Here is a 230686-nt window from a genome sequence, read left to right as displayed (position 1 = left end):
AGATCGCGATTGTCGGCGGCGCGGCGGGAATGGCGATGTACGGCTACCGTCCCGTCGCCGAGATTCAGTTCTCGGGCTTTCTCCCCCCGGCGTTCGACCAACTGGTCACGAACGCGAGTCGGATCCGCTGGCGCACGCGCGGCGAACTGAGCGCGCCGATGGTCGTCCGGATGCCTTACGGCGCCGGCGTCCGCGCGCTCGAACACCACTCCGAGAGTCTCGAAGGAGCCTACGGTCACATTCCCGGCCTCAAGGTCGCGGTGCCGAGCACGCCCGCGGACACGAAGGGACTGCTTACCGCGGCGATCCGGGACCCCGATCCGGTGCTGTTTATGGAACCGAAGCGGATCTACCGCTCCATCCGCGACGAGGTGCCCGAGGGCGAGCACGAAGTTCCGCTCGGCGAAGCGGCCGTCCGTCGTGAGGGCTCGGAGTTGACGGTCGTCGCCTGGGGCGCGATGATGCCGGCGACGCTCGAGGCGGTCGAGCAGAGCGGCGTCGACGCCGAGGTGATCGACCTCCGCACCATCTCGCCGATGGACGCCGAGACGATCGTCGAATCGGTCAAGAAGACCGGCCGCTGCTGTGTCGTCCACGAAGGACCGCGAACGCTCGGCGTCGGCAGCGAGATCATCGCCCGGATCAACGACGAGGCGCTGATGTACCTCGAAGCCCCGGTCGAGCGCGTGACCGGATTCGACACGCCCGTCCCGCTGCTGTCGATGGAAGACTTCTACTTCCCGCACCCACCGCGGATCGTCGAAGGCATCGAGCGCGCGCTGTCTGTCTGACAACGCCGTCACAATCTAAATCCGGACTCCTCGGCTCGAATCATCCTGCGGTCCGGATTCGACGTATCGACCACAGCGTTTTTATTTTCGTTTCGCCGGAGTCCGAAACCCGTGATCGCAGGGAAATACTGAAAGGGTAGTGCGTCGACCGAAGCGTATGGTTGAGCGAACTTTCGAGCTGCCGGACCTCGGGGAGGGTATCGCCGAGGGCGAACTCGTCTCGTGGCTCGTCGCAGCGGGCGATACTGTGGAAGAAGATCAGGTCATCGCCGAGGTAGAGACCGACAAAGCGCTCGTCGAGATTCCGAGCCCCTACGACGGGAGCGTCACCCGACTTCACCACGACGAGGGCGAGATCGTTCCGGTCGACGCCGTCATCGCCACGTTCGAGGTCGAGGGCGACGAAGAAGCGGCGACCGAGCGCGACTCGTCGAGCTCCAGTGCCGACGCCGAAGGGAGTCCCGGAGAGACAGCCGCCGACGCAGCCGACACCGACGCGGCGGCCGCAGGCACACCCGCCGACGCGGCCGCAGACGCTAGCCCGGGCGAGTCACCCGTCCCGTCGGGTCGCGTGTTCGCGTCGCCGAGCACCAGAGCGCTCGCGCGGGAACTCGGCGTCGACATCGGCGCTGTCGAGGGCAGCGGTCCGGGCGGCCGCGTGGCCGGCGCTGACGTCCGCGCCCACGCACAGGGTGCCGGAACTCCCGCCGGCGAGGAACCCGCTGCTGGGGCAGCGACCGCAAGTGCCGCAGCCGCCGAAACTGCGGCGACGACGACTGCCGACTCCGAAGCGGTGGCCGCAGTCGGAAACGGCACGGCCGAGGCCGTCGAGCAGCGAGAGAGTGGCGTCGGCGCCGCTGCTGCCGAGCGGGATCGCACGCTCGCGATGCCGGCGACGCGACAACTCGCGGCGGACCTCGGCGTCGATCTGAACGCCGTCCCCGCGAGCGAGGAGCGGGAGGGGGAACCGTTCGTGACGCCGGACGACGTTCGAGCGTTCGCGGCGGAGGGTAGTGACGGGGCCAGCGGTGTCGCGTCCGGCGTCGCCGGTGCGACGACCACCGAGGAGGCGAAGTCGGCCACTGAACCGGTGACGACGGCAGACGAGCGGTCCGCGGCCGAAACGCCTGGCGAGGGCGCAGCAGCCGGCGATCTCGCCGACAGACCGGGCGAGCGGGTCCCGTACCGCGGCGTTCGGCGCACGATCGGGGAACAGATGGCGGAGTCGAAGTACACCGCCCCGCACGTCTCCCACCACGACGAGTTCGACGCGACCGAACTGGTCGAGTTGCAGGAGGAACTGGCGGCCGTCGCCGAGACAGAGGGCGTGAAACTGACCTATCTCCCGTTCGTCGTGAAAGCGATCACGACCGCGCTCGCGGAGTTCCCGTACCTGAACGCGAGCCTCGACGAGTCGGCCGGGGAAATCGTCCTCCACGACGAGTACAACGTCGGGATCGCCGTTGCGACCGACGCGGGACTGATGGTGCCGGTCGTCAAGAACGCCGACGAGAAGGGGCTGAAGCAACTGGCCGAGGAGATCCGCGATCTGGCCGAGCGGGCGCGGAACCGACAGATCAAGCCCGAAGAGATGCAGGGCGGCACGTTCACCATCACGAACATCGGGGTCATCGGCGGTGAGTTCTCCTCGCCGATCATCAACCACCCCGAGGCCGCCATCTTCGCGATGGGGCCGATCAAGAAGCGCCCGTGGGTCCTCGACGACGAGGTCGTCGCCCGAAACACGATGCGCTTCTCGATGTCGGTCGACCACCGCCTCGTCGACGGCGCAGACGCCGCACGGTTCTCGAACCGCGTGAAGGAACTGCTCGCAGAACCCTCGCGACTCCTCCTGGAGTAACGCACAATCTCGGTTCCATCTGCGGATTCGTCCCGCGACGCGGACGGATGACTTTTTGACTGGGGAGCGAGACGGGAGGTGTATGGTAATGGGCGATATCGCGACGGCGACGGATCTTCTCGTGATCGGTGCGGGGCCTGGGGGCTACGTCGCTGCGATCAGAGGCGCACAGTTGGGATTGGACACGACGCTCGTCGAGAAAGACGCCTACGGCGGCGCCTGTCTGAACCGCGGCTGTATCCCATCGAAAGCCTTCATCCACGGCGCCGACGTCGCCCACGAGGCGGGCAACGCCGAGGAGATGGGGATCCACGCCGATCCGGCGATCGATATGCTGCAGATGCAGGAGTGGAAGTCCGACGTCGTCGACCAGCTCACGAGCGGCGTCGAGAAGCTCTGTAAGGCCAACGGCGTCTCGCTGCTCGAAGGGACGGCCGCGTTCGAGGACGAACACACCGCCCGCATCGCCCACGGCGGGGAGGGACAGGGGATGGAGACCGTCGAGTTCGAGCACGCGGTGATCGCGACAGGCTCGCGACCGATTCAGATTCCCGGGTTCGACTTCGCGGACGACCCCGTGCTCTCCTCCTCTCAGCTCCTCCGGATGGAGTCCGTCCCGGATCGACTCGTCGTCGTCGGCGCGGGCTACATCGGGATGGAACTCTCGACGATGCTCACGAAACTCGGCACCGAGGTGACCGTCGTCGAAATGCTCGACGACGTGCTCCCGGCGTACGAGGCCGACGTCAAGCGAATCGTCCGCAAGCGCGCCGAGGAACTCGGCATCGACTTCCACTTCGGTGAGGGCGCGACCGGCTGGGAGGAGACGGCCGACGGCGTGCTCGTCTCGACCGAAACCGAAGCCGGAGACGTGTCACAGTACGAGGGCGACGCTGTCCTCGTCGCAGTCGGGCGACAGCCTGTCACCGACACGATGGAACTTGACGCGATCGGCCTCGAACCGAACGACGCCGGATTCATCGAGACGGACGACCGTGCGCGAACGGACGTCGAGAACGTCTTCGCAGTCGGGGACGTCGCGGGCGAACCGATGCTCGCGCACAAAGCGAGCGCCGAGGGAATCGTCGCCGCCGAAGTCGCCGCCGGCGAACCGGCCGCGCTCGACCAGCAGGCGATCCCCGCCGCGGTGTTCACCGATCCTGAAATCGCCACGGTGGGTCTGACCGAGGACGATGCCGCAGACGCCGGCTTCGACCCCGTCGTCGGGAAGATGCCGCTCCGGGCTAGCGGGCGCGCCCTCTCGATGGGCGAGTCCGACGGGTTCGTCCGCATCGTCGCCGACGAGGCGAGCGAAATAATCCTCGGTGGGCAGATTGTCGGCCCGAACGCCTCCGAAATCGTCGCCGAGGTCGCACTCGCAGTCGAGATGAGCGCGACGCTCGAAGACGTCGCCGGAACGGTGCACACGCATCCGACGCTCGCTGAGGCCGTGATGGAAGCCGCCGAAAACGCGCAGGGACAGGCGATTCACACGCTGAACCGCTGATCTGAGGGCATTCACCGCTCGCGTCACGCTGCAATCAATTCGGTTTCACCCAAGGAACTATCCCTCCGCAGTCGGTGGATCGGGTATGCCGAACGATCGAGCGATCCAGCGCGTCGGTATCCACGAGTGGGGAACGCATCCGGTTCCACCCGCACATCTCCGCGACCTTCTGCGGGAGATGGACGGACTCGACTGCGAGTTCGCGGTGTGTGACACCGACGACGTGAGCGACTTCGACGGCGTCGTCACCCTCTTTCATCACGACGAGTTCGTCGGGGCTGTCGAGTGGGTGCACAACATCCGATCGGGGTACAACGATTTCCCACTCGACGACTACCGCGAGGCCGGCGTGACGATGACCAACAGCACCGGCGTCGCGGGCGACCTCGTCGCCGAGACGGTCACCGGTTTGGTCCTGACGCTCGCGAAGGGACTCCACCGCTTCCGCGACCGACAGAACGACGGCGAGTGGGAGCGACTCCCCTGGCAGCGGCCCTTCGAGATAAGCGGTGCGAACGCCTGCGTCGTCGGTCTCGGCGAACTCGGGGGCAGCGTCGCGACCCGACTCGGCGTGCTTGGAATGAACGTCGAGGGCGTCGACATCCGTCCGGTCTCGGGCCTCGGACTCGACCGCGTCCACGACGTGTCGCGCATCGAGGACGCCGTCGCCGATGCTCGTTTCGTCGTCCTCACGACGCCACTGACGGACGCGACCCGCGGACTCGTCGATGGAGACGTCCTCGACGCGATGCGCGAGGACGCATATCTGATCAACGTCAGCCGCGGACCGATCGTCGAGCAACACGCGCTCGTCGACGCCCTCGAAAACGACGACATCGCGGGTGCAGCACTCGACGTCTTCGATCCCGAACCGCTTCCCCGAGACTCTCCGCTCTGGGAGATGGACGAAGTCGTCGTGACGCCGCACGCCGCCGCCCAAGCGAACACCTACGGCGATCGGATCGCCGACCTCGTCGAAACGAACATCGGCCGACTCAACGACGGCGCGACGCCGTGGAACGAGATCGTGTGAGTCGAAGCGCGCGCGGACGTCTTTCCACTCCCTCGCTCGTCGCTTCCGATCCGGGTCATCGGAACCGTTCATAGATTCTCGCCGGACGATACGACGTGAAATTCACGAGACTGACGACAATCTCTACGAGTGGCTGGACAACTTTCGCCTACGGCGTAGTCCCGTTCTGATCTCGCGAAATCTGCTAGCCAAGAGAGGATCCCACGATCCGGACTCCTCACACTTCGTGTACGTTATCACCCAATTGACGATTCTCTCCGTGGTTCGACCGGGAAAATTCTCACAGAGTCGTTCTTCTCTTACGAACAACTATTCGCATCTAGTTTGGACCGAGTAGTCTCTCGGTGCAAATGGGTTCGTCCCAAGGCGTGGTCCGACGCGATCCAGATGCCGACGCGCGTCACTGCTCGATACGTTCCGCCAACAAAAGCGGCCGACGGGGACTACGAATGTGTCTGGTTGAGTTCGATGATGTTCGCGGCCCGCCGAAGTTCCGGGAGGATTTCCTCGTCGATTCGCTCTTGATCCATTCGACTGACGGGGCCCGACACGCTCAGCGCGCCGGTGATGTCGCCGTCGCTCAGGATCGGCACGGCCACGCAGTTGAGTCCCTTGATCCGTTCTTCGCGGTCGTACGCGCACTCGCGCTGTCTGATCTCGGTCAGCGCCTCGAACAGTTCCGCCCGGTCGGTGATCGTTCGGTCGGTTTTCGCCGGGAGGCCGTGGCGCTCGATGATCGCGTCGACGCGGTCGCGCGGGAGATACGCGAGAACCGTCTTTCCGAGCGCGGTCGTGTGCAGTCGGACGGACTGTCCCGTGTACGAGTCGAGGCTGACGGCGTTCTCTCCGCGCTCGCGGGCCAGAAACACCCCGAGGCCGTGCTCTTCGACCAGCAGGTTGGCGTACTCGCCGGTGGCCGCCGCGAGGCGCTCCATCTCCGGGGTGGCAACCGTGTAGAGGCGCTCTCTGGACCGTGCGTAGCCGCCGAGGTCGAGGAACTGAAGCCCGACCTCGTACTGTTGGCCGTGCTGAACGACGTAGCCTTCGTGTTCGAGGGTCCGGAGGTAGTTGTGGGCGCTGCTCTTCGGGATGTCGAGATGAGTCGCGAGTTCGGTGACGGTCGCGCCGTCGTGGGACTTGAGCGCCTCGACGATCCGAAACGTCGTCTGCGCTGTCTTCACGGGCGTTTTCGGCTCCCCGTTCGTTCCATCCATACGATGTGCATCATCGTTCAGAATATAATAGTTATCGTTCGTTTCTCGTGTACGCCCGTTCGAAGATCGGCGTATCGCCCTATGATTGCTCCCCACGCCGAGCACCACCCAGGGTGTCCCACACACTGGGACGCCGACCGCCGTGTCTCGAATCGGGCTAGCGGACCCGGTAGACGGCCAGTCGCACGCCGTTCGGCTGGCGAGTCCCGGCGGCGACGAAGACGCTCTCGGTGAGCCACTCCAGATCGGGGGCGGCCGTCTCGAACTCCGGGACGGACGCGAAGTAGACGTCGTCGGGTTCGACCGGGAGTCCGTCGCGCAATCGCTGGCTCGTCTCCGGATCGGCGAGTCGCATCCCGCGGTTCTCGACGTACACTCGCTCGCCGTCGGTCGTCTCGAACGCGTACTTGGCGACGAGTTCCGTCGGTCGCCGCTCCCGGTAGAGTTGGTAGTCCGCACCCGCTTCGAGAACAGTCCCTTCGATACGCCCCGACACAGTCCCGCCCAGGATGGGGATGATCCGTCGTTGTCCGTCGCCGGTTTGACCGATCTCGATCGGCGACTCGACGTCGATCTCCAGTTCCATCACGCGTTCGAGGCCCAGTTCCAAGTTCGGATCGTCGGTCTGCCAGGTATCGTCTGCCATATTCTCCCTGTACCTCCAATATACATAATCGTTGCGCGTGAAACTCGATCCGCCGTCCGTCAATCCATCTCCGACGGCGGGTATAACATATGTACCAGTGTTATCTTAATGTACTTTCGCCGCCAAGTGAAATCCAAACATTACGGTACAAGTGGTATATAATCTATATTTTAAATCTCTATTAGAACATTTGTAAATTTACTTAATGACCTTGAATAACCGAGTTCTAACTGATATAGAGAGACTGAATTTGTTATATGGTATATGGTATAACACCGTAAATAACACTGAACAGATTGTACTCGGATGCAAAAGCCCCGATCAGTCTCGTCGACTCACTAGCTCCGACTCGAACGGAACGACGGCGTTCGGATCGGCGGGCCGACCCCCGTCAGGCCCGTAACTCCGCTTCGACGAGCTCGACGGCATCCCGCACGGCGCCGACCGAGCCCAGGTGTCCCGCACCGACGGCCGTCTTCATCGCTTTCGCTGCCGCGCCGGTCACGACCTCCGGACCGAGTTGAGCTACCGTCCCTTCACCGACTGTCACGATCCAGCCCGGGACCTCGAAGCGGTAGGGATCGAGCCTGGGCGCGAAATCGTCACCGTTGGCACTCTCGTAGTCGACGAGGCGGGCGATGTTTGCAGCGACCGTTCGCGCCTCACGGAGCGCGGCGGACGCAGAGGCGGGCACGGGCTCGCCGTCGGCGTCGACGGCGCGGGCGGCGTCGCCGACAACGAACGTGTGCGTGTCGAGCCGCAGGTCCTTGCGAACGATCGGGCGGTCCCCAGCCATCGCGTCCGTGCCTCGGATTCCGCCGGTCCAGACGAACACGTCGGCGTCGAACCTTCCGCGGTCGGTCTCGACAGCGTCCGCCGTCGCGCGCTCTACCGTCGTTCCGGTCGAGATCGACACCCCACGGGGTTGGAGTTCCTCGCGAACCGCCTCCCGGAAGTTCGGCGGGAAGTTCGGCGCGACGTCGTCCAGTTGTTCGAGAAGCGTGACCTCGGCGTCGACGCCTTCCTCGCGTGCCAGCGCGGCCAGTTCGCCCGCGGTCTGGACGCCCGACAGGCCTGCGCCACCGACCACGACGTGCACCGCCTCACTTCCGCCATCGGCCGAATCTGCTCCGAGCGCGTCGAAGAAGGCCTCCCGGATCGCGAGCGCGTCGTCGACGGACGTCAGGGGGAGTCCGTGTTCTGCGACGCCCGGGATACCGTAGTCGGCGGTCGTCGATCCGAGACAGACGGCCGCGTAGTCGTACGCAAGCACATCGCCGCTGGCGAGGTGGACCCTCCGTTCGTCGCGATCCACTTCGGTTACGTGGTCGGTTCGGACTGTCGCCCGATCGAAAAGCTCCGACAGCGGGACCTGAATCGCGTCGGCGACGCTCGGGCGTCGGATGACGCGGTGGACTTCGTGTTTGACCAGGTGCGTGTCTGATTCGTCGACGACGACGAGGTCGACCGATGGCGGGAGTGTCGATTCGAGACGGCGCGCCAGCGTCACGCCGGCGTAGCCGGCTCCGAGGATCACGACTCGCATAGCCTGTCGTTCGGACCGGAGGGCAAAAGGGCGAACGGCCGTTTCGCGGCGACGACGAGAAACGCGGGTCGAGACGGGGCGACGTACGAGGGGCAGAGACGACGCGAGCGGCTGTGACGGCGCGAGCGCGGTCAGAACAGGGCGTCGGACTCCGGGAGGATCTGTGCGGGGCCGCCGACCTCCCAGACGTCGGTGTCGACGCCGACCGCTGCGATCCGGCTCTCGACGGTATCGACGTGCTCGGCGGTCGTGTTGACGTAGACGCTCGCGCCCGTGTCGGTCGAGAAGAAGACCGGGACATCCTCGTCCTCGCGCAGCTCGCGGACGGCGTTGAACACGGCGATCGTGTCCGGCTGCCAGTAGACCCAGCCCGCGGGTCCGGTCATCGTCGTCGCCGTCAGCGACAGCGAGTCGTGTTCGGCCAACTCGAACGCGCGGTCGAAGTCGGCGTCGTAGAGTGCGTCGCGCATCTCGTCGATCTGGTGGTGGACGTGCGCCATCCGCGCCTGGAACATATGGCTCTCGGCGGCCTCGCGGTGGGCCTGCTCGGTCTCCTTGTAGGCGGGGACGTGCGCGGCGACGATCCGAAGATCGTCTTCGAGGTCCGTCTCGATCCGTTCGGACCGGCAGTCCCGATCGTTCATCCCCGAGTAGAGGTGCGAGAACGCGCCGGTGACGGCGCGGGCAGCCGACGACGAGCCGCGGCGTGCGATCGTCGAGACCTCGGGGCGAGTCATATCGAGGCCGGCGGCTTCCGCGAGGGCCATCGCGGCCGCGGCAAAGCCCGAGGACGAGGAGCCGAAGCCGATGTTCGAGGGGAAGGAGTTCTCGGATTCGAGTCGAACCGGGTGCTCGATATCGGCGAGGTCGCGGACGTGCTCGACGACGGCGTCGATGCGCTCGGATCCGCGGCCCTCGACGCGGTCGCCGCCGATCAGGTAGACGTCCTCGTCGGCGTCCGGCTGAAATTCGACCGTCGTCCTCGTGCCGCTCGGTGCGGTGCAGACGCTGATGCTGTCGTGATACGGGAGGCGAAGCTCCTCGTCGCGCATCCCGTGATACTTGATCAGTCCCTGGATCGGATGCGCCTTAGCGGTCGCCTTCATACCCCTACGCGGGAGGGACGGCGGGTTAAACGTCCCGATGACTCGATCGGGTGGGCAGAAACGGTCCGTTCAGCGAGTACTTACAGCCCGATACCGACCGCGTACGGCCACGGGGCCCCGGAGAGCGCGAGAAAGACGAGCGCGCCGCCGAGAAGCGCGACGTTCTTCAGGAAGTTCGTCATCCCCGACTGCTGCTGCTCTTGAGGCACGGCCCAGAAGTCGTGCATCGCCGGGGTCGAGACGAGCAGGAACAGCGCGACTGCGCCCGCAGCCAGCGCCGGGAACGCGCCGATCGCGATTCCGAGGCCGCCGAAGAGCAACATCCCGCCGCTGAAGACGACAGCCAGGCGCCCGGCCGGGATGCCCTTCGACTCGGCGTACCCGGCCATCTGGTCGACTCCCTGGAAGTGATTCAGTCCCATAAACGCCAGTACGACGCCGAATAGAACGCGTGCCAGGAGGAACGCGATTCCTTCGGAACCGGCATTCAGTTGCAATACCATCGGTGAGATATCAGGTATCATCACAGTATGTAGTTCGTAGACGAACCGATATATAATTTTCCTGACTTTAATGATACCAGGTGACGTCACTGTAACGTGCTGTAACGGCCAACGCTTTCTTGTTCTGACGGCGAGAAGTGGGATGGGAAACAGCCACTACGGGCCCGAGAGAGCACTTTCGCGCTCCGACGCCGAGAACACGAACACTGTTTGTAGAAATTTACAATACCTTATATAGCAGGCGGTCGATAGTGTGGTATCGACCGTAATTCGCGTCGACAGTCGGTGGACTGTAGTGGTAGCACGCCGACTACGCCGGCGACGCGAACGGGTCCCCACCTATGACACGCAAGGCACTGGCAGTCCTGATCGTCGCATCGCTCCTCGTAAGTACGGTTCCTGCCGCTGCGCTCACATCCAATCCGAACATCCAGACAATCACGCCCGATCCCTCGCTCCAACCCGGCGGCGTGAACGAACTCTCCTTCCAGTTGGTGAACGACGGCGAGGGTGCCGAAGACGAAACTCGCTCGGCGCACAACGTCCACATCCGTCCGCGTGACGTCGGCCGGATCGACGTCGAGACCAGACACCTCTACGTCGAACAACTGCCCGACGGCACGCCCGCCGGTCTCTCGCTGAAACTGAACGTCCCTTCAGACATCGAGAGCGGCACCTACCGGATTCCCCTCCGACTCTCGTATGAGTACGACAGCGGCGCGGGCAACGACGTCGAACGGAAGACCACCATCTACCTCCCCGTTCGCGTCGAGTCCGGCCCCCGATTCGACGTCGTCGACACCAGTTCGACGGCGACCGTGAGCGGACAGGGAACCCTCGAAGTGACGGTCAAGAACGTCGGCGACTCCGCGGCGTACGACTCGACGTTCACGCTCTCGTCGTCGGCCCCGGACGTGCAACTCGGTGCCAGCCAATCGAGCACGCGCTTCGTCGACACCTGGGAACGCGGCGCGAACCGGACGTTCGAGTTCGAAACGACGCTCGGTGACAGCGCAACCGTCGGCAACTACTCGCTCGGCGCGCAGATCGACTTCGAGAAGCCCAGCGGCACGACCGGATCGACCCCCTCCCTGACCGTGCCGTTGCGGGCACTCCCCGAGATGACGTTCTCGGTGGCCGACGTGAGTAGTTCGCTCCGCGTCGGTGAGACCGGAACGCTCTCCGGGACGGTCACCAACACGGGTCCGAAGGCCGCAAACAACGCGGTCGTTACGTTCCCCGATCCGGGTCCGACAGTCACGCCGATCGAAACGTCGGTCGCCGTCGGGTCGCTCGAACCGGGTGAGTCCGCGCCGTTCGAGTTCGACGTGGAAGTGACGAGCAGTGGGTCCGCAGGCCCGCGACAGTTCGATCTCGCCGTCGACTACCGCGATCAGGACGGCTCCTCGCGACAGTCCGACGACATTCCCACGCGCGTCGAGGTCGGTCCCCAGACGCCCGAGTTCGACGTCGAACCGGTCAACGGGACGCTCAGCGCGGGCTCCGACGGTGAGTTCGAGGTGACTGTGACGAACACCCGCGACTACGCGGTCTCGGACGTCTCCGCGAAGATCTATATGGACTCGCCGCTGTCGTCGGACGACGACGAGGCGTTCGTCGACCGCCTCGAACCCGGCGAGTCGGAGACGATCGTCTTCCAACTCAGCGCCGGCGGCGGCGCGACGGCGAAGACCTACCCGGTCAAGATGGACTTCCAGTACGACGACGAGGACGGTGACACGATCATCTCCGACACGTACCAGATCCCCGTCGACGTGACCGCTAGCTCCGGCGGCGGGCTTCCGATCGTCCCGATCCTCGTCGTGGTGGCGCTCGTCGTCGTCGCCGGCGGGTACCTCTACTACCGCCGGCAGGGCTGACCGATGCGGCTCGACTACCAGCGGTTCGTCGACTGGGCCGACGACAAGATCGTCAACTACTCCACGCGGGTGATTCTGACGTTCTTGCTCGTCACGGCGGTCTTCGCGGTCGGTCTGGGTGGCGTTTCGACCGAGGCGGGGACCCAGCAGTTCGCCGAAGACATCCCGGCAGCGAACGCGCTCGAACGGATCGAAAACGAGTTCCTGCCGGTGTTCTCGCCGAGTCCCGGTAGCACACAGCTCGTCCAGAAGGACGCCAACGTCCTCTCGAAGCGGTCGTTGCTCGCGATGCTCAGGGCACAGGAGGCGCTCGAAGATCGAAACGATATGTACGTCTCCGAGACCTCCTCGGCGGCGTCTGTCGTCGCCCAGACGATCGACCCGTCGGCGACGACGCTCGAAGAGCAGATCATCGCGCTGGAACGAGCGACCCAGACCGACGTCCGCCGGGCCGTGCGTGAGAACGCGGACAACCCCGGCTTCACGGGCACACTGAGCAACGACTTCAACCGGAAGGCGGCGTCGGCATCGTCGACGATCGGCGTCGTCACGCACGATCTGCCGCAGGACGTCGGCGGCGGTGGGTCCGGACAGTCGGGCGATAGCCCGATGACTCCGATCCAGAACCAGGCCCAGCGGATCATCGACGCCGAACTGGACGCCGACATCACCGTCTTCGGGAGCGGGATCATCGCCGACGAGTTCGGGACTGTCGTTACCGATTCACTGCTCATCGTCACGCCCGCGGCCGTCCTCCTCATCGTCGGCTTCCTCGTCGTCGCCTACCGCGACCTGCTAGACCTGCTGTTGGGCGTCATTTCGCTCGGGATGGCCGTAATCTGGACGTTCGGCTTCCTCGGGCTTGCGGGCATCCCGTTCAACCAGATTATGATCTCGGTCCCGCCGTTGCTTCTGGCGGTCGGGATCGACTTCGGAATCCACGCGATCAACCGCTATCGGGAGGACAGAGCGACCGGCCTCGACGTCGAGGAGGCGATGACCGTCGCGACCGATCAGTTGCTCGTCGCTTTCTTCATCGTCACCGGCACCACCGTCATCGGTTTCCTCTCGAATCTCGCCTCGGACCTGCCGCCGATCCGCGACTTCGGGATCGTCGCCGGCGTCGGCATCATCTTCACGTTCCTGATCTTCGGCATCTTCCTCCCCGCCGCCAAGGTGTGGCTCGACCGCCGCCGCTACGACTGGCCCATCCCGACGTTCAGCCAGAGTCCGATCGGTGAGGAGGGGTCGGCGCTCGGCGAGACCCTCTCGGTCGGCGTCACGCTCGCGCGGTACGTGCCGATCGTCGTCCTCGTGCTCGCGCTGGTCTTCAGTGCCGGCGCCGGCGCGTATGCCACCGGCGTCGACACCTCGTTCACCCAGGAGGATTTCCTCCCGCCGGAGGAGGTCTCGCCGCTTTTGAAGTCGCTTCCAGAACCGTTTGCACCCAGCGACTACGGCGTCGTCGGGACGCTGAACTTCCTCGAAGACAAATTCACGAGGACGCAGGGGGGGTCAGTGACCATATACGTCGAGACGCGGATGGAGAACGACGCCGCGCTCGAACGGATCTATCGCGCCGGACAAGATCCGCCCGAGGAGTTCGTCAGCGCGGACGACCGGCGCGCCGAGGCCACGAGCATCGTCACCATCATCCAGGACTACGCGGAGCAGAACCCCGAGTTCGCCGCGCTGGTCGAGCGGAACGACCGCAACGACAACGGCGTTCCCGACGACAACCTCCCGACGATCTACCGGGAACTAGAGACCTCACCGGTCGGCGACCGCGCGTCCGAGTACCTCTCTGAGGATCGCCGGAGCGCGCGAATCGTCTACTCGGTCTCCGCTGACGTGTCCGACGACGAAGCGACCGTGGCCGCGAGAGAGGTCGCAGAGCGGTTCCGCGGGGACGCGACGGCGACGGGTAACACCATCGTCTTCCAGGAGGTCTCCGATCTCATCTTCGAGTCCGCGGTGACGAGTCTCGGACTCGCACTCGGGGCCACGGTAATCTTCCTCGTGGTCATCTACTGGGTGCTCGAAGGGCTCCCATCGCTCGGCGTCGCGAACCTGGCCCCAATCGTCGTCTCCGTCGCGGCCGTCGCCGGGACGATGCGAGCGCTCGGCATCTCGTTCAACGCGTTCACGGCGACGATCCTCTCGCTCACGATCGGGCTGGGGATCGACTACTCGGTGCACGTCGTCCACCGGTTCATCGACGAGCGTCGCGAGCGGGCGCTCATCCCGGCTCTCAGACGGACCGTCATCGGGACCGGTGGCGCACTCCTGAGTAGTATGGCGACCACGGCCTTCGGAATCGGCGTCCTCGTTCTCGCCGTCCTCTCGGTGCTCGGGCAGTTCGGCGTGTTGACGGCGATTTCGATCATTTACTCGTTCCTCACGTCCCTGCTCGTGCTCCCCTCGGCGCTCGTCGTGTGGGATCGGATCGTCAACGACGACCCCGACGTGCCGATGGGGCATCCAACGGGCGAAACGCCCGAGGAAACCGTCGCCGAGCCATCGCTCGACGAATCCAACGGCATCGACGGAGGCCCGTTATGAACGCTGGACCCGGCTCCGATACGAACCAGAATCTCTCCGAGCACGAGGCGGTTTCGTCGCTCGAACGCCTCGGCCTGTCGAACTACGCCGCGCGGGTGTTCATCGCGCTGCAGCGACTCGGCGTCGGCACGGCCAAGCAGATTCACGAGGAGACGGACGTCCCGCGCTCGCAGGTGTACGGTGCGGCCGAGGAACTCGCGGATCTCGGCCTCGTGGAACTCCAGCAGTCCACGCCGAAACGCTACCGTCCGGTGAGCCTCGACACGGCGCGGCGGCAACTCGCCGAGTCGTTGAAACGGGAAGCCGATCGCGCTTTCGCCTTTTTAGAAGCCCAGCGCGCGGCCCGAACCGAGGAGGAGACGCGCGACGACGTCTGGACGGTCCGCGGTCGAGAGCCGGTGAACAGGCGGGTCGTCGAACTGGCCCGGCAGGCCACCGAGACCCTGTTGTTCGGCGCCCCAGCCCCCGAGTTCGTCCCCGAGGACTTCGTCGAGATCGTCGAAGAGCGTCGTGACGCCGGCGTCGCTGTCCGGGTCGTCAGTGAGAGTCCGACTGTCCGAGAGATGTTCGCGGAGGTCGAAGGGATCGAAGTGGATACGCCCGTCCAAACGGAGGGGATGAATCACATCGGCCGCGTCCTCCGAATCGACGAACGCGCCGTTCTTCTCTCGGCCGTCTCTGCGGACGATTCTTCGGAGGAAACAGCGATCTGGTCGGCCGACACCGCGATGGCCGAGATCCTCGCCGGCGCGATCGCGGGGAGTATCGATTCGCTCGTTCGCGGTTCTAGATGAGGCCGAGGGCCGCCACACCGTGCGTCAGGGCGGCGGCGATCGGGATCAAGAGCGCGGTCCGGAGCACCAGGATGAGGGTGAGATCACGGAACCGCATCGGGACGTCGTCGAACATATCGACCATCATCGGAGCCGACGCGGCGAAGAAGATCGCCTGCGCGCTCGTGATGATCACGACGAACACCTTCGTAGCGATGTCCGTCCCGACGGCGAGCGTCGCGCCGATGAAGTACTCGGCCGCGCCGCCGATGATGGCCGTCGCGGCCATCTGCGGATCCGGAATCGCGAGCGCCGACATCACGGGCACGAGCGGGGCCGCGAGGTACTCGAAGACCGGCGTGTGGGCTTCGAGCAGGAGCACGGTCGTCGCGATCGTCAGGACCGTTCCGAGAATCATCGCGGTGAGCTTCGTCCCGTCGACGAAGCCGTCGATCGCGGCGCGGTGGATCGGATCACCATCTTCGGCCGTCTGCATCGCCTGATTGAGGGCGAACGTGAAGTACTCACCGACCGTCCCGGTGAAGGCCGGCTCGGGGTTGGGTTCGGCGATGTACTCCTGTGGGACGTTCGAGAGCGGCGGCACGCGGACGAGGATCGCGGCGACGATGAGCGTCGCGATCATATAGAGCGCGACGAGCAGCGGGAAGATGTGGAGGAGTTCCAGCACGGCGGCGACCGCACCGACCGTCCCGAGGTTCGCCGTCGCGAAGCAAGTACAGATCACGAACACCTCGCGCTTGTCGTAGCCGCCCCGATCGAAGACGTTCCGCGTGAGGTAGTACCCGACGCTGAACGATCCGAGCCAGGAGGCAGCACTGTCGAGGGCTGCCCGCCCGGGCAGATTGAACAGCGGTTTCATAATCGGCTGTGCGAGCGTCCCGATGAACTGGAGCCCGCCGAGTTCAGCGAGCAAGTTGACGAAGATCCCGCCCAGCGGGATCACGAGGACGATCGTGATCATCAGGACGTCCCAGACGATCCCGGCGATCCCGTCGGCGAGGATCAGTTCGGGACCGAACCCGAAGAACATCGGTACGCCGAGGAAGATCGCGATGACGCGGAACGCCCAGAACGGCTTCGACGTCTTCCAGTAGCCGATCTGGAGCAGCCGTTGCGTCCGGTCGTTCAGCGAGATCGTACCCTGATAATGCAGCATCGAGATCGTCGTCAGGATCCCGCCGGCGAACAGGATCAAGAGCACGAAGACCTCGACCGCGAAGAAAGAGAAGTCCGTGATGAACGACATCAGGATGTCGAGCGGGATCGTCGTCTGTCCCTCCCACTGGACCGGGAAGAGGAAGAAGAACCCGCCCGTGATGAACGAAATGAGGAATTTCAGTAGCGGTCGCGTCCGCCATTCGATCGTTACGTCGTCTATGGACTTCTGTTCGGGTTGAACTGACTCGCCCGAGATGTGGTCGCTGTTTTCCCAGCTCTGGCCACCTATCATAGGTTGCCAAAAAATAATGCTATAAAAAAAATACTCCGATCTTCTGTGAGCAACGACTACATTATTTATGAACAATACGGGTGAATTGTGTTACAATACGTAACAATACCTTATTCACCCAGTATTTTGTCCCGCATCCCGGGACACCGTTCAGTGGCGTTGGCGCCGGCGTCACTCAGCCGTACTGAGGATCACCGGGCGGTCGGATTTGAGGCTGACGTCCTGGGTGACGCTCCCGAAGAGCGCTTTGCCGGCAGGCGACCGCTTTCGCCCGGCGAGACAGAGCATCGCGGCGTCGACTTCCTCTGCCTTCTCTATGATGTGCTGGACGGCGTCGCCGCTGGATTGACTCACTTCCACGGGGAACCCGGCCGCTTCGAGACTCTCGGTGGCAGCTTGCACCGATTTGAGGTCTTCGGCGTTCGCCCCCTCGTCGTCGGTCCGGAAGACGTGATAGATCACGACCCGGACCTGCTCGGTATCCATCGGCAGCGCGGTGATCGCTGAAACCTGTTCGTTCGCCCGTTCGACGTCCGTGTCGATGCAGAGTAGTATCGTTTTCATCGTGGGTCAGTCGTGTGATTGCGGGTGGCGCGCACGGTCGGTGTCGGAAACCGACGGTCGCACTCCGCCGTGTTCGGAGTATCCTCTCGGTCTCCCATTAATGCCTATCGTTACCGCGGTCCCGGTCGTCGAAGCCGCGGTTCCGGCCATCCCTGGCCGTTGCGTGCCGCGTTCTCACCAGCGGACCTGGAAGCCTGACTCACCCGCTGGTGCTTCGTACTCGACCTCGACGTCGTCGACTGAAGCGGCCGAACTGCCGGTGTGGCACCAATCGATCATCTCTTCGACCGTGGACTCGGGACCCTCGAAGACGGCCTCGACGCGGCCATCGTCGAGATTCTTGACCCATCCGTCGACGTCGCGCTCGCGGGCCGCATCGCGTGTCGACGCGCGGTAGTAGACGCCCTGGACGGTTCCGCTGACGAAGACGTGCGCTCTGGTTCGGTCGTCGCTCATCCCGCTCGACGATTGCGGCGGCGGACAAAAAGAGGCTGTCGTCAGGTGGCCAGTCGGACCCGCCTCGAAGGCGCAGATGCGGGCCCCTCGCTCGAACTCACGGCTGAGCGGCTGTCCCGAGTGGGTCTCGCCGGCGTACGGGTCCGACCCGACGGTCGTCATCCTCGGCGTGCTCCTCACGCTCGCGCTCGGCGGTCTGTCTCAGCTATGCGACGGCATCTGCTCCTGTGTGACCCGGATCAGCACCCACACCGAGAACCACGCGAAGATGAACAGGAAGACGAGCGCGGTGGTCGACAGCACTCCGAGAGGGTTCGCCAACTCGACCAGGATCGGCATCGCGAACAGAAAGACGACCGCGACCGTAGCCCCACCTGCGAGGAATTCGAGGTACGTCGAAAGCGTGATGCAGTCCGCACTGGGCTCTGGCTCCCGGCGACTATGGTGCTCCGCTTCCGTGGTGTCTGGTGTGAGCATACATACCACTGTTTGAAATTACAGGTTCGATTGTGATAAATATATCTCGTCGCCGATCGTACGTGTGACGACGTGCTCTAGGTGGGAACCGGTGTTACCCGAGTAGATATCGCGCCCAGGGGTACCGTTCGACGAGCGTCTCTCCTCCGAGATCGTACTGTTCGATGTACTGACCCAGGCCCAGAATTCGACCGGCACCGAACGCCGCGACCGAGAGGAACACGAGCATATACGCGAAGTCGCCGTTGATGTACCCGTGGGAGACGCTCCAGTTCCCGAGATAGAACAGGAGCATCAGGAACGCGCCGAAGAACGCTGCGAGGCGGGTCAGGACGCCGAAGAGGAGCCCGAGCCCGATGAGCACCTCGCCCCACGGGACGGCGACGTTCACGAAGTCGACGAACCAGGGCGTCTGCCCCATCGAGACGAACAGTCCTGCTACGGGGCTGCCGTTCGCCGGCGGTGCGTTCTGGAGGTAGCCCGCCGCGCCGAAACTCCCCGAGAGCACCTTGTCGAAGCCGCTCTGGAAGAACGCCAAGCCCATCATCAGCCTGAGCGCGAGGATGAACCAGACGCTCAACGAGTGGAGTTTGCCTTCCGCTGTGAACCCTGCAAGCGTACTCCGGAGTTGAACTTCTTGTACAGACATCGTTGAAGCATCTCGAAGACGGTTATTAAATGTATGTGCCCAAATTGGATCTAATCCCGGAATATGACGTAAATCCTCGCACTATATTCCCAATATTGTACAATATATAAAACATAGGGTGGTTCGTTTCGGACCGCGGCCGACGCCTCCGGACCACCGTAAATGCGGACCAAGCCCGTCGCGATTCGGAACGCAAGCGTGAGTTTATAGGCGATCGGCGGGCCAGATAGCGTATGGAACTTTTCGGGACCGCCGGGATTCGCGGATCGGCCACAGAGCGGGTGACGCCTGAACTCGCACTCGACGTGGGTCGGGCGGTCGGCGCCGACGCCGTCGAATCTGCGGGCCCACCGACCGTCGTCGTCGGTCGCGACGGACGGACGACCGGCCCGGCGCTTGCGGCGGCCGTCGAGGCGGGACTCGAATCAGCCGGTGCGGACGTCAGACTGGTCGGTGTCCTCCCGACGCCGGCACTCGCATATGCCTCACAGGGACGACACGGCGTGATGCTGACGGCGTCGCACAACCCACCGACCGACAACGGAATCAAACTGTTCGTCGACGGCGAGGAGTACGATCAGACGCTCGAACAGACGATCGAAGCGCGGGTCGCGAGCGATCACCCGCCCACCGCGTGGGACGAGTGGGGGGCGTCCGAGGATCTCGCTGTCCTCGAAGACTACCGACAGGCGGTCGTCGAGTACGCCCGCGACTACGGCGCGGCCGCCGACGGTCTCGACGTCGCGGTGGACTGCGGGAACGGAATGGCCGCGCTCGGAACGCCGCAGGTCCTCCGGGAACTCGGCGCTCGCGTCGTCACGCTGAACGGACAGGTCGACGGCCACTTCCCCGGTCGGGAGTCGAAGCCGACGCCGGAGTCGCTCGCCGACCTCCGGGAGTTCGTCCGCGAGGGCGCGTTCGACTTCGGAATCGGGCACGACGGCGACGCCGACCGGATCGTGATCGTCGGTGCCGACGGGGAGGTCGTCCACGAGGATACGATCGTGGCGATTCTGGCCGCACACTTCGTTCGCGCCAGCGACGCGGCCGACCCGGTCGTCGTGACGACGCCGAACGCCTCCGGTCGGATCGACGAGCGGGTGCGTGACGCCGGCGGGCGCGTCGAACGCGTCCGGCTCGGGGCGCTCCACGAGGGCATCGCTGCGGCCCGCGCCGAGGGCGGCGACGTGGTCTTCGCCGCCGAGCCGTGGAAGCACATCCACCCGCTACACGGCGGCTGGATCGACGGCGTCGCCTCCGCGGCCATCTTGACGCGCCTCGTCGCGTCCGAAGGCCTCGACGGCCTCCGCGCACCCGTGACGGAACGGCCCTACCGGAAAGTGAGCGTCGACTGCCCCGACGACCTGAAATCGACTGTGATGGAGCGACTCGAGACGGCGCTTCCGGAGGCGTTCCCCGACGCCGGTGTCGACACCGAATACGGCGTCCGACTGGAGTTCCCCGACGCGTCGTGGACGCTCGTGCGACCCTCGGGGACGGAGCCATACGTCCGTGTGTACGCGGAAGCCGACGACGTGGACGCGCTCGTCAGCGAGGTGACTGACGTCGTCGCGGCCGCCGTCGACCGGGCGGACGCCTGATCTGCGTCTTCCGGGCTGTTCGACACGCACTTGCTGGCCGACGCACACCTCGCTACTCGACGCATACCTCGGCTCCGCGAACTCTCGGATGCGTGTCCAGTTTTTCGTCCACACAGAGACGTGTGCAGACGCGGAAACGACGAATTTATGCACATCTCGCTGCCCAGTGTTCAATAGGAGTCCATAATATGGATAGACGTACGTTTGTCAAGGCCACTGGTGTCGCGGGAATCGCTGGACTAGCCGGCTGTAGCGGCGGTCCCTCTGGGGGATCCACGGCCGAACCGACGACCGGGTCGGGCGGTTCTGACAGCGGCGGCGAGGGCGGCGAGACGACCGAGAGCGACGTGGCGGCCAACGTCGGGATGGTCTACGCCACTGGCGGCCTCGGCGACGGGTCGTTCAACGATCAGGCCCAGCAGGGCGCGCTCCAGGCCGAAGAGGAGCTCAGCATCTCGTTCAACGAGGCACAGCCCGACGAGGTGGCCCAGTTCAAGACGTTCCAGCAGCAGTTCGCACAGTCGACGGATCCGAACTACGACCTGATCTGTGCGATCGGGTTCCTGCAGGCTGACGCGCTCTCGCAGACGTCCGAGAGCTATCCGGACCAGAACTTTATGCTGGTCGACAGCGTCGTCGACGCGCCGAACGTCGCGAGCTACACGTTCAAGGAACACGAGGGCTCGTACCTCGCGGGCCTGATGGCGAGTCTCCTCACCACGCGAGACTTCTCGGCCGGCGCGGGATCGACCGCCGGCGACTCGACGAGCGTCGGCTTCGTCGGCGGCGTCGAGTCCGACCTGATCAAGAAGTTCCAGGCCGGATTCGAGGCGGGCGTGAACGCCGGCAGCGGCGACGTCGACGTCCTGACGAACTACGTCGGCGGCTTCAACGACGTGGCCGGTGGCAAAGAGGCCGCGACGGCGATGTACAACAGCGGTGCCGATATCGTCTATCACGCGGCGGGGAACACCGGAACGGGCGTCTTCCAGGCCGCCCAAGAGCAGGGCAAGTTCGCGATCGGCGTCGACCGCGACCAGTCGATCACGAAGCCCTCCTACGCCGACGTCATCCTCGGGAGTATGGTCAAGCGGGTCGACACCGCCGTGTACAACGCGATCGAGTCGGTCGTGAACGACAACTTCCAGGGCGGTAGCGTCGTCTCCCTCGGCCTCGAACAGGACGGCGTCGCGCTGATCGAAGGCGACCAGCTCGGCTCGGAGCTCCCGCAGGACGTCACAGACGAGGTCGCCAGCGCACGTGAGAGCATCATCGCGGGCGACATCTCGGTCCCCTCGACCCCGCAGTAGGCCGACACAGCGACGTTCGAGCCACTACACATCCAAACCTATTCGTTTATCACCGAACCACGGAGAAACAGATCTATGGCCACAGCCGTCCACCTCGACGGAATCACGAAGCGGTTCCCCGGGGTCGTGGCGAACGACGACGTGGACCTCGCCGTCGAGCGCGGGACCGTACACGCACTCTTAGGAGAGAACGGGGCCGGGAAGACGACGCTTATGAACGTCCTCTACGGACTCTACGAACCCACCTCGGGCCGCGTGCTCGTCGACGAGGAGGTCCGCTCGTTCGACTCGCCGAGAGACGCGATCGACGCCGGCGTCGGGATGATCCACCAGCACTTCATGCTCGTGGATCCGATGACGGTCACCGAGAACATCACCCTCGGCAACGAGCCGCGGAAGTGGGGCGGCCTCGCTGTCGACCGCGCGGCCGCCCGCGAAGCGGTCGTCGAACTCTCGGATCGCTACGGTTTCGACGTCGATCCCGACGCCCGAGTCGAGGACATCTCGGTCGGCGAGCAACAGCGCGTCGAGATCCTCAAAGCACTGTATCGCGGCGCCGACGTACTCATTCTCGACGAACCGACGGCCGTCCTGACGCCGCAGGAAGTCGAGGAACTGTTCGGCGTCCTCGAAGAACTGACCGCTCAGGGCAAGACGATTATCTTCATCACGCACAAACTGGGCGAAGCGATGCGCGCAGCCGACGACATCACCGTCCTCCGGGACGGCCGCAACGTCGGCAGCGTCAAAGCCGACGAGACGACCCGCGAGGACCTCGCGGAGTTGATGGTCGGCCGCGAGGTCTTACTCGACGTCGATCGCCCACCCGCGGAGACGGGCGACGTCGTCGCCTCCGTCTCGAACGTCGTCGTCGACGACGACCGGGGCGTTCGCGCCGTCGACGACGTCTCGTTCGACGTTCGGGCGGGCGAAGTGTTCGGAATCGCCGGGGTGGACGGCAACGGACAGTCCGAACTCGTCGAGGCGCTGACGGGGCTTCGACGCCCCCAACACGGCCGGATCGAATTTCTGGGCGACGACGTCACCGCCGACTCCCGCCGACAGCGAATCGAGGAGGGGATGGCATACATCCCCGAAGACAGACAGGAACGCGGCCTCGTGATGGACTTCGACCTCACCGAGAACGCGCTGTTGGGGAGTCAGCATAGCAAAGAGTTCGGTCCGAACGGCCGCATCGACTGGCCGGCGACCAGAACCCACGCCGAGGCGATCATCGACGAGTACGACGTTCGACCGCCGGACGCCGACGCAATCTCGGAGTCGCTGTCGGGCGGGAACCAACAGAAGTTCATCGTCGGCCGCGAGTTCGAGCGCGACCCCGAACTCGTCGTCGCCTCGCATCCCACTCGCGGCGTCGACGTCGGCTCGATCGAGTTCATTCACGAGCGGCTCTTGGAACTCCGCCAGCAGGGCGTCGCGGTCCTGCTCGTCTCCTCGAAGTTAGAGGAGGTACAGGGGCTCTCGGACCGACTCGGCGTGATTTACGAGGGCGAGTTCATCGACGTGGTCGACCCCGACGAGACGACAGAAGAGGAGCTCGGATTACTGATGGCCGGAGAGCACCCGGACGAAGACGACGCGGACGTATCGACCGACGCGACAGAGAGCGGTTCGGCCGAGGCAGCCACGGGCGGTGACCGCCCGTGAGCGTCGGCGACCGCGCCCGCGACGTGCTCGCCCGCCTGGCCAACGCCTCGGCGACCGAGCGGATCCTCATCAGCACGGCGGCGCTCCTGCTCTCGATCCTCGTCGGTGCCGTCCTGGTGCTCGTCGCCGGTCGGATGACGGCGTGTACGCCGAACGAGGCGGTCTACTACTTCGGCACCGGCTTCTGTTACGACCCGATCCTCGTCTTCGATCGGCTCTTCCTCGGCGCACTGGGTGACCCCCTCAGCGGTGGCTGGTCGCCCGACGGGCAGTTCTCGGTCACGCTCCGCGAGACGACGCTCCTGATCTTCGCTGGGCTGTCGGTCGCGCTCGCGTTCCGCGCCGGCATCTTCAACATCGGGACGCAGGGCCAGATGGTCGTCGGCGCGCTGGCGACGGCGGTCGCCGTCCTCTGGGGCGCGACGCTCGTCTCGGGCGTCCTCGGAACCGTCGTGTTGGTCCCGTTCGGGATCCTCGTCGGCGCGGTCTTCGGCGGCCTCTACGGTGCCATCCCCGGGTTCCTGAAGGCGTACGCCGACGCCAACGAGGTCATCACCACGATTATGCTCAACTTCATCGCGACCGGAGTGACGCTGTATCTGGTCAGCGGTGTGTTCAAAGACCCCGAGAGCGCGGCGAATCAGACCGTCCCGTTGCCGGAGTACGCGCAGTTCCCGACGGTGCTCTTCGGCGGTCGCCAGGACTTCTCGCTCGTGGCGCTGTTCTTCGGACTTCTCGCGATCGCCGGGCTGTACTACCTCCTCGAGCACACGGCGTTCGGATACGACGTCCGCACCAGCGGGATTCAGCCCGAGGCCGCCGAGTACAGCGGCGTCGACGCCCCGCGGACGGTCGTCGCGAGTCTGACGCTGTCGGGTGCACTCGGCGGCGTCGCCGGGGCGATGTACGTGATGATGATTCTCGGGACGTTCCAGACGGGCGTGCCCTCCTACGGATTCGACGGCATCACGGTCTCGATCCTCGCCGGCAACAACCCGCTCGGGGTCGGTATCGCCGCGCTCCTCTTCGGCGTGCTCAAGAGCGGGACGACCGTCGTGCAGTTCGCGACCGACGTCCCGCCGCAGTTGGTCGGCGTGCTCCGCGGGCTCATCATCCTCTTCGTCGCGATGCCGGAGTTCTTCCGGCTCGTCGGCAAGCGCATCACAGACACCGGATCTCGCGCGGTCGCAACCGACGGCGGACGCCCGGAGCCGGCCGCCGGAAGTTCTGGCACGTCCGGCGACGACGGGGGTGAATCCGATGAGTGATGCGACGGGCAGCGCCTCGGAGGAGCCCCGACGCGACGAATCGGACGGCCTGCTCGATACGCACTCGCCGCGGAAGATCGTGGCGTGGGCCACGGTCGGCGGACTGGCCGTCCTGCTCGCGGTCGGCGCGCTCTTTCCGGACTCGCTCGCCGGCACGCTCTCGGACGTCATCACCAGCCGCAACACGCTCGCGTCGGCGCTGCGGCTCTCGGTTCCGATCGCCTTTGCCGCGCTCGGCGGCATCTTCGCCGAGAAGTCCGGTGTGATCAACATCGGACTCGAAGGCCTGCTCATCATCTCGGCGTTCACCGCCGTCTACGTGACCGACGTCACGGGCGGCGTCTGGCTCGGCTTCGGTGGCGGAATCATCGCCAGCACGCTTCTCGCGGCGCTCTTTGCGGTCGTCACGATCCGATTCCGGGCCGATCAGATCATCGCCGGGCTGGCGGTGTGGCTGATCGCGCTCGGTCTCGCGCCGTTCGCCTCGCAGGTCATCTACGGCGGGCCGAACACGTCGACCGTTCCGACGATCGGCGCCATTTCGGTACCGGTCCTCTCAGAGATCCCGTTCTTCGGAGCGCTCTTTTCGGCGTCGCCGTCGGTGTATCTGCTCTTTCTGGCGGTCGCACTCTCGTGGTACGTCTTCGAGCGCACGTCGTTCGGTCGGTGGATCCGCGCCAGCGGCGAGAACCCGAAGGCGCTCGACACCGCCGGGGTGAACGTCGCACACGTCCGCTACGCCGCGGTGCTTCTCTCCGGCGTGCTCTCGGGGATGGGTGGCGCGGCGCTGTCGCTCGACCTCGGGCAGTTCACCGGAAACGGCCCGACGATGGTCAACGGCAAGGGATTCATCGCCATCGTCGCGTACCTGTTCGGCAACTACAATCCGATCGGCGCGTTCCTCTCGACGATGCTGTTTGCGGGCCTGGACGCGATGCAGACTGCACTCCAACTGCAGGGCATCGGCGTCCCCCGACAGCTCATCCGGATCACGCCGTTCGTGGTCGTGATCGTCATCCTCGCGCTGGTCGGTCGGACGCGGACGCCCGAGGCGGCCGGCGAGTACTACGAATCCGGCGAGGAGTGAGGCTGCGACCGGCCCACTCGGGCCGTCGCACAGATAAAGAGTTTTCCGCTCGCACGCGAGAGACGGAACGATGAGTACCTCCCACGAGTACGACGTCGTGGTCGTCGGTGCGGGGACGGCTGGCTGCTACGCGGCGGCCACCGTCGCCAGAGAGGGCCTCGACGTCGCCATCGTCGAGCGGAAGACAGCCGAGGAAGCCGGACACATCGCGTGCGGTGACGCGCTGAAGGGCGCGGACGCGTTCCCGGAGGCGATTCCGAAGTCCCAGATCGAGGGCGCCTTCACGAACACGGGCGTCGACCACGGGCGCTTCGAGATCCCACAGGAAGACACCGTTCTCGAGATCCCCGTTCCGGGTGAACTCGCGGTCATCGACCGCTGGGAGTACGGTCGTCTGCTCATCGAGGGCGCAGAGTCCGCCGGCGTCGACTTCCACTACGACACGGTGGTTCAGGACGTCGTCCAGGACGACGACGGAACTGTCACCGGAATCCGCGGGACGCACAAAGGCGACGTCGTCACCTACGACGCCGACGTCGTCGTCGACGGTGCGGGCTCGCTGTCGCTCCTGCAGGACAAGACCGACTTCTCGAACGCCACCTTCGATACGAACGTCTCGTACTCGCAGTTCTGCTCTGCGTATCGGGAGATCGTCGAAGTCCCCGAACCCGTCGAGTGGGACGACGCGCTCGTGTTCAAGCCCACCGAGCGCGCCGCAGGCTACCTCTGGTACTTCCCGCGCACCGAAACCACGATTAACGCGGGATTGGGCTTCCAGATGAACGAAGAGCCGATGAAGCTCGTCGACGACTTGCGCCGCGACCTCCAGCACCGCCCCGAGTTCGAGGGTGCGACGGTCACGGACAAACTCGGCGCGGCGCTGCCGACGCGCCGCCCCTACGACTCCGCGGTCGCCCCCGGCTTCCTCGCCGCTGGCGACTCGGCGGGCCACGTCAACCCCACGACCGGCGGCGGCATCGCCGGCGCGGCTTACGCGGGCACCTACGCCGGCGAGCAGGCGGTCAAAGCGATCTCCGAGGGCGACGTCGGCGAGGAGAACCTCTGGCGCTACAACGAGCGCGTGATGGACCACTTCGGCGCGCGCTACGCCGGCCTCGACGTCTACAACATCCTCTCTACTGCGGTCGACGTCGACGACCTGATGGGCCTTCTCGCGTCGCTCCCCGGTGAAAAGCTCGCCGAGGCGCTGTACTCCGGCACGACCTCTTTCGGCCCGACGCTACTCGCGAAGACCGTCAAGGATTCGTACGGCTACTGGGGGCAGATCCTGCACTTCTACAAGACGAAGAACCTCGCAGACGACCTGATGCAGCACTACGGCCGGTACCCGGGTCGCCCGGAGGCGCTCGACGTCTGGCAGGCAGAGCGCGACCGCCTGATGGACGACATCTACGCGGTCACCGGCGCGGAACCGAAGTACTGACCCGCCGAACAGAGTACCGTCTACGCGCCCTCTCTCACCCGATCGTACGCTGCCGGCCGCGACGGGGGCTGACGCACCGAAGACACTTACACCGCACCGGAATACGTGCAGGGGTATGGACCGACGAGCCCTCCTTGCGAAATCTGGTGCCGCCCTCCTAACCGCCCTCGCCGGGTGCGGGACCGACCGCTCGCCCGAGACCGCCGATCGAACGCCGTTGACGACGACGGACCCGCCTCCGTCCTCGACAGCTACCGATACGCCGGAACCGACGATTCCGATCCAGACGCCGGCGGAGGGCAACTGCGATCCGGCTGACCGACTCCGTCCGATGCCTGATTCTCCCCGAGCGAGAGGGTATCCGACGCATCCGGGCAGCATCGACACACCGACCGTTCGATCGTTCGCGACCGGGTACGAGCGCGCCTATCGGTACAACTCCAGACTGCCCGAATTCGAGAGTGTGCAGGTCGACGTCGATTCCCCCGAGTGGGCCGTCGCCGACGCACAGAACGGACTCGCCGTTGGTCTCGACGGACGCGTCCAATTCGACGATCCGTCGACGTCGTCTGCGACGGCCACGCCGCTTCCGTCTGGGTTCTTCGAGTTTGCCGTTTGGTACTACCTCACTGAGCGGTTCGCGCTGCGGACTGAGGCACGCACTGGGCCTCTCGAAGAAGGAGACGAGCCAGATCTTCGGAGTGGAACCATCGTCGCGTGTGGATCGCCGGACGGCTGACTCGCGTCGTATTCACCGCTTGAGCGACGCGACGGTGTCGCCGTCACGACGTTCGACCCCCACCAACCCGTCCTCTGCCAAGTCCTCGAGAAGCCCTCGGAGCCACTCTCTCCCGTACGTTCCGCCGGGCGCGTAGTCGACTCGCACTCGCGGCCCCAACTCGTCCAGCGCGAGTTCGTCGTACTCTTTGAGCGTCGAGACGACCCGCCCGCGCATCTGTCGACGGCTTCCCTCGAACTCGGGTTGTGTGGGCACGTCGGGGGCGGTGAAATCGCCCGTCTCGTAGGCGTGACACCACTCGCGCCACGGGCAGCCGGCCTCGTCGCACTTTGGCACCTTCTCGCAGGCGACGCCGCCGAGTTCCATTATCGCGTTGTTCCAGACGCGAGATCGGCCGTCGGGCATCAGTCGTTCGGCCCCGCGTTCGAACGCCGCGTCGTCGTCGGGGAGGTCGAAGGCGCGGTACAGCACTCGCTTGACGTTCGTGTCGACGACGGCGTCGCCGTTGTTGAACGCGAACGACGCGACCGCGTTCGCCGTGTACGGGCCGACGCCCATCAGTTCGGAGAGTTCGTCGGGCGTCCGCGGGAACGATCCGTCGTACTCGTCTCTGACCTGCTGTGCCGCCTCGTGGAGGTACTTCGCACGGTTGTTGTAGCCGAGCGAGTGATCGCTCCAGAATGCGACGACGTCGGCGCGGTCGGCGGCCGCGAGGTCGGCCGCGGTCGGCCACCGGTCGAGGAAATCGTCCCAGGCGTCGACGACGCGGTCGAGTTGCGTCTGCTGGCTCATCACCTCCGAGACGAGAATCTCGTAGGGGTCGTCGGTCTCGCGCCAGGGGAACGCGCGGTGGTCGGCCTCGTACCACGACACGAGCGCCTCGCGGACGCTCGATAGGGTTTCTTCGTCGATCCGGAGCGCCTCGCCGTCGGTCATCGTCGGAGTCTGGGACCGGCGGGGCTTGTGGATTCTGATCGGCGCGCGCGAACCCCATCGAGAGCGCACCGAGACGAAAGCCGTTTGGCCGCGCCACCCGAGAACCTGGGGTATGAGTCTCGACGAACTCACCGCGGATGTGGAGTCGGCCTACGGCGACCTCGACGAGGAGCAGTCCGTCTCGCTGGACCGGGAGACGCGCCACGAACTCGCGATGCTCGCGGCGGCGTTCGGCACCGAGGAGACAGACGAACTGCTCCGGCGCGCGGTCCATCTGCTCTTTCAGACGACCGTCGACCGCGGGACGCTCGATTTCCATCTCCGACAGGACTACGACGTGACCTACGACGAGTACCTCTCCGGAATGACGTTCGAGGAGATGACCGGGCAGAACCAGTACCCGCAGCGCGACGACGAACGCCGCTATCAGATGTAGCGTCCGCCGTCGGCAGGCGGCGCTGTCGAAGCGGAGAACTTTATCCCGACTCGCCGACGAAACCCGGTATGGACACCGACGAAGTCGAACGACGGATCGAAGCGGGGATCGAAGACGCGGACGCACAGGTCACGCTCCCGCGCGTCCCCGACGAGGACCACGAGGACGCGCACTTCGCCGCCGTCGTCGTCTCGCCCGCGTTCGAGGGGAAGTCGCTCGTCGAACAGCACCAGATGGTCTACGACGCGCTCGGCGAGGCGATGACGACCGAGATCCACGCACTGGAGATGAAGACCTACACGCCCGCGGAGTACGAGGAGTTCGCGGGCGACGCGGCCTGACCGCCAGGCGATCGCGAATCGGCTCTCACGTTTGTCTCGACAGCGTCAGCCGCTGAACTGCCGCTCGAACCGCGTGATGGCGTCGTCGGTGCCGGCGACGACGACCTCGTCGTCGGCCCGGAAGGTGAACTCGACCGGCTCGAACTCGGTGATCGTCGCTTCGTCTCTGATGATCGCGACGACTGTACTTCCGGTTTCGGCTCTGACGTCCGCCTCGACGAGCGTCTCACCGGTGAGGTCCGCTGCCGGCATCCGGACGACGCTGATCTGTTTGTCGTACGCGAGCACCTCCTCGTCCTCGAACGCGGTCGACGCCAGCATCCGACCGCTGACGGTGGCGAGCGATTGAACGTAGTCTGCGCCCGCGCGGTACAGTTTCTGGACGTCTTCTTCCTCGTTGGCTCTGACGACGATCTGGAGGTCGGGATTCAGTTCGCGGGCGATGAGTGTCGTGAAAATCGCGGTCGTGTCGTCGGCGACAGTGAGGACCAGTGCCGACGCGTCTTCGATGCCCGCTTCTCGCAACACGTCCGGGTCGCGCGCGTCACCGATCACGTCGACGTTCTTCGCGGCCTCGATGTCGAGGACAGTCAGCCGAGAGCTGGTTCGTGCCAGTGCCTCGTAGGCCGCTTTCCCGGAGTCTCCGTAGCCGGCGAGGACGATGTCCTGTGAGGAGAACCGCCGGACGGCCGAGGTCGTCGCCTCGCGAAGTTCCTCCACCTGCGAGTACTCCCCGGCCACCAGCAATCGCGTGCCGTCCTCCAGCACGTCCCCGGGCTCGATCGGCGTCTCGAACTGGCCGTCGAACCAGACGCCGATGACGTTCACGCCGAAGCGTTCGCGCAGTCGCGCTTCGGCGAATGTCTGGTCCGCGAGGTCGCTGTCGGCTGCGACCGTCACCTCGATTACCTCGAAGTCCTCGTCGATGGCGACGCCTGCGTCGAGGTTCGTCCTGACGGTCGTCGGCACCTCCTCGGCCAGGCTCTCGCCGAGCAACTGCCGCGGCGAGAGGACGCTCTCGGCGCCGGCGACGCGGTGGTACTGCGCGAGATCTGTGTCTTGGATGAGCGTGATGATTCGTACTTCGGGAGCGGCATCGCGCGCCGCAAGCGCGATGCTCGCGTTGGTGTCGTCGGCGACGTCGGCGACGACGGCGACCGCCGACTGTACCTGCGCGTTTTCGAGCGTCTGCGTCGACTCCGGGTCGCCGTGGATGACCTGATAGTCGTCTTCGTGTAACTCCCGCGCCGTGTCGGCGTCGGCTTCCACGAGGACGTACTCGCGGTCGCGGGCGTCCAGTTCCGTGATGAACGTGTCCGTGTGTGGCGTGTGTCCGCAGATGACGACGTGGTCTCGAAGATCCGCCATCGACTCGGGCGCGGAGGGGGTGAGCACGTCGCGGAGCCACGGCACGGCGAGCACGTCGACTGCAGTGAGGATGAGACCGATGCCGGTGAGTTGCATCACGATCGCTAAGGCGTTCATCCGGAACGTCTGCCAGGGGGCGTCCTCGCCGTAGCCCGTCGTCGTGAAGGTCTGGATGACGACTTCGAGCGACCGATACAGCGGCTGTGGCCGGTTCTCCCAGTGAGCCATCCCGGCGTTGTACACGGCGGTGAAGACGAGCGTCGTCAGGACGACCAGCGCGAGGTAGTAGACCCCCCGACGGGTACGGAACGCCATATCTGCGCGTACAGGGCACCGATAGTTATACTGTCGGACGCGAGCCGGGACGGCGACGCGTCGGGAGGATCAGAAACGTCGGGAGCGCCGGGGAGCGTCTGGTACATCGGGTACGTCGGGCGCGTCGGTACGACCCTGTCGGGACACAGGAGAATAGAACCGACGGGTTTTACGCGCCGGCCGGTCGTCGCTCCGAGTATGTCCGACGACGAGTATCGCATCGAGCGGGACAGCCTCGGAGAGATGCAAGTGCCGGCGGACGCCTACTGGGGCGCACAGACCCAGCGGGCGGTCGAGAACTTCCCGATCTCGGGGATCGGCTTCGGCCGGCGCTTCGTCCGGGCGCTCGGCGTCGTCAAGAAGGCCGCCGCGCAGGCGAACCGCGACCTCGGCCTCCTCGAAGCGGAGACTGCCGACGCCATCGTCGAGGCGGCCGACGAGGTCATCGCCGGCGAGCACGACGAACAGTTCCCCGTCGACGTCTTCCAGACGGGGTCGGGAACGTCCTCGAATATGAACGCCAACGAGGTCATCGCCAACCGCGCCGCGGAACTCCGCGGTGAGTCCATCGGCGACCGCGTGGTCCACCCGAACGACCACGTCAACTACGGGCAGTCCTCGAACGACGTAATTCCGACGGCGATGCACGTCGCCGCGCTCGAAGCGGTCCAGAAGGACTTGGTGCCGGCGCTAGAGACGCTCGCGGAGGCACTCGAAGCGAAAGAAGCGGAGTTCGACGGCGTCGTCAAGACCGGCCGCACGCACCTCCAGGACGCGACGCCGATCCGACTCGGCCAGGAGTTCGCCGGCTACCGGACGCAGGTCGAGAAGGGAATCACGCGCGCTGAGAACGTCAGCGACCATCTCGGTGAACTCGCGCTCGGCGGCACCGCCGTCGGGACTGGCCTCAACACCCATCCGGAGTTCCCCGAGCGCGCCGCGGAGTACATCTCCGAGGAGACCGGTCTCGAGTTCCGCCCGGCCGACAGCCACTTCGAGGCGCAGGCCGCCCACGACGCGATGAACGAGGCCCACGGCGCGCTGCGGACGGTCGCAGGCTCGCTCAACAAGATCGCGAACGACCTCCGACTGCTGGCGTCGGGTCCGCGCAACGGCCTCGGCGAGGTCGAACAGCCGGAGAATCAGCCCGGCAGTTCGATTATGCCCGGCAAGATCAACCCCGTCGTCGCCGAAGCGGTGAATCAGGTCCACAAACAGGTCGTCGGCAACGACGCCGCCGTCTCGGCCGGGGCCGCCGAGGGTCAGATCGATCTGAACCTCTACAAGCCGGTCATCGCCCACAACTTCCTGCAGTCGAGCGAACTCCTCTCGAACGCCTCGGAGGTCTTCGCCGAGCGCTTCGTCGCCAAATTGGAAGCCAACGAGGAGGTCTGTGAGGAGCAGGTCGAGCGCTCGATGGCGCTGGCGACGGCGCTGAATCCGACGATCGGCTACGACAAGGCCAGCGAGGTCGCAAAGACCGCGCTGAAAGAGGACAAGACCGTCCGCGAAGTCGTGATCGAGAAGGGCTATCTCACGGAAGACGAGGCCGACGAGGTGCTCGACCCCGAGACGATGACGCACCGCGGAATCCTCGGCGACGACTGAGCCGTCGATCGGAATCGACGATTTCGATTCACGCGCCGTTTTCCGCCCCGACCACGTCCAGAATTTTTACGCTCGCCGTCGTATCGGGCGCTATGGCGGGCCCACCTCCCCAGGAATTGCGCCGCGTCGTCGAGCAGTTCCCGACGCCGCCCGACTCTGAGCAGTTCGACCGCGCCGACGACCTCCTCGACGGCGTCTACAGCGCGATGGCGCGGTCGTGGTACCCCGAGTTGGAGCGCCGCGTCGACGCCTACGCAGACGGCGACGTCCTCCGGGAGACGGTGCTCGAACACGTCGAGTCGGTGCCGTCGTTCCGGCTGTCCGACGGAGCGACGCCGCTGTGTGACCGTCGGGACGCGCTCAGGCGGGCGGCCGACGCCCTCGACGAGATCGCGGCGGTGTCGGCGTGGTACGCGGATCTGCGGGCGATGCTTTCGGACCGACCCGAGGAGTTGACGCGCATCGAACGCCTCCTCCACGACTTCGGGTACGCCCTGGCGCACGGGCTGTTTCTGGGCGCGTCGTCGCCCGAACAGGTAGTGCGGCGGCTCCGCGTGGCCTACCGCTCGGTCGGCGTCCGAATCGACGAAACCGGCTCCGACGCCGGGTGCGAGCGGACGACGTTCACCTGCCCGTATCGAAACGTCGCGGCCGGTCGCTACGGCGCGCGGTGGGTGTGTCACGAGAAACTGGACCGCGTCGACGACGGCTACGTGACGTACCTGCGAGAGCGCGGGATCGACTACCAGCGGCCGCGAGGCTGTCCCGACTCCGAGCAGTGCTACTCGACGGTCGCGAGAGACGGTCCGCGGCAGTGGTGGCCGCGTACGTCGCCCGCGGCGGTAAGGGAAAACGCCGACCTGTGACCCGACGGGACCGCCCCCGCGACGGCGCCGGATTCGATCTGGAGAGCGTTCGGCGCATCCAGCGCAGCTATGGGACCTGGGCACCGCTCTACGACTGGTTCGCGCGAGCGACGTCCTCGATCGGCGGCGTCCGCGCCGGGTGCGTGGCGGCGCTCGATCTCGACCCCGGAGACACAGTCGTCGAGTTCGGCTGTGGTCCCGGTGTCAACCTCCCCGCGCTGCGTGAGGCCGTCGGCCCCACTGGGCACGTCGTCGGCGTCGACATCACGGGGCCGATGCTCGACCGAGCCCGGTCGCGCGTGGCCCGACACGGTTGGGAGAACGTCTCGCTCGTGCGGGGCGACGCCACTACGCCGCCGATCAGCGCGGTCGACGGCGTCCTCGCGACGTTCGTGACGTCGCTGTTCGATGATCCCTACGCGGTCGTGAGTCGGTGGTGCGGCCTCGCCGACAGCGTCGTCGTGGCGAACTTCGTCCCCCGGGGAAGCCGACCCGCAAACGCGGCACTCGATCTGTTTGTTCGGCTCAACGGCCGACTGTTCGACGTCGGGAGCGCGGACGCGCTTTCCCTCCTCGACGAGCGGACGGCCGACTCGCGACGCGCGCTCGTCGACTGTATGGACGAGGTCGCATCCGAGGAGTACGTTTTCGGGACCATCGCGGTGAACGCCGGCCGCAGAAGCCCCGAACACAGCGCCCGAGAGTAGCCTGTCGCGAACGCGACACCGACGCGGTACCGCACCAGTTCGTATCGCGGCATACCGTTTCTCGTCCCCGCGAAAAGATCGATACGTTGATACCAGAACCCGTCGATTTTCAGGTATGCAGGGTCTCCAGTACAGTCGCGACAGCGGTCGGGATCTCCTCGAATGCCGACACTGCGGCGCGACGTTCCCGGAGGGAAAGGCGACGACTGACGGCTGGCACTACGCCTGTCCCGAGTGCGAGGAAGGACGCGGCATCGGCGACGGACTGCGCCGGCTGTAGTCGACGCCGACCGATCGCCCGTTGCGGTGTGGGTGCGCTACCAATAAACGCGCCACCCGTGAACGCGAGCCCCGCCGTACCCGCCGGCGCGGACTGAATCATTTTTTACGCCGGGGGTTCGCACTCATTCGTAATGACCGCGTACGACTACGACGATCTCGGCCTCGTCGCGGGCCTGGAGATCCACCAGCAACTCGATACCGCGACGAAGCTGTTCTGTGGGTGCCCGACCGAGGAGCGCGACCCGGACGCGGCGACGCGCTCGTTCACGCGCTACCTGCACCCGACGAAGAGCGAACTCGGCGAACTCGACGAGGCGGCGCTCGAAGAGAGCCGCGTCGAACGGGAGTTCGAGTACCTCGCCTACGACACGACCTGTCTCGTCGAGGAAGACGAGGAGCCGCCGCACCGACTCGACGACGAAGCACGAGACGTGGTGCTGCAGATCGCCGAACTCCTCGATATGGAACCGGTCGATCAGGCCCACGTGATGCGAAAGCTCGTCATCGACGGCTCGAACACCTCGGGCTTCCAGCGGACGTCGCTCATCGCTCAGGACGGCGCGATCGAGACGAGCGACGGCCCCGTCGGCGTCGAAGACCTGATGCTCGAAGAGGAGTCCGCCCAGCGCGTCGAAGAGCGCGGCGACGACGTCACGTTCTCGCTTGATCGCCTCGGCGTTCCGCTCGTCGAGATCGGGACGCGCCCCGACATCGACTCGCCGGAGCAGGCCCAAGAGGCCGCCGAGACGATCGGGATGCTCCTCCGCTCGACCGGCGCGGTCAAGCGCGGCCTCGGGACGATCCGCCAGGACGTGAACGTCTCGATCGCGGAGGGTGCCCGCGTCGAAATCAAAGGCGTGCAGGCGCTCGACCAGATCGACGAGATCGTCCGCCAGGAGGTCGGCCGCCAGGTCGAACTGCTGGACATCCGCGAGCAACTGCGCGAGCGCGACGCGTCCGTCAGCGACGTAACCGACGTCTCTGACGTGTTCGCCGACACCGACTCGGGCGTGATCGGCGGGGCGCTCTCGGACGGCGGCTCCGTGATGGCCGTCCCACTGTACGGCTTCGACGGACTCGTCGGGCGCCAGATCCAGCCCGACCGCCGGCTCGGAACCGAACTCTCCGATCACGCCAAGCGGCACGGCGCGGGTGGCATCTTCCACACCGACGAACTGCCCGCCTACGGCGTGACCGAAGACGAAGTCGACGCGCTGCGGGCGGCGGTCGACGCCGGCGACGACGACGCGGTCGCTATCGTCGCGGCCGACACCCAAACCGCCGAACTCGCCATCGAAGCGGCCGCCGAGCGCGCGGAAACGGCCATCGAGGGCGTGCCCGAGGAGACGCGCGGCGCCAACGACGACGGGACGACGCGCTACCTCCGGCCGCTCCCCGGCGCGGCGCGGATGTACCCCGAGACGGACGTGCCGCCGGTCGAACTCAACCCCTCGGAGGTCGAGACGCCGGAACTCCTCACCGAGAAGGTCGAGCGCTACCAGTCCGAGTTCGACCTCGACGCGGGACTCGCCGAGCAGGTCGCCTACGGCCGGCGGATGCCGCTGTTCGAGCAGGCGGTCGAGGAGGGCATCGACGCGACGTTCGCGGCCGGACTCTTGGAGTCGACGCTGACCGAACTCCGCCGCGACGACGTCGCCGTCGCGGAACTGACCGACGAGCACCTCCTCGCCGTGATGCACCTCGTCGAGGACGGCGACCTCGCGAAAGAGGGCGTCCAGGACGTCCTCGCGACGCTGGCCGAGAACCCCTCGCTCTCGGCCGAGGAAGCCGTCGAGGAAGCCGGCCTCTCCGGCGTCTCCGAGGACGAAGTCCGCGAGGCCGTCTCGGAGGTCGTCGACCGCAACGCAGACCAGGTGGAAGCCGAGGGAATGGGCGCGTTCTCGGCGTTGATGGGCGAAGCGATGGGCGCGCTCCGCGGGAAGGCCGACGGCGAGATCGTCAGCGACGTGCTGCGCGAGGAGATCCAAAAGCGGGCCTGAACGCCGACGCGACCGAATACATCTGCGTACCGTTTTCACCGACTGCTCGGTGCGCAATCAGTTGCAAACGCTACTATATCCGTGCTACCAATCCCCAATACCAGATGTGATATCTGGTGGCAACTCTTTTCACCGTGGTGATATCTGACGGAATATGGCGGATACCACGAACGAATGGGAAAATACTGCGGGGAGCGGGGACGGACACGAGGGGATTTTCGAAAAACTCACCAAGTACACCCCGAGCGGTCATTCGATTCCGGAAGACACCTGGCGCGGTCGGCACAGAAATATCGTCCTGCTGTTACTTGCGCACATCCCGTTTCTGTTCGCGCTCGGGATGTACGAGGGGACCGAATCGATCAGTGGGGCGACGTTCCCGGCGTACTCGCTGCCAGAAATCTTTCTGCGGCTGGGCGTCCTGTTCGGGTTCGCCCTACTCGCGAGTTGGCCTCGGCTCGGCCGCCGCATCCGGACGTCGCTGGCGACGATCGGGCTGGCGACGGGATCTGCCGTCCTCGTGTACTTCTCTGGCGGCCTGATCGAGGCGCACTTTCACTTCTTCGTCGTGATGGGCGTCGTCGCCGTCTACGAGGACTGGCTGCCGTTCCTCGTCGGTATCGTCTACGTTGCGATCCAACACGGCTACTTCGGGATGACGGCACCGGAGGCCGTCTACAATCACACCGCGGCGATTGCAAATCCGTTCGTGTGGGCGTTCATCCACGCGGCGTTCGTGCTGGCGCTCGCGGCCGCGCTGATGACGAACTGGTACTCGATCGAACGCTCCCGAGAGCAGGCCAGACAGCGGTTAGCCGAGACGGAAGCGGCCGAGGAAGCCAAAGCCGAGGTCGAGGCGAAACAGCGGGAGGTCGAACGCCTGAACGAACATCTCGAAGCCAAGGCAGATGCCTACAGCGCGACGATGGCCCGCGCCGCTGACGGCGACCTCGGCGCTCGACTCGACGCCGAAAGCGAGAGCGAGGCGATGGTTCAGATCGCCGAGGGCTACAACGAGATGATGGACGAGATGGAGACGGCGGTCCAAGACATCCAGGCGTTCGCACAGGAGGTGACAGCCGCGAGCGAGGAAGCCTACGTCGGCGCCGAGGAAGTCAAACAGGCGAGCGCGGACGTGAGCGAGTCGGTTCAGACGATTTCGGAGGGGACCGACGAACAGCGTGAGATGCTCGAAGAGGTGTACGCGGAGATGACCGACCTCTCGGCGACCGTCCAGGAAGTGGCGTCGTCTGCCGAAGGGGTCGCAGAAACCTCACACGAGACGGCGACCATCGCCGACGCCGGCGAGGAGACCGCACGACAGGCGATCGACGACGCGCAGGGCGCCCAGTCGTCGATCGACTCGACTGTCGAGCACGTCGAACGCCTCGAACGCCAGATGGCCGAGATCGGCGAGATCGTCGAACTCATCAGCGACATCGCAGAACAGACGAATATGCTGGCGCTGAACGCGAACATCGAAGCCGCGCGCTTCAGCGGCGGGAGTGGCTCCGGCAGCGGGGACGGCTTTGCGGTCGTCGCCGACGAGGTCAAGCAGTTGGCCGAAGAGACCCAGGAGTCGGCGAACGACATCGAGCAACTCATCGAGGAGACGCAAGCGCAGACCGAGCGCACGGTCACGGAGGCTCGCGCGGCCGACCAGCAGATGCAGGAGGGCGTCGAGGCCGTCCAAGACGTGCTCGACGCGTTCAGTCAGGTGGCGACGAACACCGAGGAGACCGACAGCGGCATCCAGGAGATCAGCGAAGCCACCGACGACCAGGCCGTCAGCGCCGAGGAGGCGGTCGCGATGGTCGAGGAGGTCTCCGAGATCAGTCAGACGACCGCCGAGGAGTCCGCAGACGTCTCCGCGGCCGCAGAAGAGCAGGCCTCCTCGATCACCCAGGTCAGCGCCAACGTCGAGTCGCTCACCGAGCAGGCCGAGCAACTCCAGGCGCTGCTGGCGAAGTTCGAGGTCTCCGCGGCGCCGTCACCGGTCGAGACCCCGAGCCCGACGTCGCGAGCGGGGTCGGACGTCGCGCTGGGCGACGGCGGCCGCTGATTCGGCCCACAGTCGCCGTTTTCTGATTCCCCGCCGCTCTCATTCGATCGGGACCCGTACCGCCGATTCCGCCGCGCGTTCCCGGAGCCGCGCGATGCGGTCCTCGATCCGTGGATGCGTCGAGAAGTACTCGCGCAGTCGACGTTCCTCCTCGGAAGGTACCTCGCCGTGCGTCCACAGCGGCGAAACCGAGCCGAAATCGGGCCTCGTGGCTCGGTCGAGTTTCTGGAGTGCGCTCGCGAGCGCGAGCGGTCGACCCGTCACCTCTGCGGCGCGCTCGTCGGCCGCGAACTCCCGTCGGCGCGCGTGCGCTCTGAGGAACAGCGTCGCCGTCACACCGAGAAGTGCGATCCCCATCTCGATCCGTGCTCTGAGTCGCCCCGGAACCGTCTCGGCCCACGACCGAGGCTCGCCGCGGAGCCACGCGATGCCGAGCGCGGCCCCCGTCACGAGGAACACGAGCGGTGAGAGGAGCAACTCCAGCGTGATGACGACGAACTGAGTGAGGCTGAGCGCCGTGGTCTGGACGAGACTGTCGTGCCGTTCGAGGTGGGCGAGTTCGTGGGCCAAAAGCGCCTCGAACTCCGCGGCGTCGAGCAGGCGAAACAGCGAGGCGTCGACGACGAGCGTGCCACGGCCGGGCGTCGGGAGCGCGAGCGCGTTTGGCATCCCGAGACGTGCGACCAACAGCCGGGGTTGCTCGACAGCCATCTCGTCTGCGACCGCCGCGAGCAGATCGTAGACGACCGGCGCACGCGAGGCCGGCAGTTCCCACGCGTCGACGGTAGCGAGGATCTGCCGCGTTCCCAGACGCAGGCTCAGAAACGCGACGACGAGCGTCCCGACGACGACGCCGAGGACGAGTACGACCGGACTGGGACGGAGCTGCCAGATCGCCGTGAGAACGACGATGCTCCCCAGCGCCAAGAGTCCGTAAAACGACAGCGCTGCGACCCCGACGGCCGTTCGCTGGAGGCGACTCGGTCGGGGTGAATCTCCCTGGTGCTGACTTCCAGGCGGGGGTGCTGACATCTGTTTCGTTACCGTTCCGTTAGGCCGCTCGTTCAGTCGGTGTGGACGCTGTCCGCTGCTGTCCGGTCCTCGTGCTCAGAGTCGGCAGCGTCGGCGTCGACGAGGTCGGTTTGGCCGTTGTCGGGGTCGTCTGCGGCGTCACCGTCCGTGTGATCGCCGAAGGTACGGTCGCCGAGCAGGTCGTTCGCTCGCCGGAAGATGCCGGTGAGCGTGGTGATCTCCCGCTCGGTCGGGTGCGCGCGGCCGAGCAGCCGTCGCATCATCACCCGCGTCTTCTCGCGTTTGTGCTCGCGGCTCTCGATGGAGCGGTGGAACTCCTCGAAGAAGTCGTAAAAGCGGTCGATGTCGGATTCGTCGGCGCGTTCGCGCTCGACGTCCGGCAGTTGCGTCTCCTCGACGGTCAGCGACCGGAGTTCGTACAGGAGGATCGTGGCCGCCTGCCCGAGGTTCAACACGGGGTAGTCGCCGCTGGCGGGGATCGAACAGACTTCGTCCAGTCGGGTCAACTCGTCGTTGTCGAGACCGGTCCCCTCGCGCCCGAAGACGAGCGCGGTCTGTGTGTCGACCGTTTCCAGGCTCTCGCGGACCTCGACGGGCGTTTTGAACGGGAACCGCTCGTGCTTTCGGCTGTCCTCGTTCGTGATCGCCGTGGTCCCGATCGTGTGGTAGTTCTCGACGATCTCCTCGAAGGTGACCTCGTCGGCGTTCGGGAGGACGTCCTCGCGAGCGTGCCCGGCGAAGCCGTACGCCTCGCCGTCCTCGCTGAGTTCCGGGGGATCGACGAGCTTCAGGTCCGTGAGCCCGAAGTTCTTCATCGCGCGGGCGATCGTGCCAACGTTCCCGGGCGTCTTCGGTTCGACGACGACGACGACGGGGTCGTGACTGCGTCCCGTCATCTACTTCGTCGGGTACTCCCGACCCAGATCGACGTCGTCGAGCGGTTCGCCGTCCGCATCGTCGTCGACAGTCGTAATCTCGCCCGTCCGCAGGTCGATACGCTTGCGCTCGCCCTCGTACTCTTCGTTCAGGCGGCGGTTGAGCTCCGCCGGGTCCGGCGGCGTCGGCAGTTCGTCGGGGTCGGTGTCGACGTGTTCGAGGCCGCCGTAGCCCTCGGGAGCGCGGTTGCCGGCGACGAACCACTCGTGGAACTCGTCGCGGAACGTCTCCGTGCCGGCGGCGTCTTTCCCGCCCGCCTCGCGGAACCAGTAGAGGAAGTCGGCCTCGTGCTCCGAACAGAGGAGCACTTCCTCCATCGGCTCGCCGTAGACGATCTCGGCCTGGTTGCAGCGCTTTTTGTTCTCCTCGCCGTGGACGAGATAGCAGGCGTCGCAGGGTTTGCCCTGCAGGTACGTCAGACGGATGAGTCGCTTTCGCGTGTCCTCCGGTACGTCGTCGAGCGACCGGAACTCGCCGTCGTCGGTAAACACCTCCTCCTCGTCGAAACGCCAGCCGCGGAGGCCGATGCTGACTTTGGCCATCGACGAACGGTAGCGTGCGATCGGATAAAAAGAGCGTGCCTCGGGGGTCGGCCGTGACGTTCCAGCAGAAGACTCCGGGGGAAGTATCAAGACGCATCGTCGGAAACGCCCTTCTATGCCTGCGGACGAGCCCTCGTCGTCATCACCTTCGTCGTCGCCTTCACGGTCCGGCACCGAGCAGTCCTCGTATCCCGACACGTCGCCGCTGTCGCCGCGGATGGAGGCGCTGCTCCTCGGCCGCGACCCCGACACGGCGGTTCGCCTGTCGGCCGTCGCGGGCACGCTCTTCGCCGTCACGTTCGTCCTGCACCTCCCGCCGCGGCTCGTCGGCTGGCTCTCGTTCCCGTTCGGACTCTTTCTGCCGCTTCTCGTCGGCACAGCATTCCTCGCGGCCGCGGTCGGTGCGTATCGCAACGACGGCTTCTTCGTCGCGCTCTCGCTCGCCGGCGGCCCGAGTTTCGGCTTTTATTTCCCCCTCGGGCTCTTCGAGTTGACGTATCCCAGTGCAACGGTCCTCGAAGGACTGACGATCGGCGCGACGGTCACCGTCGCCGCCGGCACAGCCGGATTCCTCGTCGGCGCGGGCGGGCGGCGAGCGATCCGCCGAATCCGCGACTGACGACGGAACTCGGTCGCCGATTCTCCGATGCGCGAATCGCTTCACCGTCGGCGCTCGGAGCGTGCGCCTTTTCCTTCCCCCGCGAGAACGCAGGGGTATGGACCCGAAGCGGGAGCTCACGAGCGTCGACCTGGCCGCCCTCGTCACCGAACTGAACCGGTACGAGGGAGCGAAGGTCGACAAGGCCTACCTCTACGGCGACGACCTGCTCCGCTTCCGGATGCGCGATTTCGACCGCGGCCGGGTGGAACTCATCCTCGAAGTCGGCGACGTCAAGCGGGCACACGTCGCAGACCCCGAACGCGTCCCCGACGCACCCGGACGACCGCCGAACTTCGCGATGATGCTGCGGAACCGACTGTCGGGCGCCGACTTCGCGGGCGTCGAGCAGTTCGAGTTCGACCGCATCCTCGTCTTCGAGTTCGAGCGCGGCGACGAGAACACGCGCATCGTCGTCGAACTGTTCGGCCAGGGCAACGTCGCCGTCCTCGACGAGACGGGCGAAGTCGTCCAGAGCCTCGAGACGGTCAGGCTCAAATCACGCACGGTCGCCCCCGGCTCGCAGTACGAGTTCCCCTCCTCGCGTCTCAATCCGCTCACGGTCAGTTACGACGCGCTCGCCCGGCGAATGGAGGACTCCGATACCGACGTGGTGCGGACGCTCGCGACGCAGTTGAACCTCGGCGGCCTCTACGCCGAGGAACTCTGTACCCGCGCGGGCGTCGAAAAGACGATCCCGATCGAGGAGGCCGGTGACGACGAGTACCGCGCGCTCCACGACGCGATAGAGGACCTCCGGACGCGACTCCGCTCGGGCGACTTCGACCCCCGCGTCTACACGGATGACGACGGCGCGGTCGTCGACGCGACGCCGTTCCCGCTCGAGGAACACGAGCGCAAGGGCCTCGACAGCGAGGCGTACGACACCTTCAACGACGCGCTCGACGAGTACTTCTACCGGCTCGAACTGGAGGGCGACGAGCCGGAGGAGACGGGTCGCGAGCGCCCGGACTTCGAGGCGGAGATCGAGAAGAAAAAGCGGATCATCGACCAGCAGGAGGGCGCGATCGAGGGGTTCGAAGAGCAGGCCGACGCCGAGCGCCGTCGCGCCGAGTTGCTGTATGCGAACTACGACCTCGTCGACGAGGTGCTCTCGACCGTCCGTGAGGCTCGCGAGAACAGCGTCCCCTGGGACGAGATCCGCGAGACGCTCGCGGCGGGGGCCGAGCAGGGAATCCCCGCGGCCGAAGCGGTCGTCGACGTCGATGGCGCCGAGGGAACGGTCACGATCGAACTCGACGACACCGAGGTAGAGGTCAACGTAGACACCGGCGTCGAGAAGAACGCCGACCGGCTCTACACCGAAGCCAAGCGCGTCGAAGAGAAGAAAGAGGGCGCACTCGCCGCGATCGAGAACACCCGCGAGGAACTCGAAGCCGTGAAACAACGGCGCGAGGAGTGGGAAGCCGACGACCAGGACGAAGACGAAGCCGAGGAGGAAACCGAACCCGAAGACCGCGACTGGCTCGAGATGGAGTCGATCCCGATCCGCACCTCCGAGCAGTGGTACGAGCGCTTCCGGTGGTTCCACACCTCCGACGGCTTTCTCGTCATCGGCGGCCGCAACGCCGACCAGAACGAGGAGATCGTTACGAAGTATCTGAACAAACACGACCTGTTCTTCCACACGCAGGCCCACGGTGGCCCGGTGACGGTCGTGAAGGCGACCGGGCCCTCGGAGCCATCCGAGGCGGTCGAGTTCCCAGAATCGACGAAACAGGAGGCCGCCCAGTTCGCGGTCTCGTACTCGTCGATCTGGAAGGAGGGCCGCTACGCCGGTGAGGCGTATATGGTCACGCCCGATCAGGTCTCGAAGACGCCCGAGTCCGGCGAGTACATCGAGAAGGGCTCGTTCGTCATCCGCGGCGACCGGACGTACTTCAGAGACGTCGCTGCCGAGGTCGCGATCGGCATCCAGTGTGAGGGCGTCACCCAGGTCCTCGGCGGCCCGCCGTCGGCGATCGAAGAGCAGGTCGAGACGTCGATTCGCGTCCAGCCCGGTCGCTACGCCCAGAACGACGCCGCGAAGATGCTCTACCGGGAGTTCCGCGAACGCTTCACCGACCAGAAGTTCCTCCGAAAGGTCGCGACCCCGGACAAGATCCAGGAGTTCCTGCCGCCCGGCGGGAGCGAACTCGTCGAGTAGCGCGATTTTCGTACGGCAGGCAGTCCCGATTTTGACTGAGACTGCTGTTATCACCAATCTCGGGGGTAAGCCGCGCGTACTGTCCGTACGTGGTCTATATTTATCTTTGATGACATCGTACTGTACGCTTGGAGCAAATCGGCTGTTCTGCGTCACAGCCGCGACGGGACGCCCGTCGACGGTCACGGCGCAGCATACAGCCACGCTCGGTGATCATTATGATACAAGACTCACTGCAGTACCTCAGAAACGACGAGAATTGGGTTACGACTGTCCTCATCGGGGGGATACTCAGTCTGCTGGGCGTCCTGATCGTCCCGACGCTTCTGGTCCTCGGATATCTGGTACGGGTCGTCCGCGGGACGATGCACGGCGAGGAACAGCCGCCAGTGTTCGACGAATGGGGTGACCTGTTCACTGACGGGCTCAAGGCGTTCGTCGTCGTCTTCGTCTACGGGCTGATCCCCGGGATCATCGCAGCGGTCGTCGTCGGCGGCGGGATCTTCTCGTTCGTCGTGGGCGGCGGATCCGACTCTGCGGGCCTCGTCGGCCTCGGAATGGCAGGGATTCTCCTGGGAAGCCTACTCGCGCTCGTGTTGAGCCTGCTGGCGGCGTACGTCGTCCCGGCGGCGATCTCGAACCTCGCGCAGACCGATCAACTCGGGTCCGCGTTCTCGATCAGTGAACTCCGTCCCGTGCTGACCTCGGGCACGTACGCGACCGCGTGGGTGTACGGCTTCGCGCTCATCATCGCGGCCAGCCTCGTCGCTGGCGCGCTGAACGTGATTCCGCTACTCGGGCTTCTCGCGGGCGGATTCCTCGGGTTCTACGCCGCGGTCTCTGCGTACTACCTCATCGGCCAGGCGTGGGGCGAGATCCGCGACGTCGAGATGCGCGAGAGCGACTCCCTCGACGAGCAAGCGGCCGTCTGAGAGCCGGAACTTCGACACCCAACGTCGGCTCTCACACCGCGTTCTGACTTTCGCTACGGATCTGCTCTTGAAACCCGCAGCCGGCGGTCGTTTTCGGGAGTGCTGCAGTATCTTGGGTGCGAACTTCTTCCGCCCCGTCGGACCGGCTCAGGCTCCCCCGACTAGTTGTGATTGTCCAATCAATCACGATAAATTAGTTTATTTTAATATACTCTCTGAGATACCAACCCTCGTTGCTTTACCACTTGAATGATTAATAATAAACATTATGAGAGGGCGTCAATCAGAGTCACGGCGACGGTTTTTACAGCTGGCAGGAAGCTCAGCGATTGTTGGTGCCGCCGGCTGTGCGGGCACGCCCGAACAAGAGTCATCTCCAACCGAACCGGCAGATGACGAGGACGGGGATCGGGAGACTGATACGGACGAAGAGCTCCCCGAGGGCGTCTCGGCGGACGAGTTCGAGCACGGCCCGGTGCCTCAGGAGTATCGGACGGCGGACTCGATCGGCGGTGAAACGCGCACTCCGGACGAACTCCAGATCAAGGCCGACGTCCAGTTCTCGGAGTACGACGAGGCGCTAGAGAACGCGGCCCACCAACCCGGACGGTGCTGCGCGAATTGCAGTGAGTATATCGCTGACAGGAACGGCGACGGGTTCGGTGCCTGTGCCGCGGTCGAGGGCTATATCGGTGGCGCTGATTGGTGTACCATCTGGGAGGAGCTACCGGAACCCGAGGTTCCCGAAGGGATGAGCGAGGACGAACTCGCGACGGCCGAGGTCCCTACCGAATACCGGACGGCGATCTCCCAGGCCGGAGAAGAGCGCGACCCAGACGAACTCCTCGCCCAGGCGAACGTGAGCTTTGGCGAGTCCGTCGAGAAAATCGCCGACGGCGTAGCCCAGCCTGGGATGTCCTGTGGTAACTGTGCGGAGTTCATTCCTGACAAGAACGGCGACGGATGGGGCGCGTGCGCAGCGGTTGAAGGGTACATCGCTGTCGAGGACTGGTGTGCGGCCTGGGAAGCTGTCAGCGAAGAACTGGAATAGAGCCATCCAGAGTGAAGAACTCCACTCGGCCTATCGGGTCCTGACAGAAAGCACTGAATCGGTCTGGGCTCACGGCGCTAGCGTGGGGGTCTGGTCACGCTCTGAAAGTCTCGACGAGGCCGACGATTCCCTAAACTTACCTTTCTCCACTGATTCCTCCGAGTCGATGCTGTCGGATGCCCTCCACTATCCGCTCGATAGCGACGATTGGCTTCGCACGATACTCATCGGGGGACTGTTGAGCGTCCTCTCGGTGCTCGTTCTCCCGATTCCGCTCCTTCAGGGGTACTACGTTCGCGTGTTGCGCGGCACGACCCGCGGAGACGCCACCCCGCCGGCCTTCGACGAGTGGGGCGACCTGTTCGTCGACGGCCTGAAACTGATCGGCGTCAACATCGCCGTCTCGCTCGTCGTCGTCGTGGCGATGTTCGTCGTCGGGATCGTCACGGGATTCGGCTCCGCGATCGGGTCCGGCGCCGGCCCCGTGGTCGGAACCGGATCGAACGGCGGTCTCAGCGGTCTCGGCGGACTCGGCGGGCTCTTGACCGTCGTCGCGTTCTTCGCCTTCGTCGCGTTCGCGCTGCTGCTCGGCTACGTCGCGCCGGCGATGTTCGCGAACTTCGCTCGCGAGGACTCGATGGCGGCCGCCTTCGATGTCTCGACGGTGCTCGCGGCGGCGACGACCTCCGAATACCTGATCGCGTGGGTGCTCGCCGTCGTCGTCGGGCTCGTGCTCGGGACTATCGCGAGCCTGTTGGGTATCGTCGTCGTCGGGATTTTCGCCCTCTTCTACGTGCAGGTCGTGACGTACTACCTGTTCGGTCGCGGGTTCGCCGACGGCCTGGCGGACGCCCAGCGCGGGTCGCTATAGCAGGATCTTTCTCCCCGCGTCCGAAATCGGGGATATGCGAATTTCGAGCCGCGGCCGCGGCGAGGAGGGGCGCGAGCGGATGACGCTCGTCCCCGAGAACGTCGACGACCTGTGGCACCTCTCGCACGTCCTCGAATCCGGCGATCTCGTCTCCGGCGACACCACGCGCCGTATTCAGCGCGACGACGAGAACCTCCGGGACACGGGCGGCCAGCGCGAGCATCTGTTCGTGACGATCGAAGTCGACGACGTCGAGTTCGCGCGCTTCGCGAACCGTCTTCGAGTCGGCGGCGAGATCGTCGACTGCTCGCGCGAGGACCAGCTCGGGCACCACCACACGCTCAACGTCGAGGAACACGACGAGATCACGATCGAGAAGCACTTCAAGCCGGACCAGGTCGAACGGATCGAGGAGGCCGAAGAGGCCGCCGAGAACGCCGACGTCGCCATCGCGACCGTCGAGGAAGGCGAAGCACACATTCACACGGTCGCACAGTACGGCACCGAAGAGCGCTTCTCGTTCACCGCGCCGACCGGCAAGGGCGAGTACGCCCGCCCGCGCTCGGAGCTGTTCGCCGAGCTGGGGAAGGCGCTCTCGCGGATGGACGTCGACGCGATCATCCTCGCCGGTCCGGGCTTCACGAAGCAGGACGCACGGGATTACATCGAGGAGAACCACCCCGACGTCGCCGACCTGCTCACCGTCGTCGACACGGCGGGCGTCGGCGACCGCGGCGTCCACGAGGTGCTGAAACGCGGCGCCGTCGACGAAGTCCAGACGCAGACCCGGATCTCGAAGGAGGCCGAACTCCTCGACGATCTGATGGAGGGCATCGCGACCGGCGAGAAAGTCGCCTACGGGATCGACGAGGTCGCCGAGGCCGCAGAGTTCGGCGCCGTCGAAGAACTGCTCGTCGTCGACGACCGCCTCCGACAGGAACGGCAGGGCGACGGCGACTGGGACGTCGACGTCAACGACGTCATCCAGTCGGTCGAACGGCAGGGCGGCGAGGTCACCGTCTTCTCCGGCGAGTTCGACCCCGGACAGCAACTCCGGAATCTGGGCGGCATCGCGGCGCTGCTGCGCTATCGGCTGCAGTAACGGGTCTGTCGCTTCGCCTCCGACTTATTCGCCAGTGAGCGCCTGGCTGCCGGGCGCGAAGTCGATCGTCTCTCCCAGGCCGGCCTCCGTCGCCTTCTCGTAGAGCAGGTACGCGCCGGCGACCGTCTCGATACCGGTTCCGCCGCTGTCGAAGACGGTGATCTCCTCGTCGGACTCCCGACCGGGGGCGTTGCCGGCGACGACGTCGCCCAGCTCGGCGTGGACGTGGTCCTCGTCGACGACGCCTTCCTCGAGTGCGTGGAGGAACGAGCCGGCGTCCTGGAACGCGCGGTCGCGGAGGTCGGGCACGTACTTCGCGCGCTCGATGGTCGCGGCGTCGAGTTCGCGCTTCTCGGGGTTGTACTGACCCATCGCAGTGACGTGGGTCCCCTCTTCGAGCGCGTCGCCGTCGAAGACCGGTTCGCTGGCGTTCGTCGCAGTCACCACGATGTCGGCGCCCTCGACGGCCGCGGCGGCCGAGGCGACGGCGGCGACGCTGCCGTCGAGTCGGCGGTCCATCTCGCCGGCGAAGGCTTCGCGGTGCTCTTTCGTCGGCGAGTAGACCCAGACGGTCTCCAGATCGCGGACCGTCGCCAGCGCACGGAGTTGGCCGCGCGCCTGTGCGCCGCTGCCGATGATCGCTGCGGAGCGCGCATCCTCGCGTGCCAGTTCGTCGGCCGCGACGGCGCCTGTCGCACCGGTCTTGAAGGGATTCATACTCGCGCCGTCGAGCAGCGCGAGCGGTTCGCCGGACTCCGGATCGAAGATCGGCGTCGTGAACCACGCGTCCTCGGCTCCGAAGCCGGCGGTGTACATATAGCCGCCCATCGCGCCGGTGTCCGGGAGGATCGCCGCATACGTCGTGAGAAAGCCCGGTGGATCGGCGTTGCCGAGTTTCGTTCGCGGTTCGGCAGGAGCCCCCTCGCCGCGCTGTCGGTACGCGTCGCGGACGGCGTCGACGAACTCCGCGGGCGTCGCGAGACCGTCGACGTCCGAACTTTCCAGAAACAGCGTCTCAGTCATACGACCGCGTTCGACGGCCAGCGGTAAGAACGTGCGGGAAACTGTGAGGTGCGGGATTCAGAAACGAATACGCGGGACGTATCGTACAAGAAACAGCGATGCGACAGGGAACTGGGAGGGAGTATCGCAAGTCCTCGTGGATTTCTCGCCGGACGCCAAGGCGAGTATATCCAGACAGTTACGAGAATCCCTATGAACGTTCAGTCGGCGTTCTGTAGCCGAACGTTCTTTCGGGTGTCGGTCCCGTCGAAACTGGATCGGGCACTGGTGGAAACCGGCGCGCGGACGAAGAGTGCGTGTCCGATGATTCCTGCCGCGACGGCGGCCGCGATGGGCACTGCTTGGGTGAGAGAGAGGCTGGTCTGCACAAGGCCGCCGGTCAGGCCGAACAGTGCGAGTGGAATGAGTCCGAGAACGTAGTCGTAGTACCCTGTCATAATACAATATATACTACGGGAGTAGGGAATATAATTGTTTCCCATCTCTAACTGATATATTTGCCGTCGCTGTTTAGGTGGTTTCTCATAAGTTATGAGAACAGCTCACGACGCAGAGCCACTCAGACCCGAAATAATGGGGGTGCCGAATTGTACTATTCGTACGTTTTTGCTTGTGTCTTAGTGTGACACAGCAACACACTAACCGATGCAGCGTGTCCCACACCGGAGCGTTGAACTAACCGGTCCCCGGAACGTACGACGTGAACTCGAACGATCGGTCGATCGTCGCGTTGGTGATGCTCGCCCACGGGATGGTCCACACCTACGAGCTTTCGATCCCGATCTTCGTCTCGATCTGGCTCACGGAGTTCGACGTGCTCTCGCTCGGCGTCGCCGAGTTCGAGGTGACGGCGGCCACGCTGGGACTGGTCGTGACCGCGGGATACGGTCTCTTCGGCGTGGGCGCGCTTCCGGGGGGCGTGCTCGTCGATCGAATCGGCTCGCGGCGACTCATCACGCTCTGTCTGTTCGGGATGGCTGGCTCGTTCGTCCTCCTCGGCGTCGCGCCGAACCTCCTCGTGGTCACGCTCGCGCTGCTCCTGTGGGGCGCGGCCGCGAGCGTCTACCACCCGGCGGGCCTGACGCTCCTCTCGAAAGGCGTCGAAGAACGCGGTACGGGCTTCGCCTACCACGGAATCGCCGGGAACGTCGGAACCGGCTTGGGACCATTGCTGACGGCGATTCTCCTCCTGTTCGTGGACTGGACGATCGTCGCCGTCGTTCTCGCCGTGCCGGCGCTCGTCGCCGGCGCGTACGCGATCCGCGCACGGTTCGACGAGACTGCGGCCGTCGCATCTGATACCACGGCCCCCGACGGTGGAGGGGGATCCGACGGCGACAGCAGAACCGAAGGCGGCGTCGCCTCGTTCACGGAGTTCGCCTCCGAGACGCGGCGGCTCTTCGCAGGGGCGTTCGCGCTCGTCTTCGTCGTCGTGATGGCGTCGGGACTCTACTACCGCGGCGTCCTCACCTTCCTCCCGAACCTTCTCGAATCCTTCCCGGCGTTCGCACCAATTCCTCTGACGTCGCTACTCCCGCCGTTCCTCACCGACGCCCTGGGCATTCCCCCCGGATCGGGACGCTCACTCAATCCTGAGCGGTACTTCTACTCTGGACTGCTGATCGTCGGCGTCTTCGGCCAGTATCTCGGCGGCAAACTCACCGATCGGATGCCGGTCGAATACGGATTGGCGGGCGGTTTCGGCTTGCTAGCCGTCCTCGCGGTCGTGTTTCTTCCCGCCGCGAACGCGGGGCTCGCACCACTCTTGGCCGTCGGTGCGATCCTCGGCTGTGCGCTCTTTCTCGTCCAGCCGTTCTACCAGGCGACCGTTGCGGAGTACTCGCCGGCCGGCACGCGCGGCCTCTCGTACGGCTTCACGTACCTCGGCGTGTTCGGCGTCGGCGCGCTCGGCGGTACTGTCGCCGGCGCGATTCTGACCTATGCGACCCCGACAGCGCTGTTTGCGACGCTCGCAGGATTCGCTGCCGTCGGCTCGGGAATCGGCGTCGTGCTCGCCCGGCGCGGCCGATAACAGCGACGTGGCGACGTTCGGCGAGGTTCAGCGACGTGGCGACGACGTTCGACGAAAAGAACTTCCGGCAATTACCGGAGTAGGGCGAAGAACAGCCAGCGACCCGCGATCAGTGCGACGCCGCCGACGAGGAGCACGACGACGCCGAACGAGACCTGGAAGCCGCCCGAAAACAGCGGCGAGGCGCGGAGCACGAAGCCGATGACCGCTGCCGGAATCCACGCCCGGATCGCGAGCGGGATCGCTGCTTTCGCCGACTCGGCTGCGCCGGCGGAGTACGCGCCGATGAGCGGGCTCGCGACCGCCCAGCCGACGAGGAACGGGACGAGCGTCAACAGCCACGCGACGGGGGCCGTCGAGAGATACTCGACGCCGTTGTGGTTGATCACGCCGATCGTGAGGACGGCCGAGAGCGCCAACACGTCGACGACTGCGAGGGGAAAGGCCTCGGCGTCGATGCGTCGTGCGAGGAACGACTCCTCGGATGATGCCATACTCGTCGATTTGGACGCTCCCTAATGGCTCTCTCGGATTCCATCTCGTGGCAGATCCAGTCGAATCCCGACTGTCGTCCCGAATTACTCCCGGGGGACGCGGCCGACGACGACGTATCCGAACCCCTCGCGGACGATCCGCGCCTCGAATCCCGATTCCGACAGCGCCTCGCAGAGTTCCTCGGGCGTCCAGAACGTCGGATCGAAGCCGACGAGTTCCTCGGCGGCGACGAGCGCACGGCCGCGGACCCCTCGCGGATGGAACTCCTGGACGACGAGCACGCCGCCGGGACGGATGACGCGCGCTGCTTCGGCGAGCCCTGCCATCGGGTCCGGGAGATGATGTAGCGCGTCCACGACGACCGCGGCGTCGACCGCGTCGTCGGCGATCGGTAGGTCGCCGGCGTCGCCGCGGACGGCCTCGTGGCCCGCGGCCCGAGCGCGCGCGAGCATCCCGGCGGAGACGTCGACGACGACCGGATCGATCCCCACGCTAGCGAGCCCCCGCGAGGCCCGGCCGGTCCCGCCCGCCAGGTCGATCACGCGGTCGATCGGCCGGTCGGCGAAGGCGAAGGCGTCGCGCAACCGACCCACCCGCGCCGGCGGCATCGCGACGTCGTAGAGTCGAGCGACACGGTCGAAAAATCGGACGTCGCCGGGGCCGAAACGAGAGGACATAGACTCGCTACGGCAGCGGCGGGAAAGGAACTGTCGGACCGCCGCACTCTTTTCTGTGCCCTCCGTCTCCCTCCACGATGGAGTACGTCGTGCTGGGCTGGCCGTCTGACGGGCCGACGCTCAGGCTCGATTACAGACGGTTCGCCTACGCCGGGAAGTTCGTGATGTCGAACACGGGCAAGGCGGTCGTCCGGGATGGAAGCAGTGACAGCGAGGAGTTCGACACCGACGTACTGGCCGCGCTCGCGTTCAACGCCGACCGGACCGAGTCGGACACGCTCTGGTACCGCTACGTCACCGTCCGCTCGGACGCGAAGGGCGAGGGCCTCGGCCCCCGACTCGCGGTCTTCGTCGCCCCACGCGCTGCCGAACGGGGGTACGAGCGACTGCGGATCGCCGTCAACAACCCATTCGCTTACGAGGCGATGTACAAAGCCGGGTTCGAGTGGACCGGCCGGGAAACGGGCCTCGCCGAACTCGTTCTCGAACGGCCGGCCGACGCGTCCGAAGACGTGCTCGCGACGGCGGATACGGGTACGTACCAGGACGGACTCGACCGATACCGCGAGCGCGACCTCGGGGAGCCGGAGGCGTCGTTTCTGGCCGATCGCGTCGGTGCCGACCCACCCGCCGTCGTCACCGCGCCTCGCCAGCCCTGACGATCCATCGGAGCCGGCTCGGACCCGGACGATTAAACTGCCGTGCGGTCGAATCTCGAACAATGGGTAACGCAGATCTGCGGAGTCTGGCGGTGCTTTCGGAGGTCGACTTCGACGAGGTGGCCGGGAGCGTCGTCGCCGTCGACGCGCACAACTGGCTGTATCGGTATCTGACGACGACGGTCAAGTTCACGCGCGAGGAGGCGTACACCACAGACGCGGGCGAGGAGGTGGCGAACCTGATCGGCCTCGTGCAGGGATTGCCGAAGTTCTTCGAACACGACCTCGTGCCGGTGTTCGTCTTCGACGGCGGGGTGACGGAACTGAAAGACGACGAAGTCGCCGAGCGACGCGCCGCTCGCGAGAAAGCCGAGGAACAGAAGGCGGCGGCCGAAGAGCGCGGCGACGACGTGGCCGCCGCCCGCCTCGAAGCGCGGACCCAGCGCCTCACGGACGTCATCCACGAGACGACGCGTGAACTCCTCGAACTCTTGGACGTTCCGGTCGTCGAGGCACCCGCGGAGGGGGAGGCTCAGGCGTCGCATATGGCACTCCGCGGCGACGCCGACTACGTCGGCAGCGAGGACTACGACACGCTGCTGTTCGGCGCGCCGTACACACTCCGACAACTTACCTCGAAGGGAAATCCGGAACTGATGGACCTCGAAGCGACGCTTTCCAAACACGAGATCACCCGCGAACAACTCGTCGACGTCGCGATCCTCTGTGGCACGGACTTCAACGAGGGCATCTCCGGCGTCGGGCCGAAGACGGCGCTGTCGGACATCCGCGAGCACGGCGACCTCTGGGCGGTGCTCGATGCCCGCGAGGCGTACATCGAGAACGCCGACCGCGTCAGAGACCTCTTTCTCGACCCGCCCGTCACGGACGATTACGCGTTCGATACCGACCTCTCGCCCGATATCGAGGCTGCACGCGCGTACGTCACCGAGGAGTGGGAGGTCGCCGCCGACGAGGTCGCACGCGGCTTCGAGCGCATCGAGTCCTCGCTCGTCCAGACCGGCCTCGACGAGTGGACCTGATCGGCGAGCGTGTCGGGAGCGTGAACCGGACGGCAATGAATCGGGAGCGTAAACCGGGAGACAGCGGATCTGTGACGGCCCGTCCCCACCGCTAGCCGGTAACTCAAACGAGCGTTCCACCTATCCCAACTGGTATGATACCGTCAATCATCTGTAGTGACAATGCGTCGCCGCCGCCTCCTCTCGCTCGCCTCCACCCTCGCGTTCGGCTGTCTGTCGGGGTGTCTCTCTCCGACGGGATCCGACCCCGCCACGAGGTCGCAGACGCCCGAATCGCTGCCTCCGAGTGGCTACGGAACCATCTCGGAGTTCGACGCTGGCGACCCGTTTGAGACCCGTCGCGTCGGTGACCCCTCCGAGGACCACCACCACCGCGTCGTGGTCTGGAACGACGACTCCGAGCGCCGGTCGATCGGCATCCGCCTCCGGGACGTCGACGCCGACGCGTCCGTTCTCGATGCCGCGCCCACGTTCCCGGCCTACGGCTCGCTGCTCGTCGAGGTGTATCGCCCGACCGACTACGTCCTCGACGTGGCGCCGCCGACGGATACCGACCGCACGCTCGGCATTCGCCGAGACTTCGTCGACTGCAACGACTCGGCGACGCACGTCGCCGTCCGTCCCGACAGCAGCATCCGCGCACGCGTCGTCTCGACGGCGCTCGCCTGCAACGTCGGATCGACAGCGGCAGGCGCAGCCGAGGCGACGCCCGCTTCGACCGCGAATACGACCGGAGACCGAGCGTGATTCTCGTCCGCTCGCGCCGCGTCCTGTCGCGTTCGCACGTCTTCGGGCACTCGATCGCACGACGCCGTCGATTTGCGCGGTAGCTTTTTGTCCCGTCGCGGTCCCTCGTTCGGTATGTCCGTTCTCGAGATGGGTCGTTCGCGACTCTCGTGGTGGGTGGTGGGACTCGCCCTCGGAGCGGCGCTCGCGTACATCGTCTACTCCTTTATCGGGACGTTCGTCTTCGGCCTCTTCCTCTATTACGCCACTCGGCCGATCTACCGGCGGATCAAAAAGCGGATCCGACCGCCCAGCCTCGCGGCCGCGATCGCGCTCTTCGTGTTGGCGTTGCCCGCGCTCGCGCTCATCACGTACACGGGAGCAGTCGCCGTCAGCGAACTGGTTCGACTCACGAACCAGGGCGTCTTCGACCTCTCGCGGTATCCGATCTCGGCCGATCAGCTCGAACGGTTGACGGACTTCGAGCGGCTCCTCACCTTCGATCCAGCGTCGCTGACGTTCGCGCAGGTCCAGCAGGTCGTCTCCTCAGTCGGTTCTGCGAGCAACGTTCTCGCGTTCGTCGGCGTCGGCCTCGTGCATCTGTTCGCGATGATCGCACTGGCGTTCTACCTGCTCAGAGACGACGCGAAGCTCTCGCGCTGGCTCAACTCGCGGATCGCCGACGACCGCGGTGTGATGGAGGCGTTCCTCGGCGGCGCCGACCGCGACTTCACGAACATCTTCTTCGGAAACATCCTCAACGCCGTTCTCACGGGGACGATCGGCGTCATCGCGTACTCGATCCTGAATCTCGTGGCTCCGTCGGGCGTCGCAATTCCCGCGGCGGCCCTCATCGGCCTGCTCGCTGGCATCGCGAGTCTCATCCCCGTCGTCGGAATGAAACTCGTCTACGCCCCCGTCGCGATCTATCTCGGCGTTACGTCGTATCTCTTCGATCCGACGACGCTGTGGTTCACGGCCGTCTTCGTCGCCGTCTCGTTCGTCATCGTCGATACGATCCCGGATCTCGTGCTTCGTCCGTACGTCTCCGGCCGCAATCTCCACGTCGGTGCGGTGATGATCGCCTACACGCTCGGCCCGTTGCTGTTCGGCTGGTACGGCATCTTCCTGGGGCCGATCGTGCTCGTGCTCATCGTGAACTTCGCCCGTCACGTGCTGCCGGTGCTGATCGCCCGGGAGCCGCTCGTTCCGTACACGGTCGATCCGGGTGTGGTGACGCCGCGGGGATCGACACAGGTACCAGCGGCGAATCCCGACGTCGTCGCCGACGGGCCGAAAGCAGAATCCGACGACTCAACCGACGAGCCGGCAGATGACTCCCCGGAGACGGACGGTGGCACGGAGACGGCAGGCGGCTCCTCACGCGGCGACCGGGACGGCGGCGACGCTACTGGCGAGTTCGAGTTCGGAGCGGAACTGGCAGAATCACGAGACGAAGAACCGACCACAGAGTGAGGTACCATCCTGGGCGCGAGGTGGCTCACTGCCCGGATCGACGATTACGGGCCGACGACGCAGCAGCCACCTCGCGGCGTTTCATACTGTCGGACAGAACGATGTGGAGCGTAACGACACCCCGTGGGTGCGAACGTGATTCACGGACTGCCGTCCGACAGTATCAGTCGTCGATGCCTTCGAAGGAGACGTTGATGTACGTGCTCTCCCAGTCTTTGCGTGCCGCGATCTCGCGGCGGCCGCGGCGGGTGAGCGTGTAGTAGTTCGTACGGCGATCACGCTGCCCTTTGTCGACGAGTCCTTTCTCGACGAGCGTGTCGAGGTTCGGATAGAGCCGGCCGTGATGGATCTCCTTCTCGTAGTACTCTTCGAGTTCTTCTTTGATCGCGAGCCCGTGGGGTTCGTCGAGTCCGGCGATCACGTACAGCAGGTCGCGCTGAAATCCTGTCAGGTCGTACATCGGTGGATTCTACTTGTATATTAGTGTTCTCCAAAATAAACATATCGACCCACTGTGCGCTTGGGAGTGCCGATCACGGGCCGAAAACTCGATACGTATCGATGAGCTTTCCTAAACATATCGTTACGCTTACCACTACCTGATCAGGGTCCTAATATGTCTGATTAATTATTATCACACGCCCGGTAGCGGACTCCATTCGCGGCCCGATCGCGTCCGACCACCGTTACAGATATCTTACGATTCCATCCACCACGGATTTCGCTCGTCGTCGACGCCCGACCACAGGAGGCGACACTGCTCGCTGCGTGATCAACCTCTATACAGGCGAGTGACAGAGGCGTCTCTCTTCGATACTGGTCGGAAAAGGAAGCAAGCCGCGTGAAAAGCACGCGGATGCTTGCCGCCCTGAATTGGTCCCCGCTGACGCTTCGGCCCTCCAGACGAAGCGTCACCCGATTGTAACCGACTGCTGCACATAAATATGTCGGCTACGACGAGGATTCGTTCCCCCTCGCGCTCGTCGAGAGCCGACGTATCCCGGCCGCTCACAGCTGACATCGCCGTTTTACCGATTGTGTTTCGGCGTCGCATCCCGCGCCTGTGCTGCGGTTTTGCTTCGTGAATCTGTCACAGCGCGGAGTCGGCATCGCCATCGCGACGCGCTTTTCTCGCTCGCCGGAGAAAGGCCGGTATGCGAATCCGTGGCCGCCGCCGCTGCAAAGACTGCGGGCGGGAGTGGTCGTACTTCGATACGGGCCAGGTGAACTGCCCGGACTGTGGGAGTATGCGGAGCGTCGGGACCGGTGACCGAGAGCGACACACTGACAGCGCGGTGGAGTTGGACCTCTCCGCGCCCCGCGCCGAACTCGACGACGCGACCGATATCGACGATATCGCCTCGGAGTTGAAAACGACTCTCCGTGATTACGTCCGTCAGCGCGGCTTCGTCCGCGCCGGCGAGCTCCAGTCGGTCGACGACACGGTCCTCGGCGCCGCGGAACTGCTCCACGCGGTCGACGTCTTCGGACGGACCCGGGACCCGGACGACGAGATGCAGTGGTACGTCCTCGAACTCCTCCGTGGCGCCGACGACGGCCAGCGTCCCGATCCGTCGTCGGTTCCGGCGTCGATGACCGACGCGCGCGGCCTCGCGTACGCCGAGGTACTCGACGCCTTCTGTTCGGACCTCGGGACGTGGCTCGACGACAATCCGGACCCGGCCGCACGACAGGTCCGAGAGACGCTCGCGACGCACGTCAAGCGCGTCGACGCGGTCTACGGCGACGTCCCAGCCGAGGAGTCCGAACTCCTCGTTCGAGCGGCGCGCGACCTCGTCTCGTATCTCGTCGACGACGACGAGATGGCGCTGACGACGGCTCAGGACCGCCTCTCTCGACTCGGCTGAAGAGGGGCTCACGCAACACCGACCGCACGACCTCGACCGCGCGACGGCAACGACTTTATCGCCCGCAGGCACTTCTCCCGCTGATGGCTGATCGCTTCGACCAGCACGCCGTCCGGCATCGAATGAAACTCCTCCGAGAGGACGGCGACGTGACGCTGTACGAAAATCGGGACGGCGTGGAGTGCCCGGCCTGCGGGGTGCCCTTCACGCGACTGCTGCTGACCGAACGCCGAACGCACTCGTTCGGCCTCGACGGCTCCGAACGGCTGTGCGTCGCCCGCGAAGACGACCGGCTCGTCGTCTGCACACACAGCGAGTAGTGCCGCGACACCGACCACTCCCGGCTCGCGCGAGGCTTTTTATACGATACCGGGGCCAGCACCCGCGTGGTCTGAACGCAGACCGTGACGGTCACGGCGGGTGTGTGGCGCGCCGTCGCGGGGTCGTAGTCGTCGGAGGCGCCACCTGCTCGCCCTCTCGCCACACAGAGCGCCTGCTGGTCCCGTGGGAAATCAGCCCTTGATGTTACAGACCGGGAACGTCCGTGCGACCTTGTCGCCGATGCCGAGTTCGTCCGAGACGCGAACCACCTCGTCGACGTCCTTGTAGACGCCCGGGGCTTCCTCGGCGACAGTCGCGCCCGACTGCGCTTTCACGTAGATCTTCTGCTGGTCGCGCAGTTCCTCCTGGACAGTCTCGCCCCAGAATTCGCTTTTCGCCTGCGTTCGGCTCATCGTCCGCCCAGCGCCGTGTGCGGTCGACCCGAACGAGAGCTCCATCGAGTGCTCGCCGCCGCGGAGGACGTACGATCCTGAACCCATACTCCCGGGGATGATGATCGGCTGGCCGACGTCACGGTACGCCGACGGGATCTCGGGCCGCCCGGCCGGGAACGCGCGAGTCGCGCCTTTCCGGTGGACGTAGAGCTCACGCTCGGCCCGGTCGACCGCGTCCTCGGGGTTGGTTGGATGGCCGTCGGCGTCGACGGCGACCTCGTGGACCTCCTTCTTGCCGATGTTGTGGGCGACGTCGTAGAGGAGTTCCATCTCCATCTCCTCCCAGTCGCGGTCGAAAATGCGTTCGAAGACGCGTCGCGTCCGGTGCATTATCAGTTGTCGGTTCACCCACGCGAAGTTGATGGCCGCACACATCGCGCCGTAGTACTCCTCGGCGAGGTCTGAGCCTGCGGGCGCCGCTGCCAGCTCTTTGTCCGGGAGCTCTGCGAGCAGGTCGCCGTGTTCCTGTTCGATCTTCCGGAGGTAGTCCGAACAGATCTGGTGACCGAGTCCCCGAGAGCCACAGTGGATGAGGACGACCACCTGGTCCTCCTCGAGGCCGAACTCCGCGGCGACGTCCGATCGATAGACGTCGGTCACGCGTTGGACTTCGAGGAAGTGATTTCCTGAGCCGAGGCTCCCGATCTGGTTTTTGCCGCGGTCTTTGGCCTTCTGTGAGACGGCGCTCGGATCGGCGTCGGGGCGCATCCCCTCGTCTTCGCAGTGGGTGAGATCGTCTTCGACGGCGTAGCCGTGTTCGAGCGCCCAGTCGACGCCACGGTCGAGAATCTGCTCCATCGTCTCTATATCAGATTCGACGACGCCGCCGCCACCGAGTCCAGAGGGGATGTTCGAAAAGAGGGCGTTGACGAGTTCCTCCTCGTGCCCGCGGAGGTCGTCGTACGTCAGGTTCGTGCGCATCATCCTGACGCCGCAGTTGATGTCGTAGCCGATCGACCCCGGTGAGATACAACCGGTTTCGACGTCGGTCGCGCCAACGCCGCCGACGGGGAAACCGTAGCCCTGGTGCCCATCGGGCATACAGACGGCCCGTTCGGCGATACCCGGCAAGTGCGTCGCGTTGCGGAGTTGCTGGAGCGTCTTGTCGTCGCTGATCTGTTCGAGCAACGCTTCACTCGCGAGCACCCGCGCCGGAACGCGCATCTCGCCTTCCCGCGGAATCTCCCATACGTGTTCGCGGACGCGTTCGAGGCGAATCCCGTCGAACTCGCGAACGTCGTCGCTATCCTCGGTCATACTCCAACCAACGATAGCCTGTGAGGAAAGCGTTCTCCTCGATGCCCGCTTCGACTACCAACGACCGCACCGACCGCTTGACCGCCTACTCCAGGTACGCGTTTCGCACCTGCTCCCACTTGTTCTTCGACTCCAAGTGCTTCTGGAGCGCGTCCGCGTAGGCCTGCGTCAGCCGCTCGGCGGCATCGACTCGTTCTTGGTCGGTCCCGCTACTGCCGTTGCCGAGACCGAGCGCGCCCTTGAGAGAGTCCATTAGGCCGCCGCTGCTGGACTTCTCCTCACCCGGGGCGCCACCCATTTGCGCCATCTGGGAACGGACGTTCTCCAGTTCGGGCATAATCTGCGGAAGCTTCTCCGTGTCGGCGACGATCCGTGCCCGGTCGGGATCGTCGGCGTGCTCGATGTCGAACTCGGTCGCCGTCATAATGAGGCCCCACTCCTGGCTCGTAAACCGCGAACTCTCGACCCGATCGTTGAACTCCCTGTCGACAGTCATCCGATCGCCGACGATGCTGTCGGTCCAGTCTGCCATACCCCGGTGTACGGCGGTCGCTGGTTTGAGCGTTTCCCTCACCGGAACGACTGGTTGTGGACCCGCCTCGAACTCGATTTGGCTCCGGTTACCGCCTCGGCAGGTGTGCTTTTACCATCGGAGGACGGGGACTACGTATGGACCGGTACGATCTCCTCTATCGACTCTACCAGGAGTACGAGACGGATACGCTCCGCGATCTCCAGAATTTCGTCGATCTCTTTCCACCCGTCGACTCCCGCGTCGCCCTCGAATACTGGCAGGATGCGAGCGACGACCTGGAGGCGCGCAAACGCGAGATTTCCGAGTCGTTCGCCGCCGGTGAGACGCTCGCCGACATCGCGGCGCGAGCCACGCGCGAACAGACGTTCACGGCGCTGGACCTCTACTCGAAGTACGGTCGCCCGGTCAACGCGCTCGTACTCGACGTCGACGAGACGCTCCGTTCGGCCGGCCGCACGGACAACGAGATCCCCCGCGAGACGCTTCATCTCCTCACCGAACTCCACGAGACGGGACTCCCGATAATCATCTGCACGGGACAGACGCTCGAAAACGTCAAGGGATTTATGATTCAGGGGCTCGGAACCGAGTTGGTTCACTCGGGGTCGTTCAGCATCGTCTACGAGGCGGGCACCGGCGTGTTCACGCCCGGTCACGGCTCGGACACGAAGCGACTCCTCTACGAGACGCTCGAAGAAGAGGTGCGTGAGGTCTTCTCGCTCGTGCGCTCGCGCGTGTTGACGGCCGCCCCGGAAGAACTCCGCCGCTCGGTCCACCTCCAGGGCAACGAGTTCAACGTGACGCTGAAGCCGAACTTCGACGTCGGCAGCGACGCCGCCGAAGCCGTCATCGACGAAGGCCTCGTCTATCTTGTCGACCTGCTCGGACGGGCAGTCGTCGAGGCCGTCGAGGGCATCAGCGACGTCGGCATCGAGTCGCGGACGGGCGACAGCGAGGGACCGGGGCGCTCTGCGGACTGGGCACGGGCGTACTACGCCGCCTCCGACCCCGAGATCGCCGACGTCCTCGACAGCGAGGACGCGACGCCGACACGCGAGGTCGACGACATCCCCGCGGACGTGCAGGCTCGCTTCGATCGGATCGACGTCGCCTACTACCACGCCGACGCGGCCGAGATCGGCTCGCTCGACCTCGACAAACCGACCGGCGTTCGCGGTGCGCTGGACGTCCTCGGCATCGACGACCCGTTCGTGTTGATGATGGGCGACAGCAAGTCCGACCTGCGGGTGATGGAGTGGGCCGCAGACGCCGACGCCGGGATCGCAGCGGCCCCGAGACACGCCTCCGAATCGGTACTCGATCACGTCCGCTCGACGGACGAACTGGTCTACGACCCCGGCGACGCGGGCTCCGTGCTGCGAATCGTCTCGGTACTGAACCGCCTGGACGAGTGGTGATGGCGTCCGACGCGATGAAGCGCTTACGCGGTGCGCGAAAGTACCTCGCGCCCGACGGCGGCCTGGCCGAGTCGTCCAACTTCGTTCGCCTGTGGGTGCTCGCGCTCGCGACCTACGGTGTCGGCGACATCGTCACCACGATCGCGATCATCGAACACAGCCCGGACCTTCGCGAGGCCAACGCGTTGGTCAGACTCAGCGTCGACGCGTTCGGCATCTACGGACTCGCGCTGTTGAAGTACGCCGTGTTCGGCATCACGCTCGCCATCTCGCTGATCGCGGCGGCCGACGGCGACGAGTTCTTCGCGTACCTCCCACCGGTGGTTCTCTCGCTCGTCGGCACGTTCACGATGGTCTACAACGTCCGACTGTTGATCGGGTGAGTGGAGCACTCGCCGCAGGCAGCGGCGGCGCCCACCGCGACTCCCTCTATGCAATCGCTGCGAGGAGCGTCGTCGACGGCTCGAAGGTACAGTGGACCGAAAGCGTCGTGCGGTCCGATTGGATCTCGTTGCCGACCGCGGCGTCGACTCGCCACTCGACCACGACGCTGACAGTCTCGTTCGGGTCGAGTTCGAGCGACCGGGTCGTCTCCGCAGCGTCGGCCAGCGACACGTACCCGTCGGTACTGCCCACGAGGAACGAACGACCGCCGCTTTCGCGCGTGATCGCGATCCGGACTGCGAGGTGATCAGAAAGCTCGCCCTGCGTCGCTGTGTCGTCGACGGTGGCTTCGGGCTCTGTCAGCCCGTTCTCGTCGTCGACCGCTCCGCCGACGGCGAACGTCGCGGTCACGGACTCGCCCCTCGGATTCGATAGCTGAGCCGCGCTCGTGCCGCGACTGCCCGGGAGCACGTCCTGCGCTCCGAACAGCGCCGTGGTTCGGTTCGCCTCGGCACCGTCTTCGGTCTCCGATCCGCCGTCGGATCCACCGGCCCCGCCACCGGCGCTCCCGGTCGAATCGCTCCGGGTTTCCGCTTGGTCGTTCGGTGTCGAGGCGCCGTCACCCGAGGCGGTGACTGTGTTCTCGTTCGGTCCCCCAACCGTCCGTCCGGCGGGTCGATCGACGACGAACGCGTACCCGTCGGTGTCGGTCACGGTCGCAACTCTCTGACCGTCGGCGTAGAGGCGCGCCGTCACGGCGACGGCGCCGTCACGGCGTGCTGTCGATCCGGGCGTCGCCACGTCGAATCCGTCCGACTGCGTCTGACCGAGGTACGTCGTATTCGGTCCTCCGACGACCGTCGCGAGGTCGATGGCGTCCGTCCCCGACTGGATCGATTCGACTGACGCGCGGTCGACGACGACCCACGTTCCGTTCGGGAGTCGACTCCGCACGACGAAGTCAACCCGACTCACGTCGCGTTCGAGATCGAGCCTCCCGCCGAGCGCTCCGGCGACGACGCCCGCGTCACCTGCCTCGTTGCGCACGTTGGACGGATCTGTCGCTGTCACGGTGATCCCGGCGACCTCGGACGCGGAGTCACCGCCGAGCGGAGCGGGAGACGGCTGAGTGGTGGCGTCGAATATGTCGGTGGATACGAAGCCAGCTCCCACGCCGCCGAGAACGGTCGCGAGCACGACGACGGCGAGGAGCTTCGTCCAGGAGATTCCGACGGGCACGTCGATGGTGCTCATCTATGCGTCCTGCGACGACGGTGTCGCGGTCGTCTCCCCGTCTTCTGTCGCCGTGGGCGTACTCGCGGGTTCGGTACTTTCGGAGTCTGTACCCGCGGACTCAGTGCTTTCAGTTTCGGTTGTCTCGGGCTTGGGCGTCCCTGTTTCGGCTGTGTCAGTTGTTTCGGGGTCGGAAGCCGCAGATTCGGTCGTCTCCGCCTCGGCCTCGCCGTCGGTGGTGGTCTCGTCGTCGTCGGAACCGCTCTCTGTGCCGTTGCTGTCAGCGCCGTTACTGGGTGCGGTCCCGTTCTGCGTCGCGTCGTCGTCCGGCGTGGTCTCGTTCTGTGACGCGCCGTCGCGGTCAGACGACGGTTGCGCCGGCGTCGAGGCGTTCTCGGTCTTTCCGTCCGTTTGGTTTCCGGTGCTCGCGTCGTCGCCGGCAGTTTCGTTCGTCGGGGCGCTCCCATTGGCCGGCACGCTCTCGTTTCCGTCGCTCTGCTCCGGTGCGTCGCTGACTTGGGTACCGCCGACACTCCCGTTTCTCTCGGTGTCGTTGCCGGCCACCGTCCGGTTGCCGCCGACACTCTCGTTTTCGGTCTCGTTCACGTCCGCGTCGCTGTCGAGCGCCGTCGCGGCGTCCCCTGCGTTCGATTCCGCCGGTGACGCTCGCGACTCGTTCGGCACGAACAGCCCGAACGGACTGAAGCCGGTCGTGGTCGCGGTCAGTTCGTACCAGCCGTGTCTCTGTTCGCCGACGGCAGTTTCTAAGAAGACCCATCCGCTCGAATCTTTGTGGCCTATGACGACGTCGTCGACGTCTTCTCCAGTCCGATCGAGCCACGACTCCGAGACCCACACCGAGAGCTTCGCACAGCCGTCGCCTTCGACATCGAATTTCGCCGCGGCTCGGAGGTCACGTTGGTTCGCCGTGGCATTGTCGACCGTGCAGGTGTCGAGCGGTTCGACGTCGAATCCGGAGACGCTGCCGGTGTCGGTGTTGGCGTTCGAGGCCGTGAGCCCGACCGCTATCGACTCGCTGTCAGACAGCAGTGCGACGGTCGCACTGCCGGATATGGACGCGACGACGACCAGCGCGAGCACGAGTGCGAAGACCCGCCGGGCGTCGATCGAGAGATTACTGCTCATTCGCCGCCTCCCGTGGGCTCGTCCGTTCCGGTCGCCCACTCGGCGTCCTCGAAATTGTACTTTACCCAGTACGTGCCGGGGCACGGATTGTTGGTCGCACGCGGCGGATCACCGCTCTCGGGGAACTCGCTGCCGTCCTGCTCGTAAGTCGCTACCAGAGTGAGGTCGGAGTTCTCGCCGCCGCTGTTGATGCTGAACGGCGTCGATTCCCCGTCGTACGCGAAGACGTCCAGTTTCGTCCCGTACTTGAGCAGGACGTGATCGACGTGCGACGGGATCGTCGCCACTTCGAGCGTCGCCGCCCGGTCGGTGTCGCCACAGGTCGTCCGGGTGAATTCGACGTCGCTCTGTGTGACTGACTTCTCGCTACAGAACGCGGCGAAACTGATCCCCTTGCCACACGCGACGTCCCCGTCGCCATCGCCGTTGCCGCCGTCGGTGCCGTCGTCGCAGCCGTCACACTCTGGGAGCCCGAGATCGTAGGCCTGCGGATCGTCGAGGTATCGCCCTTGCACGGCCCGGAACTCGAACCCGAATTCGACCCCGACGTCGCCGTCGACGACCTCGGTCAACTCCCACGTGAACGAGACGGTCCAGGTCTCGCCGCCGTCTGGAAGCGCCTCCGTCGAGAGGGCGCCGCCCGAGTCGTACGCGGTGCGGAACTCCCGGAGGGATCCCTCGAACAGCGCCGTCGAACTGCCGGCGTGGTTCGTCAACTCGACCGTCACGTCGATCTTCTCCTCGATCGGTGCACACGTCGGGCAGGGAGCGACGAGCCAGACGTACGCTGGATTGTCGTCGACGGCAAGTTCGAACGATGCGGTCTCGGGTTGGTAGAGCCCGAGCGATGCGGTGTACGAGCCGTTCTGCCAACTCGTCGGGGACAGCACGTCGACGTCGAGATCGAACGACCCGGTGGTGAATTGCGCCTTGGTTGTCTCGGTGTCTGTGAGCACCGCGGCGACGCCGCTGCCGGATCCGGCCGCCGCGCCGGCCGCGGCGAGGCCGTACAGGAGTTTCCGTCGTGACAGTCCGCCCGTCTCGTCAGTCACTGTCCGTTCCCCCGTCAGTTTCTACGGTGGTGGTCTCGCCGACGGCCGCAGCCGCGGATTCGCCGTCGGGATTGTCTGGAGGGCCGCCGTCGCTGTCAGCAGGGGTAGAGTCATCTTCGGCGGTGCTCGCGTACAGGCCGACGACGAACAGGAAGCCGATTCCCGTCGCAACGGCTCCTGTGATCGCCCAGGCCTCGGTGATCTTGTAAGCCGCGTACGCGGTATAGGGGAAGTACAGCGCGAACACGACCGCGAGGAGCTGGAGGCTCGATCGGGTCAGCGTGATCGCCGAGCCCTCGCCGTCGACTTCGGCGGCACCTTGGCTACCGACGCTCCCGGCGGCTCCGCTATTTCCGTCGTTCGCGGTCGCGTGGCCGCCCGCAGTTTCCGGTCCGCTGTCGTCGTCTGTATCCACGTCGTCGTCGACCGAGCGCAGGAGCGCCCACAGCTCGGAGCCGACGAAAAGCGCCAGTGGCACGACGACGGCCGCGACGAATCCGAGCGGCGTGTTGACGGCGTTGACGACGTACCCGATCAGCGGGATGACGAACAGCACCTCGCCGATCACCCGATCGTGCGGTACGGTTCCGCTGTCGGGATCTTCGTTGGCGTCGCCTTTCGTCACGTAGGCCTCGCCGCTCTCGCGCTCGACCACGTCGACGACGCGGTGGGTCGTCGGCGTCTCGCTGTCGGTTTGGAAGGTGATGATGTCGCGTTCGGTGATCTCGTCGGGTGACGCCTCGCGGACGATCACGGCGTCGCCGGGGCTCATCGCGGGTTCCATACTGCCGGAGAGGACGACGAATCCGTGATCCGCGCCGACGACCTGGGGGACTCCGTACACCACGAACGGCGCGACGACGCCGATCAGGAGGACCACGCCGACGACGTGCGTGGCGGTCTGGAGTCGTTCGTCTTCAGTCACACCCATCGTAACTCACCTCGCGTAGCTCCCAGGAGACTGTCCGGTGTCGGTGTTTCGTCGCGATGCAGGTGCTTGTCGTGGTCTCGTGACCATCTGCCAGCGAGAGAGGCGCCAGCGAGTGGTCTCCTCCCCTCCATTCGCGCGATGTTCCCCGTGCACACGACAGGAATGCGGAGTGTCGGGCTTAGCTATCGACCGATTAGCGGCGTTCGGCGACCGCGTAACCCGGTGTCTAACGACGGTACCGGCTCTCGGGCCATTCGAGCAGGTAGCCGCCGACGCCTGTAACGAGCCGTTAAACGCTCTACTGCTGGCCGCCCCCGTCTTCTCAGTCATTCCCACACGCCTCCACAGTGACGCCGACGACGAACTGGGCCGAGTCGCCCTGAATCACGTTCCCCGCGCGCTCCGGAATCGACCACCGGAAGGTGACGTAGACTGCATCGCCGACAGACAGACACGACTCGCCGCTCCGACTGAGCGGATAGCCGTCGTCGAAGACAGGATCGGCGTCGACTTCCGCGAGCGTGCCCGAAGCGATCATCTCGTCGCCGTCGGTCACGAACGGGATATTCTCGTTTGCGCCGTTCCCGGTGCCAAGGCCCATATCGCGCCAGAGTTCGATCGTCGCGAAGTCCTGGAGTTCGCCCGTCTCTGCAGTTTCGTCACCGGCGGCACGCTCGGGTTCGTTGCGCCCGTTCTCGGCGGTGTCTGTGAGCGCAAAGTGGAGGGAGACCGCAGCCGATTGAGCGGCGTTTGCGCCTGGCGTGCCGTCGGCGAGGCTGGCCCGGAGCGTGACGGCTCCCGTATCACCTGGGAGAACCGCTTCGTCGACGACGAGGCCGACGTCGCCGGTGTGTCCGGTCGAGCCCGTCGACAGGTCAGTGTCCTCCGTGACGACGCCGTTGACGGTCTCGCGCCAGTCGAGCGCGACCGTCGGCAGCGACTCACCGGTCTGGATCTGCGTCGACTGATTCGGCTCGACGGGGTCGAGACCGGCGGCGCTCCGCGCGGGCGCTGCCCCGAACGCGAGCAGCGCAGTGCCGGAGACTGCACCGAGTACCTGGCGGCGTGTTGGATTTTCCATCGTCGGTTCGGTACCTGATCGCTACTCCGCGTTCGACTGGTCGTTGTGACGGCACTGCTCGGTGTAGAGGCCGAGGTCGAAGCCGACGGAATCGGACTGGATCTCGTTGCCGACGTCGGTCGGGAGCCACCAGGCGAGGCCGATGTAGTGGTCCGTCGACGGCTCGAAGCAGCAGTCCTCGCCGTTCGGCTCCTCGCCGTTGCCGTCTCCGGTCGAGGCGGCGAGACAGAAGTCGACGTGGCTGATGTCCTGACCTGTGGGGGTCTGTAGTTGAGTATCTAGGTCGCTCTCGGCGCCGATCGCCCCGTCGTCCTCGGTGAAGTCATCGTCGTCGCCCGCGTTGTCGTAGCTGTAGACGTTTGCCCCTTCATTGCCGCCTTTGACGATGACCTTCGCGACGCAGTAGCCCTCGTCGCTGCTGATCGACCAGTCGGTGACGGTCTGATCCCCGTCGACGAGAGCGGTCGTCACCGTGATCGTGCCATAGGGCGTGTCGTATTCTTTCTCACCGCTTTCGGGGAGCGGTCCCTCGGGCGCCTCGTCCGTCTTGAGACCCTGGATCAGCCCGAAGTCCGCGCATTTGGGGTTGAATCCGATCGTGGTCTCGGTCGAGCCATCAGTCAGCGGCGTGTCGACAGTGACGGTATCCTCAGTCACGTGCACACTGTCGTAGTCCTTCTCGTCCGGACAGTCTCCCGCCGGCGGTTCGACGACCGGTCCGCCGGTGTCGTCGGGGCAGAGCTGAACGCCGTTTCCGCTTTCGAGGAACAACAAGAGTTCGCCGAGCGAGAGCGTCGGCGTCAGGTAGCCCGCGTCGTCACCGCCGTCGCCGACCTCGGCGACGTTGTCGCCGTCGTCGTACCACAGGCGGGTCTGGATCGCGTCGAGGAGTTCGCCGTCCGATCCCGGATTCTCGACGGTCCCGTCCTCTGCGGCGGACTCGCCTTCGGGCTCTGTCACGCCGCCTTCAGCGTTCGATCGGAGCGCCCCGCGGAGCCAGACGTACCCCGGATTCCCGCAGAGGTGATAACTCAGCGTGAGCTCGCCGAAGTCGCCGGGTTTGACGTCGTCAAGACTGACGAGCGGTTTGGGTTCCTCTTTCTCGGCGTCCCAGGTGTCGGCGTTGTTCGTCCGGAGCGCACCCTCGGCCTTCGGATCGAGGTCTTCGTCCATATCGGCGCCGTCTTCGCAGATGTAGCCGACGTCTTCTTCCGTGGTGGTTCCGGATTCAGACGCGAACGCCTCCTGGATCCGATCGCCGTCCCGATCCGGATACGCTTCGATCGACGTCGCGTCCATATAGTCATCGAGGTCGCCCTCAGCGACCCAGACCATCGGATTCTCCGGGTCGGGGAGCGGGACGTATCCCGAGGTATCTGCAGGCTCGGATCGGGTGACGTTGAGGCCGCTCGTCGGGTCGGCGAATCCGTACGCCTGCGGGAACGAGTAGTGCTCTTCCCAGTCGACTTTGAGGTCGAGTTCGCCCGCCGTGAGCGTGTTGTTCTCGAACGATTCGGTGTCGTTGAAGTACGCACTCGTGCCGAGGCCAGCGCCGGCTGACGCCGCGCCGATGGCGCCGAGTGCGCCCAGCACTTTCCGTCGTGAGAGATCGAATTTCTCGTCTGTCATCGGTGTCACTTCCCACTACGGGAAAAGACCCACGGGCGGAATCGAACCGCCCGACGCGACCGCCGCGCCGCACCAGCGTGAGGGTAGGAGTTGGTTGGAAGCGCGTCGATCAGCTTTCGACTTCAGGGCCCGATCCGTCGTTGTGGCGGCACTGCTCGGTGTAGAAGCCGAGATCGAAGCTCACGGAATCGCCCTGAATTTCGTTGCCAACGCTTGTGGGAATCTCCCAATCGAAGCCGACGCAGAATCCCTCTTCGGCGGGGAAGCACTGCCGACCCTCCGTTTCTGTATCACTGTCAAGCGGATGCTTTGCCCCCTCGCTGGTCGCCGCATCCCCGTCGAATGTACCGAGCATATCGGCTAGCGTCCCATCGAAAATCGTTGTCTCAGCTTCCTCGAATTCGTTATCACAGTCCTCGTCGTACCAGACTGTAACTTGCATTTCACTCGCGAGTTTGCCGAGATCATCTTCCGTAGTCACATCCCCGACGTCGCTGATATCCGAGTTCGATTCGTTGATCTTGACTGCCTCGGGTTCAGTGAGGACATTACCGTCTTGAGTGAAGTTTGCTGCAGTCAGCCAGACGTAGGCTGGATTATCGCAGAGGTGCACTGAAAAAGTGACCTCGCCTGAATCTCCAGGCTTGACATCGCCAAGCTGGATAAGACTATCCTGCTTGGGGTAGTGTGCACTGCTGAAAACTCCCTCTGGCAACTGGGATCCACTCTCGATGCCACAGGCACTGTGTATCGTGACCGGGCCGATCTCGTTATTTTCTGCTTCACCTATCTCCGCTTCCAAGGTGATCTCCTCGGATCCGCTGTCAGGTCCAGATCCTCCACTCAGGAGGACGAACTCTTCTATTTGGCCACTCCCTCGAGCAGGACTGTCGTACAATTCTGCAGCCGCGTTGAGACTGGCAGATAACCGTAATGCGAAGTCGTCGGCGAGCGAACCAATGGCACCACCATCCGTTCGATTGTTGGTCCAGACCCAATCCGCTTCAGCAATCTGGTACTGATCGAAGCCAGCGTCGGTATCGCCCTCTGTATCATCTTTCACGACCCAGTTGTCATCGCCATTTCCATCGTTTACGAGCCATCCGGTGTCCCCAGGCGCTCCTTCGATGGTGAACGAAGCGGCGCTTCCTCCCTCAGTATTCTCTCGGTCATCGTTGACGATGACGAGGCTTAGACCCTCGCTACCTTCGTAAAGGAAAACAAACGTCGTGTTCTCACGCTGGATCTCATCATTCAACGAGGAGTAGACTCCAGAGGTGTCGTCATAGTCATAGAAATCCTCGATAGATGTACTCCCGTCACCAAGAGGTTCGATACAGTAACTCTCACCACCGTACGTGACGTAATACTCGTCGTCAGCACAGTCACAGCACGCTGGAATGTCAGCAGCATCGAAAACCGGGTCAATTTCTCCTGCCCCGGAATATCTGACTCCGTTGAGGTCCTGTATCCCATCACCAGAAGAGTCTGGGTAGGCGTTCACTGGATGGTCACCGACCTCACCGCCGCTGTCGGGAATCGGTCCATTGTACGTCTGCTGCCAGTCGACTTTGAGGTCGAGTTCGCCCGCCGTGAGCGTGTTGCCCTCGAACGATTCGGTGTCGTTGAAGTACGCGGTGGTGCCGAGGCCAGCGCCGGCCGATGCCGCGCCGACCGCACCGAGCGCCCCAAGCACTTTCCGTCGCGAGAGGTCGAATTCGTATTCTGTCATTGGTTGTCTCCTTTGTGTGGCCGCCCTCGTGGCGTCCGAATCCCCACGTGGGGGAAACCCACCGGCGGAGTCGAACCGCCGCGAAGCGCCTGTGTGGGTCAGCTCCGGCTAATTGCTATTGCTATCAGACACTATCCGGGATCTTCGTTGGAAGGAAGTACTCCGTTGAAGTCCAATTCTTCGCGCTTGACCAGGAGTTAGCAGGATCTGATGAGATGTTGGCGTGGGTTGACCCACCGTAGCTTGCGTTTCCAACTATACCGTAGATATCGCCTGGATCGTAGGGGAAATTGGCACCCACAGTGGAGCTAATCGTGATACTTGTGCCGTTTTTCTCGCCACTGATACCGCTAGGAAGCTCCTGCCAATTGCTCCAGCTCGGGTTATTGCCTTGGTTCGTAACCACTTTGTAATGGAACCCGTCCGAACTACTCCAGCCGATTTGGTAGTCTCCAATAGGGTCAAGCGGGAGGCTATTTCCGTCCCCATCCTGAGTACCACAGAAACCGAGAGCCATATTGGCATTGGGCTCAGTTGGGTCAGACCACGGCTCCTCAAGTTCAACGTTGTATGTAACCTTTTCTAGTTCGCCACCAGATGATTCGTAATCTATACAGAGTTCAAACACTTGTTCCGTACTAAGGTTCGCGGTGGGGTTCTCTGGGGAAGAGTAGCAGATATCTTGACTGACATACCCAGAGTTGTGTCGCGCTTGCTCAGCGTACAATGCGATAGCGAAGTTCAGTTTGTCGGTCTGAACTTCGTTCCCGACGCTGGTTGGAAGTTCCCAATCGACAGTAAGACAGTGATCTAGCTCCCCATCTCCTGCTGGCTCAACGGATCCTGTGAACTCACCTAGTAATTGCCAAGATGAGAAGTGACCATCAAATAAGTCACCGAATACCTCTTTGTCCGCAGCAACCTGCTCTCCATCACCATCTTTGTCGAGGAATAGAGTTGAGTTTAACGCCCCTGCAAGCTCACCATTACCAGTGCCTGTAGTATTGTCAACGACCGCTTCTGGTTCAGACTGGCCGTTCTCGTCGTTTGCTGTGACGACACCTTGTGCCCAGACCCATGCTGGATTGTCGACGACATCAAAGCAAATAGTCGCTGTTCCAGAGTCACCTGGTTTCACGTCACCAAGGTCATAGAACCCTGCAGGAAGTTCTGACCCATCTGTACGACCGATATCAGAGGCGCTATTGGTCGCATCCCCACCGTTGTACGTGCTACTGGCGGAGACCCATAGGTCAACCTCCCCTGCAGTGATTGAATTCCCCTCGAACGACTCCGTATCGTTGAAGTACGCGCTCGTGCCGACTCCCGCGCCGCCCGCTGCGACGCCGATGGTTCCGAGCGCGGCCAGTGCCTTTCGCCGTGAGATCTCGAATCGCTCTGTCATAGTGCTCTCTCCCCCTGCGGGGGAAACCCACCGGCGGAGTCGAACCGCCGCCGCAGCCGTCGTCGAGGCGCCGACTGCGGACCCAGTGTGGGTGAGTCCACACTCCACCCCACAGGAGACACCCCATTAGCTAATCGCGAGTTTGTGCAGCTAACACCCCGATTGTAGGATTATCGCCGTATTTTCGGGACAAAGAACGGCTGAAACGGTGGCAGCAACCACTTGCCACGACGAAGACTCGGAACTGAGTGTAGCACCTACCTACTCACGACAGCCGCGAAAAATAGCGTATTATCGACCCGGAGTGGGGCCGTAACAGTGATTCAACTCTCTGCGGTATCGTTGAACCCGTGAAAACCCGATTAACGACTCGTTGAGGGTTCTTGCACGACGTTAATCGGGTTGATTACTATATGCTTACCTCGTTGATACGCGGGTAGACCTGTCATATGAGTATCCGATCGACGCAGACGGGCCAGGGGCTTTCGGAGACGGACATCCACGATCTACTTCGGAACGACCGGCGGCGACACACGATCAAGTGCTTGCAGGAACACGGGCGCGAGGTGATGCTTCGTGATCTCGCCGAAGACATCGCCGAACTGGAGACTGAGGAGTCGCCGCCGCCGCGGAACATCCGCGACAGCGTCTACATCTCGCTGCACCAGAATCACCTCCCGAAGCTCGACGACGCCGGCGTCGTCGACTACGACCGGGACCGAAAGACGATCCGGCTCAAAGACAGCGCCCGCGCGGTCGACGTGTATATGGAAGTCGTGACGAAGTACGGCGTCACGTGGGCGACATACTATCGGGCGCTCGGCACGGTTTCGCTCTTTCTCGTCGTCCTGTCGCTCACCGAGGTACCACTCGTCTCCGCGGTCGATCCGCTCATTTTCGCCAGCGTGTTTCTCGCGATCATCGCCGGTTCGACGCTCTATCAACTGTGGTCGCGTCGCTGGCTGTATCTGAATCAGCTCTCGTGAGCGCTCCTTGCGGATCGACGATCACGAGAGGATACGAGACGTTCAGATAGTCGCCTCCTCGGTATCAAAATGCGCCGGAGAAGCGTCCCGTTCTCGTGTCGGTGCCGGGTCCGAGCCCGTCAGTTCAGAGAGCGTTCGGTGACAGTTGCGCCTCGAACAGGCGCGTCCCGCAGTCGTCACACGTCGCGGCGACGACCTCGAAGGAGCGACAACACGACTCGACCGTCTCCTCGTCCAGGGTGACTGCGCCATCGCAGTCGGGACACTGACCGAGCCACAGTCGGAGCGCGCCGAGCACTTCCAGTCGGGTTTCGTAGTCGAGTTCTTCCCACGCTGCCGACCGCGCGTGGAGCACGGCGTCGGCTGCGACGTCCGCGCAGTAGGCGGATTCGGACTCCCACCGCCCGATCGTCACCGAATCGGCGACCGCGACGAACGCGTTCGGCTGCCGCTTCGTCTCTATCTCCTCCCGGTCGACGCCGAGGCCCTCGAACAGCAACTGATCGCCGAGTGCGCTATCGTCAGCCGGCCGGCGTTCCATCTGCGTGTCCCACGACCTCCGGAACTCCGGCGTCAGGCACAGATCTTCGCCCCCCTGGCACCGTTCGAGGACGTCGAGATCGACCAGAAACCGCTCGATGTCGGCCGGGTCCTGTTCCCCTGCGCCGAGCGGAACCGGAGCCTCGTGGGCGTCGAACAGTCCCAGCACCGAATCTGGGAGATAGCGCTTGGTCAGCGTCGGCGTTCCGGGGATCAGATACCCGCGGAAGTAGATCGCTGCGACCCCGACGACGAGCAGCGCGATGCCGAGCGAGAGGCGGACCGAGGCGAGTCCGATCGCCAGAATACCCGTGATTGCTACATTGACCACTGTGCACGGGAGACACCGGTTCGCCCCGGTGTACTCCGGCTGCCGCCACCTGAACTGAGTCTCTCCGATCGCTTTCATCGGTCGTCTGGTGACCTCCTGTCATCATAGCTAATCGTCGCTTAACCGACGCAGTGCGTCTGTTCAAGACGGCTCCGACGTGAAGCGGTAGTGGATCGAAGCCGTGGTGCTGTCTGATTGAATCTCGTTCCCGACAGTGGCGTCGATCCGCCACTCGACGACCAGCGAGACGCGCTCGTTCGGCTCGATCGCCAGCGACTCTGTCGCGCCGGCAGCCGTCGCCAGTGGGACGAATGCGTCTGCACTGCCGACGACGTACTGTCGATCACCGGACTCTCGAACGAGGACGATCCTGACGTCCACCTTCGACGAGAGTTCGCCATCTTCGGGCGTCTCGTCGACCACCGATTCGGGCTCCGTCACGCCGTTTTCGGCGTCGACCGCGGCCCCGACAGTGACCTCTAGCGTAGTCATCTCCGCCGACGTCGGCTCCAAGACCGCCGCCGACTTGCCGGCACTCCCCGGGACCACGTCCCCGGTCCCGAAGAACGCCGTCGTCGGAGTGGTGCTGTCTGTCGTCTCGCCCGCGTCGCTTGCGCCGGCTCCACTACTTGATTCGTGACCGCCGTCCGATCCCGACCCGATCTGAGTGATCGAGCGCCTGGTCGTGTCGGTCGGATCGCTGGCTCCGGTGGAACCGCTGTTTTCCTCCGTCGCCGACTCGTCCACCGGCGCGAACGACACCGTCGCCGGTGCTGGCCGATCGACGGTGAGCTCGTAGCCGTCGACGTCCGTGACTGTCGCAATTACTTCGTCGCCGACGAACAGTCGCGCCGTGACCGCGATCGCGCCGCGGCGGACCGCGACGGTCCCAGGTTCTTGGACGTCGAAGCCCGCAGACTGAGCGGCATCCAGGTAGATCGTGTCTGGCCCGCCGACGCCCGGTTCCAGGTTCAACTGACCGGCCGGAACCCCCGTCGCGGTCCCGGACGCTGCGACCGCCCACGTTCCGTTCGGCAGTCGCGTCTGGACGACGAACTCCACTCGGTCGACTCCCTCGGCGAGCGTGAGCGTCCCGCCGAGCGTCCCGCTGACGACGCCTACATCACCGGTGTCGTTCCGGATGTCGGTGGGGTCGGACGCCGTGACCTCGATCGTTGCGAGGGATACCGCAGCGTCACCGGCCTCGGCCGGGGCGGGGCCTCGCGAAAGCGTGAAGCCGTCCGAGAGAACACCGACGCCCGCTCCCGTGAGTGCCATCGCGATCACCACGACCGCCAGGAGGTGTTTCCGCGAGAGCGTCGCCGGGACGCCCGATGGGGTCATCACTCCGCGCCCGTGCCCGAGTCAGCTCCGCTCGCTGCGTCGCCCGTGTCAGAGCTGTTAGACGCCGACTCGCTGTCTTCGTTCTCGGCCTTCTCGTCGTCTCCGCTGCTGCTCTCTCCGGTAGCCGTATCGGACGTACTCTCTGGTTCGTCGCCGGGTTCACTCTCCCCCGGGTTCTCGGACGAGGAACCGTCGACTGGCGCCTCGGTGGACTCGTCGGCGCCCGGATCGCCGTCGCTCGATTGCTCGACGCTGGCGTCCCCCTCTGTCTCGTCGTTCCCATCGCCACCCGCCGCGGCGTCACCGTCGCCGCTCTCTGTCTCGTCGCCAGCGGCGTCGTCGCCGCTCGCTCCGTCAGTGTCGGCTATGTCGTCACCAGATCCGTCCGCGTCGGTTTCGGTGTCGTTCGGCTCCGACGGCGATTCGTCGGGCGAGTCGATCGCCGCGGGCGTGTCGTCGCCTGACGGCTCGGACCCTTCGACAGTCTCACCCGACTCCGAAGTCGACGCGTCCGTGGTCGCGTTCGCTTCCGCCTCTGGCGCTGCGCCCGGCTCGCCGGACTCGTCGTTCGCGCCGTTCCCGGACTGCGTTGCGTTTCCGACGATCCCGCCTCCGGCCGTCGCGTTCCCGGTGGTCTCGTCTTTGACCGGGTCTGCGGCCACTTCACCGACGGTTTCGTTGGCTGGGTCGCTCCCCGTCACATTGTCCGAGACGTTCAGGTCACCGCGGTCACCGGGCACGCCGGGAGCGGCGGCTTCGTCCGGCCCGCTCGCTCCGTTGGCTGCCGCGCCTGCGGCGGTGTCCACGAACGTTTCGTTGGGAACGAACAGGCCGAAGGGGCTGAATCCGTCCGTGACTGCGGCCAGTTCGTACCAGCCGGCCTGCTCGCGCACGACCGTCGTCTCGAAGTACGCCCATCCGCTCGCGTTCTCGTGACCGATGACGACGTCGCCGACGTCCGTGCCGACGCGGTCGAGCCAGGACTCCGAGACCCAAACCGAGATCTGGGCGCATCCGTCGCCCTCGACGTCGAACCGCTCTGTGAGTTGCAGCGTCGCGGCGTCGTGCTCGACCGTTTCGACCGGACAGGTCGCGATCGATTCGACGTGGAACTGGGAGACGCCGCCGTGATCGTCGACGGTCAAGCCGACGTCGATCGACTCGCGGTCCGACAGCAGTGCCGTCGTCGCACTGCCTGATACGGAGGCGACGACAACGAGCGCCAAGGCGACTGCGAGCAGCCGTCTGCCTCCGTCGTACCACCAGCTATCGAACGTCATCGCGCCACCGCCAGTGTCGTCTGATTTCTCATTACTCGTCACCGCCGCTCGAATCGCTCTGTCCGTGATCGATTTGGTCGTCGCCGTTCGAGGCTCCGAACTCGTGTTTAAGCGAGTACGTGCCCGGGCACGGGTCGCTGTTGCTCCGCGGCGGCGTCCCGCTCCCGGGGTACTCGTTGCCGTCCTGCTCGTAGGTCGCCACCATCACGAGATCGGACTGGCCACCGCCGGTGGTGATGCGGAACGGCATCGCCTCGCCGTCGTAGGCGAAGACGTCCAAGTTCGTCCCGTGTTTGAGCAGGACGCGGTCGACGTGCGCCGGCAGGGCGGTGAGTTCGAGCGTCGCGTATCGATCGGTATCACCGCACAGATGGCGCGCGAAGGCGACGTCCGCGGGGCCGATCGGCTCGTCGCTACAGAACGCGACGTAGCTGATGTCTTTCCCGCAGTCGCCGGTCTCGTCGCACGGTGCACACGCCGGGAGGCCGAGATCGTACGCGCGCGGGTCGCCGAGGTGTCGCTGCTGGACGGCCCGGAACTCGAATCCGAACGCTACGTCTGTGTCTGCGACCGGCTCGGTCAGCGTCCAGGTGAACGAGACGGTCCACGTCTCGCCGTCGCTTGCGAGCGCCTGCGTCGAGAGCAACGCCCCCGATCCGTACGCCGCGCGGAACGCACCGAGCGTTCCGTCGAAGAGCGTCACCGTGCCCGCTCCTGAAACCGTCAGGTCGAGCCGCACGTCGAGTTTCGATTCGATCGGCTCACACGACGGGCAGGGGGCGACGAGCCAGACGTACGCCGGGTTGCTGTCGACCGACAGCTCGAAGACGGCCGTCTCCGACTCGTTGATCCCGAGCGACCCGGTGTAAGCGCCGTGCTGCCAACTCGACGGCGAGCGCACGTCGACGTCGAGGTCGAGCGTGCCGACCGTGAACTGTGAGCCGACGCGTTCCGTGTCGGTGAGCATCGCGGCGACGCCGCTGCCCGAGCCGGCCGCCGCGCCGGTCGCAGCGACCGCGTACAGGAGCTGTCGCCGCGACAACCCGAAACCGATCCGTCCCTGCCCTCGATCGTTTTCACCTCGCTGTTCGTCGGTTCCGCGCTCTCGTGTCACATCTATCGTCTCCGCTGTGTTCGATGGCCGTTCCGGGAGAGATTGCCTCTCTGCGCCGGCAGGCGCAGATTTTCCGGTGGACAGATCACTCCCGCTCTGTTCTGTCTCGAAGTCACGCATCGTCGTCTCGCCCCCTGACTTCGCTGCCGCCGTCGGCAGCGGTCGATCGGTCGGGATAGACGGCGTCGGCGCCGTCTTCACCGGCCGGCGGCATCGGAACTTCACTCGGCACGTCGCTGTCGTCCTCCTCAGTGGAGCTCTCCACGCTGCCATCCGCGTCGCTGTCGGCCTCCTCAGTGGAACTCTCCATGCTGCCGTCCGCGTCGCTGTCGGCCTCCCCGTTTGCGTTCTCGTCGCCGCGGGTACCGACGTACAGGCCGACGACGAACAGGAGCCCGATCGCGGTCGCGATCGCGACCGCGATCGTCCACGCTGCGATCGTGGTGTAGGCGACGTACGCGCTGTACGGGAGGTAGAACGCGAACACCAGGCCCAGGAGTTGGAGGCTCGACCGCGTCAGGGTGAACGACGCAGTCGCCGACGTCGACCCCGATTCGGCTGGCGTCGATTCGGTGGACACTGGCTCGGCCGACGCCGGCGTGTCGTCTCTCTCCTCGGCTTCTGCTCCCTGCGGCGACGTACCGCCGCTCGCCGCCGCGTCTGTCTCGCTGTCTACTGATTCGCTGCCTGCCGATTCGCTGTCTGCCGATTCGCTGTCTACTGATTCGCTGTCTGCCGATTCGCTGCCTGCCGATCCGCTGCCTGCCGATCCGCTGCCTGCCGATCCGCTGCCTGCCGATCCGCTGTCGGTCGACTCGCTGTCGACCAGCACGCCGTCGACCGATCTGACGAGCGTCCAGACCTCCGAGATGACGAAGGCGACCAACGGCCCGACGACGACCACGGCGAAGCCGACGGGGGTGTTGACGAATCGGACGACGTAGCCGAGCAGCGGGAGCGTCACCAGCACCTCGCCGAGCACCTGCTCGTGAGAGACGGTTCCGCTGTCTGGGTCCTCGTTGGCGTCGCCTTTCGTCACGTAGGCGACGCTCCCGTCCCGTTCGATGACGTCGATGACGCGGTGGGTCGTCGGCGTCTCGCTGTCGGTCCGGAAGGTGATGACGTCCCGTTCGGTGATCTCACCCGGCGGGGCCTCACGGACGACGATCGCGTCGCCGGGGCTCATCGCGGGTTCCATACTGCCGGAGAGGACGACGAAACTGTAGTCTGCGCCGGCCACCTGCGGCACGCCGTAGACGACGAACGGAGCGACGAGACCGACGAGCAAGAGCACGCCGAGTACGTTCGCGACCGTTCGTATCGTGCTGCGCTCACTCGTCATCGTCGCGGCCCTCCAATCTCGCCAGCAGGTGAATCATCACTGGAGGAGAGATGGACGCTAGCGGGCATAGCTATCGCCGCGTTAGGGGGGGTCCCCGTTTCGGCATCGTCGTCTTGACCGCCCGGAACGGTCGTCGATCCGATGGCGCGGGAGTGCATTTCCGGACGTAACGAGGCGTTAAACGCGCTGAAACGCGATCGAATGGCGTTGGTGTGCGATACAGCTCGGACGACGGTCATTCGCGACACCTCCGAGCGGCGAACCCGACGGTGAACCGCGCACTGTCGCTCTGGATGACGTTGTCTGCGTCGGTCGGAATCGCCCAGCGGAACGAGACGTAGACCGCTTCCCCGATCGTGAGACACGATTCGCCGTCTCGGGTGAGTCCGTATCCGCCATCGGCGAACGCAGGGTCGTCAGCGACCGCCGCGAGCGTGCCCGAAGCGATCACGTCGTCGCCGTCGGTCAGAAACGGGATGTCCTCGTTGCTGCCGTTCCCGGTCCCGATGCCCATATCGTTCCAGATCTCGATCTCGGCGGCGTCCTGTAGTTCGCCGACTGTGGGCGTCGTGTCGTTCGCCTCTCGTTCGGGCTCTGTGAGGCCGTTCTCAGCGGTTTCTGTCAACGAGAAGAGGAGGGTTAGCTCGGCAGATCCGACCGTCTCGCCCTCTCCGCCCTCGACGAGCGTCGCCCGGAGCGTGACAGCCCCAGTATCGCCCGGCAGGACCGCTTCGTCGACGACGAGGCCGACGTTGCCCGTACTCTCGGTTGGGACGGCTGCCAGACCCGTGTCCTCCGTGACGACGCCGTTGACAGTCTCGCGCCAGTCGAGCGCGACCGCCGGTAACGAGTCGCCGGCCTGGATCTGCGCCGATTGATTCAGTTCGACCGGCGCGAGTCCGCTAGCCGCTCGCACCGGCCCCGCGCCGACCGCAACGAGGCTCGAGCCAGCGACCGCCGCGAGTATCTGTCGTCGTGTGGGTGTCTTCATTTTGAATCCGTTTCGAGGAATTACGCGCCAGACAGCGAGCGGGTCGACTGCCGCATCCGTGCGGCAGCGATCCGGCGTCCCAGCCGTACGGCCCGTCTCGTGGGCCTATGCCGTCTGCTCGACGCCGTCGTTGTGGCGGCACTGCTCGGTGTAGAACGACAGGTCGAACGCGACCGAGTCGCCCTGGAGTTCGTTCCCGGCTTCGAGGGGCAGAGACCACGCAAATCCGATGCAGTGGCCGACCTCGGGCTCGAAGCACTCGATCGTCTCGGGCGTCGTGCGGTCCCCGTCGAGGTGGATGCCGTCGCCGTCGAGCGCACCCAGCGCCTCCGCGAGCGTCCCCTCGAAGAAGACGATTTCGCTGGTGAACAGGTCCGCCAGCGTCTGGAACGTCGACACGAGGTTCGTCGGGTCCGGGACGTCCCGGAAGTATGCGGGGTCGTCGCCGGCGCTACCCGCCGCGCCGGCCATCTCGGAGAGGATGGCGTCGTTCGCGTCGGCACCGACACCGATGGTGTAGACGTTCGTCTCGGGTGCGGGCGAGGACGCGCGAGCGTCGTCTGCGGCACTCGTCGGGGAGGCGTACGGCGTGCCGTCACCACCCTGGAAGGAGTTTCCGTCCGAGAGAACGACGTTGATCGGCGTCGTGTCGACTCTGCCGTTGTTTGCGATCTCTGCTTGCGCTTCGAGGACGCCCTCGCCGATGTAGGTCCCGGTGCTGATGCCGGCGCCGCCCGAGGGGTCCGTCGTGCTCGCGCCGACGATGTCGGCGAGGACCTGACGGAGCCCGTTGAGCGCGCCGCCGGGCGCGATGAGACCCGCGAGATCTGACGTCAGCGGCGACCCGAGTTCGATGTGGGGATCGCCGCCGGAGGAGCCGTTGAAGTAGACGACGCCGACACGCGCGTCCGCGTCGGTGTCGATGAGTTCCTGCACGAGAGCCGCCGCACCGACCTCGACGAGGTCGATCTTGGTCGTCTCGTCGTAGCCGAGAATCGGGTCGTCGTTGACGACGCCGCCGTACTGGCTGTACAGCATCGACCCGGAGACGTCGATCGTGAGCATAATGTCCGCACTGTTGAGGCGGTTGTCGCAGTTCTGATCGTACCACATCCGCACGTCGACGTTCTCCGCGAGGTTCGCCTCGTTCGCGTCGCCGCCTTCGGCGACCCGTTCGGGCTCGGTGTTCACGCCGCCGCTCTCGACGATGTCGGCAGCACGCATCCAGATGTACCCCGGGTTGTCACAGAGGTGCAGGCTGAACGTGACCTCGCCTTTGTCGCCGGGCTTCACGTCGTCGAGTTCGATCAGGTGCTCTTGGCCGTTGTAGCTCGCCGCGTAGTTCTGATCGAAGTTCGAACAGGTGAGGTAATCGACGAGATTCCGGCTCTCGTCGCCGTAGGCGTACGTTTCGCCGCCGATCTCGATCGACTGCTCGCCGTCGCCGTCGTGGTCTGGGTGCGCGTTGACGTACTCCCAGGACTCCGTCGGCCCGTAGTAGGACTGCTGCCAGTCGATCTTGAGATCAAGCGTCCCGGCAGTCAGTGTGTTGTTCTCGAACGATTCGGTGTCGTTGAAGTACGCGGTGGTGCCGAGGCCGGCGCCCGCCGAAGCGATGCCGACCGCACCGAGGGCTCCGAGCACTTTGCGTCGCGAGAGTGCGTACGTCTGATCGTTGTCTGTCATAGGTGAGTTCCCCTGCGGGGGACACCCCGTCGCGGAGTCGAACCGCGTCGCGGCCGTGGCCGCTCGCAACCGAGGTTGCGAAGCACCGGCACGAGGTTGAACGTCGCCAGCACCCGTGCTACGGCGACGTGGTGTTCGTCTCGTTCATCCCGCCAGCGACCCCGGGGCTGTCGCCCATCTCGTTGTGGCGCGACTGGACGGCGTTGAAGCCGACGTCGAAGGAGAGGCTGTCCGTCTGGACGTCGTTGCCGACCTCGATGGGGAGTTCCCACTCGAATCCGACGCACTGGGTGGTCTGGCCGGGGTACGGCTGTCGACCCTCGGCGGAGCGGTCGCCGTCGAGCTCGACGCCCTCTTCCAGGAGCGCCATCACGTCCGCGAGTGATCCTTCGGCAATCAGCAGTTCGCCCGCGAGGACGACCTGCGCGATCTCCGCGTAGACGGTGTCGAGATCGGCGGGGTTGGGCGCGATGAACGCGTCGTCGGGCGAGGTCGCGATGTCTTCGAGGAGGCCGGTGGCCGCGTTGCCGAGCGCGATCGTGAAGATGCGGATGCCCGCGTCCTTGGCGTCGTCGGCCTCACTGAGTGCAGCCGATGCGTTGGACTGACCATCGCTCAGCAGGATCATCACTTTCGACGCGCCAGCGGTGGCGTTCGTGCCGTTGAGCAGTTCGTCAGCTCCCTCGGCGATACCTGCGGCGATCGAGGTCCCGCCGCCCGCGGAGTAACTGTTGATGGCGTTCTTGACCGCCTGGTAGTTCGTCGTCAGTTCCTGGTCGGTCGTCGCAGTGGTCGAAAACGAGATGGCGGCGGCCTCGTCCGGGCTGGAGAGGTTGTCGACGAACCCGTTCGCGGCGGTCTTCAGAGCCGAGAGCGGCGAGCCGCCCATCGACCCGGAGACGTCGCTGACGAGCGCGACCTCCAGTTCCTGCTGTTCACCGGTGCCGGTCGGCTCGTAGACGTTGTCGCAGTCTTCGTCGTACCAGACTCGCACCTGCATTCGGTCGGCGAGTTCGCCGATCTCGTCCGCGTTGAGGTCGTCGACGCCCATCTCGGGCTCGGTCATACCCATCTCTGCGTTCGAGCGAAGGCCACCGACCATCTCCAGCCAGCCGGGGTTGTCACAGATGTGAATGCTGATCGTCACCTCGCCGTAGTCGCCCGGCTTGACGTCTTCGAGGGTGAACACTGGGATGCCGTCGCCGTTGACGAGGAACTCGTCGGCCTCCGGCGAACAGAACTGGAACTCCTCGCCCGTCACGAGGTCTTCCCACGCCTGCATATCCGCCGGGGAGGGAGCCTGATCGAGGAGGTAGACGCCGTCGCCGAGGTCCTCGGCGTCCGGGTAGCCCATCGCTTTGATCGCGTCGAGCCGACCGGGGCCGCCCCTGTACGTCGATTTGTAGTCGAGCTTGAGGTCGAGGCTCCCCGCCGTCAGCTGATTATTTTCGAACGTTTCGTCGTCCGTGAACAGCGCGCTCGTGCCGAGGCCGGCGCCGGCCGAGGCCACGCCGACCGCACCGAGTGCACCGAGGACTTTCCGCCGCGAGAGGTCGAATTCGTGTTCTGTCATTGGTCTGTGTTCGTCGTCCGGCCGCGGACGCTCCCCGTTCGGGGAAGACCCACCGACGGAGTCGAACCGTCACGACCCGCCGTCGGGTCGGTCCACCGGGGTGGGGGAAGCTCGGTGCAGGAATCGCCGGCTCAGATGACGTAGAGCGGGCCCTGCCACGGCTTGTCGTCGCCGGGCGTCGCGACCGCCTGCGTGGTGCTCGCGTTGCCGTCGACGATGTTCGCGATGACGCCGACGGAGCCGAATCCGGCCGTGTCCATCCGGATCACGTCGCCGTCGAGCATCGGGCTGAAGTCTCCGATCGATGCCCCAGCGTTGTTGTTCGCGAGGACGAACGTGCCGTCGGCCTCGAGTTTCACTTCGACCTGGTAGTTCCCGCCTGCATCGCCGAGGAAGACGCCGACGTTGTCGCTGCCGGCGGTGTCAGCGGGGAAGGACTCCGCGAGGCCGGAGAGGTCGACTTCGACGACGTTCTCGTTCGCGCGGAGGGTGAAGGAGCCGGGGTAGCCGGCCTGTGCGTCAGCGGGCTGGGTGACGACCGTGCTCGACGCGTCGACGTCGACGAAGGGACTCGTCGGCGAGCCGTTGTGCCGCGACTGCTCGGCGACGAAGGTGAAGTCGAAGTCGAGGGCGTCGGTCTGGATCTCGTTACCGACCTCGATCGGGAGCTCCCACTCGATGCAGAGACACGGGCCGGTCTGCGTCTCGACGTCGGGCGAGCCGGGGTACGGCTGCGGGCCTGCTTCGCCGCGCTCGACGTCCATCAGGAAGCCGAAGAGGAGTTCATCGCTGAGGTCCGCGAGGGTGTAGTCCTCGGGATTGTTCAGCGCTACCGGGTCGACGCACTCGAAGCCGACGAGGTCTCCGTCCTCTTCGATGGGGGTGATGCCTTCCGCGTACGAGATCGTGACCTGGATGGACTCGCTCAGTTCGCCGAACCCCGCGCCGTTGTTTGGTGAGCCGATCGAGCCGCCGCCACTCGCGTCGGCGTCCATCTCGGGTTCCGTCTGGCCGTTCTCGTAGTCGACGACGCCGCCCGAACCCAGCCAGAGCCAGGCGGGATTGTCGACGATCTTCGGGCAGAACGCCAGCGCACCGCTGTCGCCTGGCTTGACGTCGGAGAGTTCGTACGCGTACGTGGCGCCTCTTTCGCCGTCCACCTGTCCGCTGCTGACACTGCTTCCGTAGCTGCCCTGGTTCGACGACGTCCAGTAGTCGACGAACAGGTCGAGGGAACCAGCCACGAGGTTGTTATTCTCGAACGACTCCTCGTCCGTGAACAGCGCGCTCGTACCGAGTCCTGCGCCCGCAGACGCGACGCCGATCGTTCCAAGAGCCGCCAGTGCCTTCCGTCGTGAGATTTCGAACCGTTCTGTCATGGTTTGTGTTCCCCCGTTGGGGGATGCCCACCGGCGGAGTCGAACCGCCGTCGCGAGGACCGATCGTCGCTGGTCCGCCGCGGCGCCCTGAGTGGGTGTTTCCACACTCTACCCCCACCCCTCATACCCCCATAGCTAATTGCGAGTTTTCCTGGCTAACGGCACTCACGGGCGCTTAACGCCACGTTTCGGAGGCTCGTGGACTGCAGAAACAACGGAATCGACTTCGGCGATCGACGGATCCGAGGCGAGCGGGGAATGGCCACATTGAACGGCAATTCAGAGTGGAAAGACGATCCTGCTGCCGCCGAGTGATACTGTCGGACAGAACTCTGTGAAGCGTATCGGCACCCCGTGGATGCCAACATCGTTCACGAACTGCTGTCCGAAAGTATGAGATACCAAGAGGATCGATCCGCGGTTAACGATACGTTCAGCGTTTCTGCTCTGTTTTCTTGAAGATGATTACTATATACTTGTGTGAGCAATGAATAATTACCCGAGGGCAGGTATGAGTTATAGATCACAATCTACGAGACAAAGAATCTCAGAAACGGATATTCACGACTTACTTCGCAACGATAGACGTCGGTACGCGATCAAGTACCTCCAGGATCGCGGGCGCGAGGTGATGCTTCGGGACCTCGCCGAGGAGATCGCCGAAATCGAGACGGGGGAATCACCGGCGCCGCGGAACATCCGCGATAGTGTCTACATCTCGCTGCACCAGAGTCATCTGCCTCGACTGGATTCGGCCGGCGTCGTCGACTACGATCGTAATCGAAAGACGATCAGACTCCGCAAGGAGGCACGCACGGTCGACGTGTATATGGAGGTCGTGACGAAGTACGGCGTCACCTGGGCGACGTACTACCGGACGCTAGGAACGCTCGCGCTGTTTCTCATCGTGCTCTCGCTCACCGGCGTGCCGTTGTTCGCTGCGGTCGACCCGCTCGTCTTCGCGAGCGCGTTCCTCGCGATCATCGCCGGCTCGGCGCTCTATCAGATCTGGTCACATCGGTGGTTCTACCTCTCCCGATTGTCCTGATACTGTCGGACAGAACGATGTGAAAAGTATCGGCACCCCGTGGGTGCCAACATAGTTCACGAACTGCTGTCCGACAGTATGAACGCTCGCTCACTGCCCGCGCTATTGTCCCACTGCCCGAACCGCCGACCGACTCCGTCGGTAGCCAGAACCGATTCGACAGAGAAATACGATCGATCGCTGCTTTGACCGAGCCGCGCTACTGTCTCGTAACGTCACTCTACCCGGATTTCATCCGGCGGGAGCCGCGCCTCGAACACCCGCGTCCCACACTCGTTACACGTCGCGGCGACGACCTCGAAGGACCGACAACACGACTCGACCGTCTCCCCGTCGAGCGAAATCACTCCACCGCAGGCGGGGCAGCGATCGAGCCACAGTCGAAGCGCGCCGAGCACCTCCAAACGTGCCTCGTCGGTGAACCTCCGCCAGGCCGCAGTGCGGTCACGAAGCACTGCGTCCGCGGCGCAGTCAGCGAGGAACGCGGCTTCTGACTCCCACTTGCCGACCGTCACCGAATCGGCCATCGCGACGAACGCGTGCGATCGCCGCGCTGTCGAAACGGGCTGGTCGCCGACGGTGCCCTCGAAGAGCAATTCGACCGCGTCATCCGGGTTTACCCGGTCGATCTGCTCGAACCACGCATCTCGAAACCTCGGCGAGAGACACAGGTCCCCGCCACCTCGGCACGATTCGAGAGCGCCGACGTCGCCCAGAAACCGCTCGATATCGACGACCGCGGACGGTCCCGCGCCGAACGTGACCCCCGGTGTGTGCCCGTCGAACAGTTGGAGCACCGAATCGGGGAGGTACCGCTTGGTCAGCGTCGGCGTCCCCGGCACGAGGTACCCGCGGAAATAGATCGCCGCGAGTCCGACCACGCCGACCGCGACGCCGAACGGAACGCTGACGAAACTGATGCCGACAGCCAGAACTCCGGTTAGTGCGACGTTGACGGCAGTACACGCGAGACATCTGTTCGGTCCGGTGTACTCCGGCCGCCGCCACTGTATCCTCCGCTCGCCGGCGATCCTCATCACGCGAATGCTTCGTAGAGTGGCGGCATAGCTAATCACTACATAAGTGACGGACCCGGTATTCTCGTGTTACTTGACGTGATGCTTCCGTAACACGAAGGGAGATACTTATGCTGTCGAAAGATAATGTCCGTTACGTGAAACCTTCTGGCGTTAGTGTGCGGCCCGCGACACTCGACCCAGAACCCGACGGGTCGGTAGAGTCCCTCTCCGAGGAGGAACTCTTCGAGGTGCTCGCGAATCACCGGCGGCGGTACGTGTTGCGGGTTCTTTCGGGGTCGGACGCCCACGACATCGGGTCGCTGGCGGAGACAGTCGCCGCCTGGGAGAAGGGAACGACCGTCGAGCGAGTCGCTCGCGAGGATCGAAAGTCGGTCTATACGGCACTCCAACAGCTTCACCTGCCGAAACTTCACAACGCCGGGCTCGTCGTCTACGACAAAGACCGCGGAACGGTTCGGCCGACAGCCGCCAAAGAGGAGGTCAATATTTATCTAGACGTCGTGCGGGGCAACGACCTCCCCTGGCACGAGTACTATCTGGCGCTGTCAGCCGTCAGCGCCGCCCTCCTGCTCGTCGCGTGGCTCGATTTCTTCCCGTTCGGGCTGCTCCCCGACGCCGGCTGGGCGGGACTCGTCGTACTCAGTTTCTTCGTCTCCGCCGTGTTTCATTACCGGTCGCACGAGCAGGCGCGAATCGGCGTTCGCAACCGTCCGCCGTCGGAGTGAGAGGGATTATCGTAAGTCTCCATAGATGTCTCGCCGGACGGTACGGCGAGAATCTCTGAACAGTTACGATAATCCCTATGAGATCGACTGCCGGCCGACGACCAAAGACTTTCACTGTACCGAGTAAATCGACTGCTATGGGAACGGATTACTCCGAGCTGCACGACCCGAACGCGGAGTACACGATGCGAGAGCTCTCCGCGGAGACGATGGGCGTGACGGCGAAACGCGGTGGCGGCCGCGACGTCGAGATCACCGACGTGCAGACGACGATGGTCGACGGGAACTTCCCGTGGACGCTCGTGCGCGTCTACACCGACGCCGGCATCGTCGGGACCGGCGAAGCCTACTGGGGGGCCGGCGTGCCGGAACTCATCCAGCGGATGAAGCCGATGATCGTCGGCGAGAACCCCCTCGACATCGACCGATTGTACGAACACCTGATCCAGAAGATGTCCGGCGAGGGCTCCGTCGAGGGCGTCACCGTCACGGCCATCTCGGGCATCGAAGTCGCCCTGCACGACCTCGCGGGGAAGATTCTCGAACTCCCGGCGTACCAACTGCTCGGCGGCAAGTACCGCGACGAGATGCGTGTCTACTGTGACTGCCACACCGAAGACGAGGCCGATCCGGAGGCCTGCGCCGACGAGGCCGAGCGCGTCGTCGAGGAACTCGGCTACGACGCGCTGAAGTTCGACCTCGACGTGCCCTCGGGTCTGGAGAAAGACCGCGCGAACCGGCATCTCCGTCCCGGAGAGATCCGACACAAAGCCGAGATCGTCGAGCAAGTCACAGAGCGCGTGAAGGACCGCGCCGACGTCGCCTTCGATTGCCACTGGACGTTCTCGGGTGGGTCCGCAAAGCGCCTCGCGACCGCGATCGAAGACTTCGACGTCTGGTGGCTCGAAGACCCCGTCCCGCCGGAGAACCTCGACGTCCAAGAGGAGGTCACGAAGTCGACGACGACGCCAATCACCGTCGGTGAGAACCGCTACCGCGTGACGGAGGTGCGCCGACTGATCGAAAATCAGGCGGTCGACATCGTCGCCCCCGACCTGCCGAAAGTCGGTGGGATGCGCGAGACGCGGAAGATCGCCGACGTCGCGAACCAGTATTACGTTCCCGTCGCGATGCACAACGTCGCCTCGCCCGTCGCCACGATGGCGGCTGCCCACGTCGGCGCGGCGATTCCGAACGCGCTGGCCGTCGAGTATCACTCCTACGAACTCGGCTGGTGGGACGAACTCGTCGAGGAGACGGTTATCGAGAACGGCTCGATCGAGGTCCCCGAAACGCCCGGTCTCGGCGTGACGCTCGATATGGACGCCGTCGCGGAGCGAATGGTCGACGGCGAGGAACTATTCGACGAGGCGTAGGGGCGGCCGGTTCGCACTGCCCGCTCTCACCGGAATGTCGGCCGGCCGACTCCGACCACAGGACGACCGCTCTCACCCGCTGTTCGACACTGCCGGGTCGGTACCTATAGTAGCGTTTGCAAGTCGTCACTCACCTAATCGCACGCAGTCGTGCGATTGGCTGTGTAATCAGTTGCAAACGCTACTGTTGTCCCCGAAGCGCGTCGGCCGTGTCGTCGCCGGCCAACCGGATCGTGTACGTCGCGACGAGCCTGGCGGTCTCCCACGCCGAATCGCTCGCACACCGCGTTTCGAGCAGTGAGATGCCGTCGTCGAGGACGGCTGCCGTCTCCGCGCGGAGGTCTCGAAAGAGACCCGCGCGCCGGTCGTCGCCGCGGGCGGTGAAGAAGGATACGAGCCTCTCGTGGGTCCGGAGCGTGACCAGTGGACGGCCGACCATCCCGCCGGCGATGCGCTCGACAGTCGCGTCACGGCCGCGGAGATACGCGTGCATCGGCCCTGGGGGCCCGCTCTCGGGGCTCCAGCCGTCCAGTTCGCTCGCGACCCGGCTGCGGTGTTCCGTCTCCTGTTCGACGACCGACTCGAAAGCAGCGCGGGCGTCGTCGTCTCCCTCGTCTTCGGTCCACTGTCGGAACGTCTCCCGCGCCGCGTGTTCGCTCGCTGCGGCGGCAACGAGCAGCGCCTCGGGAATCGGATCCCCCCCGGCGGCCGCATAGAGAAACTGTTCGGACCCGAGCAGCGCCAGCGACGAAGCTTCCGCTGATTCGACTTTCTCACGGAGCCAGTCTCCGTCGCGTGCTTCGCGGCTCATATCGAAGCCGAGCGGCCGCAGCACCTAACGGTTTCTGCCGCCGTTGCGACAGTGCGTCGCACTCGCCGCACCGTCGTCGGCGGAGGAGTATCAGACCTGATACCGGGGAGCGAACAATCTTATGTCGAGATGTTGGTCCCCTATATATGAACGACCGAGGCGTCGTAGTAACCGACGACACGAGGGGCCTCGTCGACGGCGACGAGCTAATCGACGCATTGGGAATCGACGAGTCAGAACGGGAGTGGCGCAAGTCCTTCGTTCGCCTCACGGAGGCGGACAAAGAGCGGATGCGTGCGCTCGAACCGACGTTCGACGAAATAGCCGATGAGATCGTCGACGAGTTTTACGACCACCTGACGAGCGATCCTCGGGCCACTGAGGTCCTCGGTCGGTCGAGCAAGGGCGTCGATCAACTGAAAAAGACCCAATCACAGTATCTGCGCTCGCTCGCCAGCGGCGAGTACGGCCAGGACTACTTCGCCCAGCGCGCTCGCATCGGCAAGATCCACAATATGTTGGATATGGGGCCGAAGTTCTATCTCGGCGCGTACAGCATCTACTACGACGGTCTGATGTCGGCTATCGGGGATGCGGTCAAAGAGGAGTTCGGTGGGTCCGCTCAGAGCGACACGGCTCAATCTGCTTCCACGACGCAGTCCGGTGGGGACGACCCCGACGACGCAAACGACGGTCTGTTCTCACGGATTGTCGGCGGCGCGAACGGACGCGAGGACGAGGACGGAGCGGGCGGTGCCGACGCTGCTGCCGACGCCGACACGAACGGCGACGTCGACGCCGCAGTCGACGCCGTGGTCGACCGGGCCAGTTCTCTCCTCAAAGTGCTCGCGATCGATCAGCAGATCGCGATGGACACCTACATTCACGCCTACAGCGAGGAGGCGCGCCGCGAGGCGGAACACCGCGAGGAGTTGGCCCGCGAGGTCAAACAGGACCTCAAAGACCCGATCGAAGACGTCTCCTCGGCCTCGTCGGTCGTCGCCGAACGCTCCGCGACGATCCGCGACATCGCAAACGACCAGGCGGACGATATGGAGGAGGTCGCCGCGGAGGTCTCACAGATGAGTGCGACCGTCGAGGAGATCGCTGCGACCGCCGAGGACGTCGAAAACACGAGCGACGAGGCGGTCTCGCGCGCGCGATCCGGCGAGACCGCCGCCGACGAGGCGATCGACGTGATGGAGGAAGTCGCAGACGCCGCGAACCAGGCCTCGGCCGATCTCGAACGACTCCAGGCGCAGATCGACGAGGTCGACGAAGTCATCGAAGCGATCGACGAGATCGCAGAGCAGACGAATCTGCTCGCGCTGAACGCCTCGATCGAGGCGGCGCGGGCGGGCGAGGCCGGCGACGGATTCGCCGTCGTCGCCGACGAGGTGAAACAACTCGCCGAGGAGTCCCGACAGCGCGCAAGCGACGTCGAGGAGACTGTCGGTCGCGTCCAGACCGACGCCGCCGAGACGATCGAGAGCCTCTCGGAGACGACCGACAAACTGCACGAGGGTATCGACCGCGGCGAGGACGCGATGGACAGCCTCGACGAGATCGTCGACGCAGTCGAGCGAACGACCGAAGGAATCGCCGAGGTCGCGACCGCGACCGACGAGCAGGCGGTCAGCGCCGAGGAGGTGACGGCGATGGTCGAGACGACGCGCGAGCGCTCCGAGGAGATCGCAGACCGCGTCGACGACGTCGCGGAAGCCAGCCGCGAACAGACCCAGCGGATGGACACGATTCAGGACGCCGCAGATCGCCTCGTTACGGCCGATGGCGACACCGAGTCGACGGACTCCGGAGGGGGTGGGATGCCCTCTGACCTCGATTTCGACGCCGAACCGCCGGCTGGAATCGACACGTCGGACGCGGATGGCCCACCGCGTGACGTCCTCTCGAACGGCAGCTCGATGGAGAACGGCGAGGACTCTGAATCCGACGAGTCGTTCGCGTTCGTGGGAACCGATGGCGGCGTCTCTGTTAGCGGGCCCGGAGACGAGACGGACCGATCCGACAAATAGCGCTCTCTCGCTCTTCTACCCGCCAGGGAACCGACCTCAGTCGTCGTCCGCTGCAGCAGCGGCGTCGGCTGCGTCCTGCTCGATGCTCGGTGGGTAGACGCCGCGCTTCAGCTTCAGGTCGCTCTGCGGGCGGGCCATACACGTCAGCGCGTAGTCTTCGCGCTCCTCGTCGGTGAGCCCACGTGCGGCGGGTTGGGTGACCTCGCCCTCGACGATCTCCGCCGAACAGGCGAGACACATCCCGACGCGACAGGAGTACTCCTGAGCGATGCCCGCTTCGAGACAGGCCTTGAGGATCGTCTGCTTGTCCGACACGTCGACGGTCTCGCCGGTGCCGACGAACTCGACGGTGTACTCGGTCATACCTCGCCGTTCGGTGGACCGTTTCAAAACTCTTTGCGAAGCGGTCGCGTCCCGGTCGTGTCGGCGTGTCGACCGGATTATGCCTCGTCGACTGCGGGGCCGCCGTCGGCTTCTGCCTCTTTGTCCCCCGAGCGGACCGTCATCACCGGCGCGTCGGCGGTGCGGACGACCTTCTCGGCAACGCTCCCGAGGAGGAAGCGACCGACGCCGGTTCGGCCGTGCGTCCCCATCACGACGAGGTCGATTCCTTCCTCGGCCACGTAGTCGACGATGACGCGGTGTGCGATACCCGTCTCGACAGTCGTGACGACGTCCACGCCGGCCTCTTCGCCGCGCTCTTCGACCTCCTCGACCGCGGTGTTGCCTTCCTCTTGAAGGGCCTCGATGACGATATCCGAGCCCATCTCCAGTGAGGAGTACGCACCCGTGTCGACGACGTACAGTGCGTGTACCGTCGCGTCGTACTGTTTCGCGAGTTCGATGGCGTGTTCGACTGCGCCCTCGGTCGCGGCGCTTCCGTCAGTCGGAACGAGAATCTTGTCGTACATCGTCTCACCCGGCCCTACGTCGCGAAGGTTTTAGAAGGTACGCTCGATTGTCATTCGGTTTCGCCGGCCGTCTCTCCGTCCTCGTCGACAGCTACTCGTCCTCGGCTCCGGTAGCCTCGTCGGCCCCGGCCGACTGGTCGACCTGCGGCTCGTACGTTCCCGGTGCGTTCTCGGCGGTCATCGCCTCAGGGTCGTCGCCGCGGAATCGAAGGATGGCCGCCTCGCAGGCCTGCAAGCCGTCGACGCGCTCGACGCCTTCACCGAGGCTGACGGTCTCGACGACGGTCCACGACTCCGCGTCGGCGTCGAAGGCGAGGCCTTTCACCCACTCTCCGGTGGCGACGAGCACGCCGGAGGCGCGGCCCTCGTCCTCGATCGGGACGGCCAGTTCGAGCGCCTCGGCGTCGTTCAGTTGGAGCAGTTCCTGGGGTTCTAGCGGCCGCGGCGGCAGCGCGTCGACGACGGTCATACCCGCGCTGGGTCGGGACGCCGTTTGTGCGTTGCGGATCGGGTCGGTGACCGTGGTCGTTGACGATGGGCACACGGTCGGTGTCGGCGGCCTCTGGATCACAAAGTTTCTACCCTCCGGGCCGCGAGGGACCGCTATGTCTCGCGAGGGCGACGCCGCGCCCGGAGGTTCCGATCGAACGCCGGTGTCGGCGTCGCTCGCCGGCCTCTCGTTCCGACGTGACCGCGTTCTCGGCGTCGTCGTCGCCCTCGCGTTCGCTGGTCTCCTCGTCCGACTCGTCGGTCTCGGCGCGCGCCCGTTTCACTGGGACGAGGCGCGCGTCGGCTACTGGACGCTCCGCTATCTCGACACCGGCGCCTACCAGTACCGTCCGATCGCCGGCGGCCCGCTGCTCCCGCTCGTCGGCCGCACGCTGTTCGCCCTCGTCGGCGTCTCAGAGTGGGTCGCCCGACTCCCTATCGCCGTCCTCGGGGCGGCGCTCCCGCTCGTCGCACTGCTCTTTCGCGACCGTCTCGACGACGCCGAAACGGTCCTGTTCGCCGCTCTCCTCGCGTTTCAGCCACTCGTCCTCTACTACTCGCGTTTCCTCCGCGGCGACGTGCCGCTTGCGCTGTTCGGCTTCGCGTTCGTCGGCTTCGCCCTGCGGGCGTGGGATCGCGACAGCCGACGCGACGCGTACGCTGCTGCGGTCGCGCTGTCGCTCGCGGCGTCCGCTTCGGGGTTCGTCGCCGGCTATCTCTGCTGTTGGCTCGCAGCGTGGGTCCTCGTCGTCGAGCAGCACAGCGTCGCCGCCGACGGCGGAGCGAGCGCCCGGGCGGCGGCGGCAGCGCTCCGAGCGCGACTCGCTGGGACGACGACGGAGGCCGCCCGCGCCGCGCTGCTTTTCGTCGGCACGACGGTCTTTCTGTTCGCGCCCCGCGCAGGTCCCGGCGTCGACGTCGGACTCTACGATCCGACGGAGTTCCACCTCGCGATCTACGAGGGGACGGTCGGCGCGCTCTGGCGCTTCGTCGGCGTCCGCGTCGTCAACCGCTATCCCGACGGCACGCACTCGCTGCTCCCGTACCTCGGCGACGCGGCCGGGACCCTGACTGCGGTCGCGCTCCCGGTCGTCGCGGTCGGCGTCGGAACCACGCTCTGGGTGCGCTACGCGTCGGCCCGCCGGCCGCTGATCGAGGGCGTCGGCTACTGGGGGCTTCTGGCGGTCGTCCTGTTCCCGACGATCGCGGAGGTCTCCGCCCCGTGGACGCTCGTGCACGTCGTCGTCCCGCTGTCGCTCCCCGCAGCGGTCGGCTTCGCCGCGTTCCTCCGCCGCGGGGCCGCTGCCGCATCCGGCCCCGACGTCGATACCGGAACCGTCGTCGCGGTCGCCCTCGTCGTCCTTTCGGTCGTCGCGCAGGTGGGTACCGTCACCGCCGGAACCGTCTACGGGCCCTCCGACCGCGACAACCGACTCGCGCAGTTCGCCCAGCCGAGCGACGACCTCGAACCGATCGAAGCGGCGGCACGCGCTGCTGCCGACGGCGACTCGTCGACGGCCGAGGTTCTCTACGTCGGTGCGGCGTACCACGTCCCGCCTGACCGGACGACCCGGTTCCCGCCGGTGGGCGACGCCTGGGGGAACCGACTGCCGCTGCCGTGGTACGTCGAAGCGGCGGGCGCGGACGCGACGAGTACGGCGAACGTCTCGACGTTCGATTCGGCGTACGCGAACGCGTCGGCGCCGCCGGTCGTGATCGCTGCGCCCACACATCACACCGAACTCGCGGAGCGACTCGGCTCTGACTACGAGGCGACGACGTACCGCCTTGGTCTGTGGAACCGCGAGGTCGTCGTGTTCACGGCCCCAGAGAAACGATGACCCATCCGTCGGAATCAAACTGCCCCATTTATACCAACAGTAGCCAAAGTCCACTTGGTATGACTGGCGGGATACGGGTGTTGCACGTCGACGACGACCCCCACTTCTTAGACCTCACGTCGACGGTGCTCGCTCGGCAGGACGACCGCCTAGAAGTCGTCACTGAATCTGTCGCGGCCGGCGGTCTCGAACGGCTCACGGACGGCGCGGCGTCGTTCGACTGCGTCGTCTCGGACTATCAGATGCCCGAAATGAACGGGCTCGAACTGCTGGAGGCGGTCCGCGAGCAGGATCCCGACCTCCCGTTCATCCTCTTCACTGGCGAGGGGAGCGAGTCGCTCGCGAGCGACGCCATCACACGCGGCGCGACGGACTACCTCCGGAAGGGAACACAAAGCGAGCAGTACGAACTCCTCGCCAACCGGATCACGAACGCCGTCGAACGGTACCGTAACGCCCAGCGTGCGGCCGAGCTCGAACGTATCCGTCGCGTGCGCAGCGAGATCAATCGGGCCGTCGTACACGCTGACACCCGAACGGAGATCGAACGCCAAACGTGCCGGCTCATCAGCGAGGCCGATCCCTATCGCTTCGCGTGGATCGGCAGGCACGACGCGGACGCGAACGCCGTCGAACCCGTCGCCGCCGCGGGCGTCGATCAGGGCTATCTAGATGCCATCGAGATCACGACCGACAGCGGTCTAGAAGAGCCCGGTCCCACCGCGAACGCCGTCCTGACGCGGGAATTCTCGGTCGTACAGAACATCCCGGAAGACGCGAGGTACGAACCGTGGCGCGCCCCCGCGCTCGACCGCGGCTATCGGTCCAGCGCGGCCATTCCGATGGTGTACGACGACGGCCTCTACGGCGTTCTCAACGTCTATGCGGACCGAACGAACGCCTTCGACGCGCAGGAACGCGACCTCCTCACGGAACTGGGCGAGGACGTCGCACACGCACTCCACCGCGTCGATGCCGACGCCCACCGCGAGCGCTACGCGCGATTACTCGATGCGTCCTCGGCCGGCATCTTCCGAGCGCCCCCCGATCCGAACGGCCAGATCGTCGAGGCGAATTCGACGCTCGCGACGTTACTCGGCGCTGACACTCCCGAAGGAGTCGCGGGGCACGCCGTCGAGGACTTCGTTCGGGAGGCAGCAGACCTGGCCGAACTACGTCGTCGACTCGACCGCGACGGAGTCGTGCAGAACTACGACGTGCCGATTCGGACGCTGACGGGCGAACACCGCTGGGGATCTCTCACCCTTCTGAAGACCGAAGAATCCGACGGCACGTACGTCGATGGAATCGTCCGAGACGTCACAGAACGCAAAGACCGCGACCGCTCGCTTCGGCTCTTTCGGGAGGCCATCGAAGCGTCGGGGCACTCGGTGTACTTCACGAAGCGAGACGGCACGATCGTCTACGTGAACCCGGCGTTCGAACAGACTACGGGATACGACGCCGACCAAGTACTCGGACAGAACCCGCGGATCCTGAAGTCCAACGAGCACGATCGGGAGTTCTACGAGGAGTTGTGGGGGACGATTCTGGACGGCGACGTCTGGCGAAGCGAGATCGTCAACAAGACGAAATCCGGCGATCGATACGTCGTCGATCAGACTATCGCCCCGGTCGAAAGCGAGGGCGGCGATATCGAGCGCTTCGTCGCGGTCAACGCCGATATCTCCGAACAGAAGGAGCGCCAACAGGAACTCGAACGGAGCAGAGAACGGCTCCGGGCGCTCTTTGAGGAGTCGCCGGACGCGATCACCGTCCACGATGCCGAGGGGAACGTCGTCGACGTCAACCGACAGAACGTCGAGAACCTCGGCTACTCACGGGAGGCGCTGCTCTCGATGAACGTCGCCGAAATCGAGGCGGACCACTCCGCCGACGAACTCCGGACCGTCTGGGACGACGCCGCCATCGGAGAGCGGATAAAGCTTCAGGGTCGGCACCGGCGACGCGACGGCACGACCTTCCCCGTCGAGGTCTGGATCACGAAGATCAGATTTCACGGCAACGAGCGGTTCATCGCGTTCAGCCGCGACGTCTCCGAGCGTCACGAGTACGAACAGGAACTCGAACGGCAGATCGACCGCCTCGAACAGTTCGCCACGGTCGTCAGCCACGACCTGCGCAATCCGCTGAACGTGGCCGAAGGGCGGATCGATCTGGTCCAGTCCGAACGTGCGGGTGACCGCCCGAGCGCGGGGGCCGGAGCGGAGCATCTGGACGTCGCCGCGGAGGCGCTCAAACGGATGGAGGAACTGATCGAAGACCTGCTCGTGCTGGCGCGCGAAGGGGGTCGCGCGAACGCTACCGACGCCGTCGCACTCGGCAACCTGATGGACGAGTGCTGGCGAACCGTCTCGACGGCGGAGGCGTCGCTCGTGATCGACACGGACCGCACGATAATCGCGGATCCGGCGCGGCTCCGGCAACTGTTCGAGAACCTCCTCCGCAACGCCATCGAACACGCGGGCGAAGACGTGACGATCACGATCGGCGACGTCGACGGCGGCTTCTACGTCGCCGACGACGGCCCCGGAATCCCCGCCGAGGAGCGCGAGGACGTGTTCGCGACCGGCTACTCGACGGCGGACGACGGGCCCGGGCTCGGGCTCAATATCGTCGATCAGATCGCCGAAGCACACGGCTGGACCGTCACCGTCACCGATAGCGAAACCGGCGGGGCGCGATTCGAGATCACGGGCGTCGAAATCCAGGAGTGAGAGCGGTTCGGGCCTGCGAGGAGAGGAGACCGTTCAGCGGAAGCCCATCGCTTCGATCTGCTCTTGGTAGCGATTCCGGATGGTGACTTCCGTCACCTGCGCGACGTCGGCGACCTCGCGCTGGGTCTTCTTCTCGTTGCAGAGCAGTGACGCTGCATAGATCGCCGCGGCCGCGAACCCCGTCGGCGACTTCCCCGAGAGGAGGCCCTGTTCCGCGGAGACGTCGATGATCTCGGTCGCCTTCGATTGGACCTCCTCGCTCAGCCCGAGCGACGAGGCGAAGCGGGGGACGAACTGCTTTGGGTCGACCGGCTTCAGTTCGAGGCCGAGTTCCTGGGAGATGTAGCGATACGTCCGACCGATCTCCTTCTGGGGAACGCGCGAGACCTCCGCGACTTCGTCGAGCGAGCGCGGAATGCCTTCCTGCCGGCAGGCGGCGTAGAGCGCGGAGGTGGCGACGCCTTCGATGGACCGGCCGCGGATGAGGTCCTCGTTGAGCGCGCGGCGATAGATGACAGACGCGACCTCCCGTACCGATCGTGGGACGCCCAGCGCCGACGCCATCCGGTCGATCTCCGAGAGCGCGAACTGGAGGTTGCGCTCGCCTGCGTCCTTCGTCCGGATGCGCTCTTGCCACTTGCGCAATCGGTGCATCTGCGAGCGCTTCTCCGAGGAGAGCGAGCGCCCGTAGGCGTCTTTGTCCTTCCAGTCGATCGTCGTCGTCAGCCCCCGGTCGTGCATCGTCTCTGTGATCGGCGCGCCCACGCGGGACTTCGACTGCCGCTCGGAGTGGTTGAACGCCCGCCACTCGGGCCCGCGGTCGATCTGTTGTTCGTCCAAAACTAAGCCGCAGTCGTCACACACCAACTCCCCCTGATCGGCGTCCGTGACGATGTCCGACGACTCGCACTCCGGGCAGACGAGTCGCTCGTCGTCTGTCTGTTCGGTCTCCTGCTCTCGCTGGCGCTGACGACGCGAACGTTCCATTATAAGGTTTGTGGTGAAGGGCCTATTTAAGCCTTTGTGACAGAATCTCTAGACTACTCTGCGAACGCGACCCCCAAGCGGTATATTCCCCGGCCACTCGATGGCAGGTATGCGCGCTGTAACCCTCGTCGTCCTGCTTCTCGTGGTCGCCTCCGGCTGTCTCGGCGGGACGCCGGGATCGGGTACCGGCCCGGCGGAATCGGCGGCCACCGCGACGCCGACGACTGGCAGCACGGCCACCGCGGCGCCGGTCGAGGGCGACGACGTCACGGTCACGGAGGTCGTCGACGGCGACACGATAAAAGTCGCGTATCCGAACGGGACGCGCGAGACTGTCCGGTTGCTGGGCGTCGACACGCCCGAGGTGTACGGCGAGAACACCCCTGACGAGTTCGAGGGTATCCCCGAGACGACCGCCGGGGCGGCGTGTCTCGGCCGGGCCGGCGAGGACGCCTCGGCGTACGCGAAAGACCGACTCGCGGGCGAATCCGTGACGCTCGTCTTCGACGAGCAGTCGGACCGACGGGGCTACTACGGGCGGTTGCTCGCGTACGTCTACGTCGACGGCGAGTCGTTCAACTACGCCCTGCTCAGAGAGGGTCACGCTCGCGTGTACGACAGTACCTTTACCGAACGTGAACGATACGAGGACATGGAAGTGACGGCGCGCGAGTCCCGTCGTGGGCTGTGGTCCTGTATCGAGGGTGACGTGACGGCGACCGCGAGCGAAACTACCCCGCTCGCCGACGGTGGTGAAGGACCGCTCGCGATCGATACGATTCACGCCGACGCGGAGGGCAACGACAACGAGAATCTGAACGACGAGTACGTCGTCTTCCGTAACGCTGGCGAGGAACGTCTCGACCTCTCGGGGTGGACCGTCACCGACGACGCAGACCACACCTACACCGTCCCCGAGGGCACCACGCTCGATCCCGGCGCGACGCTGACGCTCCGGACCGGCTCCGGAACGGACAGCGATTCGACGCTCTACTGGGGCGCCAGCGGTGCGATCTGGAACAACGACGGGGACGTGGTCACCGTCCGCGATGCGAGCGGATCGACCGTCGTTCGGCGCTCGTACTGACGCGCGACGGCAACGCCGCGTGCTCCCCGCCAGCCGAATAACTCCCCGTTTTCGAGAAGCCTTTTTGTATTATCGGAGGGTATTTCATCGCAATGAGACCGAACTTCGCGCCACACTGTCTCGCGAGCGGGAGCCTCCGCAGCGCCTCACGGAGGTGGGTCTGATGGCGACGAAGTCGGCACTGGAGACGCAACTGGCGGTCGTCGCGGGCTTCGAGGACCCGCGTGCGGACCTCGAACAGTATCCGACGCCCCCGGAGTTAGCCGCCCACGTCGTCCACGTCGCCGACCTGAACGGCGACATCGAGGACCGACTCGTCGTCGACCTCGGGACCGGAACGGGAATGTTAGCGCTCGGTGCCGCGCTCCGCGGCCCGTCCCGGGTGGTCGGCGTCGACGTCGACCGCACAGCGTTGACGACGGCCACGGCGAACCGACGACGCGTCGGGACGAAGACCTCGATCGACTGGGTGCTCGCCGACGCGACGCGCGCACCGCTTTGTCCCGCAGAACCGACGACCGTGTTGATGAATCCGCCCTTCGGCGCCCAGCGCGGCAACGAACACGCCGATCGGGCGTTCCTCGAAACCGCCGCTCGGCTCGCCGACGTGTCGTATTCGGTCCACAACGGCGGTTCACAGGAGTTCATCGAAGCGTTCGCCGCCGACCACGGCGGCGCGGTGACGCACGCCTTCCGCGCGACGCTCTCGCTCGATCGGCAGTTCGAGTTCCACGACGCGGACTCCGAAGACATCGACGCCGAGGTGTACCGGATCGAGTGGTCCGACGGCGACGAGTAAGGCGCCCCCGCTACTCGTAGGTCTCTTTCGAGAGGAGTTGCAGTCTCGTCTCGTCGTAGGAAACGAACACGCGCGAGCGGTTCCGTGTGAACGTCAGGCCGTCGACGGTAACCGACTCGTTCTTCGCGGGTAGACCCGCACTGAGTGAGTCGTTCCCCTCGGTGACCCGAAGATAGTACTGGCTCTCGTTGGGGACGACCGTCACGTTCCGCCCGGCGAGTACCGGCCCGGCAGTGACCGGATCGGACGTGTACACGACGCGCGCGGAGTCGGTGTTGCCGAGCGCGACGCGGTAGGCTGTCCGGTTGCCGAGGACGTTCCAGCCGTCGCGCTGTGCGTAGACGGTCTCGCGCCAGCCGACGCCGCCGAGACGGACGGCGACCTGGCCGTCGAACGTCAACCGGCCTTTCGGGACCGCCGTGCTCCAGATACCGCGCTGCTCGCTGCGGACGATGACGCCCGAGGTGTTGACGGCTGTCGTCTCGCCGAACGCCTCGATGTCGACCGCCGCAACGAGACCGTTCTCGACGTTCTCCGCGTAGGTCACCTCGTAGTCGCGGACGGTCAGCTCGTCGCCCGGGAGGTCGCCCGAGGTTGCCGTGTACAGATTCGCGGGCACGGCCGGCCCGGCGATGGCGGCCGTCGAGAGCAGGAGGACGCCGACGGCGACCTGCCAGTTCCGGACGACGCCGCTGTCGCCGGCGAGTTCCCAGCGAAAGAGCTCGTCGTCGCGGGCGACGACGGCGGAGGCGACGACCAGCGCCAGCAGTGCGACCAAGACGACTCCCGCGGCCCGGTAGAGGACGTACGTCTCACCGCCACGAAACCAGTAGACGGCCCACAGCGACTGTTCGGTGGCGAAGAGGAGCGTCCCGAGCCAGAGTCGCCGGGCGCTGGGACGATCGGCCCGACGTCGGGCACGGACGACGACGAGACCTACGAGGACGCCGAGCAGGAGCCCGAGTGCGTGGCCCTGAATGGCGATGTCGGCCCACCACGGCGAGATGTAGGCCGGGCGCGCGCTCCGGGTGAGGATCGGCGTCTGGAGCGCGTTGTACACCAGTCGGAGGGCTCCGCCGCCGGCGAGCGCGATCACGGTTCCGAGCGGATAGTTGACGAGCGCGGCCCCCGCGAACGCGAACACGACGCCGGAGAAGCCGATTATCGGGCCGATCGCGAAGAACGAGGTGAGCAGTCCGACCGCGAGGACGACAGCGGGAAAGATCACGAACGCGCGGACGTAGGGGTTCGTGCGCCACGACGAGAACGACTGTGAGCCTCGCTCGCGGGTGAAGTGCCCCCACGCGTACTCCGCGAGCGGAGCGAGCGTGAGCGTCCCGACGAGGTTCCCGATGAGGTGGCCCGGACCGTTGTGTGAGAACGCCGCCGAGAGCATCCCGAGCGGGTACAGGTACGACCACGCCCGGAACGGGAGCGTCACCGGCGCGTTCCAGCGGGCCCACCCGCCCTGCAAAAAGAGGTAGACCGCGAGCACGAAGCCGGCCGAGACGAGCGTTCCCCAGGGGAGACCCAGGACGAAACGCTGTCGCAACTGTGCACCGAACGCGGAGGGTTGATCGAAGAGGAACGCCGCGGTGAGAGAGAACACGAGGGCGGCTACGACCGCGACGCGCAGGAGGAGATCGACCGGGAGAGCGTCCATCGTACACCCGGAGTAGACGAGCGGTTAAGAAACTACGGCGTTTCGGATCGGCGCGATGGGACGACCGCGGCGACTCCGACGGCGACTTCCGGGAGTCGAGCGCCGACTGCAACCGATGAAAGCCGAGTGACGCTGCAGGTGCGCGCGGTGAGTCGCGTCAGCCCGTGATCGGCCGCTGTCCGACTCAGAGCTTCCCTTCTGCGTCCTTGGCGAGTTCTTCCATCCGCTTGCCGACCCGTCCGGCGTTCGAGAACTCGTCTTCGCTCATCGCCGTCGCGAGCGCGTTGCCGAGGACGAAGACCGCGTGTTTGTGCTCGCTCTTGGACTTGTGGACGTGTGAGGGGTCGACGTCGAGTTCCTCGTAGGGGTCGAAGATGCTTCCGTCGACGTCCTCGCGTGCGGCGAAGTTGTCTTTGATGATGACCATCTGCTCGTGCAGTTCCAAGAGCTCGTCCTTGTGCATAGACGTGGATACGTGAGAGGCCGTTTTAAGGATTATTGGTGGGAACTGACACGGTCGGACGCCGACCGAAGCCGTCGCTTCTCGTTCGGAGACGGGAGGGCGACCTGGCGACCTGCCGCAGCGTGTGCACCCGAGACACGTCCGATCGCGCGCTGCCGTGCGACCGAAGTTGTGAGGAGACGTGCAGACGCTCCTATCTCGTGAGGCGTGTTAGAAGACGTACTCGTCTTCGTGACCCATCATCCCGTCGTCTTCGAAGCGGTCTTCTTCGTCCATCGGGCCGCTCGTTTTGAACGCGCGAATACCCGTCGAGAGGAGCTCTGCGATGGCTTCCTCGCGGTTTACGAACTCGCCCTGATCGACGAGCTGCGCGATCTGCATCTCGAGGTGCTCGGGGACGTTGATGTTCACCTTGGGCATTTGAACGTGAGGGGGTTTGAAGGCGGGTTATTTAAACCCTGCGGCGAATATTCAGGGTATGGGAAAACATCGTTTACCAGATTCAAATATATATTTTTGTCTCGAAGATAATTATTGATGTCGGAGCTACACACTGATTCGATGACGACAACTCTCGTCGAAAGCCGGCACCGTTAGGTCGCCTCGGGCATCAGTTGCGGTATGGTCGAGGACGTCACGGACCTCTATCGGGAGTTCGGCGACCGGCGACTCCCGCCCGGACAGCACGAGACGGACGGCTTTCCAGTTCTCTCGAAGAGCGGCACCCCGTCGTGGACGCCCGAAACGTGGTCCTTCGACGTGTGGGGCGCCGTCGACGAGGATCTCTCCCTCTCGTATGCGGAGTTTCGAGAGCTGCCGTCGACGACGCAACGACAGGACTTCCACTGTGTCACCGGCTGGAGCACCTTCGACTGTGAGTTCACCGGCGTCACGTTCCCGGCGATCGCGGACCTGGCTGGCGTTCGTGACGACGCCGTCCACGTGCTGTTTCACGCGATCGACGGCTACACGACGGATCTGGCGCTCTCGGAGTGCCTCCGCGACGAGGTCCTCTTCGTCTACGAACACGACGGCGACCGGCTGGCCGAGGACCACGGCGGTCCGTTGCGAGTCGTGACGCCACACAAATACGCCTACAAGGGCGCGAAGTGGGTCGAGGGCGTGGAGTTCCTGACCGAGCCCGAACGTGGCTACTGGGAACGACGCGGCTACTCAGACACCGCAAATCCGTGGAACGAGGAGCGGTACGGCTAAATAAGTAGTACGCGAACGGGCGGCCGATTCTTCGATTTTGGTGGTATAGTCAAATAAAAGAGCGTGGCGTCCTGAAAGCCGGTAATGGAATCGTTGCGGACCGACGCGGCGGGGTATCACCTCGTCAGCCGATCGGTCCCTATCGCAGCGCCGTCGTTTCGGGCCGTGCTCCGCGAAGCCGACGCGCCGCGAACCGTCTGGAGTGCCCCCAAGGAGGCGACGGTGGTCGGGAGCGGTGCGGCGGCGACCCTGACGGCCGACGGATCGAACCGATTCGACGCGATCCGGGAAGCCGCCGAGACGCTGTTCGCCTCCGGCGACGTACACGCCGGAACGGAAGCCGCGCGACCGCGTCTGTTCGGTGGGTTCGCCTTCCACGGCGACAGTACGTCCGGCCCGCCGTGGGAGGACTTCCCCGGGGCGAGGTTCGTGTTCCCGCGCGTGCAGGTCACGTGGACGGACGGCGATGATCCCGACGCCGACGCGTGGCTGACGGTCAACGCCGTCGGCGACGACGTCGACTCGGCGGCGGTCGAAGCCCGACTCGCCGATGCACGCGAGCGGATCGAGTCGCTCCCGGACGCCGAACCGCTCGTCGACCCGCCCGGCGTCAGCGGTCGACGGCGGACCACGGCCCGCGCCGACTGGACGGCCGGCGTCGAGGCCGCGGTCGACCGAATCAACTCGGGCGACCTCAAGAAGGTCGTCCTCGCACAGGCGCTCGACGTCGACCTCGAAGACGACCTGTCGCTGCCCGACGTGTTGTCCCGCCTCGGACAGAAGTACCCCGACTGCTATCGCTTCCTGATCGAGCCCGAACCCGCAGACGGGCGGCCGCAGCCGTCGTTCTTCGGGGCGACGCCCGAACGGCTCGTCTCCGTCCGCGGTCGGACGGTCGAAACCGACGCGCTCGCGGGGACGACGGGACGCGGTGAGACGCCCGCCGAAGACGAGTGGCTGGCGCAGGAGCTCGCACGCGACGAGAAGAACGCCCACGAGCACGATCTGGTCGCCGAAACAGTCGAAGAACAACTCTCGCCGTTCGCGGCGTCCGTCAGCCCGGGCCCCCGGCGGATCAAGCGCCTCGCCACCGTCCAGCACCTCTGGACGCCGATCACGGCGACGCTCGACCGCGACGAGCACGTCCTCTCACTCGTCGAGGCGCTGCATCCGACGCCCGCTGTCGGCGGCCTCCCGCCCGAGGCGGCTCTCGAAACCATCCGCGAGACGGAGCCGTTCGACCGCGGGTGGTACGCCGCTCCGGTCGGCTGGATCGACGCCGCCGGCTACGGCACCTTCGCCGTCGCGCTCCGCTCGGCCGTGGCTCACGGCGACGTCGCGACCCTGTTCGCCGGCGTCGGCATCGTCGCCGACTCCGACCCGGACCGCGAGTGGGACGAAGTCCAGTTGAAGTACCGCCCAATTCTCGACGAACTGGAGACTGACGACACGAAATGACGCTCTGTCGACCTGTATCTCGATGACTGATCCGAATCGACCTTCGACGACCGACCCGAATCGAAACACGCTCTGGGCACGCGCGCTCGTCGACGAACTCGCTGCCGCCGGCATCGACGCGGTCTGTATCTCGCCCGGCAGCCGATCGACGCCGCTGACGGTCGCGTTCGACCGCCACGAGGACATCCACGTGTTCTCGCACCTCGACGAGCGGTCGTCGGCGTACTTCGCGCTCGGTCGCGCACGACGGACCGGCGACGTGACGCCGCTGGTCTGCACGTCGGGGACGGCGGCCGCGAACTACCACCCGGCGGTGATCGAAGCCTCTCAGTCCCGCGTCCCGATGCTGCTGCTGACGGCGGACCGTCCCCCCGAAATCCGCGATTCCGGCGCGAATCAGACGATCGACCAGGAGAAGCTCTACGGCGACGCCGTCCGCTGGTACCGCGACGTCGCCGAACCGGAAGCGACGCCGCGAAAACTCCGCTCGCTCCGGACGACGACGGCGCGCGCGGTCACGAAAGCGACGGGCACTCCGGCGGGGCCAGTCCACCTGAACTTCCCGTTCCGCAAGCCGCTGGAGCCGACGCCGGTCGAAGGCGACGTGCCGACTGATCTCCCCGAGAGCGCCACGGCGGGGCGGGACGGCGCCTTCGTCGACACGACAGCCGGCGCACCTGAACTCGGCGACGACGCGTTACGTACACTCGCCGAGAAGTTCTCTGAACCGCGCGGCCTGCTCGTCGTCGGGCCCTCGGACTCGCCCGGTGTCGACCCAGAAGCCGTCGCGGCGTTCGCTCACGCCAGCGGCTTCCCGGTGCTCGCGGACCCGCTTTCGGGCGTCCGCTACGGCGGTCTCGTCCGCACGACACCTGTCGTCGGCGGGTACGACGCCTTCCTCGGCGAGCGCGTCCGCGAGGCGTGGCCCGATCCCGACGTCGTCGTCCGAGTGGGTGCGTCGCCCACGTCGAAACCGCTACGCAAGTATCTCGCGGCTGTCGACGCCGATCAGTACGTCGTCGACCCTGCCGCTGGCTGGCGTGAGGCGGAGTTCACCGCGACCGACCTCGTCGTCGCCGACCCCTCGCGGTTGCTCGGTCGGCTCTCTCGGCTCCTCGCCGGCCCCGGAAGTCGCACGTGGCAGGAGCGCTGGACCGACGCGGAGGCGGCACACGAAACGGTGCTCGACGAGCGCGACGGATTTTGCGAAGGGCGCGTGCTCGAAGACGTCGTCGACCTCGCGCCCGATCCCTCGACGATTTTCGTCTCGAACTCGATGCCGGTTCGCGATCTCGACCGCTTCGGAACGCCCACGACGAAGACGTACACCGCGCTCGGCAACCGGGGCGCCTCGGGCATCGACGGCATCGTCTCGACGGCGCTCGGGGCTGGATCGGCGACGACCGACGATCTGACGCTCGTCACCGGCGATCTGGCGTACTACCACGATATGAACGGCCTCTTGGCGCTCGGGCGGTCCGACGTCGAGGCGACGATCGTCCTCGTCAACAACGACGGCGGCGGCATCTTCCATATGCTCCCGATCGAGGCGTACGATCCGCCGTTCACCTCGCAGTTCGTGACACCGCACGGGCTCGATTTCGAACCGACCGAAGACCTGTACGACCTCTCGTTCGCGCGCGTCGAGGGCGACGACCGCGACGCCTTCCGCGACGCGTACGCCGAGGCGACGACCAGCGAGGGTTCCCACGTCGTCGAAGTCGCGACCGACGCGGAAGCGAGTCACCGCGTCCGCGATGAGCTCCGCGAGCGGACGGTCGAGCGAGTGCTCGAAGACACGACGTAACTATCGGACTCGTCCCAGCGCACGCGGATGAACGACCACGCGAACGCGACTGCGACGCGAAACGAATCTTTTTGCAGATTCCCGCCGGTCTCCCGGTATGGTCTCGGAACTCTTCGACGCGACGCGCTGGGAGCAGGTCGACGGCGCTGACGCGTTCGACGACATCACCTATCACCGCGCGAGCGACGTCCCCGTCGTCCGCATCGCCTTCAATCGTCCGGAAAAACGCAACGCGTTCCGCCCGGGCACGGTCGACGAACTCTACGCCGCGCTGGATCACGCCCGCAAGCAGGCCGACGTCGGGTGCGTCCTCCTGACCGGTAACGGGCCGTCGCCAAAGGACGGCGGGTGGGCGTTCTGCGCCGGCGGTGATCAGTCCGTCCGCGGCGAGTCGGGCTACGAGTACCGCGACGACGACGAGGCCGACGAGGGCGACGACCCGCTCGTCAAGGAGGCGAAAGCGGGCCGACTCCACATCCTCGAAGTTCAGCGTCTCATCCGATTTATGCCCAAGCCCGTCGTCGCCGTCGTGCCCGGGTGGGCCGTCGGCGGCGGCCACTCGCTGCACGTCGTCTGCGATCTGACGCTCGCCTCCGAAGAGCACGCGAAGTTCCTCCAGACCGACCCCGACGTCGCGTCCTTCGACGGCGGGTTCGGCTCGGCGTACCTCGCGAAGCAGGTCGGCCAGAAGAAGGCCCGAGAGGTGTTCTTCCGCGGGAAAACGTACTCTGCGGAGGAGGCCGTCGAGATGGGAATGGCGAACGAAGCGATCCCGCACGAGGACCTCGAGGACGTCGCCCTCGAGTGGGCCGCAGAGATGACCAATAAATCGCCGACTGCGATACGAATGCTCAAATACGCGTTCAATATGACCGACGACGGCCTCGTCGGCCAGCAGGTGTTCGCCGGCGAAGCGACGCGACTCGCCTATATGACCGAGGAGGCGCAGGAAGGCCGCGACGCCTTCTTGGAGAAGCGCGATCCGGACTTCAGTCAGTATCCCTGGCACTACTAATCCACCTTTTTCCACGGTGGGTTTCCTCGCGGCGCGTCGCGCCGCTGCGGGAACCCACCGTCTAAAAACTGGAGGGAAAAACCCGCTCGCTCGGCCTACGGCCTCGCTCGCGGTACATTTAGTCGAGAACGGATCAGGACCCAGCGGACAACAACACTAACTCTCGCTATTCGACGCAGCTATACGAGGTTTCCACGTGTTCGCCCGTCATCGACCGACATCGTACGATCGGCTGTGTCGGCAGATGCAAACGCTACTGAAGTGAAGTGTCGCCGCGCTTCGCGCGGCGTTCACCGCGAGGCGAGCGAAGCGAGCCGAGCGGCTTTTTCCCTCCAGGTTTTTTGGCCGGGGTCGAGCGCTGCCGCAGGCAGCGCGAGGCCCCGGTGAAAAAAGGTGGATGGGAAGTTTCACAGCACCTCCGTCCTGACAGTTCGACAATGAGCACGCAGGACATCACGCGACGGGAGGCGTGGGTAATCGCCGCCCGTCCGCAGACGCTTCCGGCGGCGGCCTCGCCGGTCGTCGTCGGTGTCGGCCTGGCGCTCCACGACGGCGTCTTCGCCGTCCTGCCCGCACTCGCGGCGCTCGTGGGGGCCGGCTTGATCCAGATCGGGACCAACTTCGCCAACGACTACTACGACGCGATCCAGGGCGCAGACACCGAAGAGCGCGAGGGGTTCACCCGCGTCACGGCTGGCGGCCTCATCGATCCCGCGAGCGTCAAGCGGGCGATGTACCTCACGTTCGCCGCGTCGATCTTGCTCGGCACGTACCTCGTCTACGTCGGCGGCGTACCGATCGTCGTGATCGGCCTACTCTCTGTCGCCTCGGGAATCGCCTACACCGGCGGCCCGTACCCGCTCGGCTACCACGGGCTCGGCGACCTCTTCGTCTTCATCTTCTTCGGCCTCGTCGCCGTCGCCGGGACGTACTACGTGCAGGCTGCAGCTGTACTTGCAGGGCCACTACCGGTCGGTATCCCGTCGGAGACGCTCCCCGTCGCTGTCGTCGTCGCGGCGCTCCCGGTCGCGGCGCTCTCGACGAACATTCTCGTGGTCAACAACGTCCGCGACAAAGAGGAGGACGCCACGACGGGTAAACGGACGCTCGCCGTCCGGTTCGGGTACGGCTTCGCTCGCGCGGAGTGGATCGCGATGCTCGTGCTCGCGTACGCGGCTCCGCTGTGGTTCCTTCGACAACCGGGATTCACGCTCGGCGTCGCGCTCCCGTATCTCACGATTCCGTTAGCGCTCGACATCACGCGGACGATGCTCACCGAGACGGCTGGTGAGGTACTGAATCCCACGCTCGAACGAACGGGTCGACTGCTCGCCGGATACGCCGTCCTGTTCGCTGTTGGGCTCTCGCTCACCGGGCTCCCGCTGTGATGCGTTACGAGCCGTTCTCACTCCGACTGGCGTCCCCACTCGACACCGCGGCCGGCCGTATCGAGCGCCGCGATGGATTTCTCGTCCGCGTCGAACGTGACGGCGTCGACGGAGTCGGCGAGGCGACGCCGCTCGCGGGCTGGACCGAATCGTACGAGGCGTGTGACGACGCGCTCGCCGAGGTAGCATCTGGAACGCACGAAGCAGAGACAACGATAGCGGCCACCGAACTGTCTGCGGAAGCGCGACCCGCCGCACGGCACGGCCTCGAACTCGCGACAGTCGACGCGGAGGCTCGCGCCGCCGGTGAGTCGCTCGCGACGTACCTCGCTTCCGATTCGCCCGCAACGTCCGTTCCGGTCAACGCCACCGTTGGTGACGGAACAGTGGAGAAGACAGCGGCGGCGACCCGGGAAGCCGTCGATGATGGCTACCCCGCGGTGAAAGTGAAGGTAGGCGCGAGACCTCCCGAGGAAGACGAGGCGCGACTTCGCGCGGCTCGGGACGTTGCCGGCGAACACGTCGAACTCCGCGCGGACGCGAACGGTGCGTGGACTGCGTCGACCGCGCGACGGATGCTCGACATCGCGGCCGATCTCGGCTTCGCGTACGTCGAACAACCGTTGCCGGCAAACGACATCTCGGGGCACGCCGAACTGCGCGGTCGGGGCGTCGACGTCGCACTCGACGAGTCGCTAGCAGCGGTCGGCCCTGACGAGATCCTCGACGCCGGCGCGGCAGACGTACTCGTCTGCAAGCCGATGGCGCTCGGGGGGCCGCGCCGCACGCTGGAGGTCGCCCGCCGAGCCGCGAGGCGGGGTGTCGACACCGTCGTCACGACCACCATCGACGCGGTCGTCGCGCGCGTCGGCGCGCTACACGTCGCCGCTGCCCTTCCAGACGTCCCCGCCTGCGGCCTCGCAACCGGGTCGCTGCTCGCAGACGACGTCGGCCCCGACCCGGCGCCGGCCGAGGACGGCGCGATGTCGGTTCCGGCAGGCCCGGGCCTCGCCGGAGAGACGTTCGAGACGCTCCGGGAATGACCGAGCCGTTCCGGGGATGACCGAGACCCTCGTGGACGGCAGCCATCCGCCCGTGAGTATAAACGGCACCGGGCCGTACACCGGATATGGCAGAAGCGACATCGGGGCAGCGTCGACTCCTGGCCGGCCTGTTCGCGTTCGCAGCACTCATCTTCGTCGGCGGTATCGTCGTCGTCGCGTTCCTCGCCGGAGCCGTTTGAAACGGCGTGCAGGGCGGGGTGGCCGAGACACCGAGTCGGTAGCGCGGAGTGGTCGGGAAACTGACCGAAAGGGATCAGCCGTCGTCCGGGCGGTGCGTGACGCCCGATCTGCTATCGGCGTCCTTCCGCCGGATCGCGGCCGCGGCGTTCGACGCGTCGTAGCCGAAGTGGACGTTTTCCGCGTATTCCTCCGCGACCTCCGTCGCGTGGACGAGATCGTCGAGGTCGAGGTCGACCGCGTACAGTTCGATCGAGAACGGCGTTTCGAGCGGGTCGAGAAGACTCTCGAACCCCTTTGCGATCGTCTCCAGCCAGTACGTCGTCGCGTAGTGCATATCGTAGAGCGGCACGACGAACTCGTCGACGTAGTCGGCCAGGGTTTCGACGTCGATGCCGGCGCGCCGGTAGAGGTGGCCGGGATACGGATCGGGATACAGCGTGAGATAGGTCCGGCCGGGAATCCGCTCGGCGGCCGCAGCGACGAAGTCCGTGATCTCGGCCGCACGCCACGCCTGTCGGTCCTCGTACTCGCTCTCTGCGAAGCGGCTCTTACAGCGGTCACAGCGGCAGTAGCCTTCGCGCGGGAACCCGACGTCGTCGAGTCTGACGTCGCCGTTCTCGGCGGCGCAGTCCTCGACGATTTCGAGGAGTCCGGCGCGGTACTCCTCGTTCGTGGGACAGACGTGAGACCAGTCGAAGTACGGCTGCTCGCGGGTCGCGCGGTTCCCCTCGGCGTCGACCGCGGCGAGGTCCGGATTCGAGTTTACGGCCGCGTTGTCGCCGAAACACGAGATCATATTCACCGCGTTCGAGAGCGGCTCTGCGGCCCGGCCGGTCACGTCTTTGACCTCGTAGAAGCCGGTGTCGAACTCGCTCCAGTCGACCTCCTCGGCGTTCCGCGTAACGATACCGTACATAGTCGGCGTTTCGCGCCGAGCGGTATCAGTCGTTCGTTCCGTCGGACCGGCCGCGGGCGGCCGTCACATAGGCTAGGGGTCAGCCAGCCGACCCTCCAAGCGATAGCCGATGCGATCTCTCGCTGTAGGTAGCTATCGCTGACGCGTCATCGTCCGTCGAAAAGGCAGGGTTCGAGTTATTCCTCGTCGATGTCGACTTCGACGGGTTCCTCGCCGCCGGAGACGACGAAGTAGACGAGTGCGATGAGCGCCAGTACCAGGATGAATTTCGCTTTTCCGGACATACTCAGAGATACATCGTCTCGGTACAAAGTCATTTCCCCTCGACGACAGGCGAAGCGTTATTTTTCCCGGACGTGATCGGGCGAGACCGGCCACTCAGTTCGCCTGAGCGAGAGTCGAGTCAGGACACGTTCAGGTGCGTGGCGACCTCGTCTTCGCGGACGATCTCGCCGCAGTAACCGCAGCGGAGGCCATCTTCGAGGACGATAAAGCGCGTCTGGACCGGTTCGTCGGCGTTCGTGATGCAGTTCCGGTTCGGGCACGCGAGCACGTCATCGACCGACTCCGGCCGCTCGATGCGCTTTTTCTCGACGACTTCGTAGTCGCGGATGATGTTGATCGTCGCCTCCGGGGAGATGACCGAGAGGACGTCGACCTCAGATTGACTCAGCTCTCGGTCTTCGACCTTCACGATGTCTTTCTTCGCGAGCTTGTCCGAGGGGACGTTCATCCCGACGGAGACGCCCTCGCCGCCGGAGCCGTCGATGCCGAGGAGCGCGAGGACGTTCAGCGCCTGTCCAGCCGCGAGGTGGTCGATGACGGTTCCGTTTCGGATCTTCGAGACGCGGAGTTCTCGGTCGGCGTCGCTCATTGGTCGTCCTCCGAGGTAGCGTTCTCAAGCAGCATATCGAGCAGCGCCATACGGACCGGGACGCCGTTGTGAGCCTGCTCGAAGTACTTCGCGTGGCTGGTCTCGTCGACTTCGGGCGCGATCTCGTCGACGCGCGGGAGCGGGTGCATCACGGTCAGCGACTCTTTCGCCCGTTCGAGGTCGTCGGTGTCGATCTGGTACTCACCGGCGACTTTCAGGTACTCGTTCTCGTCGGGGAAGCGCTCGCGCTGGATGCGGGTGACGTAGAGGACGTCGAGATCCGGGAGAACCTCCTCGAGCGAGGTGTGCTCACGGACCTGTGCGCCCTCCTCGTGGAGGTCGTAACGGACGCTCCGCGGGAGACTGAGGCTCTCGGGGCTGATGAAGTGCTGGCGGACGTCGAAGTTCGTCAACGCGGCCGCGAGCGAATGGACCGTTCGTCCGTACTTCAGATCGCCCATAATGCCGATCGTGACGTCGTCGAGACCGGCGTTCTCCCGCATCGTGTAGAGATCGAGCAGCGTCTGTGTGGGGTGCTGTCCAGCCCCGTCGCCCGCGTTGACGAGCGGGACGTCGACGAACTCGGTGGCCATCTTCGCCGAGCCCTCAAGAGGGTGTCTGAGCACGAGCGCGTCGGCGTAGCCCTCGACGACGCGCATCGTGTCGGCCAGCGTTTCGCCCTTCTTGACCGAGGAGGACTCGACCGACCCCATATCGATCGTTCGGCCGCCCAGTCGTTTCATCGCGGTATCGAAGCTCATCCGCGTACGGGTGCTCGGCTCGAAGAAACAGAGGCCGAGGACCGATCCGGCGTGCCGCCCCTGCCAGGCGTCCATATCGCCGTCGATCTCCGCCGCGCGATCGAGCACCGCCTCGATGTCTTCCCGCGACAGTTGTGTCGCGGAGATGAGGTGGTCCTGACGCATTGTATACTCCCGCGCCCGGCACGAACTTGAATCGCTCGGGTTGCTGGCGGTGTGCCGCGCGGGAGCACAGTACCGAGTGAATCGGCGTCGGAACGAACACGCGAGGCTGGACGCCCGAGTGATCGAATTCGACACAGACGAAAGAAGCGGAGTACCCGATCGGCGTGTGAACGCCCGTCTACGGCCAGTTGCCGCTGTTAGTGTAGGCGTCGACGATCCGCTGGATGGCGACGACGTAGGCCGCGACGCGGAAGTTCGGCAGGTCGTGCGTCTCGTAGGCGTCGACGAGGTCGTCGAAGGCGCTCGTGATCACCGCTTCGAGTTCGTCGTTGACGCGCTCTTCGGTCCACGAGAAGCGCTGGCGGTTCTGGACCCACTCGAAGTACGAGACGGTGACGCCGCCCGCGTTCGCGAGGATGTCCGGGACGACGAGGACGTCGCGATCGGCGAGAATGTCGTCGGCGTCGGGCGTCAGGGGGCCGTTCGCGGCCTCGACGATGATGTCGGCGTCGACGTCTTCGGCCAGGTCGGCGTCGATTGCGTTTTCGAGCGCCGCCGGGACGAGCAGGTCGACGTCGAGCGTCAGCAGATCGTCGTTCGTCATCTCCTCGACGTCGCCGTAGCCCGTCACCGAGCCGGTCTCGTTCTTGTGCTCTTTGACGGCGACGGCGTCCAGTCCGTTGGGGTCGTAGATAGCGCCTGAGGAGTCGGAGACGGCGACGATGGTTGCGCCGAGGTCCTCGATGAGTCTGGCAGCGATCGAGCCCGCGTTCCCGTAGCCCTGTACCGCGACGGTCGCGTCGCCGATGTCGCCACCCCGGTATTCGAAGGCGTCGCGAGCCGTGAGCATCGTCGAGCGACCGGTCGCCTCGACGCGGCCCTCACTGCCGCCAGAGGAGATCGCCTTTCCGGTGATGACGCCGGGAGCGGTCGTGTTTTCGAGGGTCTCGTAGGTGTCTTTGATCCAGTTCATCTCGCGCTGGCCCGTGTTCACGTCGGGTGCAGGGATGTCGCGGTCGGGGCCGACGAGCGGACGGAGCTCTTTGGCGAACGAGCGGGTGAGCCGTTCCAGTTCCGATTCCGAGTGCTCGTCGGGGTCGACGATGATGCCGCCCTTGCCGCCGCCGTACGGGATGCCGACGATGGCGCACTTGTACGCCATCCATCCGGAGAGCGCCTTGACTTCGTCGCGCGAGACGTTCGGGTGATAGCGGATGCCGCCCTTGTAGGGACCGCGGTCGCCGTTGAACTGCGAGCGGTAGGCCTTGAAGCGCCGAATCTCGCCGTCGTCCATCTCCACCGACAGGTTGGTTTCGAGCACGCGCTCGGGGTGCTTCAGGCGTTCGACGACGTCGTCGCCGACATCGAGATATGCCGCCGCGTCGTCTACTTGCTCTTGAAGGCTTTCGAACGGATTCGCTTCAGACATATTGATTCAGTCTGTCGGGGGGAGTTTAAACGCTGCTGTACAAAGCCGTGACTTGTGCCTCATAAATCGATAGAATATTTCGATTGGTTAAATTCAGGTGTCTATTAGTGTATAAAAACACTTCTAAAAGTGAACTACTATATAGTTTTATTTAAAAGTCAAGTATTGAAATATTTTGTCTGTCTAAAAGAGAAATCAACACATATGATTCGAAAGTAGCGTATTAGAATTGGATTCCTGCCTCATTCAAAATCCAAACCCATTCAAATAAACTTATATAATGTTTTGATATATTTCACCCCGGGATACAGTTGGTTTTCACACCGAAAATGTATGTACTTCCTTATCTATCGGGTACATATGACCAAGAAGGCGAACCACCCCGTACGGACCAGCGAGAAGACGTTGGAGTTGATCGAGACGCTCGATACCGACGACGGCTTTCGGCTCAGCGAACTCGAAGATCGCCTCGAGATGAGCAAGAGCGGCATTCACAACCACCTCAGTACGCTCAGAGAGCACGGATACGTGGAAAAGAACGGCGACGAGTACGCGCTCAGCCTGAAGTTTCTCTCCCTGGGTGGCCACGTTCGCAGTCGCTCACCGCTGTATCAGTACGGGCGCTCGAAGATCGACCAACTCGCGACCGACACCGGAATGTTGGCGAACCTGGCGACCGAGGAGAACGGCCGCGCGGTGTATCTCTATCAATCCCGCGGGAGTTACGCTGTCAACCTCGATACGCACGTCGGATACCGACTTCGCCTGCACAACATCGGCATCGGGAAGGCCATCCTCGCGTCACTCCCTCGCGAGCGCGTCGAGGCGATCGTCGACGAGTGGGGACTGCCGGAGGCGACCGAGAACACCATCACCGACCGCGAGACACTCTTCACGGAGCTCGATCGGATCCGGGAACGTGGATACGCGACGGACAACGAGGAGCGCACGGAGGGGCTCACGTGTATCGGTGCGCCGGTCAAACTCGGCGGTGACGTTCTCGGCGCGATCAGCATCTCCGCGCCCACGAAGCGACTCGGGAACGCTGGCTTCGACGACGACATCACCGCGGAGGTCGAGAGCACCGCCCACGAACTCGCCTTGGACATCAAGTACGCCCGGCAGTAAATCGCCGCCACCGAGTCGAGTCGGCCAGCGGTTCACGCCCGGTACACCGCGCTCGTTAGTGAGAACAATTATCACTCCCCTCGGGAGTAGTAGCCACTATGCCAGAAATCGTCGACGGCTATACGCACATCCTGACCGAACACTTCTTCGAGAAACTGACCGACGAGTTCGGCTTTCAGGGCCTCTCCGGTCGGCCGGAGTTCCTCTGGGACGTCGAACAGCGAAAGCAGGATATGGCCGACTACGGCGTCGACAAGCAGATCATCACGCTCGCGCTCCCGACGATGTTCCAGGGGATGGATCACGATCTCGCACTGGAGATCACGCGCCTCGCCAACGACGAGATCCGTCGGCTCGCCGACGAGCACCCCGACTCGTTCATCCCGGTCGCGACGCTCCCGATGGTGAGCGAGGCGTTCCTCGCGGAGTTCGACCGCTGCGTCGGCGACCTGGATATGGCCGGCGTCCAGATCTTCTCGAACGTCGACGGTCGCCCGCTCGACGACGAGCAGTTCTGGCCGCTCTTCGAGGAGGCCGAGGCAACCGACACCCCGCTGTGGATCCATCCGCAACTCTGGGAGTGGTACGACTGGGCCTCCGAGTATATGGAACACCGTCTATTTGGCTGGCCGTTCGACACGACGCTCGCACTGTCGCGGCTGGTGTTCGGCGGCGTGATGGAAGCATACCCCGACCTGAAGATCGTCTCGCACCACGGCGGGGGAATGGTCCCCTTCTACGGGCGGCGCATCGAGATGTTCTACCAGCAGCGACAGGCGTATCCCGAGAACTACCCCGGTTTCCACGAGAACGCCGCGTCGCTCTCGCAGCCGGCCGAGGAGTACTTCAAGAAGTTCTACGCCGACACGGCCGTCTCGGGGTCCACGCCGGCGCTTGAGTGCGCCGACTCGTTCTTCAACGACGGGAACGTCGTCTTCGGCACCGACTACCCGTTCAGCCCCGAGCGGGGCCGTCGTACCGTCGACGTGACGATCGACGCGGTCGAACGGATGGACGTCGACTCCGACACGCGCGCAGACATCTTCGCAAACAACCTCTACGACTTGATCGAGTAGTCGGGGGTGCGTTTTCGCATTCAGAATTCTCTCGGTGACGAACACTCCCAAAAACGTCGTTTAATTCCGTTCAAACAGGCGTACGTATGTTATTTCCAAATCAGATATGGCTGTAAATAGTCCTGTAGCGGCAGTTACCGCGTTTCGCCCTCTCATCCCACACCGTTTTCAAAAAGAAAAACAGAGGGTGTGGATTCGCTACTCGGCGCGGACTTCGATCGAGCCCAGGTTCGAGAACTCGACGTTGTAGACGTCGCCGGGTTCGATGTCGATGGCTGCGGTGATGCCGCCGCTCATCACGAGTTCGCCCTCGCGGAGTCCGTCGTCGACGTCCGCCAGACGGTCGGCGAGCCACGCCACCGGTCGCGCGGGATTACCCATAATGTCCGCACCGAGCCCCGTCGCTTCGACCTCACCGTTCACCGAGACGGCGACGCCCTCCATCTTCAGATCGAGGTCAGTGACGTCGCGGTACTGCTCGCCGACGATGACCTTGCCGGCGGATGTGAGGTCGGCGATCACGTCCTGTGCCGAGGGGATCGACCAACCCTGGAAGCGGCTTTCGAGGATCTCGACGACTGGGACGACGGCCCGCGTCGACGTGAGGACGTCCATCGTCGAGACCGGTGCAGTGAGGTCTTCGTCGAGGATGAAACCGATCTCGGCCTCGATGCGGGGCGAGATCATCTCTGCGGTCGGCACGGGCTCGTTATCCAGTACCGTTTCGTGGGCGACGTACCCGAAGATCGGCTCCGGGATCCCGAGCTGTTCCTGTTTCGCCTCGCTGACGAGTCCGAGTTTGTGGCCGACGATGTCCTCGCGGCCGCCTTCGCTGAGTCGGTCGAACACCTCGAACTGGATGCGGTAGGCGTCTTCGGTCGAAAATTCGGTCTCGTCCGATAGCGGCGCGATCGGCTCTTTCTCGTCGTAGGCCTCGTACAGTGTCGTCGCGAAGCGGTCGATCTCGTCCTGGCTGAGTGGCATACGTTCCTACGTTCGCTGGTGCATTCATTATACTTTCGACACTCACAGCGACGTTCACCCCGCGAGTCGGCCCAGTCCCGTTTTCGGATCGAAACCAGTCCACGGGTGCACGGCGATCCTGCTTCGCCTGCACACTGGAGTTGAGTAATCGAATACGATTACATTTATGCCTTTGATCCACAATGAGCAACCAATTCCGGGGTCGGTATTATTTTACTCGTGGGACGTGTTCGTAGACGTGTATGTCCGAGAGTGAGGTATCCCAGGAGATCTCGATCGACGCCTTCTGGAACGCCCTCTACATCGACGGTGAGTGGGAAACGCCCGACGACAGAGACCGAATCGACGTGACGAACCCCGCGACCGGCGAGTCCGTCACGGAGGTCCCGGCGGCCTCAGTCGACGACGTCGATCGCGCCTTCGAGGCCGCTACGCGGGCCCAGGCGGAGTGGGAGGAGACGACCCCCGACGAACGCGCCGCCGTCGTCCGCCGCGCGGCGACCCTCATCGAGGAGTACGAGGACGAAATTCGAGAGATTCTCGCCGTCGAGAGCGGCGGAACGAAGCCGCGCCAGGACATCGAAGTCGGCGGGACCATCACTTTCGTTCACGACGCGGCATCCTTCGCGTTTCGCTCCTCCGGCGGGCACAATCAGTCGAAGATCCCCGGCAAAGAGAACATCATCCAGCGCGAGCCAGTCGGCGTCGTCGGCGTGATCTCGCCGTGGAACGTCCCGCTGAAGCTCTCGATCCGCGCGGTCGCGCCCGCCATCGCGCTCGGAAACAGCGTCGTGCTCAAGCCCGCACAGGAAACGTCGATCTCCGGAGGGTTGCTGCTCGCGCGCCTCTTCGAGATGGCCGGCCTCCCCGAGGGCGTCCTGAACGTCGTCACCGGGACCGGCCCCGAGGCCGGCGACCGCGTCGCCTCGCACCCCGACTGTGAGGTCATCGCTTTCACCGGATCGACCCCAGTCGGGCAGATGGTCGGCCAGAACGCGGTCGATCACTTCGCGTTCCCCGCTTTAGAACTCGGCGGCAACAACCCCCACGTCGTGCTCGAAGACGCCGACCTCGACGCGGCTGTCGATGCGGGCGTCTTCGGCTCGTTCTGGAATCAGGGACAGGTCTGCATCTCGATCAACCGCCACCTCGTCCACGAGTCGATCTACGAGGAGTACGCCGAACGACTCGCCGAGCGCGCCGCCGAACTGAAGATCGGCGACCCGCTCGACGACGACGTCGTGATCGGCCCGATCATCAACGCGGACCAGCGCGAGGAGATGCTCGACTACATCGACCGCACCGTCGAGCAGGGGGCGACTCTCGAAACCGGCGGTGCTGGCGAGGGCCTGTTCGTCGAGCCGACCGTCCTCACGAACGTCACCAACGAGATGGCCGCCGCGTGCAACGAGCACTTTGGACCCGTCGCGCCGATCATCCCCTTCAGCGACGACGACGAAGCGGTCGAACTCGCAAACGATACCGAGTACGGCCTCGCAGCGTCGGTTCACTCAGCCGATCGTGGCCGCGCTCGCGACGTCGCCGACCGGATCGAGGCCGGGATGGTCCACGTCAACGACCAGACTGTCAACGTCGAACCACACGTCCCCTTCGGCGGGGTGAAAGACTCGGGGATGGGCCGCTACAACGGCAAGTGGATCATCGACGAGTTCACCCAGACCAAGTGGACGTCCGTCCAGCGCGAACCACGCGAGTACCCCTTCTAATAGGGATTATCGTAAGTCTCCATAGATGTCTCGCCGGACGGTACGGCGAGAATCTCCGAACAGTTACGATAATCCCTATAAAAGGGACTGACGCCAAAACTGTCCTTCTCTCTCGTGTCGTTCTACTCCTGATCTGGCCTGACCTGATCTGACACCGACAGCATCGCTGCTATTCGTGCCGCCCGCGGTACGTCGAGAGGTAATCCCGGGCGGTTTCACCGAGCATCGCCAGATCCGGTCCCATCGCCAGGAAGTCGACGCCCCAGTCGTCGCGGACGCCGACTTCCGCACGGCTCGTCGCGAGCGTGCCAACTGGCGTGTTCGCCTCGTCCGCCGCGTCGACGATCCGCTCGACCGCGTCCTGCATCGCGTCGGCGTCGTAGTCGCCGAACACGTCCAGCGAGGCCGAGAGGTCGACCGGGCCGATGAACAGCGCATCGACGCCGTCGACGGCGGCGATCTCCGCGACGTTCTCGACGCCCCGCTCGGACTCCACCTGCACGATCGTCAGCACCTCCTCGCTCGCCGATTCGACGTACTCCTGCAGGTTCGCGCCGTAGCCGGCCGCACGGTAGCCCGCGACGCCGCGGCGCCCGTGCGGTCGATAGGTGCAGGCGTCGACGGCGCGTTCGGCCTCCGCGGCCGTCTCGACGGACGGCACCATCACGCCCACCGGACCGAGGTCGAGGACGCGCTTCACCTCGGTCGGATCGTTCGAGGCGACGCGAACGATCGGGACCGTGTCCGTGCCCGCGGCAGCGACAGCCCGGACCACCGTCGCTAGCGCTTCCAGCGTCATCTCGGTGTGTTCGCCGTCCAGTACGGCGAAGTCGTAGCCGACGCCGGCGAGGAGTTCGGCGCTGGCGGGATGGCCGATCGAGATCCAACAGCCGGCGACCGGTTCGCACGCGCGGAGTCGCGACGTGAAGTCGTCTCCGAGACTGAGGTCGTCTCCCATACCGTCGGGTACCGCTGCAAATCGCTTGAACTTTCGGGTACGCATCATATTCGGCGGTCGCATTCGAATCTCGTGATTGACAGTACGGAGTCCGTATCCGCGTTTCGCGCGGGATTTCCCACCGTCCTATCCGATCTGCTCGCGTACCGTAGGCGAAGTTATTTGTACGATAAATTCCTACCGAACGATATGTCGTTAGATGCGGCGATAGTCGGTCCGGGTAACATCGGAACCGACCTGATGTACAAGATACTCGACCGGAGTGAGAATATCGACCTCCAGCGGATGGTAGGTATCTTCCCGGTCGAGGAGTCCGAAGGACTCCAGGCCGCCGTCGAACAAGGGATCGACGTCGGCACCGAAGGCATCGACAGCATCGAAGAACACGCAGACGAGTTCGACATCGTCTTCGAGGCCACGAGCGCGGGCATTCACGAACAGCACGCGCCGGTCTATGAGGATCTCGGTCTGTTCGCGATCGACCTCACACCGGCCGCGATCGGTCCCTACACCGTTCCCGTCGTCAACCTCGACGACGTGATCGGCGAGACGCAGAACATCAATATGGTCACCTGCGGCGGCCAGGCGACGATCCCGCTCGTCCACGCCGTCAACCGCGTCTCGAACGTCGAGTACGCCGAGATGATCTCGCACATCGCCTCGAAGAGCGCCGGCCCGGGCACGAGAGGTAACATCGACAAGTTCACCCAGACGACCGCGGCGGGACTCGAAGAGGTCGGCGGGGCCGACGACGGGAAGGCGATCATCACCCTGAACCCGGCGGAGCCGCCGATTATGATGCGGAACACCGTCTACACGATGGTCGACGAGAACACGGACGTCGACGAGGTCCGCGACTCTGTCTCCCGTATCGAAGCGGACGTCCAGACGTACGTCCCCGGCTACGAGGTCACGCTCGAACCGACAGTCAAAGACCAAGACGACGTCGCCTTCGACCTCGGCGACTCGATCATCCTCACCACGATGATCGAAGTCGAGGGCGAGGGCCAACATCTCCCGCCGTACGCGGGCAACCTCGACATTATGACAAGCGCAGCACTCGGTGCCGCCGAACGGATCGCACAGCAGCCAGTCGACGCCAGCCCCATCGGGGGTGTCAGCGATGACTGATTCGGTCCGGCTGGTCGATATGACGCTCCGCGACGGGATGCACGCCGTCGACCACCAGTTCACGCCCGAGGAGATGGCAGACGTCGCGGGCGCCCTGAACGCGGCCGAGATGGACGTCGTCGAGGTGTCTCACGGCGACGGAATGGGCGGCTCCTCGATCAACTACGGCTTCTCGGCGGCCAGCACCGAGGAGTACCTCGACGCCGTGACGCCGGAACTCACTGACACCGAGCTGTCGGTCCTGATGCTGCCCGGCATCGGTACGATCGAGGAGATCGATATGGCGATCGATCACGGGGCGGACATCTGCCGGATCGCGACCCACGTCACCGAGGCCGACGTCTCCGAGGAGCACTTCGAGTACGTCAAAGACCAGGGCCTCGAAGCGAACGGCCTCCTGATGCTCTCGCATATGGCAGCGCCCGAAACGGTTCTCGAACAGGCCCAACTGATGGAGAGCTACGGCGCCGACGCCGTCTACGTGATGGATTCCGCCGGCGCGTTGCTGCCGAGCGACGTCCGCGACCGCGTCAGTCTGCTCGCCGACGAACTCTCGATCGACGTGGGCTTTCACGCTCACAACAACCTCGGGCTCGGGATCGGCAACTCGCTCGCGGCGCTCGATTCCGGCGCGGTGACGATCGACGGTTGTCTACGTGGGCTCGGTGCGGGCTCGGGCAACGCCCAGATGGAGGTGCTCGTCGGTACACTGGAGAAAGCCGGCTACGACGTCAACCCGGACTTCTTCGGCACGATGGACGCCGCCGAGGACGTCCTCGTCCCGATGATCTCCGACGACGAGATGCCCGAACTCGACAACGACTCGCTGCTTTTGGGCTACGCCGGCGTCTACTCCTCGTTCCTCCGGCACACCCGTCGCGCGGGCGAAAAGTACGACATCGACCCCCGCGAGATCCTGATCGAACTCGGCGAGATGGAGGTCGTCGGCGGTCAGGAGGACCTGATCACCGATGTCGCCTCGCGACTCGCCAGCGAGAAAGACGCCGAGACCGCCGAAGCGGCCTCGGACGACTGACGGCAAATCGACCGCGGTTTCGTTTTTCTGTCTCTCCGGTTCTCGGAACTTATAGGGATTATCGTAAGCCTGCATAGATTTCTCGCCGGACGGTACGGCGAGAGTCTCTGAACAGTTACGATAATCCCTATTAGAGATCTTCTCGCGGCTCGACCAGTTCGATCACGTGCCCGTCCGGGTCCGTGATGAAGGCGACGCGCGCGCTCGCGCCCGTGGAGTCGAGCGGGCCGCGGAGCAGTTCTGTCTCGGTCTCCTCTTGCAGGCGCTCGACCTCCGCGTCGGTGTCGTCGACTTCGAGCGCGAGGTGGTCGAAGCGGGCGCGGCTCTGCTCGCCGAGGTCGTGACCGGGCTTGTGCTTGAACTGGATCTCGGCGTCGCTCTCGCCGCGGACGTAGACGTTTCGGGCGTCGTCGCCGCCGACGAACTCGTTGGTCTTCTCTAGGCCGAGCGCGCCGACGTAGAAGTCGAGCGTCTCGTCGATGTCCGATACCCAAATCGCGCTGTGAATTACGTCCATACTCCAAGGCGGGGCAGGCGTCGACATAAATCACGGGGGTCAGCGTTCGCGGCCCGCGTTCGGATGCCGGACACCAACCTATTTGATGCCCGACTCAGTAGCGAGCATATGGCAGTTCCAGCAGAAACCCGCGAGGAGTTGGCCGAATCGCTCTACACGGCGCTTCGGACGCAGTCGCCGATCGATCGCCTCACTGCGGACCACGAACTGACGAAGTCGGACGCCTACGACATCCAGACGCGACTCGTCGAGCGCCGTCTCGACGACGGGGCGGAGATCGTCGGCCACAAGATCGGCCTGACGAGCGACGGTATTCAGGAACAACTCGGCGTCGAGGAGCCCGACTTCGGCCGCCTCCTCGATACGATGTTCGTCGCGGGGCGAGAGATCCCCGGCGACGAACTCCTCCAGCCGCGGGTCGAACCCGAGATCGGGTTCGTTATGGAGGAGTCGCTCTCGCCGCCGGTGACGTATCTGGACGTGCTCGATGCGACCAGTTCGGTGCTGCCTGTCGTCGAGGTCATCGACAGCCGCGTCCGCGACTGGGACATCCGGATCCAGGACACGATCGCAGACAACGCCTCCTCAGCGCTGTACGTCACGGGCGAGCAGACGACGGTTCCCGATCAGGATCTCTCGCTCGAAGGCGTCAAGCTCTACAAGAACGGTACGCTCGAATCGTCCGGCGTAGGTGCGGCCGTGCTCGATCACCCCGCCCGGTCGGTCGCGTGGCTTGCGAACACCCTCGCAGACTTAGACGAGCAGATCGAAGCCGGTCATCTCGTCTTGAGCGGGTCGCTGACGCCGGCCGTCGATCTCGCGCCGGGCGACGTGATCTCCGTCGAGTTCTCCTCGATCGGTACGGTCAACGCCCGACTCAGCGACGAATAAAAGACGGCGAGGTTCGCGGGCGCGCGACGCTATTCGGTGTACGGGATGCCGCCGAGGCTGTACTGCGTGCCGAACCACTGGTGGTCGGATTCCGATCCGATTTCCTCCTGCCAGACGACGGTCTCCCAGTCCGGCTCGAAGTTGAGATAGCCTGGCCCGGCGAACAGTTCGAGACGGATGCCACTGGCGGGGTCCTTGACGTAGAGGTAGTTCGCGTTCGTGATGGCGTGCTTGCCGGGGCCGCCGTCGATCTCGATGTTGTTCTCCGAGAGGATGTCGGCGGCGTCCCACAGATCCTGCAGGTGATCGAGGTGGTAGGCGATGTGGTGGAACTCGTGTTTCTCCTCTTCGAGTCGGTGGACCGCGATGTCGTGCGGCAGCGGCGTCGTAGCGTGCCACCAACCCCAGGTCGTGCCGTCCTCGGATTTGAAGACCTCGTTCAGTCCCATCCCGAACTCCTCCTCGAAGAGCTGTGAGGTCTTCTCGGGCTGTCCGTCCTGCACGTGGGTGTGGTCGATCCGCTGGGGGTACACGCGGTTCGCGTGCTCGGGGCTGTAGCGCCGCATCGGGATCTTCGAGCGCTGTTCTCCGTCGATATCGGGTTTGTCCATCTCGTAGTAGATCTCGAAGCGGTGCCCCGCCGGGAGCTCGAACATAATCGAGTCGCCGATGCCCGCCTCGTGACCGTCTTCGGTCCACGTGACGTCCATCCCGAGTTCTTCCAGTCGCTCTGCGTACTCCTCGACGGATTCGGGGTTCTGCGCGCGGAACGCGATGTGATCGACGGCGCCTTTCTCGCCCTCGGTGAGGCTCATCGTGTGGTGCTCGTAATCCCGGAGCGCACAGAGATATGCGGTGTCGTCCTCCCGTTCGACGACCTTCATACCCATCAGGTCGCGGAAGAACCACAACGATTCCTCGAGATCGGGCGTCTCGAACGCTATGTGTCCAAGTTTGGCAAGTTCTGCCATACTGTGTATCAGTTTTGCAGTTCTGTTATATACATTTTTCTAAGACTGCGGCGAGTGCGTCGGTTCGGTGCGGCTGTCGACGACTGAGCCCACGGTTTGGAACGCGCCGGGAGGCCGTCGAACCTTTGTGCGAGTCCGCTGTTTGTGATTTACCGAGAATCACCGAATTATTTATTATGTATGATGCGCTCCCCGCGTGTATGGGTATTGCGACCCTTGCACATGCCGAGTTGTACTGTCCAGACCTCGAAGCGTCGCTCGAACACTTCCGCGACACGATGGGAATGTACGTCCGCCACGAGGAGGACGACGCCTACTACCTCGCCGCCTACGGCGACTGGCAGGACTACACGCTCATCCTTCGCGAGGGCGACGAGTGGGGCTGCAACCACGTCGCCTGGATGCTCGAAGACGAAGGCGACTTCGAGGTACTACAACAGCGCATCGAAGACTCCGGCTACGACACCGAGTGGGCCGACGAGGACAAAGAACCCGGCCAGGGCCGCGCGCTCAAGTTCGACTACCCCGGCGAGACCCCCGAGTACTTCGAGCTCGTCTACGACGTCGACCGCGCCTTCGACACGGTCAAAGAAGAAAACCGCGCCCGACTCAAAAACCAACCCGCGCGCAAACCCGAACGCGGCGCCGGACTCCGACGCATCGACCACGTGAACTTCAACGTCACCAACGTCCCCGAGTGCGTCGAGTGGTTCGAGGACGTCCTGGGGTTCAACCTCCGCGAGGAGGGCGTCGATCCCGAGGGCAACCAGGTCGGCGCGTGGCTCAGTGTCTCCCCGCTCGTCCACGAGATCGCGTTCGTGAACTCGCCACCGGACGCGAACGTCAACGACAAGATCGACCACGTGGCCTACTACATGGACGGCGGCCAGTCGGGCGAACTCGAACGCGCGGCGGACCTGCTTCGCGAGCGCGGCATCGAGATGGTGGGCGGCCCCGCCCGCCACGGCGTGAGTCAAGCGCACTTCAACTACTACGTCGAACCCTCGGGCAACAAGATCGAGATCTTCGCGGGCGGGTACCTCATCTTCGATCCCGACTGGGAGACGATCACCTGGACGCCCGAAGACGGCTCGGACACGTTCGTCTGGTGGGGCGGCAAAGCCGGCTCACACGCCCGCCGCCAGTACGACTTCGTCCCCACCGACGAAGACGACTGGAGTGATCAGGAAAGCCACCACCTCCGCGAGCGCTACCAGTCGATGGAGCCCGAAGCAGCCGACGACTGAACGAGGACTCCCGAATCCAGCGTCTGTCCATTTTCGTCGTCACAGAGCGATGTCCCTGCGAGCATCCGGGACGTGTCTATTTGGTAGAGACGCCTTCAGACAGCGCCGTTGATGCTCATAAAACAAGAGAAGAAAGACGCGGGAGACGAGCTCAGTCCGCTTGCGCGTACTCGGAGACGAGGTCGCCGGGGACGACGCCGTCGTCCGTCCAGCCGCGGTGGTCGTAGTACTCCTGGATCGAGGACTCCAGATCGGGCAGGTCGTAGGGGAGCGTGTCGTCGTCGGCGTCGCGGCCGCGCTGATTGCTGAAGTGCCGTTCGAGGTTCACGACCCGATCGCCGACCGCGAGCAGGTCCTCGTAGTCCACGTCGAAGAGCGCCTCGAAGATCTCCTCTTCGATGACGCGACCGAGACCGAACTGACAGAGGACGGCGCTGTCGCGGACGGCGTTGCGGTTCTCGTTGTCGATGATGAACTCCGCTTTGCCGGCGGTACCCTCCGCGGGGATGACGTCGTTGTACTCGGCGATCATCGTCGTCGAGTACATATGGTCGGCGCCGCGGTTCGCGACGGCGTAGGAGAGCCCCTGGCCGTGGACGACGCGGCCGTCGTGGGCGGCGAAGTCCATTCCCTTCACGGTCCAGTTGTCGACGCCGAGGTCCTCGTAGATGCGGTCGATGCCCTCTGCGAGTTTGTCGCCGACGCCCTCGCGGTAGGCGATCTTCTCGACGAGTTCGTGAATCAGTTCGACGTTGCCGAACTCGTCCTCGCTGGCGAGGTACGCGGCGATGGTGTTGCCGCAGGAGATGGTGTCCATCCCGAGGTCGTCGCACATATCGTTGGACTTCATCACGTCAACGATGTCGTCGACGCCGGAGTTGCTGCCGAAGGCCATAATCGTCTCGAACTCCGGCCCTTCGGTCTCCAGCCCACTCGCCTCGTCGCGGGTCGGAAGCTTACACGCGAACGCGCACACCGAACAGGCTGCCTTCTTGTACTTCTTCTCCTCGACGCGGTCGCCGTTGATCTTCTCGGCGTTCTCGAAGGAGAGCTCCGAGAAGTATCGCGTCGGCAGCGAGAAGTTGTCGTTGAGAATCTGGACGAGATGAGTCGTCCCCTGTCGGCGGAAGATGTCGTCGCTGGTCGCGGCCTGGCGGTGAACGTCCATCTGGACGTCCTCGTTGGGCATCTCGATCTCGGGCGCGGAGTCGCCCTCGAACGTGAGACACTTGACGTTCTTCGAGCCCAGGATCGCGCCGAGTCCGCCGCGACCGAAGGCGCGCTCGTCGTAGGTCATCGCCGAGGCGAACCGGACCTCGTTTTCGCCCGCCGGACCGATCGTCACGAGGTTCTCGCTCTCGAGGCCGTAGCGCTCGTTCATCGCCTCCGTGACCTCGGGAACGGTCGCTCCTTCCAGCTCGGGGACGGCCTCGAACTCGACGCCGTCGTCGCGGACGTGCACGGCAAGGAGTTCGTCGCTCGCGCCCGCGACCTCGACGACCGAGTGACCGGTGCCGACGAAGTTCCGCGAGAGGTAGCCGCCGGCGTTCGAGGAGAGGATCCCGTCGGTGAGCGGCGAAAGGCCGGTCAGATTCATCCGCCCCGTGAAGCTCATCGAGGACTGCTGGAGCGGCCCGGAGGCGAGGTAGACCCGGTTCTCCGGGCCGAGGGGATCCGCGTCGTAGGGGATCCGGTCGTGCGCCAACTTGGTCGAGACGCCGCGACCGCCGATGAACTCCGAGAGTTCCTCGTCGATGTTCGTCGTCTCCGCTGTGCGGTCGCCGACGTCGACCGTCAGCAGCGATCCGTGTGCGTGTAGCATCGTACGCAAATACGCAAGCGAATACAAAAACCCGTCGCCCACGGATCGCGAGCGGTGTTCACGCGCACGCTGCCGTCACGTGCTTGCGTCCGTCACTCACCCGGCCATCGCCAGGATTCCGAGTTGGATCGGCACCAAGATGAGAATCGTCGCGAGCGTGACCGCGGAGACGACGCGGATCAGTTCTCGCGCCTCGACGATTTCGTACGCTAAGATGACGACGAGGACGGCCGACTGATAGGGGAAGAACGGCATCTGGAGCGCAACCGCTTCCGTCAACGTGATCGGTACGACTGGGAGGCCCGCATCGGCGGCGAACGCGACGACGACGGGCGTCACGACGCTCGCAGCGGCCAAGCCGCTGATGACGAACATCAGCCCCACCGTAAACAAAAAGACGATCGCGAGCACCGCAAAAAGCGGTGCCTCAGTCGGGACGATAGTCAGGAGGCGTTCGGCGAGTGCGGACGCGACGTTCGTCCGAGTCAGCCCCTCGCCGATCGCCAGCACGGCGGCGATGAAGAACAGAATCGAGAAGTCGATACCGCCGACGGTGTCCTCGAAATCCGCGATGCCGATTCCCGGGAGAAACGCGAGCACCGCTACGAACATCGCGCCGTACACCGGGTGCAGTCCGTGGAACACGTCAGTCACCCAGAGGGCGACGCCCGCCAGGAGGAACGCGAGCATCCGGCGTTCGGAACCCGTCATCGACCGCAACGTCGACGTCTGTTCCTCGATCGTCCAGTCGGCCTGCGGCCGATAGAGCGCGTAGACGACGCCGAGGATCACGAGCAGTCGACCGACGCCCATCACGGGAAAGAGCAGGACGAACCACTCGGTCCAAGCGATCGACGCCCCCGTGATCGACTCGAAGATCCCGAGCACGACGATGTTCGGCGAGCCACCGGTGAGCACCGCGACGGTCCCGAGATACGTGATCAGAATCGGACCGAAGAACAGCCCGAGCTTCGCGTCCCGGGCGTCGAACCGGTCGCCGACTTCGAGTGCGACCGGCGCGAGGACGAGCACGCGGACGATCCCGACCGGGATCACGAGGACGAGAGCGAGTCCGGCGAGCGACAGGCCGGCCAGTAAGCGACGGTACGTCCGGACCGGATGCACAGCGGGGTCATCGACCGTGACGCGGTGGACGATCCAGCGGCCCGTCCACTCGGCGAGTCCGCTCCGCCGGGTCGCCTCGCCCATCACGAGACCGAACGCGATGAGCCACGTCGCAGGCGAGCGGAACCCCGAGAGAGCGAGGTCGAGCGAGAACGCGAGGCCGACGAGTCCGAGACAGAGTACGCCGGTGTAGGCGGGCGAAATGAGGTTTCCGATCCACAGCGCGATGCAGAACGCGGTAATGGCGAGCATCGTCGCCCCTGCGGGATCGAACGGCGCTCCGAGCCGCACACCCGCCGCTGCAACGAGCCCGATCGGGACCGACAGGGCCGCGCGGTCACGAACGATAGCGGTAGCGACGTTCGTCATCGCCGCGCTGTGCCCCCCGCCGCTGGCTCCCGTTTCAACACGGATGAGTTATCGACGATCGGTTGTATATATGTTCGGACTTCGACGTGGTCGACGGCTCCGGATTCGATGCACGTGACGGGGGCGAATTATTCAACAACTCACATTATGCACATATTCGTCTTTCGACTGTGTCCCCTGTACACGACCAACCCAGAGAGGGCCGTAGGTCACACCAGATTTCATACGGTCCCCAGGAACGACGCCGACCGAACTGACGACCGTACAGCCGTCGTCGATGTCAGACTCGACGTCGAGTAGTGCCGGAGGACGGCGCCGGGAGAGCGAGTCTCTGTTCGATCACTGTCTGATTGAAGCAGTTACGACGAAAGTGGAGGATTTTCAATGTCAAAACAATTGGCCCAGAGATGGATTTTGGATATTAATTAGATAAATCAGGATTTGGGCGCATTTTCTCAAAATGTTAGGGCGCAAGTAGTGGTAGAAGTTGGTAAATAATTCGCTCATACGCTAACATATTTAATATTCTACTGGAAAATCGATGACGTACCGTCACTGAAAGCGCTCGTAACTGCGCCTCGAATAACAGATGTACTGTTGTTTGCATACTCCGATTGGCGTTCAGTCAGCGTCGTGTTCCGAGATTTGTTTTCATATACAGAACTTCCGTATCATTCGCACGTCGTCACGAACGTAATTGCACGACAGCGTGATCGGCTGCGTAATCACTTTCGAACGCGACGATAGCCGTCCAGGGGGACGCGGAGTCCGACATACGTTCTGCGTTGGGTCGCCGCCGAACTCGAATTTTAGCGCAACCAACAGGAACTCTCTGAGTGCAGAGTGAACGACAGTCAGCGTCAGTCGCGCTGACACTCACAGCCGCGCTGTTCGAGGAACTCCGAGATAGAGTACTGTTCGCCGCAGTTCTGACAGAGCACCTGCACGTCCAAGAGCACCTCGAACTCGTCGACGTCGATCCGGCCGGTCTCGCGAAGCTTCTCGATGCGTTCTTCGGTAACGGAGAGCGTCCGCGTCATCAGTCGCTGGATGCTCTGGAGGTCCTTCTCCACTTTCTCCTCGTCGGAGAGTCGCCGGTACTCGGCGTCGCGGTACTCGGTGAGGTACGATCTGATCGCCTGGTAACTGACGAAGTCGGATTCGAGCGCGTCGACGTCGACGCCGTTCTGTTCGAGGCGATTGCGCGTGTCTGTTCTGACACCTGTACTGACGTCATCGTCGGTCAGATTCTCGTACGTCGAGGAGACATCGCTCTCGAGCGCACTCATTCCGGCGTCGATGAGGGCTTGCTCCAGGAGTCGTTCGTTGAAGTAGTCCGCGAGGTCGCGCAGGCTCGTCCGCTCGACGCCGTCGCCCGTCCAGCGGGCTTCGAGCTCGTCTCCGAGGCCGTCGAGGCCGTATTCGGAGATCAGCCGCGCCACCTTGCTCGATGGTCGATTGTCGGTCGTGTTTGACATTGGGGTTCTTTCGCCGAAGGGTCTGAAAAATGTACTGGGCTGTCGGTCCCGATCGGGCTCAGATCGAAGTCACGCGCGTGAACCGGTCGTCGAGAGCCTGGGCGTCTTCCGGCAGCAGCGCGACGACGAGGAAGTCCGCGTAGTCCGCGAAGTACTCGACGAGCGCGGCGATCCGGTCGGAGTCGATCGCTTCCAGCGAGTCGAGCACCATGAACGGCACCGACTCGTGGAGGTCGTGGACGAGATAGCCCGCGAGCGCGAAGATCAGTCCCGTTACCTCTCGTTCGCTCTCCGAGAGGTGGTCGATCGTGTCCTCGTAGGCCGCGCCGTTCTCGGTCGTCCGCACGATGTGCAGCTCGAAGCGCGTCTGCCCGTTCGTCGAGCCCGCGTCCTCGATCCGCTCGATCCAGATACGCTCGATGTTCTCATATCCCAACAGGTCGAGGATCGACTCCATATGCTCGTTGAACGAGTCGACCGCTTCGGCCTCGATCTGGTCGATCTTCGTCCGCTGGTCGGTGAGTTCGTCGACGAGTTCCGTGCGCTGTTCCCGGAGGTCGTCCGCGCGCTCGACGTCGGCTTCGATCTCTTCGATCTCGCTCGTCACGTCGTCGAGGTCGGATTCGAGGCTGTCGATCTCGAACTCCAGCTGATTCGCCTCTTTGTGCAGCGTGAGGATCTCGTCGAAGTCCGCCGATTCGAGGCTCTCCACTTCGGACTCCAGAGACTCGACCTCGTCGGTCAGGCCTTCGCGGTTCGCTTTCAGCGCGTCGATCTGCTCGTCACGCCGGTCGAGTTCCGCCTCGATATCGTCGAGTTTGCGTTCGATTTCAGTTCGACGACGCTGCTTCTTGGTCGCCTCTCGCTGCTCCTGTTTCAGCTCTTCGAGCTGGCTTTTGACGTCGTTGAGCGCGTCGACCTTCTCGGTGCGGAGCGATTTCAGCCGGTCGATCGTCGATTCGATCTGCTCGCGCTCGACCGAGGAGCCACAGGTCCAGCAGACGACCGTCTCGGAGTCGGAGTCGACCAACTGGTCGGTGAGCGAGCCGCCGCTCTCCTCGGCGGCCGCGCCCCCGTCCTGCAGCAGTTCGTAGTCCTCGGCTTCGAGGCGCTCTTCGTTGTACTGTATCAGACTGCGGAGTTCGTTGATCTCCGTGTTCAGATCCTGCCGTTCCGTACGGAGCCGATCGATCTCGGATTCGAGGTCCCGGTGGTCGCCCATCGGCGTCTCCGGCAGATCGTCGAGATCCGACTCGAGGTCGCTGCGTTCGCGCTTCAGCGACGAGATGCTCTCCTCTTGGCGCTCGATCTTGCGGCGGATGGTTTCGAGTTCCGAGCGGGTCTGCCGCAGCTCTTGGAGTTTCTCTTCGAGTTCGGCCTGCTCTTTCCGTCCCTGCTCGACGTCCCGGCTGCTGTCGTCGATCTCGTCTTCGAGCTCGGCGAGTTCCTCGCGCTTGTCCTCGATCTTCTCACGGAGGGTGTTGCGCCGCTGTTCGAGTTGCGGGAGGTCGCGCTTTCGCGACTCGATGTTAGCCAACTCGTCGTTGATGTCGCCCTTCTCGGTTTCGAGTCGGCGGATCTCCGCGCGGATCGCGTCGACGTCGACAGGTCGCATAATGACGTCACGAAGCTGGTCGCCACGGGCGGCCGCCTGACGGGCGTCGTTGGTTTCGAGCAGGAATGCGAACAGGTCGGCGACTTCGGGATCGTTGAGGTAGCCGTCGCCCTCGAAGGTGACGTCGTCACCCACTCGCTTGAGCGTTCGCTCGTAAGTGTCGCCGTCGAGCGTCATCTCGACGCGACCCTCGTCTGCGTCGCCTTTCAGAGAGGCCCGCTGGCTCCCCATCGCACACATAATCGATCGGAGGAAGGAGGTCCGGTTCGTCGCGTTCTTACCGGTGAGAACCGTCACGCCGGGCGGAATATCGACCTCAGTCTGGTCGATCCCACCGATGTTCTCGACCGAGAAGTGAGCGGAGTCAGTCAGTTGCTCGGATGTAGCCATACCTGTCTTATTTTCTCTTGCGTATATATACTTTGTGTACTATTATCTGGCCCCGGACAGATGCCCTCGTCGGTCTCGTGTCCAATATCGCCGAACAGCGTTGGACGAGCCGGTGCCACACCCAGACCCAAACCGCCGGAATGCGCCGATCAGAGGCGCCGGACAAGAGTGGGACACGTCCTTCGCTCCGGACGTTCCGTCACGGAGAGAATAACAATTGTACTTCCGTTAGGACCCCGCGACAGTGGTGGGGTTAATTTGCTGGCCGACCCGTGGGACGAAACACGATTCCGAGTAATAATTCTCCGTACGTCCTGGCCACGAAAGGTCCACAGCCTTCGCCTCGGTGAACGGCTGACAGTTCGCCGAATCACGTCTGCGTTCGGCACGTGAGAGGACCGCGTTCGTTGCCGGACGACCGCAAGCGTCCCATCACCTCTGGCCAGAACGTATGTCTGAAATGTCCAGCGTGGCGTCTGAGAATGTCGGACGGAATCCTAACTCTATAGTAGCATTTGCAACTGATTGCTCATCCGACCGCACGACAGCGTACGATCGGATGCGTGAGGACTTGCAAATGCTACTATACCTTCTCACACTCAACGCGTCTGCTTTTTTACTATTAGCCGATCCGATTGTCGGGCCACACTGTCTGTTAGTCCTGTCTTAGTACGGAAAAGGAGCCTCTATACAACAGTTTCGCCGCGAGAGTGGCTCCGACGATTCGATCGACGTACTGTCCGAAATAACCGGTGTCTTTAGGTCCGTCGAGTCTGATGCACAGCGTAAGAATGAGCGACGACACACCACCGCTGAAGACGGTCCAACGAGCGTTCGAGATAATGGAAGTACTCAAAGAGGAGAAACAGGTCGGGGTCGCCGACCTGGCACGACGACTCGATCTCCCGAAGAGCACCGTCCACGACTACCTGCGGACGCTGCGAACGATGGGCTACGTGGTCAACGACGACGGTACCTACCGGCTCGGATTCCAACTGCTCGAACTGGGTGGCCAGGTGAAGTACCGGAATCGGCTATTTCACGTCGCTAAACCCGAACTCGAACGTCTGGTAGAAAAGACCGGAGAACAGGCCAGCGTCAACGTCGAAGAGCGGGGCGAATTCGTTATTCTCCACACGGAATTCGGATCGGACTCCCTCCAACTGGGGATCTATCCCGGATTCCGGACACCGATTCACACACACGCGGGCGGCAAAGCCATTCTGGCCCATCTCGGCGAGGAGTCCATCGAGCGCATCATCGAGACGCGCGGGCTACCAGCGCAGACCGCGAACTCGATCACCGATCCCGAAGAACTGACCGCCGAACTCGAAGCAGTCCGCGAGCGGGGATACAGTATCGACCGGGACGAGCAGGTGGTCGGGATGGGCGCGGTGGCGGCACCCGTCCGCGTCGAGGATCGCGTTCTCGGCTCAGTCGGGATCGTCTGTCCGAGCGATCGACTCCTCGACGACGAGCAACGAGACGAGTTCGTCAGAGAGGTCCAAAAGTCTGCGAACATCGTCTCAGTCAACTACCAATACGCGCCCTGAAAGCGTCCGAATATTTCGTACGAAGACGAAACAGTACATCCCGCACAAAGTTGGTGTCACTCGCGAACACGCGTGACTGGAGGGCCGTCTTACGACTCCAGTCACCTACTACCGTACGAGATCGGCAGATCCTTATCGGCGTACCGATTTCGCCGGCCACTGTTTCCACATTATACTGCAAACCTCCGATAAATTAATTATGGTAGCTCCGAACTATCACTCGATGGACGAAGCAATCGAGAATGTCGCGGTTCTCGGAGCCGGCAATATGGGCCACGGGATCACCGAAGTGGCCGCAATTGCGGGCTACGAGGTCGTGATGCGCGATATCGAAGAAGAACTCGTAGAGGACGGGTACGAGCAGATCGAGTGGAGTCTCGGCAAGCTCGCAGAGAAAAACCAGATCGAAGAGGACGCAGACACCGTCCTCGATCGGATTTCGACGACGGTCGATCTGGAGGCGGCGGTCGCCGATGCCGACCTCGTGATCGAGGCCGCGCCCGAGGATCTCGACATCAAGCGCGACGTCTTCGCGGACGTGGACGCCGCCACTGGTGCGGAGACGATTATGGCGACGAACACGTCGAGTCTCCGGGTCAGCGACATCGCGATGGCCACTGACCGACCCGAGTACGTCTGCGGGATGCACTTTTTCAATCCTCCGGTCAAGATGGACCTCGTCGAAGTCGTCTCCGGCGAACAGACGCGAGCGGACGTCGTCGACGCGGGCATCGAGTTCGTCGAGTCGCTCGAGAAGACGCCGATCCGGGTCCGCAAGGACGTCCCCCAGTTCGTCGTCAACAACGTGCTGACGCCGCTGATGGGCGAAGCCGGGTTTATGCTCGACGAGGGCGACGTCGACATCCAAGACGTCGACGCCGCGATGGTCTTCCAGCGCGGGTACCCGATGGGGCCGTTCGAGCTCAACGACTTCGGCGGCCTCGACATCTTCACCCACACCCGCGACCAGTGGGATATGCCCGTCCCGGATTCGATCCGGTCCCGGGTCGAAGACGACGACCTCGGCCGGAAGACCGGCAAGGGCTTCTACGACTACGAGGACAGTGAGGGCGTCAACTACGAACCCACAGACGGCGAGGGCGTCGACACGCTCCGCATCGAGGCCCGGATGATCAACGAAGCGGCGAAGCTGATCGGTGACGACGTCGCCGACCCCGAGGACATCGACATCGGAATGCGTCTCGGCGGCGGCCTCCCCGAAGGGACCTGCCGGACTGCGGACAAACTCGGGCTCGATCGAGTGGTGGAAAAACTCCGCGACCTCCACGAGCGGACCGGCGCGGAGCGCTACGAGCCGGCCGAGTATCTCGTCGAACTGGTCGAGAACGGCCACACCGGCGAGGACGCCGGGCGGGGCTTCTACGACTACAGCGACGGCGGCCCCTACCACTACGTGAGCCACGAACTGACCGACGAGGGCGTCCTCAACGTCGTCTTCGACCGCGAGGAACGACTCAACGCCTTCTCGACGGATATGTTCGACGAGGTCAAGCGCCTGCTCGACACCGTCGACGACGAAGAAGTCAGCTGTGTCGTCTTCGAGGGCGCGGGCGACCGCGCGTTCAGTGCCGGCGCGGACATCACCGGCTTCACGACGGCCGAGCCGACGGAACTGGCCACCGTCGACGAGACCGTCGAAGCGATCTACGACTATCCGCGACCGACGATCGCGAAGATCGACGGCTTCTGTCTCGGTGCGGGGCTAGAGATCACGCTCGCGTGCGACCTCCGCTATGCGACCGAAGGCTCCACGCTCGGCAGCCCCGAGATCGACCTCGGACTGATCCCGGGTGGTGGCGGCACCCAGCGGCTCGTCCGCCTCATCGGCGAACCGCGGACGAAGGAGATGGTCTACCGCGGGATGCAGATCTCAGCCGAACGGGCCGAAGACTGGGGCATCCTCAACCGCGCTCTCGACGAGGACGAGTTCGAGGAGACGCTCGACGACGTCGTCTCCGACCTCGCGAACGGCCCGCAGACCGCGCTCGAAGTGGCAAAGCGCGTCATCACCGAGGGGCAGAACGCGAGCCTCAAGACTGGAATCGCGATGGAGAGTCAGGCCTTCGGCCTGCTCGCGACCACCGACGATATGCTCGAAGGGGTCGCGGCGTTCAACCAGGATCGAGAGCCGGACTTCGGGGGTGACTGAGATGACGCGTAACGTCGGCATCGTCGGCGGCGGCCACGCGAAGTGGGGCGTCCGCGAGGCGAGCTACAAGGACCTCATTCAGGAGGCCGGCAAGGCGACGTTCGATGACGTCCCAGATGTGGGACCGAAAGACATCGAAGGACTGTTCGTCGGCTCCGTCCAGCCCGAGCGGTTCGCTTTCCAGACGCACGTCGCGCCGATGGTGGCGGAACTCCTCGGCGTCGACGTCGACAGTATGATCGCGCGGACCGAACTCGCGTGCGCGAGCGGGCAGGCCGCGCTGCGCTACGCCTGGCTGGCGATCGCGTCCGGGCAACTCGACACCGCGCTCGTGCTCGGCGTCGAGAAGATGAACCTCCCGCGAGAGCATATGGCCGAGACGCAGGCCAGTATGACGAACGTGATGGACCGGGAGTTCGACGGCGTCAACGGGCTGAACGCGCCGCCGTACTTCGCGATGATCGCCCAGCGGCATATGCACGAGTACGACACCACGCGCGAACAGATGGCGCGAGTCAGCGCGAAGAACAAGAGCCACGCCGCCCACAACGAGTTCGCGCACTACCAAAAGGAGATATCCGTCGACGACGTCGTCGACTCCTTCGAGTTGTCGCCGCCGCTGTGTCTGTACGACTGCAGCGGCGTCACCGACGGCGCGGCCGGGCTGATCCTAATGAGCGAAGAGAAAGCCCGAGAGGTGACAGACGAGGCCGCCTGGATCACGGGCAGCGGTCAGGCGTGTATGGCGAGCAACTCCATCAACAATCTCCCGTCGATGTCGGCGTGGCCGCAGGCGACGACCGCCGCAGAGCAGGCCTACGAACAGGCCGGGATCGACGACCCGCTCGCCGAACTCGACGTCGCGGAGGTCCACGATTGCTTCACGATCAGCGAGATCATCGAGTACGAAGACCTCGGCTGGGTCGAGAAGGGCGAAGGCGGACAGTTCATCGAGGACGGCCGCAGCGAACTCGACGGCGACATCGGCGTCAATCCGCGCGGCGGGCTGCTCGGCTGCGGGCACCCGCTGGGCGCGACCGGCGTCTCACAGGCGCTCGAAATCTTCAATCAGTTCCGCGGAACCGTCGAGGACGAACGGCAGGTGCCGGACCCCGAGACCGGACTCATCCACAACCTCAGCGGCAGCGCCTCGGTGCACAGCGTGATGACTCTCGCGCGAGGGCGACCACAATGAGCGACGAAAACCACAACGACCACGGGACGGACAGAGACGTCGTCGAGATTCCGGAGACGATCGAGCTACCGCGACTGCTCGACTTCTACGAGCTGCAGGACGAGGCGAACACGGAGATCCACGAGTTCTACGACAATCTCCGCGACGGCCAGTTGACGACGACGCAGTGTCGGGACTGCGGCGACCTGCAGTTCCCGCCCCGGATCGTCTGTCCGGAGTGCCAGAGCGACGATCTCGAATACGTGGACCTGCCACACGAGGGGACGCTGTTCGCGTTCTCGACGCTCCGCGCGGGCGCGCCGATCGGGATGGAAGACGACGTACCGTTCGTCGTCGGCGTCGTCGACATCGGCGACGTGCGCCTGTCGGCCCGCATCGACGACGCGGAGTACGACGACCTCGAAATCGGCGACTCCGTGCAGTTGAAGATCGTCGACATCGACGGCCCGACCGACCAGGAACGAGTGTTCTACCGATTCGAGCCCGCAGAGCAATGAAGGACTACGAGCTCACGATCACGAAGTTCCTGCAACGCGCGGTCGATCTCTTCGACCACAAAGAGATCGTCTCGAAGCTCTCAGACGGCTCGCTCCACCGGTACACCTACGCGGACGCCTACGAGCGCATCTGCCAGCTCGCGCACGCACTCGACGACTACGGTCTCGACCTCGGTGATCGCGTGTCGGTGATGGCGGTCAACCACTACCGCCACTACGAACTGTACTTCGGACCCTCCTGCAGCGGCCGGAGCATCCACACGACGAACCACCGGCTGCCGGAACACCACCTCGTCGAGATCATCAACGAGGCCGAGGACAAGATGCTGTTCGTCGACCCCGCGTTCCTCGACACGGTCGAGGCCATCGCCGACGACCTCGAAACCGTCGAGCAGTACGTCGTCATCGACGACGAGGTGCCCGAGACCTCGCTGGAATCGGTCGTCGACTACGAGTCGTTCATCGCGGGCTACGACACCGAGTACGACTGGCCCGAACTCGACGAAGAGCGCGAGTTCGCGCTGTGTTACACTTCGGGAACGACGGGCCTCCCGAAGGGCGTCCAGTACCGCCACCGGCGGATGTTCCTGCACACGCTGGTCCACGGCCACGTCGACGTCTTCGGCGTCGGCGAGAACGACACGGTGATGCCGGTCGTGCCGATGTTCCACGTCAACGGCTGGGGCTTCCCGTACTCGGCGACGTTCTACGGGTCGAAGCTGGTCTTACCGGGGCAACACACCGGCCCCCAGGACGTCGCCGACCTCATCGACGCCGAGGACGTGACGGCCGCGGCCGCGGTCCCGACGATCTGGATCGAGATGGACAGTTACCTCGAATCCGTCGCAGGCGAACCGCTCGACAGCTTAGACCGCGTGCTGACAGGGGGGAGCGCCCCGCCGGCGTCGCTGATGCAGAAGTACGAGGAAGTGTACGAGGCGCCCATCTACCAGGGCTACGGGATGACAGAGGCCTCGCCGCACCTAGCGAACACTTTCGAGACGACGGAGATGCAGGACCTCCCAGAGGAGAAGCGCTACGAACTCAAGCGGAAGGCTGGGATCCCTGCGCCGGGTGCGCGCATACGCCTGCGGACCCAGGACGGCGATCCCGTTCCGCACGACGGGGAGACGCCGGGCGAGATCCACGCGCGGTCGCCGTGGCTCACCGACGGCTACTTCGAGCGCCCCGACGCGAACGCGAACTCGTTCACCGACGACGGGTGGTTCAAGACGGGCGACGTCGGCACGATAGACGAGTACGGCTACCTCGACATCGTCGACCGCATCGACGACGCGATCAAGAGCGGCGGCGAGTGGATCTCCTCGGTCGAGCTAGAGAACTCGCTCATCGACGCCGACGGCGTCGCCGAGGCGGCCGTCGTCAGCGTGCCGCACGAGAAGTGGCAGGAACGGCCGGTCGCGTTCGTCGTGACCGAAGATCCAGCCGTCGACGAGGAGTCCCTGCGGGAACACCTGCTCGACACGTTCCCGAAGTGGTGGCTCCCGGACGTCTTCCGGTTCGTCGACGAGATTCCCAAGACCACGACGCACAAGTTCGACAAGAAGGACCTCCGCGAGCAGTTCATCGAGACAGAGGGTGAACTCCCGCTCGGCGAGTGATCGAAAGTACACGAAAATAGATTACGAATACTAAACACCACAACACAAAGATATGAAATCCGATATACTCACAGATGCCGTCGTCCCCGAGGACGCACACGACGTGAAATCGCAGGCTCGGTCGTTTGCAAACGAACACATCCGCCCCGTCGCAGCCGAGTACTTCGAGTCGGGATCGTACCCGGTCGACGTCGTAGAGGCCGGACGCGACGCCGAACTCGTTGCGCAGGAAATCGACCCCGCCTACGGGGGGCTCGGGCGCTCGCTCGCGGAAGTCGTCGCGACCGCCGAGGAGTTCTTCCGGGCGGACGCCGGGATCGGACTCGCGTTGATGGGCCAGAGCTTCGGGACCAACATCATCGAAGCGTTCGGCAGCGAAGAGAAGAAAGAGACCTACCTCAGACCCATCGCCGAGTACGAACAGCGGACCGGGATGGCGATCTCCGAACCCGACACCGGCAGCGACCTCGCCGGGATGGAAACCACTGCCCACCGCGACGGCGACGAGTGGGTCATCAACGGCGAGAAGTACTGGATCGGGAACGGAATCTCGGGCGACTGGATCACCGTCTACGTCCGCACCGAGGACACCGACGACCGACACGGCAACCACTCGCTCTTGATCGTCCCGACCGACGCCGAGGGGTACGAGGCCGAGCACATCCCCGAGAAGATGGGGATGCGCGCATCCGAGCAGGCTCACATCACGTTCGACGGCTGCCGCGTGCCCGCGGAGAACCTCATCGGCGAACGCGGTGATGGGTTCCGGATGGTCGCGGAGTTCTTCAACCACGGGCGCGTCCGCGTCGCCGCCCAGGGGATCGGACTCGCCGCGGCCGCCATCGAAGAGGCGTGGGACTACGTTCACGACCGCGAGGAGTTCGGTCGCACCGTCTCGGACTTCCAGTCGGTCCAGCACGATCTCGCGGAGATGCGGATGGAGTTCGAGAGCGCCCGGGCGCTGCTTTGGCGGGCCGTCGAACACGTGATGGCAGGCGAAGACGCCGAGCGGTGGGCCGCGATGGCGAAAGCCAAGGCCACTGAGGTCGCCGCCGAGTGCGCCGAAACGGGGATGAAGCTCCACGGTGGACAGGGCCTCCTCGACGAGAACCGCATCGCTCGCGTCTATCGCGACGCGAGGATGCCGATGATCTACGAGGGCGTCGGCGCGATTCAGCGCGACCTCATCTACCGGAACTACTGAGGGGAGCCGTCGGCTCACTCGTCTCTTTTGGACACATAGTAGACAGACGACAGATCGCGACCCGAGTTACCGTCTACACGAGACGGACCTGCGGAGCTGCGCTCCTCGCTGCCGGGTCAGAAACGAACGGCGGATCCCGACCGCCGATGTGACGCGGGCGATTCAGTAGTTGCCGCGGCCGGTCGAGGCGATCGGCGGCGGGGTGTGCGGACCGTACGGCGCGTCGTCGAGGTACTCGCCGGCCGGCTCGAAGTAATCTGCGAGCGACGCCGCGGCCTCCTTGCGGAGCACGGTGACGGGCGTGTCGCCCTGGAGGTAATCGAGCGCCTGACCGGCGGCCTCGATATTGTACTCGGCCGCGCGCTCTCGGCGGGCGGCGTAGAGTTCGACCTCGTCGCGAGCGACGGCGTCGTTCGAGCGCGTCGCGACGGCGACGGCCGAGGCGGCCTCGTCGGCGTCGGCGACGCAGGAGTTCATCCCGCGGGCGCCGAACGGCGCGAGCAGGTGTGCGGCCTCACCAGCGAGCAGGACGCGGCGGTTCTCGTCGATGAACGTGTCGGCCTGGACCTGTAGGAACTTGTACGTCGAGGTCCACTGGATGTTGTCCTTGTACTCCTCGCCCATAATCTTGCCGACGAACTCCCGCATCTGCTCGTCGCTGGAGATCTCCTCGGGGTCGTCGTCGCCGAGACACTGGATGTCGAGCCGCCAGCCGCCGGTGAACGGCACGAGCATCACGTTGCGGCCGTCGGCGTTCGGAGAGTCGTAGTGGAACAGGCGCTCGAACGGGATCGGCTCCTCTTCGATCGTGTTGTCGTCGAGCGTCTTGACGTCGACGATGATGAAGGAGTTCTCGGACTGCTCGCCCTCGAACTCGGCACCGATCTCCTTGCGGACCTGCGAGCCCCCACCGTCGGCACCGATCAGGTACGGCGTCTCCCACTCCTGGCCGTCTGCGGTCTCGACGTGCACGCCGTCGGGCGTCGATTCGACGCTCTCGACGCCGGCGTCCCAGTGGATGTCGATGCCGACTTCGTCGAGAGCTTCGTGCATATATTCCTCGGTGACGACCTGCGGCAGGCTCGTGAAGTGCGGGATCTCGCCGTCGCCGCCGGGGTTGTCGTAGGTGCGTCGGAAGACGGTCTTGCCGCGCCACATCGTGTGACGGGTCGGCCAGACGAGGCCTTCCTCGACGAGGTCCGTTCCAAGTCCGGGGTGGATCCGTTCGAGCGTCCGGAGCGTCGATCCGTGAACGTAGATCGCGCGGCTGCCGGCGCGGTCACGATCTTCGGAGTCCGCCTCGATGATCGCTGCGGGCACGCCGCGGGCGTGAAGCGCGAGGGCCGCAGTCATTCCGGTGGGTCCGGCACCGGCGATCAACACTGGCTGGTCGGCATCGTTTGAACTCATCGTGTCTATGCATCTGTTACCACACGTACCTCATAATCGTTGTGGTTGACTCGGGCGGAGACGGCCGAACACGGCCGTTTTTGTTGGATACAGCGAGCGCTGTCGGCGTGAAAATGGCGTCGCGATCCGCGCCGCCGGCCAGCGTGGTTAGTTCAGACCGAGCTTCTCGGCGACCCAGTGGTCGCGCACGGCGAACACCATCTCCTCCTCGTCGTCGAAGACGGTGGTCTCGGCGACGAACTCGTCCCACTCACCGTCGGGCACCAGTTCGAGGTCGTCCGCCGACGTCGCGTCGGAGGGACTCGCTGCGACCATCTCCTCGAAGGTGTCGAAGTCGGTGTTTTCCTGCATAAAGTCCTCGTCGAACAGCTCTTCGATCGGGATCTCCTCGTCCTTCGAGACGATCTCTCGCGGGTCCGGTAGGTCCTCAGCCTCCTCAGCAGCCTCTTCGAGGTCGAACTGTTGCGCCATACCACACCGTTCGGACTACCCCACGTAAACCTTTGCGGTACGCTGCTGCACATCCGCCGCTGAACGCAGTTCGCGCTCGGCCCCGCCCTATCCCGTTCCGGGCGTCGAAGGGTTTTCGACGTGGGCGAGCGTGCGAAGAATATGCGGTACTACGAGGACGTCGAGGTCGGTTCGATGGCGACGTTCGGCGCCTACGACGTGACGGCAGCAGAGATCAAGGAGTTCGCCGAAAAGTACGACCCACAGCCGTTTCATACGGACGAGGAGGCCGCCGCGGACTCGGTCTTCGGGGAACTCGTCGCCTCGGGATGGCACACGATGGCGATGTGTATGCGACTGCTCACGGAGGATCCCGACCCGCTGGCAGCGCTGGCCGGCGTCGGTGCCGACAACATCCGCTGGCGCGAACCGGTTGCACCGGGCGACCGACTGCATCTCCATACCGAAATTATCGACAAACGTCCGTCCTCGGAACACGACGACCGAGGCTACGTCACGACCCACTTCGAGGGGCTGAACCAAGAGGACGACGTCGTCGTCAGCTACGAGGCCACTGCGCTCGTCAAGCGGCGGAGTTACGAGTAGCGTCTGCGCTGTCGTGCCACCGCAGAAACGAGTCACCCGTTCGTGCACTACCCCCTAGCGGCGTTCCCCTGGGCCAGATACGAATATCAGCTGTGAAAACTGTGCGAATCAGTTAAATAGTGACACGGATACGCACCTCGCAATGACACAATCACCCCCGATCGAGACAGCCTCTCTCGCTCCGGACGTCCCGGACGACTACGACGAGGCCGAGCGGTATCGCGCAGAACGCGATTACTGGCGACACCTCTTCGACGAACTCGCCGCGGAGTTTCCCGAGCCGGTGCTCGTCGTCGACGACGACGGCCGACTGACTCACTGGAACGACGAGCACGCGGAGTTTATGGGTCTCTCTCCTGAGGAAGTGCTCGGGCGACCCGCAAACGAAATCATCGGCACTGAGAGCACGACAGAAACGCTCGCCGAGGAGGTCGCTCGCACCGGCGAAACCGTCCGCGAGTCAGAGATCAGGTCCGGGACCAACGAGGAGGGAGAGGAGTGGCACGTCCGCGCGACCGGCATCCCGCTGTCAGCTCCCGACGGCGACGTCGTCGGCGCGTTCGAGGTCGTGAGCCGCGTGACGGACATCGTCGAACAGCGCAAGTCGATGGAGCACGTCCAGAAACAAGTCAGTGAGGACCTCGAAGATACGGTCGGCGAACTCGAAGCGGCGTCCTCACAGGTCACGACGAATGTCGACGTGATCGCTGACGTCGCCGAACAGGAAGCGGCACACGTCAGAGAGGTCGACGACGACATCCAGACGTTCAGCGCCACGACCGAGGAAGTCGCCGCCAGCGTCGAGACGATCAGTTCACAGAGTTCCGAGACGGCCGATCTCGCGACCGAGTCCGAGGAGTCGACCGCGGAACTGCTACGGACCGTCGAAGATGTCGCCGACGCGAGTGACCGGATGGCCGACGACGCCGCGAACCTCGCCGAACGCGTCGAAGAGATCGACGACGTCGTCGCCGTGATCGACGACATTGCGGATCAGATCAACATCCTCGCGCTGAACGCGTCGATCGAAGCGGCCCGAGCCGGCGAAGCGGGCGACGGATTCGCCGTCGTCGCGGACGAAGTGAAGTCGCTTGCGGCCGAGTCGAAGACCGAAGCCGATCGGATCGAAGGGCTCGTCGAGTCGATCGCGACGATCGCGACCGACACGGTTGACGGCATCGAACAGACCACAGAACGGGTCGACGAAATCGAACGCCAGATCGAGACGGTCAACGAGAACCAACGGGAGATCCAGTCGGCGATCGCGGACGTCTCAGAGCAGTTAGAACAGATCGCGACCGCGACCGACGAGCAGGCGACGAGCGCTGAAGACATCTCTGCGATGCTCGGCACCACGGTCGAAGGCGTCGAACGGATCGCCGACGAAGTCGCAGAACTCGCGGCGGCGAACCAACAACAGACCGAACAGGTCGCAGAGATCCGTCGGAGCGTCGAGGCGCTCGAACGGAACCTCGACTCGGCGATCGGCGACCAGTAGCGACGGTCGTCGTCGGATATCTCGGACGAGCGGCGAACGGGACCGGGGTCGATCGACCCTGCGCCGAGTTACTCTTCGTCTTCCTCTTCGCTTCCGCAGACGAGCACGGGTTTGTGTGTCCCGAGAATCACGTCCTGCGTCACGCTGCCGAAGAGGGCTTTCCCCGCTGGCGAGCGCTTTCGACCGCCGACGCAGATCTGATCCACGTCGTACTCCGCTGCGTACTCCAGAATCTCTTCGGAGGGTGACCCGCTCGCTTCGAGCAGTTCGACGTCGACGCCGAGGGCTTCGAGTCGGTCCTGGGCTTCGCGGACGGCTTCGACCTGCTGGACTGACGCGCCTTCCGGATTGTCGCTGAAGACGTGCAGGATGAACACTTCCGCGCCGCTGGCCGTCTCGACCATATCTTCGATCGCGTTCGTCTGTGCGTGCGCCTGCGGGATGTCGTCGTCGAGTGCGAGTAGTACTCGAACCATACCCTCTCTGCATCGGCCACCTACTTATATTTCGGCGGTGGTTTCAGCGATTCCCCGCTTCGAATCCGACGACAGCACTGTACTCTCTCGAATACTGTTGAATACTGTTCGACGTGACCGAACTCTGTCTCGGATAACGGGACGGTAGAGCGACACCTCACGTCACCGGACGGCACCTGGGTTTATACTCACGGATCTGGGTAGCAGACGTATGCAACGAGCGTTCGAGGGGTCCAAACCCGAGGTCGCAGACAGCGCCTTCGTCTCCGAGATGGCGTATCTCGTGGGCGACGTCGCCGTCGACGAACGAGCGAGCATCTGGCCGTACGTCTGCTTGCGTGGCCACGGGACGGTGGTCGACGTGGGGAAAGAGACGAACGTCCAGGAGTTCACGACGCTTCACGGCGCGTCGCTGGGCGACAACGTGACTGTCGGCCACGGAGCCGTCGTCGACTACGCCGACGTCGAGGATCACTCGCTGATCGGGATGCAGAGTGCGGTGATGGGTGGTGCGACCGTCGAAGATCACTGTATCGTCGCCGCCAACGCAGTCGTACTGCAAGATCAGACCATTCCCTCTGGACACTTGGCGTACGGCACGCCCGCGGAAACGCGCCCTCTCACCGACTCACAACTGGCGCAGATCGAGGAGACGAACGAGACGTACGTCGAACTGGCTGCACGGTTCCGCGACGCCGGGTTAGGGCGAGACGCCTCGCCGTGATCTGTTCGATGCTGTCGAACAAATTGCTGTCCCTTAACACGGGACAGATTGTCGTGCAATGAGTGAACATAGCTGAACCGTCGAATTTCGCGCGCCGAGTCGAGAATCCCGTTCGAAAATCTCGAACACGCTCGTGGTAACACCCGTACGGTTGTTATGTTCGCTGCTATACTGCTTCTGTGTTCGATGACATCGAATAATAGTTCTGTCTCCCGGTGAAATTGTAGTGAAGTATCGACTGCCACGTACACGACAAATACTTGTCTATCGTCCAGTGAGAGTTGGTATGGAACAGGGACCGAACGAAGGACGAGGGATCAAGTCCGACGAGACGCTATTCGACATCGTCGAACACATCCAAAATCTCGACGGTGCCGGAGTCACCGAACTGGCTGAGGGGCTCGATATCGCCAAGAGCACGGTTCACGGTCACCTGACGGCGCTGCGGGACCGTGGCCTGGTCGTCAAACGAGGCCAACAGTACCACCTCGGGCTGAAGTTCTTCGAGTACGGGCAGTACGTCCGCAGCCAACTCGACATCTTCCAGTCGGGGATGTTCGCCGTCGACCGACTCGAAGCGGAGACTGGCGAGATGTCGTGGCTCATCACCCATCAGAACGGCAAAGCGATCTACGTCTACGGCCGCGGCGGCGACAACGACATCGACGTCAACACGATTCTGGGCACGCAGGTCCATATGCACTTCAACTCCGGCGGGAAAGCGATCCTCGCGCACCTGCCGGACGAGGAAGTCGAACGGATCGTCGACGAGCACGGGCTCCCTGCACGCACGGAGAACACGATCACCGATCGGGAGCGTCTCTACGACGAACTCGAACAGATCCGCGAGCAGGGCTACGCCCTCAACCTCAGTGAGGACCTCGAAGGGATCCAGGCGATCGGCGTCCCGCTGATGGTCAACAGCGAGATACAGGGTGCGCTGAGCGTCGCCGGGCCCGCCCACCGGATGTCGAAAGAGCGGTGTGAGGGCGAGATTCTCGATCACCTGCGGGCGGCGACCGACGAGATCGATCTGACGCTCGCATATCGCTGAGTGTCGTTCCGACCCCATTAGGAGCCGGAGAGCACTTCGAGCGCCCGCTGCAGGAGGTCTAGGCCCGCACACTCGCCGCCGCAGGTCGACAGAAACAGGAGCACGGCGAAGACGTACGTGAGTGCCATCTGGATCTGGACGGCGCGCTCGTCGGTCGCGAGCGCTGTCGCCGCGAGACACCCGACTGGGACGGCCGCAGCGGCGAGCGCGAACGCCGGGACGAGTGCGACCGTGCCGGCGACGCCAGCGGCTCCGAACCCAACAGTGAGGAGTGCGGTCCCACCGAAGACGCCGAACGCGATTCTGTCAGCGTTCGCAGCCCCGTACGCGACGGGGATCGTCCGCTTGTCGATGGTTCTATCGAACGCCGCGTCGAGGCGGTCGATCCCGATCTTGATGCCGGAGAGCAACGCGCCGAAGGCGGCCGCGACGGCGACGACGGCCACGGCGACGCCGCCGGTCTGCGTCGCGTAGCCGCCAACGATCGCGATACCAATCCCGAACGGATAGTCCACTGTCACCGTCAGCGGGTGTCGATCGAGGTATGGCGCGTGCAACAGTGCGAGCGCGAGCAGCGCGATGGCGGAGGCCGCGGCGATCACGCCTCCAGCGACCAGCAGTATCGCGGCGAGCGCGAGAACGACGGCGGCGCCGACACCGATGCTCCAGCGAAACCCTGCGACGGAGAGCAGCGGCGTTTCCTCGCCGCGCTGGTGGCCATCGACGAGTCCGTCCCGAAGGTGTGCGACGAACAGCGCGAGGCCGACAGTTACGGCGTGGAGCACGGCGAGGACGAGAGCGAACGACGACGCGGGAGCGAGCGCGGCACCGTAGGCGGACATCCCGACTGCGGGGAGCATAAACGTCGGTCGGACGTACGCGAGCAGGCGGCCGAGCGCGCCGAAGTCCTCCCACGTCGGTGCCATACGCGCCGATTCCGTGCCGTCGGTGATAAGTGCGACGCGTCGTCTTGGCGTCCCTGCGGGGCCGATATCGCACGTCGTCCGGCGCAAACAATACTGTATACAGCCCGTATCGCGCCGTGTCGGCGGCTGAAACGTGCAAATACTGATATGGGACAATCAAAACAATTAATGTCGCGGTAGGCTTGGTGGTTTCTAACAGACCTACTATGAGACTTGGTGACGCCCTCGAACGGACGGTTCGCTGTTATCCCGACAAACTCGCCCTCGTGACCGACGATGGCCGTTCGTTCACGTACGCCGAACTGGACGAGCGGAGCACGCGGCTGGCGAACGCGCTCACAGAACGGGTCGGTACCGAGCGGTGCGCCGTGCTCGCAATCAACCACGTGTCGGCTATCGAGGCGATGCTGGCCGGCAACAAACGGGGCGTCGCGACGGCGCAACTCTCTTATCGGGCGACCGTCGGCGAACTGGAACGAATGTCCGAGACCGCGGCGGCGGAAGCGCTCCTCTTCGACGACGCCAACGCCGACGACGCGCTGGAACTGCTCGACCGCGGCGCGTTCGACGTCGCCATCCACGCCGGCGACCGGGACGTCGACCACGAGAACGTCGAATCCTACGAGGCGGTCCTCGCCGGCGCCGACACCGATCTCGACGCGTCGCTCCCGGCGGGTGATGAGTGTGCCGTCCTGTACACGAGCGGGACGACGAGCGTCCCGAAAGCCGTCTCGTTCGACCAAGAAAAGCTCTGGTACGGTGCGATCCAGGTGATAATGGAGCACGGCATCGACGAGACCGACGTCGCGCTGTGTACCTCGCCGTGGTACCATATGGTCACGACCGACGCGTGGCTCTATCCGCACTTCGTCGCGGGCGCGACCGTCGTCCTGCACTCGGCGTTCGACCCCGAGGAAGCGCTCGAACTCATCGACGACCACGACGTGACCGGCCTGCTGGCCGTCCCCACACAGCTCAAATCCCTCAACGGCATCCAGCGCGAGGGCGGCGAGCCCTACGACACCGACTCGTTGTCGTACATCCGCACCGGCGGGTCGATCGTCACCGACGACCTCATCGAGGAGACTCACGAGTACCTCAGCGAGCACGTGTACAACACCTACGGGATGACCGAAGCCGGACCGGACCTCACGTTCGCGCACCCGGAGGTTCAGGAGGAGCACCCGGGGACGATCGGCAAGGAGTCGTTCTCCTGGGAGATCCGCGTCGTCGAGTCCGTCTCGCTCGCCGAGGACCCCGACCCCGAGGCGACCGTCGATGCTGGCGAACGCGGCGAGATCATCGCCCGCGGTCCGGGGATGTCGGACGGCTACATCGACAACCCCGACGCCGACGAGAAGACGTACTTCGACGGCTGGCTCCGGACGCGGGACGTCGCCCGCGTCGACGAGGAGGGCTACCTCTACATCGTCGACCGCGTCGACAATATGATCGTCAGCGGCGGCGAGAACGTCTACCCCGCCGAGGTCGAACGCGTCCTCGGCAACCACCCGGACGTCGAGGAGGCGTGCGTCTTCGGTCGGGACGACGACCAGTGGGGCGAGGTCGTCACGGCTGTCGTGGTCGTCGCAGAGGGAGCAGGCGTCTCAGACGAGGATCTCGACCAGTACTGTCTGCAACACGACGGCCTGGCGGACTTCAAGCGTCCTCGCGAGTACGCGATCACCCACGATGCGCTCCCGCGGACGGATACGGGGACAATTATGCGCGAGCAGTTGGTCGAAAAGCACTTCTCATAACGCGCGTTTTCAGATACAAAATCCGGCTGCGGCGACTGTGTTTTTCCGGGCCGAAGCGCTGCCGACACGGGCGGAATCGGGCGGAGATTCAGAAGAAGAGTACGAACAGCGCGATCTGTATCGGGACCAAGAACACGAGCGTCGCGATCGTACAGACGCTCGCCATCCGGCTCAGTTCGATCGAGTCGACGACGCCGAGGCCGAGGATCGCGACGAGGACGGCCGACTGGTACGGGAAGAAGTAGGCGTTCAGTGCCACGCTCTCGATCATCGCCACCGGCACGAGCGGGATTCCGGCACTGTTCGCGAACGTGACGAAGATGGGCGTGATGACGCTCGCAACGGCCATCCCCTCCATCACGAACGCCAGGAGCATCGAGACGGCCACGACGAAGACGAGCACGAGCGGCAGCGACGGGTCGGCCGGGAGATACGACAGCATCGTCTCCGCGGCGAGGTCGGTGAAGTTCGTCCGCTGGAGGCCTTCGGCGATGGCGAAGATCGCGCCGAGGAAAAAGAGGATCGAGAAGTCCGTCTCGCCGATCGCCTCGTGGTCGATGACGCCGATCCGGGGAGTAAACGAGAGCAGCGCGACCACGACCGCGCCGAAGAGCGGGTGCAGGCCGTGAATGAAGTCTGTCGCCCAGATCGCGACGCCGACGAGCAGGAACACGAGCATTCGGCGCTCCCGCGAGGAGAGCCCCTTCGAGTCGCGCTGTCCGAGCGAGGCTATCGCCTCGCGGTCACTGGGTCGATACAGCAGATACGTGACGGCGACGACGACGACGACGCGCCCGATCCCCATTACAGGTCCCATCCACAGCGTCCACTGGGTCCAACTGATCGCCGGGCCGCCGCCGGACTCGACGAGTCCCGTGACGATGATGTTCGGGAGCGCTCCGGTCAGAATCCCCGAGGCGCCGTAGTACGTCGCAAAGAGCGGGCCGAGGAAGATGCCGACCTTCGCGCCGCGCTCTTCGAACATATCGCCCATCGAGCTGAGGATCGGTGCAAGGATGAGGACGCGCACGAGCGAAGAGGGAACGAGCACCGCGAGAGCGAGGCTCCCGACCGAGAGGACGACGAGCAGATACCGATAGACGGCGACTGCGTCGGTGGCGATGCGATCGGGCATCCACGACAGCGCCGTCCGCTCGACGAGTTCCGCGAGGCCGCTTGCACTCGCCGCTTCGCCGATGAGCAGGCCGACGACGACGAGCCACGTCGCCGGCGAGCGAAAGCCCGTCAGCGCGAGTTCCGTCGAGAAGCCGACGCCGATCAGGCCGATGCCGAGCAGCGCGGTGAACCAGGGGTCGACCGGCGATCCGATCCACAGCACGACACAGAAGAGCGTGATCGCGAGCATCCGCGCGGCGTCGGGCGCCAACGGCGCGAACTGGACGACGCTACCCGCCGCGAGGAGGCCCGCGGGGAGCGCGAGCCAGGCCGCATCGACCGGGAGCGTCTCGGATGCCCGTGCCGAAATTCCATCAGACATACGTATTCGTTGTCACTCGTGTCACCGTGAACCACAATGAGATTGTCGATGCGCTCGCCGTCGCCCGGTCCCCGCTGCCGCCGTCGTCGGTGTCGGTGTACGTTTATCAAGGACGGTGGCGTATGCAGAGACGATGACAGAAGCGCGAGAGATCACAGAGATCGCACCGGACGTGTACGACATCACCGTGAAGGTAGCCGACGACGCGCGCTGGCGCGTCTTCCTCTTCGACGGCGAGACGCCGACGCTCGTCGACGCCGGCTTCGAGGACACCGTCGACGTCGTCGCTGCCGCCGCCGAAGAACTGGGTATCACGCCCGAGCGGGTCGTCATCACGCACAGCGATCCCGACCACGTGGGCGGTCTCGCCGGCCTCGTCGCGCGCTTCGACCTCGAAACGTGGGTTCCTGAGGGCGTCGAGGTCGACGTCGACGTGGATCACCGCTTCGGCGACGGTGACCACGTCGGGCCGTTCACCGCTGTCTCCGTCGCCGGGCACGCGACGGGCCACCACTCGCTTGTCGACGAGTCGCGTGGGATCGCCGTCATTGGGGACGCGCTGTTCGGATCGGACGCCCGCGGCCTCCCGGCCGGCTACTTCGTACTGCCGACGGCGTACTACTCCGAAGACCTCGCGACCGCCGACGCGGAGCTGTCGAACCTCCTCGAATACGATTTCGACGTCGGCCTCGTCTTTCACGGATCGAGCGTGACCGAGGACGCGAGCGAAAAGATCGCGGCGTTCGTCGACTTCGCAGGCAAGCGGTAGTCGCGGGCGAGGGCCGCTACTGTCGCCGGACGCAACGACGTCCGTTTCGGAACTGAAAACGAGGGGAGAACGAAGAGAAACAGCGACCGCCCACAGTGGTTGCGATAACCGTTATCAGTCGCCAGCGACCGCGTCGGAGAGGTCCTTGCCGGCGTGTTCGCCGAGGTAGGCTTCGATGACCTGATCGTCGTTTTGGATTTCTTCGGGCGTGCCTTCGGCGATGAGTTTCCCGTTGTCCAGCACCATCACGCGCTCGCTGACGGTCATCAGCGCGCGCATCACGTGGTCGATGAGGAAGACGGTCTTGCCCTCGTCGATGATGTCGCCGACGAGGTCGATGATGCCTTCGGTCTCCTCGGGGTCGAGACCGCCGGCGACCTCGTCGAAGAGGACGATCTCGGGGTCAGTCGCGAGCACGCGGGCAATTTCGAGGCGTTTGAGCTGACCGACGCTGAGTTCGCCCGGATCGGCGTGCATCTGCTCTTCGAGGCCGACGAACTCGAGCATCTCGGCCGCCCGGCCACGCGTGTCGTCGAACTCGCGGCCGCCGAACTCGGCGCCGACAGCGACGTTCTCCAGGAGCGAGAGGCTCTCGAAGGGCCGAACGATCTGGTGGGTCTTCGCGAGTCCGCGGTGACAGATCTCGTATTGGGTCTTGCCCGTGATGTCTTCCCCGTCGAAGAACACCTGTCCCTCCGTCGGCGGATGGACTCCCGAGATCGTTCGGAACAGCGTACTCTTTCCTGCTCCGTTCGGCCCAATGAGGCCGACTGCCTCACCCCGATCGACAGTGAAGGAGACGTCTTCGATGGCGACGACCCCGCCGAACTTCTTCGTCAGCCCTCGTCCTTCCAACAACGTCATTATCGATCGGTATCCAAGCCACGCAGATAAACTTACGGAATGTGCAAGCAGGTCACACTGTGGAAAGCACGTCAACCGGATGCCCGGCTGCTTGCTCGCTGACGGTTCGCTCGTCAACGAGTCGGACAGTCGCCGACTGTGAACAGTAGGGAAAACGCTTTGATGGTGTTGAGTATATGTGCGAGCGTGACTCTAACACAGATGTTCGAACCCTCGGCGGTCGCCGTCGTCGGCGCCTCGAAGGTCGAGGGAAAGATCGGGTACGAAGCGATGGCGAACGCCGCCCTATTCGACGGACCGGTGTATCCGGTGAACCCCTCAGCGTCGGGCGAGCTGTTCGGATCGGAGTTCGTCTCGTCAGTGACCGACATCGACGACGACGTGGATCTCGCGCTCTGCTGTGTCCCGGGACCGGCCGTCCCCGACGTGCTCGAAGAGTGCGGTGAGGCGGGCGTCGGCGCCGTCGTCCTCTATTCGAGCGGCTTCGCCGAAGCGGGCGACGAAGGCGAGGAGCTACAGGAGACGATCGTCGAAATCGCCGACGAACACGGTATCTCACTGCTCGGGCCGAACACGAGCGGCTTCCTGGTGCCGGCGCGAAACCTCCGCTGTTCGTTCGCCAGCGGCGTCGAGGAGATCCCGGCCGGGAACACCGCGATCCTCGCGCAAAGCGGTGGCGTCGCGCATACGCTCGCGTACCAGTCGCGACGCCAGGGCCGCGGCATCTCGGCGATGGTTGGACTCGGGAACCGCGCCAACGTCGGCTTCGCCGAGACGATCGAGTACTTCGACGGGGACGAGAACACGGACGCCATCGTCTTGCACGTCGAGGGGACCGACGACGGTCGGGGCCTCTTGGAAGCCTGCCGCGCGAGCGACACGCCGGTCATCGCCTACAAGGTCGGTCAATCCGACGTCGGCGACTTCGCCGAGTCCCACACGGGCGCGCTCACGGGCGATCACGAACTCTACACCGCGGGCTTCGCGCAGTACGGCACGCCGACGGTCGACGCCACCGACGACCTGATGGACGCGGCCGCGGCGCTGGGCGACTGTCCGACGCCGGACGGACCGAACGTCGGTGTCGTCACCGCCCAGGCCGGCCCGGGGATCATCATCACCGATCGGATCCAGCGCGCCGGCGGCCGGCTGCCGAAGCTCTCGGAATCGACCCAAGAGCGCGTCGACGAGATCCTGCCGGGCGTGACCTACGCCGACAACCCCGTCGACACCGGTCGGCCGATGCCCGAGTTCGGTGAGATCGTGACGGCCGTCGCCGAGGACGACCGCATCGACATCGTGCTCGTCTACGAACTGTTCGAGGAGGCGCTGGGCCTCCCAGTCGAGGACCTCGACGGGCTCGCCGAGCGGGTCGGCAAGCCGGTCCTGTTCGCGACCGAGGGAATCGAGGAGACGCTCGCCGAGGAGCGCGAGGCGCTCGAAGCCGCCGGCGTCCCGACGTTCGCGACGCCCGAGCGCGCCGCCGACGCCGCGGGCACGCTGGCTCGCTACGCGCAACTCCAGGCGGGCCAGCCCGCGACTGACGGGGGGACCGGGACCACGCCCACTGTAGGCGACGCCGCCGAACCGGAGGTGACCGCCGATGAGTGAGGAGACGCCGGCGCCCATCGCGGCCGCACGGGGAGATGGCCGTCACACGCTGACCGAGGCCGAGGGGAAGGAACTCCTCGCGTCGGCCGGCATCGACACGCCCTCGTTCGCGGTGTGTGCCGACGCCGACGCCGCCGTCGACGCGGCCGAGGATATCGGCTACCCGGTCGTGGTAAAGGTCTCCTCGCCCGCGGTCACGCACAAGAGCGACTGGGCCGGCGGCATCGGTGTCGCGGTCGGACTGGACTCGGCTGACGCGGTTCGGGATGCCGCAGACGAGATCCTCACGACCGCAGACGAGCGCGGGATCGACGCCGACGTCCTCGTCGAGGAGGCGATGGACCTCGACCGCGGGACCGAAGTGATCGTCGGCGGTATCCGCGATCCGTCCTTTGGGCCGGTCGTACTCACGGGGCTCGGAGGCGTGTTCACGGAGATATTCGAGGACACCAGCCACCGGATCGCCCCGATCGACCGCGCCGAGGCCCGCTCGGCGATCGAGGAACTCCAGTCCCTGCCGCTACTCGAAGGGTACAGGGGAAGCGAGCCGGCGGACGTCGATGCGCTCGCGGATGCGATCGCCACCGTCGGCGACCTCGTCACCGAGCACCCGATCGCCGAACTGGACGTCAATCCCGTCTTGGCGACAACCGATGGAGTGATAGCACTCGACGCGCTCGTCGTACTGGAGGATCACTAATGTTCGAACGTATCTGGACAGTCCGGTTCTCGGACACCGATCCCTTCGGCATCGCCCACTATCCGCGTATCGTGGATGCGCTCCACGAGACGTCAGATATGTTTATGCAGGAGATCGGCTACCCATTCTGGGAGCTCTCGCAGGAGCACGACTTCGGGCTGCCGCTGGTCGAGATGAACTTCGAGTTCAGGAACCCCATCAACGCCGGCGACGACGTTCGAGTCACGCTGACGCCGGACGTCGGGAGTCGCAGCGTTCGCTTCAACTACGAGGCCTACGTCGATGACACGCTCGCGTTCGAGGGCTACGAACAGCGAGTCTGTGCGGAGGTCGGCGGCGGGAGCGCGATCGAACTGCCCGAGGACCTCCGAGAATCGCTTCTCGAATACGCCGACGACTAATACTGTCGGTCAGAACGATGTGAAAATCATCGGCACCCCGTGGGTGCCAAAATGGTTCACGAACCTCCATCCGACAGTATAAGCCCGTCGCGACTCCCTGCTCAGCCATCTCTCGTGTATTCACAAGACCGTACGCCCGACCGAAGACAGTGTTCGATGGGGGGCGTGAAGACCTACAAACGCTACTTTCGCGCCTGCAACTCGCCGCGGATTCGCCGTGTCGATCATCGAAGGTAGCGATACGCTTTTAGGAATTACGTGGGTACGTGAAGGTATGGCGGAGTTCGAGAATCCATACGCAGCGGAGGATCCGTTCGTCGAGGCGCACTTCGATTGTCTGAACTGCGGCGGGAAACTCTGGGAGTACGGGATCCAGCGGCAGATGGTCTGTGAAGACTGCCGAGCGGTCTTCTCGACGGAGGAAGTATTCGAGCAGGCCAAAGCGAACGCGGAAGCAGAAGCGGAAGCCTGAGAACCGACGGGGCGGTCGGTCCAGGAGACGATCGGATAGCGAAATCGGCATTTGACAGCCTCACAGCCCCCGCAGCGACGGGTCCGTCGATCGTGCAACGTGGCCACGTCCAACACACTTATTATCGCGTTTCACAATTATTTCACTATGGCAGAGCAAGAGCCAGAGGAACTCCTAGAGATGAGTTCCAACACCCGGAGTATTCTCGAGGAGCACGACCTCCAGCCGCTCTGGGAAGTCGAGGACGATATGGGGCACGTCCTCGAGGACCCGGAGGCGGACATCTGGAAGTGGGAAGACATCCAAGAGGCGATCGACGCCATCGAGCGCGACGTCCCGATCGCGGATCTGCCGCCGGGATTCCAGCGACGCGTCGCCGTCCCGATCAACACCGCCAACGCCATCTCGAACACGATCTACGTGGGCGTCCAGACGGTGTCGCCGGGCGAGACGGCACCCTCGCACCGCCACGGCGCTAACGCGCTGCGGTTCACGATCGACGGCCACGAGGATATGAAGACGGTCGTCGCGGGCGAGGAGTTCCCGATGAAGGACAACGACCTCATCACGACGCCGCAGTGGGAGTGGCACGACCACGTCAACGACGGCGACGAGACCGCCGCGTGGCTCGACGTCCTCGACCTCCCGCTCGTCCTCGACTCGCTCAACGCGAAGAACACCTTCGAGTACCACGAACTCGAACGCCAGCCCGTCACGAAGAGCCAGGGCTACTGGGAGTCTCAGTACGGCCGCGGCCGGCCGCAGGAAGACGTGAAGTCCGACGACATCCCCGGCCCGTTCGAGGGCAATATGGAGCCGACGCCGCCGTACCGCTTCAAGTGGGCGGATATGGTCCAGTCGCTCCACCAGCGCGCTGACAACGACGATCCCGACCCCAACGACGGCTACAGCCTCTCGTACGTCAACCCGGCGACGGGTCAGCCGCCGCTGTTCCCGACGATGTCGTTCCGCGCGCAGTTGATGCAGGAAGCGACCGATCCGCACTTCCACAATATGACGGAAGTGTTCTTCGTCATCGACGGTGAGGGCGCGACCCACATCGGTGACGAGGCGTTCGAGTGGAGTCAGTGGGACATCTTCATCGTCCCGCCGGACGAGATCCACCATCACGAACCGGACGGCGAAGCGACGCTGCTCGCGATGACCGATCGGCCGGTCTTCGAGGCGTTCAATCTCTACGCCGAAGCCGAACCCTCCTCGTAATTCCTGGGTAACTCCCTGATCGGACGTCCTCGCTTCGGACGTCCGGCATCGTTTCGGAACGAGCGAACGCGAACGACCGGAGAATAGTCTTTCAGAGATATCACTGGATAGACGCGTTGACGACCTGGTCTATACCATACAGTTTTATATTCCGTTATAATTATTGTCCCACACGGTATGGCTCGTGATGACACATTTCCACGACGGACGTATCTCAAAGGTGCCGGGGCTTCCGGTACGGTCGCACTAACTGGCCTCGCTGGGTGTACGCTCGGCGGCGGCGGTGACGGCGACGGTGGCGACGGTGGCGACGGCGGCGACGGCGGTGGCGATACGGGAACCGGTGGAAGCACCGACAGCGGCGAGGACACCACCCCACTGACGATCGCTGGGACCGTCCCCGAGACCGGGAGTTTCTCTTCGCTCGGACAGGACCTCAAGCGCGGGTACGAACTCGGCGTTGAGCGGATGAACGAGACACTCGACCGCGAGGTCGAACTCATTCTCCGCGACGACGAGAGCGACGCCCAGACGCTGCGCGAGCAGCTTCAGGCCATCGTCAGCAACAACGACGTGAATATGATCTGGGGGAGCTTCTCCAGCCTGCTCGTCACGGCTGGGAGCGCCTTCGCCGAGAATCAGGGGCTCCCGTTCCTCGGTATCGCCTTCGCGTACGAAGAGCCCCACCGCAACAGCAACTACGAGTGGACGTTCGCTCCGTTCCCGAAGTCCCGTGACGTCGCCCGCTCGACGCTCGGGACGATCGAACTCGTCCCCGAGGAGGACCGACCGACCAACATCGGTATCTGGGAGCCCAACTCCGGGTGGGGGAAAGAGCAGGCCGACTACTGGGAAGAGACACTCGGCGACGCGGGCTACGAAATCGTGATGCGCGAGACCTTCGAGATCGGTGCCTCGGACTTCTCGACGCTCATCTCGCAGGCCCAAAGCGCCAACGTCGAGGTGCTGCTGTCGAACCCGACGCCGGGCGGCGGCATCACCGCAGTCAACCAGATGAAGTCGAACAACTGGGCGCCGAAGATGCTCAAGTTCGTCCGCGGTGCCGACCCCTCGGCGTGGTGGTCCGCACTCGGTCAGGACGGCGCCTACGCGCTGATGTGTCCCGGCTGGGTCCCCGGCCTCACGGGCAACGGCAACCAACAGCTCCGAGAGACGTATATGTCGACCTACGAGACCGAGAGCCAGTATATGCCGGCGAACGTCGGCGGCTCGTACAACCTGACGCAGGTCGCCGAACAGGCTGTCGCCGCGGCTGGCTCCGTCGAACCGGAGGCCATTCGGGAGGCGCTCCGCAACGAGGAGTTCCAGACCGTCATCGGCACGTTCGGCTTCGAGGACAACGGACTGCCGACGGAAGGCCAACTGACAGCCCCGACCGGCCAGTGGTGGGAGGGCGCCCAGCGCCTCGCGTACCCGAACACGGACTCCGAACGCGCGCTCGACTTCAAGTACCCCATCCCGCCGTGGAGCGAGCGATGAACGCAGGGGACACCTTCGTACCCACGGCCTGACGATGGTTGCAAGCGATCTTCTGACGCAGTCGGTCGTCAACGGGCTGCTGTTGGGCGGGATCTACGCCCTCGCAGCCCTGGGCCTCTCGCTCGTCTTCGGGATTATGGACATCGTGAATCTCGCGCACGGCCATATGCTGATGGTCGGCGCCTACGTCGCGATTCTCGTGTTCACGGCGACCGGCATCACCCCGCTCGTCGGGATGCTGCTCGCGATGGCGCTGATGTTCGGCCTCGGCGTCCTCCTGCAGAAAGTGCTGCTCAAGCACGTCGTCGACGAGGGGTTAGAACAGCCGATCATCGTGCTGTTCGGCCTCGCGCTCGTCTTGCAGAACCTCGGGCGCGTCATCCTCGGCGGCGACGCCCGAACGGCCGACATCGGGATCCCCGGTAACGGGTTCGACATCGGCATCGCGTTTATGTCGTTCCCGCGGACGGTCACGTTCGTCGTCGCCGTCCTGCTCATCGTCGCCACCTGGGCGTTCCTGCAGTACACCAAGACGGGTCAGGCCATCCGGGCGACCGCCCAGAACCGCACGGCGGCGAAGTATATGGGCATCGACACCGACCAGATCTACGTCATCACGCTCGGCATCGGGACCGCACTCGCCGGCGCGGCCGGCGCGCTGCTCTCGATGCTGTTCCCGATCGACCCCTACGTCGGCTGGTCGTACCTGCTCAAAACGTTCGCCGTGGTCGTCCTCGGTGGGGTCGGCAGCGTCGTCGGGACGCTCGTCGGCGGCCTCGTGCTCGGCGTCTCGGAGAACCTCGGCGCGCTCTATCTCGGTGGCGGCTACCGTAACGTCGTGAGCCTGCTCATCTTCTTGGGCGTGCTGCTCGTCAAACCAGAAGGGCTGTTCGGTAGCTCCGGAGGTGGTGAGTAATGAGCATCTTCCAGCGCGCTCCCGGCGAATCGCTCGCTGAGGACCGTCGCGTCCAGGCGCTCGGCGTCGTCGCCGTGCTAGCGCTCGCAGTCGTCCCGTTCACCACGACCGACTCTCTGACGGGGCTCATCCTGACGGGTCTCGTCTTCGTGATGCTCGGCGTCTCCTGGAATCTGCTCGCCGGATACGCCGGCCAGATTTCGCTGGGGCACGCGGCGTTCTTCGGGATGGGCGCATTCGTTTCGGCGTGGCTGACGACACCCGCCGCAGCGGGCTTCCCCGAATCGATCCAGTTGCCGATCCTCGCGGCGGTCGTCGTCGGGGGAGTCACCGCGGCGCTCATCTCGCTCGTCATCGGGCCGATCATCTTCCGGTTGAGCGGCCACTACTTCGCCATCGGGACGCTCGCGCTGGCGGCCGTCATCGAACTGGTGATGCTGGACCGACGGGACCTGACCGGCGGCGCGACCGGCTACTACGTCAGCGGCGACCTCTCGATCGGCGAGGCCGTCTCCCACGGCGACACGATGTTCTTCCTGACGCTCATCGCTACGATCATCACGGTCGCGGCCACGTACGTCATCGTTCGCGGTCCGGCCGGACTGGGGATGAAAGCGATCCACGACGACGAGGACGCCGCGAGCAGTCTCGGCGTCAACCCGCTGAAGTACAAGATGTACGCGTTCGTCGTCTCCTCGTTCTTCGCGGGGATCGCCGGCGCGCTGTATGGCCACTACACGCTCTACATCAACGCCCAGTCGACGCTCGCCGTCACGTGGACGATCGACTCGCTCGTCATCGTCATTCTTGGCGGGATGGGAACCTTCGCCGGGCCGTTCTTCGGCGCGGCGCTGTTTTTACTCCTCGACAACGGTCTCTCGGCGATCGTTGGTGGGTTCTCCTCTGCGGTCGAGGGGATTCTCATCATCCTCTTCATCATCTTCCTCCCCACGGGGCTCTACGGCCTCATCAAGGAGTATCTCGTCGAGGAAACCACCGACACGGACGCCGCGACCGAGTAGGTCGGCGTCCCACTCCCGACGTCGTTACGAGCCTCTCGTCTTCTCCGTTTGCTCTGCGCTCTCGGTGCGCTATCGCAGCCGCTCTGTGAGATTCGGGGTGGTCTCTCAGGACGATCCGCGAGAAAGCGACTGTGAGTGACGGCCAAACTGATCGCAGAAAAGACTGCTCCGCTCAGGCGCCGAGGTAGGATTCTTCGACGCGTTCGTCGCGTGCGAGTTCTTCGGCCGTTCCTGACAGCGCGATTTCGCCGGTCTTGATGACGTAGCCGCGGTCGGCGACGCGGAGTGCGTTGTAGATGTCCTGCTCGACGAGGAGAACGGTCGTCCCCTCGTCGTTGATGCGCTGGATGGCCTCGAAGACGTCGTCGACGAGGACGGGCGCGAGTCCGAGACTGGCCTCGTCGAGCAGCAGGAGATCGGGTTCGCTCATCAGACCGCGACCGATCGCGAGCATCTGCTGCTCGCCGCCCGAGAGCGTCCCGGCCTGCTGGTTCGAGCGCTCTTCGAGCCGTGGGAAGATGTCGTAGATGTCTTCGAGGCGCTCTTTCAGCCGACTGCGATCGAGATACGCGCCCAGTTCGAGGTTCTCGCGAACGGTACTCTCGGTGAACACCTCGCGGCCCTCGGGGACGTGGGCGACGCCCCTGGCGACGACCTCCTCGTGAGGGAGGTCGCCGATCGATTCGCCCTTGTAGCGGATCTCGCCGTCCATCGGGGCGAGGTCGCCACAGATGGTCTTCAGCGTCGTCGTCTTTCCAGCCCCGTTCGCACCGAGCAAGGCCACAGTCTCGCCCTCCTCGACCGTGAGGCTCACGTCCCACAGCACCTGTACGTTGCCGTACGCGACGTCTATCGAATCTACTTCGAGCAGTGACATCGAATACCACGTCATTCGTCGTGACCTTTCTTAAGCCTACCTTTCGGAGATGCAGATCTATGATAGACTGCGCGTCGAGGTAGCGCTGCCGCTCTGTCGGCCGTGCCTGGAAAAAACGAAGAACGGTTCGAACGTCGCCGCGGCGAGCGGCGCGAGGGAGTTACTCCTGTCCGCCCTTCTGGACGTCGGCTTCGGCGTAGCTGACGTCGCGACCGGTGACGTCGACGGTCATCGAGCCGACGTCTTCGATTTCGGCGTCGATGGTGTCGCCGTCGTGGAGTTCGCTCACGCCTTCGGGCGTGCCCGTCGTGATGACGTCGCCGACTTCAAGCGTCGCGCCGAGGGAGGCGTACTGAACGACGTCCGCGCACGTGTAGACCATATCGCCGGTGTTCTCGTACTGGCGGCGCTCGCCGTTGAGCTGGAGCTCCATCTGGAGGTCCTGGGGGTCGTCGATCTCGTCGGCCGTGACGACGCACGGACCGATGACGGTGAACGTGTCGTAGGACTTGCGGTTCGAGCGGTCCTGGTCGCCGCGCAGCGAGATGTCGAGCAGGATCGTGTATCCGAAGATGTGGTCCCACGCTTCCTCGGCGGAGACGTCTTTCGCCTCCTCACCCATTACGAACGCGAGTTCGATCTCGTGGTCCGTCCGACGGTCGTTGAACGGCAGTTCGATGCCGTGGTCGGGGCCGACGACGCTGGAGGGCGCTTTCAGGAAGTAGCCCTTGTCCTTGATCGAGAACCACTCTTCGGTGGTGATGTCCTTGTCGGAGATGGCCTCCTCGATGTGGTTCTCGTAGTTCAGCGGCGCGGCGATGACCTTGCCCGGGCGGCCGACGGGCGAGCCGATCTCGACGTCTTCGACGTCGTAGTCGGGGTCTTCGTCTTCGTACTCGGAGGCGTCGTAGTCGCCCTCCATATACTCGACGAGCGGCTCGTCGCCCTCGAGACCGAGCCGGTCCGAGAGGTCGATGACGCCCTCTCCATCGTCTGTAAGCAGTCCGAGTTTATCGTCGTCGTAGCGGACGAAGCGCATACGCAATTCATCGTCGGAATCAGTGATAAAAGATGCCTTTCGCCTCTCCGAGCGGCGGTGGCTAGAGAGCGGCGTCGGTGCCGACGCGCCCGCACTTACGGGAATAGCGGGCCGAACGCGGGCGTTCTCACAGGTAGCTGTCGGTCCGCGCCAACTCGACGTCCGCGGCGACGTCCTCGCGGAAGTGCTCGACGAGCGAATCGAGCGTCCACCCTTCGGGATTGACACCGACGGCCTCCATCGCCGGGTCCGAGAAGACGCCGACGCGGTCGCCCCCGGCGTACAGCGTACACCCCGTGAGGTCTTCGGCGTGCTCGCTGGCCAGGTACGCGACGAGCGGTGCGACCTTCTCGGGCGGCATCTCCGCCTCGGTGTAGGGGCGGTGCTCTTCGGGCACCGTCTCGGTCATCCGCGTGTAGCCGTTCGGAATCAGGGCGTTAACCCGGACGTCCGAGCGGACCAGTTCAGTCGAAACTGAACGAACCATCCCGAGGATCCCTGCTTTCGCCGCAGCGTAGTTGGCCTGCCCGAGGCTGCCGCGGGCCGCCCCGGCGCTGACCGCGAGATACGAGCGCTGTCGGTCGAAGCCGTCGTCGCCGGCGGCCTTGTTCGCCTCGCGCCAGTGGGCGGCGGCGGCGCGGAGCGGTGCAAACTGGCCGGTGAGGTTGTTCTCGATGACGGCCGTCCAGTCCTCCGGCGAGAGCTTGTAGCTGAGCCCGTCCCGGAGAATGCCCGCGAAGTTACAGACGAAGTCGACGCGGCCGTACTCCGCGACGGTGTCCGCGATGAGCGTCTCCGCGTACGCGAAGTCGCTCACGTCGCCGTGGTGGGCCATCGCGGTTCCGCCGCGCTCGCGGATCTCGGCGGCGACGCCCTCGGGGACAGACGAGTCGCTGCCTGTCCCGTCGACCTCAGTGCCGAGGTCGTTGACCACGACGCGCGCGCCGTGGTCTGCGAGTTCGTATGCCGCCTGCTCGCCGAGGCCGTTGCCGCCGCCGGCAACGATGCACACCGCGTCTTCGATCATCTTAGAACGGGAACTCGCGCGGCTCGTGCTGCAGCGAGATCCACTTCTTCTCGGTGACCTCGTCGAGGAAGTCCTCGCTGTTGTAGCCGCCGATCCCCGACGCGCCCGTCCCGCTGAACGGGACGTGCGCCTCGTCGTTGACGGGCTGGTCGTTGACGTGGACCATTCCCGTCTCGAGCTGGTTCGCGATGCGCTTGCCCGCGCCGACGTCGCCGGCGTGGACCGAGCCGGAGAGGCCGTACTCGGTGTCGTTTGCGAGTTCGATCGCCTCGTCGACGTCCGAGAACGGAATCACGGGGGCGATGGGGCCGAAGTGCTCGTTGCAGGCGGCCGCCATATCGTTCGTCGCGTCCGAGATCACCGTCGGCTCGACGACCAGCGAGTCCTCGACGCCGTCGATTTCGACGATGTCGCCGCCGGTTTCGAGCGTCGCGCCCGCTTCGACCGTCCGCTCGACGTAGTCGAGCATCTCGTCGCGCTGGGACTCGTCGATGATGGGGCCGACGACGACGTGCTCGTGAGCGCTCCCGGCCGGGAGCTGGGAGGCGCGCTCGGTTAGCTTCTCGACGTACTCGTCGTAGACGTCCTCGTGGACGAGGTGGCGGTTGATGGAGATGCAGACCTGCCCCTGGTGGATGAACGATCCGAAGACGCCGGCGTCGACCGCGGCGTCGACGTCGGCCTCGTCGGTGACGATGTGGGCGTTGTTGCCGCCGAGTTCCATCGCCGGGACGGCGAGGTTCTCCGCTGCGGTGGCGGCGACCCGGCGACCGACCTCGGTCGAACCGGTGAACGCGACGACGTCGCTCTCCTCGTGGCCAGCGACGCGGTCGCCGATTTCGGAGCCCTTGCCGGTGACGACGTTGACGACGCCCTCGGGGAAGCCGGCCTCCTCGAACAGGCGCGCGAACAGCAGTCCGCCGATGACCGGGGTGTTCGTCGCCGGCTTGAGGACGACCGTGTTACCGGCCGCGACGGCGGGGACGACCGCGCGCGCGGAGAGGTTCAGCGGGAAGTTCCACGGCGAGATGACCGTGACGACGCCTTTCGCCTCGCGCTCGACGATGTTCTCCTTGCCGGGGATGTTCGAGGCGGCGTGCTCGCCCTTCATTCGGCGCGGAAGCGTCGCGGCCTCACCGATCTGGTCCTGCGTGAGCTCGAACCCGGTGTCCGATACACCTTGCATCGCACCCGCTTCGGTGGTGTAGAGCTCGACGATCTCCTCTTTGTGCTCTGCCATCACCTGCTGGAGGCTGTGGATGAGCTGTTCGCGCTCGGCCGGCGGCGTCTGGGCCCATTCGGACTGGGCCTCCGCCGCGGCTTCGTAGGCGGCGTCGACGTCCGCCTCGGTGGCGCGGGGGACCTCCGTGACGACCTCGCGCGTCGAGGGGTCCTCGACTTCGAGCGTCTCGCCGCTCTCAGCGTCGACCCACTCGCCGCCGATATAGAGTTGACTCCAGTCGTCGTCGATACTGTATCCTGACTGGCCTTCGAGTGCCATACTCCTAGAGTCTCGGGATTCACTAATGAAAGTTTGGTCAGATAGCCGTTTTTACCGGCTGTCGTCGGGCTACACTGTCGAATTCTCGTACCGACTGGTGAGACGACGTGCCGAATCTTCCCGCCATTTGGGACACACATCTGTATGGGAAAATAATAAGAGACACTGGAGGGTTCTTACGCCAGAGCCCTCGATTCGCGGTCGCTGTCCGGCGACTCCGCAGCGACGCCCGCGATCGGGATGCGATAGGTCCCAGCGATGAACGACGAACACGACTCCGCGTTCGATTCGGTGACTAGTTGGATCGTTGCGGCGCTCGGACTGCTCGTACTCGTGCTCGTCTGGGGCGTGATCTTCACGTTTACCGTCTACTCACAGGCACTCGGCGACGCGTTCGGACTGTCGAGTCTCCGGCTCTCGTCCATCTTTTCGATCACGACGGCGGCGTTCTACATCGCGGGCGGGACGATCGGGATCCTGATCGCGCGCGTGCCGCTTCGCCCGGTCGTCGCTACGGCCGGCGCGGTCTTCGGCGTCGCGATCGGACTCTTGCAGATCTCGTCGTCGTATCTCGGACTCGCCGTCGTATTCGGGCTCTTGGGGACGGCCGGGGGCACGATGTTCGTGATCGTCATCTCGCTCGTGCCGCAGTGGTTCGAGCAGTACGAGGGCCGCGCAATGGGGATCACGATGGCCGGCAACGGCCTCGGGATTTTCGTGTTGCCGCCGGTCTGGGTGTGGTTGCTCGAACGGACGGGCATCCGGGAGGCGTTCGTCGTCGTCGGGGGCGCGACGGTACTCGTAATTCTCGTCGCCGCCGTCGTCTACCGCCGGCCGCCGGAACTCCGCGCGCAGGGTACCGCACCGGTCGACGTCGCGTGGCTCCGGTCGAACCTGACCGACGGCCGATTCGTGTCCAGCCTCGTCGGCTTCGCGCTCCTGTGGAGTTGGTACTTCCTCCTCTCGGCGGACCTCGTGGGCATTCTCACCACGGGCGGGATCTCCCGAGCGGTCGCCGCCACCGCGTTCGGCATCGTGGGCGGCGTCAGCGTCGTCGCCCGCGTCGCCAGCGGTGAGTTCGCCGATCGCATCGGGATGCGGGTGACGCTGGCCGTCGGAACGCTCCTCGCGGCGGCCGGGATGGTCGTCCTCCCGTGGACGGGCACGGAACCGCTGATGTACGTGCTGCTCGTGACGTTCGGGATCGGACTCGGAGCGATCGCGCCGCTGTTCTCGCCGATCATCATCGAGCGGTTCGGCCCGGCGAACGCGACCGCCATCGTCGGGGTGTTCACGGTCGCAGAAGCGGCGACCGCCTTCCTCGTCCCGATCGGGCTGAACCTCCTCTTGGGAGTGACGAACGGGTACGTCGTCCCGTTGCTTACCGTCGGCGGGCTGACGCTCCTCGGTGCGGGGCTGTTCTACCGGGGGACGGCTCCGAAAACGAGTCCGCAACTGTAACTGCAATCGCACCGGACGAGAACGCCCGCGACCGCGGCCGCGACGAATCGCGTTCCGGCTACCGCCTCGGACCGACTACCGACCGGCCAGTCCGGCCGCGAGCGCTTCGATCGGCGTCGGCGGCTCGTCGTGGCTTCCGTCGTGATCGGGGAACAGCGCCGGGTCGACGGTCGCCCCGAGATCGTTGAGTTGGGTCCGGCAGGACGCGCCGGGTGCGACGACCGATTCCGCCTCGCTGGCGTCGACCTGGCCCTTGAGCGTCTCGCCGATCGCCTCGCTCATCGCGCGGTGTTCGGACTCGTAGCCGAACGTCCCGGCCATCCCACAGCAGCCCGAGTCCAGCGGATCCACGCGGTAGCCCGCCCGCCGGAGCACGCCGACCGCGTGATGGTCTTTCTTCGTCGCCTTCTGGTGGCAATGGCCGTGGTACGCGATCGAGCGGTCGGGGGCGTCGAAGTCGATCTGCTCGTCGAGTCGATACGTGTCGAGGTACTCACAGACGCCGTAACTGTTCGCCTGTACCGTCTCGACGTCGCTGCCCGAGAGCAGGTCGCCGTAGTCTGACTGCAGCATCACCGCGTCGGAGGGTTCGGGGACGACGACGTCCCACCCGTTCTCGATCCGCGGGACGAGCGCGTCGACCGTCTCCGCCGCCGTCTCGCGGGCGACGTCGAGGAAGCCCTTCGAGAACGCCGGCCGCCCCACATCGGTGACGTCTGCGACTTCGACGTGGACGCCCGCGGCTTCGAGCACTTCCACTGACGCCTTCCCGACGTCGGGGTGGCTGTAGTTCGTGTACGTGTCCGGGATCAGGAGGACGTGGCGGTCGGCCTCGTCGGCGGTGACCCGCGATCCACCGCGCTTTTTGAACCACTTCTGGACCGTCTCGCGCTCAAACGTGGGGAGCGTGCGGTCGCTCGCGATGCCGATGGTCTGTTCCATCACGGCGCGCGCGCCGGGCACCTTCGACGCCCAGTTCGAGACGGGTGCGAACGTGCTCCCGAGTTTCGCTAAGACGTCGAAGTTGGCGAACATCTTCGAGCGCAGCGAGGAGCCGTGTTCCTCGTGGTAGGCGTGAGTCACCTCGGCTTTGAGCTTCGCGAGGTCGACCTCGCTCGGACAGTCGTTCGCACAGCCCTTACAGCCGATACAGAGGTCCATCACCTCGGTGACGAACTCCTCGTCGGTCGGGTCGTCCGGGAGGTCGCCGCTCATCGCCTGCCGGAGCATATTCGCTCGGCCGCGCGTGGCGGTAATCTCCTCGTCGGCCGCGCGGTAGGTCGGACACATCACGCCGCCCTCGGTCTGCTGGGTGCGGCAGCCACCGCAGCCGTGACAGAGTTCGACCATCCCCTGCATTCCGTTCTCGTTGTCCCACTCCAGCGCCGAGTCGAAGCCGGCGTCGAACTCGTACTCGGGATCGAACCGGAGGTTCTCGGTGAGCGAGACATCGCCGCAGACCTGGCCGGGGTTGAGCAGCCAGTCGGGGTCGAACGCGGTCTTGAGATCCTGGAACGCGTCCCAGAGCTGATCGCCGTAGAGCTTCCGGTTCCACTGGGTTCGCGCGCGGCCGTCGCCGTGCTCGCCGGAGACCGAGCCACCGAGTTCGACGACGAGGTCGGTCACGGCCTCGCCGATGGCCTGCATCGCGTCCAGATCCGCCTGCGACTTCGTGTTGACGAGCGGGCGGACGTGCAGGACGCCGGGGCCGGCGTGGGCGTAGAACGACGCGAAGGTGTCGTGCTCTTCGAGGACCGACTGGAACTCGGTGACGAACCTCGGGAGGTGCTCCGGCGGAACGGCGCAGTCTTCGAGGAAGCTGATGTGTTTCGCGTCGCTGGTGCGTCCCAGCAGGATCGGGAGGCCGGACTTCCGGAGCTTCCAGAGTTCCTTCCGGTCTGCCTTCTCGTGGGCCTCTAGCGCGTCGAACGCGAATCGTTCGGCGTCGGTATCCGTCGCGTCGTCGCCGTCGCCGCGACCGGGTACGCGGTCTTCGAGGAGCTTCCGAACCTTCTCGCGGCCGTCCTCGTCGTCTTCGGCGTAGAACTCCACGAGGAGTGCGGCCTCCGTCCGGTCGGGGAGTTTCCCGGCGACGTCGGCGAACTCCGTCGTGTTCGAGGCCAGCCCGATGAGTACGTCGTCGATGAGCTCGACCGCCGCGGGATCGTGCTCCAGCACGTGCACGACATCGCTGACGGTGTCGACGACGCTGTCGTACGTCAAGAGCGCGACCGACTTCGTCTCCGGAAGCGGTTCCAGCGAGACGGTCGCCTCGGTGACGACCGCGAGCGTCCCTTCGGAGCCGGCGAGCAGGCGCGCGAGGTTGACGACGCCCTCCTCGCCGTATTCGCCCTCGGCTTCGGCGAGCAGGCGGTCGAGGTTGTAGCCCGAGACGTTCCGCTTCATCTCGGGGTAGCGCTTGTGGATCTCCTCGGCCTGTTCGTCGAGGACCTCGATCACGCCGGCGGCGATCTTCGCCTCGGCGTCGCCGTCGGGGTCGGCCCGCTCGCGTAATTCGTCGACGCTGACCTCACCGAAGGTCGTGACCGTGCCGTCCGAGAGGACGACCTCGACTTCCTCGACGTAGTGATCGGTCTTCTCGTAGACGAGCGAGTGCGCGCCGGTGGAGTTGTTGCCGATCGCGCCGCCGATGGCGCTCCGGTTGCCGGCCGCCGGGTCGGGGCCGAACGTCAGGCCGTACTCGGCCGCCTGATCGTTGAGCGTCGCGAGGATGGCCCCAGACTGAACGTGCGCCTCTCGCGCGTCGGGGTCGACGTCGTACACGGCGTCCATATGGCGCGAGAAGTCGAGGACGACGGCCTCGTTGACCGTCTGGCCGGCGAGGCTCGTCCCGCCGCCGCGCGGGAGCACCGGAATCTCCTCTTTGGCGCAGTAGGAGACGACGCTCGCGACGTCGTCGGTCGAGGTCGGGAAGACGACGCCGATAGGCGTCACCTCGAACGCGCTGGCGTCGGTCGCGTACATCTGCCGAGTGTAGGTGTCGAAGCGGACTTCACCGTCGACGCGTTTCGAGAGCGCGTCGACCAGATCCGGCCGTTCGACCTCCTCGGAGACGTACTGGTAGTTCGAACGGGCGTCTCTCGCCGGGTCGGCGGTGGCTACACCGCCGTCGGGAACGGCATCGCTGTCGCGGTCAGACATATGCGTACTACTGAGGGTAACTATCACTTATACCCGCCGTTGTCGGCACACCGTGAACGCTTCTCGTGACGCTCTCTATCACGGACAACCGCCATAGATACTGTTTTCACACGGTAGCGACATTCGGTATGGTACCGTGACACAGTCATCCGAGCCTTCCACCGAGCGGTTGCAAGAACTGGTCGATCAGTTACTCGATCGCGACGCCGACGCGCACGCTGCCGCCATCGACGCGCTCGCCGAGGAGGGCGACGAACGAGTCGTCCCCCACCTCCTCGAAGTACTCGTCATCGACGGCATCGCGAACAACTGGGAGCGGTTCGGCTTTCCCGCGGTGCTCCGCGATCGGGACCCACCGCGCTACCTCGAACTCCCCGAAGTTCGGTGGCCGGGCGTTCGCGACGCCCTCGCGACGCTCGCCGAACCGAATTTCGACTCCGAGCACGCGTGGGTCGAGTGGGAGTCGTGGTACTCCCAGCAGGAGATCGACCCGCTGGCGGGATTCGACGAGTGGAAACTCCGGCTCTATCGATCGTATCTCCCGCCGGTCGGTGGCCTCCTCGATTGTGAGCCGCGTGAGTTCGATCTACAGGGAATCCGCTGGGGTAACTGCGATCGCTCGTTCCTCGCCGCGCTGAACGCCCCATCGTTCGTCCCCGGCGATGCGGTGGAGACCGACGCGAGCGGCGACAGCACGGACCAGCAGGACGACGCTCCCGAACGCTATCTCGACGACGACCACGTCGTGTTCGGTTTCGAGATCGAGGGGACACAGTATGCAGTGCCGCGCTGGGTCCTGTTCCCGCACGAACTGCTGAACGCCGAACTCGACGGCGTGCCGGTGAGTCTCACGTACTGCACGCTCTGTAACGCGCCGATCCTCTACGACCGACGGGTCGAGGTCGACGGCGAGAAGAGAGTCCGAACGTTCGGCAGCACTGGGATGCTGGCATCTGGTAACAAGGTGATGTACGACGAGGAGACCGAGACGCTGTGGGACCAGCACGCCGGCACGCCGATCGGCGGAGAGATGCTCGCCGAGGACCCCGATCGCTTCCTGAATCAGTTCGCCGTCACACAGACCGAGTGGGGCGATTGGAAAGAGCAGTACCCCGACACGCTCGCGCTCGACATCGAGACGGGCTACGGCTACGACTACTCGCACTACGACGGCAACATCGACTTCTTCGAGCACTACTGGAACCGCGAGGAGATCGTCCAACCCGGCGTGCGTCGCGAGGACGGGCCGCTTCCGGAGAAGGCGTCGGTCTACGGGATCACCGGCGACGACCCCGACGAGGTGTGGGCCGTCCCGATCGACGACCTGCGTGAGCGTGACGGGGGCGTCCTGGAAGCCGAGGTCGCCGGTCGCGACGTCGTCGTCCTCCTGGATGCTACAGACGACGTCGCCGTCTACGAAGCGCCGTCGACGTCGGTCGAACGCGTCGAAGATGGGGATGGCGTCGCCCTCGTCGGTGTGGACGGGACCCGCTGGGAACTGACGCGCAACGAGCTCCGATCCGACGACGGCGAGACGCGCGCCCGTATCCCCGGCCGCCACGGGCTCTGGTTCGCGTTCCGGACGCACTACGAGACAGCGCACGTGCTCACGTAACCTACCACTAATCCGCTATACTACATTTTATTATACTAAAAACTGGAAAGCGCTACAGAGGCTCCAAGAGTTGAGTTTACAGCGCTCTAATACCCTAAGAAAGAGATAAAGAATAACGACGTGTTGTTAGGAGTATTTATCCCCAGAGCGAGTTACTCGTGGTCCGCAAAGGCGGATTCGAGATCGTCGATCAGTTCCTCGTTGCCAACGTAGACCGGTGTCCGGGCGTGGAGGTCGTCCTTCTCGACGTCGAGCAGCGACTGGTGACCGTCGGAGGTCGCACCGCCGGCGGTTTCGACGATGTAGCCGACCGGATAGCCCTCGAACTGGACCCGTAGTTTGCCCTCTGGGGCGTTCGTCAGCGTCGGGTAGCCGAAGATCCCGCCGTAGGTGAGCACCTGATTCACGTCGCCGATCATCGCACCGCCGTAGCGGAGTTTCATCGACGGGTCTGACTCGATGTCGTCGACGAACGACTGGAACGCCTCGACCCAGTGGGGGACGCGCCCGCCGAATCCGTAGACCGTCGGATCTTCCGGGAGCGTCACGTCCTCGCGAGCGACCTCGTACTCGCCGTCCTGGTGGATGACGTACTCGGTGACGCTGTCCTCACGGGCGACGATCATCGTCGTTGTCGCACCGTAGAGCACGTACGCGGCGGCGACGATGTCGTCGCCGCTCGCCGGCAGGGGACCGTCGTAGATCGCGACGATCGTCCCCATCGCGGCGTTGGGTTCGAGGTTCGACGAGCCGTCGAGCGGGTCGACGCAGACGGAGAGGCCGCTGCCGACGTCGATGCCCTCGGCGCGCTCCTCGCTGGCGTACACGCCGACGTTAGAGATCGAGCCGATCCGATCGAGGAAGAGTTCGTCGGCGTACACGTCGGCCGCTTTTTGGGACTCTCCGGAGGGATTCTCGCCCTCGATGGCGACGCGGCGGCCGGGGAGGCCGCTGCGGACGTCCGGTGCAGAGCGCGCGACGACGTCGAGGACGGCGTCGATGGTGGCGCTGGTCGATTCGGGTTCGGTCGGCGCAGGATTGTCTCTCGTAGCCATCGGATCACTCATTCCGGGGACAGCGGAATCGGTAGTTCAGTGTGCGGTTACAAAAGCCATAAAATCTTTGTTACTGCAGACGAACCCGATTCGACCGCAGAACCACGATAAAGTCTCTCAAAATGGCTTTGACGGCCATCTCGAAACTCGGACTATATTTACTCGGCGAGTAAATAACTCGTCAGGTGGCGGTTTCCTCAGGGTGCTCGTCAGGACTCGTGTTCGCGCGCGAGTCGGTACCAGGATTCGACCCGTTCGCGGTCGACGTCGAGCGCGTCGGCGACGCTTTCGAGGTCGGCAGTCGTGAGTCGGCGGACCGAGCCGATGCCTGCCCGATGAAGGGTGGCCGCTGCCTCCTCGTCGAGACCGTCGACCGCGGTTAGCGGCGTCGGCGCGCTCTGTCGCCGCCAGGCAGACTCCGCATCTCGCGCTGCCGACGGCCCGTCTCCGCCCGTATCGGCCGTGTTTTCCGAGCCTCCGTCGTCCGAATCCAGCAGGTCGTCGCTTCCGCCGGCCCGCCACGCCGCCTCACCGTCCGTGGCGGAGGAACCGTCGGCGGCGCTGCGGTCGGTTGCCCGATCTACGGTGTCGTTTCCGCTCGCCGTCTGTTCACGCCAGGCCGCTTCGCCCGCTGTTCCGTCGCCAGACCCGTCTGTCTCGGCTTCGTCGTCCGACCACCCAGAGGAGGCGGCGATCCAGGCGCGTTCGTCGTCGTCGAGGCCGCGCACCTGCGAGGAGCGCCGACCGAGGTCGGTACCGCCGCCATCGAGCGACCACGAGAGGGAGTGCTCACGGCGAATCTTGGCGGCGACGCCCGGGTTGACGCCCGCCGCCGTTAGATCGCGGTAGGCGATGCGCTTCTCGAGAAAGTCCGTGAGCGAAATCTCCGACTCCCGGAGCAGAGCCGCGGTCTTCGGCCCGACGAAGTGAAGATCCTGGAAGCAGTCGGGATCGGCGGCTGTCTCGCGTCTCTCACCGCCGCCTTCGTCTTCGGCGGTCGATTCACCGGCCGAATCGGCGTCGTCGTCTGTCCCGTCCGCATCGTCGTCGCTCGGAATGGTGTTCCACGGGAGCGGAATGTCGAGGCCGCCGTCGTCTTCTCCCTCGTCTCCACCCTCGCCCGCTGCACTGTTCTCGCCTGCCTCACGATCGAGCCCGTCGGGACCGATCGTCCCGCTGAACACACCAGGAGCCTCGTCGGTCGCGTCCGGTTCGGCGGCGTCGCTGCCGATCGGTTCTCGCTCCCCCCCTTCAGACTCCCCATCCTCGTTCACACTTGCCTCCGTCGAGTAGTATCTCCGCATTCGGCAACTTGAGTATTTCCGTCAGCACACCAACACCTCGATATGCTGGGGCTCCCGTGATCTCGCCTTCTTCCCCGCAGTGATGCGGTCGAATGGGCCACTCGCCGACGGGTTTTATTTTGGGAGCCTCCGTGGCGCTCGACAATGGCGATGATACGGGTCGAAGGGCTGCGGAAGACGTACGGTGACTTTCCCGCCGTCGTCGGCAGCGACTTCGAGGTCGAGACGGGAGAAATATTCGGCGTCGTCGGCCCGAACGGCGCGGGCAAGACGACGACGCTGAAGATGCTCGCCGGGCTCGTCGAGCCCACGAGTGGGACTGCCGAGGTCGCCGGTCGCGACGCCGGCGACCCGGAGATGCGTCGGAATCTCGGCTTCCTCCCGGAGGAATCACCGCTGTACGAGGATATGACGCCGCGGTCGTATCTGCAGTTCTTCGCCGACCTCTACGACGTCCCGCGCGAGGCGGCGACGGAGCGAACCGAATCGACGCTCGACCGCCTCGAACTCGAACACCGCGAGCGGCGCTTAGGCGATATGTCGAAGGGGATGAAGCGGAAGGTCGCGATCGCCCGCTCGCTGGTCAACGATCCCGACCTCCTCATCTACGACGAGCCCGCCTCGGGGCTGGACCCGCTGACGACGAACTACGTGCTGGAGTTCACTCGCGAACTCGCCGATCAGGGCAAGACCGTCCTCTTCAGCGCGCACAACCTCTATCACGTCGAGAGCGTCTGCGACCGGGTGGTGATTATGAATCGGGGAGAGATCATCGCCCGCGGGACCGTCCCCGAAATCCGCGCGGCCCACGGGAGCACCGACTACCACGTGTTCACCACTGTCTCAGTCGACGGCGCGACGCCCGACCGACGGTCGGAATCGGGGGCGGAGCGCTACCGCACCGTCGTCCCCGATATGGACGCCGTCGAGACGGTCCGAGAGCGAGCCACCGCGGCCGGAGGCGAGGTCGTCGACATCCGCACGCGAGAGCAGAGCCTCGAAGACATCTTCCTCGGCCTCGCACGCGAGACGCCGCCCGCCGCGGCCGAGGGGCAGGGCCGAGAGCCGAAAGCGAGCGGCACGCGAGCGCGGGGAGAGAGCGACGGGCGAGCACCTTCCGACGTCGACGCCGACGCCATCCAGACCGACCCCGAGGGGGGTCGCCGGCAGTGACGCGCTCGCTGCGCGAACGCGTCGCGGCGGTCGTCCGGATCGCCCGCTGGGAGGTCGAACGCTCGGCGGGGATCGTCGACCGTCGAACGGCGGTGCTCGGCGTGCTCGCGCTCGTACTCGCGGGAACGATCCTCGGGGCCGGCGCGTTCGCCGGTGGGGTCGCACTCGACCGCGACATCTACCGTGTCGGCGTCGACCAGGACAGCCCGTATCGAGAGCCCGTCGAGCGGAGCGTCGCACTCGACGCGCGCCCGCCGGATCCGGACGCGCTCCGCGACGGCGACGTCGACGTCCTCGTGCGAGAGGGACAATTCCGCGCCGCCGACACGCCGAAGGGACGCGCGGCGCTCTCGGAACTTCGGTCTGCAGTCCGCGCGTACAACGTCGGCCTGATGCGCTCTCAGGAGAACGGCTCGGCGGCGTTCCCGGTCGTCGTCGTCCTCCAGTACGTCTCGCGCTCGGCGGGGATCCCGGACGCTGCCGTCGCTGACGACGATGGCGGATCCGGAAGTGGGATCGGAAGCGGAGCCGACGGCGGTGCGGGCGGCGCGACCGACGGCGCGGAGACCGGCTCTGACGGCACCACAGACGACGAGGAGACAGCCGCGTCGACTGGATCTGGCGGCCCGCTCGGCGTCCCCGCGCTGAGTGGAATCAATCCGCTCGGCGGCGGAAGCTCCGGGTCGCCGGCGGAGATCCAACCGCCCTTCCCCTTCGGCTCGCTCGTCTTGGCGTTCGCCTTTCTGGTTCCGATGAACTTCGTGGTGCAGGCCTACGGGAGCACGATGCTCAACGAGCGGATCAACCGCCGCGGCGAACTCCTGCTCGTGGCCCCCATCTCGCCGGGCGACATCGTCGCCGGCAAGACCCTCCCGTATCTCGCCGCGATGCTCGCGCTGACGGCGCTCGTCGCGTTAGGCGTCGGCGGCAGCGTCGTCGCCGTCGCGGCCGTGATACCCATCGCGTTGGTGTTTCTCGCGGCGACGTTCGCCGGCGCGATGTTCGCGCGTTCGTTCAAGGAACTCACGTTCGTCACGGTCACGGTGTCGGTGTTCCTGACTGCGTACACGTTCGTGCCCGCGATCTTCGCGAACGTCACGCCGATTGCGCTCATCTCGCCGCTGACGGTCGTGGTCCGGGACCTCCAGCCGCTGGAGTCGGTGACACCGGGCGCGTTCCTCTTCGCGACGGGACCGTTCGTCCTCTGTGCCGGCGTGTTGTTCCTGCTCGGCGTCGGCATCTACAGAGAAGAGGACCTGTTCACCCAGCGTCCCGTCCCGCTGAAATTCCTCGACGCGCTCGATGCGCAGGTGTCGCGCCCGCGGGACGTCGCTGTCCTCTCGGGGCTGTCGATTCCGTTCGTCTTCGTCGCGGAACTGCTCGCGATCGCGGTGCTTTTCGCCCTACCGGTCTCGCTCACTGTGCCCCTCCTCCTCGTGGTCGTCGCACTCGTCGAGGAACTCGCCAAGAGTCTGCACGTCTACGCGGTCTTCGAGAGCGACACGTTCCCGCGAACGCGACGCGTCGCGCTCGTCCTCGGCGCGCTCTCCGGCCTCGGGTTCTTCGTCGGCGAGAAGTTCACCGCGGTCGCGCAGGTGGTCGGGCTCCCCGAGCTGGCGCTCGGACAGGCCGCATTCGCGCCCTCGGGCATCGGCGTGTTCTCGGCGGCGGGACTGCTGTTCGCGCCGCTCGTGCTCCACGTCGTCACCGCGGGACTGACCGCGCTCGGCGCGCGGCGGGACGTCCGCTGGTATGCGGCCGCCTTCGTCGGCAGCGTGCTCGTTCACACGGCCTACAATCTCACGGTGGTGAGCCGCCTTGGGTGATCGCACCGACCCGCGGCTGACGATCGCGCGCCGCGAACTGGGGAGCCTCCGAAAGGAGAAGACGATCGTGCTCGCGCTCGCGCTCCAGTTGTTCATCGCGGCGTTCTCCTCGTTCCTCGTCGTGGGGCTCGTCTCGCTGTACGATCCGGGTCAGGTCGACGGCTACGAGGTAGACGTCGCGGTCACCGGCGACGCCGCCGAGGACCTGATCCGGGCGTCACAGGAGGTGCGCGGCGTCGACGCACAGTTCTACCGCTCCGAGGAGACGGCGATGCGGGCGTTCCAGGAGTATCGGGCGACCGGCATCGACGCCGTCCTCGTCGCGGAGACGCGGGATCAGCGGGTGTTCGTCAGTGCCGTCGCGCCCGACTCGAACGTCCAGACGACTATCGTCGTCGTCCAGCTGCGCGACGTGGTCCGCTCGTTCGAGCGCGCCGAGCGTACTGACCGGGCTGCGTATCTGGACTCGCTCCCCCTCGAACTGCCGCCGGAAGCGACCTCCAGCCCGTACTTTAGCTTCACCTACACCATCCTGCTGCCGCTGTTGCTCTTCCTCCCGGTGTTCATCTCCGGGTCAGTCGCCGTCGACTCTCTGACCGAGGAGATCGACCGCGGCACGCTCGAACTGCTCCGCGTTGCACCCGTCTCGCTCTCCGACGTCGTCGACGGGAAACTGCTCGCGGCCGCCGGTCTCGCGCCGGTGCAGGCCGCGCTGTGGATCGGCCTCCTCGAACTCAACGGAACGAGCGTGCAGAACGTGCCCGCGCTCCTCGCGCTCGTCGCTGCGATGGCGCTTCTGATCTGTGGACTCGGGGCGGCGATCGCGTTGCTCGCGCCCGAACGGCGGGCCGCCCAGTTCCTCTACTCCGTCGGCGTGCTGTTCGTCTTCGGGGGGACGACGCTCTTGCCAAACGGACCGGTCAACGCTGCCTCACGGCTCGCAATCGGGAGCGCCGGGCGTGCGGAACTCGTCGCCGTCGGGGTCGCCGTTGCCGTCTCCGTCGCGATCTACGTCGGTCTGCGTCGGCTCGTCGGCCGCGTCGACGCCGACAGCCTCTGAGCCCGCCGGCGCCGTGAGACGGTCTGCGCTGGAGGGACGCCGCTCCGCAGACGAAGCCGGAACGCACACAAAGCCGGGGCGCACAGAGGGCCGTATGGGACTAGGAGGCACGGCGAAGAAGCTCCAGAAGGTGACAGAGATGGCCGAGGACGTCTACACGCGCCTGAACGACCTCCGCGATCAGGTCGTCCAGATGCGTGAGACGACCCAGGAGACCAGCGACCGCGTCGACCGCCTCGAACGCGAGGCCGCGGAGATGCGCGCGCTGCTCGACGCCCTCGCCGAGGAGGAGGGGATCGACGTCGAGAGCGTCACCGCCGAAGCACACATCGCCGAAGCAGAGCAGACCGACGAGGAGGCTGCCTCGGAGACGGGCGAAGGCGAGTCGACGTCGGAGACGACCGAGAGCGAGTCCGCCTCTGAGACGACCGAGAGCGGCTCTGCGTCGTCCAAATAGCGGCTGACGCCGAACAGAGGCGAGAAGCAATTCTCCGCGGTCAGTCGACGAGCCGTGCGTGCTCGACTTTCATACACTTGTCCTGAACGAAGTCGAGGCCGGCGTCGCAGGCCCGCTCGCCCGCCTCGTCGTCGGTGATGTCGAGTTGGAGCCACACTACGTCGACGTCGCCGACGACGTTGTTGCGCTCGATCGCCGCGTCGACGATGTCGCCGGCCTCGTCGCTCGGCCGGAAGACGTTGACGACGTCGACGTCGATCGACTCTGGAACGTCCGCGAGCGAGTCGTAGGCGGTTTCGCCGAGGATCTCGTCGGCGAAGGGATTGACCGGCACGACGTGATACCCGTGCCGCTGGAGATACGCCGGGATGTCGTGGGCGGCCTTCCCGGGCGTCGTCGAGCACCCGACTACGGCGACCGTCTCGTGAGCCAGTACCGATCGCAGTCCGTCGTCGTCGCTGATAGGCATACGTGGAGGAGAGACGCGACCGGGATAAAACGTCTGCCGTGATCGTCGTGGTCGGCTCAGTCGCCCGCCAGCCGAACCGACGGCGGTCCGTCCTCTTGAGTGGTGACGATGCCGTCGAACAACTGCTTCAGCGTGTTCATCGTCTGGTCGTCGTGGGCGCTCGCGTCGATGGCGAACACGCCGAGGCCGTCGACGCTCTGGATGCGGCCGGTGAAGACGTGCAGGAATCGGAACACCGTCTGGAGATCCGCGTACATCAGAAGCGTCGACAGCGAGTGCAGCATCACGCGGTTCTGCTGGATACCCTGATCCTGATAGAACGCCTGGAGGAACTCGGAGAGTTTGATCCCGATCCCGGTCATATCGACGGGTGAGGAGGTGTATTTGATCCGGTCGTCGTCGCGAATGTCGCCGACGCCCTGCTGGCGCGTGACACAGTCTACGACGGCCACCGGGCGGTCCTCGTACGCGATCCGCGTCTCGAAGTCTCTGAGCACGCGGTCGGCGCCGTCCTTGGTAGTGACGATGATCGCTCCCTCGCCTTTCTCCGTGCCCGACGCGAGGATGTCGAGACAGAGCGATCGTTTCCCCGAGAGAGGTGGACCGCTCACCAGGATGTTCGTTCCCGGGGGGACCTCTGCATCGAGGTCCGGGCCGAGGTCATACATCTGATCTCCTCGGCGTCGAGCCGCTAGCTACAAGGAAGGTGTTGATCGTCCGATGGGTCGACTCGCCGGGAGTCATTAGACGAGTAGACCATATCGGGTGCAGATAATATTCTTTTTGATTGCTCCGGTGTGCGGTACGGCAATCGCCGTCCGAATGAACCGGCGCTGTACACCAGATTATCAGGAGGTAGCGCTAGTTTGTTGGGGTTTTAGAACGCGAGACCGGTCTCAGCTACTCGGCCGGCGACGAACGCCGCAGTCGCGAGAAACATTCCCCGCTTCAGTCGCTGCTGGGCGATCGACGGGCGATCGAAGGACTGCCGCAACGCGGCGAGCATCACGCCGTCCGCGGGGACGACCAAGAGCAGATACACGAGTCCGAACGTTCCCATCACGTACGGGAGCGCGCTCGCCGCCACGGCGACGAGCAAGACGACGGCCCCGATTCGGAGTGCCGTCGGTTCGCCGACGACGATGGGGAGCGTCCGAAGTCCCTCCTCTCTATCGCCTGCGATGTCCTCTACGTCCTTGACGATCTCTCGCGTCAGCGTCGCCAGCGCGGCGAGCGCGAACAACACGAGTGCCGCCGGATCGCCGAGTCGACCGACTGCCGCGGCACCGAAGAGGAACGTCGAGCCGGTCAGGTACGCGACGACGACGTTGCCGACGCCGGGAAGCCCCTTGAACAGTTCCGTGTACGCGAGCAGCGCAAGGAGATTCGCGACCGCGATCGCGATCGCCGCCAGCGGAAGTACGAGTGCAGCCACGACCGCACCGAGGAACAACACGACGCTGAACACGAGCGCGCCGCGGGGCGACACCGCGCCGCGAGGGATCGGTCTGTCCGGACGGTTGATCCGGTCGATCTCCCGATCGAAGTAGTCGTTGATCGCGTTTCCGGCGCCCGTCGCGAAGACGGTCGCGAGCACGGCAGCGACGACGGCGACCGGCCCCGAGCCGAACCCCGAGGCGACGAACGCCCCGGTGAACGTGAGAACGCCCGCGGCGACGGCGTTGCCGGGACGGGTGAGTTCGAGGAGTCCCCGAAACGTCGCTGTCCGCTCACGTCCGCCAGATGCCATACCTACCTCGTGTCCGCGGCTTCGAGATAAAGGGCGCGGAGTCCGGCGAGCGACGCTGCGCTCGCCGGGGCGGGGTCGATTCGCGCGCGGATCAGGAGGCGGTCGTCTGTGCGAGGAGCGACTCCGCGAGTTCGATCGCCGTCTCGCGGTCGGAGTCAGTCGCGAGGGCGACCGTGCCGCCGTCGGTCTCCCACGTCACCGCGACGCGGCCGTCCATCTCGGTCACGTTCGCGCTCACGCCACCGATCTCAGTTTCGGTCGCAGCACCGCTCGCGTACGGGAGCGTCTCCGTGTTGCTGGCGAAGACCGTCACGTTGTCGGGACCCACGTAGCGGGCGACGGCCGTCTCGCCGCCGTAGTTCAACACGGCGCCCTCACTGAATTCGTACGCCGAGTCGGTGACTTCGGGGACGGTCACGTCGGTCGCGTTCTGGAGCGCGTCGAAGGAGTCGATATCCGCGCCGGCCGGCAGTTCCGCGCCCGGCGGCTGGAACGTGCTGTCGGCGACGCTGATGTCGAACCGCGTCTCGGAGTAGGTAATCGTCACGGTGCCGTGTTCGCCGCTGAGCTCCTGTTTGAGAACCTTCGAGGAGTCGACGGCGATCCAGTTGGTGACGGTGCCCGTGCGGCTCTCGTTTTCGGACGTCACTTCGACGACCCAGGCGTCGGTTCCGTCCACGGTCTCACGGCCCGTCCGAGTCGCGGTCGTGTTCTCCTCGGTCCAATCATACATTACGGTGCGAGCCCGCTCGCTCGCGTCCTGCCACGCCTGCTTCTGACTCTCGTTGAGCGCATACTCCGTCCCGTGCATCGCGTCCGAGTCGTGCATCGCCCCGTCGGCCGGCATCGACGCATTCGAGACGATCCGGGTCACGCCCGTTCGCTCGTCGTGGATCCAGCCGACGCTGCCGTTCGTTCCGAGAACGACCGTCCGATTGTCGCTCGAAATCGACACGCGGGATCGGTTCTCCTCGGCGACGGTGAACGAGACCCCGTACGTTCGCGTCGCCGTCTCGTTCGTCGCGGTTACGGTCGCCGCGCCGACGACGGTCTCGGCGCTCTCGTATCGCTGCTCCGCGTCGTCGAGAATCTCCGCTCCGGAAGGCGCACCGACGTCGGTGACCGCCATCCCGGCTATCGTCGCAACGCCCAAGAGAGCGACCACCCCGAGGACGACTCCGATTCCGATGCCGCCTCTGTCCTCGCCGTCAGTTCCCACCATTATCAGCGATAAGGACTTCGTCTGTAAATGCGCTGCGGCCGGCGCCATTATGTGCTGTTCCGGCAGATTTGACGACACGGCGTCCCTCATACCGCGGACAGCCGTGAGTTTTTCACCGTTCGAACCCAACCGCTCGTAGTGAGTCCTGTGTCGAACGATTCGCCGGCCACTGGGGCCGCCGGAGCCGACGAATCACCCCCCTCGGAAGCAAGCGAGCGTACGCCGACGCCGCTCGTGGAGTTAGCGGGTGTGACGAAACGATACCAACTCGGCGGGACCGTGACGGCGCTCGACGACGTGTCGCTGTCGCTGGATTCCGGCTCCTACACTGCAGTGATGGGGCCGAGCGGGTCCGGCAAGTCGACGCTTCTCAACCTCGTCGGCGGACTCGACACGGCGGACGAGGGTCGCGTTCGCGTCGCAGACGACGACCTGGGCGCAGTCTCTGAGTCCCGCCGCGCCGAGAAGCGAGGCACTGACATCGGATTCATCTTCCAGACGTTCAATCTGATGCCGCGTCTCACCGCCGTCGAGAACGTCGCGCTGCCGCTCGTCTTCGACGGTTGGGACCGGGACGACCGGCTCGATCGGGCGCGGACGGTCCTCGACGACGTGGGCCTCGGCGCGCGGTACGACCACAGGCCGAACGAACTCTCCGGCGGGCAGCGCCAGCGGGTCGCCATCGCCCGGGCGCTCGCGCCCGAGCCGTCGATCCTACTCGCCGACGAACCGACCGGGAACGTCGACACCGAAACCGGCGCGGAGATTATGCGGCTCCTGGGCGAGATCCACGACCGCGGGAACACGATTATGCTGGTGAGCCACTCCCGGCGGATCGCCGAGCACGCCGAACGGATCGTCCACGTCCGCGACGGTCGAATCGAGGACGTCGAGGAAGTTCCCGACTCGGCGTCGACGCCGGCGTCCGGCGACGATTCGCGCGACACGAGGCGGGGGCGGAACTGACGATGGAGTTCCGCGAGGCGCTGCGGATTGCGGCGCGATCGATCCGAGCACACCGCTTGCGCTCGGGACTGACAGTCGTCGGGATGGTGATCGGGATCGCTTCCGTCGTCGTCTTCGCGACCTTCGGCGCGAGCGTGCAGGCCGCCGTCATCGCCGACATCGGAGACACGAACGCGAACAACGTCTTCGCCACGCCCGCGAGCGGAGACGACGGCCCGCCCGGTCGCGTCTCCGGCTTCGGTCAGCCCGTGTTCACGGAGATCGACGTCGAGACCCTCCGCGAACAGGAAGGCGTCGAGGCCGTCATCCCACAGGGGATCGTCGGCGTCTCGACGATGGCGTACGGCGATCAGACGATCGCCCAGCGGCAAGCGACCGCGACGGTGCCGGCGACATTTACCGACGACAGCCTCGTCAGCGGCGAGGCGTTCGAACTCGGAGCCAACGAGACCGTTCTCAACGAGGCCGCGGCGAGAGCGTTCGAACGGAACGTCACCGTCGGCTCGACGGTCCAACTCACGCTAGCCACGGGTGAGACGCGGAACGTCACGGTCGTCGGCATCACCTCGGGGACGCGCGGGGGCTTCGTCTCCGGGTTCGGCGAGGTGACTCCGCGCGTGTACCTGCCGGCCGATCCGTTCTACCCGACGACGGTCGAGAGCCCCTCGGTGGGGGCGGACGTCCGGGCTTACCCCCAGGTGACCGTCGTCGCGAACCCGAACGCGGTCGAGTCGGTGAAGCAGGCGACCGAGACGTATCTGACGACGGAGTCCGACGCCGCGGAACTCCTCTCTGACGGCACCGAAATCCAGGTGCAGACCAGCGGCGACATCGTCGAGACGATCCAGCAAGTGATCAATCGGATCACGCGCTTCGTGACCGGGATCGCGGTGATCTCGCTGGTCGTCGCGGCGATCGGCATCGCCAATATCACGCTCGTGTCGGTCACAGAGCGGACCAAGGAGATCGGGATTATGAAAGCAGTCGGGGCGACCAACCGCGACACGATGCAGCTGTTCCTCACGGAGTCGGCCTTGCTGGGGACTGTCGGAGCCGTCGTCGGCGTTCCCGTCGGTCTCGTGGTCGCCTGGGGCGCGACGCGGTTCGCCGAAGTCGGGTTCACGATCGCGGGCGAGTGGGTCGTCTTCGCCGTGATCGTCGGGATCGGCGTCGGCGTCGTCGCCGGACTCTATCCGGCGTGGCGGGCCTCGAAAGTCGATCCCATCGAGGCGCTCCGCTACGAGTGAGCACAACGGTTGGGCGAACCCGGATAATATTGTTACTTCCTCTCAATCTCGATACCGCCGTCCAGAAGTAAGTAGTTCAAAATACGCCGTATGGCTATCTGAAGCGGGCTCAGATTCATACGAATCATTTTAAGTGTGTTAAGTTATTACAATATCAACAGTGGTTAATACGAAATGAGTGTACAAGAGCAGACAGAAACGAGCAACGAATCGACGCCCGGTGCCGCGACTGTCGTGGCCGGAACGTTCAGCGTGATCGTGCTACTTGCCGCCGTGTCTTACTCTGTAATGGCGAACGTGGTGAACTGGGTCGCAGTCGATCTGCTCACCTACCCCGTCCAGGGCGTCGCGCCGTTCGTCGTCATCAGCGGCGCGATCCTGACGATTCCGATTCTCATCCCGACGGCGCTGGTCTCCGTCCAGTTTCTGAAGTAACCGTCGAACGGCACCGTCCGACGACTGATACTGTCGGACAGCAGTTCCTGAATTATTTTGGCACCCACGGGGTGGCGATGATTTTCACATCGTTCTGTCCGACAGTATGAAACGAAAGTGACGTGGGCGTAACCACCTAACACTCGTGTCCGCGATTCGTTAAGTAACACCCGTGACTAGGGTAAATCGCCGAAGCCGATCACCCATATGTCACAGCAGAAATCTGACTACGTAGACGACGCAGACATCGACGCAACACTCGACGAGCAGGCCAACGAGGAGACGATCGAGGAGACGGTCGAAAACCTCGAAGCCAACGGGTTCGACGTCGCCGTCGTCGACTCTGCCGACGAGGCGCTCGAAACGCTGCAGTCTCACATCCCGGCGGGCGCGTCCGTGATGAACGGTCACTCGACGACGCTCGAAGAGGTCGGCTTCGCCGAGTACCTGACCGAGGGCGACCACGAGTGGGAGAGCCTCCCGGACGAAATCTGGAGCATCGACGACGACGCCGAGCGACAGGCTGCTCGCCGCGAGTCCCAGACGGCCGATTACTTCCTCGGCGGTATCAACGCCATCTCGCAGACGGGCGAACTCGTCGCCGCGGATCGCTCGGGCAGTCGAATCGGCGCGTATCCCTTCGCCGCGAGCAACGTCGTCATCGTCAGCGGCGTGAACAAGATCGTCCCCACGCTCGAAGACGCACTCGACCGACTCGAATCCGTCGCGTACCCCCTCGAAAACGAGCGCGCCAAGGAGGCCTACGGCGTCGAGTCCGCGATCGCAAAGCAACTGATCTTCCGGCAGGAACTCGAAGACGGACGCACGACGGTCGTGCTCGTCCGTGACCAGCTCGGATACTAACCAGAGCGGGTGTAGCCCGGCTACTCATCCTGTCGGCCGCACAACGGCGTGTGGCCGAGAGAGAAGCCGTGCCAACGCTACTACCGGACCGATGCCACTTACTCACTGAGTCCCTCGAAAATCGCCGGTGTGGCGTGCTGGCAATCGCTAAAATCGCCACTGTGAGGTAGTTCTCGGCACTCTGTTCGATCCGACTATCGAGTATGTCAACACCGCTGGCCGTCAGCGCGGCCGGGGACGTCGCAACGCCTGAGCGCGCCGCGACTTGCTCCGATACGAACCACACGGTCACGCTCACTTTTCCGACTGGGTGCTCTCGCTCCGCAGCAGTCGCTCGCCGGTGGTCTCTCGACGGCGAACGGCCGGGCAGTTCGACGGTAGCAGTCGGGGGCTGTGGTGGACAGTTTGGCACTGTAGGAGGTGATGCGAAGGCTGTCCACAGCCACCCGACCCGGTATGGGGGGTACCGAATTGCGGCGGGCACTCTACTGTGCCCGTTTAAGCATCATCCACCTACGGGAAATAATTACTTGTTTTGCGAATAGCCACTCCAAAGTACAAGAAATAATTGAGCTAAGTTGTGTGTCGGTACAGGAGCACGTCGATAGCGTGGGACGCACTGGCGTTTGATACTGCCGACGGGCGCGCTGCTTCGTTCGCGGAAGCGACCCCCACGGACCTGACAGTCGGCTCATAGTGATACTGTCGGACAGAACTGTGTGAAAATCATCGGCACCCCGTGGGTGCCAACATGATTCACGAACTGCTGTCCGACAGTATGAGTATCGGAAGTCCGCATCGATGACGGTCCCCGCCCGTCGCGTTTCTGACGGCGACCTGGAGGTCGTACGCCCGGTTCTGTTGGTTGTCGAACGTCACCGCGGTACCCACCTCTCCAGCGGCAGAGGGCGTCCGATGCACAGCGTAGAAATGGTTATCCCACCCCATCGCGTCGGTTCCGTATGCTTTCGCCGCTGGTGAAACTGTTCGAGGGGCTCTCTGCGATCGAAGCGACGGCCCTCGTGCTCGTCCTCTCGTTCGCGAGCGCCATCGTGATGGAGTTCGTCATCCTCCGCATCGCCAGGCGCTACGTCTCGAACACCAGCACCGAGTACGACAACATCGTCATTTCCTCGCTACGGGCCCCGCTGGTCATCACCGCGGCGCTCGTGGGAGTGTACGTACTCACGCAGGTCCCCGCAGTGCGTTCGTCGGTACTCCTAGATGCCCAGACGCTCGACGTGGCCTTCGGAAAGCCTTCGCTTTCGGTCATCGTTCTCGTCTGGGCGTACGCCGCCAACGAAGTGGTGAACCGACTCGTCGCCGCCGTCAACGAGGAGGGCGGCCGATTCGACTTCGCCCCCGTCTTCTCGAACGTCTGGACGCTATCGGTCCTACTGGGGAGCGCCGGCACGCTGCTGTGGCTCTGGGGGATCGAGATCACGCCGCTTCTGGGCGCGGCGGGCGTCGCCGGCATCGCCGTCGGGTTCGCGGCGAAAGACACGGTCGCAAACTTCTTCGGCGGCATCGCGCTGTACTTCGACGACACCTACAAGATCGGCGATTACATCGTCCTCGACGACGGCACCGCGGGGACGGTCGTCAAGGTCGGCGTGCGATCGACGACGCTTCTCACCCGCGACGAAGTGATGGTCACCGTGCCCAACGCCACGCTCAACGCCGCGAAAGTGACGAACGAATCGGCACCCCAGCGCCGCCGTCGCGTCCGGGTTCCGATCGGTGTCGCCTACGGAACCGACATCGACGCCTTCGAGGAGCTCGCCGTCGACGTTGCTGCCGCTGAATCTCTCGTCCTCGACTCGCCGAAGCCCCGCGCCCGCTTCCGATCGTTCGGCGACTCCGCGCTCCAGTACGAACTGCTCTGCTGGGTTAACGGCCCGACGCGGCGACGACGTGCCCAACACGAACTCAACCGGTCGCTCTACAAGGCGCTGAACGATGCCGGCATAGAGATCCCATATCCCAAGCGCGAGGTGACGGTAACACCAGCGTCCGACCGCCCCGCTGTCGCCGGGGGGGCTGCGACGTCCGAACGCCGTACGGCCGACGAAGCCCCCGGCGAATCCGGAGACGTGACCACATAGCCGTGCGTTTTTCGGACTTCGCGCAGGCCCGACCGCCGACCGCAGCAGCCGCCTCATACTGTCGGACAGAACTGTGTGCAGAGTATCGGCACCCCGTGGGTGCCAACATCATTCACGAACCCCTGTCCGACAGTATCAGCATATGAGACAGCCGCTTCGAGCCTCGTCTGCACGTTTCGGACCACAGTGTCTTTGAACCAGCAACGCTAGGTATACGATACGCGAATGCAATGAACCGGCACGCATCCTCGTCGATATCCCACTGGACGCACAGATGACAGACGCCGATGCTCGTAGTGCAGAGTTCTCTCTTTTCCCGGCCGCTCTCGACGCTCTCGACGATGCCTTCTGCGTGTGCACGACCGCTGGCGATCTCGTCTACTGGAACGACGCGCTCGCCGCGGTGAGTGGCTTCGAGGAAGCCAAACTCGAATCGAGTTCGGCGACGGATCTCTTCGGGGAGCGAGATCGAACGCGCGTTGCGGACGCAATCTCGACTGCACTGGAGGCGGACGACCGCACCACCGTCGAAGCGGATCTCAGAACTGAGGGCGATGACTACGTCCCATACGAGTTCTCCGTGGTTCCGCTGACGACCGAGGAGGGGACGCGACTGGTCGCTGGCGTGGGACGGGACGTTACCGAGCGGCAGGAGTACGAAGCGCAACTGCGACAGCAACGGGACCGGCTCTCGGTGATGCTCGAGAACGCACCGCTCGTCCTCTTCGCGCTCGATACAGACGGCGTGTTCACGTGCTCGCAGGGCAGAGGATTGGACGAACTACGGCTGACAGCAGACGAGGTGGTCGGCGAGTCGATCTTCGATGTCTACGGGGACTCGCCGGCGATACTCGAAAACGTCACTCGCGCACTCGACGGTGCCCGTGTCCGAGACGAAGTGACTGTCAACGACGCGACGTTCGACACGCTGTATCGGCCCGTCTTCGACGAATCGGGGGCTGTCGAGCGTGTCATCGGTGTCGCGGTCGACATCACCGAGCGAAAAGAGCGCGAACGCGAGCTGGAGCGCTACGAGGCGTTCATCGAGAACTCCCAGGACATCGTCACACTCGTCGCTGCGGACGGGACGGTACTGTACGAGAGTCCGGCGATCGAACGGGTGCTCGGATATTCACCGGACGACCTCGTTGGCGATTCGATCTTCGAGTACGTGCATCCCGAGGACCGCCAGCGCGCTATCGAGCGGTTCTCGGCCGACGTCGAAAGCGGCGGGCCGACCCGTTCGATAGAGCTGCGGTTCAAACACGCGTCGGGGTCCTGGCGGTGTCTCGAATCGGTCGGAACGAACCTTCTCGACGATCCGGTAATCGGCGGCATCGTCGTCACCTCCCGAGACATCACGGAGCGAAAGTCGTACGAAAAAGAACTCGAGATGCGAAACGAACAGCTGTTGGTTCTCAACCGGATCGTTCGACACGACATCCGCAACGACATGTCCGTCTCGCTCGGCTGGAGTGAGATGCTGAAAGAGCACCTCGACGAAGAGGGTCACGAAATCGTCGACCGGATCCGCAAACACGACCAACACGTCATCGATCTCACGAAGACCGTCCGCGACTTCGTCGAGACGCTCGAAGAGGACGCAGAGCCGACGCTGGAGGCCGTGAACGTCGAACGGGTCGTCGAGCAGGTCCTCGAAAGTTGGACGACGGCGTACGTGGACGCCGAACTCGACGCCGCCGAGATACCCGAGGCCGAAGTGAGAGCCAACGAACTGCTCACGTCCGTCTTCCGAAATCTGTTGAACAACGCCGTCCAGCACAACGACAAGGAGACGGCGCGCGTGAGCATCGACGGCGACGTTCGATCGGAGACGGTCGTCGTCCGGGTCGCCGACAACGGACCCGGTATTCCCGATGGGCAGAAAGACGCCGTCTTCGGGCGGACCGAGGCTGGACTGGACGATCCGGCGGCTGGCGTCGGCCTCTATCTCGTGGATACACTCGTCTCACAGTACGACGGCAGCGTCTCCCTGAAAGACAACGAACCGGAGGGAACGGTCGCTGTCGTCGAATTGCCGAGAGCGACCAGTTCGGAAGATTAACACCTCTTCTAGGTGCGACATACGAGCCGCTCACTGTGTGGGTGACGTGCGACAGAAAGAAGCCGGTGGAGGGATTTGAACCCTCGGCCTATTCCTTACGAAGGAATCGCTCTGCCAGCTGAGCTACACCGGCGCGGTCGTTCAGACGCACTCGACCGTACTGCGATGAGTAAGAAAAGGCTTCCGAATCACCGCGACGTGAGCCGAACGTCGAGACAGACGTTGTACTCGTGTGGCGCGTACGAGCGGACGACGTGCTCGGTTTCGACCGCGACGTCGTACGCCGGGTCGGCGGCCGCCGCGGCCTCTCTGATCGCCCGGATTCCCGGGCCGAACGGGTCGTCTTCGTGCTGGATGTCGTAGTAGTGGAGCATACACTCCTCGCCTGCGAGTTCCATCGCCGTCTCGAGGAAGTCGCCGGCGCTGTGCGGGAGGTTCATCACGAGCCGATCGGCCCAGCCGGCGTAGTCGGCGGCGAGGTCGCGGACGTCCCCTTGAATCGCCGTCACGTGTTCTTCGACGCCGTTGCGGCGGGCGTTCTCCCGGAGGTACTCGACGGCGACGGGGTTGAGATCGCAGGCGACGACGTCCGCGTCGCGGCCGGCCATCGGGATCGCGAACGGGCCGACGCCGGCGAACATATCGATCACGCGCTCGCCGGCGCCGACCTGGGAGATCACGCGGTGGCGCTCGGTCGCGAGGCGCGGTGAGAAGTAGACCTCGGCGATGTCGAGTGCGAACTCGTAGCCGTACTCTCGGTGGACGGTCTCGGTCGACTCGCCCACGAGGACGTCCCACTCGCGCACCCGGAGTTCGCCCTTAACTTTCGAGGCGCGATTGACTACCGTCCGCGCGCGGAGATCCGATTCGACGATGGCGTCGGCGATCCGGCGGGCGCGGTCGGCGTCGTCCTCGTCGAGGATGACGACGTCGCCGAGGCGCTCGTAGGAGGGTTCGAAGCCGAGCACCTCCGCGGGCGTCGTCTGCGTCTCCCGCGCGGGGGCGTCGTGATCGACCACGTCGTACGCGGCCGGGACCGCGGCCGCGTCGGTGACGGGGATGTAGAGCGATCCCGACTCGACCGTGATCTCGCGCTCGCGATCGATGAGGTCGCGGTCCGCGAGCGCCTGACGGGTCTCCTCGCCCTCGCTCGTCGGCACGCGGACGCACGGAACGGTCATTACCCGAGGGTGGCGAGCGACCGGAGTAAGCGTGACGTTTCGACGCGAGCGAGGCGAGAGACGAAGACGGGGTCACTACGTCTGTGGTCTGTCACCCTCACCCGCTCGCACGAGGATGGGCACGTCGACGAAGACAGCCCCCCTTGGCTCGTTCGCCGGCGGTGTGAACCACTGCGGCGAAGATGTGGTACCACGGAGTATTGTCGTCCGTGTCAACGGACACGGTTTGTGGTTCTCCAGACATAAGCGACCTCGACGAGTGCCAGATTCACTGACCCCCGTCGACAGGCCGTATTCGCCCGGATATCGTTAAACTCAGTAAATATAAACGAAACAATAGTAAATATAATCAGATACGCCGGGGTGCTCGTCTCTAACGGACTGTCACACGATCCGGACCGACTTCGTCGCCGAACTCGGCGGTTCGGCCTCCGAACCCTGACGCCGAACGACGCTCTAAATCACTCAGTGACTACTCACAGAGGAGAGCTGAAAACTAAAATCTACAGACCGCCCCGATTGCGACGCTACGCGGGGACGACGAGGACGGGCGTCTCCGAGAGACGAACGACCTTCTCTGCGACACTCCCAAGGACGAACCGCTCGACGCCGGTGCGGCCGTGGGTCCCGAGTACGACGAGATCAGCGTCTGTGTCGTCGCAGTATTCGAGGATCGATCGGTGCGGTACGCCGTGTTCGAGCGTCGTCTGGACGGCCACCCCCGCCGCCGCCCCGCGCTCGCTGACGCGGTCGAGTGCTTTCTGTGCGGCCTCCTCGTAGGCCGCCTCCGTCTCACTCGATCGGATCCGGCCTCGTGGGACGACCGACAGCGCCCGGACGGTCGCGTCGAACTGGCTGGCGAGATCGACTCCCCATCGCTCGGCGGGTGCTGCGGCGTCGCTACCGTCCGTCGGCAGGACGACGTCGCGGTACGGGCGCTCACCCGCGGCGTCGACGCGGACCGTGAGCACCGGAACGGGCGAGAGGCGAACGACCTTCTCGGCGACGCTCCCGAGGACGTAGCGATCCAGTCCGGTCCGGCCGTGCGTCCCCATCGCGACCAGGTCTACGCCGTAGTCTTCGACCGCGTTCAGGGTCTCCTTGTGGGGAAAGCCCGCCTCGACTGCCGTCTCGGCCGTGATACCGGCGTCGCGGACTCGCTCGGCGGCGTCGGCGACGACCGCTTCGAGTTCCGCTTCGACTTCGCGCCGCTCCGTGACGCTCGACAGTCCGTACGGATCGACGACGGCCAGGAGGTGGATCGTCGCGTCCGTCTCCGTCGCGATCGTGACCGCGTGATCGAGCGCCGACGTCGCCCCCTCGCTCCCGTCGGTCGGGACGAGGATCCGGTCGACGTCGACGGCCGCGTGCTGGCTCATAGGTGGCCGTTCGTCGGGTGCGGAGAAAAATCCGGCCCTCGTCAGTCACTTCTCAGGAGGGCGGTCCGTCGGATCGAAGTCTTCGAGACGCTCCGCGGTCGGCGCTGCCTCGACATCGGGATCGTCGACGTCGGACCCGGTGTCGCTCGTCTCGGTCGTGCCGCCTTGTGCGACGCGTTCGATGTAAGCTTCGACCGCCGAGGCGGCGTCCTCGGGATCGGTGTAGCTGTCGCCGAGACCGACTTCGCGGTGTTCCCACCCCTCGTCGTAGACGTAGACGTCGACCCACCAGTAGAGCGACAAGCCCTTCGAGAATTCGACGATTCGGACGCGGTGATCGCCCGATCCGTTCTGGTAGGCTGTCGTCCCGTCGCGTCGCTGCGCCGACCACCCGGGCGGCAGTTCGACGTCGAACGGGTCCGCGCCTGCGTCGTCGGCGCCGCCGGAGCGTCCCTCGTCGGTCATTACGGTCACTCGACGGTAGGGGGCTCAGAACTTGTAACTCCCGATTCGGGACCCGTGTCCGCTGCTGGCCGCCCGTCGGTGGCGGACGTCGGCACCGACCGCTCGTCCGTCACCGTCCCGGAGTTCAGGTCCGCGATCGAACGCGAGGAGTTGGTGACGACCAGAAGGCTGCTCGCGCCCATCGCGACGGCCGCCAAGAGCGGATTGAGCACGCCCGCGATCGCGAGTGGGACCGCGACCAGATTGTAGACGAACGCCCAACCGAGGTTCTCCCGGATCCGCCGGTGCGTCCCGCTCGCGACGTCGAAGACCGCCGGCACCGCGTGCAGTCCTTCCTCGACGATCACCGCGTCCGCCGCGCTACCGGCGAGGTCGGTCCCGGAGCCGAGTGCGATTCCGACGTCGGCGCTCGCGAGCGCCGGCGCGTCGTTCGAACCGTCGCCGACCATCGCGACGGTCCCTCGCGAGCGGAGCCGCTGTACCGTCTCGGCTTTTGCCTCGGGCGGCACGCCCGCGAACACCTCGTCGACCGCGGCGTGTCGACGGAACCGTTCGGCGGCGCGCTCGTCGTCCCCCGTGAGCACGACGATCTCGCGGTCCGCGCCGAGGTCATCGACGACCGACTCCCACTCGGCGCGGGGCGCGTCGCCCACGTCGAGAACGGCCCGCGCGCGGCCGTCCCAGGCGACGAACGTCGGGACGCGACCGTCAGCCCGACTCGTCTCTGCGGCGTCGAAAAGCGCGTCGGGAATCGTGATTCCGTGCTCGGAGAGCAGTTCCGAGTGGCCGACGACGACTGTCGTGGATTCGTCGGTGTCGTCGCCGCTCGCTGCACCGTCGGGCAGGTCGACCGTCCCCGTCACGCCTTTCGGATGCGTGCTCGGGTCAGCCACGTCCGGGAGCGCGTCGGGACCGGCGTCGACGACGGCCTGCGCGATCGGATGGGAGGCGTAGCGTTCGACCGCGGCGGCGAGAGCCAGTGCGCGCGCCGCAGTCTCGTCCGACGCGTATCGAACCTCGCCGCCGTCTGCTGCTGTCGGCGGGACGCGGCCCCCACCGTCCGTGTCGTCGCCGTGGACGTACGCGTCGACCACGCGCATCCGGCCGTCGGTCAGCGTCCCGGTCTTGTCGAAGACCACGACGTCGGCGTCGGGCGCGTCCTCGAAGACGGAGTCGGAGGCGACGACGACCCCCGCCTCCGCCGCGTCGCGAACACCCGCCGCGACGGCGAGCGGCGTCGCGAGGCCGAGCGCACACGGACAGGAGACGACGAGCACCGTCAATCCAGTGAGGATCGACTGGGTGAGGGGCGTCCCAGTGAGGACGAAACCGATCGTTGTCAGCACGGCGAGCGTGAGGACGAGCGGAACGAACACCGTCGCCAGCTTGTCCGCGAGCCGCTGGGCGCCCGAGCGCGAGGACTGGATCTCCCAGAGGAGTTCGACCAAGCGATCGAGCGTGCTCGTTGCCGCCTCGCCCACCTCGACCGTGATCGGGTCGTCGGTGACGACGGTGCCGCCGAGGACGTCGTCGCCGGGACCGCGACGGTCCGGCAGCGACTCTCCGGTGACGAGCGATTCGTCGATCGCTGCGCTGCCATCGACGACGACGCCGTCGACGGGGACCCGTTCTCCCGGTCGCACGAGGACGCTGTCGCCCGCGTCGAGTTCGTCGACGGGAACGGTCTCGGTCCCTCCGTCGGCCGTGAGCCGCGTCGCGTCGCTGACGCGGGCGCTCGTCAGGTCTGTCAGCCGACTCGCGGCGCGCTGTTTGATCCGGTCCTCGTAGTAGTTGCCGACGGTGACCACGAGTACGATGGCGACACTCACGTCGAAGTAGACGTGTGTGCGGCCGGCGAGCATCATACCCATACTGAAGACGTACGCGGAGACGGCCGCGAGCGCGACGAGCAGGTCCATATTCGGCTGGCCGGCGCGGAGGCTGACGTACGCGCCGCGGAGCAGCGGGTAGCCGGTGTAAAAGAGAACGATGGAAGACATCACCCAGACGTTGCCGAGGACGTAGAGTCCGTCGAAGCCGCCGAGGTCGACGAGCGGCTGGAAGCCGAGGTAGGTCGGATACAGGAAGACGGCGTACCAGACCATCACCATCATTCCGAAGACGCCGCCGCCGATGAGGAACGTCGCGAGCCCGGATCGCTCCTCCTCGTCGGTCGCCTCTGGGTCGTCTACGTCGTAGCCGTAGCGGTGCAAGAGCGCTCCCAGATCGTCGACGTCTGTCTGCTCGGGATCGTACGTGACCGAGAGCATATCCGTCGCGTAGGACGCCTCCGCCGCGTAGATTCCCTCGTCGTTCGCAGCGGTGGATTCGATGAACGTCTCGCAGGTCGCACAGTGCATCCCGTCGACCGAGAGGTACGTTTGCTCGGCGTCGTCCGGCGGTTCAACCTCGCTGGTGTCCGTCCCCGCGCCGAGTTCGGATTCGATGTCGGCGTCGGCCGCGTTGTCGGGGCCGCCGAGCGCTCGGGCGACTTCCAGACACCCGCGGCAGCAGTACTCGCCCTCGACTTCGTCGTCGGTGATGGGCGGATCGGGCGTCGGCAGATCACACAGCGAACACACGTCGGCGTCGGTTCTGTCAGTCATCGTGTCACCCAAGCGGTTGATAGACCGGTATCATCGGATGCGGGAGGTGGATCCCGACGAGCATCAGTCCGTGCGCCAGCGGTAAGTACCCAAGGAGGAGAAACGCCGCGCCGAGCACCCGATGCAGCGTGCGACGACGGCCGGTCGACAGCGTTCCCAGCGCCGTCCCATAGACGAACAGCGTCGGGACCGTCCCCAGTCCGAGCAACGACAGGAGGAATGCCGCCCGCAGTGGGTCGCCGATCACGAACGCATAGAGGTACGCGGGGTACGTGATCGGGCACGGCAGGAAGGCGTGTCCAAAGCCGAGCCCCGCGATACGAGCGTCACCGACGAGCGCGTCGACGCGGCTCGTGAGCGCGGTGCTGACCCGAGAGAACGCGGCGGTGAGTCGCCCCGGCAACCGCACCGTCGCCCCAGCACCGCCGCGCAGGTACGACGCGCCGGTCGTCATAATCAGTGCACCGACGAGGATGCCGGTCGCCGCGCGGATGCTGTTGCCGATCGAGACGACGGAATCGGCCGCGCCGACGGTGAGTGCGCCGACGAGAGCGAGAACGGCACCCACGATCGCGTAGCCGCCCGCCCGTCCGAGATTGAACAGGGCGTGCTGGCGGACCTGATGGAGCGAGAGACCGACGTCGCTGTCGTCTGTCGCTTCGATCCGGTCGGCGTAGACGCTCACCAGCGGCCCACACATCCCCAGACAGTGTGCGCCGCCGAGTGCGCCGATCACGAGGAAGACGCCGGTCTCGACGTTTGATGCCGACACCTCGCCGACGCCGACAGCAGAGAGTAACGTTCCGGCAACCGGCGGGAGCGACACAGCCGGCGGTGAGAGCACGACCGATCAGAGCGCCTCGTCGCCCGCCGCGCCGGCCCCGTTTTCGCCGTGGCCGCCGTGTTCTTCCCCCTCTGTCGGAGAAAACAGGAGATACAGCGCGATCGAGATGACGATGACGTTGACGAGGGTGATGAGCCCGGCCCACCACGTCCGGAAGATGCCGAACGCGATCACCGGCAGGATCGACAACAGGCCGATCATTCCTGCGAGTCGCGGCGTGAGTTCCATACTCGACCTTCTGGATCGGTTTGATTCCACATTTCGGCGATTCCCACGGTGTAGGAATCTGACGCCTCGTTCAAGAACGTACGGTCGATACGCTTCGATATGCCAGCGGAATCGAATACTGAGACGGGCGAGGTGGCGACTCCCGCCGGAGATGGCACCGGAGAGACGGGAACTCCGGTACCGGACACGGAATCCATCGACGACGAGGGGTACGTCATCGGGTCGGGGCGATCAGGCGTCGTCAGGCAACTCGGGCACGACGACTTCGACCCCGTGGGGACACTCGTCCTCATCGCGATCTATATGGTTATCGTCGGCGCGATGTGGATATTTATGTACTTCGTCGAGTTCCTCGGCGGCGATCTGACGGTTATCGGGTGACACTATGGAGATACACAGATACGAAAAAATCTGGCTTGCGGGGGCACTGCTTCTCATCGTCGGCTTCATCGCGACCGTCTCGTACGGCGCGGTCGGGGCCGGCATCGAGATGATCAACGACGAAGGGGGCCAGGTGGACTCGACGGCGCTCGACGAGCATCCGAAGTTCAGCGAGCCGGGCACCTACAAGACCGGACCGAACGAGTACGACGTCTACGTGATCGCGAAACAGTTCCTCTACGAGCCCGGAACCTCCGAGCCGATACGGGTTCCGGCGAACTCCAGGGTGACGTTCCACGTGACCTCGGCCGACGTGATCCACGGTTACGAGATCGTCGGCACGAACGCGAACACGATGGCGGTTCCCGGACAGGTCTCGACGATGACCGTCGAGTTCAACGAACCGCGGAAGTACGGGCTACTCTGCAACGAATACTGTGGCTCTGCTCACCACGCGATGGAGGGCAGTATCCAGGTCGTCCCGCAGAGCGAATGGAACGAGACGATGGTGGTGAACTGAGATGGCTACGTTCGTAGATAAGTATCCAGAGGAAGCGAAAGTCGTCCAAGCGACGCTCGTGGTCTCGTTCATCTCGCTCGGGATCGGGGCGTTCTTCGGGCTGATTCAGGCACTGCATCGGACGAACGTCCTCCGGGTCATCGACTCGGTCGACTACTACACCGTCCTGACGGGACACGGCGTCCTGCTCGCGCTGTGGTTCACGATCTTCTTCCTGGTCGGGTTGTTCACGTGGGCGATCGTCAAGGGCTTCGAACGGCCGGTCCCCGACATCCGCCTGACGTGGGCGTGGGTCGGTCTGATGACGACAGGCGCGGTGCTCGCGACGATCGCGATCCTCGCGGGCTTCGTTCCCGAGATCCCGATGAGCGCAGACGTCCTGTACACGTTCTACGCGCCGCTGCAGGCGCACCCGGTGTTTTACATCGGAACCGCGATGTTCATCGTCGGCACGTGGATCGCCGGGGCGGACTGGTTCCTGGCCTACCGCGGCTGGCGGCAGGACAACCCCGACGAGCGGATCCCGCTGCAGGCGTTTATGGTCCTGACGACGATGATTATGTGGTTCGTTTCGACGCTCGGAGTCGCCGTCTCCGTCGTCGTCTTCCTCATCCCGTGGTCGCTCGGGATCATCGACACGGTCAATCCGCTCCTCACGCGGACGCTGTTCTGGTACTTCGGCCACCCGGTCGTGTACTTCTGGCTGATGCCGGCGTACCTCCTGTGGTACACGGTGCTGCCGAAGCTCGCCGGCGGCCGACTGTTCAGTGACCCGCTCGCCCGCGTCGTCTTCGTACTGTTCGTTCTGCTGTCGACGCCGGTCGGGATCCACCACCAGTACCTCGACCCCGGCATCGCGGAGGGCTTCAAGTTCATCGCAATGACGAACACGATGTTCCTCCTGCTCCCGTCGCTCCTGACGGCGTTCACCGTCGTCGCGAGCGTCGAACACGGGGCACGACAGCGCGGTGGCGAGGGCTACCTGCGCTGGCTCGGCGCGCTCCCGTGGCGCGACCCCGCGTTCGCAGGAATGGCGCTCGCCGGACTGATGTTCGCGGCCGGCGGCTTCTCGGGGATGATCAACGCCGGGATGAACATCAACTACCTCGTTCACAACACGCTGTGGGTCCCCGGACACTTCCACATGACCGTGGGGACCGCCGTGGCGCTGACGATGATGGCCGGGACCTACTGGCTGCTGCCGCAACTCACCGGAAAGCCGGTGTACAGCCGCCCGATCGGGCTGCTTCAGGTCATCACCTGGTTCGTCGGGATGGTCTTTATGTCGAACGCGATGCACCGCGGCGGCCTGCTCGGTATCCCGCGCCGGACGGCCGAACCGCAGTATCAGAACTTCGACTTCGTCGCTGCAGTGGGGAGCATCAGCGAGATCCGGATGCAGATCGCGCTCGGTGGCGTGCTGCTGTTCGTCAGCGTCGTGATCTTCCTGTTCAACGTCGCCGCGACGTGGGCTGACGACCGCGTCGACACGCCGGTCGACGACACCATTCCGGAGCCGCTCTCCTCGTCGAGCGGGGCGCCGCTCGTCCTCGACAACCTCGCGCTGTGGACCGGGATCGCCGTCGTCCTCGTGATCCTCGCGTACACGCTTCCGCTCGCGGGAATCATCAGCGACGCCGGGCTCTTCGGTGGGAGCCGCGGCTTCTCGGTCGCCTTCTCGCTGGAGTGGCTCGTCGACGCCACCGTCGCTGCGGTCACGAACGTCTCGCTCGACTCTCTCGCCGGCGTCGCGCCGGTCGATGCCGTCGTTGACAGTCTGCAGGAGGTGAGCCGCTGATGCGGCGGATCTCTCCCGCGCTGTTCTTAGTGCTCGCGGCGTTCACCATCCCGGTCGCGGTCGAACTCCGGACCGTGTTCGGGTTCTTCGGCATCGACCTGCCGTTCATCGCCGTCGTCGTCTTCGAGATCCTACTCCTGGCGATTCTCATCGCCGTCTACGTCCTCGGCCGGCTCTCGCCGGACGACGAGGAAGGCGCGGCGACGCCGTAGCCGGCGCACGAGTCGTCTCGACGACGAACATCTTTTTCCTCCGACCAACTCCGATACGAACACACGTTCGCCCCGACAAACGATGCCCACGACACCGACGCTCGGACGGTCGCTCCCGCGACCAGCACTGCGGACGATTCGCCTCCTCGGACTCTTACTGGCAGTCGAGCTCGCGCTCGTCGCGGGCTACGTGCTCGCGACCGGGTCGGCGATACTCTCGGTTCGCCACGCGGCGTACCCGTTCGTCTGGGTCAACGTCGCCATCCTCGCCGTCCGCGCCGTCGACGTCCCCGCGCCGACGACCCGCCGGTCCGCCGTGGCCGGGGGCGTCGCGGTCGGCTACCTCGTCGTTCTCGGGTGGACGAGCGGACTGATCGGCGCCGGTTCCGGTGGTGCGCTATCGGCGCGGCTCGTCCCGGCGTTGCCCGGCTGGGGACCAGTCGTGCTCGTCGATGGGCCGATCTCGCTCGCGCTCGTCCCGTTCGAGACCATCGGCTACCTGTCGCTTTCGGTTCTCGTGTACGTGGGAGTCGCTCGTGCCGCAGCAGGAGTGCTCTCGGGGCTCGTCGGACTCGTGACGTGTGTGAGCTGCGTCGGTCCCGTAATCGCGGCGGTGCTCTCGGGGTTCGTCGGCGGTGCGTCGACAGCGATCGTCGGCGCGACGACGGGCGCGTACGCTTACGACCTCTCGACCGCGCTGTTCGTCCTCACAGTCGCCGCACTCTGGCGAACGCTCGGGCTCGGACGATAGAATCCGAGCTACTGTCCGTACAGCGAGTTCGATAGCTTCCGCATCGCGTCCGTCTTCTCGTGTGCGTAGACGGGACAGGGGCGCGTTCCGTCGACCTCCCAGACGACCGACTGTCGAAGCTCGTGCGTACAGGTCGCTTTGAACGAATCGCGGTGCGGGCAGGTGGCACAACACTCCGGGAATTCGGGGTCGATACCCTCCATTGTTTGGTACTCGTTACCACGACGAGAGACCTAAGCCTTGCGCTGGCCGTCCCAGAACGAACGAGTCAGCAGCGACTGGTGGCGTACTACAGTAGCGTTTGCGATTTTTCAGAAAAGTCGTTTTACCGCGCGGGAATGACTCGGCGGACGGCAGCGCCGGTGGCGAGCAGCGCTGCGCCGAAGATGAACGTCATCGCGAGTTCGGGGGGAAGCGCGCTGATGCCGCCGGCCGTCGTGTCGATCAGTGCGTACGCCGCCACAGCCGTCAGGGCGACGCCGACGAGGACGAACACGCCGAGGGCGATCTTGAGGGGGTCGATTCCGACCGATTGGGTGGGGCGTGAGTGGCTCATTACAGTTTCTACTACGAGCCGAAAAGACATATAAACAGAATCCGCTTCTCAATTGCCGGGAATCGTCGTCCTGACGGGTCGTAATAGCCAATTCCGCCCGTGAAGAACGCAGACTGCCACGCGTATGTCGTGCAGGGTCTTTTCACGACTACCGGCCCGCTCGTACTGCCGGACTCGTATCCGACAGTATCATAGGGGTTATCGTAACCGTTCATAGCTTCTCACCGTCCGGGAGAAGCTATGAGGACTCACGATGACCCCTATCAGTCCGCCGCTGAGCCGCCCACGTCTGCCGCCGATCCGAGGCGCTCCTGCGGCGTCAGGTAACACTGCGGATCTGGGCCGAACACGTCGCCGTCGGCCGCGATCGCCCGGAGTCGCGAGCCCCCGCGACAGACGTCCTGATAGCGACAGTTGGCGCACTTTCCAGTGAGGTGATCTTCGCGGTTCCGCAGCGCGGCCAACAGCGGGTTCGACTCGTCCTCCCAGATCGCGCCGAACGGCCGATCGCGGACGTTGCCGAGGCTGTAGCCCTGCCAGAACTGCGTCAGGTGGACGTTGCCCTGGTAGTCGACGTCGGCGACGCGCTCGCCGGTTGGATCGCCGCCGTTGACTTCGAGATACCGCCTGACGGCGTCGGCCTTCGCCGCCCCGAACTGATCGCGAGCGTACTCGACGAGGAACGCCGCGTCGGCGTAGTTGCCGACGAGGAGCGTCTCGATCTCCTCGCCCTCGTCGTGGTACTCGAGCGTCATCTCACAGAGCTGTTCGACGGCCTCCCGCCGCTCTGTCGGCGAGAGGTCCGCATCGGCGATCTCGCCCCCGCGACCGCCGTAATCGAGGTGATAGAAGCAGAACCGATCGAGGCCGACGTCCGAGAGAAGATCGACGACTGACTCCATATCCGGTGCGTTCTTCTCGGTGATCGTGTAGCGGAGGCCGGTCTTCAGCCCGGCGTCGAGGAAGTTCTCGATGCCGCGGACGGCGGCGTCGAACGCGCCGTCCTGCCCGCGGAAGGCGTCGTTGCGCTCGGGCATCCCGTCGACGGAGACGCCCGCGTACTTCAGGCCCGCCTCGCGAAGCGCGGCGGCCCGTTCCGGCGTCGCGAGCGTCCCATTCGTCGAGAGGACGGGGCGGATGCCGGCGTCTGAGGCGTACGCGACGAGTTCTTCGAGGTCGTCGCGGACGAGTGGTTCTCCGCCCGAAAACAGCACGACTGGCACGCCGTAGTCCGCGAGTTCGTCGAGGAGCTGTTTCCCCTCTGCCGTCGTCAGTTCGCCCGACGCGGCATCGAGGTCTGCACCGGCGTAGCAGTGCTCGCAGTAGAGGTTACAGCGCCGCGTGACGTTCCAGACGACGACCGGCTTCGTCGTTCGCTCCTCGGTGATCTGCTCGCGTGAGGAGTCCGCTCCGTCGTCGTACCGGAGGCCATCACCCTCCGCATCGAGGTCGCACAGGAGTTTGCTGATCGAGATCACTGCGATGCACCCCCCGGCACGTCTGCCCCCGTATCGGGCGTCGATGCGTTCGGCACCGACGCTTCCGGCGGCGCGTCGTCGACGTGCGTCTCGCCCAGGTCACGGTTCGTAAACCGCTCGACGTCGTCCGCACGACAGAGCCACAGCGTGTGCGCCGTCCACTCGAACAGCGACGCCGCCTGCTCGCGGGCGACGGCCTCGCTCGGGGCCGTGACGCTCCCGACGTGCTGTAGCGGTTCGCTCTCTTCGGAGCGCAGGAACACTTCCCACTCCGGAGTCGCGTCGCTCCGCGGTTCGGTCACGCGCATCTCTGTCGAGTCAGTCATCGATCGGAGCGAAGAACCGCATAGGCGAACCGGTTCTGCCCGTTTTCGGAGATTGAGAACGAATGGATGCTCCTTATTATGTGAAACCCCTACCCCAAGCGATGGCACGAACGCAGCTCTCGCGTCGGACGGTCGTCGGGGCGACCGCGGCACTCGCTGCCGGTCTCGCCGGCTGTTCTGGGGGCAGTACGTCGGGCACCTCCGAAGCGGGTGATTCAAGCGGAGATACGGACGCTGACGGATCCGGGTCGGCCCCCGCTTTCGAGGGCTATCTCTCGAATGCGTCGAACTACGATGGAATCGTCGACAAAACCGGAAATTCGGAAGTCGCCATCACTGTCGGCGCCGAGGCCAACGGTGGCAACTGGGGCTACGGCCCCGCTGCCGTTCGGGTATCGACCGGGACCACTGTCGTCTGGGAGTGGAGCGGCCGCGGCGGTCCACACGACGTCGTGGCCGAAGACGGGTCGTTCAGTTCCGAGCAGCGGAATGGTGCGGGCCACACCTACACGCAGACCTTCGAGGAGTCAGGGGTGGTCAAATACTACTGCACACCACATCGGACGCTCGGGATGAAGGGCGTGGTCGTCATCGAATAATCGGACCGTCTCGCCGAAAAGAGACTACTCCAGCGGGAACAGAGACGGACCTATGCCTCGGCCGCGCTGCTGCGACCGCCGTACGGCGAGTCGAGGTCCCAGGCTTCGAGTAGCTCCTGGTAGCGGTTTCGGATCGTGACTTCCGAGATGTCCGTCACGTCACTCACGTCCGCCTGTGTCAGTTCCTCGTTGGTCAACTGGGCTGCGGCGTAGAGCGCGGCGGCTGCGAGGCCGACCGGCGACTTCCCGGAGTGGACGTTCTCGCGCTTTGCGTTCTCCAGCAGCTCGTTGGCCGTTCGCTCGGTCTCTTTGGGAATGTCGAGATCCGAGGCGAACCGCGGGACGTACTCGGCGGGGTCCGCCGGCTGGATTTCCAGCGAGAGCTCGCGTACGACGTAGCGGTACGCCCGCTCGAACTCGTCCTCGTCGACGCGCGAGACGCGCGCGACTTCGTCGATACTCCGCGGTACCTGCGCCATTCGGGCCGCGGCGTGCAGCGATGCGGTCGCGATTCCCTCGATGGAGCGGCCGGGGAGCAGCTCCTCGTCGAGCGCGCGGCGGTAGATGACCGACGCGGTCTCCCGGACGTTCTCCGGGAGCCCGAGCGCCGAGGCCATCCGGTCGATCTCGCCGAGCGCCTGTTTGAGGTTGCGCTCTTTCGAGTCGCGCGTGCGGAAGCGCTCGTTCCAGGTGCGGAGCCGCTGCATCTTCTGGCGCTGATTCGACGACAGCGAGTTGCCGTAGGCGTCTTTGTTCTGCCAGCCGATGTTGGTCGACAGCCCCTTGTCGTGCATCAGGTTCGTCGTCGGTGCGCCGACGCGAGACTTCTCGTCGCGCTCGGCGCTGTCGAAGGCCCGCCACTCGGGGCCGCGGTCGATCGAGTCCTCGTCGACGACGAGGCCACAGTCCGCACAGACCGTCTCGCCGCGCTCGTCGTCCGTGACGATCTCGGCCGAGTCACACTCGGGGCAGTGGAGGGTTTCGTCTTCGCTCTCTGTCGATTCCGATCGCTTCGTCGCTTCGGAGCGGGTCGCATCAGCCGCCGCGTTGTGGTCGCGCCACTTTCGCTCCTGCTCCTCTGTGCTGTCGCGCGTGCGCGCGTGAAGGGCATCACTCATTTTGTTGTACTGGAGGCCGGTGAGAACCGAACCACCGTCTCGTTCTCAACCATACGTTATCAGGCGCGCCTAAAAAATCTGTCGGCCGTGTGCGAACACAATACCGAGCCGATACGTTGGTGGTCGTAGGAAGTAATCGAGGGGAATACAGAACTACCACGGCAATGGTAATTAATCTCACGGTGGCCCGCGTGTAGCCGTCTACCGATTACCCTCGACAGCGGGAACAGTCCCCGCCAGCGAAGACAGACCATTTTATCGACACTTTCGGCCACGTTCGACGTCGATCGGCCACGTTCGGAGTCAGAGATTACGACTCGACGTCGTCTGGCGGCAACTCTTCCGCCACGCGCGTCGACTCCGGTTGGACGCGTGACGCCGAGTCGTCGTCGGAGTCAACGCCGAAGCGGCTCGCATCGCCGCCCGAGAGTGCCGCGGCGACCGCGCGGGGTACGTCCGCGGGATCGACGACCCGAGCCCGGTCGCGCAGCGTCTCGTAGACTCGCTCTGCCTCGGCCCCGACGTAGTTCCGTTCGGCGAACGGACGGTCCTCGACGAGGACGACGCGATCTGCGGCCGTGGCAGCCCGGAGATTCGGGAGATTTCCCGTCCCCACTTCGACGTCGGCGACGACGACGCAGTCGGCCGCCTCGACTCGCCGCTCGACGGCCGCACGGGCTTCCGGGCCGACGCCGGCGAACGGGTCGACTGTCACGACGTCGAGCGCGAGGTTCCGAGCGGCCTCCGTGTCGGTGTCGCCTTCGTTCAACGCGCCTGCAGAGACGTCGAAGCCGGCCGCATCGAGCACGTAGAGGTGCCGTGCAGCCGTTCCGCCGCCGCCGACCACGTGGACGTGACCGCTCCGCTCGTCAGCGTCGGCGCTCGGCTCGCTTTCGGTGACTCTGTCGCCGTCCGGCAGCGCTGTGACGTACACCGAACCCGTGACAGGGTGCTGTGAGACGACGGCGTTGGCGTCGAAGGCGGCTTCGAGCGCGGTCTCCGTCAGGACCGACTCGGGCGGACCGTGGGCGGCGACGCGACCGTTCGAGAGGAGAAGCAGTTCGTCGCAGTAGTGCGCCGCGAGGTTGAGGTCGTGAATCGCCGCGATTGCTGTTTTGTTCTGTGAAACGAGTTCTCGCACCAGTTCGAGCGTTCGGACCTGGTGGTTGATGTCGAGACTCGCCGTCGGCTCGTCCAAAAGCAGGAGTGGCGTCTCCTGTGCGAGCGCTCGCGCGAGCAGGACGCGCTGTCGTTCGCCGCCAGAGAGCGTCGTCACCGGCCGGTCCGCGAAGCGCTGCGCGTCTGTTCGGTCGAGGGCGCGTTCGACGGCTGCGGTGTCGTCCGCTGTCCAGCCGCCGAAGCGCGACCGGTGTGGGTTTCGTCCCATCTCGACGACGGCGCGGGCATCGAACTCGAAGGCGACGGTCGTGTCCTGGGGGACGGTCGCGACGAGTCGGCTGGCGGCCTTCGAGGAGAGGTCGGGGACGGATTCGTCGGCCACGCGGACGGTTCCGGAGGTCGGACTGAGCGTCCCGTTGAGCGCCCGGAGCAGCGTCGTCTTGCCCGCCCCGTTCGGCCCGACGAGTCCGACGAACGTGCCGGAGTCGATGGCGGCGTCCAGTCCGTCGAGCACGGTCGTGTCGCCGAATCCGATCTGTAGGTCTTCGACCCGGACGAGCGGCTCCTCCGGCGCCGCAGCCGGGCTGTCAGCCGAGGGGTCGTGAGGGCCGTTTGGATCGTTCATAGCCGTGTCACCTCCCGCGAGCGGAGGAGATACAGGAAGAACGGGGCCCCGAGAGCGGCCGTCACGATGCCGACCGGAATCTCTGTCGCACCGGAGCGCGCGAGCGTGTCGGTGGCCACAAGGAACGATGCACCGGCGAGCGCGCTCGTCGGGAGGAGGATGCGATGATCCGGGCCGACGATCAGGCGCATCGCGTGCGGGACGATGAGGCCGACGAAGCCGATCACGCCGGTCACGGCGACGGCCGCCGCGGTGACGACGCTCGACGCCGCGAGCAGCAGTCGCTTCGTGCGCTCGACCTCGATGCCGAGCGCGTGGGCGTCTTCCTCACCGAGCAGGAGTACGTTCAGGTCCCGCGCGTAGAGCAGCAAGAGCACGAACAGCGGCGGCAGGATGACGGCGATCACGAGCACGTCGTCCCAGGTCGTGCCCCCGAGGTGGCCCATCAGCCAGTAGACGACGCGGCGGAGGCTCTGGCCGCTGTGGATGAGCAGCAGCGAGATCATCGCACCGAGAAACGTCTGAACAGCGACGCCGGCGAGCAAAAGCGTCGCCGTCGGTGTGTGGCCGTCGCGCGTGGCGATGAGGTAGACGCCGAACGCGGTGAGAATTGCAGAGACGAACGCCGCACCCTGTAGTTCGAGCCCGAACGGGAACGCGAACGGGAGCACGATAGTCGCGACCGCGCCGACGGCCGCGCCCGAGGAGACGCCGACGATCGAGGGATCGGCCATCGGGTTGCGGAAGAAACCCTGCATCACGACGCCCGCCGTCGCGAGCGCGAATCCGACGAACGCCGCGAGGACGATCCGCGGCAGCCGAACGTCGAGGACGATGATCCGACTGGTGTCGGCGGCGGCGAATCCGAACGGAAACGGGTCCGCCGAGAGCAGTATCTTCGCGACCGTGACTGGGGGGATCGACACCGGACCGATGCCGGCGCTGACGACGACGACGCCGGCGAGAGCGACTGTCAGCGCGCTCGACCACCCGATCGTGCGTGTTCGGAGGGTCACGGTACGTTCACAAACTCACTTGGATTAGGCAAATACTTGTTGCAACGGCGGTCTGGCTAGGGTATGCAATTCCGCGTGCTCGTACTCGCAGTGCTACTCGTCCTCGCGGCCGTCGGGCCGGCGTCGGGTGTCGCTGCGGGCGCGACTCCCACCGCTGTCGGCGACGCATCGCACACAGGGCCGTCTGTGACCTGTTCGTTCCCGTACACGGCAACCGACGCGACCGGGACCGAGGTGACGCTCGATGCCGACCCCGAACGGATCGTGACGCTCAACCCGAGCGCCGCGCAGACGATGTGGGAAATCGGTGCCCGCGACGAAGTCGTCGGGTTCTCACAGTACGCGACCTATCTCGAAGGGGCCGGATCGGGCGACCGCGTCAACGTCTCCGGCGCGGGCGGGCCGAGCGTCGAGAAGGTGCTCGCCGCCGATCCGGACCTCGTCTTGGTGCCGAACAGCACCTACGGCTTCGCGGCCGATCGCGTCGAGCAGATCCGTGCTCAGGGCGTTCCGGTGTTCGTGTTCGGACAGCCCACGTCGCTGGCAGCCGTCGCTAACAAAACCGAACGCATCGGCCGCCTCACCGGAAACTGCGAGGGTGGTGTCGAACGCGCCGACGAGATGCGGCAGTCGATCGCGCTGATGGAGCAGGCGCTCGAAGACGAAGACGAAGACCGGCCGCTCGCGCTCAACGTCTTCCACGGCTACACCTCGGGGGCGAACACGTTCATCGGCGACGTGATGGAGAGCGCCGGTGTGCGGAACGGTGCCGCAGAAGCCGGCATCACGGGCTTTCAGATGATCAACGACGAGACGGTCGTCGAACTCGACCCGCAGTGGATCGTGGCCCCCGAAGACAGCCCGATCCCCGAGAACGAGGCGTACAACAGCACGAGGGCAATTCAAGAGGGCAACGTCGTCCGCGTGAACACGAACTACCTCCAGCAGCCCGCGCCCCGTTCGGTTCGCGCGGCGGAGACGATTCTCGAAGCGGTCCATCCCGACGCCTACGAGGAGTACCAGACGCTCCAGAGTCAGGCGGAGACGTCGACCACAGAGGCGGCGACCACTGAGGCGGCGACCACGACAACGACGGCCGAGACTGACGCGCCCGCGACGACGTCGACCGACTCCCCCGGGTTCGGTCTCTCGGTGTCAGTTGTCGCGCTCGCGGCCGCCGCACTCCTGGCGCTCCGTCGATAACGGCGACGCACCCCTTTCGATTCCGTGCGGTGATAGGGGTTATCGTAAGTCTCCATAGATGTCTCGCCGGACGGTACGGCGAGAATCTCCGAACAGGTACGATAATCCCTATGAGGAATAGAGCGAACAGCCGGCACCTCCACTCCCGCACCGACGTGCCGGGCAACCGCTGACCGGTGCGGGGTCGTCGTTACGTCACGGGAGCGCTGGCCGCGTCTTCCGGTATAAATCCCCGCCCACTCGACAGTAAGTATCATACCCACGCCAGCGAGAACGACCCGTATGGACGTCACTATCTCGCAGTCGCGCGTCGAGGGACGCGTGCGGGCGCCGCCCTCGAAGAGTTACACGCACCGGGCAATTCTCGCAGCGGGCTACGGCGACGACGCGGTCGTCACAGACCCACTCGTGAGCGCCGACACCCGCGCGACGATGCGGGCGGTCGAAGCGTTCGGCGGCACGGTCGACCGCGCAGACGACGACGCCGAACTCGCCGTCTCGGGGTTCGACGGTCGTCCCGAGGTCCCCGACGACGTGATCGACTGTGCGAACTCGGGGACGACGACGCGACTCGTCACGGCCTGTGGCGCGCTCGCCGCCGGGCTCTGCGTCTTCACCGGCGACGAGTCCCTCCGCTCGCGCCCGCAGGGACCGCTGCTCGACGCGGTCCAACAGCTCGGCGGGCGCGCGGAATCGACCCGCGGCAACGGCCAAGCGCCGCTCGTCGTCGGCGGCAACACGCCCGGGGGGAGTGTCTCGATCCCCGGCGACGTCTCCTCACAGTACATCACGGCGCTCCTGATGGCCGGCGCCGTCACCGACGAGGGCATCGATGTGGAACTGGAAACGGAGCTAAAGTCCGCGCCGTACGTCGACATCACGCTCGAAGTGCTCGCGGATTTCGGCGTCGAGGCCGAGCGGACCGAGGACGGATTCTCGGTGCCGGGCGGGCAGTCCTACGACCCTGCGGGCGGTGAGTACGCCGTCCCCGGCGACTTCTCGTCGATGTCGTACCTCCTCGCGGCCGGTGCCGTCGCCGCCGCCGACGGTGAAACGGTCGTCGTCGAGGGCGCACGCCCGAGCGCACAGGGCGACAGCGCCATCGTCGACGTCCTCGACGCGATGGGAGCAGACATCGAGTGGGACCGCGAGGCGGGCGAAATCTCGATCTCGCGCGCGTCGCTGTCGGGGACCGCCGTGGACGTCGGCGACACGCCGGACCTCCTGCCGACGATCGCCGCGCTCGGTGCGATCGCCGACGGCGACACCGTCATCGAGAACTGCGAGCACGTCCGCTACAAAGAGACCGATCGCGTGAGCGCGATGGCCGAAGAGCTCGGCAAGATGGGCGCGTCGGTGACAGAAGAGCAGGACCGACTGACGATCCACGGCGGCGAGAGTGACCTCGTCGGCGCGCGCGTCGACGGTCGCGGCGACCACCGGATCGTGATGTCGCTGGCCGTCGCGGGCCTCGTCGCCGACGGCGACACCGTCATCGAGGGCGGTGAGCACGTCGACGTGTCGTTCCCGAACTTCTTCGACGCGATGGCGTCGCTCGGCGTCGCCGTCGAGCGGGCCGAGTAGCCCGGCGAGATTCCGCTCGGATCAGGCCTCTGGCGTGTGGCGTCCGGTGATCGACTCGATTTCGAGTTCGACGATGACGATCTCCATCTCGTCGATGTCCTCGTCGAACACGCGGATCGGCGAGAACTGCTCGTTTATCTCGGCGGTGTCGAACCGCTCGTGCTCGGACTCTGGGAGTTCGGTGAGGTGGCCGGTCACGAGGATGCTCCAGGTCTCGATACCCCGCGGATCGTCAGTATCCTCCGTCCCGTAGAGGACGTAGCACGCGGTGTCTGTCGTCTCGAGGAGTTCCTGTTTCCGGCTCCCGTCTGTGACTCCGAGACGAAAGTAGAGCCCGTCGCCGTCGTAGTAGTGCGCCAGCGGGATGGCGTAGCTGTCGTCGCCGTCAGCGAGCGAGAGGACGCCCGTCCCTGTCGTCTCCAGTCGCTCTTCGACCGCCGCGTCGTCCATTCCGAGGGTGTATGCGTATTCGATGTGATCCATACGGTGCTCCGAAAAATTCGGTGTGTCACGCTTCGTCGCCTGGAAGTATATTCGTTCCCCCGCCCGGCGATTGCGCCTTTCTGCAACGTATATATGGCCGGAACCACGACGGCGAGGTAATGAACGGGAACCGATTCGGCCGGCTCTTCCAGGTCACCACCTACGGCGAGAGCCACGGCGATGCGATGGGCGTGACTGTCTCGGGCTGTCCGGCAGGGCTCGAACTCGACGAAGACGACGTGCAGGCCGAACTCGACCGGCGCAAGCCGGGACAGTCGATGATCACGACCTCCCGGGGCGAGCCCGACGCGGTCGTGATCAACTCCGGCGTCCAGGACGGCTACACGACGGGGACGCCGATCGGGATGGTCATCGAGAACAAGGACGCCCGCTCGGGCAAGTACGAGCCCTACGTCACGGCTCCGCGCCCGAGCCACGGCGACTTCACCTACTCGGCGAAGTTCGGCACGCGCAACTGGGGCGGCGGCGGCCGCTCGTCGGCGCGCGAGACGGTGAACTGGGTCGCGGCCGGCGCGGTCGCGAAGAAACTCCTCGAAACGCAGGACGTACAGGTCAAAGCGCACGTGAACCAGATCGGCGACATCGAGGCGCCGGAAGTGTCGTTCGAGGAGATGCTCGAACACACAGAGGAGAACGAGGTTCGCTGTGCGGACCCCGAGACCGCCGAAGAGATGCGCGACCTGATCGACGAGTACCAGACAGAGGGCGACTCGATCGGGGGGTCGATCTACTTCGAGGCGCGCGGCGTCCCGCGCGGCCTGGGCGCGCCGCGATTCGACTCGTTCCCCTCTCGGCTCGGCCAGGCGATGATGTCGATTCCGGCGACGACGGCGTTCGAGTTCGGTCTCGGGACGGAAGCCCGCGAGTGGACCGGCAAAGACCGTAACGAGGACTGGGAGTTCGACGAGAACGGCGACCCGGTGCCCGAAGGAAACAAACACGGCGGCCTCCAGGGCGGCATCACGACCGGCCAGCCGATCTACGGCGAGGTCACCTGGCACGCCCCGACCTCGATCCCGAAAGAGCAGAAGACCGTCGACTGGGAGACCGGAGAGGAGAAAGACATCCAGGTCGTCGGCCGTCACGACCCCGTCCTGCCGCCGCGTGCCGTCCCGGTCGTCGAGGCGATGCTGAATCTCACGATACTCGACTTTATGCTGCTCAGCGGCCGGATGAACCCCGATCGGCTCGACGACCAGCCGGGCGAATACGACACCGAGTATCACCCCTCAAGCCCCGACAACGAGTGACGGTCTAGCGGGCGAGCGACGAGAATAACAAATAATTGCTGGGTCTTTTTGCTAAACGGTTGTGAACGTCCAGTTATTTTGCCGACTAGCGTGCTAAACGTTCACATATTAGGTCCATCATCATCTTTCCTTGGTAACTTATAGCAAAGGCTTTAATCGATTCCTTCCGAAAGTTTTCGGTAGTGGCCCACACGGGCCGTGAGCTCAGATATGACTGACGACGAACTCATCTGGCGAATCGCGGGTGGTTCCGGCGACGGGATCGCCTCGACGAGCCAGAATTTCGCGAAGGCCCTGATGCGAGCGGGCCTGCACGTATTCACGCATCGTCACTACCCGTCGCGCATCCGTGGTGGCCACACCTATACGGAAGTCCGCGTCTCCGCGGACAACGTGAAATCGCGCGGTGACGGGTACAACTTCCTCCTGGCGCTGGGCGACTCCTTCGCTCGGAACCCCCAGGAGAACGCATACTACGGCAACGAGGAGGTCAAGCCGCTCTCGGAGAACCTCGACGAACTCAACGAAGGCGGCGTCATCGTCTACGACTCCGGACTGCTCGACACCGACGACATCCCGAACTTCGACGAGCGCGTCGAGGAGAACGGCTGGCACGTCTACGACATCGACCTCCGCACGATCGCCCGCGAGCACGGCCGCGAAGTGATGCGGAACACCGCGGGCGTCGCCGTCACCTGCGCCATCGCCGGCATCGAACCCGAAGTCATCAAGAGTCTGATGGACGACACGATGCCCGAGAAGATCTTCGAGCCGAATATGGCCGTCTTCGACGACGCCTACGAGACTGTGCTCGAAGAGTACGACGCCGACGCACCCGACGTGTCGGTTCCGGAGGGCGAACACGACGAAGAGCAGGTCCTCATCTCCGGCTCGGACGCCATCGCCTACGGCGCACTCGACGAGGGATGTCGCTTCATCGCTGGTTACCCGATGACGCCGTGGACCGAGGTCTTCACCATTATGTCGCAGAACCTCCCCGAGGTCGGCGGCATCTCCGAGCAGGTCGAAGACGAAATCGCGGCGGCGGCGCTGGCACTCGGTGCCTCACACGCCGGCGTGAAGGCGATGTCCGGATCTTCGGGCGGCGGCTTCGCGCTGATGTCCGAACCGCTCGGCCTCGCCGAGATGACCGAGACGCCGGTCGTCCTCGTCGAAGCGATGCGCGCCGGCCCCTCGACCGGGATGCCGACGAAGCCCGAACAGGCCGACCTCGAACACGTCCTCTACACCTCGCAGGGCGACTCCCACCGCGTCGTCTTCGCGCCGTCTGACGCCGTGGAGGCGTACAAACAGACGCGCCGCGCGTTCCAGATCGCGTACGAGTACCAGATCCCGTCGATCGTCCTCTACGACCAGAAGAACGGCGGCGAGCTTCAGAACGTGCCTGCGAGCGTCTTCGACGAGGAGCCGAACGCGGACCTCGGCTCTGTCATCACCGAGGAGGAACTGGTCGACGCACCGCACGACCCCTCCGGGAAGTACAACCGCTTCCAGCACGACGTCGAGGACGGCGTCAGCCCCCGGTCCATTCCGGGCCAGAAGGGCGGCCGCTACCTCGCGACCGGGAACGAGCATATGCCCGCCGGGCACATCGCAGAGGACCCCGACAACCGCGTCAATCAGGTCGACCGACGGATGGAGAAGATGGAAGCCATCCGCGCCGACCTCGACGCCGACAAGGAGACGAACACCCACTACGGGCCCGAAGAAGCCGAATACGGCATTATGACGTTCGGCTCCCAGCAGGGTACCGTCGAGGAGGCCGTCGACCGACTGAACGACGATGGCCACTCGGTGAAGATGCTCGGCGTCTCCGAGATGGCGCCGTACCCGGTCGAAGAAGTCACCGAGTTCGTCGAGAGCGTCGACGAGGTGCTCGTCGTCGAGATGAACGCCTCCGCGCAGTTCCGCGGCCTGACCCAGAAGGAACTCGGTCGCTACGGCGAGAAGCTCTCGAGTCTCCTGAAGTACAACGGCAACCCCTTCGAGCCCGCCGAGATCGTCGACGGGTTCGTCACCAGCATCGTCGAGGACGGGACGCTGCCCGGCCACGAGACCAAGTTCGTCCCCGCAGCGAGTGATTAACTATGAGCGCATTCAGTGCAATCGGCGAACACGCCGAACACGACCGTAACGAGTACACGCCCGGCCTCGAACCGCAGCCTACCTGGTGTCCCGGCTGTGGCGACTTCGGGGTCCTGAAGGCCCTGAAGGGCGCGGCGGCCGAACTGGGCCTCTCCCCCGAGGAGATGCTCGTCTCCACCGGCATCGGCTGCTCGGGCAAACTGAACAGTTACTTCGACAGCTACGGCTTCCACACGATCCACGGCCGATCGCTCCCGATCGCGCGCGCGGCCAAACTCGCCAACCCCGGCCTGACGGTCGTCGCGGCCGGCGGCGACGGCGACGGCTACGGTATCGGTGGCAACCACTTCATGCACACAGCTCGTGAGAACCACGACATCACCTACATCGTGTTCAACAACGAGATCTTCGGGCTGACGAAGGGCCAGACGTCGCCGACGTCGCCGAAGGGCCACAAGTCGAAGACCCAACCGCACGGGTCCGCGAAGGACCCGATCCGGCCGCTGTCGATGTCGCTGAACGCCGGCGCATCGTACGTCGCCCGGACGGCCGCAGTCAACCCCAACCAGGCGAAAGACATCATCGTCGAGGCGATCGAACACGACGGGTTCTCCCACGTCGACTTCCTCACCCAGTGTCCGACCTGGAACAAGGACGCAAAGCAGTACGTCCCCTACATCGACGTCAACGAGTCCGACGACTACGAGTTCGACAACACCGACCGCTCGGAAGCGTCCGAGATGATGTTCGAGACGGAAAATGTGCTCCACGAGGGCACCGTCCTCACGGGCCGGTACTACGTCGACGAGGACCGCCCGTCCTACCAGCAGGAGAAACAGCGTATCGGTGAGATCCCCGAAGAACCGCTCGCAGAGCGATACTTCGACGACGACTACGAGTGGGAACGCGTCTACGACACGTTCCTCGACAAGCACAAGTAACAGCGCTGAACCGGCGGTATCGACGGCTCACGCGCCCCGTTTCGGGGTTGTTTCGGCGTTGGGAGTTCGGTTTTTCTATTCGGAAGGTATTTTTTCCGGCAACCGAAACATACCGGTATGGAGACTACCTCGACGGAGGGCCGGATCCTCGACGTTCTCGAGGACGACGCCCAAGCGTCGTACGCTGAGATCGCAGAGCGGGCGGACGTCTCGAAGCCGACGGTTCGAAAGTACATCCGGAAGATGGAAGAGGAAGGTATCATCGTCGGCTACTCGGCCGACGTCGACCCGAAGAAACTCTCGGAGACGTCTATCGCTCTCGTGGGACTCGACGTCGCCTCCGAGCGGTACGTCGAAGCGACGCGTGAACTCAAGGAACTGGACGCCGTCGAGTCGCTGTACACCTCCTCGGGCGATCATATGCTGATGGCCGAAGTTCGTGCGCCCGACGGCGACGCGCTCGGCGAAGTCATCTCCGAGCGGGTGCTCTCGATCGAGGGGATCACGGCGGCACACCCCTCGTTCTTACAGGAACGGCTGAAGTAACTCGATTGACCGCCCGCTGCAGCGACGCACGTCGAGGATCTCGGACGTCGCGACCGCGCCGCTCCTCTATTCGCTCTACTTTCACTCCGCTTTGAGAACGCTATAGTGCGCTCGCCGTCTACGTCCCGACGTTCGTTTCACGACGGGCGAAAGACCGTGATGGCTTCCGACCGCTCCCGCTGTCGACGGACCGAGCGCACTCTGCATAGCGTGCGGGTCGTCCGGGGGCGCCGATGAGCGGCGAAACCCTGCCGGGCGTCACAGAGCGCGATCCATCGCGGATCGTTCTCCACGTGGATATGGACTGCTTTTATGCCTCCTGTGAACGCCTTCGCGAACCCCTGTTGCGCGGCGAGCCCGTCGTCGTCGGGATGGGCTACGAGCGCGGCGAGACGTTCGGGGCGGTCGCCACCGCGAGCTACGAGGCCCGCGAATACGGCGTCGAGAGCGCCCAACCGATCTCACAGGCGCTCGATCGACTCCCGCGCGCCGAGAGCCAGGAGAGAGACAGCGACGATGCCGGCGAGGTGGCCACTGCCGGCGAGGCGGCCCCCACTGGCGAGGCAGCCCCCACCGGCGAGACAGCCGTCACCGACTCCGATGACGAAGCAGTCGGCTACTACCGGCCGGTCGATTTGGAGTTCTACCGCTCGGTTGCAGCGTCGGTCAAAGAGATCCTTCACGAGTGCGCAGACGTCGTCCGGGAGGTCAGCATCGACGAGGCGTACCTCGACGTGACCGACCGAACCGCCTGGCAACGCGCCCCGGACGGCGACCGGACGCTCGCGGAGGGCTACGCGCGGCACGTGAAACAGCGGATCGCCCGCGAGGTCGGCGTTCCCGCGAGCGTCGGCGTCGCACCGAATATGTCCGCCGCGAAGATCGCCTCCGATCACGACAAACCGAACGGTCTCGTCGTCGTCGAACCGGGGACCGTCCGCGACTTCCTGGCCCCGCTCTCAGTCGACGCCGTCCACGGCGTCGGCCCCGTGACGGCGGACCGGCTCGCGTCGATGGGCGTCGAGACCGCGGGCGACCTCGCCGAGGCCGATCCGACCGCGCTTCGGGACGCGTTCGGCTCGCGCGGGCCGGAACTCCACGACCGCGCCCGCGGCATCGACGACCGTGAGGTCACGCCGACCGGCCGACCCAAGAGCCTCTCTCGGGAGTCGGCGTTCTCGGAGGCGACCGACGACGACGAACGAAAGCGCGAGACGGTGACGGCGCTCGCGGCCGACGTCGCTGCACGCGCTCGCAACCGCGGCGCGACGTACCGTACGATCGGGATCAAAGTGGTCGTGCCGCCGTACGACGTCAACACCCGCGAGCGGTCGCTTCCCGGTCCGGTCGACGACCCCGCGCTCGTCGAGGAGGTCGCCTTAGAGTTGCTCGCGGAGTTCGAAGACGACGACGCCCGCAAGGTCGGCGTCCGCGTCTCGAATCTCTCCTTCGCGGACGGCGAACAGTCCCAACTCGACGGGTGGGAGGGGGCCGGGTCAGCGGCCGCCGACGTCGACGGCAGCGTCGGCGGTGACACCGACAGCGAGGTCGGTGCCGAGACCCGCCCCGACGGACGCGGCGTCTCCGAGGAACCAGGGTACGGCGACGGCCAATCGTCGCTGGACCAGTTCGATCCCGGCGAGTAGTCGGGGAGGCGCGCATCGCCGAGCGGCCAGCGTCGTCGCCGCACGGGGAAGGAACTATGCCCCGCGAGGGCGAGCACCCGATAGATGACCGAGGATACGGAGACGATCGCCGTCGCGAACGTCAGCGCGGGTCCGGGTGGCGACGGGGACCACGAACCGGGGACGTCCGTCGAGCTACCAGTCGTCGACATCCTCACCGGACGAGGGTTCATCACGGGCAAATCCGGGTCCGGGAAGTCGAACACGGCGTCCGTGATGATCGAGAATCTGCTCTCGAACAACTTTCCAGTACTCATCGTCGACACCGACGGCGAGTACTACGGCCTCAAAGAGCAGTTCGAGCTACTGCACGCGGGCGCCGACGACGAGTGCGACATCGTCGTCAGTCCCGAGCACGCCGAAAAGCTCGCGAATCTCGCGCTCGAACAGAACGTCCCGATCATCCTCGACGTCTCCGGCTACCTCGACGAGGACGAAGCTCAAGAGTTGCTGACGGAGGTCGCGAAGAAACTCTTCGCGAAAGAGAAGAAGCTCAAGAAGCCCTTCCTGATGCTCGTCGAGGAGTGCCACGAGTACATCCCCGAGGGCGGCGGGATGACCGAGGCGGGCAAGATGCTCATCAAGATCGGCAAGCGCGGGCGGAAACACGGCCTCGGGATCGTCGGCATCTCTCAGCGCCCCGCCGACGTCAAAAAGGACTTCATCACCCAGTGCGACTGGCTCGTCTGGCATCGCCTGACCTGGAACAACGACACGAAAGTCGTCGGGCGGATCCTCGGCTCGGAGTACGCGGACGCGATCGAGGAGATGGACGACGGCGAGGCGTTCCTCGTCACCGACTGGTCGGAGTCGCTTCGGCGGGTCAAATTCCACAAGAAGCAGACGTTCGACGCGGGCGCGACGCCCGGCCTCGACGACTTCGAGCGCCCGGACCTGAAGTCCGTCGACGGCGACCTCGTCTCCGAACTGCAGGACATCTCCGACGAGAAAGCCCGCCGCGAAAGCGAGATCGCCGATCTCAAACAGGAGTTAGAGAAGAAGGAGGCGAAGATCCGACAGCTCGAGCGCGAACTCGAAGAGGCGAAAGACCTCTCGCAGATGGCCGACCAGTTCGCCCAAGCGATGTTCCAGACGGCCGAAGCGCCGTACCGCGGCGGCGACGGCCGGAACCTGGCCCGGACTGAAGACCAGCAGGCCGCGCTCGATCAGTACGACGAAGGGGAACGAGCCGGGGCGTCGAGCGACGGCGGGACCGAGGAGGCGCCCACGACTGCCACGGCAGACGCCAGTCAAGAGCAAGAGGAGGCCGTCACAGCGGCCGCCGCCGGCGCGTACCCGGGACTCGACGCCGACGTCGGCGCCGACGGCGACGTTGAGCTCCAACCGTCGACGGACGCCGACACGGCACCCGAGCGCGCTCACGAGGGGACGGCGATGCTGACCGGGCGAGCAGACGTCATCGAACGCTTGCGGAACGTCGTGTCGTCGTTGCCGCCGGCGTCCCGACGGATGCTCGCGTTCTACCGCGAGATCGACGCCTGTGATCCGGTCGACGCCCACGTCGCCGCCGGCGAGGTCGGCGACAAACAACTCGCCTACAGTCGCAACCGGCCGCTCCGTCGCGCGGGGTTCGTCGAACACGTCGGCCGCGGCCGCTACGCGTACGCCCTCCCGGACCTCGTTCGCCAGGAGTTCGCCGACCGACTCGACGACGAAGAGCTACGGGAGGTCGTCACGGCCGTCGAAGCCGCGTTCCGCCCCGGAACGTCTGAGCAAGCAGCAGGCGAGGCCACTGTAAACGGACAGGACAGAGATGTCGAAGCCGGCGACGACTGATACTGAGTTCGGGAGTCCGCATCGATTCTCGCCGAGCGGCATAGCGAAAATCGAGGAACAGTCGCGATAACCACTACGAGCGGGGAGTCCGCCCCCTTGGTCACAACTGACGGATGATGTACTCGTTGATCTCATCCACCAGCGACGGCCGGTACGTCCAGAATCCGGTCCACTCGTTTGGGCTTTCTTCGAGCGCGAGCAGCGCGACGTGTTCGTCGCCGCCCGCCGGCGGCGTGTAGACGACGAACCACGATTCCAGAAAGTCCTGTTCGTATCCCGCGTGAATCGTGATCGTCGACTGCGGCGACGGTTCCCATCCCGGCGCGCCGTAGACGTGGACATCGACTGGAGCGTCGTCCAGTCGCCGGTAGACCTGGTGCGTTCCGATCTCGTCTTCGATCCGCGAGAGAGATTGAAACGACGCGCGCAGCGTCCCCGACTGCTGCTCCCACGCGGTCTGTTCGATGTATCGGGAAACCAGGATCAAGAGCAGCTTTTCGGAGTGCGATTCGGGGTAGCCGCGAAGGAAGAAGGGGATCTCGTCTAGCTCCTGCAGGACGGCTGGAAGTTCGACGTCCTCTAACTGCCGTGCGCCGGTGACGAAGAGATCGGAGTTGACCAACAGGATCGCGTCCTGGAGGTCTCGGAGCGACGACCTGGCGACGACAGTCCCGTCTTCGACGATCACGACCACGTCCTCACCTTCGTCGTCGAGATCGACCTCGTCGACGTCGATCGGCTGGTCCGCGAACGTCTTCTCCAGCATTCGTTGAACTGGCTCCGGCGCGTCTCGATCGAGCACGACGAGGGACCGCTCCGGCGACTCGATCGCGTCGAGGAACTGTCTCAGTGACATCAGAATTACCGAATGAGGGTCTGTGCGGGTCTTAAAGCGGTTCGACGAGGGATTCGAGCGCCGCGCGCGGGTCGTCCGCCTTCGCAACGCCCGAAGCGAGGAGGATTCCGGACGCACCCAGGTCGCCCGCGGTCGCGACGTCCTCGCCGGAGGAGATGCCCGCGCCGCAGTAGACGTCGACCGCCTCGTCGACGTTCCCGGCGGCGGCGACAGCGTCCTCGACAATTTCGGGATCGGCCGTCGCCACCGAGACGTCGCCGCCGATCAGTTCCGGCGGTTCGACGGCGACGCTGTCGGGGGCGAGCGCGGCCGCGGCACCGATCTGCGCGGGGTTGTTCGCACAGACGCACGTTTCCAGGCCAGCGCGCTCGGCCGCGCGGACGGCGGCGTCGATGTCCGCGAGTTTCAGCCGCTTTTCGGAGTGGTTGATGAGCGTGCCGACCGCGCCGGCGTCGGCGACGGACTCTGCCAGTGTGCTACCGGTGTGGCTCCCGTAACCGTTCGGATCGACGTGCTGGGCCCACGTCTCGACGCCGGTGTCTGCGACGCGGGCGATGTCGGCCGCCTGCGGGGAGACGGCGATTTGGACGCCGGAGGCCTCCGAAACGTCGCGCGCGGCGGTCGCGACCTCGATGGGGTCGCAGGGATAGGCTTTGAGATTGACTAAGATGAACACGTTCCCTCCTGGGTCCCACGACACAAAATAGGTTGCTCCTCACGTGCTGGCTCTGGGTCGGAGAGAGCGCGTCGCTCCCGCTCCCTGAAACGCACTGAAAGCGCAACACCGAGACAGAGCCGCGTCAGTCCTTGCGCTTGACGACGTCGCCGAGCGTCGTGGTCGTCGACGAACCGCCAGACCACTCACTGTCCTCGCCGTCGCCGCCTTCGACGAGCGAGATTTCGAGTTTGCGTTCGAGTTTCTTCTGTACCTCGTCGGAGGGGAGAATATCGCCGCGTTCGAGCTTGCGGATGAGACTCGCCTTCTCGTTGAGCGATTGTGCGAGGTCCTCCTGGCTCAGTCCGCGGTCTTCGCGCGCCTCGCGGATCCGGCGGTCGTAGTCCGAAGCGATCTCGTCCATATCGTCGAACATATCGCGTCGGCGTCGGCTGGAGCCGCCGGACGACCCGCCGCCGGCAGACGAGGACGTGCTCGACGCGCTGGAGGAACTCGACGTCGAGTACTTCGTCGACTGAGAGGAACTCGACTCAGTGCGGACCTCGGTGCCGAACTCCTTGCAGTCGTCGCACAGTTCGAGTTCGGCCCCTTCGACCTTGACCGTCGTCAGGGACGGCCGTTCCTTGCCGCACATCTCGCACTGGGGCATATACTCCGTCGTAGTCGAGGGGGCGATATAAAGGACACGCCGGCCGTGCGCCCGCGGCGCCAGACAGCGCCACGAACGCGGACGGCGACACGGAACAGATACGGGCGCAATACAGCACGAACGCGGGCGACGACAGCGACTCAGGCGGGTCGCGCCCCGAGTTCGACCTCGACTGTCAGTTCGGTCCCGTCGCGGAGCAGTGTCAGTTCGACCGTGTCGCCGGGGCGCGTCTGGAGCGCGAGGTAGCTCCCGAGGTCCTCTGTCGTCTGCATCCGCTCGCCGTCGATCGCTAGGAGCACGTCGCCGCCGACTCGCACGCGCCGCCCGTCAACGACGCGGATTTCGGTGCCGCCGCGAACGACGCCCGCGGCGGGGCCGTCCTCGTCGACCGCGGTCACGAGGACCCCGCGGGGCGTCGCCATCCCGTTGGCGCGAGCCAGATCGGGCGTCAGGCCGAGCAGCGTGACGCCGATGTAGGGGTGCTCGAAGCGGCCGTCCTCGACGAGCGCCGGCACGACCCGACGAGCGAGGGCTGCCGAGATACCGAACGCGATGTTCTCGCCGCCCCCGGAGCTGATCACGGCGACCACCCGACCGTCGAGCGACACGAGCGGGCCGCCGCTGTTCCCCGGGTTGACGGCCGCGTCAGTCTGGATGGCATCCGGGATGCGCGACCCCGTCGGGGCCGGGATCCACCTATCAGTGCCGCTGACGATCCCGGCCGTGACGGAGCCGTCCAGATCGAACGGGTTCCCGATCGCGACGACCTCCTGGCCGACGACGGCAGGTTCCTCGGCGAACGAGAGCGCCTCGGCGTCCGGCGCCGACCCTGGGAGCGCGATCACCGCCAGGTCGCTGTGGGGATCCGTGCCGACGATCTCTCCCCGGCTCCACCGGCCGCCGCTGAATCTGATCTCTGCCGTCGCGGCATCGTCGACGACGTGCGCGTTGGTGACGACGTACGAGGAGCGGGCGACGAACCCGCTTCCCTGCCCGGTGTCGGTGCGCACGAGCACGACCGAGTCGCTGACCTGGCGATACACGCGAGTGTAGGGGCTCGTCGCTGTCTCGGTCGGCGTTTCGGTCGCCGTCTCAGTCCCCGGCGTCTCCGACGACGTCGCGCTGGCGGGCGTGTCGGTCCCCGTACGCGGTGCCGCCGTGTTACAGCCCGCGAGCGCGGCGAGTATCGCGGTCCCGCCGAGTTCGAGCAGGCGCCTGCGTGTCGTGGTCGGATCGGCCATCCTTGTTAGCGGTTCGGGGGACGGGCTTTTGTGTACTCCGGACTCGCCGGCAGACGTGCCGTTCGAGGCCCGACGCGCTAAGAGAGGTCGGACCACGCGCCCCAGAAGCGCTGGAGCGCCGTGAGGTGTCCCACGACGGCGAAGAACACCAACAGCCAGCCGACGACGCTCAGGCCGACGACGCGGACCGGCACGGCAGCCAGCGCGAGCGAGACGGCAGCGACGACTGCAGCCACGCCGATGAGTGCGAGGCGGTCCGCGCGCCCCACGAGGCCGCCGTACTCGCGGCCGAGTCCCACGGCCTGGATCTGCGTGCCCAGATACGAGGTCATCAGGACGCCCGTGACCGCCGCGAGACCGAGGGCGTAGCCGTCGATGCCGGCGGCGAGGCCGACGAGCATCGCGATGTCGGCGTAGCGGTCGAGGACGTGATCGAGCAGGTCGCCGCCCTCGCTGGAGACGCCCTGCGCCCGTGCGAGCGCGCCGTCGACCAAGTCGAGCCAGCCGTTGGCGAAGACGAACAGCGCGCCGAGGGCGTACCAAAGCGGCGTCGCGAGGTAGAAGGCGCCGCCGGCCGCGACCGCGAACCCGAAGGCGACGACGCTTACGCCGTCGGGACTCAGCCCGAGTCGGTCGGCGGCGGCGACGAACGGCGCGAGCAGTCGGTCTGCGAGGTCCCGGTACTGATCGAGAGTCACAGGTAGTCGATGAAGTCGACGATTCCCACTCGGGGCTCTACTTCGCCCTCCATCGCGGCGACGACGTCGTCGGCGACCGCGTCGGGCGTTCGATCGGTCGTATCGATCTCCCAGACGTCCTCCTCACCGTGGCGTTCGACCGCCTCGGCGAGAATCACGTCGAGTGCCTCGCTCTCGGCGTTCTCAGCCACGGAAGCTTCGGACTCGCCGCGCTCGCGGAGCCGGGGCTTCAGCACGTCGGGACGACAGCGCAACACGATCACCTGGTCGGCGTCCAAGAGGTGCGACAGGTGTGACTCGACGAGCGTATCCGCGTCGCTCTCGTCGGCAACGCGGTCCTCGTGCTCGTCGAGCCACGCTTCGACGGCGTCGAGATCGGCGACCAGCGAGTCGCGCTCGACGTCGCGCTCCTCGAAGAGGTCTGCCTCGCGTATCGCGTCGTTGAGGTGGACGACATCGACGCCGGTCCGTTCGGCGACCAGTTCGGAGACGGTCGTCTTTCCCGTTCCGGGGGTTCCGGTGAGCGCGACGCGCGTCACGGCTCGGTCGCCTCCGGCCGGACGTCGGCGACGACTTCGTTGAGGACCGCCACGGCGCGCTCGGTCTCCTCACGGGTGCCGCAGGAGATCCGGACGCACTCTGGCAGGCCGAAACTGGAGGTATCGCGGACGATGACGCCGCGCTCCTGGGTCGCCTCGGCGACCGCGGTCGCGTCACCGACCTCACAGAGGACGAAGTTGCCGCCAGAGGGCCACGTCGGCACGTCGAGGTGCTCGTGGTAGTACTCGCGGGCCCACTGGGCGGTCTCGACCGAGCGTTCGAGGTGCTCGTCGTCGTCGAGCGCGGCGAGCGCGGCGCGACAGGCGATCTCGTTGGCAGCGAAAGGCGTATTCACGCGGGCGTAGGCGTCGGCCCAGGCCTCCGGGACGGCGGCGTAACCGATCCGCACACCGGCGAGGCCGTAGGCCTTCGAGAACGTCCGCAGGACGGCCATGTTCTCGTACTCGTCGAGGAGGTCGATCGAAGAGGGCTCGTCGGCGTACTCGGCGTACGCCTCGTCGACGACGAGGAGCGTGTGGTCCGCGACGCCCTCGGCGAGCGCGCGGATCTCCTCGCGCGGCAGGACCGAGCCAGTCGGATTGTGCGGCGTCGTGACGAAGACGATCCGCTCGCCGTCGTACGCCGAGAGGACACCGTCGGCCGTCTGCTCGAAGTCGTCGGCCTTCGAGATGCGGTACGACGACGCCTCGCCGTGGTGGTACCGCGCCGACATCGGATAGTACGAAAAGCCCGGTTCGGGGACGAGAATCTCGTCGCCAGGCTCCAGAAACGCCCGGGAGAGGTAGTCGATCGCGCCGTCGGCGCCGGCGCTCACCCACACCTGCGGGGAGTCGAGGCCCCACTGCTCGGCGATCCGGTCGGTGAGATCCGTGTGTGACGCCTTCGGATAGACGTTCACGTCGGGTGCGGCGGCCTCGACGGCCGCGACCGCGTCCGGACTCGGTCCGTGCGGGTTCTCGTTGGACGACAGTTTCGTCAGTTCCTCGGGGTCCATCCCGAGGTCGCGGGCCACCTCCTCGGCTCCGCGTCCGGGTACGTACGCCTCGTGCGCGGAGAGGTCCCTCGGTTGCATACTCGTACGCTGTCGCCCGCGGGTCTTTAAGGGTGCGTCTCAGTAGCGGCTGGCGCTCTCGGAACGACCCGCGGATTCCCGGTGTCAACAGAGATTTATATACGAAGACGCGGCCAGCGACCCCCGTGACGTAGCGTCTACCCCGCGTCGGGCCGCGGTCGTTCGGCACGTCGACGCGGGATTTCATAGGGATTATCGTACGTCCTCATAGAGTTCTCGCCGGACGGTACGGCGAGAATCTCCGAATAGTTACGATAATCCCTATCAGCCTCTGTGCCGACTGCTCGCCAATGGAAGCAACTAGCGGTCCGACAGCGACGCCGACAGCGCCTCGGCCGTCCGTAACGAGAGCGCGGCGATGGTCAGCGTCGGGTTCATCGCACCGCCCGTGGGGAACACTGACGACCCGACGATCCAGAGGTTCGAGAGGTCGTGCGTCCGGCAGTCGGCGTCGACGACGCTCTGTCCGGGATCCGACCCCATCCGCGTGGTTCCCATCTGGTGGTACGCGGGACCGGTGCTCTCGGGGCCGACCGTCCACTCGATCGACGCGCCGAGTTCCTCCAAGATCGCGTGCTGGATCTCGTTCGCGCGCCGGATCGCTCGCTCGGTTCGCTCACCCAGCGACCACTCGACGTGCGGGACCGGGTTCCCGTGGTCGTCGCGGCGGTCCGGATCGAGCGTGATCCGGTTCTCGGCGTCGGGCAACTGCTCGACGAGACCGCCGACCGCGACGTGGGTGCCGTACGACTCGTTGAGTTGCTCTGCGAGCTCGTCGCCCCAGGTGTCCGCACCGAGCGCCTCGATGACGGGCGAGGGGCCAGCGTAGTTGAGGAACTCCAGCTTCAGCCCTTCGACCGGCTCCGTGTCGTCGTAGAACTGGTGCGTCTCGCTGGTGTTGAAGCCGACGTGATTCTGCCGAGTCGGTTCGTCGAGACGCCCGCCAGCGCCAGCGAACAGGTGATCCATAAAGAAGCGTCCGACAGCGCCCGAGGAGTTCGCTAACCCGTCGGGATGCTGCTCGGACGCCGACAGCAGCAACAGCCGCGCGTTCTCGACGCCGCCACAGGCGAGGACGAACTGCCCCGCAGTCTGTCGGTGTTCAGTCCCATCGGGCGTCGCATACACCGCGGCCTCGATCGTCTCGCCCGCGTCGTCGTGTTCGAGGCGCTGGACCGGCACCCGGTCGATCACCCGTGCGCCGGCTGCTTCGGCTTTCGCGACGTGCGATTCCGCGGTGTACTTCGCCCCTGAGGGACAGACCGGCTTACACGTCCCGTAGCCTAGACACGGGGCACGGTCATCGTAGGGCTCGGAGTTCCGCGCGTTCGGCACCGAGTGCATATCGATCTCTAGACGCTCGCAGGCCTCTGCAAAGAGGGAATCCGAGTACGACGGGGGGAACGCCGGGAGCGGGAACGGTTCCTCGCGTGACGGCGCGTAGGGGTTGTCCATCGCGCCTGCGACGCCGAATGCGCGCTCCGCGTCGGCGTAGTAGGGCTGGAGGTCCTCGTAGTCGATCGGCCAGTCAGTGCCGACGCCGTAGCGCGTCTGCATCTCGAAGTCGCGCTCGTGGAGCCGCATCACCATCCCCTGCCAGTGTAGCGTCGACCCGCCGACGCCCTTCACGCGCGCCGCGTTCAGCGGATAGTGTCGTCCCTCGGTGCTGTAGGCGTCGCGCGGACCGCCCATCTCCCACGGGTCTTCCATCCCCGGGCGGATGTGCTGTTCCTGCTGTGCAGTGCGTTCGGAGAACTCAAAGCGCGGTCCCGCTTCGAGGACGACGACGTTCGCGCCCTCGTCTGCGAGTCGGTGCGCGACGAGCGCACCCGCTGGCCCTGAGCCGACGACACAGACGTCCGCGCTGGGCGAGGGCGTTCGGTCGATACCGTCGCCGACACCACCGTCAGATCTGCCACTGGCGCCGTCAGCGCTCATTCGTCCCCCCCACTGCGCTCGGTCGACGAGGGCGACGTCGACGCGCGCTGGTAGCTCTCGATGCCGCCGGGGTGGCCGATCGGATTCTCGATGCCGACGAGTCGGCCGCCCGCCGGCGACGAGTAGAACGCGAAGAGCAGGTCGTTGACGACGTAGAACCGGATCCGTTCGGTGATCGTCCCGTCAGCCACCGGCTCTGCCGTCTCGACACCCAGATCGCGGAGCAGTTTGTCTCGGACGTCGGCGTCGAGGTCGGCGTAGGGCTGCCCGCGCCAGTCACGTGCCACGGCGTCGAGTTGGGCCGCCGCCTCCTGAAGTCCCTCGCGGTACGCCGGTCGGTTCTCGGTCCGACCCAAGACGTACGTTTCGACGAACGTGCGGCGACCGTCGACGCCGCTCGGATAGACGACCTCGGCGGCCGCGTCCAGTAGATCGAGAAGGTCTGTCGAGAGCGTCGGCTCCGCTGCCGACCCGCTACCGGCGTCCGATGCGGCGTCTGCCCGTGGTGGATCGTACCGTCCGGCGAGAACGCCGCCACCGACAGTCGCCCCCACAGCGGCCAGCGCCGCCAGCGCATCGCGTCGAGTCAGTTCCACGAAACCGGATTAGGCGAGCCTAAACTTATGGATTTTCCTTCGTCGGCGCCGAGGAGAGTCGCTCGGACGTGTCCGCTCGTCCTCGAAATACCGGAGAATGTCGACGGAGAACGTTGGTGGCCGCTACGGGATTCGGACGTCGTGTTCGAGGACGCCGACCCCTTCGACTTCCACTTCGACGGTGTCGCCGTCCGAGAGCGGGCCGACGCCCGCGGGCGTGCCAGTCGCGATGACGTCGCCCGGTTCCAGCGTCAGATACGTCGTGATCTCCTCGATCAGTTCGGGAACGGGGAACGCGAGGTGGTCACGCGAGGACGACTGCTTCGTTTCGCCGTTGACGCGGAGTTCGATGTCGGCATCGGCGGGGACCTCGTCGGGACTCGCGAGGACCGGCCCCATCGGCGCGGCGTTATCGAACGCCTTCCCGCGGACCCAGTTCTTCTCCTTGCGCTGGTCGTCGCGATTCGAGAGATCGTTCAGGCAGGTGAAGCCCGCGACGTAGTCCATCGCGTCCGCGGCATCGACGTTCCGGGCCTGCTTGCCGATGACGACAGCGATCTCGGCCTCGTGGTCGATCTGGTCCTTCCCGGCCGGCAGCGTTACCCTATCGCCGTGGCCCGCGAGTGTGTTCGGGGGCTTCAGGAACAGGAGCGGTCGGTCCGGGATCTCGTTGTCCATCTCAGCCGCGTGGTCGGCGTAATTCCGGCCGATGCAGACGATCTTGTCCGGATCGCTCGGTGGGAGTACGTCGACCTCCTCTAGGTCGTACGTCTCGCCGCCGAAGGAGACTTCCTCACCGTGCCATTCGCCCTGTCGGATCGACCCTGCCGGGTCTCGGAATCTAACGGTGTGCACGTCGGAACCGACGGCGCGGCGGTGTTTCGTTCTTTCTATCTCGGAAACGACGAGGGGCTTCCACACCCGTATGTCGAGTTTCACGAAAGAGTTTCGGAGGCTGTCGGCAAAGCGTGGGCAGCGCTGCGAGGGCGTCGTCGCTGCCGACGCTCATAGGGGTTATCGTACGTCTCCATAGATTTCTCGCCGGACGGTACGGCGAGAATCTCCGAACAGTGACGATAATCCCTATCAGTTGCCACTCGACTGCGCCGGTAACTGCGGCGCGAGCCATGCGACGAACGCGTCCATACTCCGCGATTGGAGCCAGACTGTTCCGGTGCCGCTGAACTCACAGACCAGGCCCTCGCCGCTCGTGAGCGTCGATCGCAGGCCACCGACCCGACGGACGGTGAAGTCAAGCGACTCCTCGAAGGCGACGATGTGGCCCGTATCGATGACGAACGGCGCTTCCTCTGCGACGTCGACCGGGTGGATTGCCCCGTAACTCGACAGGAACAGCGGGCCGCTCCCACTCACCTTCAGGAGGAACAACCCTTCGCCGCCGAAGAACGTGCGTCCGCCGCCGAACTCCGTGTCGACGTCGAGGTCGGCGTCACCCGCGAGGTACGACCCGGACTGGACGTACACTGTCTCGTCACTGAGGTCGAGGTGAGTGATGTCGCCTGGCAGCGGGGGCGCGAACTGGACGTCGCCGGCGGCATTCGCCGTGAAGGTGTTCTGGAAGAAACTCTCGCCGGCGAGCGAGCGCTTGATCGAGGACAGAAAGCCGCCCGTGGCGTTCGTCTGCATCTCGATCGTCGTGTCGTGGGAGACCATCGCGCCCGCCTCCGCTCGAATCGACTCCTCGGCGTCGAGTGAAACAGTCAGGAGGGCGAACGAGGGTTGGTAGTCAATTACGTGGTCCATACTCACACGTCGACGGCCGAGAATATATACGTGATCGACGAGTGTCACTTGTGCGCATTTCTCTCTATCGACAGTACGCTTTATTGTCGATCCGGAAGAATATGCTAGCGGACGATGACGATGAAACTCACTTGGCACGGCCACTCCACGTGGCACGTCGACGTCGACGGCACGACTTTCCTGATCGACCCGTTCTTCTCGAACCCGAAGACCGAACTCTCGGCTTCGGACGTCGAGACGCCGGATTACGTCCTCTTGACGCACGGCCACGCCGATCACATCGGCGACGCCGACGCGTTCACCGACGCGACAGTCGTCGCTGTCCCGGAGCTGACCGGGTATATGGAGGAGGAAGTCGGCTTTACAGACAGCATCGGGATGAACATCGGCGGTACCGTCGAGTGCGGCGAAGCGTTCGTGACGATGCACCGCGCGGATCACACGAACGGACTCAATACGGGCTATGAACACAGCCTCGGGATGCCCGCCGGCTTCATCATCAGCGACAAGAAGCCGACCCAGGAGTCGGACGCGGACGCGACGACGTTCTATCACGCCGGCGACACCGGCCTGATGTCCGAGATGAAAGACGTCATCGGACCCTACCTCGAACCCGACGCCGCTGCGCTCCCGGTCGGCGATCACTTCACGATGGGGCCGGCGCAGGCCGCCATCGCGACCGATTGGCTCGGCGTCGATCACCTCTTGCCGATGCACTACGACTCGTTCCCGCCGATCGAGATCGACACCGA

Annotated in this window: 208 protein-coding genes and 1 tRNA gene (2 of these 209 cut by a window edge); 106 read left to right on the top strand and 103 right to left on the bottom strand. The window is 65.0% G+C overall.

Features of this window, described 5'->3' with window-relative positions; translation table 11 throughout:
- From RBH22_RS04925 to RBH22_RS04910, 4 genes are all read left to right on the top strand, one after another.
- Positions 1–791, top strand: partial view of an alpha-ketoacid dehydrogenase subunit beta gene (locus RBH22_RS04925; RefSeq protein ID WP_306676711.1) — the 3' portion only. The gene continues 181 nt to the left of window position 1, outside the view; the window shows 791 of its 972 coding nt (coding positions 182–972); its start codon lies beyond the left edge, outside the window; its stop codon occupies positions 789–791.
- A gap of 157 nt (positions 792–948) precedes the next feature.
- Positions 949–2652: a 2-oxo acid dehydrogenase subunit E2 gene (locus RBH22_RS04920; protein ID WP_306676710.1), complete on the top strand. Its 1704-nt coding sequence runs from the start codon at positions 949–951 to the stop codon at positions 2650–2652.
- 82 nt (positions 2653–2734) lie between these two features.
- Positions 2735–4159 carry a dihydrolipoyl dehydrogenase gene (gene lpdA, locus RBH22_RS04915; RefSeq protein WP_306676709.1) on the top strand — a complete coding sequence of 475 codons (1425 nt, stop codon included), beginning with the start codon at positions 2735–2737 and terminating at the stop codon, positions 4157–4159.
- 85 nt (positions 4160–4244) lie between these two features.
- Positions 4245–5192, top strand: a complete 948-nt coding sequence (locus RBH22_RS04910) for a D-2-hydroxyacid dehydrogenase (RefSeq protein ID WP_256545102.1) — start codon at positions 4245–4247, stop codon at positions 5190–5192.
- Positions 5193–5635: 443 nt separating this feature from the next.
- Here RBH22_RS04910 and RBH22_RS04905 read toward each other — a convergent pair whose 3' ends face one another.
- The 5 genes from RBH22_RS04905 to RBH22_RS04885 all read right to left on the bottom strand — a co-directional run bounded on the left by RBH22_RS04905 (position 5636) and on the right by RBH22_RS04885 (position 10228).
- On the bottom strand, positions 5636–6406 hold the full coding sequence (locus tag RBH22_RS04905) for an IclR family transcriptional regulator (RefSeq protein WP_306676708.1): 771 nt from the start codon (positions 6404–6406) through the stop codon (positions 5636–5638).
- Positions 6407–6563: 157 nt separating this feature from the next.
- Entirely contained in the window at positions 6564–7052 is a 489-nt protein-coding gene (locus RBH22_RS04900; protein WP_256290451.1) for a DUF3237 domain-containing protein, read from the bottom strand.
- 391 nt (positions 7053–7443) lie between these two features.
- Positions 7444–8598 (bottom strand): FAD-dependent oxidoreductase, encoded by a 1155-nt coding sequence (locus tag RBH22_RS04895; RefSeq protein WP_256290450.1) that lies wholly within the window; start codon positions 8596–8598, stop codon positions 7444–7446.
- A 131-nt stretch (positions 8599–8729) separates the two neighbouring features.
- On the bottom strand, positions 8730–9704 hold the full coding sequence (gene mvaD / locus RBH22_RS04890) for a phosphomevalonate decarboxylase MvaD (protein ID WP_306676707.1): 975 nt from the start codon (positions 9702–9704) through the stop codon (positions 8730–8732).
- 80 nt (positions 9705–9784) lie between these two features.
- Entirely contained in the window at positions 9785–10228 is a 444-nt protein-coding gene (locus RBH22_RS04885; protein ID WP_306676706.1) for a DoxX family protein, read from the bottom strand.
- A gap of 320 nt (positions 10229–10548) precedes the next feature.
- On the opposite strand from RBH22_RS04885, the gene RBH22_RS04880 reads away from it, so the two are divergent.
- Genes RBH22_RS04880 through RBH22_RS04870 form a run of 3 tightly spaced genes read left to right on the top strand, consistent with a single transcriptional unit; the run spans position 10549 to position 15443 of the window.
- A complete protein-coding gene (locus RBH22_RS04880; protein WP_306676705.1) occupies positions 10549–12087 on the top strand; it encodes a COG1361 S-layer family protein in 1539 nt (512 codons plus the stop codon).
- 3 nt (positions 12088–12090) lie between these two features.
- A complete protein-coding gene (locus RBH22_RS04875) occupies positions 12091–14649 on the top strand; it encodes an MMPL family transporter (protein ID WP_306676704.1) in 2559 nt (852 codons plus the stop codon).
- Positions 14646–15443, top strand: a complete 798-nt coding sequence (locus RBH22_RS04870) for a helix-turn-helix domain-containing protein (RefSeq protein WP_256545095.1) — start codon at positions 14646–14648, stop codon at positions 15441–15443. The genes RBH22_RS04875 and RBH22_RS04870 overlap by 4 nt, the downstream gene beginning before the upstream one ends.
- Here RBH22_RS04870 and RBH22_RS04865 read toward each other — a convergent pair.
- The 5 genes from RBH22_RS04865 to RBH22_RS04845 all read right to left on the bottom strand — a co-directional run bounded on the left by RBH22_RS04865 (position 15436) and on the right by RBH22_RS04845 (position 19039).
- Entirely contained in the window at positions 15436–16893 is a 1458-nt protein-coding gene (locus RBH22_RS04865) for a nucleoside recognition domain-containing protein (RefSeq protein WP_306676703.1), read from the bottom strand. The two genes, RBH22_RS04870 and RBH22_RS04865, sit on opposite strands and share 8 nt — an antisense overlap.
- A 171-nt stretch (positions 16894–17064) precedes the next feature.
- The gene (locus RBH22_RS04860; RefSeq protein WP_121570318.1) at positions 17065–17457 is read right to left on the bottom strand and encodes a universal stress protein; all 393 of its coding nucleotides are present in this window, start codon (positions 17455–17457) and stop codon (positions 17065–17067) included.
- Between the two features lie 174 nt (positions 17458–17631).
- Positions 17632–17913, bottom strand: coding sequence for an acylphosphatase (locus tag RBH22_RS04855; protein WP_306676739.1), 282 nt, complete (start codon positions 17911–17913; stop codon positions 17632–17634).
- Between the two features lie 201 nt (positions 17914–18114).
- The gene (locus tag RBH22_RS04850) at positions 18115–18390 is read right to left on the bottom strand and encodes a hypothetical protein (protein WP_306676702.1); all 276 of its coding nucleotides are present in this window, start codon (positions 18388–18390) and stop codon (positions 18115–18117) included.
- A gap of 94 nt (positions 18391–18484) precedes the next feature.
- Positions 18485–19039: a DoxX family protein gene (locus RBH22_RS04845; RefSeq protein ID WP_256545091.1), complete on the bottom strand. Its 555-nt coding sequence runs from the start codon at positions 19037–19039 to the stop codon at positions 18485–18487.
- A 233-nt stretch (positions 19040–19272) separates the two neighbouring features.
- On the opposite strand from RBH22_RS04845, the gene RBH22_RS04840 reads away from it, so the two are divergent.
- From RBH22_RS04840 to RBH22_RS04810, 7 genes are all read left to right on the top strand, one after another.
- Positions 19273–20640 carry a phosphopentomutase/phosphoglucosamine mutase gene (locus tag RBH22_RS04840; protein ID WP_306676701.1) on the top strand — a complete coding sequence of 456 codons (1368 nt, stop codon included), beginning with the start codon at positions 19273–19275 and terminating at the stop codon, positions 20638–20640.
- 188 nt (positions 20641–20828) lie between these two features.
- Positions 20829–21950: a BMP family protein gene (locus RBH22_RS04835; protein ID WP_306676700.1), complete on the top strand. Its 1122-nt coding sequence runs from the start codon at positions 20829–20831 to the stop codon at positions 21948–21950.
- A 75-nt stretch (positions 21951–22025) separates the two neighbouring features.
- A complete protein-coding gene (locus RBH22_RS04830) occupies positions 22026–23618 on the top strand; it encodes an ABC transporter ATP-binding protein (protein WP_306676699.1) in 1593 nt (530 codons plus the stop codon).
- A complete protein-coding gene (locus RBH22_RS04825) occupies positions 23615–24886 on the top strand; it encodes an ABC transporter permease (protein ID WP_256290429.1) in 1272 nt (423 codons plus the stop codon). The genes RBH22_RS04830 and RBH22_RS04825 overlap by 4 nt, the downstream gene beginning before the upstream one ends.
- Positions 24879–25973: an ABC transporter permease gene (locus tag RBH22_RS04820; RefSeq protein WP_306676698.1), complete on the top strand. Its 1095-nt coding sequence runs from the start codon at positions 24879–24881 to the stop codon at positions 25971–25973. The genes RBH22_RS04825 and RBH22_RS04820 overlap by 8 nt, the downstream gene beginning before the upstream one ends.
- A 70-nt stretch (positions 25974–26043) precedes the next feature.
- Complete coding sequence (locus tag RBH22_RS04815; protein WP_256545087.1) at positions 26044–27417, top strand: geranylgeranyl reductase family protein; 1374 nt, start codon at positions 26044–26046, stop codon at positions 27415–27417.
- 115 nt (positions 27418–27532) lie between these two features.
- Positions 27533–28156, top strand: a complete 624-nt coding sequence (locus tag RBH22_RS04810) for a hypothetical protein (protein WP_256545086.1) — start codon at positions 27533–27535, stop codon at positions 28154–28156.
- Positions 28157–28168: 12 nt separating this feature from the next.
- On the opposite strand, the gene RBH22_RS04805 is transcribed toward RBH22_RS04810, so the two are convergent.
- On the bottom strand, positions 28169–29092 hold the full coding sequence (locus tag RBH22_RS04805; protein WP_306676697.1) for an A/G-specific adenine glycosylase: 924 nt from the start codon (positions 29090–29092) through the stop codon (positions 28169–28171).
- A gap of 112 nt (positions 29093–29204) precedes the next feature.
- Here RBH22_RS04805 and RBH22_RS04800 point away from each other — a divergent pair, with 112 nt between their 5' ends.
- Both RBH22_RS04800 and RBH22_RS04795 read left to right on the top strand, forming a co-directional pair.
- Entirely contained in the window at positions 29205–29528 is a 324-nt protein-coding gene (locus RBH22_RS04800) for a hypothetical protein (RefSeq protein ID WP_256290423.1), read from the top strand.
- Between the two features lie 68 nt (positions 29529–29596).
- The gene (locus tag RBH22_RS04795) at positions 29597–29869 is read left to right on the top strand and encodes a BolA family protein (protein WP_306676696.1); all 273 of its coding nucleotides are present in this window, start codon (positions 29597–29599) and stop codon (positions 29867–29869) included.
- Positions 29870–29914: 45 nt separating this feature from the next.
- Here the strand turns inward: RBH22_RS04795 and RBH22_RS04790 are convergent, their stop codons facing one another.
- Positions 29915–31552, bottom strand: coding sequence for an NAD-binding protein (locus tag RBH22_RS04790; protein ID WP_306676695.1), 1638 nt, complete (start codon positions 31550–31552; stop codon positions 29915–29917).
- A 198-nt stretch (positions 31553–31750) separates the two neighbouring features.
- Between RBH22_RS04790 and RBH22_RS04785 the strand changes: the two genes are divergently transcribed.
- The 6 genes from RBH22_RS04785 (at position 31751) to RBH22_RS04760 (ending at position 39077) form a co-directional block, all read left to right on the top strand.
- Positions 31751–33160, top strand: coding sequence for a class II fumarate hydratase (locus tag RBH22_RS04785; RefSeq protein WP_256290421.1), 1410 nt, complete (start codon positions 31751–31753; stop codon positions 33158–33160).
- Between the two features lie 92 nt (positions 33161–33252).
- On the top strand, positions 33253–34026 hold the full coding sequence (locus RBH22_RS04780) for a hypothetical protein (RefSeq protein WP_306676694.1): 774 nt from the start codon (positions 33253–33255) through the stop codon (positions 34024–34026).
- Positions 34023–34733, top strand: a complete 711-nt coding sequence (locus tag RBH22_RS04775; protein WP_306676693.1) for a class I SAM-dependent methyltransferase — start codon at positions 34023–34025, stop codon at positions 34731–34733. Before RBH22_RS04780 ends, RBH22_RS04775 begins: the two co-directional genes overlap by 4 nt.
- A 115-nt stretch (positions 34734–34848) precedes the next feature.
- The gene (locus RBH22_RS04770; protein WP_199723082.1) at positions 34849–35013 is read left to right on the top strand and encodes an HVO_2901 family zinc finger protein; all 165 of its coding nucleotides are present in this window, start codon (positions 34849–34851) and stop codon (positions 35011–35013) included.
- Between the two features lie 133 nt (positions 35014–35146).
- Entirely contained in the window at positions 35147–37015 is a 1869-nt protein-coding gene (gene gatE / locus RBH22_RS04765; RefSeq protein WP_306676692.1) for a Glu-tRNA(Gln) amidotransferase subunit GatE, read from the top strand.
- Positions 37016–37169: 154 nt separating this feature from the next.
- Positions 37170–39077 carry a methyl-accepting chemotaxis protein gene (locus RBH22_RS04760; protein ID WP_306676691.1) on the top strand — a complete coding sequence of 636 codons (1908 nt, stop codon included), beginning with the start codon at positions 37170–37172 and terminating at the stop codon, positions 39075–39077.
- A gap of 39 nt (positions 39078–39116) precedes the next feature.
- Here the strand turns inward: RBH22_RS04760 and RBH22_RS04755 are convergent, their stop codons facing one another.
- The 3 genes from RBH22_RS04755 to RBH22_RS04745 are packed head-to-tail and all read right to left on the bottom strand — an operon-like array spanning position 39117 to position 41587.
- Positions 39117–40109, bottom strand: coding sequence for a M48 family metalloprotease (locus RBH22_RS04755; protein WP_306676690.1), 993 nt, complete (start codon positions 40107–40109; stop codon positions 39117–39119).
- Between the two features lie 32 nt (positions 40110–40141).
- Complete coding sequence (locus tag RBH22_RS04750) at positions 40142–41005, bottom strand: RNA methyltransferase (protein WP_306676689.1); 864 nt, start codon at positions 41003–41005, stop codon at positions 40142–40144.
- Positions 41006–41587 (bottom strand): hypothetical protein, encoded by a 582-nt coding sequence (locus tag RBH22_RS04745; protein ID WP_306676688.1) that lies wholly within the window; start codon positions 41585–41587, stop codon positions 41006–41008.
- A 115-nt stretch (positions 41588–41702) separates the two neighbouring features.
- On the opposite strand from RBH22_RS04745, the gene RBH22_RS04740 reads away from it, so the two are divergent.
- The 6 genes from RBH22_RS04740 (at position 41703) to RBH22_RS04715 (ending at position 48368) form a co-directional block, all read left to right on the top strand.
- On the top strand, positions 41703–42206 hold the full coding sequence (locus RBH22_RS04740) for a hypothetical protein (RefSeq protein WP_306676687.1): 504 nt from the start codon (positions 41703–41705) through the stop codon (positions 42204–42206).
- Positions 42207–42303: 97 nt separating this feature from the next.
- Complete coding sequence (gene rqcH, locus RBH22_RS04735) at positions 42304–44412, top strand: ribosome rescue protein RqcH (RefSeq protein WP_306676686.1); 2109 nt, start codon at positions 42304–42306, stop codon at positions 44410–44412.
- Positions 44413–44630: 218 nt separating this feature from the next.
- Positions 44631–45344, top strand: a complete 714-nt coding sequence (locus RBH22_RS04730; RefSeq protein ID WP_256290406.1) for a DUF4013 domain-containing protein — start codon at positions 44631–44633, stop codon at positions 45342–45344.
- A gap of 268 nt (positions 45345–45612) precedes the next feature.
- Entirely contained in the window at positions 45613–46395 is a 783-nt protein-coding gene (locus RBH22_RS04725) for a high-potential iron-sulfur protein (RefSeq protein ID WP_256545063.1), read from the top strand.
- A 166-nt stretch (positions 46396–46561) separates the two neighbouring features.
- A complete protein-coding gene (locus RBH22_RS04720; protein ID WP_306676685.1) occupies positions 46562–47266 on the top strand; it encodes a DUF4013 domain-containing protein in 705 nt (234 codons plus the stop codon).
- A gap of 34 nt (positions 47267–47300) precedes the next feature.
- A complete protein-coding gene (locus tag RBH22_RS04715) occupies positions 47301–48368 on the top strand; it encodes an mRNA surveillance protein pelota (RefSeq protein WP_256290400.1) in 1068 nt (355 codons plus the stop codon).
- Between the two features lie 24 nt (positions 48369–48392).
- On the opposite strand, the gene RBH22_RS04710 is transcribed toward RBH22_RS04715, so the two are convergent.
- Both RBH22_RS04710 and RBH22_RS04705 read right to left on the bottom strand, forming a co-directional pair.
- A complete protein-coding gene (locus RBH22_RS04710; RefSeq protein ID WP_306676684.1) occupies positions 48393–49391 on the bottom strand; it encodes an ornithine cyclodeaminase family protein in 999 nt (332 codons plus the stop codon).
- A gap of 200 nt (positions 49392–49591) precedes the next feature.
- Positions 49592–49828 carry a hypothetical protein gene (locus tag RBH22_RS04705; RefSeq protein WP_306676683.1) on the bottom strand — a complete coding sequence of 79 codons (237 nt, stop codon included), beginning with the start codon at positions 49826–49828 and terminating at the stop codon, positions 49592–49594.
- A 299-nt stretch (positions 49829–50127) separates the two neighbouring features.
- On the opposite strand from RBH22_RS04705, the gene RBH22_RS04700 reads away from it, so the two are divergent.
- Positions 50128–51423, top strand: a complete 1296-nt coding sequence (locus tag RBH22_RS04700) for an MFS transporter (RefSeq protein ID WP_256290481.1) — start codon at positions 50128–50130, stop codon at positions 51421–51423.
- Positions 51424–51494: 71 nt separating this feature from the next.
- On the opposite strand, the gene RBH22_RS04695 is transcribed toward RBH22_RS04700, so the two are convergent.
- Positions 51495–51917: a DUF3054 domain-containing protein gene (locus RBH22_RS04695; RefSeq protein ID WP_256290397.1), complete on the bottom strand. Its 423-nt coding sequence runs from the start codon at positions 51915–51917 to the stop codon at positions 51495–51497.
- Between the two features lie 84 nt (positions 51918–52001).
- Positions 52002–52595 (bottom strand): methyltransferase domain-containing protein, encoded by a 594-nt coding sequence (locus RBH22_RS04690; RefSeq protein WP_306676681.1) that lies wholly within the window; start codon positions 52593–52595, stop codon positions 52002–52004.
- 77 nt (positions 52596–52672) lie between these two features.
- On the opposite strand from RBH22_RS04690, the gene RBH22_RS04685 reads away from it, so the two are divergent.
- The 4 genes from RBH22_RS04685 (at position 52673) to RBH22_RS04670 (ending at position 56499) form a co-directional block, all read left to right on the top strand.
- A complete protein-coding gene (locus RBH22_RS04685; RefSeq protein ID WP_306676680.1) occupies positions 52673–53254 on the top strand; it encodes a GNAT family N-acetyltransferase in 582 nt (193 codons plus the stop codon).
- Between the two features lie 62 nt (positions 53255–53316).
- Positions 53317–54297 (top strand): flap endonuclease-1, encoded by a 981-nt coding sequence (gene fen, locus RBH22_RS04680; protein ID WP_306676679.1) that lies wholly within the window; start codon positions 53317–53319, stop codon positions 54295–54297.
- A 162-nt stretch (positions 54298–54459) separates the two neighbouring features.
- On the top strand, positions 54460–55044 hold the full coding sequence (locus RBH22_RS04675; protein ID WP_256290393.1) for a hypothetical protein: 585 nt from the start codon (positions 54460–54462) through the stop codon (positions 55042–55044).
- Positions 55045–55158: 114 nt separating this feature from the next.
- Positions 55159–56499 (top strand): AI-2E family transporter, encoded by a 1341-nt coding sequence (locus tag RBH22_RS04670; RefSeq protein WP_306676678.1) that lies wholly within the window; start codon positions 55159–55161, stop codon positions 56497–56499.
- 163 nt (positions 56500–56662) lie between these two features.
- On the opposite strand, the gene RBH22_RS04665 is transcribed toward RBH22_RS04670, so the two are convergent.
- Positions 56663–56959, bottom strand: a complete 297-nt coding sequence (locus tag RBH22_RS04665) for a PadR family transcriptional regulator (RefSeq protein WP_121570282.1) — start codon at positions 56957–56959, stop codon at positions 56663–56665.
- Positions 56960–57653: 694 nt separating this feature from the next.
- On the opposite strand from RBH22_RS04665, the gene RBH22_RS04660 reads away from it, so the two are divergent.
- Together RBH22_RS04660 and RBH22_RS04655 are read left to right on the top strand one after the other, a co-directional pair.
- Positions 57654–58367, top strand: a complete 714-nt coding sequence (locus RBH22_RS04660; RefSeq protein WP_306676677.1) for a hypothetical protein — start codon at positions 57654–57656, stop codon at positions 58365–58367.
- Between the two features lie 83 nt (positions 58368–58450).
- Positions 58451–58687, top strand: a complete 237-nt coding sequence (locus tag RBH22_RS04655; protein ID WP_306676676.1) for a flagella cluster protein — start codon at positions 58451–58453, stop codon at positions 58685–58687.
- A gap of 192 nt (positions 58688–58879) precedes the next feature.
- On the opposite strand, the gene RBH22_RS04650 is transcribed toward RBH22_RS04655, so the two are convergent.
- Positions 58880–60400: an RtcB family protein gene (locus RBH22_RS04650; protein WP_306676675.1), complete on the bottom strand. Its 1521-nt coding sequence runs from the start codon at positions 60398–60400 to the stop codon at positions 58880–58882.
- An 85-nt stretch (positions 60401–60485) separates the two neighbouring features.
- Positions 60486–60932 carry a DUF5799 family protein gene (locus RBH22_RS04645; protein ID WP_306676674.1) on the bottom strand — a complete coding sequence of 149 codons (447 nt, stop codon included), beginning with the start codon at positions 60930–60932 and terminating at the stop codon, positions 60486–60488.
- Between the two features lie 137 nt (positions 60933–61069).
- On the opposite strand from RBH22_RS04645, the gene RBH22_RS04640 reads away from it, so the two are divergent.
- Together RBH22_RS04640 and RBH22_RS04635 are read left to right on the top strand one after the other, a co-directional pair.
- The gene (locus RBH22_RS04640) at positions 61070–62353 is read left to right on the top strand and encodes an HAD hydrolase family protein (protein WP_306676673.1); all 1284 of its coding nucleotides are present in this window, start codon (positions 61070–61072) and stop codon (positions 62351–62353) included.
- Complete coding sequence (locus RBH22_RS04635; RefSeq protein WP_306676672.1) at positions 62353–62736, top strand: hypothetical protein; 384 nt, start codon at positions 62353–62355, stop codon at positions 62734–62736. Before RBH22_RS04640 ends, RBH22_RS04635 begins: the two co-directional genes overlap by 1 nt.
- A gap of 46 nt (positions 62737–62782) precedes the next feature.
- Here the strand turns inward: RBH22_RS04635 and RBH22_RS04630 are convergent, their stop codons facing one another.
- The 8 genes from RBH22_RS04630 to RBH22_RS04595 all read right to left on the bottom strand — a co-directional run bounded on the left by RBH22_RS04630 (position 62783) and on the right by RBH22_RS04595 (position 72946).
- Positions 62783–63991 (bottom strand): hypothetical protein, encoded by a 1209-nt coding sequence (locus tag RBH22_RS04630; RefSeq protein WP_306676671.1) that lies wholly within the window; start codon positions 63989–63991, stop codon positions 62783–62785.
- A complete protein-coding gene (locus RBH22_RS04625; RefSeq protein ID WP_306676670.1) occupies positions 63992–65116 on the bottom strand; it encodes a hypothetical protein in 1125 nt (374 codons plus the stop codon).
- Positions 65113–66168, bottom strand: a complete 1056-nt coding sequence (locus RBH22_RS04620) for a twin-arginine translocation signal domain-containing protein (protein WP_306676669.1) — start codon at positions 66166–66168, stop codon at positions 65113–65115. Before RBH22_RS04620 ends, RBH22_RS04625 begins: the two co-directional genes overlap by 4 nt.
- Positions 66161–67093 carry a signal peptidase I gene (locus RBH22_RS04615; RefSeq protein WP_256545048.1) on the bottom strand — a complete coding sequence of 311 codons (933 nt, stop codon included), beginning with the start codon at positions 67091–67093 and terminating at the stop codon, positions 66161–66163. Before RBH22_RS04615 ends, RBH22_RS04620 begins: the two co-directional genes overlap by 8 nt.
- A gap of 328 nt (positions 67094–67421) precedes the next feature.
- Positions 67422–68180: a hypothetical protein gene (locus tag RBH22_RS04610; RefSeq protein WP_306676668.1), complete on the bottom strand. Its 759-nt coding sequence runs from the start codon at positions 68178–68180 to the stop codon at positions 67422–67424.
- A gap of 21 nt (positions 68181–68201) precedes the next feature.
- Positions 68202–69809, bottom strand: coding sequence for a SipW-dependent-type signal peptide-containing protein (locus RBH22_RS04605; protein WP_306676667.1), 1608 nt, complete (start codon positions 69807–69809; stop codon positions 68202–68204).
- A gap of 109 nt (positions 69810–69918) precedes the next feature.
- Positions 69919–71541, bottom strand: a complete 1623-nt coding sequence (locus RBH22_RS04600) for a SipW-dependent-type signal peptide-containing protein (RefSeq protein ID WP_306676666.1) — start codon at positions 71539–71541, stop codon at positions 69919–69921.
- Between the two features lie 124 nt (positions 71542–71665).
- Positions 71666–72946 carry a SipW-dependent-type signal peptide-containing protein gene (locus RBH22_RS04595; protein ID WP_306676665.1) on the bottom strand — a complete coding sequence of 427 codons (1281 nt, stop codon included), beginning with the start codon at positions 72944–72946 and terminating at the stop codon, positions 71666–71668.
- A 449-nt stretch (positions 72947–73395) separates the two neighbouring features.
- Between RBH22_RS04595 and RBH22_RS04590 the strand changes: the two genes are divergently transcribed.
- On the top strand, positions 73396–73932 hold the full coding sequence (locus tag RBH22_RS04590) for a hypothetical protein (protein ID WP_306676664.1): 537 nt from the start codon (positions 73396–73398) through the stop codon (positions 73930–73932).
- Between the two features lie 124 nt (positions 73933–74056).
- Here the strand turns inward: RBH22_RS04590 and RBH22_RS04585 are convergent, their stop codons facing one another.
- The 9 genes from RBH22_RS04585 to RBH22_RS04545 all read right to left on the bottom strand — a co-directional run bounded on the left by RBH22_RS04585 (position 74057) and on the right by RBH22_RS04545 (position 85512).
- Entirely contained in the window at positions 74057–74803 is a 747-nt protein-coding gene (locus RBH22_RS04585; RefSeq protein ID WP_306676663.1) for a hypothetical protein, read from the bottom strand.
- Between the two features lie 141 nt (positions 74804–74944).
- Positions 74945–76147 (bottom strand): hypothetical protein, encoded by a 1203-nt coding sequence (locus RBH22_RS04580; protein WP_306676662.1) that lies wholly within the window; start codon positions 76145–76147, stop codon positions 74945–74947.
- Entirely contained in the window at positions 76147–77427 is a 1281-nt protein-coding gene (locus tag RBH22_RS04575) for a hypothetical protein (RefSeq protein WP_306676661.1), read from the bottom strand. Before RBH22_RS04575 ends, RBH22_RS04580 begins: the two co-directional genes overlap by 1 nt.
- A gap of 31 nt (positions 77428–77458) precedes the next feature.
- On the bottom strand, positions 77459–78541 hold the full coding sequence (locus RBH22_RS04570) for a twin-arginine translocation signal domain-containing protein (RefSeq protein ID WP_306676660.1): 1083 nt from the start codon (positions 78539–78541) through the stop codon (positions 77459–77461).
- Between the two features lie 112 nt (positions 78542–78653).
- Complete coding sequence (locus RBH22_RS04565) at positions 78654–79883, bottom strand: signal peptidase I (RefSeq protein WP_306676659.1); 1230 nt, start codon at positions 79881–79883, stop codon at positions 78654–78656.
- A gap of 235 nt (positions 79884–80118) precedes the next feature.
- Positions 80119–80874 carry a hypothetical protein gene (locus RBH22_RS04560; RefSeq protein WP_306676658.1) on the bottom strand — a complete coding sequence of 252 codons (756 nt, stop codon included), beginning with the start codon at positions 80872–80874 and terminating at the stop codon, positions 80119–80121.
- 105 nt (positions 80875–80979) lie between these two features.
- Positions 80980–82560, bottom strand: coding sequence for a vWA domain-containing protein (locus RBH22_RS04555; RefSeq protein WP_256545037.1), 1581 nt, complete (start codon positions 82558–82560; stop codon positions 80980–80982).
- A 118-nt stretch (positions 82561–82678) separates the two neighbouring features.
- Complete coding sequence (locus RBH22_RS04550) at positions 82679–84133, bottom strand: VWA domain-containing protein (RefSeq protein ID WP_306676657.1); 1455 nt, start codon at positions 84131–84133, stop codon at positions 82679–82681.
- 131 nt (positions 84134–84264) lie between these two features.
- Entirely contained in the window at positions 84265–85512 is a 1248-nt protein-coding gene (locus tag RBH22_RS04545; RefSeq protein WP_306676656.1) for a SipW-dependent-type signal peptide-containing protein, read from the bottom strand.
- Positions 85513–86143: 631 nt separating this feature from the next.
- Between RBH22_RS04545 and RBH22_RS04540 the strand changes: the two genes are divergently transcribed.
- Positions 86144–86560: a hypothetical protein gene (locus RBH22_RS04540; RefSeq protein ID WP_256545034.1), complete on the top strand. Its 417-nt coding sequence runs from the start codon at positions 86144–86146 to the stop codon at positions 86558–86560.
- Positions 86561–86775: 215 nt separating this feature from the next.
- Here RBH22_RS04540 and RBH22_RS04535 read toward each other — a convergent pair whose 3' ends face one another.
- Entirely contained in the window at positions 86776–87597 is an 822-nt protein-coding gene (locus RBH22_RS04535) for a hypothetical protein (protein WP_306676655.1), read from the bottom strand.
- 158 nt (positions 87598–87755) lie between these two features.
- On the opposite strand from RBH22_RS04535, the gene RBH22_RS04530 reads away from it, so the two are divergent.
- Both RBH22_RS04530 and RBH22_RS04525 read left to right on the top strand, forming a co-directional pair.
- Entirely contained in the window at positions 87756–88325 is a 570-nt protein-coding gene (locus RBH22_RS04530; RefSeq protein WP_306676654.1) for a hypothetical protein, read from the top strand.
- A 137-nt stretch (positions 88326–88462) separates the two neighbouring features.
- Entirely contained in the window at positions 88463–89701 is a 1239-nt protein-coding gene (locus RBH22_RS04525; protein WP_306676653.1) for a mandelate racemase/muconate lactonizing enzyme family protein, read from the top strand.
- 181 nt (positions 89702–89882) lie between these two features.
- On the opposite strand, the gene RBH22_RS04520 is transcribed toward RBH22_RS04525, so the two are convergent.
- Positions 89883–90512: a rubrerythrin family protein gene (locus RBH22_RS04520; RefSeq protein WP_306676652.1), complete on the bottom strand. Its 630-nt coding sequence runs from the start codon at positions 90510–90512 to the stop codon at positions 89883–89885.
- A gap of 146 nt (positions 90513–90658) precedes the next feature.
- Between RBH22_RS04520 and RBH22_RS04515 the strand changes: the two genes are divergently transcribed.
- Positions 90659–92548 carry a globin-coupled sensor protein gene (locus RBH22_RS04515; RefSeq protein ID WP_306676651.1) on the top strand — a complete coding sequence of 630 codons (1890 nt, stop codon included), beginning with the start codon at positions 90659–90661 and terminating at the stop codon, positions 92546–92548.
- A gap of 36 nt (positions 92549–92584) precedes the next feature.
- Here the strand turns inward: RBH22_RS04515 and RBH22_RS04510 are convergent, their stop codons facing one another.
- The 3 genes from RBH22_RS04510 to RBH22_RS04500 form a co-directional block, all read right to left on the bottom strand.
- Positions 92585–92911: a 2Fe-2S iron-sulfur cluster-binding protein gene (locus tag RBH22_RS04510; protein ID WP_256290362.1), complete on the bottom strand. Its 327-nt coding sequence runs from the start codon at positions 92909–92911 to the stop codon at positions 92585–92587.
- Positions 92912–92988: 77 nt separating this feature from the next.
- Positions 92989–93459 carry a universal stress protein gene (locus RBH22_RS04505; protein ID WP_306676650.1) on the bottom strand — a complete coding sequence of 157 codons (471 nt, stop codon included), beginning with the start codon at positions 93457–93459 and terminating at the stop codon, positions 92989–92991.
- A 91-nt stretch (positions 93460–93550) separates the two neighbouring features.
- Entirely contained in the window at positions 93551–93928 is a 378-nt protein-coding gene (locus RBH22_RS04500; protein WP_256545028.1) for a hypothetical protein, read from the bottom strand.
- A gap of 136 nt (positions 93929–94064) precedes the next feature.
- Between RBH22_RS04500 and RBH22_RS04495 the strand changes: the two genes are divergently transcribed.
- Positions 94065–95789: a flippase activity-associated protein Agl23 gene (locus RBH22_RS04495; RefSeq protein WP_306676649.1), complete on the top strand. Its 1725-nt coding sequence runs from the start codon at positions 94065–94067 to the stop codon at positions 95787–95789.
- A gap of 59 nt (positions 95790–95848) precedes the next feature.
- The gene (locus RBH22_RS04490; protein ID WP_306676648.1) at positions 95849–98527 is read left to right on the top strand and encodes a PAS domain S-box protein; all 2679 of its coding nucleotides are present in this window, start codon (positions 95849–95851) and stop codon (positions 98525–98527) included.
- 33 nt (positions 98528–98560) lie between these two features.
- Here RBH22_RS04490 and RBH22_RS04485 read toward each other — a convergent pair whose 3' ends face one another.
- On the bottom strand, positions 98561–99514 hold the full coding sequence (locus RBH22_RS04485; RefSeq protein ID WP_121570251.1) for a transcription initiation factor IIB: 954 nt from the start codon (positions 99512–99514) through the stop codon (positions 98561–98563).
- A 109-nt stretch (positions 99515–99623) separates the two neighbouring features.
- On the opposite strand from RBH22_RS04485, the gene RBH22_RS04480 reads away from it, so the two are divergent.
- Complete coding sequence (locus tag RBH22_RS04480) at positions 99624–100601, top strand: lamin tail domain-containing protein (protein WP_306676647.1); 978 nt, start codon at positions 99624–99626, stop codon at positions 100599–100601.
- A gap of 163 nt (positions 100602–100764) precedes the next feature.
- A complete protein-coding gene (locus tag RBH22_RS04475; RefSeq protein ID WP_256545024.1) occupies positions 100765–101400 on the top strand; it encodes an METTL5 family protein in 636 nt (211 codons plus the stop codon).
- A gap of 10 nt (positions 101401–101410) precedes the next feature.
- Here RBH22_RS04475 and RBH22_RS04470 read toward each other — a convergent pair whose 3' ends face one another.
- From RBH22_RS04470 to RBH22_RS04460, 3 genes are all read right to left on the bottom strand, one after another.
- Entirely contained in the window at positions 101411–103063 is a 1653-nt protein-coding gene (locus RBH22_RS04470; RefSeq protein WP_306676646.1) for a rhomboid family intramembrane serine protease, read from the bottom strand.
- A 184-nt stretch (positions 103064–103247) separates the two neighbouring features.
- Positions 103248–103526: a UPF0058 family protein gene (locus tag RBH22_RS04465; protein WP_121570247.1), complete on the bottom strand. Its 279-nt coding sequence runs from the start codon at positions 103524–103526 to the stop codon at positions 103248–103250.
- A gap of 210 nt (positions 103527–103736) precedes the next feature.
- Positions 103737–103946 (bottom strand): ribbon-helix-helix domain-containing protein, encoded by a 210-nt coding sequence (locus RBH22_RS04460; RefSeq protein WP_121570246.1) that lies wholly within the window; start codon positions 103944–103946, stop codon positions 103737–103739.
- A 201-nt stretch (positions 103947–104147) separates the two neighbouring features.
- Between RBH22_RS04460 and RBH22_RS04455 the strand changes: the two genes are divergently transcribed.
- The 6 genes from RBH22_RS04455 (at position 104148) to RBH22_RS04430 (ending at position 111452) form a co-directional block, all read left to right on the top strand.
- On the top strand, positions 104148–104741 hold the full coding sequence (locus RBH22_RS04455; protein ID WP_256545022.1) for a sulfite oxidase-like oxidoreductase: 594 nt from the start codon (positions 104148–104150) through the stop codon (positions 104739–104741).
- Between the two features lie 84 nt (positions 104742–104825).
- Positions 104826–106199 (top strand): isochorismate synthase, encoded by a 1374-nt coding sequence (locus RBH22_RS04450; protein WP_306676645.1) that lies wholly within the window; start codon positions 104826–104828, stop codon positions 106197–106199.
- Positions 106200–106221: 22 nt separating this feature from the next.
- Positions 106222–108006 carry a 2-succinyl-5-enolpyruvyl-6-hydroxy-3-cyclohexene-1-carboxylic-acid synthase gene (menD, locus tag RBH22_RS04445; RefSeq protein ID WP_306676644.1) on the top strand — a complete coding sequence of 595 codons (1785 nt, stop codon included), beginning with the start codon at positions 106222–106224 and terminating at the stop codon, positions 108004–108006.
- 97 nt (positions 108007–108103) lie between these two features.
- The gene (locus tag RBH22_RS04440; protein WP_256545019.1) at positions 108104–109021 is read left to right on the top strand and encodes a 1,4-dihydroxy-2-naphthoyl-CoA synthase; all 918 of its coding nucleotides are present in this window, start codon (positions 108104–108106) and stop codon (positions 109019–109021) included.
- A 437-nt stretch (positions 109022–109458) separates the two neighbouring features.
- The gene (locus RBH22_RS04435; protein ID WP_256545018.1) at positions 109459–110409 is read left to right on the top strand and encodes a 1,4-dihydroxy-2-naphthoate polyprenyltransferase; all 951 of its coding nucleotides are present in this window, start codon (positions 109459–109461) and stop codon (positions 110407–110409) included.
- Entirely contained in the window at positions 110409–111452 is a 1044-nt protein-coding gene (locus tag RBH22_RS04430; protein ID WP_306676643.1) for an o-succinylbenzoate synthase, read from the top strand. Before RBH22_RS04435 ends, RBH22_RS04430 begins: the two co-directional genes overlap by 1 nt.
- A 274-nt stretch (positions 111453–111726) precedes the next feature.
- Here the strand turns inward: RBH22_RS04430 and RBH22_RS04425 are convergent, their stop codons facing one another.
- From RBH22_RS04425 to RBH22_RS04410, 4 genes are all read right to left on the bottom strand, one after another.
- On the bottom strand, positions 111727–112569 hold the full coding sequence (locus tag RBH22_RS04425; protein WP_306676642.1) for a hypothetical protein: 843 nt from the start codon (positions 112567–112569) through the stop codon (positions 111727–111729).
- A 403-nt stretch (positions 112570–112972) separates the two neighbouring features.
- Positions 112973–113443 (bottom strand): aspartate carbamoyltransferase regulatory subunit, encoded by a 471-nt coding sequence (gene pyrI, locus RBH22_RS04420; protein WP_121570237.1) that lies wholly within the window; start codon positions 113441–113443, stop codon positions 112973–112975.
- Positions 113440–114369 carry an aspartate carbamoyltransferase gene (gene pyrB, locus RBH22_RS04415; RefSeq protein ID WP_306676641.1) on the bottom strand — a complete coding sequence of 310 codons (930 nt, stop codon included), beginning with the start codon at positions 114367–114369 and terminating at the stop codon, positions 113440–113442. The genes pyrI and pyrB overlap by 4 nt, the downstream gene beginning before the upstream one ends.
- 178 nt (positions 114370–114547) lie before the next feature.
- On the bottom strand, positions 114548–115798 hold the full coding sequence (locus tag RBH22_RS04410) for a Glu/Leu/Phe/Val dehydrogenase (protein WP_256545014.1): 1251 nt from the start codon (positions 115796–115798) through the stop codon (positions 114548–114550).
- A 360-nt stretch (positions 115799–116158) separates the two neighbouring features.
- On the opposite strand from RBH22_RS04410, the gene RBH22_RS04405 reads away from it, so the two are divergent.
- Both RBH22_RS04405 and RBH22_RS04400 read left to right on the top strand, forming a co-directional pair.
- On the top strand, positions 116159–116926 hold the full coding sequence (locus RBH22_RS04405; RefSeq protein WP_256290343.1) for an IclR family transcriptional regulator: 768 nt from the start codon (positions 116159–116161) through the stop codon (positions 116924–116926).
- Between the two features lie 98 nt (positions 116927–117024).
- Positions 117025–118002 carry an amidohydrolase family protein gene (locus RBH22_RS04400; protein WP_306676640.1) on the top strand — a complete coding sequence of 326 codons (978 nt, stop codon included), beginning with the start codon at positions 117025–117027 and terminating at the stop codon, positions 118000–118002.
- 198 nt (positions 118003–118200) lie between these two features.
- Here the strand turns inward: RBH22_RS04400 and RBH22_RS04395 are convergent, their stop codons facing one another.
- Entirely contained in the window at positions 118201–118986 is a 786-nt protein-coding gene (locus tag RBH22_RS04395; RefSeq protein WP_256290340.1) for a fumarylacetoacetate hydrolase family protein, read from the bottom strand.
- A gap of 242 nt (positions 118987–119228) precedes the next feature.
- On the opposite strand from RBH22_RS04395, the gene RBH22_RS04390 reads away from it, so the two are divergent.
- The gene (locus RBH22_RS04390; protein ID WP_306676639.1) at positions 119229–120713 is read left to right on the top strand and encodes an aldehyde dehydrogenase family protein; all 1485 of its coding nucleotides are present in this window, start codon (positions 119229–119231) and stop codon (positions 120711–120713) included.
- Positions 120714–120882: 169 nt separating this feature from the next.
- Here the strand turns inward: RBH22_RS04390 and RBH22_RS04385 are convergent, their stop codons facing one another.
- On the bottom strand, positions 120883–121671 hold the full coding sequence (locus RBH22_RS04385; protein WP_256545011.1) for an aldolase/citrate lyase family protein: 789 nt from the start codon (positions 121669–121671) through the stop codon (positions 120883–120885).
- Positions 121672–121860: 189 nt separating this feature from the next.
- Between RBH22_RS04385 and RBH22_RS04380 the strand changes: the two genes are divergently transcribed.
- Positions 121861–122802, top strand: a complete 942-nt coding sequence (locus RBH22_RS04380) for an acetaldehyde dehydrogenase (acetylating) (RefSeq protein WP_256290337.1) — start codon at positions 121861–121863, stop codon at positions 122800–122802.
- Positions 122795–123838: a 4-hydroxy-2-oxovalerate aldolase gene (gene dmpG, locus RBH22_RS04375; RefSeq protein ID WP_306676638.1), complete on the top strand. Its 1044-nt coding sequence runs from the start codon at positions 122795–122797 to the stop codon at positions 123836–123838. The genes RBH22_RS04380 and dmpG overlap by 8 nt, the downstream gene beginning before the upstream one ends.
- Before the next feature lie 130 nt (positions 123839–123968).
- Here the strand turns inward: dmpG and RBH22_RS04370 are convergent, their stop codons facing one another.
- Positions 123969–124355, bottom strand: coding sequence for a VOC family protein (locus RBH22_RS04370; RefSeq protein ID WP_256545009.1), 387 nt, complete (start codon positions 124353–124355; stop codon positions 123969–123971).
- A 108-nt stretch (positions 124356–124463) separates the two neighbouring features.
- Between RBH22_RS04370 and RBH22_RS04365 the strand changes: the two genes are divergently transcribed.
- Positions 124464–125246 (top strand): fumarylacetoacetate hydrolase family protein, encoded by a 783-nt coding sequence (locus RBH22_RS04365; RefSeq protein ID WP_256290333.1) that lies wholly within the window; start codon positions 124464–124466, stop codon positions 125244–125246.
- A gap of 29 nt (positions 125247–125275) precedes the next feature.
- On the opposite strand, the gene RBH22_RS04360 is transcribed toward RBH22_RS04365, so the two are convergent.
- The gene (locus RBH22_RS04360; RefSeq protein WP_306676637.1) at positions 125276–126217 is read right to left on the bottom strand and encodes a VOC family protein; all 942 of its coding nucleotides are present in this window, start codon (positions 126215–126217) and stop codon (positions 125276–125278) included.
- Between the two features lie 200 nt (positions 126218–126417).
- Between RBH22_RS04360 and RBH22_RS04355 the strand changes: the two genes are divergently transcribed.
- Complete coding sequence (locus RBH22_RS04355) at positions 126418–127464, top strand: VOC family protein (protein WP_306676636.1); 1047 nt, start codon at positions 126418–126420, stop codon at positions 127462–127464.
- 151 nt (positions 127465–127615) lie between these two features.
- On the opposite strand, the gene RBH22_RS04350 is transcribed toward RBH22_RS04355, so the two are convergent.
- The 4 genes from RBH22_RS04350 to RBH22_RS04335 all read right to left on the bottom strand — a co-directional run bounded on the left by RBH22_RS04350 (position 127616) and on the right by RBH22_RS04335 (position 134263).
- Positions 127616–129286 carry an aldehyde ferredoxin oxidoreductase C-terminal domain-containing protein gene (locus RBH22_RS04350; RefSeq protein ID WP_306676635.1) on the bottom strand — a complete coding sequence of 557 codons (1671 nt, stop codon included), beginning with the start codon at positions 129284–129286 and terminating at the stop codon, positions 127616–127618.
- Between the two features lie 96 nt (positions 129287–129382).
- Entirely contained in the window at positions 129383–130780 is a 1398-nt protein-coding gene (locus RBH22_RS04345) for an SLC13 family permease (RefSeq protein WP_306676634.1), read from the bottom strand.
- Positions 130781–131640: 860 nt separating this feature from the next.
- On the bottom strand, positions 131641–132258 hold the full coding sequence (rdfA, locus tag RBH22_RS04340) for a rod-determining factor RdfA (protein ID WP_256290678.1): 618 nt from the start codon (positions 132256–132258) through the stop codon (positions 131641–131643).
- A 58-nt stretch (positions 132259–132316) separates the two neighbouring features.
- Positions 132317–134263, bottom strand: coding sequence for an archaea-specific SMC-related protein (locus tag RBH22_RS04335; RefSeq protein WP_306676633.1), 1947 nt, complete (start codon positions 134261–134263; stop codon positions 132317–132319).
- A gap of 791 nt (positions 134264–135054) precedes the next feature.
- On the opposite strand from RBH22_RS04335, the gene RBH22_RS04330 reads away from it, so the two are divergent.
- From RBH22_RS04330 to RBH22_RS04305, 6 genes are all read left to right on the top strand, one after another.
- On the top strand, positions 135055–135816 hold the full coding sequence (locus RBH22_RS04330; RefSeq protein ID WP_256290676.1) for an IclR family transcriptional regulator: 762 nt from the start codon (positions 135055–135057) through the stop codon (positions 135814–135816).
- Positions 135817–136039: 223 nt separating this feature from the next.
- The gene (locus RBH22_RS04325) at positions 136040–137986 is read left to right on the top strand and encodes a 3-hydroxyacyl-CoA dehydrogenase NAD-binding domain-containing protein (RefSeq protein WP_306676632.1); all 1947 of its coding nucleotides are present in this window, start codon (positions 136040–136042) and stop codon (positions 137984–137986) included.
- A gap of 1 nt (position 137987) precedes the next feature.
- A complete protein-coding gene (locus RBH22_RS04320) occupies positions 137988–139181 on the top strand; it encodes a beta-ketoacyl synthase N-terminal-like domain-containing protein (RefSeq protein ID WP_121570220.1) in 1194 nt (397 codons plus the stop codon).
- Entirely contained in the window at positions 139178–139678 is a 501-nt protein-coding gene (locus tag RBH22_RS04315) for an OB-fold domain-containing protein (RefSeq protein WP_306676631.1), read from the top strand. The genes RBH22_RS04320 and RBH22_RS04315 overlap by 4 nt, the downstream gene beginning before the upstream one ends.
- Positions 139675–141300 (top strand): long-chain fatty acid--CoA ligase, encoded by a 1626-nt coding sequence (locus RBH22_RS04310; RefSeq protein ID WP_306676630.1) that lies wholly within the window; start codon positions 139675–139677, stop codon positions 141298–141300. The genes RBH22_RS04315 and RBH22_RS04310 overlap by 4 nt, the downstream gene beginning before the upstream one ends.
- Positions 141301–141352: 52 nt before the next feature.
- Positions 141353–142504, top strand: coding sequence for an acyl-CoA dehydrogenase (locus tag RBH22_RS04305; RefSeq protein WP_306676629.1), 1152 nt, complete (start codon positions 141353–141355; stop codon positions 142502–142504).
- A gap of 162 nt (positions 142505–142666) precedes the next feature.
- Here the strand turns inward: RBH22_RS04305 and RBH22_RS04300 are convergent, their stop codons facing one another.
- Both RBH22_RS04300 and RBH22_RS04295 read right to left on the bottom strand, forming a co-directional pair.
- The gene (locus RBH22_RS04300) at positions 142667–143914 is read right to left on the bottom strand and encodes an FAD-dependent monooxygenase (RefSeq protein WP_256545000.1); all 1248 of its coding nucleotides are present in this window, start codon (positions 143912–143914) and stop codon (positions 142667–142669) included.
- Positions 143915–144061: 147 nt separating this feature from the next.
- Positions 144062–144385, bottom strand: a complete 324-nt coding sequence (locus tag RBH22_RS04295) for a hypothetical protein (protein ID WP_306676628.1) — start codon at positions 144383–144385, stop codon at positions 144062–144064.
- A 141-nt stretch (positions 144386–144526) separates the two neighbouring features.
- Between RBH22_RS04295 and RBH22_RS04290 the strand changes: the two genes are divergently transcribed.
- Together RBH22_RS04290 and RBH22_RS04285 are read left to right on the top strand one after the other, a co-directional pair.
- The gene (locus tag RBH22_RS04290; protein WP_306676627.1) at positions 144527–144970 is read left to right on the top strand and encodes a MaoC family dehydratase; all 444 of its coding nucleotides are present in this window, start codon (positions 144527–144529) and stop codon (positions 144968–144970) included.
- A 142-nt stretch (positions 144971–145112) separates the two neighbouring features.
- Complete coding sequence (locus tag RBH22_RS04285; RefSeq protein WP_306676626.1) at positions 145113–146468, top strand: methyl-accepting chemotaxis protein; 1356 nt, start codon at positions 145113–145115, stop codon at positions 146466–146468.
- A 68-nt stretch (positions 146469–146536) separates the two neighbouring features.
- Here the strand turns inward: RBH22_RS04285 and RBH22_RS04280 are convergent, their stop codons facing one another.
- The gene (locus tag RBH22_RS04280) at positions 146537–146944 is read right to left on the bottom strand and encodes a universal stress protein (protein ID WP_121570212.1); all 408 of its coding nucleotides are present in this window, start codon (positions 146942–146944) and stop codon (positions 146537–146539) included.
- Between the two features lie 211 nt (positions 146945–147155).
- Here RBH22_RS04280 and RBH22_RS04275 point away from each other — a divergent pair, with 211 nt between their 5' ends.
- Entirely contained in the window at positions 147156–147668 is a 513-nt protein-coding gene (locus RBH22_RS04275) for a gamma carbonic anhydrase family protein (protein WP_306676625.1), read from the top strand.
- A 286-nt stretch (positions 147669–147954) separates the two neighbouring features.
- The gene (locus RBH22_RS04270; protein WP_306676624.1) at positions 147955–148722 is read left to right on the top strand and encodes an IclR family transcriptional regulator; all 768 of its coding nucleotides are present in this window, start codon (positions 147955–147957) and stop codon (positions 148720–148722) included.
- Positions 148723–148739: 17 nt separating this feature from the next.
- Here the strand turns inward: RBH22_RS04270 and RBH22_RS04265 are convergent, their stop codons facing one another.
- Positions 148740–149648, bottom strand: coding sequence for a hypothetical protein (locus tag RBH22_RS04265; RefSeq protein WP_306676623.1), 909 nt, complete (start codon positions 149646–149648; stop codon positions 148740–148742).
- Between the two features lie 206 nt (positions 149649–149854).
- On the opposite strand from RBH22_RS04265, the gene RBH22_RS04260 reads away from it, so the two are divergent.
- Complete coding sequence (locus tag RBH22_RS04260) at positions 149855–151408, top strand: AMP-binding protein (RefSeq protein ID WP_306676622.1); 1554 nt, start codon at positions 149855–149857, stop codon at positions 151406–151408.
- A gap of 88 nt (positions 151409–151496) precedes the next feature.
- Here the strand turns inward: RBH22_RS04260 and RBH22_RS04255 are convergent, their stop codons facing one another.
- Entirely contained in the window at positions 151497–152906 is a 1410-nt protein-coding gene (locus RBH22_RS04255; protein WP_306676621.1) for an SLC13 family permease, read from the bottom strand.
- 133 nt (positions 152907–153039) lie between these two features.
- On the opposite strand from RBH22_RS04255, the gene RBH22_RS04250 reads away from it, so the two are divergent.
- Positions 153040–153675 carry an MBL fold metallo-hydrolase gene (locus RBH22_RS04250; protein WP_306676620.1) on the top strand — a complete coding sequence of 212 codons (636 nt, stop codon included), beginning with the start codon at positions 153040–153042 and terminating at the stop codon, positions 153673–153675.
- Between the two features lie 114 nt (positions 153676–153789).
- Here RBH22_RS04250 and RBH22_RS04245 read toward each other — a convergent pair whose 3' ends face one another.
- Positions 153790–154539, bottom strand: coding sequence for an ABC transporter ATP-binding protein (locus RBH22_RS04245; protein ID WP_121570207.1), 750 nt, complete (start codon positions 154537–154539; stop codon positions 153790–153792).
- A 186-nt stretch (positions 154540–154725) separates the two neighbouring features.
- On the opposite strand from RBH22_RS04245, the gene RBH22_RS04240 reads away from it, so the two are divergent.
- The 8 genes from RBH22_RS04240 to RBH22_RS04205 all read left to right on the top strand — a co-directional run bounded on the left by RBH22_RS04240 (position 154726) and on the right by RBH22_RS04205 (position 162385).
- Positions 154726–156150: a CoA-binding protein gene (locus RBH22_RS04240; protein ID WP_306676619.1), complete on the top strand. Its 1425-nt coding sequence runs from the start codon at positions 154726–154728 to the stop codon at positions 156148–156150.
- Positions 156143–156850, top strand: coding sequence for an acetate--CoA ligase family protein (locus RBH22_RS04235; protein ID WP_306676618.1), 708 nt, complete (start codon positions 156143–156145; stop codon positions 156848–156850). The genes RBH22_RS04240 and RBH22_RS04235 overlap by 8 nt, the downstream gene beginning before the upstream one ends.
- Positions 156850–157251 (top strand): thioesterase family protein, encoded by a 402-nt coding sequence (locus RBH22_RS04230; RefSeq protein WP_306676617.1) that lies wholly within the window; start codon positions 156850–156852, stop codon positions 157249–157251. The genes RBH22_RS04235 and RBH22_RS04230 overlap by 1 nt, the downstream gene beginning before the upstream one ends.
- Before the next feature lie 274 nt (positions 157252–157525).
- Positions 157526–157723, top strand: coding sequence for a hypothetical protein (locus RBH22_RS04225; protein WP_256544990.1), 198 nt, complete (start codon positions 157526–157528; stop codon positions 157721–157723).
- A gap of 147 nt (positions 157724–157870) precedes the next feature.
- Positions 157871–158947: a cupin domain-containing protein gene (locus RBH22_RS04220; protein ID WP_256290655.1), complete on the top strand. Its 1077-nt coding sequence runs from the start codon at positions 157871–157873 to the stop codon at positions 158945–158947.
- 177 nt (positions 158948–159124) lie between these two features.
- Positions 159125–160447 carry an ABC transporter substrate-binding protein gene (locus RBH22_RS04215; protein ID WP_256544988.1) on the top strand — a complete coding sequence of 441 codons (1323 nt, stop codon included), beginning with the start codon at positions 159125–159127 and terminating at the stop codon, positions 160445–160447.
- A 34-nt stretch (positions 160448–160481) separates the two neighbouring features.
- Positions 160482–161363 (top strand): branched-chain amino acid ABC transporter permease, encoded by an 882-nt coding sequence (locus RBH22_RS04210; protein ID WP_121570202.1) that lies wholly within the window; start codon positions 160482–160484, stop codon positions 161361–161363.
- Complete coding sequence (locus RBH22_RS04205) at positions 161363–162385, top strand: branched-chain amino acid ABC transporter permease (protein WP_256544986.1); 1023 nt, start codon at positions 161363–161365, stop codon at positions 162383–162385. The genes RBH22_RS04210 and RBH22_RS04205 overlap by 1 nt, the downstream gene beginning before the upstream one ends.
- A gap of 172 nt (positions 162386–162557) precedes the next feature.
- Here the strand turns inward: RBH22_RS04205 and RBH22_RS04200 are convergent, their stop codons facing one another.
- From RBH22_RS04200 to RBH22_RS04185, 4 genes are all read right to left on the bottom strand, one after another.
- Complete coding sequence (locus RBH22_RS04200; RefSeq protein ID WP_343218096.1) at positions 162558–163256, bottom strand: ABC transporter ATP-binding protein; 699 nt, start codon at positions 163254–163256, stop codon at positions 162558–162560.
- Positions 163257–163422: 166 nt separating this feature from the next.
- Positions 163423–164301, bottom strand: coding sequence for a fumarylacetoacetate hydrolase family protein (locus tag RBH22_RS04195; protein WP_121570199.1), 879 nt, complete (start codon positions 164299–164301; stop codon positions 163423–163425).
- Between the two features lie 127 nt (positions 164302–164428).
- A complete protein-coding gene (locus RBH22_RS04190) occupies positions 164429–165328 on the bottom strand; it encodes an SDR family oxidoreductase (RefSeq protein ID WP_306676616.1) in 900 nt (299 codons plus the stop codon).
- A gap of 1 nt (position 165329) precedes the next feature.
- The gene (locus RBH22_RS04185) at positions 165330–166829 is read right to left on the bottom strand and encodes an aldehyde dehydrogenase family protein (protein ID WP_306676615.1); all 1500 of its coding nucleotides are present in this window, start codon (positions 166827–166829) and stop codon (positions 165330–165332) included.
- Positions 166830–167087: 258 nt separating this feature from the next.
- Here RBH22_RS04185 and RBH22_RS04180 point away from each other — a divergent pair, with 258 nt between their 5' ends.
- On the top strand, positions 167088–168290 hold the full coding sequence (locus RBH22_RS04180; protein ID WP_256290649.1) for an MFS transporter: 1203 nt from the start codon (positions 167088–167090) through the stop codon (positions 168288–168290).
- 75 nt (positions 168291–168365) lie between these two features.
- On the opposite strand, the gene RBH22_RS04175 is transcribed toward RBH22_RS04180, so the two are convergent.
- Positions 168366–171452 carry an FAD-binding and (Fe-S)-binding domain-containing protein gene (locus tag RBH22_RS04175; RefSeq protein WP_306676614.1) on the bottom strand — a complete coding sequence of 1029 codons (3087 nt, stop codon included), beginning with the start codon at positions 171450–171452 and terminating at the stop codon, positions 168366–168368.
- A 136-nt stretch (positions 171453–171588) separates the two neighbouring features.
- Here RBH22_RS04175 and RBH22_RS04170 point away from each other — a divergent pair, with 136 nt between their 5' ends.
- Positions 171589–173067 (top strand): DUF3179 domain-containing (seleno)protein, encoded by a 1479-nt coding sequence (locus RBH22_RS04170; protein WP_306676613.1) that lies wholly within the window; start codon positions 171589–171591, stop codon positions 173065–173067.
- Between the two features lie 152 nt (positions 173068–173219).
- Here RBH22_RS04170 and RBH22_RS04165 read toward each other — a convergent pair whose 3' ends face one another.
- The gene (locus tag RBH22_RS04165; protein WP_306676612.1) at positions 173220–174122 is read right to left on the bottom strand and encodes a class 1 fructose-bisphosphatase; all 903 of its coding nucleotides are present in this window, start codon (positions 174120–174122) and stop codon (positions 173220–173222) included.
- Between the two features lie 209 nt (positions 174123–174331).
- The gene (locus tag RBH22_RS04160) at positions 174332–175396 is read right to left on the bottom strand and encodes a helix-hairpin-helix domain-containing protein (RefSeq protein ID WP_306676611.1); all 1065 of its coding nucleotides are present in this window, start codon (positions 175394–175396) and stop codon (positions 174332–174334) included.
- Positions 175397–175576: 180 nt separating this feature from the next.
- Here RBH22_RS04160 and RBH22_RS04155 point away from each other — a divergent pair, with 180 nt between their 5' ends.
- The 4 genes from RBH22_RS04155 to RBH22_RS04140 all read left to right on the top strand — a co-directional run bounded on the left by RBH22_RS04155 (position 175577) and on the right by RBH22_RS04140 (position 179942).
- On the top strand, positions 175577–176599 hold the full coding sequence (locus tag RBH22_RS04155; RefSeq protein ID WP_306676738.1) for an ABC transporter ATP-binding protein: 1023 nt from the start codon (positions 175577–175579) through the stop codon (positions 176597–176599).
- Positions 176596–178425: a PrsW family intramembrane metalloprotease gene (locus tag RBH22_RS04150; protein WP_256290642.1), complete on the top strand. Its 1830-nt coding sequence runs from the start codon at positions 176596–176598 to the stop codon at positions 178423–178425. The genes RBH22_RS04155 and RBH22_RS04150 overlap by 4 nt, the downstream gene beginning before the upstream one ends.
- On the top strand, positions 178418–179485 hold the full coding sequence (locus RBH22_RS04145; RefSeq protein ID WP_306676610.1) for an ABC transporter permease: 1068 nt from the start codon (positions 178418–178420) through the stop codon (positions 179483–179485). The genes RBH22_RS04150 and RBH22_RS04145 overlap by 8 nt, the downstream gene beginning before the upstream one ends.
- A 94-nt stretch (positions 179486–179579) precedes the next feature.
- On the top strand, positions 179580–179942 hold the full coding sequence (locus RBH22_RS04140; RefSeq protein WP_256544974.1) for a DUF5798 family protein: 363 nt from the start codon (positions 179580–179582) through the stop codon (positions 179940–179942).
- A gap of 40 nt (positions 179943–179982) precedes the next feature.
- Here the strand turns inward: RBH22_RS04140 and RBH22_RS04135 are convergent, their stop codons facing one another.
- The 4 genes from RBH22_RS04135 to RBH22_RS04120 all read right to left on the bottom strand — a co-directional run bounded on the left by RBH22_RS04135 (position 179983) and on the right by RBH22_RS04120 (position 183383).
- A complete protein-coding gene (locus RBH22_RS04135) occupies positions 179983–180411 on the bottom strand; it encodes a CoA-binding protein (RefSeq protein WP_256544973.1) in 429 nt (142 codons plus the stop codon).
- A gap of 56 nt (positions 180412–180467) precedes the next feature.
- A complete protein-coding gene (locus tag RBH22_RS04130) occupies positions 180468–181079 on the bottom strand; it encodes a recombinase RecA (RefSeq protein ID WP_256544972.1) in 612 nt (203 codons plus the stop codon).
- A 209-nt stretch (positions 181080–181288) separates the two neighbouring features.
- Entirely contained in the window at positions 181289–182161 is an 873-nt protein-coding gene (locus tag RBH22_RS04125) for a geranylgeranylglycerol-phosphate geranylgeranyltransferase (RefSeq protein WP_306676609.1), read from the bottom strand.
- 91 nt (positions 182162–182252) lie between these two features.
- Positions 182253–183383 carry a hypothetical protein gene (locus RBH22_RS04120; RefSeq protein ID WP_306676608.1) on the bottom strand — a complete coding sequence of 377 codons (1131 nt, stop codon included), beginning with the start codon at positions 183381–183383 and terminating at the stop codon, positions 182253–182255.
- Between the two features lie 249 nt (positions 183384–183632).
- On the opposite strand from RBH22_RS04120, the gene RBH22_RS04115 reads away from it, so the two are divergent.
- The 6 genes from RBH22_RS04115 (at position 183633) to RBH22_RS04090 (ending at position 191065) form a co-directional block, all read left to right on the top strand.
- A complete protein-coding gene (locus RBH22_RS04115; protein ID WP_306676607.1) occupies positions 183633–184349 on the top strand; it encodes an ABC transporter ATP-binding protein in 717 nt (238 codons plus the stop codon).
- A 2-nt stretch (positions 184350–184351) separates the two neighbouring features.
- The gene (locus RBH22_RS04110; protein WP_306676606.1) at positions 184352–185596 is read left to right on the top strand and encodes an ABC transporter permease; all 1245 of its coding nucleotides are present in this window, start codon (positions 184352–184354) and stop codon (positions 185594–185596) included.
- 174 nt (positions 185597–185770) lie between these two features.
- Entirely contained in the window at positions 185771–186031 is a 261-nt protein-coding gene (locus tag RBH22_RS04105) for a hypothetical protein (protein WP_256544967.1), read from the top strand.
- A 207-nt stretch (positions 186032–186238) separates the two neighbouring features.
- Positions 186239–186895 carry a lactate utilization protein gene (locus RBH22_RS04100; RefSeq protein WP_256544966.1) on the top strand — a complete coding sequence of 219 codons (657 nt, stop codon included), beginning with the start codon at positions 186239–186241 and terminating at the stop codon, positions 186893–186895.
- 962 nt (positions 186896–187857) lie between these two features.
- Positions 187858–189000 (top strand): mechanosensitive ion channel family protein, encoded by a 1143-nt coding sequence (locus tag RBH22_RS04095; RefSeq protein ID WP_306676604.1) that lies wholly within the window; start codon positions 187858–187860, stop codon positions 188998–189000.
- A gap of 274 nt (positions 189001–189274) precedes the next feature.
- Positions 189275–191065, top strand: coding sequence for a PAS domain S-box protein (locus RBH22_RS04090; protein ID WP_306676603.1), 1791 nt, complete (start codon positions 189275–189277; stop codon positions 191063–191065).
- 60 nt (positions 191066–191125) lie between these two features.
- On the opposite strand, the gene RBH22_RS04085 is transcribed toward RBH22_RS04090, so the two are convergent.
- The 7 genes from RBH22_RS04085 to RBH22_RS04055 all read right to left on the bottom strand — a co-directional run bounded on the left by RBH22_RS04085 (position 191126) and on the right by RBH22_RS04055 (position 197768).
- Positions 191126–191198: transfer RNA gene (locus RBH22_RS04085), tRNA-Thr, on the bottom strand.
- A 55-nt stretch (positions 191199–191253) separates the two neighbouring features.
- Positions 191254–192246 (bottom strand): class I SAM-dependent methyltransferase family protein, encoded by a 993-nt coding sequence (locus tag RBH22_RS04080; RefSeq protein ID WP_306676602.1) that lies wholly within the window; start codon positions 192244–192246, stop codon positions 191254–191256.
- Positions 192247–192773: 527 nt separating this feature from the next.
- Positions 192774–193625, bottom strand: coding sequence for a universal stress protein (locus tag RBH22_RS04075; protein ID WP_306676601.1), 852 nt, complete (start codon positions 193623–193625; stop codon positions 192774–192776).
- Positions 193626–193670: 45 nt separating this feature from the next.
- Complete coding sequence (locus RBH22_RS04070) at positions 193671–194090, bottom strand: hypothetical protein (RefSeq protein ID WP_306676600.1); 420 nt, start codon at positions 194088–194090, stop codon at positions 193671–193673.
- A gap of 5 nt (positions 194091–194095) precedes the next feature.
- Positions 194096–196696: a cation-translocating P-type ATPase gene (locus tag RBH22_RS04065; RefSeq protein ID WP_306676599.1), complete on the bottom strand. Its 2601-nt coding sequence runs from the start codon at positions 196694–196696 to the stop codon at positions 194096–194098.
- A 4-nt stretch (positions 196697–196700) separates the two neighbouring features.
- Positions 196701–197468 carry a sulfite exporter TauE/SafE family protein gene (locus RBH22_RS04060; protein WP_306676737.1) on the bottom strand — a complete coding sequence of 256 codons (768 nt, stop codon included), beginning with the start codon at positions 197466–197468 and terminating at the stop codon, positions 196701–196703.
- Between the two features lie 78 nt (positions 197469–197546).
- Complete coding sequence (locus RBH22_RS04055; RefSeq protein WP_121570867.1) at positions 197547–197768, bottom strand: hypothetical protein; 222 nt, start codon at positions 197766–197768, stop codon at positions 197547–197549.
- 99 nt (positions 197769–197867) lie between these two features.
- Between RBH22_RS04055 and RBH22_RS04050 the strand changes: the two genes are divergently transcribed.
- From RBH22_RS04050 to RBH22_RS04030, 5 genes are all read left to right on the top strand, one after another.
- Positions 197868–198149 (top strand): ba3-type terminal oxidase subunit CbaD, encoded by a 282-nt coding sequence (locus tag RBH22_RS04050; RefSeq protein WP_256544957.1) that lies wholly within the window; start codon positions 197868–197870, stop codon positions 198147–198149.
- 4 nt (positions 198150–198153) lie between these two features.
- Positions 198154–198669, top strand: a complete 516-nt coding sequence (locus RBH22_RS04045; protein WP_256290623.1) for a cytochrome c oxidase subunit II — start codon at positions 198154–198156, stop codon at positions 198667–198669.
- A gap of 1 nt (position 198670) precedes the next feature.
- Positions 198671–200467: a b(o/a)3-type cytochrome-c oxidase subunit 1 gene (locus RBH22_RS04040; protein ID WP_306676598.1), complete on the top strand. Its 1797-nt coding sequence runs from the start codon at positions 198671–198673 to the stop codon at positions 200465–200467.
- Entirely contained in the window at positions 200467–200679 is a 213-nt protein-coding gene (locus tag RBH22_RS04035) for a CbaC protein (protein WP_121570864.1), read from the top strand. Before RBH22_RS04040 ends, RBH22_RS04035 begins: the two co-directional genes overlap by 1 nt.
- Before the next feature lie 82 nt (positions 200680–200761).
- A complete protein-coding gene (locus tag RBH22_RS04030; protein ID WP_306676597.1) occupies positions 200762–201430 on the top strand; it encodes a hypothetical protein in 669 nt (222 codons plus the stop codon).
- Positions 201431–201438: 8 nt separating this feature from the next.
- On the opposite strand, the gene RBH22_RS04025 is transcribed toward RBH22_RS04030, so the two are convergent.
- The 4 genes from RBH22_RS04025 to RBH22_RS04010 form a co-directional block, all read right to left on the bottom strand.
- The gene (locus RBH22_RS04025) at positions 201439–201633 is read right to left on the bottom strand and encodes a hypothetical protein (RefSeq protein WP_256544954.1); all 195 of its coding nucleotides are present in this window, start codon (positions 201631–201633) and stop codon (positions 201439–201441) included.
- A gap of 122 nt (positions 201634–201755) precedes the next feature.
- Positions 201756–201986: a hypothetical protein gene (locus tag RBH22_RS04020; RefSeq protein ID WP_256544953.1), complete on the bottom strand. Its 231-nt coding sequence runs from the start codon at positions 201984–201986 to the stop codon at positions 201756–201758.
- A 263-nt stretch (positions 201987–202249) separates the two neighbouring features.
- The gene (locus RBH22_RS04015) at positions 202250–203464 is read right to left on the bottom strand and encodes a TIGR04347 family pseudo-SAM/SPASM protein (RefSeq protein WP_306676596.1); all 1215 of its coding nucleotides are present in this window, start codon (positions 203462–203464) and stop codon (positions 202250–202252) included.
- Positions 203461–203790 carry an Htur_1727 family rSAM-partnered candidate RiPP gene (locus RBH22_RS04010; protein ID WP_306676595.1) on the bottom strand — a complete coding sequence of 110 codons (330 nt, stop codon included), beginning with the start codon at positions 203788–203790 and terminating at the stop codon, positions 203461–203463. Before RBH22_RS04010 ends, RBH22_RS04015 begins: the two co-directional genes overlap by 4 nt.
- 101 nt (positions 203791–203891) lie before the next feature.
- Between RBH22_RS04010 and RBH22_RS04005 the strand changes: the two genes are divergently transcribed.
- Positions 203892–204389, top strand: coding sequence for a halocyanin domain-containing protein (locus tag RBH22_RS04005; RefSeq protein WP_306676594.1), 498 nt, complete (start codon positions 203892–203894; stop codon positions 204387–204389).
- 50 nt (positions 204390–204439) lie between these two features.
- Here RBH22_RS04005 and RBH22_RS04000 read toward each other — a convergent pair whose 3' ends face one another.
- The 3 genes from RBH22_RS04000 to btuC form a co-directional block, all read right to left on the bottom strand.
- The gene (locus RBH22_RS04000) at positions 204440–205507 is read right to left on the bottom strand and encodes a transcription initiation factor IIB (protein ID WP_306676593.1); all 1068 of its coding nucleotides are present in this window, start codon (positions 205505–205507) and stop codon (positions 204440–204442) included.
- Between the two features lie 310 nt (positions 205508–205817).
- Positions 205818–207251 (bottom strand): heme ABC transporter ATP-binding protein, encoded by a 1434-nt coding sequence (locus RBH22_RS03995; RefSeq protein ID WP_306676592.1) that lies wholly within the window; start codon positions 207249–207251, stop codon positions 205818–205820.
- Complete coding sequence (gene btuC, locus RBH22_RS03990; protein ID WP_256544947.1) at positions 207248–208267, bottom strand: vitamin B12 ABC transporter permease BtuC; 1020 nt, start codon at positions 208265–208267, stop codon at positions 207248–207250. The genes RBH22_RS03995 and btuC overlap by 4 nt, the downstream gene beginning before the upstream one ends.
- A gap of 63 nt (positions 208268–208330) precedes the next feature.
- Between btuC and RBH22_RS03985 the strand changes: the two genes are divergently transcribed.
- Both RBH22_RS03985 and aroA read left to right on the top strand, forming a co-directional pair.
- Positions 208331–209470: a PGF-CTERM-anchored ABC transporter substrate-binding protein gene (locus tag RBH22_RS03985; protein ID WP_306676591.1), complete on the top strand. Its 1140-nt coding sequence runs from the start codon at positions 208331–208333 to the stop codon at positions 209468–209470.
- 282 nt (positions 209471–209752) lie between these two features.
- Positions 209753–211054: a 3-phosphoshikimate 1-carboxyvinyltransferase gene (gene aroA / locus RBH22_RS03980; RefSeq protein ID WP_306676590.1), complete on the top strand. Its 1302-nt coding sequence runs from the start codon at positions 209753–209755 to the stop codon at positions 211052–211054.
- Between the two features lie 21 nt (positions 211055–211075).
- On the opposite strand, the gene RBH22_RS03975 is transcribed toward aroA, so the two are convergent.
- Positions 211076–211537 (bottom strand): pyridoxamine 5'-phosphate oxidase family protein, encoded by a 462-nt coding sequence (locus RBH22_RS03975; RefSeq protein ID WP_256544944.1) that lies wholly within the window; start codon positions 211535–211537, stop codon positions 211076–211078.
- 119 nt (positions 211538–211656) lie between these two features.
- Here RBH22_RS03975 and aroC point away from each other — a divergent pair, with 119 nt between their 5' ends.
- From aroC to RBH22_RS03945, 6 genes are all read left to right on the top strand, one after another.
- On the top strand, positions 211657–212808 hold the full coding sequence (gene aroC / locus RBH22_RS03970; RefSeq protein WP_256544943.1) for a chorismate synthase: 1152 nt from the start codon (positions 211657–211659) through the stop codon (positions 212806–212808).
- 210 nt (positions 212809–213018) lie between these two features.
- A complete protein-coding gene (locus RBH22_RS03965) occupies positions 213019–214914 on the top strand; it encodes a 2-oxoacid:acceptor oxidoreductase subunit alpha (RefSeq protein ID WP_306676589.1) in 1896 nt (631 codons plus the stop codon).
- Between the two features lie 2 nt (positions 214915–214916).
- Positions 214917–215855, top strand: a complete 939-nt coding sequence (locus tag RBH22_RS03960) for a thiamine pyrophosphate-dependent enzyme (protein ID WP_121570849.1) — start codon at positions 214917–214919, stop codon at positions 215853–215855.
- A 117-nt stretch (positions 215856–215972) separates the two neighbouring features.
- Positions 215973–216401 carry an HTH-type transcriptional regulator LrpA1 gene (gene lrpA1 / locus RBH22_RS03955; protein ID WP_256290605.1) on the top strand — a complete coding sequence of 143 codons (429 nt, stop codon included), beginning with the start codon at positions 215973–215975 and terminating at the stop codon, positions 216399–216401.
- Positions 216402–216634: 233 nt separating this feature from the next.
- Positions 216635–218047: a DNA polymerase IV gene (locus tag RBH22_RS03950; protein WP_306676588.1), complete on the top strand. Its 1413-nt coding sequence runs from the start codon at positions 216635–216637 to the stop codon at positions 218045–218047.
- A gap of 84 nt (positions 218048–218131) precedes the next feature.
- Positions 218132–219883, top strand: coding sequence for a DUF87 domain-containing protein (locus RBH22_RS03945; RefSeq protein ID WP_256544940.1), 1752 nt, complete (start codon positions 218132–218134; stop codon positions 219881–219883).
- 100 nt (positions 219884–219983) lie between these two features.
- Here RBH22_RS03945 and RBH22_RS03940 read toward each other — a convergent pair whose 3' ends face one another.
- From RBH22_RS03940 to RBH22_RS03890, 11 genes are all read right to left on the bottom strand, one after another.
- Positions 219984–220739: a DICT sensory domain-containing protein gene (locus RBH22_RS03940; protein WP_256544939.1), complete on the bottom strand. Its 756-nt coding sequence runs from the start codon at positions 220737–220739 to the stop codon at positions 219984–219986.
- Between the two features lie 31 nt (positions 220740–220770).
- Positions 220771–221415: a triose-phosphate isomerase gene (gene tpiA / locus RBH22_RS03935; RefSeq protein WP_306676587.1), complete on the bottom strand. Its 645-nt coding sequence runs from the start codon at positions 221413–221415 to the stop codon at positions 220771–220773.
- A gap of 124 nt (positions 221416–221539) precedes the next feature.
- Positions 221540–222064 carry a multiprotein bridging factor aMBF1 gene (locus RBH22_RS03930; RefSeq protein ID WP_306676586.1) on the bottom strand — a complete coding sequence of 175 codons (525 nt, stop codon included), beginning with the start codon at positions 222062–222064 and terminating at the stop codon, positions 221540–221542.
- Between the two features lie 140 nt (positions 222065–222204).
- Positions 222205–223305, bottom strand: coding sequence for a trypsin-like peptidase domain-containing protein (locus tag RBH22_RS03925; RefSeq protein ID WP_306676584.1), 1101 nt, complete (start codon positions 223303–223305; stop codon positions 222205–222207).
- Between the two features lie 77 nt (positions 223306–223382).
- Positions 223383–224003 (bottom strand): CDP-alcohol phosphatidyltransferase family protein, encoded by a 621-nt coding sequence (locus RBH22_RS03920; protein ID WP_121570841.1) that lies wholly within the window; start codon positions 224001–224003, stop codon positions 223383–223385.
- A complete protein-coding gene (locus RBH22_RS03915) occupies positions 224000–224542 on the bottom strand; it encodes an adenylate kinase family protein (RefSeq protein WP_306676583.1) in 543 nt (180 codons plus the stop codon). Before RBH22_RS03915 ends, RBH22_RS03920 begins: the two co-directional genes overlap by 4 nt.
- The gene (gene hisC / locus RBH22_RS03910) at positions 224539–225636 is read right to left on the bottom strand and encodes a histidinol-phosphate transaminase (RefSeq protein ID WP_256544936.1); all 1098 of its coding nucleotides are present in this window, start codon (positions 225634–225636) and stop codon (positions 224539–224541) included. The genes RBH22_RS03915 and hisC overlap by 4 nt, the downstream gene beginning before the upstream one ends.
- 300 nt (positions 225637–225936) lie before the next feature.
- A complete protein-coding gene (locus RBH22_RS03905) occupies positions 225937–227523 on the bottom strand; it encodes a GMC family oxidoreductase (RefSeq protein WP_306676736.1) in 1587 nt (528 codons plus the stop codon).
- Positions 227524–227570: 47 nt separating this feature from the next.
- Entirely contained in the window at positions 227571–228170 is a 600-nt protein-coding gene (locus RBH22_RS03900) for a gluconate 2-dehydrogenase subunit 3 family protein (RefSeq protein ID WP_256544934.1), read from the bottom strand.
- Positions 228171–228293: 123 nt separating this feature from the next.
- Complete coding sequence (locus RBH22_RS03895) at positions 228294–229025, bottom strand: fumarylacetoacetate hydrolase family protein (RefSeq protein ID WP_306676581.1); 732 nt, start codon at positions 229023–229025, stop codon at positions 228294–228296.
- A gap of 231 nt (positions 229026–229256) precedes the next feature.
- Positions 229257–229934: a TIGR00266 family protein gene (locus RBH22_RS03890; RefSeq protein WP_306676580.1), complete on the bottom strand. Its 678-nt coding sequence runs from the start codon at positions 229932–229934 to the stop codon at positions 229257–229259.
- A 120-nt stretch (positions 229935–230054) separates the two neighbouring features.
- Here RBH22_RS03890 and RBH22_RS03885 point away from each other — a divergent pair, with 120 nt between their 5' ends.
- Positions 230055–230686, top strand: partial view of a metal-dependent hydrolase gene (locus tag RBH22_RS03885; protein ID WP_306676735.1) — the 5' portion only. Its footprint extends 85 nt past the window's final position; 632 of the gene's 717 nt are visible here — the first part of the coding sequence; it begins with the start codon at positions 230055–230057; the stop codon falls past the right edge of the window.

Origin of the sequence: Halobellus sp. H-GB7 (genome assembly GCF_030848585.1) — an archaeon.
GTDB classification, from domain to species: Archaea; Halobacteriota; Halobacteria; order Halobacteriales; family Haloferacaceae; genus Haloquadratum; species Haloquadratum inordinatus.
Note: the sequence above shows the minus strand (reverse complement) of the source record. Positions and strands in the feature narration are given on the sequence as shown.

Bases quoted from the DNA above. Each gene is read 5' to 3' on its own strand.
- RBH22_RS04580 (WP_306676662.1), bottom strand. From the start codon at position 76,147: ATGACCCCATCGGGCGTCCCGGCGACGCTCTCGCGGAAACACCTCCTG.
- RBH22_RS04685 (WP_306676680.1), top strand. From the start codon at position 52,673: ATGGAGTACGTCGTGCTGGGCTGGCCGTCTGACGGGCCGACGCTCAGG.
- RBH22_RS03960 (WP_121570849.1), top strand. From the start codon at position 214,917: ATGAGCGCATTCAGTGCAATCGGCGAACACGCCGAACACGACCGTAAC.
- RBH22_RS04275 (WP_306676625.1), top strand. From the start codon at position 147,156: ATGCAACGAGCGTTCGAGGGGTCCAAACCCGAGGTCGCAGACAGCGCC.
- RBH22_RS04470 (WP_306676646.1), bottom strand. From the start codon at position 103,063: ATGGACGCTCTCCCGGTCGATCTCCTCCTGCGCGTCGCGGTCGTAGCC.
- RBH22_RS04155 (WP_306676738.1), top strand. From the start codon at position 175,577: ATGATACGGGTCGAAGGGCTGCGGAAGACGTACGGTGACTTTCCCGCC.
- RBH22_RS04325 (WP_306676632.1), top strand. From the start codon at position 136,040: ATGGACGAAGCAATCGAGAATGTCGCGGTTCTCGGAGCCGGCAATATG.
- RBH22_RS04365 (WP_256290333.1), top strand. From the start codon at position 124,464: ATGGCAGTTCCAGCAGAAACCCGCGAGGAGTTGGCCGAATCGCTCTAC.
- RBH22_RS04575 (WP_306676661.1), bottom strand. From the start codon at position 77,427: ATGACGTTCGATAGCTGGTGGTACGACGGAGGCAGACGGCTGCTCGCA.
- RBH22_RS04900 (WP_256290451.1), bottom strand. From the start codon at position 7,052: ATGGCAGACGATACCTGGCAGACCGACGATCCGAACTTGGAACTGGGC.
- RBH22_RS04285 (WP_306676626.1), top strand. From the start codon at position 145,113: ATGACACAATCACCCCCGATCGAGACAGCCTCTCTCGCTCCGGACGTC.
- RBH22_RS04460 (WP_121570246.1), bottom strand. From the start codon at position 103,946: ATGCCCAAGGTGAACATCAACGTCCCCGAGCACCTCGAGATGCAGATC.
- RBH22_RS04000 (WP_306676593.1), bottom strand. From the start codon at position 205,507: ATGAGTGATGCCCTTCACGCGCGCACGCGCGACAGCACAGAGGAGCAG.
- RBH22_RS04205 (WP_256544986.1), top strand. From the start codon at position 161,363: ATGAGCATCTTCCAGCGCGCTCCCGGCGAATCGCTCGCTGAGGACCGT.
- RBH22_RS04490 (WP_306676648.1), top strand. From the start codon at position 95,849: ATGACTGGCGGGATACGGGTGTTGCACGTCGACGACGACCCCCACTTC.
- RBH22_RS04780 (WP_306676694.1), top strand. From the start codon at position 33,253: ATGGCGGGCCCACCTCCCCAGGAATTGCGCCGCGTCGTCGAGCAGTTC.
- RBH22_RS04110 (WP_306676606.1), top strand. From the start codon at position 184,352: ATGGAGTTCCGCGAGGCGCTGCGGATTGCGGCGCGATCGATCCGAGCA.
- RBH22_RS04545 (WP_306676656.1), bottom strand. From the start codon at position 85,512: ATGACAGAACGGTTCGAAATCTCACGACGGAAGGCACTGGCGGCTCTT.
- RBH22_RS04550 (WP_306676657.1), bottom strand. From the start codon at position 84,133: ATGACAGAACACGAATTCGACCTCTCGCGGCGGAAAGTCCTCGGTGCA.
- RBH22_RS04505 (WP_306676650.1), bottom strand. From the start codon at position 93,459: ATGTACGACAAGATTCTCGTTCCGACTGACGGAAGCGCCGCGACCGAG.
- RBH22_RS04430 (WP_306676643.1), top strand. From the start codon at position 110,409: ATGCGTTACGAGCCGTTCTCACTCCGACTGGCGTCCCCACTCGACACC.
- RBH22_RS04165 (WP_306676612.1), bottom strand. From the start codon at position 174,122: ATGGCTACGAGAGACAATCCTGCGCCGACCGAACCCGAATCGACCAGC.
- RBH22_RS04730 (WP_256290406.1), top strand. From the start codon at position 44,631: ATGATACAAGACTCACTGCAGTACCTCAGAAACGACGAGAATTGGGTT.
- RBH22_RS04010 (WP_306676595.1), bottom strand. From the start codon at position 203,790: ATGACTGACTCGACAGAGATGCGCGTGACCGAACCGCGGAGCGACGCG.
- RBH22_RS04720 (WP_306676685.1), top strand. From the start codon at position 46,562: ATGCTGTCGGATGCCCTCCACTATCCGCTCGATAGCGACGATTGGCTT.
- RBH22_RS04795 (WP_306676696.1), top strand. From the start codon at position 29,597: ATGGACACCGACGAAGTCGAACGACGGATCGAAGCGGGGATCGAAGAC.
- RBH22_RS04360 (WP_306676637.1), bottom strand. From the start codon at position 126,217: ATGGCAGAACTTGCCAAACTTGGACACATAGCGTTCGAGACGCCCGAT.
- RBH22_RS04790 (WP_306676695.1), bottom strand. From the start codon at position 31,552: ATGGCGTTCCGTACCCGTCGGGGGGTCTACTACCTCGCGCTGGTCGTC.
- RBH22_RS04380 (WP_256290337.1), top strand. From the start codon at position 121,861: ATGTCGTTAGATGCGGCGATAGTCGGTCCGGGTAACATCGGAACCGAC.
- RBH22_RS04105 (WP_256544967.1), top strand. From the start codon at position 185,771: ATGAGTGTACAAGAGCAGACAGAAACGAGCAACGAATCGACGCCCGGT.
- RBH22_RS04595 (WP_306676665.1), bottom strand. From the start codon at position 72,946: ATGACAGAGCGATTCGAGATCTCACGGCGAAAGGCACTGGCCGCGCTC.
- RBH22_RS04785 (WP_256290421.1), top strand. From the start codon at position 31,751: ATGTCCGACGACGAGTATCGCATCGAGCGGGACAGCCTCGGAGAGATG.
- mvaD (WP_306676707.1), bottom strand. From the start codon at position 9,704: ATGAAGGCGACCGCTAAGGCGCATCCGATCCAGGGACTGATCAAGTAT.
- RBH22_RS04250 (WP_306676620.1), top strand. From the start codon at position 153,040: ATGACAGAAGCGCGAGAGATCACAGAGATCGCACCGGACGTGTACGAC.
- RBH22_RS04215 (WP_256544988.1), top strand. From the start codon at position 159,125: ATGGCTCGTGATGACACATTTCCACGACGGACGTATCTCAAAGGTGCC.
- RBH22_RS04025 (WP_256544954.1), bottom strand. From the start codon at position 201,633: ATGGAGGGTATCGACCCCGAATTCCCGGAGTGTTGTGCCACCTGCCCG.
- RBH22_RS04230 (WP_306676617.1), top strand. From the start codon at position 156,850: ATGTTCGAACGTATCTGGACAGTCCGGTTCTCGGACACCGATCCCTTC.
- RBH22_RS04075 (WP_306676601.1), bottom strand. From the start codon at position 193,625: ATGAGCCAGCACGCGGCCGTCGACGTCGACCGGATCCTCGTCCCGACC.
- lpdA (WP_306676709.1), top strand. From the start codon at position 2,735: ATGGTAATGGGCGATATCGCGACGGCGACGGATCTTCTCGTGATCGGT.
- RBH22_RS04035 (WP_121570864.1), top strand. From the start codon at position 200,467: ATGCGGCGGATCTCTCCCGCGCTGTTCTTAGTGCTCGCGGCGTTCACC.
- RBH22_RS04675 (WP_256290393.1), top strand. From the start codon at position 54,460: ATGCGTCGCCGCCGCCTCCTCTCGCTCGCCTCCACCCTCGCGTTCGGC.
- RBH22_RS03965 (WP_306676589.1), top strand. From the start codon at position 213,019: ATGACTGACGACGAACTCATCTGGCGAATCGCGGGTGGTTCCGGCGAC.
- RBH22_RS04745 (WP_306676688.1), bottom strand. From the start codon at position 41,587: ATGGCCAAAGTCAGCATCGGCCTCCGCGGCTGGCGTTTCGACGAGGAG.
- RBH22_RS04835 (WP_306676700.1), top strand. From the start codon at position 20,829: ATGGATAGACGTACGTTTGTCAAGGCCACTGGTGTCGCGGGAATCGCT.
- RBH22_RS03925 (WP_306676584.1), bottom strand. From the start codon at position 223,305: ATGGCCGATCCGACCACGACACGCAGGCGCCTGCTCGAACTCGGCGGG.
- RBH22_RS04695 (WP_256290397.1), bottom strand. From the start codon at position 51,917: ATGGCATCATCCGAGGAGTCGTTCCTCGCACGACGCATCGACGCCGAG.
- RBH22_RS04265 (WP_306676623.1), bottom strand. From the start codon at position 149,648: ATGGCACCGACGTGGGAGGACTTCGGCGCGCTCGGCCGCCTGCTCGCG.
- RBH22_RS04295 (WP_306676628.1), bottom strand. From the start codon at position 144,385: ATGGCGCAACAGTTCGACCTCGAAGAGGCTGCTGAGGAGGCTGAGGAC.
- RBH22_RS04280 (WP_121570212.1), bottom strand. From the start codon at position 146,944: ATGGTTCGAGTACTACTCGCACTCGACGACGACATCCCGCAGGCGCAC.
- RBH22_RS04435 (WP_256545018.1), top strand. From the start codon at position 109,459: ATGAGCACGCAGGACATCACGCGACGGGAGGCGTGGGTAATCGCCGCC.
- RBH22_RS04030 (WP_306676597.1), top strand. From the start codon at position 200,762: ATGCCCACGACACCGACGCTCGGACGGTCGCTCCCGCGACCAGCACTG.
- RBH22_RS04495 (WP_306676649.1), top strand. From the start codon at position 94,065: ATGTCTCGCGAGGGCGACGCCGCGCCCGGAGGTTCCGATCGAACGCCG.
- RBH22_RS04185 (WP_306676615.1), bottom strand. From the start codon at position 166,829: ATGGCACTCGAAGGCCAGTCAGGATACAGTATCGACGACGACTGGAGT.
- rqcH (WP_306676686.1), top strand. From the start codon at position 42,304: ATGGACCCGAAGCGGGAGCTCACGAGCGTCGACCTGGCCGCCCTCGTC.
- hisC (WP_256544936.1), bottom strand. From the start codon at position 225,636: ATGCAACCGAGGGACCTCTCCGCGCACGAGGCGTACGTACCCGGACGC.
- RBH22_RS04885 (WP_306676706.1), bottom strand. From the start codon at position 10,228: ATGATACCTGATATCTCACCGATGGTATTGCAACTGAATGCCGGTTCC.
- RBH22_RS04555 (WP_256545037.1), bottom strand. From the start codon at position 82,560: ATGACAGACAACGATCAGACGTACGCACTCTCGCGACGCAAAGTGCTC.
- RBH22_RS04645 (WP_306676674.1), bottom strand. From the start codon at position 60,932: ATGGCAGACTGGACCGACAGCATCGTCGGCGATCGGATGACTGTCGAC.
- RBH22_RS04195 (WP_121570199.1), bottom strand. From the start codon at position 164,301: ATGCGCTTCGTCCGCTACGACGACGATAAACTCGGACTGCTTACAGAC.
- RBH22_RS04770 (WP_199723082.1), top strand. From the start codon at position 34,849: ATGCAGGGTCTCCAGTACAGTCGCGACAGCGGTCGGGATCTCCTCGAA.
- RBH22_RS03985 (WP_306676591.1), top strand. From the start codon at position 208,331: ATGCAATTCCGCGTGCTCGTACTCGCAGTGCTACTCGTCCTCGCGGCC.
- RBH22_RS04290 (WP_306676627.1), top strand. From the start codon at position 144,527: ATGCGGTACTACGAGGACGTCGAGGTCGGTTCGATGGCGACGTTCGGC.
- dmpG (WP_306676638.1), top strand. From the start codon at position 122,795: ATGACTGATTCGGTCCGGCTGGTCGATATGACGCTCCGCGACGGGATG.
- RBH22_RS04760 (WP_306676691.1), top strand. From the start codon at position 37,170: ATGGCGGATACCACGAACGAATGGGAAAATACTGCGGGGAGCGGGGAC.
- RBH22_RS04355 (WP_306676636.1), top strand. From the start codon at position 126,418: ATGGGTATTGCGACCCTTGCACATGCCGAGTTGTACTGTCCAGACCTC.
- gatE (WP_306676692.1), top strand. From the start codon at position 35,147: ATGACCGCGTACGACTACGACGATCTCGGCCTCGTCGCGGGCCTGGAG.
- RBH22_RS04130 (WP_256544972.1), bottom strand. From the start codon at position 181,079: ATGTATGACCTCGGCCCGGACCTCGATGCAGAGGTCCCCCCGGGAACG.
- RBH22_RS04635 (WP_306676672.1), top strand. From the start codon at position 62,353: ATGGCGTCCGACGCGATGAAGCGCTTACGCGGTGCGCGAAAGTACCTC.
- RBH22_RS04535 (WP_306676655.1), bottom strand. From the start codon at position 87,597: ATGAGGATCGCCGGCGAGCGGAGGATACAGTGGCGGCGGCCGGAGTAC.
- RBH22_RS04845 (WP_256545091.1), bottom strand. From the start codon at position 19,039: ATGTCTGTACAAGAAGTTCAACTCCGGAGTACGCTTGCAGGGTTCACA.
- RBH22_RS04135 (WP_256544973.1), bottom strand. From the start codon at position 180,411: ATGCCTATCAGCGACGACGACGGACTGCGATCGGTACTGGCTCACGAG.
- RBH22_RS04465 (WP_121570247.1), bottom strand. From the start codon at position 103,526: ATGCACAAGGACGAGCTCTTGGAACTGCACGAGCAGATGGTCATCATC.
- RBH22_RS04905 (WP_306676708.1), bottom strand. From the start codon at position 6,406: ATGGATGGAACGAACGGGGAGCCGAAAACGCCCGTGAAGACAGCGCAG.
- RBH22_RS04300 (WP_256545000.1), bottom strand. From the start codon at position 143,914: ATGAGTTCAAACGATGCCGACCAGCCAGTGTTGATCGCCGGTGCCGGA.
- pyrI (WP_121570237.1), bottom strand. From the start codon at position 113,443: ATGAGCGACGCCGACCGAGAACTCCGCGTCTCGAAGATCCGAAACGGA.
- RBH22_RS04005 (WP_306676594.1), top strand. From the start codon at position 203,892: ATGGCACGAACGCAGCTCTCGCGTCGGACGGTCGTCGGGGCGACCGCG.
- RBH22_RS04750 (WP_306676689.1), bottom strand. From the start codon at position 41,005: ATGACGGGACGCAGTCACGACCCCGTCGTCGTCGTCGTCGAACCGAAG.
- RBH22_RS04055 (WP_121570867.1), bottom strand. From the start codon at position 197,768: ATGGAACTCACGCCGCGACTCGCAGGAATGATCGGCCTGTTGTCGATC.
- RBH22_RS04255 (WP_306676621.1), bottom strand. From the start codon at position 152,906: ATGTCTGATGGAATTTCGGCACGGGCATCCGAGACGCTCCCGGTCGAT.
- RBH22_RS04335 (WP_306676633.1), bottom strand. From the start codon at position 134,263: ATGGCTACATCCGAGCAACTGACTGACTCCGCTCACTTCTCGGTCGAG.
- RBH22_RS04310 (WP_306676630.1), top strand. From the start codon at position 139,675: ATGAAGGACTACGAGCTCACGATCACGAAGTTCCTGCAACGCGCGGTC.
- RBH22_RS04040 (WP_306676598.1), top strand. From the start codon at position 198,671: ATGGCTACGTTCGTAGATAAGTATCCAGAGGAAGCGAAAGTCGTCCAA.
- RBH22_RS04870 (WP_256545095.1), top strand. From the start codon at position 14,646: ATGAACGCTGGACCCGGCTCCGATACGAACCAGAATCTCTCCGAGCAC.
- RBH22_RS04860 (WP_121570318.1), bottom strand. From the start codon at position 17,457: ATGAAAACGATACTACTCTGCATCGACACGGACGTCGAACGGGCGAAC.
- RBH22_RS04080 (WP_306676602.1), bottom strand. From the start codon at position 192,246: ATGACCGTTCCGTGCGTCCGCGTGCCGACGAGCGAGGGCGAGGAGACC.
- RBH22_RS04850 (WP_306676702.1), bottom strand. From the start codon at position 18,390: ATGCTCACACCAGACACCACGGAAGCGGAGCACCATAGTCGCCGGGAG.
- RBH22_RS04330 (WP_256290676.1), top strand. From the start codon at position 135,055: ATGAGCGACGACACACCACCGCTGAAGACGGTCCAACGAGCGTTCGAG.
- RBH22_RS04605 (WP_306676667.1), bottom strand. From the start codon at position 69,809: ATGACAGACGAGAAATTCGATCTCTCACGACGGAAAGTGCTGGGCGCA.
- RBH22_RS04810 (WP_256545086.1), top strand. From the start codon at position 27,533: ATGGACCGACGAGCCCTCCTTGCGAAATCTGGTGCCGCCCTCCTAACC.
- RBH22_RS03890 (WP_306676580.1), bottom strand. From the start codon at position 229,934: ATGGACCACGTAATTGACTACCAACCCTCGTTCGCCCTCCTGACTGTT.
- RBH22_RS04820 (WP_306676698.1), top strand. From the start codon at position 24,879: ATGAGTGATGCGACGGGCAGCGCCTCGGAGGAGCCCCGACGCGACGAA.
- RBH22_RS04655 (WP_306676676.1), top strand. From the start codon at position 58,451: ATGGCTGATCGCTTCGACCAGCACGCCGTCCGGCATCGAATGAAACTC.
- RBH22_RS04400 (WP_306676640.1), top strand. From the start codon at position 117,025: ATGCCAGAAATCGTCGACGGCTATACGCACATCCTGACCGAACACTTC.
- RBH22_RS04220 (WP_256290655.1), top strand. From the start codon at position 157,871: ATGGCAGAGCAAGAGCCAGAGGAACTCCTAGAGATGAGTTCCAACACC.
- RBH22_RS04910 (WP_256545102.1), top strand. From the start codon at position 4,245: ATGCCGAACGATCGAGCGATCCAGCGCGTCGGTATCCACGAGTGGGGA.
- RBH22_RS04660 (WP_306676677.1), top strand. From the start codon at position 57,654: ATGCGAATCCGTGGCCGCCGCCGCTGCAAAGACTGCGGGCGGGAGTGG.
- RBH22_RS04125 (WP_306676609.1), bottom strand. From the start codon at position 182,161: ATGGCATCTGGCGGACGTGAGCGGACAGCGACGTTTCGGGGACTCCTC.
- RBH22_RS04600 (WP_306676666.1), bottom strand. From the start codon at position 71,541: ATGACAGAATACGAATTCGACCTCTCGCGACGGAAAGTGCTTGGGGCG.
- RBH22_RS04190 (WP_306676616.1), bottom strand. From the start codon at position 165,328: ATGATCGAAGACGCGGTGTGCATCGTTGCCGGCGGCGGCAACGGCCTC.
- RBH22_RS04120 (WP_306676608.1), bottom strand. From the start codon at position 183,383: ATGGTGGGAACTGACGGCGAGGACAGAGGCGGCATCGGAATCGGAGTC.
- RBH22_RS04650 (WP_306676675.1), bottom strand. From the start codon at position 60,400: ATGACCGAGGATAGCGACGACGTTCGCGAGTTCGACGGGATTCGCCTC.
- RBH22_RS04410 (WP_256545014.1), bottom strand. From the start codon at position 115,798: ATGTCTGAAGCGAATCCGTTCGAAAGCCTTCAAGAGCAAGTAGACGAC.
- RBH22_RS04425 (WP_306676642.1), bottom strand. From the start codon at position 112,569: ATGTACGGTATCGTTACGCGGAACGCCGAGGAGGTCGACTGGAGCGAG.
- RBH22_RS04855 (WP_306676739.1), bottom strand. From the start codon at position 17,913: ATGAGCGACGACCGAACCAGAGCGCACGTCTTCGTCAGCGGAACCGTC.
- RBH22_RS04260 (WP_306676622.1), top strand. From the start codon at position 149,855: ATGAGACTTGGTGACGCCCTCGAACGGACGGTTCGCTGTTATCCCGAC.
- RBH22_RS04740 (WP_306676687.1), top strand. From the start codon at position 41,703: ATGCCTGCGGACGAGCCCTCGTCGTCATCACCTTCGTCGTCGCCTTCA.
- RBH22_RS04370 (WP_256545009.1), bottom strand. From the start codon at position 124,355: ATGGACGTAATTCACAGCGCGATTTGGGTATCGGACATCGACGAGACG.
- RBH22_RS04610 (WP_306676668.1), bottom strand. From the start codon at position 68,180: ATGGAAAATCCAACACGCCGCCAGGTACTCGGTGCAGTCTCCGGCACT.
- RBH22_RS04100 (WP_256544966.1), top strand. From the start codon at position 186,239: ATGTCACAGCAGAAATCTGACTACGTAGACGACGCAGACATCGACGCA.
- RBH22_RS04830 (WP_306676699.1), top strand. From the start codon at position 22,026: ATGGCCACAGCCGTCCACCTCGACGGAATCACGAAGCGGTTCCCCGGG.
- RBH22_RS04395 (WP_256290340.1), bottom strand. From the start codon at position 118,986: ATGCCACTCAGCCAGGACGAGATCGACCGCTTCGCGACGACACTGTAC.
- RBH22_RS04485 (WP_121570251.1), bottom strand. From the start codon at position 99,514: ATGGAACGTTCGCGTCGTCAGCGCCAGCGAGAGCAGGAGACCGAACAG.
- RBH22_RS04875 (WP_306676704.1), top strand. From the start codon at position 12,091: ATGCGGCTCGACTACCAGCGGTTCGTCGACTGGGCCGACGACAAGATC.
- RBH22_RS04045 (WP_256290623.1), top strand. From the start codon at position 198,154: ATGGAGATACACAGATACGAAAAAATCTGGCTTGCGGGGGCACTGCTT.
- RBH22_RS04305 (WP_306676629.1), top strand. From the start codon at position 141,353: ATGAAATCCGATATACTCACAGATGCCGTCGTCCCCGAGGACGCACAC.
- RBH22_RS04690 (WP_306676681.1), bottom strand. From the start codon at position 52,595: ATGTCCTCTCGTTTCGGCCCCGGCGACGTCCGATTTTTCGACCGTGTC.
- RBH22_RS04725 (WP_256545063.1), top strand. From the start codon at position 45,613: ATGAGAGGGCGTCAATCAGAGTCACGGCGACGGTTTTTACAGCTGGCA.
- RBH22_RS04670 (WP_306676678.1), top strand. From the start codon at position 55,159: ATGTCCGTTCTCGAGATGGGTCGTTCGCGACTCTCGTGGTGGGTGGTG.
- pyrB (WP_306676641.1), bottom strand. From the start codon at position 114,369: ATGCGTCAGGACCACCTCATCTCCGCGACACAACTGTCGCGGGAAGAC.
- RBH22_RS04090 (WP_306676603.1), top strand. From the start codon at position 189,275: ATGACAGACGCCGATGCTCGTAGTGCAGAGTTCTCTCTTTTCCCGGCC.
- fen (WP_306676679.1), top strand. From the start codon at position 53,317: ATGGGTAACGCAGATCTGCGGAGTCTGGCGGTGCTTTCGGAGGTCGAC.
- RBH22_RS04390 (WP_306676639.1), top strand. From the start codon at position 119,229: ATGTCCGAGAGTGAGGTATCCCAGGAGATCTCGATCGACGCCTTCTGG.
- RBH22_RS04070 (WP_306676600.1), bottom strand. From the start codon at position 194,090: ATGACCGACGAGGGACGCTCCGGCGGCGCCGACGACGCAGGCGCGGAC.
- RBH22_RS04175 (WP_306676614.1), bottom strand. From the start codon at position 171,452: ATGTCTGACCGCGACAGCGATGCCGTTCCCGACGGCGGTGTAGCCACC.
- RBH22_RS04095 (WP_306676604.1), top strand. From the start codon at position 187,858: ATGCTTTCGCCGCTGGTGAAACTGTTCGAGGGGCTCTCTGCGATCGAA.
- RBH22_RS04140 (WP_256544974.1), top strand. From the start codon at position 179,580: ATGGGACTAGGAGGCACGGCGAAGAAGCTCCAGAAGGTGACAGAGATG.
- RBH22_RS04525 (WP_306676653.1), top strand. From the start codon at position 88,463: ATGGGAACGGATTACTCCGAGCTGCACGACCCGAACGCGGAGTACACG.
- menD (WP_306676644.1), top strand. From the start codon at position 106,222: ATGACTGATCCGAATCGACCTTCGACGACCGACCCGAATCGAAACACG.
- RBH22_RS04565 (WP_306676659.1), bottom strand. From the start codon at position 79,883: ATGACGAGTGAGCGCAGCACGATACGAACGGTCGCGAACGTACTCGGC.
- RBH22_RS04520 (WP_306676652.1), bottom strand. From the start codon at position 90,512: ATGAGCCGCGAAGCACGCGACGGAGACTGGCTCCGTGAGAAAGTCGAA.
- RBH22_RS03940 (WP_256544939.1), bottom strand. From the start codon at position 220,739: ATGTCACTGAGACAGTTCCTCGACGCGATCGAGTCGCCGGAGCGGTCC.
- RBH22_RS04320 (WP_121570220.1), top strand. From the start codon at position 137,988: ATGACGCGTAACGTCGGCATCGTCGGCGGCGGCCACGCGAAGTGGGGC.
- RBH22_RS04385 (WP_256545011.1), bottom strand. From the start codon at position 121,671: ATGGGAGACGACCTCAGTCTCGGAGACGACTTCACGTCGCGACTCCGC.
- RBH22_RS04805 (WP_306676697.1), bottom strand. From the start codon at position 29,092: ATGACCGACGGCGAGGCGCTCCGGATCGACGAAGAAACCCTATCGAGC.
- RBH22_RS04500 (WP_256545028.1), bottom strand. From the start codon at position 93,928: ATGACCGTCGTCGACGCGCTGCCGCCGCGGCCGCTAGAACCCCAGGAA.
- RBH22_RS04350 (WP_306676635.1), bottom strand. From the start codon at position 129,286: ATGCTACACGCACACGGATCGCTGCTGACGGTCGACGTCGGCGACCGC.
- RBH22_RS04510 (WP_256290362.1), bottom strand. From the start codon at position 92,911: ATGACCGAGTACACCGTCGAGTTCGTCGGCACCGGCGAGACCGTCGAC.
- RBH22_RS04540 (WP_256545034.1), top strand. From the start codon at position 86,144: ATGCTTCGGGACCTCGCCGAGGAGATCGCCGAAATCGAGACGGGGGAA.
- RBH22_RS04755 (WP_306676690.1), bottom strand. From the start codon at position 40,109: ATGTCAGCACCCCCGCCTGGAAGTCAGCACCAGGGAGATTCACCCCGA.
- RBH22_RS04235 (WP_306676618.1), top strand. From the start codon at position 156,143: ATGAGTGAGGAGACGCCGGCGCCCATCGCGGCCGCACGGGGAGATGGC.
- RBH22_RS04560 (WP_306676658.1), bottom strand. From the start codon at position 80,874: ATGAAGACACCCACACGACGACAGATACTCGCGGCGGTCGCTGGCTCG.
- RBH22_RS04880 (WP_306676705.1), top strand. From the start codon at position 10,549: ATGACACGCAAGGCACTGGCAGTCCTGATCGTCGCATCGCTCCTCGTA.
- RBH22_RS04630 (WP_306676671.1), bottom strand. From the start codon at position 63,991: ATGAGCACCATCGACGTGCCCGTCGGAATCTCCTGGACGAAGCTCCTC.
- RBH22_RS04450 (WP_306676645.1), top strand. From the start codon at position 104,826: ATGGAATCGTTGCGGACCGACGCGGCGGGGTATCACCTCGTCAGCCGA.
- RBH22_RS04590 (WP_306676664.1), top strand. From the start codon at position 73,396: ATGAGTATCCGATCGACGCAGACGGGCCAGGGGCTTTCGGAGACGGAC.
- RBH22_RS04515 (WP_306676651.1), top strand. From the start codon at position 90,659: ATGAACGACCGAGGCGTCGTAGTAACCGACGACACGAGGGGCCTCGTC.
- RBH22_RS04895 (WP_256290450.1), bottom strand. From the start codon at position 8,598: ATGCGAGTCGTGATCCTCGGAGCCGGCTACGCCGGCGTGACGCTGGCG.
- RBH22_RS04710 (WP_306676684.1), bottom strand. From the start codon at position 49,391: ATGACTGAGACGCTGTTTCTGGAAAGTTCGGACGTCGACGGTCTCGCG.
- RBH22_RS04715 (WP_256290400.1), top strand. From the start codon at position 47,301: ATGCGAATTTCGAGCCGCGGCCGCGGCGAGGAGGGGCGCGAGCGGATG.
- RBH22_RS04050 (WP_256544957.1), top strand. From the start codon at position 197,868: ATGCCAGCGGAATCGAATACTGAGACGGGCGAGGTGGCGACTCCCGCC.
- RBH22_RS04020 (WP_256544953.1), bottom strand. From the start codon at position 201,986: ATGAGCCACTCACGCCCCACCCAATCGGTCGGAATCGACCCCCTCAAG.
- RBH22_RS04815 (WP_256545087.1), top strand. From the start codon at position 26,044: ATGAGTACCTCCCACGAGTACGACGTCGTGGTCGTCGGTGCGGGGACG.
- aroA (WP_306676590.1), top strand. From the start codon at position 209,753: ATGGACGTCACTATCTCGCAGTCGCGCGTCGAGGGACGCGTGCGGGCG.
- RBH22_RS04865 (WP_306676703.1), bottom strand. From the start codon at position 16,893: ATGATAGGTGGCCAGAGCTGGGAAAACAGCGACCACATCTCGGGCGAG.
- RBH22_RS03930 (WP_306676586.1), bottom strand. From the start codon at position 222,064: ATGCCCCAGTGCGAGATGTGCGGCAAGGAACGGCCGTCCCTGACGACG.
- RBH22_RS04665 (WP_121570282.1), bottom strand. From the start codon at position 56,959: ATGTACGACCTGACAGGATTTCAGCGCGACCTGCTGTACGTGATCGCC.
- RBH22_RS04455 (WP_256545022.1), top strand. From the start codon at position 104,148: ATGGTCGAGGACGTCACGGACCTCTATCGGGAGTTCGGCGACCGGCGA.
- RBH22_RS04315 (WP_306676631.1), top strand. From the start codon at position 139,178: ATGAGCGACGAAAACCACAACGACCACGGGACGGACAGAGACGTCGTC.
- RBH22_RS04405 (WP_256290343.1), top strand. From the start codon at position 116,159: ATGACCAAGAAGGCGAACCACCCCGTACGGACCAGCGAGAAGACGTTG.
- RBH22_RS04245 (WP_121570207.1), bottom strand. From the start codon at position 154,539: ATGACGTTGTTGGAAGGACGAGGGCTGACGAAGAAGTTCGGCGGGGTC.
- RBH22_RS04440 (WP_256545019.1), top strand. From the start codon at position 108,104: ATGGTCTCGGAACTCTTCGACGCGACGCGCTGGGAGCAGGTCGACGGC.
- RBH22_RS03945 (WP_256544940.1), top strand. From the start codon at position 218,132: ATGACCGAGGATACGGAGACGATCGCCGTCGCGAACGTCAGCGCGGGT.
- RBH22_RS04345 (WP_306676634.1), bottom strand. From the start codon at position 130,780: ATGACGAACGTCGCTACCGCTATCGTTCGTGACCGCGCGGCCCTGTCG.
- RBH22_RS04480 (WP_306676647.1), top strand. From the start codon at position 99,624: ATGCGCGCTGTAACCCTCGTCGTCCTGCTTCTCGTGGTCGCCTCCGGC.
- RBH22_RS03950 (WP_306676588.1), top strand. From the start codon at position 216,635: ATGAGCGGCGAAACCCTGCCGGGCGTCACAGAGCGCGATCCATCGCGG.
- RBH22_RS04210 (WP_121570202.1), top strand. From the start codon at position 160,482: ATGGTTGCAAGCGATCTTCTGACGCAGTCGGTCGTCAACGGGCTGCTG.
- RBH22_RS03975 (WP_256544944.1), bottom strand. From the start codon at position 211,537: ATGGATCACATCGAATACGCATACACCCTCGGAATGGACGACGCGGCG.
- RBH22_RS04625 (WP_306676670.1), bottom strand. From the start codon at position 65,116: ATGAGCAGTAATCTCTCGATCGACGCCCGGCGGGTCTTCGCACTCGTG.
- RBH22_RS04180 (WP_256290649.1), top strand. From the start codon at position 167,088: ATGAACGACGAACACGACTCCGCGTTCGATTCGGTGACTAGTTGGATC.
- rdfA (WP_256290678.1), bottom strand. From the start codon at position 132,258: ATGTCAAACACGACCGACAATCGACCATCGAGCAAGGTGGCGCGGCTG.
- RBH22_RS03995 (WP_306676592.1), bottom strand. From the start codon at position 207,251: ATGAACGATCCAAACGGCCCTCACGACCCCTCGGCTGACAGCCCGGCT.
- lrpA1 (WP_256290605.1), top strand. From the start codon at position 215,973: ATGGAGACTACCTCGACGGAGGGCCGGATCCTCGACGTTCTCGAGGAC.
- RBH22_RS04920 (WP_306676710.1), top strand. From the start codon at position 949: ATGGTTGAGCGAACTTTCGAGCTGCCGGACCTCGGGGAGGGTATCGCC.
- RBH22_RS04065 (WP_306676599.1), bottom strand. From the start codon at position 196,696: ATGACTGACAGAACCGACGCCGACGTGTGTTCGCTGTGTGATCTGCCG.
- RBH22_RS04475 (WP_256545024.1), top strand. From the start codon at position 100,765: ATGGCGACGAAGTCGGCACTGGAGACGCAACTGGCGGTCGTCGCGGGC.
- RBH22_RS04640 (WP_306676673.1), top strand. From the start codon at position 61,070: ATGGACCGGTACGATCTCCTCTATCGACTCTACCAGGAGTACGAGACG.
- RBH22_RS04800 (WP_256290423.1), top strand. From the start codon at position 29,205: ATGAGTCTCGACGAACTCACCGCGGATGTGGAGTCGGCCTACGGCGAC.
- aroC (WP_256544943.1), top strand. From the start codon at position 211,657: ATGAACGGGAACCGATTCGGCCGGCTCTTCCAGGTCACCACCTACGGC.
- RBH22_RS04270 (WP_306676624.1), top strand. From the start codon at position 147,955: ATGGAACAGGGACCGAACGAAGGACGAGGGATCAAGTCCGACGAGACG.
- RBH22_RS04840 (WP_306676701.1), top strand. From the start codon at position 19,273: ATGGAACTTTTCGGGACCGCCGGGATTCGCGGATCGGCCACAGAGCGG.
- RBH22_RS04705 (WP_306676683.1), bottom strand. From the start codon at position 49,828: ATGACAGGGTACTACGACTACGTTCTCGGACTCATTCCACTCGCACTG.
- RBH22_RS04225 (WP_256544990.1), top strand. From the start codon at position 157,526: ATGGCGGAGTTCGAGAATCCATACGCAGCGGAGGATCCGTTCGTCGAG.
- RBH22_RS04700 (WP_256290481.1), top strand. From the start codon at position 50,128: ATGCTCGCCCACGGGATGGTCCACACCTACGAGCTTTCGATCCCGATC.